This is a genomic window from Xanthomonas graminis pv. graminis (genome assembly GCF_030168915.1).
GTDB classification, from domain to species: Bacteria; Pseudomonadota; Gammaproteobacteria; order Xanthomonadales; family Xanthomonadaceae; genus Xanthomonas_A; species Xanthomonas_A translucens.
In genome coordinates this window covers 1945152-2175837 of the sequence record NZ_CP076255.1, presented here as the reverse complement: position 1 = coordinate 2175837, position 230686 = coordinate 1945152, and the positions used below count along the sequence as shown (strand labels likewise).

The window sequence follows — 230686 nt, the reverse complement described above, 5'->3', positions numbered from 1 at the left end:
CGGCGGGAATTGCGCGACAGCCAGGCGTAGCGATCCAGCAGACACACGGGGGTAGCCCAGCCCCCGCGGCGACCGTCAAGCAAGCAGATACCGAGAGCAAAGGCCAGGTGTAGCATCGCCCGGGTGGAAACGCACTCGCCCGCTGCGCCACGACCTCTCCGCGGGCGTTTCTTCCGAGAACCCTGCCATGAGCATGATCGACACGCTACCCCGTTCCCGCTTCTATTCCACCATCCGCGTCGATTCGGACCGCGCCAACGACAGCCATTGGCTGTACATGCATGCCGGCGCCGGCCACAGGCCATGCTTCCATCCCACGCTGATGCGCGAGATGCACAGCTACCTGTCCTCCATTTCGCACCCCGGCCAGCAACAGCAGGCACAGCTCAACAGCCTGGTACTGGCATCGGATGGCAACGCCTTCAATCTCGGCGGAGACCTGGACCTGTTCGGGCAGTACATCCGCCGTCGCGATCGCGACGGACTGCTCGCCTATGCGATGAGCTGCATCGAAGGCGTCTACCAATTCCACAAAGGTCTGGACGGCAGCTTCCGCACGATCGCGCTGCTGCAGGGCGATGCGCTCGGCGGCGGCCTGGAAATGGCGCTGTCCTGCCACCTGATCGTGGCCGAAGAGGACGTCGGCATGGGATTGCCGGAGATCCTGTTCGGGCTGTTTCCCGGGATGGGCGCGTACTCGTTTCTAAGCAGGCGCGTCGCCCCGAATCTTGCGGAAAAGATCATCATGGAAGGACGCATCTACAGCAGCCAGGAGATGCACCGGATGGGGATCGTCGACGTCCTGGTGCCCAAAGGCGATGGCGTGGCGGCAGTGCAGGAGCTGATCCGGCAACAGCGTCGTGCGCCGCTGGCGCAGCTTGCGATGAATGCCATACGCAACGTGGTGCAACCGGTCCGACACGAGGAATTGGTCGCAGTCACCGAGATCTGGGTGGACACGGCGCTGACGCTTGGCGAAAAATCGCTGCGCACGATGGATCGCCTGGTACGGGCGCAGACCCGACGGGCGCAAGCCGGCGTTGCCGCCTAGCCGGGCCTGGGTCAGGAGAACGGCCCGGCCTCGCGCCGGGCTTCCGCTAGCGCAATTCCTCGCCGTCTTGCACTGCGCTTTGCCTGGCGCGTAGCTCCAGCGCTTCGCGGCCCTCGGTCAGACTGGCATTGAGCGCCATCAACCGATGCCGCCACTCGCCGCGCATCTGCCATTCGGCCATCTGCATCAGTTCGCCGCCCAGGCTTGCCAACTTCACCAGCCCCAGGTTGCTCGCAACGCCCTTGATCGCATGCGCGTGCTCGCGCAGACGTTCCCAGTGCTCGTCATCCCCAGCCACCTGCATGCCGCCGAGGCAGCCCTCGGCATCGTTGAGACATTGCGAGATGAACTCTCGCTCGAAGCCGTCGCCCATGCCGAGCCCGGCCAGTTCATCGAGAACGGACGGATCCAGCACGCCTTCGATCGATGCGGCGAGCGGGCGCGCCGATGTCTCATTGGCACCGCTTAGCTTGCCGTCGGTGGCAATGTCGGTCAGCGTGTCCAATAGTCGGTTCGCCACCAGCGGCTTGGCCAGGAAGGTGTGCGCGCCGGCCTGCTCGCAGCGCTGGATCGATTCGGGGGTGACATCGGCACTGAGCACCACCACCGGCGTGTATGGCCCACCGGCCTGCATCACCCGCAGCTGCTTGAGCATGTCCAGCCCGCTCATGCCGGGCATATGCAGATCGACGATCACCGCGTCGAATTCGCTTTCGGCCAGCGCGTCGAGCACCGCCTCGGCGCCATCGACGCAGATCGCCCGATGGCCCGCCTTCTGCAACATGCGCTGCAGCACCATGCGGTTGGCAGCATGATCGTCGGCGACCAGAATGCGCATCCCGCGCACGCGCGCGCGATGGCGCAGGAACGGATCGAAAAAGGCAATGACGTTGCCGCTGGGATCGAACTGCTCGGCTGGCGCCGTTGTTGCGCCAGCTGTCGCTGCCGCTACCGTGGTCTGCGCAGCGCTGGCCACGAACGGCAGTTCGAACCAGAAATGGCTGCCGCGCGGCGGATGTTCCTGGTAGCCGATGCTGCCGTCCATGGCCTCGACCAAGCCCTTGGCAATCGTGGTGCCCAGGCCAGTACCTTCGTAGCGACGCGACAAACCGACATCCGCCTGTTCGAAGGCTTCGAACAGCCGCGCGCGCATCTCCAGCGGCACCCCGATGCCGGTATCGATAATGCCGAAACTCAACCGTTTCGGCTGGCCCTGCTCGCCGTTCTGTATCCGCACGCGGATGTCGACCCGGCCCATCTCGGTGAACTTGATCGCATTGCCCGCCAGATTGAGCAGGACCTGGCGCAAAAGGCCAGGATCGCCCGACAGACCGTCCGGTACGTCGGCGGCCACATCCACGTGGTAGATCAGGCGCTTGGCACGCGCCTGCGGCTGCAGGATCAGACTGATGCCTTCCAAGGTCTCGCGCAGCGAAAAATCTCGCTTTTCCAGGTGCAGCTTGCCGGCCTCGATCGCCGAGATGTCCAGCACTTCCTCGACCAGCGACAACAGGCTGCACGCCGAAGCCTGGATCGTGTTGACACATTCGCGCTGCTCCGCGTCCAGACGCGTGGTCGCCAGCACCTCGGTCATACCCGACAGGCCGTTCAATGGAGTCCGGAATTCGTGACTCATGTTGGCCAGGAAACGGCTCTTGGCCTCGCTGGCGCGACGCGCCTCGGCGGTGGTGGCGGTCAATTGCCGCAGCAGCCCTGACAGATACATCGGAATCGCCGCCAATCCAACCAGCAGGCCGATGCCCAGACCGCGATTGGCGATCCAGTAATCGCTGGTCAGCAAGGTCACGCTGAAACTGACCACCGCCATGGCTACTGCCAGATACAGGTAGCGGTTGCCATAGCGCAAACCGTTGCCGATCGCCACCCACATGACGATCACGTAGATGCACGCCATCGGTTCGCCGATCGCGCTCATCGCCATGCCCATCAGGCCGTAGTCGGCGATCATGCCGATCACCCGACGTACATCCGACCGCTGCGGCCGCAACAAGATCCAGGTCAGCACCACCAGCGCGACCGCCTGCGAGATCAACGTCAGGCCGATGACGTAGGCTTGCTGCCTGGTCGGGATGCCCCAGGTGCGAGCGAAGATCAGTTCGTACACCAGGATCAAGGCGACCATGGCGATACGCACCAGCGCCTGTCCATGCTCGCTGTCGGTGCGGTTGGCGAGCCGATGTCGTAACCAGGCGATCGCTGACGTCATCTCACACCCCCGGCCGAACCGAGGCTGTCGAGAACTTCTCGCAGATCATGTGCAACTGCTCGCGCCCGCGGAACAGCGCGTCCACGCAGCGCGGGTCGAACAGGCGGCCGCGTTGCGCGTAGAGATAGGCGAGGGTCGCATCCATGGTCCAGGCTTCCTTGTAGGGACGCGGCGAGATCAGCGCGTCGAAGACGTCGGCGACCGCCACGATCCGCGCTTCCAGCGGAATCGCGTCGCCGACCAGGCCGTCGGGGTATCCGCTGCCATCGTAGCGCTCATGGTGGCGCAGCGCGATCAGCGCGCCAACCTGGATGAAGCGGTTTTGGCTGCCGCTGAGCAGTTCGTAGCCGATGCGCGGGTGCATGCGCATCACCGCCATCTCCTCCTCGTTCAGCTTGCCGGGCTTGAGCAGCACCGCATCGGGAATGGCGATCTTGCCCATGTCGTGCAGGCTCGCGGCCATCTCGATGACCCGCACCTCGTCCTCGGACAGGCCCAGCTGCTCGGCGATCAGGCCGGCCACGTGCGCCATCCGCTCCAGGTAGGCGCTGGTCCCGGCGTCGCGGTACTCGATCGCCCGCGCCAGCCGCGACAGGGTCTCGCGCTCGCGTTCCTCGACCTCGCGCATGCTGGCCAGCAGGCGCTGCTCCAGCGACATCGCACGCTGCTTGATGTTTTCGCTCTGCAGCCGCAGCTGCAGCAGGTTGTGGCAGCGCGCGCGCAGTTCGCGCGGGCGGATCGGCTTGACCAGGAAGTCGATGATCCCGGCTTCCAGCGCGGCCTGGCGGATCGGCTCGTCGCCGACCACGGTGATCAGGATGATCGGAATGTCGCGGTGCTTGGGCAGCCGCCGCAGCCGCCGCGCGAACTCCAGCCCGTCCATGCCGGGCATGCGGTAGTCGAGCAGCAACAGGTCGACCTTGCCGGCCTCGCACCAGGCCAGTGCGGCCTGCGAGTCGCCGAAGTCGCGGACGGTGAGCTCCGGGGCGATGTCCTCGATCACGTGGCGCAGCATCGTGCGCGCGGACGTCTGATCGTCGACGATGACGATGTTCAAGCGATTGTCCGCCCCCTGCGCCCAGTCCGGGCGGTCGCTGCTGGAGGATACTCCTGACAGGCTCATGCTGGCATCTTGCATCTGCGATCCTCTCGCCCATGGGCATCGGGTTGCTGGGACAACAACGGGAAACGCTCCGGCGCCGGCCGCGCCGACCCAACCGCCTCACTTCCGCTTGCTTGCCAACCACTTGCTTGCCGACGCCCGATACGAGAACCCCACGCCAAGGCTACCGCCGCCTGCGGCTAGATTAAGCCTCCGGACGCATGTACGGGAACAGCAGCACGTCACGGATCGAACTGCTGCCGGTCAGCAACATGACCAGACGGTCGATGCCGATGCCCAGGCCGCCGGTGGGCGGCAGGCCGACCTCCAGCGCACGGATGTAGTCGGCGTCGAAGTGCATGGCCTCGTCGTCGCCGCCCTCCTTCGCCGCCACCTGGGCCTGGAAGCGCGCCGCCTGGTCTTCCGGATCGTTGAGCTCGGAGAAGCCGTTGGCGATCTCCTTGCCGTTGACGAACAGCTCGAAGCGGTCGGTATAGCCCGGCTCGGTGTCGCTGGAACGGGCCAGCGGCGATACCTCGACCGGGTGGTCGGTGATGAAGGTCGGCTGGATCAAGGTGTGTTCCACGGTCGCCTCGAAGATCTCCAGCAACAGCTTGCCCCAGCCGTAGGACGGCTTGGTGCGGATCTTCAGCCGCTCGCAGTGGCGCAGCAGCGCGTCGCGGTCGGTGCAGTCGGCGGCGCTGATCTCGGGATTGTGGTGGCGCACCGCCTCGTCCATGCGCCAGCGGCGGAACGCCGGGGCCAGGTCGATGTCGGCGCCGTCCCAGTGTACCTGGGTGGTGCCGAGCACCTCCTGGGCCACGTCGCGGATCACGCGCTCGGTCAGGTCCATCACCTCATGGTACGTGGCGTAGGCCTCGTACAGCTCCATCATGGTGAATTCGGGATTGTGCCGGGTGCTGACGCCTTCGTTGCGGAAATTGCGATTGATCTCGTAGACGCGTTCCAGGCCGCCGACCACCAGCCGCTTCAGGTACAGCTCCGGCGCCACGCGCAGGTACAGGTCCAGGTCCAGCGCGTTGTGGTGGGTGGTGAACGGCTTGGCGGTGGCGCCGCCGGGAATGTAATGCATCATCGGCGTCTCCACTTCCAGGAAGCGGCGCGCGTCCAGCCAGGCGCGCATCGCGCGGATGATCCTGGAGCGCTTGACGAACACCTCGCGCGCCTCCGGCGACACGATCAGGTCCACGTAGCGCTGGCGGTAGCGCTGCTCCACGTCGGACAGGCCGTGCCACTTGTCGGGCAACGGGCGCAGCGCCTTGGTCAGCAGCCGCAGCGCGCTGGCGCGCACCGACAGCTCGCCGGTCTTGGTGCGGGTCAGGCCGCCTTCCACACCGATGATGTCGCCGATGTCCCAGCCCTTGAACGCGTCGTAGGCCGGGCCCAGCGCGTTGGCCTGCAGGAACAGCTGGATGCGCCCGGATTCGTCCTGCAGCTGCACGAAACTGGCCTTGCCCATCACCCGCTTGGCCAGCAGGCGCCCGGCCAGGCGCAGGCTGCGGCCCTCGGCCTCCAGCGCCTCGGCGCTCCAGCGCTCGGCATCGGCGAATTCGGCCTGCAGGTCGCCGGCGAAATCGTGGCGGCGGAAATCGTTCGGATAGGCCACGCCCTGCGCACGCAGCGCTCCCAGCTTGGCGCGGCGTTCGGCGATGAGGCCGTTTTCGTCGACGGGAAGGGACGGCGCGGGGGTCTGCTCGGTCATGGCAATGGGTACGCGGAGAAGAAGGGAGAGGATGCAGCAGATGCGGGTGACGTGCCGCGGGGCCGGCTTGCGCCACGGTGGGCGCAGGCCGCCGGTTCAGGCGTCGCTGCGTTTGGCGCCGACTTCCAGACCGGACTTGAGGCTGGCCTCGACGAATTCGTCCAGGTCGCCGTCGAGCACTTTTTGCGTGTCGGTGCGTTCGATGCCGGTGCGCAGGTCCTTGATCCGGCTCTGGTCGAGCACGTAATTGCGGATCTGGCTTCCCCAGCCGATGTCCGACTTGGTCGCCTCGACCGCGTCGCGCTCGGCGTTGCGCTTCTGGATCTCCAGCTCGTACAGCTTGGCGGCGAGCATCTTCATCGCGTTGTCGCGGTTCTGGTGCTGGCTGCGCCCGGTCTGGCAGGCGACCACGATGTTGGTCGGGATATGCGTGATGCGCACCGCCGACTCGGTCTTGTTGACGTGCTGGCCGCCGGCGCCGGAGGAGCGGTAGACGTCGGTGCGCAGGTCGGCCGGATTGATCTCGATGTCGATGTTGTCGTCCACTTCCGGCGACACGAACACGGAGGTGAAGCTGGTGTGGCGGCGGTTGTCCGAGTCGAACGGCGACTTGCGCACCAGCCGGTGCACGCCGGTCTCGGTCTTCAGCCAGCCGTAGGCGAAATCGCCTTCCACGCGCAGCGTGGCCGACTTGATCCCGGCCACTTCGCCGCCGGAGACTTCCATCAGTTCGGTCTTCCAGCCGCGCGACTCGCACCAGCGCAGGTACATGCGCAGCAGGATCTCGGCCCAGTCCTGGGCCTCGGTACCGCCGGCGCCGGCCTGGATGTCGACGAAGGCGTTGCTGGCGTCCATCTGCCCGGAGAACATGCGCTGGAACTCCAGCTTCTCCACGTGCGCCTGGAAGCGCTCGACATCGGCGACCACCGCCAATGCGGTGTCCTCGTCGTCCTCGCTCTCGGCCAGCTCGAGGAACTCCAGCGCCTCGTTCAGCCCGTCGAGCACGCTGGCGATGCCGCCGACGGTCTTCTCCAGGTTGGCGCGTTCGCGGCCCAGGCCCTGGGCGCGTTCGGGGTCGTTCCAGACATCGGGGCTCTCAAGCTCCCGGGTGACTTCCTCTAGGCGCTCTTTCTTGACGTCGTAGTCAAAGAAACCCCCGAAGCGACAGCACCCGCTCGGACAGATCGGCGATGCGGTGGCGGATGGGATTGAGTTCGATCATGGCGGCATTCCGGCAAACGGCAAACAAGAGCGCGATTCTAGCAATTCCGGCCGCCGTGCCACAGCGCGCGCGGCGCCGCCCAGGCCGGGCAGCGCCGCGATCACGCGGCGACCGCCGCCTCGCCCTCCCCGGCCGCCGCGCGCAAGGCGGCGCGGTAGCGGCGGCTGCACGGCACATGGCTGCCGTCGCGCGCCTCGCCGGCCTCCAGCGGCTCGATCGAGACCACGCAGCCCAGGTTGACCATGTAACTGCGGTGGATGCGCACGAACACGGCCGGGTCGAGCATGGCCTCGATCGCGGCCATGGTGCTGCGCAGCGGGTAGTCGTGGCCGCGCACGCGCAGGTTGACGTAGTTGCCCGAGGCCTGCAGCCATTCGATATCGGCAGCGGCGACCAGGAAATCGCGGCCGAGCTTGCGCACCAAAAAACGCTCCGGGCGCTCCAGCGACTTCACCGGCGGGCCTTCGTCGGGCGCGCCGAGCAGGGCCGCCTCGCCCTGCCAGCGGCGCAGCAGGAGGCGGTACATCTCCACGCACAGCAGCATCGAGGCAAGGCTGCGCAGGTCCTCCAGGTATTCGTAGGCCAGCCCTTGCGGCCACGATCCGAAGTCGTAGTGCTGGCCCTGCAGGCGATACACCACGCTGCGGATCGCGACCATGCCCAGCACGTGCAGCACCGACAGCGCGACGCTGCCCAGCAGGTAGGCCGGCAACCGGCGCGGCCAGTTGTCCCAATGCAGCGGATAGCGCCGGGTCAGCGCCGCCAGCAGCGGCACGATCAGCAGCAACACCAGATTGCTGGACCATTCCCACAGCGCCGGTTCCCACGCGGCGAAGTGCAGCCCGGACCTGCGGATGTCCATCAGCACGGTGGTGCTGTTGGCGCTGCCGTTGACCAGGGTCAACGCGACCCAGAAGCCGATCTCGAAACTGCGGCGCCACGGCAGGAAGCGGGAGTAGACGCTGGTAACTGGCGATTCGGACATGGCGCATTTTAGCGCGCCGGCCATTCGACAATGGCCGGCACGCGGACCGCCTCAGCGCACCTCGAACTCGCCGACCAGGATCGTCTCCTTCCTGTCCTTCAGCCGCAGCGTCACCTGCTGGTCGCGCTGCGTGGCGCTGGCCCAGCCGGTGCTCAGCTGCAGGTACAAGGTGGTGGCGCCGGTGACCAGCGGCTGGCGGTCGCCGAAGAAGTTGGCCTCCACCTTGTACTTGCCCGGCTTGGCCCGGCGCAGCGAGAACTCTTCCGGCCCGTAGCCGCCGGTGAAGTCCTGCGACAGCTGCCCGCCCTGGTAGGTGGAGCGGTCCGCGTAATAGCAGCGCTCGCCGTTGGGGTCGGTCACCCACAGGTCCATGTCGCTGTTGTCGCTGTCCCAGTTCAGCACCACGCGCAGATCCAGCGGCAGATTGCGCTGCAGGCGCGGGTCGATGAAGCCGGTCTGCAATGGGCGTTGCGACCGCGCCACGATCGCGTTCAACTCGTTCAAGGCGATCAGCGCCACGCCGTCGAAGCGGCTGTCCCAGTCGCGCGCCACGACCTGGTACAGCTGTTCGATCGCGGCCTGCGCATCGCCGCGCGCGGCGTAGGCCAGACCCAGGTCGCGGAAGCTCTGCGGCTCTTCCTCGCCCAGCCGCAGCAACTGTTCGAACACCGGCACCGCCAGGTCCGCCCTGCCCGCCTGCAGCAACCGGTAGCCCAGCACGCGCAGCACATGGCGGTTCTCCAGCTGCAGTTCGGCCAGGTTCGACAGCACGCGCAGCGCCAGTTCGCGCTGGCCACGTTCGAACAGCACGTCGGCCACGTCCAGGTAGAACGCCACGCTGTCGGCGTGCGCGGCGCGCTCGCTCAGGTACAGCGGATACACCGCGTCCGGCGCGGCGGCGCGCAGGCGCCGGGCGTAGGGCGAATCCGGCTGCCACGGCTGCAATGCCAGGGAAATCGTGGTGGACGCACGCGCGCCGGCAGGCGCATCGGCGTTCGCCGCATAGCCCTCCGGTGCCGCATCCGCGGCGCTGACGGCCATCGCCTCCAGCTCAGCCGACTCGGCGGCCGGCATCGGCGCCGCGGGTGCCGGCGGCGGCGCCATGGCCATCACCGGTGCGGGCTGCGAAACGCCGTCAGCACGCTGCAGGCTGTAATCGTCCTGCCCGCGTTGCGGCTTGGGCGGCGGCGGCGCGTTCTTCGGGAACGTGCGCTGCCACCAGGCGACGCGCTGCGCGAAATCCTCGGCGACGCGATCGATGCGCCGCTTACGCTGCTCGCCCAGCTCCTGCTGGCGCTGCGCCTGCGCGCGGGCCACCGCCTCGCGAAGCGCCGCTGGCGGCGCGATGGCGTAGCGCACGTAGTCGTCCACGTTCTCCAGCACCAGCAGCGAGGTGTCGGCGCTGACCAGACCGAAGCGGCTGGCCAGTTGCTGGCGGCGCGCGGCGTCGCCGAGCGGATCGGCGGCCAGGCGGCGCAGCATGGCCCGCGCCCAGGCGCCGGGTACCAGATCGCCCGGCACCTCGCTGGCGCCGTGCAACGGGATGCTCAGGCGGCGCGTGCTGGCGGCGGTGGCGATCTCCAGTTGCAGCGTCGCATCGGCCGCGAGCAGGCGTCCGGCGATGCGCAGATAGCCGTCGTCGGCGTAGCGAGAATCGGCGACCAGATCGGCGACGCCTTCGCCCTGCAGCGCCACCAGTTCGCCGCCGCGCTGCAGCAGGCGTTCGCTGGCTTGCTGCACGCCCTGTACGCCATGCAGCTCGATCAAACGGCCGCCGCGCGCTTCCGCCGATGCCGCCAGGCGTGCGGCATCGGCATGGGCACCGGCCGAATCGACCGCGAACAATCGCTGGCCCGGCGCCAGCGCCGGCACGGTCTGCGCGCCGTAGTTGCCCAGGCCATCGCTGAACAACAGATACTCCTGCACGTCCGCCGCTGGCCGCCAGTCGCCCAGCGCGCTGGCGCCGTCCGGTTGCAGGCCCTGCAAGGCCGCTTTCAACGCGCTCCAGTCGCCGGCGCGGACCTGGAAACGGCGCGGCGCCTCGGCGCGGTCGCGCAGCACGATCAGATCGACCTGCGCGTTGCCGAGTGCGGCGAAATAGCGCTGCAGCAAGGCCAGTTCCGCAGGAATGTCGCGCTGCCGCGCCGAACCCGATGCATCCCACAGCAGGCCGATGCGTTGCGGCAGCGGACGTGTGCCGCGGAGATCGGCGATCGGCAGCAGCGCCTGGAAATAGCGCTGGCCGTCGTGGCTGCCAAGCGCGACGCGTGGATCGCGGGTTGCGCGCAACGACAGCGCCAGTTCCTTGGGCAATTGCGCTGGCGTGCCCGACCACGCCGCCGCATAACCGCCGGGTGCCGGTGACAAGCGCAGGCCCGCAGGCAACGCCGCCGCGTCCACCGGCGCCGCCTGCGTGCTCAACTCCAGGCGCAGCGCCTGGGCGCTGGCCGCATAACCCAGCGGCAGCCGCCACTGCCAACCGGCGACGGTGCGCGGCAGCGACTCGCGATAGACCAGGCGCACGCGGCGGCTGCCGTGTGCGGGAATCGGATAGAGCCGCAGTTGGAACTGGTTGCCGGCGGTCTGCTCGACCAGGCCCGGGTCCACGCCGCGCCGTTCGATCGCCTCGAACACCTGCCGCCCGCGCGCCTTCGGCACTGGTACCGCGTCGCGCATCTGCCCGTCGATGTCCAGTGCGAAGCCGCTGATCTGCTGGCCATCGCGCAGCGGGAACGCCAGTTGCCCTTCCAGCACCCGCGCATTGGGGTTGAAGAACAGCAGATCCACCGTGGTTTCGGCCAGACCGGCCGCGGCGTGCGCGCTCACCGTGGCCGAGCGCAGTTCGACCGGGCGCTCGCCCTGATCGGTCTTCAGCAGTGGGGCGAGGAGTTGCCGCTCCGGCGCGGTTTGCGCCCACGCGGATACGGCGACGGCCGAGGTTAACGACAGCAACAGCAGGCACAGGCCTTTGCGCGCGATGGACGGCATGGATCACTCCTTGATGGGACGGTACTGCTTGAACGTCCGGTGCGGCGCTGCGGGGTTGTTGTTCCTTCTCCCATCGGGACCATGACCGCCTTTTCGGGGGAAGGTGGCCCGCAGGGCCGGAGAGGGTGCGGGCGCAGCCTCGCGCAGCCAAACTCCGCGAGACGCTTCGCGCCGGACCCTCACCCCAACCCCTCTCCCGGCGGTAGAGGGACTAAACGCGATAGATCAGCCCGACAGTCTCTGACAGTACTCCACCACCAGTTGCACCGCCTCGCCGCCGCGATAGTCGTCGGCGACCAGGCGGTAGGCGATGTGCACGCGGCGGCCGGGTTCGTCGCCGCGCCAACCGTTGAAATGGATCGCGTTCAACGGCTCGCCGCGGCCGGCGCAGCGCAGGCTCAGCTTGAGGTGGCGCTCCTTCAGCAGGCGCCACTGCAGCACCTCGAACTCGCCGTCGAACAGCGGCTCGGGGAAGCCCTGCCCCCATGGCCCGGCCAGGCGCAGCGCCTCGGCATGGCGATGGTCCAGTTCGTGCGGATCCAGCGCGCCGTCGCTGAGCAGTTCGGCCTGCAGCAGCGCCGCGTCCAGGCTGGCCAGCGCATGCGCGCGGAACAGCTGTTCGAACTCGGCCAACGCGGCGTGCGGCAGGCTCAGGCCCGCGGCCATCGCATGGCCGCCGAACTTGTCCATCAATCCGGGCCGGCGCGCCTCCACCGCGGCCATCGCGTCGCGGATGTGGAAGCCGGGAATGGAGCGCGCCGAGCCACGCAACTGGTCGCTGCCCGGCTCGGCCGGGGCGAAGGCAATCACCGGGCGGTGCAGGCGGTCCTTCATCTTCGAGGCGACCAGGCCGATCACGCCCGGATGCCAGTCGGCATCGAACAGGCACACCGCCACCGGCGGCGCGTCCGGCGCGGCCAGCAGCGCCTGCGCCACCGTGGCCTCGGCCTCGTCGGTCATCTGCTGCTGCACCGCGCGGCGCTCGCCGTTGATCTGTTCCAGCGTGGCGGCGATCACGCGCGCCTGCTGCGGGTCTTCGCACAGCAGCAGCTCGATGCCCAGTGCCATGTCCTCGAGGCGGCCGGCGGCGTTGAGCCGCGGCGCCAGCGCGAAACCGATGTCGCTGGCGCTGAGCCGCGCCGGATCGCGGCCGCTGGCTTCGATCAAGGCGCGCAGGCCGACGCAGCCGTCGCCGCGCTGCAGGCGGCGCAGTCCGGCCGAGACCAGTGCGCGGTTGTTGGTGTCCAGCGGCACCAGGTCGGCGACGGTGCCGACCGCGACCAGATCCAGTAGCACGCTCAGATCCGGCGCCTGGGTGGCGAACGCACCGCGCTCGCGCAGGTGCCGGCGCAACGCCAGCAACACGTAGAAGATCACCCCGACGCCGGCCAGCATCTTGCTCGGGAACGCGTCGCCGGCCAGGTTCGGATCGACGATCGCGTCGGCCGACGGCAACACGCTGCCCGGCAGATGGTGATCGGTGACCAGCACCTGCCAACCCAGCGCCTTGGCCGCGGCGACGCCGGCATGGCAGGCGATGCCGTGGTCGACGGTGACCAGCAGGTCCGGCTGCAGCGGCGCCAGTTCGGCGACCAGCGCCGGCGACAGGCCGTAGCCGTGCACCATGCGGTTCGGCACCGCATGCAGCACCTGCGCCGCGCCGAGCAGGCGCAACCCACGCACCGCGACCGCGCAGGCGGTGGCGCCGTCGCAATCGAAATCGCCGACCACCAGGATGCGTTTGCCGGCGGCGATCGCCGAAGCCAACAAGGCGACCGCCGCGTCGATGCCGCTCAGCGCATCCGGCGGCAGCAGCTGCGCCAGCTTCGGCTGCGCCAGGCTGGCGTCGTGCGCGCCGCGGGCGGTGTAGATGCGGCGCAGCAGCGGCAGCACGCTGTCCGTCCACGGGCCGCCCTCGGCGGCCGGCCGCCGGGTGATGCGCCGCGGCGGGCTCATGCGTCCAGGCGCGCCAGCGGGCGCCGCCAGAAGCGCCACCGCTGCTCGCGCTCGATCCGGAAACGCGTGCCGTCCTCGAAATCCAGCAGCAGTTGCTGCAGTTCGCCCAGGCGCAGCGCTTCCAGCAGCGGCTGCATCACCTCGCCGACGAACTGCTCGGGCGCGCGCAGCTGGCGCAGATCGACCAGCGCATCGACGCGCGGCGTTTGCTCGGCGTCGATGCCGGCGGCCTGGCTCAGCGCGCGCAGCAGCGGCTCGCGGCTGCGCACCTGCGCATGCGCGGTGCTCACCGTGGCCGGCAACGCGCCGCCGCCCCAGAACCACAGCGAGTTGATCGCCGGCTGCCCGCGCGCGCTGCGTTCGCGGTTCCACGGATGCTGGTGCAGCAGCACCTGCGCTTCGGTCAGCAGCGCCCGCCAGCGCCGCCCGCCCTCGCCCTGCGGCAGATGGTCGAACAGATCGGCGCCGAGCACCTGCGCCGGTGCGGCGAACTCGGGCAGCACGCTGTCCGATGCCAGGCGCAGATACCAGCGGGTCGGCTGCGGCGCGTCGAGCAGCAGGCCGGACTCGGCGAACAGGTCCTGCAGCGACGGCAGCAGCGCGGCCAGGTCGATGGCGTCGATCGCAAGCATGTCGCCATGCGCCATCAGCCGCGCGCCCTGCATGTCCGGCACCACGTAGGCCGGATCGGCGCGCAGCCACACGCCGTCGCCGGCATCGCCGGCATCCAGCTGCCGGGTCAACGCCGCCACCGGCCATTGCCCGGGCGGCAGGGTGAAATGGCGGCGCAACTGCGCTTCGGAGCCGGGCTCCAGGCGCGCGCGCTCGGCGCGGCCGAACGCCCGCGCCACCTCGCCGGTCAGCACCGGACCGGCCAGGCGCGCGCGCTCCGGCAACAACAAGGTGGCGACCGCCACGGCGTCAGCCGACGTATTCGACGCTGACGATCTCATACTCGCGGCGCCCGGCCGGGGCGTCGATGCTGACGCTGTCGCCTTCCAGCTTGCCGATCAGCGCGCGCGCCAGTGGCGAGGAGATCGCGATCAGCCCCAGCTTGATGTCCGCTTCCAGATCGCCGACCAGCTGGTAGCGTTTCTCTTCGTCGTTTTCCACGTCGGCCAGGGTCACGGTCGCGCCGAACACCACCTTGCTGCCGACCGCCAGCTTGCTGACGTCGATGATCTCGGCGTGCGACAGCTCGCTCTCCAGCTGCTTGATGCGGCCTTCGATGAAGCTCTGCTGCTCGCGCGCGGCGTGGTACTCGGCGTTTTCCTTCAGGTCGCCGTGCGCGCGCGCCTCGGCGATCGCGGCGATGACCTGCGGCCGCTTGACCGACTTCAACTGGTCCAGTTCCTCGCGCAACCGCAGCGCGCCTTGCATGGTGATCGGGGCTCTCACGCTTCCAGCTCCTTGTGCAGTTCCTGCAGCGCCCAGACCGGACCGGTGCCGCGGAATTCCAGTGAATGCACCAGCGCGCGGGCGCCGGCAACGGTGGTCGAATAGGTCACCCGATGCTGCAGGGCTTCGCGCCGGATCGAAAACGAATCGGAGATCGCCGCACGGCCTTCGGTGGTGTTGACGATATACACGATTTCGCCGTTCTTGATCAGATCGACGATATGCGGGCGGCCCTCGGCCACCTTGTTGATCTGGTCGCACTGCAGGCCGTGCTGGCGCAGCCACGCGCAGGTGCCGCTGGTGGCCACCAGCGTGTAGCCGCGCCCGACCAGCGCCTGCGCCACCGGCAGCACGCGCTGCTTGTCCGGGTCGCGCACCGACAGGAACGCCTTGCCCAGCGGCGGCGCCTTGATCCCGCCGGCTTCCTGCGCGCGCGCGAACGCGGCGCCGAAGCTACGGCCCACGCCCATCACCTCGCCGGTGGAGCGCATCTCCGGGCCGAGGATCGGGTCCACGCCCTGGAACTTGGCGAACGGGAAGATCGCTTCCTTCACCGAGTAATAGTCGGGCACGATCTCCTTCAGCGCGCCCTGCTCGGCCAGGGTCTTGCCGGCCATGCAGCGCGCGGCGATCTTGGCCAGCGCCATGCCGGTGGCCTTGGACACGAACGGCACCGTGCGCGAGGCGCGCGGGTTCACTTCCAGCAGGAACACGATGTCGTCGCCGGCCTCGTCCACCTGTACCGCGAACTGGGTGTTCATCAGCCCGACCACGTTCAGGCCCTTGGCCAGCATCACCACCTGGCGGCGCAGTTCGGCCTGGGTCTTGGCCGACAGCGAATACGGCGGCAGCGAGCACGAGGAATCGCCCGAATGCACGCCGGCTTCCTCGATGTGCTCCATCACCCCGCCGATCAGCACCTGGCCGTCCTTGTCGGCGATGATGTCCACGTCCACTTCCACCGCGTTGTCGAGGAAGCGGTCGAGCAGCACCGGCGAGTCGTTGGAGACCTTGACCGCGTCGCGCACGTAGCGCGCCAGGTCCGATTCGCCATAGACGATCTCCATCGCGCGGCCGCCGAGCACATAGCTGGGGCGCACCACCAGCGGATAGCCGATCTCGCGCGCCAGCACCAGCGCTTCCTCGGCGTTGCGGGCGATGCGGTTCGGCGGCTGCTTCAGGCCCAGCGTGTCGACCAGCTGCTGGAAGCGCTCGCGGTCCTCGGCCAGGTCAATCGAGTCCGGGCTGGTGCCGATCACCGGCACGCCGTTGGCTTCCAGCGCGCGCGCCAGCTTCAGCGGGGTCTGCCCGCCGTACTGCACGATCACGCCCTTGGGCTGCTCCAGCTCGACGATCTCCAGCACGTCTTCCAGGGTCAGCGGCTCGAAGTACAGGCGGTCGGAGGTGTCGTAGTCGGTGGACACGGTCTCCGGGTTGCAGTTGACCATGATGGTTTCATAGCCATCCTCGCGCAGCGCCAGCGCCGCGTGCACGCAGCAGTAGTCGAACTCGATGCCCTGGCCGATGCGGTTGGGGCCGCCGCCGAGGATCATGATCTTGTCGCGATTGCTCGGCCTGGACTCGCACTCGTCCTCGTAGGTCGAATACAGGTAGGCGGTGTCGGTGGCGAATTCGGCCGCGCACGAGTCCACCCGCTTGTACACCGGGCGCACCTTGTGCGCGCGGCGCAGCGCGCGCACCGCCGCCTCGTTGGTGCCGCACAGCTCGGCCAGGCGCGCATCGGAGAACCCGGCGCGCTTGAGCGTGCGCAGGCGCGCGGCGTCCAGCGAACCCAGGCCGTCGGCGGCCAGTTGCTTCTCCTGCGCGATCAGGTCCTCGATCTGGTCCAGGAACCAGGGATCGATGAACGACAGCGCATGCACCTGCTCCACGCTCATGCCGGCGCGGAACGCGTCGGCGACGTAGAACAGCCGCTCCGGACCGGGCGCCTTCAGCTCGCGCTTGAGCGCGGCCATGTCGTCCTCGCTGCCCAGGTCCAGCCCGGTCGGGTCGAGCCCGATCTTGCCGGTTTCCAGGCCGCGCAGCGCCTTCTGCAGCGATTCGGAGAAGGTGCGGCCCATCGCCATCACCTCGCCCACCGACTTCATCTGCGTGGTCAGGCGCGCATCGGCCTGCGGGAACTTCTCGAACGCGAAGCGCGGGATCTTGGTGACCACGTAGTCGATCGACGGCTCGAACGAGGCCGGGGTCAGGCCGCCGGTGATTTCGTTCTTCAGTTCGTCCAGCGTGTAGCCGACCGCCAGCTTGGCCGCGACCTTGGCAATCGGGAAGCCGGTGGCCTTGGACGCCAGCGCCGAGGACCGCGACACGCGCGGGTTCATCTCGATGACGACGACGCGGCCGGTCTGCGCATTGATGCCGAACTGCACGTTGGAGCCGCCGGTGTCCACGCCGATCTTGCGCAGCACCGCGATCGAGGCGTCGCGCAGGCGCTGGTATTCCTTGTCAGTCAGGGTCTGCGCCGGGGCCACGGTGATCGAGTCGCCGGTGTGCACGCCCATCGGGTCCAGGTTCTCGATCGAGCACACGATGATGCAGTTGTCCGCGGTGTCGCGGACCACTTCCATCTCGAATTCCTTCCAGCCCAGCACCGACTCCTCGACCAGCACTTCGCTGGTCGGCGACAGCTCCAGGCCGCGGCCGACGATCTCGATCAACTCTTCGCGGTTATAGGCGATGCCGCCGCCGCTGCCGCCGAGGGTGAAGCTGGGGCGGATGATGGTCGGATAGCCGACCCGGGTCTGGATCTCCAGCGCTTCTTCGAGGCTGTGCGCCACCGCCGCCTTCGGGCATTCCAGGCCGATCTCGCCCATCGCCACGCGGAACAGCTCGCGGTCCTCGGCCATCATGATCGCTTCGCGCTTGGCGCCGATCAGTTCCACGCCGTACTTTTCCAGCACGCCGTGGTCGGCCAGGTCCAGCGCGCAGTTCAGCGCGGTCTGCCCGCCCATGGTCGGCAGCAGCGCATCGGGTTTTTCCTTGGCGATGATCTTCTCGACCGTCTGCCAGTTGATCGGCTCGATGTACACGGCATCGGCCATGTTCGGGTCGGTCATGATCGTGGCCGGGTTGCTGTTGACCAGCACCACCCGGTAGCCCTCGTCGCGCAGCGCCTTGCACGCCTGCGCGCCGGAATAGTCGAACTCGCAGGCCTGGCCGATGACGATCGGGCCGGCGCCGATGATGAGGATGGTTTTTAGGTCGGTGCGCTTGGGCATGTCAGCTCCGGGACTCGGGACTCGGGACTCGGGACTCGGATTCGAGCTTCTGCAGCAAGCTGCGATACAGCTTGTGCAGCATGCGGCCGACCCGGTCACACGTAGAAAGGGCTTCTTCGATTGCTGCTGCGTCGCCCAGGAAAAGCTCAAGCGCCAACAGCAATTGCGTTTGCAGTTCGGCGCAGGATCCCTGCGCCATGGATATGAATCTTGCGTAGTCACGCGCGCCGTAGCGTGCGTTGCCTTCGGCGATGTTCGAAGGAATGGAGACGGCGGAACGTTGCAGTTGCGACGTCAGGCCATAACGCTCTTCCTGCGGAAGCTCCGCGGTGATTTCGTAGACCTGCTTGGCCAACACCATCGCCAGCTGCCAGACATCGAGTTCTCGGAAATGCGAGGGACTCACTGCATCGAGCCCGAGTCCCGAGTCCCGAGTCCCGAGTCCCGCATCAGCGCCGTAAACCGATCAAACAACGGCGCCACATCGCGCGGACCCGGCGAGGCTTCCGGGTGGCCCTGGAAGCTGAAGGCCGGCGCGTCGGTCAGTTCGATGCCCTGGTTGGTGCCGTCGAACAGCGAGCGATGGGTCACCCGCACGTTGGCCGGCAGCGACGCTTCATCGACCGCGAAGCCGTGGTTCTGCGAGGTGATCATCACCCGGCCGCTGTCCAGGTCCTGCACCGGATGGTTGGCGCCATGGTGGCCGTGGCCCATCTTCAGGGTCTGCGCGCCGGCGGCCAGCGCCAGCAGCTGGTGGCCCAGGCAGATGCCGAAGGTCGGGATCTTGCTGGCCACGATTTGCTTGATCGCCGCGATCGCGTAGTCGCACGGCGCCGGATCGCCCGGGCCGTTGGACAGGAACACGCCGTCCGGCTGCATCGCCAGCACCTCGGCGGCGGGCGTCTGCGCCGGCACCACGGTGACCTCGCAGCCGCGCTCGGCGAGCATGCGCAGGATGTTGAGCTTCACGCCATAGTCGTAGGCGACGACCTTGTACGTCGGTGCGGCCTGGGCGAACGCGTTGCTGTCCAGGTCGAGCTGGCCGTCGCGCCACGGATAGGCCTTGCCGGTGGAGACCACCTTGGCCAGGTCCATGCCTTTCAGCCCCGGGAAGCTGCGCGCCGCTTCCAGCGCCGTCTCCACGTTCACTTCGCCGGCCATCACCGCGCCGTTCTGCGATCCCTTCTCACGCAGGATGCGGGTCAGCTTGCGGGTATCGATGCCGGCGATGGCGACCACGCCGCGCTGGATCAGCCAGTCCGGCAGCGACACCTGGCTGCGCCAGTTGCTGGGACGGCGCGGCACGCTGCGCACGATCAGACCGGCCGACCACACCTGGGCGGCTTCGTCGTCCTGGTCGGTGCAACCGGTGTTGCCGATATGCGGGTACGTCAGGGTGACCAGCTGACGGGCGTAGGAGGGATCGGTGAGGATCTCCTGGTAGCCGGTCATCGCGGTGTTGAACACCACTTCGCCGACGGACAGGCCGACGGCGCCTACGGATTCGCCCTCGAACACGGTGCCGTCTTCAAGGACAAGGATTGCGGGTTGAGTCACGGGGTTCGCCTTGGGGAGAGAGGAACCCTGCCCCACCAACTTGCGGCTGCAAGAAACCGCGAACTCGGCGCTTCTCCGGGTCCGTGGCGATGGGTAACAGGCGAGCGAGAATTGTACCGACGCGGACCTGTCCGCGCCAGACGTTTATGTGAAAGCGCCGTTCAGCCGAGCAGATCGCGCAGCCGGTAGGCGCCGGGCGCGCGGCCCGGCAGGCGCGCGGCGGCATGCAGCGCGCCGCGGGCGAAGATGTCGCGGTTGCTGGCGCGGTGCACCAGTTCCACCCGCTCGCCGAGCCCGGCGAACTGCACCAGGTGCTCGCCGACGATGTCGCCGGCGCGCAGGCTGGCATAGCGCGGCTGCGCGCCGCCGTGCGCGGCCGCCTCGCCCAGGGTCAGCGCGGTGCCCGACGGCGCGTCCTGCTTGTGCACGTGGTGCGATTCGACGATGTCGCAGTCCCAGCCTGGCAACGCCGCGGCGGCGCGTTCCACCAGGTCGTTGAGCACCGCCACGCCGAGGCTGAAGTTGGACGCCCAGATCAGCGGGATGCGCGCCGCCGCGTCGGCCAGCGCCTGCCGCTGCGCCTCGCCCAGGCCGGTGGTGCCGGACACCAGCGCCGCGCCCCGCGCCACGCACAGCGCCAGCACCGGGTCGAAGCCCTGCGGCAGGCTGAAATCGACCGCCACGTCGAACGCCGGCGCACCGTTGAGTTCGGCCGCGGCGAAGTACGGCACCCCATCGACGACCCGCTGCGCCGGCGCACGCCGGATCACCGCCGCCGCCACCTGCAGCGTCGGGTCCTGCGCGGACAGCCGCAACAGCGCCTGGCCCATGCGGCCGGACGCACCATGAATCAACACACGGACGGGGGAACTGGTCATCGCCACAAGGTAGCGGTTTGTCGCGGTGGGCGACAGGGGTATTGGGCCATGGCGCTGCTTGGCGATGGCGACCGGCTGAGCGCCGACAGCATGCGAAGCCGGAAAGTCCGGCACTGCGCTTGTCGCGGCTGTTGCTCCTACAACAGCCTGCGAATAGCCGGCTGGGTGCACTGTAGGAGCGGCTTCAGCCGCGACAACGTCCGAAGCCGGAAGGCCCGCCGCTGCGTTCGTCGCGACTGAAGTCGCTCCCACAAGGGCTCGCGGCCAACCCGCCGGGTGCACTGTGGGAGGGACTTCAGTCCCGACACCATCCGCAGCCGGAAATTCCATCGCTCCGCTCGTCGCGGCTGAAGCCGCTTGTGTCTGGAGATTGCTCTACAGTTTGAGTGGAGAGCGATGTGCGGCACGCCGACAGGCCGTAGTGTTCAAGCACGTGTAGGAGCCAGGGCGGCCGCACATCGACCTCGTTGCCTAGCCCGAACAGTTGAACGAGCGTTCGCTCGAACTTCACAAGCGTGGGCAGCGACGAGGTGGCTCTCTCCTGTCCCCCAGTCTACCTAACGCTTATGCCTCTTTGGATCGGTATCGATGTGGCCAAGGACACCTTGGCCGTCCACGTGCTTCCCCTGGACCAGTTGCTGTCCTTTCCCAATACCGCCCAGGGCCACCAGCGCCTGTGCGACCACCTTGCCGGGCACTGCGTCGGCAACGCGCTGCTGGAGGCCACCGGCGGCTACGAACGGGCGGTGATGACGGCACTGGCCACGGCAGGGATCCCGGTGACCCGGATCAATCCGCGCCGGGCACGCGCTTTCGCCACGGCCTTGGGCACAACCGCCAAGACCGATCCGCTGGATGCGGCCTTGCTGGCGCGCATGGCTCACCTGGTGCAAGCGCCCGCGCCGGCTCCCGATCCCTTGCGTGAGCAACTGCGCATGCTGGTCCAGCGCCGCGAGCAACTGGTCCAGCAACGTGACGACGAGCGCCGTCGCTTGCATCAGGCGACCCTGGCCATGGTGCGCGCGTGCCTGATCGAGCAGATCGGCGACGTGCGCCGCCGTATCCAGCGGATGAACCAGGCGATCAAGCAGGTGCGGTGCCAGCTCGACGATGCGCTGGCGCACGCCCTGGGCACGGTCCCGGGCATCGGCGAGGTCACCACCGCCAGCCTGATGGCCTATCTGCCCGAACTGGGGACGCTGGATCGTCGCCAGATCGCGGCCCTGGTCGGCCTGGCTCCCTACAACGTGGACAGCGGGCAGCACTGCGGCAAACGCCGCATCCGCGGCGGGCGTGCCACGATCCGACGAGTGCTGTACATGGCCTGTTGGAGCGTTGTGCGCACTCAAGCCTCCTTCAAGGAGCGTTATCAACAGTTACGGGCACGCGGCAAGCCCGCCAAGGTCGCCATCACCGCATGCATGCGCGTGCTGCTTATCCGACTCAACGCCATGGCACGAGATCGCACACCATGGCGTGAGGTTATCGGATGAGAAGACAGTTGCTCCTACAGGACTCGCGGCCAACCCGCCGGGTGCACTGTGGGAGGGACTTCAGTCCCGACAGCATCCGCAGCCGGACGCCTCATCGCACCATTCGTCGCGGCCGCACGTTGACAGCCTTACTCGGCCGCGGGTTGCCCCAGCAGGCGCTTGTCCCAGCATTCGACCTCGCGCTGGGCCAGGCGCCGCTCGAACAACACGCGCCAGTTCGGCACCAGCGGCAACGCCAGCACCTGCTCCAGCTGCGCCAGGTCCAGCTCGCGCCGATACAGCAGCTGGATCAGGCGGGCCAGCGACCAGCCCGGATACGGCCGTTCCAGCAACACCAGCCGGTCGCCGGCGGCGACCTCGCCCGGCTGCAGCACGCGGTAGTACCAGCCGGTGCGGCCGCTTTCCTGCACGCGCCGCGCCAGCGCGGCCACGCCGAAGCGGTCGGACAGCTTCCAGCACGGCTGCCGCGACTGCGACACCTCGACCAGCGCCGTGCCCAGCCGCAGCCGGTCGCCCAGGCACAGGTCGGCCTCGGTGGCGCCGTGCGTGCTGAGGTTCTCGCCGAATGCGCCGGATGCGTCCAGCAAGGCGTGCGCACCCAGTTCCTGGCGCCAGGCCGCGTAGTGGTCGCGCGGATAGTGGTGCAGCGCCTTGTCCGGGCCGCCGTGCACGCGGCGGTCGCCCTGCTCGTCCAGCTCCAGGCCTTCCATGCCGATCCGCAACCGCCCGGACAACGGCCGCTTGGCGATCGCACTGCGGCTGCCGGGCCGGGTGAAGTCCTGCACACGGCCGACCAGCACCGCGTCCACGCTCAGCTCCAAGGCCGCAGCCGGGTTCATGTGCAGGCGCACGGGCGCCGGATCAGGCCGCCGCGCCGCGATGCGCGGCGATTTCGGCCTGCAGCAGTTCGCCGAGGATGCGCACGCCGGTCTCGATGCGCGCTTCCGGCACGGTCGCGAACGACAGGCGCAAGGTGTTGCGCTGCGGCTCGACCGCGTAGAACGGTGCGCCCGGCACGAAGGCGACGTTGCGCTCGATCGCCTTGGCCAACAGCGCGCCGCCGTCCATGCCGGCCGGCAATTCGACCCAGATGAACATGCCGCCGGCAGGACGATTCCAGCGCACCTGCGAGGGAACGTATTTCTCCAGCGCCGCGAGCATCTGCTGGCAGCGGCTCGCGTACAGGGTGCGGATGGAGGGGATATGCGCATCCAGGAAGCCGTCCTGCACCGCCTCGTAGACGATGCGCTGGCTGAACGAAGGCGTGTGCAGGTCCGCCGCCTGCTTGGCCTGCACCAGCTTGGCGTGCACCGCTTCCGGCGCCACCACGAAGCCCAGGCGCAGGCCCGGCGCCAGCACCTTGGAGAACGAGCCCATGTAGATGGCGCCGTCCGGATGCATCGACAGCAGGCTCGGCAGCGTGTCGCCGCTGTAGCACAACTCGCCGTAGGGATCGTCCTCGACGATGGGCACGCCGGCGGCCGCCGCGCGCGCGACCAGCGCCTGGCGCCGGTGCAGCGGCAGGCGCCGCCCGGTCGGGTTCTGGAAATTCGGCAGGCAGTACATGAAGCGCGCGCCGGCCAGTTGCGCGTCGTCCAGCGCGTCCACCACCAGCCCGTCGTCGTCCGACTGCATCGCCGCGAACGCCGGCTGGAACAGCGAGAACGCCTGCAGCGCACCGAGATAGCTCGGCGTCTCCACCAGCACCTTGCTGCCTTCGTCGATGAACACCTTGCCGAGCAGGTCCAGGCCCTGCTGCGAGCCGGTGGTGATCAGCACCTGGCTGGGGCGGATCGTGGCGCCGTCGCGGCTCAGGCGCGCGGCCACCCATTCGCGCAGTGGCAGATAGCCTTCGGTCGGGCCGTATTGCAGCGCGGCCTGCGGCGCTTCGCGCAGCACCTTGTCGCAGGCGTACTGCATGCGCGCGACCGGGAACGTGTCCGGCGACGGCAGTCCGCCGGCGAAGGAGATCACCTCCGGACGCTCGGTGACCTTGAGGATTTCGCGGATCGCCGAACTGGTCAGCGCCTGCGCACGGCGGGAGAACTGGAAGGAGGTCGTCATCGGCATAGGATAATCCCGGCGGTGCCGGCGCGCAGCGCCATGCGCCCCGGCGCTTCTGGACCATGGCCGGGACCTCAGAACCCAGTGAAACCCATGCAAGAAGCCGATGCGCGCGCAGCGGACGCTGCGGCGATACCGCGACGCGAGCCAGTCCCGCGCCCGCGCTTACGCGAACAAGGGCAGGCGTTTGCAGGCGCCCTGTCGGCCCTGCCCGTTGCCGCCAGGCTCAGTGCCGCCGCGGCGGTGCCGGGCCGCAACTGTCGCAACCGCCGCACGCGCCTGGGCCGCCGCTGGCCGCAGGCGCGATCCTGCGGCCCAGCGCCTGCAACCAGGTCGCCCGGCCCGGCTTGAGCAGGCGCAGGGCGATCGCACTGCGCAGCGTGCGCGCAGTGCCGGGAAACTGCTTCTTCAGCACCACCCAGGCGCTGAGCAGCACCGCCAGCGCGATCACCAGGTACTGCAGCAGCAGCGACGTGCTCATCTCAGCCTGCTCCCAGCGCCGCCGCGACCTGGTAGGTGAGCAGCGAGGCCAGATACGCCAACGCGAACAGGTAGAACGCGGCGAAGCTCATCTGCTTCCACGAGTTGGTCTCGCGCTTGATCGTGGCCAGGGTGGAAATGCACATCGGCGCGTAGATGTACCAGACCAGCAGCGACAGCGCGGTGGCCAGCGACCAGCCATCGTGGATCAGCGGCGACAGCGCCTGCGCGGCGGCATCGTCGTCGGCCGCCGACAGCGCGTACACCGTCGCCAGCGACGCCACCGCCACCTCGCGCGCGGCCAGGCCGGGGATCAACGCGATGCAGATCTGCCAGTTGAAGCCCAGCGGCGCGAACACCGTGGTCATCGCGTGGCCGATGCGGCCGGCGAAGCTGTAGTCGATCGCCGGCAGCGTGGCGTTGGCCGGCGCGGCCGGGAACGACAGCAGGAACCACAGCAGGATGGTCAGCGCCAGGATGATGCCGCCGACGCGCTTGAGGAAGATCGCCGCGCGCTCCCACAGGCCCAGCGCCAGGTCGCGCAGGTGCGGCACCCGGTACGAGGGCAGCTCCAGCAACAACGGATGCTCGCCCTTGTCGCGGCGCCACTTCTTCATCGTCCACGACACCGCCAACGCGCTGGCGATCGCGGCAAAATACAAGCCGAACAGCACCAGGCCCTGCTGATTGAACACGCCCCAGACCTGTTTCTGCGGAATGAACGCGCCGATCAACAGCGTATACACCGGCAGCCGCGCCGAGCAGGTCATCAACGGCGCGACCAGAATCGTGGCCAGGCGGTCGCGCGGGTCCTGGATGCTGCGCGTGGACATGATCCCTGGCACCGCGCAGGCGAAACTGGACAACAGTGGGATGAACGAGCGCCCGGACAGCCCCGCCGCCGCCATCATCTTGTCGAGCAGAAACGCCGCGCGCGGCAGATAGCCGGATTCCTCCAGCGCCAGAATGAAGGCGAACAGGATCAGGATCTGCGGCAGGAAGATCACCACCCCGCCGAGGCCGGCGATGATGCCGTCGACCAGCAGGCTGTTGAGCGGCCCCGCCGGCAGGGCTGCGCCGACCCAGGCGCCGAGCCCCTTGCTGCCGGCATCGATCAGATCCATCACCGGCTTGGCCCAGGCAAACACCGCCTGGAAGATCAGGAACATCACCACCGCCAGGGTCAGCAGCCCGGCGACCGGGTGCAGCAGCCAGCGGTCCAGCGCGTCGTCGATGCGCGAAGTGCGGCTCGGCATCGATACCGCGGCGGCGAGGATGCGCCGCACCTGCTGGTGGTAGTCGCCCTGCCCTTCGGCCGGCGCCACCGCCGGCGCCACCGCCGGCGGCAGCGCCGGCGGCAGCGCCGGGGCCAGGGCGTCGAGCCGCTCGACCAGCGCCCTGGCGCCGTTGCGGCGCACCGCCACGGTCTCGATCACCGGCACGCCGAGCGCGTCTTCCAGCGCCTGGCGGTCGATCCGGATGCCGCGGCGCTGCGCGGCATCGACCATGTTCAGCGCCACCAGCATCGGCTTGCCCAGCTCGCGCAGCTCCAGCGCGAAACGCAGGTGCAGGCGCAGGTTGGTGGCATCGACCACGCACACCAGCACGTCCGGCGCCGGCTCGCCTGGATAGAAGCCGCGGCACAGGTCGCGGGTGATCGCCTCGTCCAGGCTGGCCGGCTGCAGGCTGTAGGCGCCCGGCAGGTCGAGCACGGCGAAGTCGCGCCCGGACGGCGCGCGGAAGCGGCCTTCCTTGCGCTCGACGGTCACGCCGGCGTAGTTGGCCACCTTCTGCTTGCTGCCGGTGAGCTGGTTGAACAGCGCGGTCTTGCCGCAGTTCGGGTTGCCGACCAGGGCCAGGCGCAGCGGACCGGCGTCCACGCTCATGACCGCGTCTCGGCGCTGACGCTGACCTGCACCCGCGCCGCTTCGCTACGGCGCAACGCGAAGCGCGTATAGCCGACCTGCACCAACAACGGCTCGCCGCCGACCGGCCCGCTCGCCAGCACCTGCACCTGCTCGCCGGCGACGAAACCCAGCTCGCGCAGGCGGCGCGCGATGGCGTCGTTGGGCTGGCGGTCGTGCACGGTCTCCACGGTGGCAGTGCTGCGCAACGGCATATCGGACAACGTCACGGAACGTTCCGTCGATAAGAATGGTTATCAATTGTAGCACCGCCGCAGCGCATGATGGCGCGGCCGGCACAGCCCGCTATCATCGGCCGTATGGCTGCCGTTATCCCTTCGCGAGAGAACCGCCGATGAGCGATGCACTGCTGCTGGAGCGCTCAGGCAAGGTCCTGACGCTGCGGTTGAACCGACCCGAGGTACGCAACGCGTTCGACGCCGCGCTGGTCGCGCAGCTGACCGAAACCCTGCACCAGATCGGCGCCGATCCGAAGGTCAAGGTCGTGGTGCTGGCCGGCGCCGGCGCCGCGTTCTCGGCCGGTGCCGACCTGCAATGGATGCGCTCGATGGCCAGCGCCAGCGAGGCGGAGAACCTGGCCGATGCGCTGGCGCTGGCGCAGCTGATGCGCACCCTGGACGAACTGCCCAAGCCGACCGTGGCGCGGGTGCATGGCGCGACCTTCGGCGGCGCGGTCGGGCTGGTCGCCTGCTGCGACATCGCCGTGGCCTCCACCGATGCCCGCTTCGGACTCAGCGAGAGCCGCCTGGGCCTGTTGCCGGCGGTGATCTCGCCGTATGTGATCGCCGCGATCGGCGCGCGCCAGGCGCGGCGCTGGTTCGCCAGCGCCGAAGCGTTCGATGCGGCGACCGCCACCCAGATCGGCCTGGTGCACCAAGCCGTGGCGCCGAACGCGCTGGACGCGGCGGTGCAGCGTCAGGTGGAACTGCTCGGCCAGGCCGGCCCGCTCGCCGCCGCCGGCGCCAAGGCGCTGGTGCGCCGGGTCGCCGCCGGCGGCGACAACGCCATCGTGGACCGCGACAACGCCGCGCTGATCGCGCGGCTGCGGGTCTCGGCCGAAGGCCAGGAAGGGCTGAGCGCGTTCCTGGACAAGCGCGACCCGAACTGGCTGGGATTCTGGTGAGCCCGCTCGATCACATCGGTCTGCGCTGCACCGACCTGGAGCGCAGCCTCGCCTTCTACCGCGCCGCGTTGGCCGCGCTCGGGCTGGACATCGTGATGGAGGTGAGCGCAGCGCAGAGCGGTGATCGCCGCCACATCGGTTTCGGACGCGACGGCAAGCCCAGCGTCTGGCTGACCGACGGCGCCACGGCTACCGGCGGCGGATTGCATCTGGCCGTCGTTGCCGCCGACCGCGCCCAGGTGGATGCCTTCCACCGCGCCGGCCTGGCCGCCGGCGGTCGCGACAATGGCGCGCCCGGCCTGCGACCGCATTACCACCCCAACTACTACGGCGCCTTCCTGCTGGATCCGGATGGACACAACATCGAAGCCGTCTGCCAGCGGCCGGCGAGCGCCTGAGCGGCGCCTTCCGGTAGCGGTCGTACTCGCGCAGGCTGCAGCTTGCGCCGCTCGGCGACGGCGCGCAGCCGTCCACTCCAAGGAATGCCTGTGACCGCCAATTCGCCGTTTCCCTCCTGCCCCACGCAGCCTCTGCCGATCGCGCCCGTTTGCGCGCCGCGCTGCAGGCGCCGCCGATGAGCGACTTCGTGCGCCTGGTGGAAGTGGGACCGCGCGACGGCCTGCAGAACGAGAAGGCCTGGGTCGCCACCGCCGACAAGATCGAGCTGATCGCGCAGCTGTCGCGCACCGGCCTGCGCAGCATCGAGGCGACCAGTTTCGTCAGCCCCAAATGGGTGCCGCAGCTGGCCGACGCGGCCGAGGTCTACGCCGGCATCGTGCCGGCGCCGGGCGTGGACTACCCGGTGCTGGTGCCGAACCTGCAGGGCTACGAGCGTGCGGCCGCGGTCGGCGTGCGCGAGGTCGCGGTGTTCACCGCCGCCTCGGAAACCTTCAACCGCACCAACACCAATGCCGGCATCGACGAATCGCTGGCGCGCTTCGCGCCGGTGCTGGCGCGCGCGGCCGCCGATGGAGTCAAGGTGCGCGGCTACGTCTCCACCGTGCTCGGCTGCCCCTACCAGGGCGAAGTGCCGCTGGCCGATGTGGTGCGGGTGGCGCGGCAGCTGCACGCGATGGGCTGCTACGAGATCTCGCTGGGCGACACCATCGGCGTCGGCACCCCGGGCAAGGCGCGGGCGATGCTGCGCGCGGTCGCCGCCGAGGTTCCGATGGCGGCGCTGGCGGTGCATTTCCACGACACCTACGGCCAGGCCCTGGCCAATATCGCCGCATGCCTGGAGCAAGGCGTGCGCGTGGTCGATGCGGCGGTGTCCGGCGCCGGCGGCTGTCCCTACGCCAAGGGCGCCAGCGGCAACGTCGCCAGCGAGGACGTGGTCTACCTGCTGCACGGCAACGGCGTGGCCACCGGCATCGACCTGCCGGCCCTGGCTGCGACCGGGCGCTGGCTGGCGCAGAAACTCGGCCGTCCCACCGGCAGCAAGGTCGGCCAGGCGCTGGCGGCGTCGTAACCGCAAGCGGCCGGCGCGCCGGCAGCGCTCGTCCTCGGCGCCCTGCTGCCCCACGCCACCCACCAAGCACGGCGGCGACGCATGCACGTCCCGACCGTAGCGACACAGAACGAAGCCTTCCCGAGAGACGTTCTTCGGGTCCCGAGTCCCCGGTCCCCGGTCCCGAGTCCCCACTCCCCAGTCCCGACCTCCAGCCAGCTAAAATGCCCGCTTCCCTGGAAAGGAGCACCTCATGCAGCTTGCCGATCTCCGCGCGGTCGTCACCGGCGGCGTTTCCGGCCTCGGCCTGGCGGTCGCGCAGCGCATCGTCGCCGAGGGCGGTAAGGTCGCGCTGTTCGATCTCAACGACGACAAGGGCGCGGCCGCGGTCGCCGCGCTCGGCGCCGCGCAGACGCGCTATTTCCGCACCGACGTCAGCGACGAGGCGCAGGTGGCAACGCAGCTAAGCGCGGCGCGCGACTTCCTCGGCGGGCTCAATGCCGCGATCAACTGCGCCGGCATCCTCGGCGCCGGCCGCGTGCTCGGCAAGGAAGCGCCGATGCCGCTGGCCACCTTCCAGGGCACGGTGATGGTCAATCTGGTCGGCAGCTTCAACGTCGCCAAGGCCGCCGCCGACCTGATGCAGCACAACGCGCCGGGCGAGGACGGCGAGCGCGGCGCGATCGTCAACACCGCCAGCGTCGCCGCCTACGAAGGCCAGATCGGCCAGGCCGCGTATGCCGCCTCCAAGGGCGGCGTGGTGGCGATGACCCTGCCGATGGCGCGCGAACTGGCGCGCTTCGGCATCCGCGTCAACACCATCGCCCCGGGCATCTTCTGGACCCCGATGGTGGACGGCATGCCCGAGGCGGTGCAGCAGTCGCTGGCCGCGTCGATCCCGTTCCCGCCGCGGCTCGGCCGCCCGGAGGAATTCGCCGACACGGTGCTGTTCCTGCTGCGCAACCGCTATCTCAACGGCGAGGTCATCCGCCTCGACGGCGCGGTACGCTTGGCGGCCAAGTAGCCGGGAATCGGGAATGGGGAATCGCAAAGCGCATCCCTGTCACTGATTCTCGCCCGCCTGCTTGACGCTTTTCCCATTCCCCAATCCCGATTCCCAGCCCCCCATGAAAGCCAACGAAATCAAGAAAGGCAACGTCGTCGAGTACAACAACGGCGTGTACCAGATCCGCGACATCGAACGCAGCTCGCCGCAGGGCCGTGGCGGCAACGTGCGCTTCCGCTTCGTGATGTACAGCGTGCCGGGCGGCAACAAGCTCGACGCCAGCTTCGACGGTGATGACGACCTGCGCGAAGTCGACCTGCTGCGCCGCCAGGCCACGTTCTCGTACAAGGACGGCGAGGCGTTCGTGTTTCTGGACGACGAGGACTACACCCCGTACACGCTCGATGCCGACGTGATCGGCGACGACGCCGGCTACATCACCGAAGGCCTGAGCGGCCTCTACGTGCAGGTCATCGACGACCAGCCGGTGGCGGTGCAGTTGCCGCAGAGCGTGACCCTGGAAGTGATCGAAACCCCGCCGGAGCTGAAGGGCGGCACCGCGACCAAACGGCCGAAGCCGGCCAGGCTCAGCACCGGGCTCGAGATCATGGTGCCGGAATACATCGGCAACGGCGAGCGCGTGCTGGTCAACACCACCACCGGCGAGTTCGCCGGCCGCGCGGACTGAGTCGGTGCGTGTACGGCGCGGTCTGGTGCTGGCTGTGCTGTTGATCCTGCCGGGCCTGGCGGCGGCCACGCCAAGGCCGGCTGCATGATCCCGGCGGAGGTGGATCCCGAGCACCACGCAGGCTTCTGCGCGCTGCCGCAGGAGATCCGCGCCTTCGTCGCGCGCAAGGACGTGTGCAGCCACTTCGCCGGCGAAGAAGCCGACGATGCCGCGCGCCGCCGCGAGTTGGAAAAGGCGATGGCGAAGTAGTGCGACGGCAACGAGGCGACCTGGGCCAGGCTGCGCGCGAAGTATCGGCAGGATCCTGCGCGCGATGCTTGGCTGAATCGCCATGGCGAAGACGTGGGTCGCGATTTGCCGTAATGGCGGCTGGTTGCGCGAGCTGCGCCAATGGTCCTGTCGCGGCTGAAGCCGCTCCTACAGGGAGCGGCAAGCTCTTGTAGGAGCGGCTTCAGCCGCGACAGACCGTGCCAGGAAATGCATTAGCGTCCGCTGGCGTCAAGACGCCTTGGGTCGCTCTGACATGCCATGTCGTGACCGGAATCGAATCATCACGCGGCGCGCGTCAGCCTCGAACGACCTTACCAGCGCCGCCATTACGATGCCGCGCGCCGTCGCGAGCTGGAAAAGGCGATGGCGAGGTAGTGCGACGGCAACGAGGCGACCTGGGCCAGGCTGCGCGCGAAGTATCGGCAGGATCCTGCGCGCGATGCTTGGCTGGATCGCCATGGCGAAGACGTGGGTCGCGATTTGCCGTAATGGCGGCTGGTTGCGCGAGTTGCGCCAATGGTCCTGTCGCGGCTGAAGCCGCTCCTACAGGGGGCAGCAAGCTCTTGTAGGAGCGGTTTCAGCCGCGACAGACCGTGCCAGGAAATGCATTAGCGTTCGCTGGCGTCAAGACGCCTAGGGTCGCTCTGACATGCCCTGTCGTGACCGGAATCGAATCATCACGCGGCTCGCGTCAGCCTCGAACGACCTTACCAGCGCCGTCATTTCGTGTCCGCAGGCTGCAGCAGCGACGGCGACAGCAACTGCAGCCCCCCGCCTTCGCGGTTGAGATCGCGCAGCCGCGCGCCCAGCGCCGCCAGGTTCGCGTCGATCTGCTGCAGTTCCGCGCGCAGCGGCGGCGGCAGCAAGGCGTGCAGACGCGCCTGCAGCACGGCGCCGTCGCTGCGCAGCGCGTCGATCCGCGCCTGCCCCTGATGCTGCAGCCAGGCGCGCTCCTGCGCCTGCGGCAGCCCATAGCCCGGCTGGCCCTGCAGCAGCATCGACGGTTGGCTCAACAGACCTTGCTGCGCCAGCACCGCGCGCACTGCGGCAGCCGCATCCTGGGTCTGGACACCCGTCGCGTCGGCGACCGAGGTGGCGTCACTGGCACCAGCAGCGACGCCGGAGCCGGCAGCGGCAGGCAGGTGCCCCCTGGCCAGATAGCGCCGTTTCAATGCATCGCGACCACGCTGCTCCTGGCGCCGGCGCGCGGCGTTCTCCAGCAACAACAGTGCGGCGCTGGCGCGCAGGTCGCCGCGCTGCAGCCAGGGCGCGCGCTGCGCCGCCGGCACGTCCAGCCAGGCTTGCGCAGTGCGCGCCGGCAGTACCAGCTGCGCGCGCGCGACCGCGAACATCGCCGCGTAGTGCGCGCTCGCCGGGGCGAAGTAATAGCCCTGGCGTGTGGCCGCATCCGCATCGTCCAGCACCGCGGTATCGGCGATGCCGGCGCGGGCCAGGCGCCGCAGCAGGCCGGTGGGGCTGATCCCGGACAACCGCGCGCCGGCCAGGCGCGGCACGCCGTCGTGCAGCAGCGTGTAGGTTTCCACCGCGCAGTTGTTGCTGAGGAAGTAATAGCGCCCGTCGTAGCTCCAGTGCAATTGCGCGGCGCGTTCCAGCAGTGCCGCAATCTCCTCAGGCGCCAGCCGCAGCGGAATCGACTGCAGGCCGCGCAGCTGCACCTGGGTATAGTCGTCCACCACCTGGCGCAGCGGCAGCACGAACAGCCGCGACGGATACGAACCGAGCAGACCGCGCAGGTTGGAGATCTGCACGTCGTCGACGAAGGCACGGAACGACAGCACCTTGTGATACGCCAGGTCCAGGCGGCAATCCGGACCCGACGCGCGCCCCGGCGCGCAGATCACCAGCCGCAACATGCTGTGGCCCCAATGGCTCATCGGCTGCGCGTTGCCCTCGGCCAGCAGGTAGTCCACCGCGTAGACCCGCGCAGGATCGACTTGCAGCAGCGCCGCCTCGTCGGCCAGCGGATCCTGCAGGTAGGCCAGGCCGGGCGCGCAAGCCGTCGCCGGCGGCGACCAGGCCAGGCGCTGCGCGAAATAGCGCGCCAGCGCCGGGCGCCGGCAGGCATAGTCCGGATCGAGCAAGAAGTGCTCCAGGTTGACCGCGACGAATTCCGCCGGCGACGCCAGTTCGTACCGGTCCGGGCTACGCTCACTGAAGGCGTTGCGGCCCCGGCGCAGGCCCAGCCGCATCGGGCTGACCTGCCAGCCGGCCAGATCCAGCAGGCGCGGATCCGACGACAGCCGGCCCGTCGCGGAACGGTCGTAGAAATGCGCCAGTTCGTGCAGCAGCGCGGCGACCGCCGGCCGCCGTGCCGGGTCTGCCGCGCCAGCGTCGGCGGCAGCAGTGGCAGGCTGCAGCACCATCCACGCGCGCAGCAAGGCCTTGTTCAATAGCAGCTGCCGCGCCTGCGCCCGTCCGTGCACCTGTTCGGGCAGATCGTCGCGCCATTGCACGGTCAGCGGTGCCGCGATCGCCGCGCTCCAGGCCGGGGGCAGCCTCGGCAGCGTCGCGTCAAGCAGCGCCTGGCTGGCCGCGCGTTCGGGCGCGCTCAATCCGCTCGCATCGACCTGCAACTGCAAGGCCTGCGCAGGCATTGCGCACGCCAGCCACAGCAGCGCCAGCCATGCCAGCCGGCGCCGCGGGCGCGGTGTCACAGCGCCAGGATGGCCTGCGCCAACTGCAGGTCGCTGGCCTGCTGCGCCTGCGGGTTGCGCTCGCGCAGCACGCGCAGCGCCGCCTCCAGCTGCGCGCCGCGGAGGCGGCCGGCGCTGGCGACGAAACCGGCCGCGTCGTCGCGCGCCTGCAGCACCAGCTTGTCGTTGCCGGAGCTGCTGTCCGAGGACGCCGAACTGCCGGCCGAACCGGCCGAGGCCGAGCCGGCGGAACTGCCGGCGACGCTGGATGCCTGCGCGAACGCCGGGACGGTCAGGATCAACAACAGCGCGCAGCGCGCGGTCACTCGGTTCATCGCATCGGTTCCAACGGGATCGGGAAGGAGAAGCGGCGGTGGCCGCCTCGGCATAGCCTAGCCGGCCGCCGCCGCGAGCGCGAGCATCGCCGCAGCGCCCGCGCCTGCACCGCCGGCGCGCGGCTCAGGGATCGAACAGCTTGCCCGGATTGAGCAGCCCGGCCGGATCGAACACACGCTTGACCGCGCGCATCAGCGCGATCTCCTCGGCGCTGCGGGTGCTTTGCAGATACGGCTTCTTGACCAGGCCGATGCCGTGTTCGGCGGAGATGCTGCCGCCATGCTCGGCCAGCACCTGCGCCAGCAGCTTGGTGACCTGCTCGCAGGCGGCGATGAAGTCGGCGTCGGCGGTGGCGTCGGGCTTGAGCACGTTGATGTGCAGGTTGCCGTCGCCGATATGGCCGAACCAGACCACGTCGAACTGCGGGTAGGCGTGGCCAAGCAGCGCCTGGGTCTGCGCCAGGAACGCCGGCATCGCCGAGATCCGCACCGACACGTCGTTCTTGTACGGCGTGTAGCGCGCCACTGCCTCGGTGATGCCTTCGCGCAGGCGCCACAGCTGCGCGGCCTGCGCATCGCTCTGGCTGATCACCCCGTCCAGCACCCAGCCTGGCTCCATGCAGGCCTCGAACGCGGCCAGCGCCGCGGCTTCCTGCGCCTCGTCGCCGCTGGCGTATTCGGTAACCACGTAGTACGGATAGACCGTGTCGAACGGCGCCTGCGCGCCGTGCGCCAGCACATGCTGCAGCGCGCGGTCGGTGAAGAATTCGAAGGCCTCCAGCTGCAGGCGGCTGCGGAACGCGGCGAACACCTGCATCAGCACTTCGAACGAAGGCAGCGCCAGCAGCATCACGTTGCTCGGCGGCGGCGGGTCGGTCAGCCGCAACGTGGCCTCCACGACGATGCCGAGGGTGCCTTCCGAGCCGATCAGCAACTGGCGAAAATCGTAGCCGCTGGAATTCTTGATCAGCCCGCGGTTGAGCTCGAGCAACTCGCCGCTGCCGGTCACCACCTTGAGCCCGGCGATCCATTCGCGGGTATTGCCGTAGCGGATCACGCGGATGCCGCCGGCATTGGTGGCGATATTGCCGCCGATCGAACACGAGCCGCGCGCGGCGAAATCCACCGGATACACCAGCCCGTGCTCGCGCGCGGCGTTGTGCACCGCTTCCAGCGGCATGCCGGCCTGCACGGTGAGGGTGCGATCGACCGCATCGAACGCCAGCGCCTTGTTCATCCGCTCCAGGCTCAGCACCAGTTCGCCGTGCGCGGCCACCGCGCCGCCGGACAGGCCGGTGCGGCCGCCGGAAGGCACCACCGCCACCGCGTGGTCGTTGGCCCAGCGCAGCACCGCCTGCACCTCCTGCACCGTGGCCGGCAGCGCGATCGCCAGCGGCGCCGGCGTCCAGCGCCGGGTCCAGTCGCGGCCGTAGTGCTCCAGGTCGGCGGGGTCGGTCTTCAGGCGCAGTCCGGGAACGGCGTGCGTAAGGGCATCCAGGCGCGGGTCGGTCATCGGCTCAGAGGTCGTGGCGAAGGCAAGCGTTCAAGCGTGCCAGCGTTGTGCGGTGGCGTCTAGTTGTGTGCGGGACTCGGGACCCGGGACTCGGAAAAGCGAAGGGCCACCGGCTCGAAGCAAGGACGACTGTCAGGCGCACGCTCGCTCCGAGTCCCGAGTCCCGAGTCCCGAACAAGATGCAACTGAAACCGTCGCCACCGTTGCATCCGCGCCCTCCCGGCGTCCTATTGCGTCGCACCAAAGCGCGGATCCATCTGGCATAGTGACTGCCCCTTTCGCCAGGCCTCGTCGCTGCAATGTCGCCCAAGAAAACCTCGTTTCCGAAGCAGGATATCCGCGTGCTGCTGCTCGAAGGCATCAGCCAGACCGCCATCGACGTGTTCCGCGCCGCCGGCTACTCGCAGATCGAACTGCACGCCAAGTCGCTGCCGGAAGACGAACTGAAGGCGCGCATCGCCGAGGCGCACATCGTCGGCATCCGCTCGCGCACCCAGCTCAGCGCCGAGGTGCTGGCGCAGGCCAAGCGCCTGATCGCGGTCGGCTGCTTCTGCATCGGCACCAACCAGGTGGACCTGGACGCGGCCGAGCTGGCCGGCATCCCGGTGTTCAACGCGCCCTATTCCAATACCCGCAGCGTCGCCGAGCTGGTCATCGCCGAGGCGATCCTGCTGTTGCGCGGGATTCCGCAGAAGAACGCCGAATGCCACCGCGGCGGCTGGTCGAAGTCGGCCGCCGGCAGCCACGAGACCCGCGGCAAGGTGCTGGGCATCGTTGGCTACGGGCATATCGGCACCCAGGTCGGCGTGCTGGCCGAGTCGCTGGGCATGCAGGTGATCTTCCACGACATCGAAGCCAAGCTATCGCTGGGCAACGCGCGCGCGGCGACCGACCTGGACGAGCTGCTGGCGCGTTCGGACGTGGTGACCCTGCACGTGCCGGAAACGCCTGCGACCAAGGACATGATCGGCGCGGCGCAGATCGCGCAGATGAAGCCGGGCGGGCACCTGATCAACGCCTCGCGCGGCACCGTGATCGACATCGCCGCGCTGGACGCGGCGCTGACCTGCGGCCACATCGGCGGCGCGGCGGTGGACGTGTTCCCGGTCGAGCCGAAGGGCAACGGCGACGCGTTCGAATCGCCGCTGGCCGCGCACGACAACGTGATCCTGACTCCGCACGTGGGCGGCAGCACGCTGGAAGCGCAGGACAACATCGGCGTGGAGGTGGCGGCCAAGCTGGTGCGCTACAGCGACAACGGCAGCACCGTGTCGGCGGTGAACTTCCCCGAGGTCAGCCTGCCCGAGCACGCCGAGAGCCTGCGCCTGCTGCACATCCACCGCAACGTGCCGGGCGTGCTGTCGCAGGTCAACGAACTGTTCTCGCGCCACAACGTCAACATCGACGGCCAGTTCCTGCGCACCGACCCCAAGGTCGGCTACGTGGTGATCGACGTCGCCGCCAGCGAGCAACTGGCGGCGGTGCTGAAGGACGAGCTGGGGCAGATCGCGGGGACGGTGCGGACGAGGGTTCTTTACTGAGTTCGGGACTCGGGACCCGGGACTCGGGACTCGGAACAGCGGCGACGCCGGCGAGTCCGCTCTCCGACTGCGACCAGGCCTGGATGGATGGCGGTGGCGCAAACGCACGAACGCTTGAGACGCAGAAAACAAGCGCGGAAAAGCAGATCACGCAACCCACGCTCTTCCGAGTCCCGAGTCCCGAGTCCCCAGTCCCGATCAGGGCTGCAATTCACCGCGCAACCCCTCGCTCAACAGATAATCGTCGGCCTTCAGGTACCACCGCTCCGGGCCGGTGGTGACGGCCTCCATGTATAGGCCGGCGCCGTCCTCGCGCGGCGGGCGCTGCAGGCTGACGATCGCCACGCCATGCGGCGGCCCGCTCAACGCCAGCAGCGCACGGTGCACGGTGCGCGCCAGTTCGGCCGACGCCATCCGTTCGTCGAGCGGGCGGAACGCCAGGCGGTAGGTGAAGGCAGCAGCGGTGCGGGACATGGGCATGCACGGGCAACGGGCGCCCAAGGGTACCCAATCCCGCGATGCACGCCCAGCCAGCGGCGGATGCTCAGCGCCCGCGCACGCCAGTCAGGCAACGCCCGTCACCTGCGCATCAGCGTCCGCGGTGCGCCAGCCACTTGCCGGCCATGCGCCGCAGCGACGGATCCAGGTCCGGCTCGGACAGCAGTTCGGCGATCGGGCGCCAGGCCAGGGCCAGCGACTCGGCGCTGACCGCGAACGCCTCGTCCGCGCCGGCGCGCACCACGTAGCGCGCGTCGAAGTGCCAGTGTCCGGGCACGTCGCTGCGCTCGGGGATCCAGTGCCGGTCCAGGTCGAACAGGGCGCCGTCCTCCAGCGCCAGCCCGGACAGCCCCGATTCCTCCGTGGCTTCCTTCAGCGCCACCAGCGCCAGGTCGCGCTCGCCGTCGGCATGCCCGCCCAGCTGCAGCCAGCGCTGCAGCTTGCGGTGGTGGGTCAGCAGGGTGCGGGTGCCGTCGGCGCTGACCAGCCAGGCCGAACCGGTGAAGTGGCCGTCCAGGCGTTCGCGCACGAACGGGTCCTGCGCATCGTCCAGCACTGCCAGGAATTGCGCGGCAACCTCGGCCTGCTGCGGCCAAAGGGTGGCATAGGCGTGCAACTGGCGGCGCAGGGAAAGGTCCGGCATGGGCGGTTCTCGCGATCGGGGCCGGCCATTATCGCCGCCGACGGCGCAGCGCTGCTTGTGGCGGCCGCCCGGCTTTGGCATGGTACGACGCTTGCGTGGCCTGCTTGGGCCTAGCGCACCATCGTTACCGGGGCGAGACCGCTCCGATCGCCACTGGGAAATGCACCGCATGCTGAAGTCTGTGTTGAGGGTCAAGCCGATCGAGCCTGCCGGCCACGTCGATGCCGGCGAACCGTTCGAAGGCAGCCTGGAAGGCGAAGCCACGCTGCAACGGACCCTCACTGCCAAGCATCTGATCATGCTCGGCATCGGCGCGGTGATCGGCGCGGGCATCTTCGTGCTGACCGGCCAGGCTGCGGCCAACCACGCCGGACCGGCGGTGATGCTGTCGTTCGTGTTCGCCGGCATCGCCTGCGCCTTCGCCGGCCTGTGCTATGCCGAATTCGCGGCGATGATGCCGGTGTCCGGCAGCGCCTACTCCTACTCCTACACCACCCTGGGCGAAGGCGTGGCCTGGTTCATCGGTTGGTGCCTGGTGCTGGAATACCTGTTCGCCGGCTCCAGCGTCGCGGTCGGCTGGTCGGCCTATCTGATCAGTTTCCTCAGCGGCACCCTGGGCCTGCCGTTCCCCGCCGAACTGGCCGGCGCGCCGCTGGTCTGGGACGGCGATGCCTTCGTCGCCTCCGGCAACATCGTCAATCTGCCGGCGGTGCTGATCGTGGTCGCGGTCAGCGCGCTGTGCTACGTCGGCGTCACCCAGTCCGCGTTCGTCAACGCCATCGTGGTGGCGATCAAGGTCGCGGTGATCTGCCTGTTCGTCGGCTTCGGCATTTCCCACATCGATCCGGCCAACTGGCATCCGTTCATCCCCGAGAACACCGGGCCGGGCCAGTTCGGCTGGAGCGGCATCTTCCGCGCCGCCTCCATCGTGTTCTTCTCCTATATCGGTTTCGACGCGGTCTCCACCTCGGCCGGCGAAACCAAGGACCCGCAGCGCAACATGCCGATCGGCATCCTGGTGTCGCTGGCGGTGTGCACGGTCATCTACATCATCGTCTGCGCGGTACTGACCGGCCTGCTGCCCTACACCCAGCTCGGCACCGCCAAGCCGGTCGCCACCGCGCTGGAGCACTACCCGAGCCTGGCCTGGCTGAAGACCGCGGTGGAGATCGGCGCGATCGCCGGCCTGTCCTCGGTGGTGCTGGTGATGCTGATGGCGCAGCCACGCATCTTCTACACCATGTCCCGCGACGGCCTGCTGCCCAAGCTGTTCGGCAAGGTCCATCGCAAGTTCCACACGCCCTACGTCGGCACCATCTTCGTCGGCGTGGTGGCCGCGCTGCTGGCCGGCCTGATCCCGCTGGACGTGCTCGGCGAACTGGTGTCGATGGGCACCCTGCTCGCCTTCGCCACGGTCTGCATCGGGGTGATGGTGCTGCGCTTCACCAAGCCCGACCTGGGGCGCCCGTTCCGGGTGCCGCTGGCGATGGTGATCTGCCCGCTCGGCGCGCTGGCCTGCCTGTTCCTGTTCCTGCAAGCGTTCCAGGAACACTGGAAGGTCTTCGTCGGCTGGACCGTGATCGGCCTGTTCATCTACTTCGGCTACGGCATCCGCCACAGCCGCCTGGCCACCAAGGCGTAATTGCGCGTCCCTCGCAAAAGCCCGCACGTCCGTGTGCGGGATTCAAATCTCGCGTCCCTCATGCAAGAGCCTGCACGTCCATGTGCAGGGATCAACAGGAACCGCTCCATGTTCAAACAACTCTGGGCCACCAAACACCCCCATGCCGCTCACGAGGACGCCGGCGGCCTGGGCCTGCAGCGCTCGCTCGGCCCGTGGGGCCTGACCGCCTTGGGGATCGGCGCGGTGATCGGCGGCGGCATCTTCGTCATCACCGGACAGGCCGCGGCCAACCATGCCGGCCCGGCGATCATGCTGTCGTTCGTGCTGGCCGCGCTGTGCTGCGCGTTCTGCGCGCTGGCCTATGCCGAATTCGCGGCGATGGTGCCGGTGTCCGGCAGCGCCTACACCTACACCTACGCCACCTTCGGCGAGCTGGCGGCCTGGTTCATCGGCTGGATGCTGGTGCTCGAATACAGCGTGTCGTCCTCGGCGGTGGCAGTGAGCTGGACCGGTTATTTCCTGAGCCTGCTCGATCATTTCGGCATGCACCTGCCCGCGGCCCTGGTCAACGCGCCGCTGGACGGCAAGCTGCAGCGCACCGGCGCGATCGCCAACCTGCCCGCCGCCGGCATCGTGCTGCTGCTGACCTGGCTGTGCTATGCCGGCATCCGCAAGTCCTCGGCGATGAACATGGCGATGGTGATCCTGAAGACCGGGCTGATCCTGCTGGTGATCGCGGTCGGCTGGAAGTACGTGGACACGGCCAACTGGCATCCGTTCATCCCGGCCAACGCCGGCCCCGGCAAGTACGGCATGGACGGGGTGCTGCGCGGCGCGGCGATGGTGTTCTTCGCCTACATCGGTTTCGAGGCCGTGTCGGTGGCGGCGCAGGAATCGCACCGGCCGCAGCGCGACCTGCCGATCGGCATGATCCTGTCGCTGGTGATCTGCACCGTGCTGTACATCACCATGGCGGCGGTGATGACCGGGCTGGTGCCCTACACCCAACTGGGCACCGACGAGCCGGTGGTGACCGCGGTGGCCGCGCACCCGCAGTTGGCCTGGCTGCGGGTGGTGGTCGAGGTCGGCGCGCTGATCGGCCTGTCCTCGGTGGTGCTGGTGATGATCATCGGCCAGCCGCGGATCTTCATGATCATCGCCCGCGACGGGCTGCTGCCGCCGGTGTTCACCAAGATCCATCCGAAGTACCGCACCCCGCACATCAACACGGTGATCACCGGCATCGGCATCGCGCTGCTGGCGGCGCTGTTCCCGCTGGACGTGCTCGGCGAACTGACCTCGATGGGCACGCTGATCGCCTTCGCCGCGGTCTGCGCCGGGGTGCTGGTGTTGCGCCGCACCCAGCCGGACCTGCCGCGTCCGTTCCGCATCCCGTTCGCCTGGCCGATCTGCATCGCCGGCATGCTCAGCTGCCTGGCGCTGCTGTCGGCGATGACCGCGCACAACTGGCTGCTGATGGGCGGCTGGACCGGGCTCGGCCTGCTGATCTATTTCGGCTACGGCTTCCGCCACAGCCGTCTGCGTGCCACACGGGCTGGCTAGAATAGGGGCATGAACGCACAGCCCTACGATACCGAACGCCTGCGCACGCTGGCCCAGCTGCTGATCGGCAACATCCGCGAACTGTCGGCGGCCGGCTGGACCCCGGCCACCAGCAGCAACTTCTCGCACCGGCTCGACGCCGCGCATGCCGCGATCACCGTGTCCGGCCGCGACAAGGGCCGGCTGGTCGAGGCCGACATCATGGTGGTGGACTTCGACGGCAAGGCCGTCGGCAGCGATCACCGGCCCTCGGCCGAGACCCTGCTGCACACCCAGCTGTACCGCCGTTTCCCGGAAGTCGGCTGCGTGCTGCACACGCATTCGCCAGTGCAGACCATCGCTTCGCGGCTGTACGCCGGCGCCGGCCACGTGCGCCTGGAAGGCTACGAATTGCTGAAGGCGCTGCACGGCAACCAGACCCACGAAACCGCGGTGGAGCTGCCGGTGTTCGCCAACACCCAGGACATGACCGTGCTGGCCGCGCAGGTGGACGCGCTGCTCGACCGCGCCCCGCTGTGGGGCTACCTGATCGACGGCCACGGCCTGTACGCCTGGGGCCGCGACATGGCCGAGGCGCGCCGCCACCTGGAAGCGATCGAGTTCCTGCTGCATTGCGAGCTGGAACTGCGCAAGCTGCGCGCAAGCGGCTGAGGCCCGGCGCGCCGCGCCGCGCGACAGCGTTCCAGCGCCGCAACGGCGGCTTACCCCCCAGCTGCTACCCTTTTCCTCCCCTCCACGACGCCCTCGCCCGCCGCCATGAGCCGACTCCGCATCTTCGCCGAAACCACTCCCGACGCGCCGCTGTTCGACAGCCGCGATGGCGACGCGATCGCCGCCGAACTGCGCAAGATCGGCGTCACCTTCGAGCGCTGGCAGGCCGACCAGCCGATCGAGGCCGGCGCCACGCCGGAAGCGGTGATGGCCGCCTACAAGACCGACATCGACCGGCTGGTCGCCACGCACGGTTTCAAGACCGTGGACGTGGTCAGCATCGCCCCGGACCATCCGCAGCGCGAGGAGATGCGCAGCAAGTTCCTCGACGAGCATTTCCACAAGGAAGACGAAGTTCGGTTCTTCGTCGCCGGCTCGGGCCTGTTCACCCTGCACGTGGACGGCAAGGTCTACGAGATCGAATGCGTGCAGAACGATCTGATCGCGGTGCCGGACGGCACCCACCACTGGTTCGACATGGGCCCGGAGCCGCGCTTCATCGCGATCCGCTTCTTCACCGAGCCGGACGGCTGGGTCGGTCATTTCACCGACACCGACATCGCCCAGCGCTTCCCGCGCTACGAAGCGGCGCTGCGCGGCGAGGCGAACTGAACGATGAGCGCCCCCCGCGTGATCCTGACCGACATCGAAGGCACCACCAGCAGCATCTCCTTCGTCAAGGACGTGCTGTTCCCCTACGCGCGCCGCGCCCTGCCCGACTTCGTGCGCGAGCACGGCCAGCAGCCGCAGGTGCGGCAGTGGCTGGACGCGGTGGCGACCGAATCTGGCGGCATCTGCACCGATGCGGTGATCGTGGAGACGCTGCAGGGCTGGATCGACCAGGACCGCAAGCACACAGCGCTGAAGGCGCTGCAGGGCATGATCTGGGAAGCCGGCTACCGCGACGCCGACTTCGCCGCGCACATCTACCCCGACGCGGCGCCGGCGCTGCGCCGCTGGCATGCCGACGGCCACCCGCTATACGTGTACTCGTCCGGCTCGGTGCCGGCGCAGAAACTGTTCTTCGGCCATAGCGACGCCGGCGACCTGACCGGGCTGTTCTCCGGCTGGTTCGACACCGAAGTCGGCGCCAAGCGCGAGGCGGCCAGTTACGCGCGCATCGCCGAGGCGACCGGCGTGCCGGCCGCGCAGATCGTGTTCCTGTCCGACGTGGTCGCCGAACTCGATGCCGCGCGCGAGGCCGGGCTGGACACGGTGCTGGTCGATCGCCGCGAGGACTATCCCGAACCGCGCCTCGGCGATGCCTGCAACGGCCACCGGCGCGTGGAGCGTTTCGCCGAGCTGGCGTTCTGAGTGCAGCGCGGCATCGCCACGCGCTGCCGCGTCCTTCTTCCGTCGCATCCGCCGCCGCCCATGCCTTGGTTCTTGCGCAGCAGCTTGCCGTACCGACGCCTGGCCCTGACCCTGCTGCTGGCGCTGCTGCTGCCGGCCTGCCATGCGGATGCCGGCGCGGCGCAGGCACAGGCGCAGGCCGATGCACCGGCGCCGGTCGATCCGATCGACCAGGCGCAGCTGCGCAAGGCTTTGGCCGCGCTGCAGCCGCAGCGGCCGGGCAGCACCGACCTGTACGTGGTCGGCTTCGCCGGCGACGCCAGCGAAGACGTGTTCCGCAACGAGACCCGGTACCTGCGCCAGCTGTTCGCGCAGCGCTTCGGCGCGGCGGGACGCATCGTCACCCTGATCAACCACGCCGACAATCTAGGCGCCCACGCCTACGCGCCGCAGGCCTCGTACGACAACCTGGCCGATACGCTGCAGCGGATCGGCAAGCTGATGGACCGGCGCGAGGACGCGCTGCTGCTGTTCCTGACCAGCCACGGCACCGAACAGCACGAGCTGTATGTGCAGTTCGGCCCCGGCGAGGACGCCGACTACGACACCATCACCCCCAAGGAACTGCGCGGGTTGCTCGACGCCGCCGGCATCCGCAACCGGGTGATCGTGCTGTCGGCCTGCTACTCGGGCGGCTTCGTGCCGGCGCTGAAGAGTCCGGACACGCTGATCATCACCGCCGCGCGCCGCGACCGGCCCTCGTTCGGCTGCGGCAACACCGCCAGCGCCACCTATTTCGGCCGCGCCTGGCTGATCGACGCGCTGGCGCGCACCACCGATTTCGTCGAGAGCTATCGCCTGGCCACGGCCGAGATCAGCGCGCGCGAACAGGCGCAAGGCGAAGCGCCGTCGTATCCGCAGCTGTACGTCGGCGCGCGCATCGCACCGCTGCTGCAGCGCTGGCGCGCACAGTTGCGGCCGGTCGCGGCGCCGGCGTATCCCTATCCGGAACCTGAGGCGCAGACGCAGACGACAGCAGCGCCGGACACCCCGGCCGACGGCAAGGCCGGGCAATAGCCAAGCCGGACGAGGCTTCGGCTCCGAATGCCGATGACGAGGCCGAGACGGCAGATTCGGTGCGCGCGCGGCAACCTTCGAAAGGATCGCGAAATGGCTTCGCCCCGACCCTTACCCCAACCCCTCTCTCCCACGGGGACTTCCTTCGGTCGCCGGAGGGAAAGGGGCTTCAGTGCGGCGAACGGGCACCGCCTTCCGCGGTCGTACCTACCATGTGCGTCGCGCGACGACAGCCGCTCAAGATGATCCAACAAAGTGCGTAGTGCGGCATCGAGGGCATGTCTTTTGTGCGCCGCCTTGCGAGAAGATGCGACTGAGTCGCGTTTGATCGCCAAATCTTGGCGCTCGCTAGACTTGGCCCCGTAGCAAGCCCGCCAGCCTCACGCCAGCCAGCTGCGCCCGATCCTTCCGCCCGCTCGCCTTCGCTCGCCAGCCAGGATCATTTGCTTTCGACAGCCTCCCGCGTGGAGGCGTTTTTGTTTTCGGGATTCGGAAATCCATCTGCTGCTCTTGTGTCTTGTGGCCAGCGGTGCCGACAGATCCGCGGGCTCTGAAGGGTTTGCTACTCGCGCTCGTCGCGACTGAAGTCGCTCCCACAAGAACTCGCGGCGAGCCCGCCGGGTGCACTGTAGGAGTGGCTTCAGCCACGACAGTTAGCGTGCACAGCCGACGCATTTGCCGACGCATTTGTCGCGGCTGAAGCCGCTCCTACAGGAACCTGCGGCCTGTTCGCCGGGTGCACTGGGGGAGGGACTTCAGTCCCGACGCTGCCCGGTCGCGGCACCTCCACCGCTGCGCTCGTCGCGACTGCTGGCACGACGCGGGAAGTCGAAACGCTAGCCGCTTGCCAGGCCAGGCACCCATCGCCTCAACGCGCCGATGCGCGACGCGCACTCAGGGCGTCGCGTCCTGCAGACGATAGCCGGTGCTGGCGCGTTGCTCGCCGCGCCAGCGGTCGAAGGCGCGGACTTCGATGCGGTGCGCGCCGGCACCCAGGTCGGTCGGCAAGGCGCCGCGCCACAGGTGCTGCGAGGGGATCGCTTCCGGCGAACGGTCGTAGCCGCGCAGTGCGTCGGCAGCATCGTCGCGCGCGTTTTCGGCGAGCAGATCCGGATCCGGCTGCTGCACGCGGGCCATCGGCTTCCACGCGCCGTCGTCGATGCGGTATTCCACGCGGCTGTCGTCCTCGCCCATGAACACGTTCGCATACACCGCCCAGGCCGGATACGCGCCGCGGCGCAATACCTTCGGCGCATGCAAACGCATCTGCGCATCGGCCGCGGCACGCGCGGCGTGGTACGCAAGCGCGTAGCGGCCATCGCGCTGCACGGTCAGCAGCGCATAGCCGTTCGGGGTGCCGTCGGCCATCGTCGCCGCGGGAATGCCGTCGGCGTCCTTGGCCCCGGACCAGAACGCGCCGCAGGCCGCGCCCACGTTGTATTCGTGCAGCGGCTGCGCGCCGTGCCAGCCATCGGCGGCGCCGTGATAGTAGTGGCGCTGGGTATGGCTGTGGCCGCTGAGCACCAGCACCTGCGCGAACGGTTGCAGCAGCGCGAACAGGCGCGCGCGGTCGGCATGGCGGAACGTCTCCTTGCCCGGCGCGGCGTCGAACAGCGGGATGTGCATGCCCAGCACCAGCAGCCGCTGCTTCGGCAGCGTGGCCAGGTAGGCCTGCAGGAACGCGAACTGGTCCTCGCGCAGGCCGCCGACATACTTGGGCTGCTGCTGCGGCTGGTAGACCACGTCGTCGAGGAACACGAAGCTGGCGCCGCCCTCCTCCACCGCATAGGTGTCCGGCCCGTAGACCGCGCGCCAGCTGGACAGCGAGTGGGCATCGTCGGCCGCATCGACATTGAGGTCGTGGTTGCCGGGCACGTGGAACCACGGCACGCCGAGCCTGGCGGTCTCGGCGTTCAATGCGGGATACAGCGACAGGTCGTCGCTGACCACGTCGCCCAGGGTGGTACCCAGGCGCGCGCGGGTCTTGCCGAGCAGCGGCGCAACGATGTCGCGCGCGTAGTAGCCGATGTCGGTCACCGAGGCGGTCTGGGTGTCGGCGAACACCAGCACTTCGGTGCTGGCCGCGGCCGGTTGCGCGCGCAGCGCGAAATCCCAGCCGTCGCTGGCGCCGCTGGTCGGCGCGATGCCCGGGTAGTTGAGCTTGGGCGATCCGGCCGGCGCGTAGTGCCGCCAGTACGCCGGCAAACCGTTGCCGGCACTGGCGAAGGCATAGCCGTCGGGCTTGATCACGAACACCGTGCGCCCCGGCACCACGTCGAGGCGGTAGCGGCCCTGCGCATCGGTGCGCACGATCTGCACGCCGTCGGAGACCTGCACGCCGGCGATGCCGCGCTCGCCACTGCCGCGGCCCGCATGGCCGTCGCGCTCCTGATAGACGCTGCCGCTGATCGTGGCGGTCTGCGCCGGCGCGGGCGCGGCGGCGGTCAACAGGCAGAGAAGCACTACGGCACGCAGCGACATGCGGGATATCCGGCAATCGAAACCAGCCGCGATTGTAGCCATCCGCCGCGGCACGGCGCCGACCGCCGTGGCGCGAACCTACTTGTGCCGCGCTTCCAGCACCGCAACCGCGTCGGCCAGCGCCAGGCCGCGCGCGCGCAGCAGCACGGTCAGGTGGTACAGCAGGTCGGCCGATTCGCCGAGCAGCGCTGCATCGTCCTGCGCCACGCCGGCCAATGCGGTTTCCACGCCTTCCTCGCCGACCTTCTGTGCGATGCGCCGCGTGCCCTTCTCGAACAGCTGCGTGGTGTAGCTGCCGGGCGGTCGCGTGCGTTCGCGCTGTGCGACCAGGCGGTCCAGCGCCCCCAGGAACTGGCCCGGCGCCTGCGGAAAGCAGCTGCTGCGGCCGAGGTGGCAGGTCGGCCCGTGCGGGTGCGCTGTGACCAGCAGCGTGTCGCGGTCGCAGTCGGTCTCGATCGCCACCAGCGCCAGGGTGTTGCCCGAGCTTTCGCCCTTGGTCCACAGCCGCTGCTTGCTGCGGCTGTAGAAGGTGACCTTGCCGCTGGCGCGGGTCGCGGCCAACGCGTCGGCATTCATGTAGCCGAGCATCAGCACGCGCAGCGTGGCCGCGTCCTGCACCACTACGGGCAGCAGGCCGTCGCCCTTGCTCCAATCCAGCGTGCTCCAATCCAAGGTGTCCCCAGCAAACGCCGCATCCGCGGGCGCGGCGGCGGCTTCGTGCTCATGCGCCATCGCGCACCTCGATCTGTCGTTGGCGCAGAAAGCGCTTGAGGTCGGGAATCGGAATCGCGCCGCTGTGGAACACGCTGGCGGCCAGCGCGCCGTCCACGTCGGCCTGTTCGAACACGTCGGCGAAGTGCTGCATCTGCCCGGCGCCACCGGAGGCGATCAGCGGCACCTTGCACAACGTGCGCACCTCGAACAGCTGGGCGATGTCGTAGCCGCGGCGCACGCCGTCGTTGTCCATGCAGTTGAGCACGATCTCGCCGGCGCCCAGCTGCTGCGCCTCCACCACCCAGTCCACGGTGCGCACGCTCAGCGCCTGGGTCTTGTCCGGGTCGCCGGTGAAGCGGCGCACGCGCCACTGGCCGTCGTCCTCGCGGATCGAATCGATGCCCACCACCACGCATTGCACGCCGAACGCTTCGGCCAGTTCGGCGATCAGCGCCGGCCGCTCCAGCGCCGGCGAGTTGATCGAGATCTTGTCGGCGCCGGCATGCAGCACCGCGCGCGCGGTGGCCACGTCGCGGATGCCGCCGGCCACGCAGAACGGGATGTCGATCAGCCGCGCCACGCGCTCGACCCAGGCGTAGTCCACCGAACGCCCTTCCGGGCTGGCGCCGATGTCGTAGAACACCAGTTCGTCGGCGCCCTGGTCGCGGTAGCGCAAAGCCAGCTCGACGATGTCGCCCATGTCGATATGGTCGCGGAACTTGACGCCCTTGACCACGCGGCCTTCGCGCACGTCCAGGCACGGGATGATGCGCCGGCTCAGCATGCCAGCGCCTCGTCCAGGCGCAATCGCCCTTCCAGCAGCGACTTGCCAAGCACTGCGCCGGCGCAGCCGACCTCGCGCGCGGCGCGCACGTCGGCGGCGTTGCGGATGCCGCCGGAGGCCTGTACGTCCACGCCCGGCGCGATCCGGCGCAGGTAGGCGTACAGCGCCAGGTTCGGTCCGGACAGCATGCCGTCGCGGGCGATGTCGGTGCACAGCAGGTGTTTCAGTCCGGCCGCGGCGTACTCGACCGCCAGCGCTTCCAGGGTCAGCGAGGAGGTCTCGGTCCAGCCCAGCACCGGCAGCCGCCACACGCCGTGCGCGTCCTGGCGCGTGTCCAGGGCCACGGTGATGCGTTCGGCGCCGAACTCGGCCAGCCATGCCAGCACCGATTCGCGGTCGCGCACCGCCAGCGAGCCGATCACCACGCGCGCGGCGCCGGCGTCGAGCATGCGCTGCACGTCGGCGCGCGAGCGCACGCCGCCGCCGGTCTGCACCTGCAGCCCGGTCTGCGCGCGGATCTGGCTCAGCAGCGGCGCCAGGGTATAGCCGCCGGCACGCGCCGCGTCCAGGTCGACCAGATGCATCCAGCCTGCGCCGGCATCGGCGAAGGCCTGCGCGCGCGGCAGCGGATCGTCGCCGTAATGGGTTTCGCGGGCGTAGTCGCCTTGCGCCAGCCGCACCACGCGGCCGTCGCGGATGTCCAATGCGGGATAGACGATGAAGCTCATCGGAAATCGGTCTCGAGGAAGTTGCGCAGGATGCGCGCGCCGGTGCTCGCCGAGCGCTCGGGATGGAATTGCGCGCCACAGCGGCGGCCATGCTGCACCACCGCGGTGAACAGGCCGCCATGATCGCAGGCGGCCACGGTGTCGGCGGTGACCGGTGCGGCGTAGCCGTGCACGAAATAGGCGCTGGCGTGCTCCGGCACGCCATCCAGCAGCGGCGAGGCACGCATCGGCAACAGCCGGTTCCAGCCCATGTGCGGGATGCGGACGCCCAGTGCCGGCGGCATGCGCCGGACCACGCCGGTCAGCAGACCTAGGCAATCGACGTCGCCTTCCTCGGAATGCTCGAACAGCAGCTGCATGCCCAGGCAGATGCCGATCAGCGGCACCTGCAGCGTGCGCAGCGGCTCGATCAGCCCTTGCTCGCGCAGCCGCGCCATCGCATGCGGCGCGGCGCCGACCCCGGGCAAAATCACCCGGTCCGCGCCCTGCAGCCCGGCGGCGTCGCGCACCAGCCTGGCTTCCACGCCCAGGCGCTCCAGCGCGTAGCGCACCGAGCCGAGATTGGCGCCGCCGGCATCGATCAGGGCGACATCGCTCATCGCAGCCTCCATGCGCGGGCGCCGCGCATCACAGCACGCCCTTGGTCGAAGGCAGCGCGGCGCCCTCGCGGCGCAGCGCCTGGCGCAAGGCGCGCGCCAATGCCTTGAAGCAGGCCTCGACCTTGTGGTGGTCGTTGTCGCCGTGCACGCGCAGATGCAGGTTCAGGCCCGAAGCGTCGCACAGCGAGCGGAAGAAATGCGGCACCAGTTCGGTCGGCAGGTCGCCGACGCGCTCGCGCTTGAACTCGCCTTCGAACACGAAATACGGGCGGCCGCTGAAATCCAGCGCGGCGCTGGCCAGGGTCTCGTCCATCGGCAGGGTGAAGCCGAGGCGCGCGTGGCCGCCGGCCGCCAGCCACGGGCTGTCCGGCGGATCGAAGCCGTAGCGGCCGATGCCGCGCTTGTCACCCAGCGCCTGGCGCAAGGCCTGGCCCAGTGCCAGGCCGGTGTCCTCGATGGTGTGGTGTTCGTCGATATGCAGGTCGCCCTCGGCGCGCACGTCCAGGGCGAAGCCGCCGTGCTTGCCGATCTGCTCGAGCATGTGGTCGAAGAACGGCAGCCCGGTGGCGCAATGCGGATCGCGCGCCAGGTCCAGGTCGATCTCGACCGCGATCCGGGTCTCCTTGGTGTCGCGCTGCACCCTGGCGCGGCGCGGCGCATCGGCCAGTTCGTGGGCGATGCCGGCCCAGTCCCAGTCGCCGCCGAACTGTTCGGTCTTCAGCTGGAAGCCGCGGATGCGCAGATTCTCGGCGAACTGGACGTCGGTGAGGCGGTCGCCGACCATCGCCGAGCGCGCCCAGTCGATGCTGCGGTCCTGCAGGTACGGCAGCATCAGGCCGATGCCGGGCTTGCGCGTGGGTGCGTTGTCGGCCGGCCAGCTGCAGTCGATCAGTACCTCGCGGAAGGCGATGCCCTGGCTGGCGAAGATCTGCAGCATCAGGTCGTTGGGGCCGTCGAACGCGGCCTGCGGAAAGGCTTCGCTGCCCAGCCCGTCCTGGTTGGTGACGATGACGAACTGGTAGCCGGCATCGCGCAATTTCAACATCGCCGGGATCACGCCCTGCACGAAACGCAGCTTCTCGTAGGCGTCGATCTGGAAATCGGCCGGCTCCTCGATCAGGGTGCCGTCGCGGTCGACGAACAGGATCGGGCTCATGCCGCCGCCCTCCCCGCCTGCAGCGCGCCGAGCACGCGCTGGTTCTGTTCCGGGGTGCCGAGGGTGATGCGCAGCGCATCGCCCAGGGTCGGCGCGGCGCGCTGGTCGCGCACCACCAAGCCGGCGGCCAGCAGCGCGCGGAATGCGCCTTCGGCATCGTCGAAGCGCAGCAGCAGGAAGTTGCCCTGCGAGGGATACACCCGGCGCACGCCAGGCAGCGCGGCCAGCGCGGCAGCCATGCGCTCGCGCTCGCCGCGGATCTCGGCCACGCGCAGCGCGGTCTGGCGCAACGGCGCGGGCTGCAGTGCGGCCAGCGCCAGCTGCGTGCACGGCGCCGGAATCGGGTATGGCGCCTGGCAGCGGCGCAGCACCGCGATCAGTGCCGGATCGGCGATCACGCAGCCGATCCGCGCCGCGGCCAGCGCATGCGCCTTGGACAGCGTGCGCAGCACCGCCAGGTTGGCGTGGCGCGCCAGCAGCGTGCTCGCCGAGGGCACGTCGGAGAATTCGCCATAGGCCTCGTCGACCACCAGCAAGGCGCGCCCATGCAGGCGCTCGGCGGCGCGTTCGATCTGCGCAAGCGGGAGTGCGGCGCCGCTGGGATTGCCGGGCGAGCACAGGAACACCAGCTTGGCCATCTGGCTCAGCGCCGCCTCCACCACTGCATCGATGTCGGTGACCAGGCCGGCCGCGTCTTCGCGCAACGGCACTTCGACGATGCGCGCGTTCTGCAGCCGCGCGCACACCGCATACATGCCGAACACCGGCGGGGTGATCACGATCGCGTCGCGGCCCGGCTCGCACAGCGCGCGCAGTAGCAGATCGATGGCCTCGTCGCTGCCGCGGCCGAGCAGCACCTGGTCCGGTGCGCAGGCGTACAGCGACGCCAGCGCCGCACGCAACGCCGGCGGCTGCGGATCCGGATAGCGGCGGTTGCCGGCGTCGCGGTCGGCGGGATTGGCCCAGGCCGATTCGTTGGCGTTGAGCCAGACATCGCCGTGCAGCACGCTGCTGCGCGCCGAAGAATAGCCGGCGAAGTCGCGCAGGTCGTGGCGCACCAGCGCCAGCATCGAACCCGGTATCGGCGTCGCGTCCGCCGCGCTCATGCCGCCTTCTCCATCCGCAGCGCCACCGCATTGGCATGCGCGTCCAGGCCCTCGGCGCGGGCCATGGTCACCGCGCAGGCGCCGATCGCGGCGATGCCGGCGCGGCTGGCGCTCTGCACGCTGACGAAGTTCTGGAAACTGGCGACGCTGACTCCGCTGTAGGCGCGCGCCGCGCCATTGGTCGGCAGCACGTGGTTGGTGCCGCTGCAATAGTCACCCAGCGCTTCCGGGGTGAAATCGCCGAGGAACACCGAACCCGCGGCCTCGACCCGCTCCAGCCAGGCGCGCGGCTCGCGCAGCGCCAGGATCAGGTGCTCGGGCGCGTAACGGTTGCTGATCGCGAACGCATCCTCGAGCGTGCCGACCTGGATCAGCCGCGACGCAGCCAGCGCCTGGCGCGCGATCGCCGCACGCGGCAGCGTCGCCAGCTGGCGCTCGATCTCGTCCTCGACCGCATCGATCAGCTCGGCGCTGTCGGACAGCAGCAACACCTGCGAATCCGGGCCATGCTCGGCCTGCGACAGCAGGTCGGCGGCGACGAAGGCGGCATCGGCGCCGACGTCGGCGATCACCAGCACCTCGGACGGCCCAGCCGGCATGTCGATCGCGGCCACGCCGGCCTGCGCCAGCTGCTGCTTGGCCTCGGTCACATAGCCATTGCCCGGCCCGAACAGCTTGTCGCAGGACGGCACCGAGGCGGTCCCGAAGCCCATCGCCGCGATCGCCTGCGCGCCGCCGAGCTTGAAGACGCGATCCACGCCGGTCAGCTTGGCGGCGACCAGCACCGCCGGATCGGCCGAGCCATCGGCGCGCGGCGGCGTGCACAGCACCACCTCGCGGCAGCCGGCCAGCGCCGCCGGCACGCACAGCATCAGCGCGGTGGACGGCAGCGGCGCGCTGCCGGCCGGCACGTACAGGCCGACCCGGCCGATCGGCCGCACCACCCGCTCGCAGACCACGCCCGGCGCGGTTTCCACCGCATACGGTCGCGCCATGCCGGCGCGGTGGAAGGTCTCGATCCGCGCCGCGGCCTGCGCCATCGCCTCGCGCAACACCGCCGGCACCGCCGCTTCTGCCGCGGCGAACTCGTCGGCGCCGACTTCGAAGCGCTGCAGCACCACGCCATCGAAACGCGCGGTGATCTCGCGCAGCGCGGCGTCGCCGCGGCTGCGCACCTCGTCCAACAACTGCGCCACCGCGGCGCGGGTCTGCGCGGCGACGGTCTGCGCCGGCCGGGTCAAGGCCTGCGTGCGCGCCGGCGCGTCGAGCGAATTCCAGTCCAGTCGGTTCATGCCAGCGAGCGCTCCACGGTCAACACCATCAGCCCCTGCGCGCCGGCGCGCTCCAGTTCCTCCATGCGCTGCCAGGTGATCGCGCCATGGCACATGGTCTGCAATTGCAGCGGGCCGTCGCCGTCGCCGGGCAGTTGCACCAGCGGGTCGGCATCGGGCAGCAACCGGGTCAGTTCGGCGACGTGGTCGCGCGCGGCGCGGAACATCAGCAACTTGCTGTCGCGCAGCTTGAGCACGCCGTCGAGCCGGCGCAGCAGCATCGCCGCCAGCCCGGCACGGGCGTCGCCCGGCTCGCGCACCGGCCCGGCCAGTACCGCCTCGCTTTCCAGCAATGTCTCCACCGGCTTGAGCTGGTTGGCGGCCAGGGTCGCGCCGCTGGACACCAGGTCGCAGATCAGGTCGGCGGTGCCCAGGCGCGGTGCGATCTCCACCGAGCCGGACAGCTCCACCACCTGCGCGTCGAGGCCGCGCGCTTGCAGCCAGTCGGCCAGCACCGCCGGGTAACTGGTGGCGATGCGCTTGCCCTGCAATTGTTCCGCGCCGGTCCATTCCCAGTTGTCGGGCACCGCCAGCATCAGCCGGCATTGGCCGAAGTTCAGCCCGCGCAGCGCGCGGTAGGCCTCGGGCAGGCCGTTGCGGCGGCGTTCGCCGGCCTGCTCTTCCAGCTCGTTGCGGCCGACGATGCCGAAGTCGCAGACGCCGTCGGCGATCAGCCCGGGGATGTCGTCGTCGCGCACCAGCAACAGATCCACCGGCAGCGATTCGCCGTAGCAGAACAATTTGTCGCGGCTTTCGCGCCAGCTCAGCCCGCAGGCGGCCAGCACCGCGCGCGCCGGCTCGGCCAGGCGGCCGCTCTTCTGGATCGCGATACGCAGCCGGTCACGCGCCGGCGCTGCCAGGGAAGCACTCATCAGGACATCTCAATGGGAATCGGAGGGGCGCGCCGCTTGCCGGCGCAGCGCCGTGGCATAGCCGCCGGCGCCGTATTCCAGGGTCCGCGCGACGCGGCCGATGGTGGTCACGCTGACCTGGGTCAGCTCGTGGATTTCGCGGTACGGCACGCCCTTGAGCAGCAGCGGCACCACCCGCCAGCGGTCGGACATCGCCTCCAGCTCGGCCGGCGTGCACAGGTCCCGCAGGAACGCGGCGACCTCCTGCGGCTTGCTCAGCTGGGCCAGGGCGCGCGACAGCGCCTTGAACGAGGGGTCGCTGTCGCGATCGGGTTGCGTGGAAGGTCGTTGTTTCATTGCGATAATGTAATAGCGTGTTAGTACATTAGCGCGATTGGACAGATCGGGTCAAGCCGCGGCGCACGCGAGCGTTATTAGGATATGTTCGATCGCCGATGGACACGAGGGCGCCATGCGATCTGTCGCGGCTGAAGCCGCTCCTACAGGGAGCGGGGTGCGCGTGCGCTTTCATGCGCTTCTGTAGGAGCGGCTTCAGCCGCGACAGGCACTCACACGATCGCGCAGGCCCAAGGGTGCAGGCACAGCTCCGGCCGCCCCTACGGGAACACCTGGTTGCAGGTGACGAACGCGCGTTGCGCTCACCCTTGCGTGAGCAGCTTCGGTGGCGACAGGCCCAGGGCCATCCGCGTCGCGACTGAAGTCGCTCCCACAAGGGACATGCGGCGCGCCCTCCAGGTTGCGCCACGCCAGGCCCGGCAAGCCAGCTCAGGGCATGACCTTGGACTGCTCCAGCTCGACCAGCAGGGCGCTGGCCAGCTCGTCGCGGGCGACCTCGAACTGCTGCTCGCGCACCAGGTCCTTGACCGCGACCACGCCGCGCGCCAGCTCGTCGTCGCCGGCCAGCACCACGAAGCGGATGCCGGCCCGCGCGGCGTACTGGAACTGCTTGCCGACCTTCTTCGGCTCCATCTGCACTTCGGTATTGATCCCGCCGACGCGCAGGCGCCGGGCGATGTCCAGCGCGTCGTCCAGCTTGGCCTCGTCCATCAGCGCGACCATCGCCTGCACGCTGCTGGAGGCGATGCCGTCGATCAGCCCGGCCTCGCGCAGCTGCCAGAACAAGCGGGTCAGGCCGATGGAAATGCCCACGCCCGGCAGCCTGGACTTGCTGTAGTGGCTGGCCAGGTCCTCGTAACGCCCGCCCGAGCAGATCGAGCCGATCTGCGGGTAGTCGGTCAGCAGGGTCTCGTAGACGGTGCCGGTGTAGTAGTCCAGGCCGCGGGCGATGGAGAAATTCAGGCAGTAAGCGGTTTCGGGCACGCCCAGCGCCTTGACCAGGGCCAGCACCTCGCGCAGCTCGGCCACGCCCTCGCCCAGCGTGGCGCTCGATGCGGCCGCCGCGGCCAGCGCATCCAGCCGCGCCAACGCGTCGTCGTGGCCGCTGGAGCGCACCGCGACAAAGGCCAGGATCCGCTCGACCTGCTCGGCCGGGATATCGAAACCCTCCCCGGCCAGCGTCTCGCGCACGTAGTCGGCACCGCGCTTGTCGAGCTTGTCGACCTCGCGCAGCACCGCCAGCTGGCGCTCGCCCTCGGCCACGCCCAGGCTCTCGAAGAAACCGCGCATCAGCTTACGGTTGTTCAACTGCACCGCGAACGCGCCGATGCCCAGTTCGGCGAACACCGCGTGGATCACCGCCAGCACTTCGGCGTCGTAGCGGATGCTCAGCGCGTCCTTGCCGATCACGTCGATGTCGCACTGGTAGAACTCGCGGAAACGGCCGCGCTGGGCGCGTTCGCCGCGGTACACGCGCTGCATCTGGTAGCGGCGGAACGGAAAGCTCAGCTCGTGCTCGTGTTCGGCCACGTAGCGCGCCAGCGGCACGGTCAGGTCGAAACGCAACGCAAGTTCCGGCAACCCGCCCTCGCCGCTGGCCTCGGCATTGGCCAGCGCGCCGGTGGACTGCACGAAATACACCTGGCGCTCGGTCTCCCCGCCGGACTTGGTCAGCAGCACGTCGGACAGTTCGAACACCGGCGTCTCCACCGGCAGGAACCCGAACCGCTCGTAATTGCGGCGGATGACGTCCAGCATGCGCTGGAACGCGATCTGCTCGCGCGGCAGCAATTCCATGATGCCGGGCGGCGTACGGGGCTTGATCACGTGCAAAACTCCTGCGTCTTGGGGGCAAACAGACGCCAATTCTAGCCGTACTGGGATGCCGGCGATCGTATCGGCGTATCATCCCGGGGTGCCAACTCCGCCCGTCAAGCGCATGCACCGGACCGTCCCAGGCTTCGCCATGCCCTATGTCGAAGCGGCCGTGGCCCGCGATCCGAACGCGCACGAGTGCCTGCATTGCGCCGTGCGCCACCTGGCGATCTGTTCGGCGCTGGCCTGCGACGAGGTGCAGGCGCTGGAACGGGTGACCACCTCGCTGGCCTACGCCGCCGGCGCCACCGTGGTCCGCAGCGGCGAGGCGCGGCAGTCGGTCTATACCGTCACCTCCGGCGCACTGCGCCTGGTCCGCAGCCTGGCCGACGGCCGCCGCCAGGTGGTCGGCTTCGTGCTGCCGGGCGACTACGTGGGCCTGAGCGAATCGGCGAAATACCGCAACGACCTCGAAGCGATCGCCGACAGCCGCGTGTGCCGGGTCTCGGTGGCGCAGATGCGGTTGCTGCGCACCCAATACCCGCAGCTGGAGCGCAAGCTGTTGCAGCGCGCCTGCCTGGAACTGGACGCGGCCCAGGATGCGGCGCTGGCGCTGGCGCGCCTGCAGCCGCTGGAAAAGCTTGCCGACTTCCTGCTCAAGCTGGCGGCGCGCACCGCCAGCCGAGGCGATCCCGGCAACACGGTGACCTTGATGATGGGCCGCGGCGACATCGCCGACCATCTCGGCCTGACCATGGAAACGGTCAGCCGCAGCTTCACCAAGCTGCGCCAGCAAGGCTTGATCGCGCTGCCGCAGCTGCACGTGGTCGAGATCCGCGACTTCGCCGCCTTGCACCGGCTGGCGTCCGTCGAAGAGTGAGCCGATGCACGCCGGCGATTTTTTCGCCAGCCCCTGGCTAGGCCTTGCACCACCGCGCCCGCAGCGACTTATCCACACGTTTCCACGGCAACGCTCCACATGCGCTGTGGACAACCGCGCTGCCGAGCCGGCGACGGGCCGACGCGCCGGCGACGCCCGCCGGCGTATTCAATGAATGCTTCAGGCCGCGGCCGCACCCTGCACCGCGTCCAGGCATAGACTTGCGACCGCAACACACCTGCGGCGTCGCCGCGGTGCCGGTGGGGGGAACCATACGGGAGGCAACCATGCTCGTCGCCATCGATATGCTGCATGACACGCGCGCCTGCGTGATGCTGGATCGCGAAAGGGAACTGGACTACTGGAAGGCGCATTTCACCCAGGCTCCGTTCCATCAGCCCGGCCATGCCTTCACCGACTACGAGCCGGCGCTGAAGCTCGCCTACGACGCCTACCTGAAGTACCACGGCCAGCGCTTCGAGGACGTGGTGCCGCTGCTGCGCGACGTGTTCCTGCGCGATCACCCGCGCTCGCGCCTGGACTGGCTGCAGGTGCGCAGCGTGGTGCAGGCCGCCTGGCAGCGGATGCAGCCGCAGGATCAGGACCGGGCGTGAGCCTGCGCGCCTGAGCTTGCGCGCCGCCATGCCTGGCCAGTGCAGGCGGCAACGCGGCACCCCGGGCAGCGGCAGCGCCGCTGCCCCGTCAATGGCGGCGGCCAGCCTCAGCCGGCCAACAGGCGCGCGCGCAGCGCCGCGTAGTCCGGCGCGATCGGCTCGGCGTGCGCCGGCCGCTGCAACAAGGCGGCCAACGCCGGCGGTACCGGCACCGGCTGCCCGATCAGCGGCTCCACCACCGCCTCGAACTTGGCCGGATGCGCGGTCGCCGCCACCGCCCAATCGCCGGCATCGGCCTCGGCGCCCTCGGCGCGGATCTGCTGCAGCACATGCAATGCGGTGGCGGTATGCGGGCAATGCACCTCGCCGTAGCGGCGGAAGCGCTCGCCGATCAGCTGGCGGATCTGCGCATCGTCCACCGAATAGGACTGGAACTGCGCGCGCAGCGCGGCATCGTCGCCGTGGTACAGCCAGCGCAGGCGCTCGAAATTGCTCGGCGCGCCGACGTCCATGGCATTGGCCACGGTGGCCACGCTGGGCTGCGGCGCGTAGTCGGCGCCGGCAAAATAGTCCGGCAGCACGTGGTTGGCATTGGTCGCCAGCACGATGCGGCCCAGCGGCACGCCCAGCCCGCGCGCCAGAATCGCCGCCAGCGCATTGCCGAGGTTTCCGGTCGGTACCACCAGGTTCAGCGCCTGCGCATGCGCGGCGTAATGCACCAGTGCGCTGTGCGCGTAATAGCTCATCTGCGGCAGCAGCCGGCCCAGGCTGATGCTGTTGGCCGAACTCAGCGGCGCCTGCGCCTGCAGTTCGACATCGCGCAAGGCCTGCTTGACCAGCGCCTGGCAGTCGTCGAACGAGCCGGCCACGCGCAGCGCCTGGATGTTGTCGCCGAAGCAGCCCAGCTGATGCGCCTGGCGCGGCGACACGCGCCCGTCCGGATACAGCACCACCACGCGCAGGCCGGGCTGGCGATGGAAGGCCGCCGCCACCGCCGCACCGGTATCGCCCGAGGTGGCGACCAGGATGGTCAGCGGCGTGGCGGCATCGCGGCGCAGCCGCGTCAGGCAGGCGGCGAGGAAGCGCGCGCCGAAATCCTTGAACGCGGCGGTCGGCCCATGGAACAGCTCCAGCGCGTGGTCGCCGGGCGTGGCCAGCGGTTGCAGCGGCGCGGCGAAGTCGAAGGCCTCGGCGCAGATCGCCGGCAACTCGGCGGCGAGCGCGTCGCCGTCGAAGAACGGCGCCAACAGGTCCGCTGCGGTTGCAGCCAGAGTGGCGCCGGCCCGCAGTGCGCGCGCTGGCGGCATGCGCTCGGGAACGTAAAGCCCGCCGTCGGGCGCCAGGCCGGCGGCGATGGCCTGGCTGAGCGTGGCGGCGGGGGCGGCATGACGGGTGGAAATGAAGTTCATCGTTGATCCATGACGGGAAGAATGCGCGCCACCGCCGCCGTTTCGCCCTCGCCTTGCGCGGAGTCGTGCCGGCAGCGCGAGCGGGACCCACGCGCCTTGGCGAGCGAAGCGCGGGTTTGCCCGGCGGCAGTGGGCCGGAGCCGGGGCCGCCACCACCGCCCGACCGAGGGAAGTGGCGCATGCGCATCGGCACCTGCCGGTGGCGAACGTTACCAGATGGCGCGCGGCGGCGTCCTTTCCCGGACCCGGCGCGGATAGCGCCCGCCGCGGCGACCGCGCGCGCTTGCGTGGCGACCGGCAACGCCAGCGGCGCCTGCCCTGCGTGCGGAGGATCGTGCAAAGCGAGGATGGTGCAAGACACGGCGGCGGCTGCACTGTCTCCGCCGCAACGCACCGACAGCTGACGCCTGTGCCACTGGCTGCTCGGCTGGATCGCAGACGCATTCACGGCAACGGCGACGGCACGACCGCCAGCTCAGACCATGGCAACGGAGCTGGTCAAGCGCGTCCACCGAAGCAGGCCGCAGCGCTGGCCGCGTGCCAGGCCGGTGCCCGCGGCGCGTCTGCGCCGCCTTCCGTGCGGCCAGGGCGGCGCCAGCCAGGCGGCGCCGCCTATCGCCTGTTGTGCCGGGCGAACGGCCGCAAGCCCACGCGTGCGAGCGCCCGGCTTATCGGCCTTGCGCCGCGCCTGGCAACGGCGCGCGCGCAGGCGCCGCACCGTCGAGATAGGCACCGCGCGGACTGTCCACACAGATGAAGTTCTGCGCATCGTCGGCGCTGCCCTGGCCGATCCATAGCGCCGATTGCGGATAGTGGCAGAGCGGCCGGGTGCGGGCCACGCCCTTGGCCGGGTCGTCATTGACGTATTTTGCCGCGACGATGCGCTCCGGCGCGATGCCTTGCTCGACCCACGCCACCATCGCCGACAACACGTCGTGCTGGCGATCGATGGCCAATGCGGGCGGCCCATACAGCGCGCCGAAGGCCGATGTGCCGGGTCCGCCGGTGAAGTGGCCCATGCCGGGCACCATGAACAGGCGGAAGAACTGCTGGGTCTGCGCAAGCGCATCCTCGGATCTGGTGATCTGCGGGTTGTCCAGCCATTGCCTGGCCACGACCGATTCGTAATAGCTGATCGCGCCTCGCGGCGGAACCACCGGATCTTCCCAGCCGATATACAGGATCATCTTGCCGCTGCGCGCGCGAAATCCGCTCAGATCCACCGAGATGGCGTCGATGACGCTGAACAGCGGCTCGCCCATGACCGGCTTGGCTTCGGCACGGACGACATCGGTATCGAAGTTGACCTGGGTATGGTCGAACCCGGCGCTGCCGGTATCGAACACCATGTTGGCGAAGAACTGGTTGGCGAACAGCGCATGGCCGCCACCGGGAACCGCGGCGTTGCCGGTGACCCACTGGTCCCATGTCCCCGGCGTGGCGACCGCGAACGGCTCGAAACCGTAGTAGATGCGTTCGCCGGTGCGCGGGTTGATCGGGCCGGTAAGGAGGGCGGCGAGCGTCTGCAGCTGCGTCGCAGTGAGACAAGCGTCGCTCTCGGCACCGCTGCACAACAGCACGCGAGGATCGAAGCGGCACCGGCGCGGGTCGTTGACCACGCCGTCGGCCGTGTGGTCCTTCGCATCGCATTGGGCGAGCGCGGCGGCCTGGATGGCCGGCAGCTTGGCCGCCGAGATGGTCGCCGCCGGACTGCCGAACTGGGCGTCCTCCGACCACAGCCAGGAAAACGCGTTATGGATCCAGGCGCTGGACGGCGCATCGGCGATGATGCCATCGAAGGCGCCCGGAAAGCGCTGCGCCGCCATCAGCGCATCGCGGCCACCATTGGAGGCGCCGAAAAAGTAGGAATAGCGCGGCGCGCGATGCGTATAGGCGGAGACCAGCGCCTTGCCATTGGAGATCGTCGTGCCCAGCGCCCGATAGCCCCAGTCGACGATCTTCTGCGGGTGGCCGAGCGCAAAGCTGGCATCGCCGATCGACGCCCGGTGGCCGCCGTCGGTGGTGGCGGTCGCATAGCCGCGGCGCAAGGCGAAACCCAGCGACCGGTATTGAATGTTGCCGGCGAAAACGACCGTACCGACCTGCAGGTAGTTCTGGTTCCAGCCCGCGGACGGAATCCACACCTCGAACCCGATTTCCGAATCGCTGGCCGGCCGCGACACGCCGACGACGCGACAGAACGCCGGCAGTCCGTCGAGCACGGTGCCGTCCGGCGCGGTGAAGCTACCGGCGGGCACGTCGGTAGCGCTGCTGATCGTGGTGGACGGCAGCGACAGCCCGAGCATGTCGGCGCAGGCGGCCGACGCCGATGCCGTTGTCAGCAAAGCGCCGGTTGCCGCCAGCGTCCGTAATAACACGCTTAACCCGTTCAATCGCAACATGAGCATTTCCTTTGGTTGAAGAGGCTGTCGCAGCGGGTACGCGTTCGACGCGAGCCCAATGCGAAGGGATGACTCGGTGCGCGCCGCCGCAGCGCATGAAGCGCTGCGCGGCCGTGCTTAGCGACGCAAGTGCTTAGCGACGCAAGCGTTCCAGCAGGCAGACGCTGGCGTAACCGTCCTGCGGCAGACCTTGGTCTTTCTGGTAGGCGCGGATGGCGGCGCGTGTCATCGGCCCAATCACGCCGTCGGCATTGCCTAGCGTATAACCCTTGGCGGTCAGCCGCTTCTGCAACTCAATGATCTCCGCCATGCTATCCAGGGGCGGATCGTCGGTCGGCCACGGGTGCGACACGCCGTTCCCGCCCGCATAACTGTCGGCCAACAGGCTGATCCCGAGCGCATAGGCGACGGCGTTGTTGTAGCGCAGGATGCTGCGGAAATTATCCAGGATCAGAAAGGCCGGCCCGCGATAACCGGCCGGCAACAGGATGGAGGCCTGCTCCTGTGCGAGCGCGTCCGGGATCGCGCGCGTGGCTCCCGCCACGCCGAGCTGTCGCCATTGGGCAACGGACTTCTTGATCGACAGGTCCGCCTGCGCGTAATCGAAACTCGCGGGTATCTGCACTTCCTGACCCCAGGGCGTGTGCGCATTCCAGCCGCTGCGCTGCAGGTAATTGGCCGTGGATGCCAGCGCATCGGCGCGGGAGGTCCACACGTCGCGCACATGGTCGTGATCGGCATCGACGGCATACTCCAGATAGTTGGTCGGAATGAGTTGGGTCTGCCCCATCGCGCCCGCCCACGAACCGACCAACTGCCCGCGCGCAACGTCGTTGTTCTGCAGGATGCGCAGTGCGGCCAGCAGCTGGGTGGTGCCGTAGCGCATGCGCCGCCCTTCGTAGGCGAGCGTGGCCAACGACCGGATCACATCGCGGCTGCCGATAAACTTCCCGTAGTCGCTTTCGGCACACCAGATGGCCGCCACGATCCTGGGATCGACCCCATAAACCCGCTTCACCTCGGGCAGTGCCGGTTCGCTGCGCAGCAGTTGCTGGCCTTGCTGGATGTTCTCCGCGCTCAGGCGCTTGGCCAGATACTCCCAGATGGGGGTGATGAATTCCGGTTGTTCCGAGTCCAACTTTTGCACGGAAGGATCGGGCGTGACGCCGCGGAAAGCGAGATCGAGCGTGCTTTGGTCGATGCCCTGGGCACTGGCATCGCGGCGGAACGTCGCCAGCCATTGCTGGAAATCCGCCTGGGACGCGGCATCGTCTGGCGCGCTGGAAGTCGCATCCGCGGCAAAACAAGCGGGAGCGGCCGCTGCAGATGCAAGCGCAACGACCATCAGCGATGTAACGAGAATCTTGGAACGCATAGGTGGCTTCTCCATGAAAATTGCGTTGTCAAACGCCGCGCGGTTGAGATCAATCGCGGCGCTTACTTCAGGAATGAAAATTTTCCCCCTGAGGCCGATCATCTGTCGCTACCACAGCCGGCGTCGAGCGCAAGAAGCGAACAACCCGCTGCGCAAGCGAAAAACGCCGTAGACAGCGCAGCGCTTGCCGCCCTGGCCGATTCGCCGTACCTATGGCCATGTGTGAGCACTGCCGACGCTGGGCGCTGGCAGCGCCACCCGATCGGGGAGGCATGGCAGGGCGTTGCCGCGGAACGCCCACGCAGCGGTACGGCGGAACGCCGGCGCGGGCCCGGTCTACAGCAGCCTGGCGCCCTGGCAGTTCAGCGAAGACACCCAGCGCTGGCTGGCGAAACCGGCCGCCGCGAACGCCACCTGCACTGCCGGCGCCGCCGCTTCTGCCGCCGCACGCGTCGGGAACCAGGCGAACAGGCTGGGACCGGCGCCGGAAATGCTCGCGCCCATCGCGCCCGCCGCCAGCGCGGCTTGCTTGGCCGCATCGAAGCCGACGATCAGCGGCGCACGCCGCGGCTCGATCAACACATCGCGCAAACCCGCGCGCACCAGTGCTTCGTCGCCGGCATGGCAGCCCGCCAGCACCAGCGCCAGATTGGAACTCTGCGCCACGAACTCGCCGAGCCGGTAGTCGCCAGCCAGCGCCTCGCGCGCGCGGCGCGTCTCCAGCACCGCGTCCGGATGCACCAGCAGGCTGTGCCAGGCCGCCGGCACCGGCACCGGCACCATCCGCTGCAGCGTGGACAGCACCAGCCCGCCCAGGAACATCGGACCCAGGTTGTCGCCGTGGCGGCTGCCGCTGGCCACCGCCTCGCCTTCCAGTGAATGCAGGTAGAGCTGCTCGCGCGACAACGGCGCGTCCAGCAGCGCATTGGCCGCCACCAACGCGGCCACGCACGAGGCCGCCGACCCGCCCATGCCCGAACTGAGCGGGATGCCCTTGTCGATCTCGATCTCGAAGCCGAACGGCAGCGCCAGCGCCTCGCGCAGGGCGATCAGCGCCGCCCCGGCGGTGTTGCGCGCCGCCTCCAGCGGCAGCGCCACGGTGGTGCCGCGGATCGCGGCGATGCGCACCTGCGGCGCGTCGATACGACGCACGGTCACAGTGTCGCCGACGCCTTCCACCGCATAGCCGAGCAAGTCGAAGCCCACCGCCACGTTGGCCACCGAGGCCGGCGCGAAGGCGCGTGCCTCGCGCGGCGCGGCGCGGGCAGCGGCGTGCGGCGCCAACGACGTGTGCGCCTGGCTCACAGCCGCGCACCCTCGCCCGCCGCCACCCGCAGCAGGTCGGCGAACACGCCGGCGGCAGTGACTTCCGGACCGGCGCCGGGGCCTTGCACCACCAGCGGATTGTCGCAATAGCGGCGGGTGGTGAACTGCACCACGTTGTCGGTCAGGCGCAGGTTGGCGAAGGCATGCTCGGCCGGCAATTCCACCAGGCCGACGCTGGGCGCGCGCTCCGGGGTCAGCTGCGCCACGTAGCGCAGCACGCAGCCGCGCGCCCTGGCCGCCTGCAGGCGCTGCGCGAACGCCGCGTCCACTTCGTGCAGGCCCGCCATGAAATCCTCCACGCTGGCCTGGCGCAGCGCTTCCGGCACCAGACTCTCCACCGTCACGTCCTCCAGGCTCAGCTCGCGCCCGGCCTCGCGCGCCAGGATCACCAGCTTGCGCGCCACGTCGGTGCCGGACAGGTCGTCGCGCGGATCCGGCTCGGTATAGCCCATGCCGCGCGCATCGGTGACCAGCTGCGAGAACGGCACGCTGCCGTCGTACTTGTTGAACAGCCAGGCCAGGGTGCCGGAGAAGATGCCCTCGATCGCGGTGACCACGTCGCCGGTATCGACCAGGTCGCGCAGCGTGGTGATCACCGGCAGGCCGGCGCCGACCGTGGCTTCGTAGCGGAAGCGCGCGCCGCTGCTCGCGGCGGCGGCGCGGATCGCGTGGAAACGCGCCAGCGGTCCGGCCCCGGCCTGCTTGTTCGGGGTGACAACGTGGATGCCGGCGGCGAGCCAGCCGGCGTAGCGGTCGGCAACGTCGGCGCTGCCGCTGCAATCGATGATGACCGCATGCGGCAGGTGCGCCGACAGCAGGTGCGCGGTGAACGCATCCAGGTCGGTGGGCTGCTGGCCGCTGGCGAAGGCCTGCCGCCAGTCGCCGGTGATCGCGCGGGTTTCCAGGCACATCGCGCTGCGCGAGGCGATCGCGCGCAGGCGCAGGTCGAGGTTGGCCTTGGCCAGCAGCTGCGGCTGGGCGGCGCGCAGTTGGTCGAGCAGCGTCTTGCCGACGTTGCCCGGGCCGATCACTCCGACCGAGAAGGTCTGCGGCGACAGCCAGAATCCGGCATGCGCCGCGCGCAGCGCCTTGGTCGCATGCGCGCTGTCGATCGCCACCGAAATATTGCGCTCCGAGGAACCCTGCGCGATCGCCAGGATGTTGACCTGGGCGCGGCCCAGCGATTCAAACAGGCGCGCGGCCACGCCCGGCTGCCCGGCCATGCCGTCGCCGACCGCGGCCAGCACGCTGATGCCCGTGGTCAGTTGCACGCGCTGCACCTGGCCGAGCACCAGTTCGTGCGCGAACGCCGACAGCAGCGCGTCGCGCGCGCGTTCGCATTGGTTCTGCCGCACCACGCAGCAGATCGAATGCTCCGAGGAGCCCTGCGAGATCATCACCACCGACACCCGCGCGTTGCGCAGCGCGGCGAACACGCGCTCGGCGGTGCCGGGCACGCCGATCAGGCCGGTGCCTTCCAGGTTCAGCACCGCCAGGTCCGGACTCAGGGTCAGGCCCTTGATCGGCCCACTGGTGGCGCTGCTGGCGGTGATGCGGGTGCCCGGGTGTTCGGGCTGGAAGGTGTTGCGGATGATGATCGGCAGGCCGCGCTCGATCGCCGGCGACATGGTCTGCGGATGCACCACCTTGGCGCCGAAATAGGCCAGTTCGCAGGCCTCGTCGTAGCTCAGCGTCTCCAGCTGCACCGCTTCGGGCACCACCCGCGGGTCGGCCGAGAGCACGCCGTCCACGTCGGTCCAGATATGCAGTTCGTCGGCATCGAACAGGGCGGCGAAGATCGCGCCGGAGTAGTCGCTGCCGTTGCGGCCGAGCGTAGTGATGCGCCCGGCGCGGTCGCGGGCGACGAAGCCGGTGACCACGATGCGCTGCTGCGGGTGCTGCGCGCGCCAGTCAGCCAGGCGCGCCGCACTGGCCTCCCAGTCCACGTCCACGCCCAGTTCGCCGCGGTCCACCACCAGCACCTCGCGCGCGTCCAGCACCGCGCACTCCTCGCCCAGCGCGCGCAGGTGCTCGCCGAGCAGTTGCGCCGAATACACCTCGCCCAGGCCCTGCACCCTGTCCAGCACCTCGCGCGGCAACTCGCCGATCACCGCCAGCGCGCCGAGGATCTCGGCCAGGTGCGCGAAGCGCGCATCCAGCCATTCCACCGTGGCGCCGGCATGCTCGCCGAGCAGCGATACCGCCGCGGCGCGGTGCCGGGCGCGGGTCTCGTGCCAGCGCTCGCGCCAGTCGCCGTTCTCGCTGGCGGCCAGTTCGGCCAGCCCGATCAGCGCATCGGTGACACCCTTCATCGCCGAGACCACGGTGATCTGCAGGGTTTCCGGGCGCGCCAGCAGCAGCTGCGCGACATGGCGATAACAGTCGGCGTCGGCCACCGACGTGCCGCCGAACTTGTGGACGACGGTGCGCGCGGCGAGCGCGAGATCTGCGGAGGGTACGGAAGCGACAGCGGGGGACGGCATGGGAGACCTCGGAGTAGAGGCCCCGCTCGCATCAGGCCGACGGGTTCCCCCGCATCCTGATCCGGGTGCGGGGCCGTGGGTTTCGAAAGTTACGCGAAAACGACGGGCCGCACCGGGCGAATGGTGTGGATGGTAATACCGATGTTAATGCCCGCGCAAAGCGCCGCCGTGCGCCGCAGCGCGGGCGAAACGACACAGCTGGCGAGGGCGAAGGCGTGGTGCATGGCGGCAAGGGGACATCATGCGCCGGGGTGCTGTCAAGCGCCGCACGCGACCTGGCCGCGAATGCACCGCGGCCGGGTCGATCGGTTGCAAAAGTTACTATCGGCGCGGCATCCGGGATCGCGCGCCATCGGGCGCTGCCGCCGGTGGCGCCGCGAGCGCATGGCCAGTGGCCTGGCGCATGCGCCGCGGACGCACGCAGATTCCGCTGCTGCGTGCGCGGCCTAGCGGTCAGTGCTGCGGTTTGTCGGTGGTCGGCTGCTGCTGCGGATCGGTGGTGGGTTGCTGCGGATCGGTGGCCGGCGGCGTGGCGGGCTGTGCGCCTTGGGTTGCGTCGCTGCCCATCGCCGCATCGCCGGTGGTGCCTGCTGCCGGGGGCGTGGCTGCGTCCTGACCGGCGGCCGGGGCCGTGCTGCCATCGGCGGCCGGTGGCGGCGCTGCGCTCTGCTCATGCGTGGGCTGGTCGCCATCGCGATGGCAGGCGACCAGGGCGGCCAGGACCGAACCGATCAACGCGACTTTCAACGTCTTGCTCATGTGCTTGCGCATGTGGGTGACTCCTGCTTTGGCATTCGTACGGTGCCGAGTGGGTGCGGCCGCGCTCGGGCGACCGGAGGAACGAGCCCGCATCTGCAATGCCGCCGCGCAGGTCGCGTACGCGATCCGGGCCGGCAGCGGCAAGCGCGGCAACGACGGCGTTGCTGCATTGGCGGACCGGCATAGGTTACGCAAGACGGCGCTCAGATCGCGTCGGCATAGGGTGTAGATCGCGTTATCCGCAGTCGCGGCATCTCACCTGCATCGACGGCGCTGCTGCCGATGGCGCGCGCAGCGAGCGTCGGCAGCGACCGCGCAGGCTGCGCGACTGCCACTGCGGTGGTGACCCCGGCGCGATTCGAACGCACGACCTGTCCCTTAGGAGGGGACCGCTCTATCCAGCTGAGCTACGGGGCCTTGGCCGGCGCATTGTCGCACGATCGCCGCGCTTGCCAAGCCCGGCGTAGCGCGCGGCGGCTGCGGCCGGACCCGCCCGGTCTGCTAAAGTCGGCGGCTAACCGCGCCCCGCGTCCCCCGCCTGCGGTCGCCTTCCCTGTCGCAACGATTTTCCAGGAGATTCCATGTCCGCTGACCTGCTCAAGGCGCTCGGCCTGACCGCGTCCAATTCCGGCACCTACCTCGGCAACGGCGAGTGGTCCACGGCCACCGGCGCCGGCGTGCTGCAGCCGCTGAACCCGTCCAGCAACGCGGTGATCGCCGAGGTGCAGGCGACCACCATGCAGGATTACGAAACCGTGGTGGCCCGCGCGCAGGCCGCGTTCAAGGTGTGGCGCAGCACGCCGGCGCCGCGCCGCGGCGAGGCGGTGCGGCTGTGCGGCGATGCGCTGCGCAAGCACAAGGACGCGCTGGGGTCGCTGGTCGCGCTGGAAATGGGCAAGAGCAAGCCCGAAGGCGACGGCGAAGTGCAGGAGATGATCGACATCGCCGATTTCGCGGTCGGCCAGAGCCGCATGCTGTACGGCTACACGCTGCACTCGGAGCGTCCCGGCCACCGCATGTACGAGCAGTACCAGCCGCTGGGCCTGGTCGGCATCATCAGCGCGTTCAACTTCCCGGTCGCGGTGTGGGCGTGGAATGCCTTCCTGGCCGCAATCTGCGGCGATATCTGCCTGTGGAAGCCGTCCAACAAGACCCCGCTGACCGCGATCGCGTCGATGAAGATCTGCAACGCCGCGCTGCGCGACGCCGGCTTCCCGGACATCTTCTTCCTGATCAACGACGCCGGCACCGAACTGGCCGAAACGCTGGTCGAGGACAAGCGCATCGCGCTGATCAGCTTCACCGGCTCGACCCAGGTCGGGCGCAACGTCGCCGAGAAGTGCGCGCGGCGTCTGGGCCGCTGCCTGCTGGAGCTGGGCGGCAACAACGCGATCATCCTCGACGAGAGCGCCGACCTGAAGCTGGCTATCCCCGGCATCGTGTTCGGCGCGGTCGGCACCGCCGGCCAGCGCTGCACCACCACGCGCCGGCTGATCGTGCACGCCTCCATCTACGACACCGTGCTGGCGACGCTGCTCAAGGCCTACAAGCAGGTCGAAGGCAAGATCGGCGATCCCACCGACCCGGCCAACCTGATGGGGCCGCTGAACAGCCGCGGCGCGGTCGAGCAGTTCCTGGCCTCGATCGCCAAGGCCAAGGCCGCCGGCGGTACCGTCGAGACCGGCGGCACCGCGCTGGACCGTCCCGGCAACTTCGTGCTGCCGGCGATCGTCACCGGCTTGCACAACGGCGACGAGGTGGTGCAGCACGAGACCTTCGCGCCGATCCTGTACGTGATGAAGTACGACACACTGGACGAGGCCATCGACATGCAGAACGGCGTGCCGCAGGGCCTGTCCTCGTCGATCTTCACCCAGAACCTGAAGGCCGCGGAAAAGTTCCTGTCGGCGGCCGGCAGCGACTGCGGCATCGCCAACGTCAACATCGGCACTTCGGGTGCGGAGATCGGCGGCGCGTTCGGCGGCGAGAAGGACACCGGCGGCGGCCGCGAATCCGGCTCGGACGCGTGGAAGGTGTACATGCGCCGGCAGACCAACACGATCAACTACTCCGACTCGCTGCCGCTGGCGCAGGGCATCAAGTTCGATCTTTGACACAATGCGAGCGGCGCCCTGCCGCACGATCCCCCCCCTTGCCTCCAGGAGTCCGGCCGATGAGCAACGTCCGCGAAACCAATTCCCTCGCCGTGGTCAGCCTGGTCGCCGGCATCCTCGGCTGGACCCTGATGCCGGTGCTGGGCAGCCTCGGTGCGATCATCACCGGACACCTGGCACGCGCCGAGATCCGCCGCCAGCCGCAGCGCTTCCAGGGCGACGGGCTGGCGGTCGGCGGGCTGATCCTGGGCTGGACCGCGGTGGTCGTCGCGATCCTGTCGGTGCTGGCGTTCGTGCTGTTCTTCGGCGGGCTGGCCTGGTTCGCCAGCACCCGGTCCTGAGCCGATGAGCGCCTCCGCCCCGCGCGAACGCTTCAGCGACCGCGTCGCCGACTACGTCCGCTACCGTCCCGACTATCCGCCGGCGCTGCTGGACTGGGTGCACGGCGAGCTGGGCGTGGCACGCGACGCGCAGGTCGCCGACATCGGCGCCGGCACCGGCATTTCCACCCGCATGTTCCTGCTGGCCGGGCATCCGGTGCTGGCGGTGGAGCCGAACGCGGCGATGCGCGCCGCCGCTGAGAGCTCGCTGCGCGACGTCCCCGGCTTCGCCGCGATCGACGGCAGCGCCGAGGCCACCACCCTGCCCGCCGCCAGCGTCGATCTGATCAGCGCCGCGCAGGCCTTCCACTGGTTCGATCTGGACGCGGTACGCCGCGAATGGGCGCGGGTGCTGCGTCCCGGCGCGCTGGCGCTGGTGTACTGGAACTCGCGCCTGCTCGACGGCACGCCGTTCCTGCAGGACTACGAGCAATTGCTGCGCGACTACGGCACCGACTACAGCGCGGTAGCCGAGCGCTACCACGACGATGCGACGATGCAGCGCTGGTTCGGCGCCGGGCTGCGCGGCACCGCGCAGTTCCCGAACGTGCAGCAGCTGGACTACGACGGCCTGCGCGGGCGCCTGCTGTCCTCCTCGTATGCGCCGCTGGCCGGGCATCCGCGCCATGAGGCGATGCTGGCCGCGCTGCGCGCGCTGTTCGATCGCCATCAGGTCGATGGCCTGGTCGATGTCCACTACCGTACCCGTGCCTTCGCCGGCACGTTGAACTGAGCTGTGCCCATGTATTCCCTCGCCCGCCCGTTCCTGTTCGCCTTCGACGCCGAGCGCGCCCACGCGCTGGGCCTGCGCGCGATCGAGATGGCCTACCGCACCGGCACCAACCCGCTGCTGGCCAGGGCGATCGCGCCGATGCCCACGCGCACGTTCGGCCTGGAGTTTCCCAACCCGGTCGGGCTGGCCGCAGGCCTGGACAAGAACGGCGAGCACATCGACGCGCTGCTGGCGCTGGGCTTCGGCTTCGTCGAGATCGGCACCATCACCCCGCGCCCGCAGACGGGCAATCCGAAGCCGCGCATGTTCCGGCTGCCGCGCGAGCAGGCGGTGATCAACCGCATGGGCTTCAACAACCTCGGCGTGGACGCGCTGGTGCGCAACGTCGAACGCGCGCGCCGCCGCCACGGCCTGCTCGGCATCAACATCGGCAAGAACAAGGACACCCCGAACGAGAACGCCGCATCGGACTATCTGCATTGCCTGGAAAAGGTCTACCCGCTGGCCGACTACGTGACCGTCAACATCTCCTCGCCGAACACCGCCGGCCTGCGCGAGCTGCAGGAGGAACAGGCGCTGCGGCAGCTGGTGTCGCAGCTGCGCGAGGCGCAGGAAGCGCTGGCCGCGCGCCATGGCAAGCGTGTACCGATGCTGGTCAAGGTCGCGCCGGACCTGAGCGACAGCGACATCGATGCGGCGGCGCGGGTGCTGTCGGACCTGCAGGTGGACGGCGTCATCGCCACCAACACCACCGTCGCCCGCCCCGGCCTGGAGCGCAGCGCGCCGGGCGCCGAGGCCGGCGGCCTGTCCGGCGCGCCGCTGCTGGAGCAGTCCACGCTGGTGCTGCGCCGGCTGCGCGCGCGCCTGCCCGAGGCGATCCCGTTGATCGGGGTCGGCGGCATCCTGTCCGGTGCCGATGCGGTGGCGAAGATGGCCGCCGGCGCGGCCTTGGTGCAGTGCTACAGCGGGCTGGTGTTCCGCGGCCCGGCGCTGATCGGCGAATGCGTCGAGGCGATGCGCCGGCGCCGCGAAGCGCCCAGCCGCGGCGCGGTCGCCGCGCTATGAGCAACGCCTGGTCGCTGACCGCCAATGCCCCGCTGCAGGCGCTGAACACCTTCCATGTCGCCGCGCAGGCGCCGTGGCTGCTGCAGATCTTCGCCCCCGAGGCGCTGCCCGAGGCGCTGCTGGCGCCGCAGCTGGCCGGCGCGGCGCTGCTGCCGCTGGGCAGCGGCAGCAACCTGCTGTTCGCCGGCGACGCGCCCGGCGTGGTGCTGGCCTTCGCCAACCGCAGCATCGACACCCTCGAACACCGCGCCGACTACGCCATCGTGCGCGCCGGCGCCGGGGTGGGCTGGCACGAACTGGTGATGTGGTCGCTGGCGCAGGGCCTGTCGGGCCTGGAGAACCTGGCGCTGATCCCGGGCACGGTCGGCGCCGCGCCGATCCAGAACATCGGTGCCTATGGCGCGCAGGTCGGCGAGTTCGTGCACGTGGTCGAGGCCTACGACCGCGCCGATGCGCGCTTCGTGCGGCTGGATGCGGCCGCCTGCGAATTCGGCTACCGCGACAGCCTGTTCAAGCGCCAGCCCGACCGCTATCTGATCGCCGCGGTGGAATTCAACCTGCCGCGGCTGCATGCGTTGCGCCTGGACTACGCCGGCATCGGCGAGGAACTGGAGGCGCTCGGCATCGCCATGCCCGGCGCGCCCGACGTGGCGCAGGCGGTGATCAACATCCGCCGCCGCAAGCTGCCCGACCCGGAGGTGCTCGGCAACGCCGGCAGTTTCTTCAAGAATCCGCTGCTGCCGGCCGAACAGGCGCAGGCGCTGCAGCACGCCTACCCGGCGCTGCCGGTGTTCCCCGGCGACGGCGAGGACCAGCGCAAGCTGTCGGCGGCATGGCTGATCGAGGCCTGCGGCTGGAAAGGCCACCGCGACGGCGACGCCGGCGTGTCCGCGGCGCACGCGCTGGTGCTGGTCAATCACGGCCAGGCCAGCGGCACCGAGCTGCTGGCGCTGGCGCGGCGCATCTCCGCCTCGGTGCTGGAGCGCTTCGGCGTACTCCTGGAGCCGGAACCGCGCATCGTCGGCGCGCACTGGTGAACCAAACCGTCTCGTTGCGCGCGGCCGCGCTGATGCTGGCCAGCACGCTGTCGTTCGGATTGATGGTGGTGGCGATCCGGCTGGCCTCCGCGCACCTGGCCACGGTGGAGATCGCCTTCTTCCGCAACCTGTTCGGCCTGCTGTTCCTGCTGCCGATGCTGCTGCGCCCGGGCCAGCCGTTGCCGCGCACCGCGCAGCTGCCGCGCTACCTGCTGCGCACCGCGATCGGCCTGGTGTCGATGCTGGCCGGGTTCTGGGCGATCGGCCACCTGCCGCTGTCGCAGGCGATCGCGCTGTCCTACTCCACGCCGTTGTTCGTGACCCTGGCCGCGGCATTGTGGTTGGGCGAGAACGTGCGGCTGCGGCGCTGGATGGCGGTGCTGTGCGGCTTCGTCGGCGTGCTCATCATCCTGCGCCCCGGCGCGGCCACGTTCAGCGCCGGCACCCTGGTCGCACTGCTGGCAGCGGTGATGGGCGCGCTGGTGGCGATCCAGATCAAGCAGCTGGCGCGGGTGGATGCGGCCAACACCGTGGTGTTCTACACCTATGCGTTCTGGGTACCGATGTCGCTGCTGCCCGCCCTGTTCGCCTGGACCTGGCCGCACGGGATCGACTGGCTGTGGCTGCTCGCCACCGGCCTGTTCGGCACCCTGGGACAACTGCTGTGGACGCGCGCACTGCGCATCGGCGAAGTCTCGGCGCTGACCCCGATCAGCTTCGTGCAACTGCCGTTCGTGGCGCTGCTGGGCTGGTGGCTGTTCGCCGAGACGATCGCCCCGCATACCCTGCTCGGCGCCAGCATCATCATCGCCGCCAACGTCTACATCGCCCATCGCGAATCGGTGCTGGCCAAGCGCGCCGCCACGCACGCGCCGCTGGAAGGCGCAAAACCAGGCGAATGAGGGTGCCGCCACGTCTGCGCAAACACCATCCATGGGCGCACGATCGATTCCATCAGCGCCGATACGGCGCCTGCGCTTGCCTGGCAGCGTTGCGCTCGCCTGTTGCTGCGGCCGGCACCGCCCGCCTGCGCCATCGAGGTTCCCGCGTCTACACCGCCCCGCATGCGCCAGCGCGTGGGCGTCGCGGCCGCGACCAGCCCGTGTCGCAACCTGGCCGCAGCCGCGACACTCGACATCCTCGTTCACCGCGACGCTCGAGCGGCTGTCCACAGTCGCCGCCCATCTTTTCGGTGTGTGCCGGATGCCAAGCGCGGTGGTGTCGCCGCTAGCGCGAGAAGCCTGCGTGCAGCCGGGCTGCGACCCGCAAGCGGCCACCCTTCAACCACCTGCAAGCGTCCAGCTGCATGCTCAGGACCTACCGTGTTGCCACTGCCGCAGCTGTTCCTTGTCACCATAGGCAGTTTTAACCGTCTGCAACTGTGCGATCAACTCAGCGGTCAACGCAGGGTCAAGCAGACGCCCACCGTCACTGGCCTCTTGCAACATGGCCAACCGATCAAGTGCATTTTCGACAGCCGCAAGCAAGACCGACGGCGTGCTTTTTTGGTCTTTTAGCTGCTGCAAATCGTCGCGTAATGGGCCAGCGCCAGGGCTGAGCGGCACCGGCACGCCAGCGCCTTCTTCCATCGAGCGCGCAACATCGGCCTCCACTGGCGGCGAAAGCAACGCGATAGTCGTGTCCAGAATCTTGGCGATATCCTGCGGCGTGCACGAAATCGTTCTGTCCTGCTCGGCTACCGCAATGGCACGCTCTTGGTCCAGTCGTGTGGCCTGGGTCGCGTTGGTACCGTTCTTGGCTTTGAACGCATTCCAGACCAGGTCGTTGAAGAACATCTGCGTTCCTTGCTGCAACATCCATGCTGGCGAATTGTCAGCCTCTCCCGGCAGGCTGCCACCGCCATACCCGCCGCGCAGGGTGGACGCGATCAATCTGGTGGCCCCGAGCGAGGCAATATTGGACAGCACGTTGCCGACCATATGACGTCCCAGCACGTCGCGTAGTGCCGTCGTTGCCGCATTGGCCGTGCTGAAGGCCTGACCGGCCAGCGCCATCGCTTCCTTACCGGTCTGCAGAACATAATCGGGGAAATGCACGGCGTCGGACCACGTGGCCGGAGGACGTGTCTTGTCCGGCAATGCCAGGGCGAACAGATTCAAGCGCTGATGCCCACCAAACAGATCGGGAACCGTCACCTGACCAGTGCGCCCCATGACCTTGGCGGCGTCCAGCAGCGCTTTGTGCAAAGCGCCTGCGCCGCCAATGGCGAGCGCGCTCAAACCGACCTCGGCAGCGGCCGTACGGGTTGCAGGATCGCCTGAGGTGCGCCTGGCGGCGTTAAGGACGCCGCTGATCGATGGCCTAAACAGCATCGTGTCCAGCGCCGTATCGTCAAGTGTGGATTGGCGCTGGGATATCGCCGCACGGAGGTCGTAAGCCTGTGCCGTGAGTTCAGCGCGCGTCGGCGTGCCGTTCTCACCGGGACGCATGAAGCGTTTGCTTTCGTCCGAAGCTATTTCCAACAGGACCGGAGGCGGGTCTGGCACCAGGATTTTAGGGTCGACCGCCTGGAAACGCGGCAGGTTGGCGACCCGGGCACGCCGGTCCATCGAGGGGAGCAACAGCGTATCGCAGGTATACGATCCCATCCCCGATATCACCCCGGCAAGCATCGCCGTACTCACCGGCTCGGATACGGGAGCGCGACTGCTCTGATAAGCGGCGGCCGCCGAAATTCCGAGTGGCGTGCGCAGTGCGCCAACGAGAAATGATCTGAGACATTCGTAGGCAATGGGCAGCGATGCTTTTTTGCCCAAGGCCTGCATATCCCCGGCAACTTCGTAGGCGGCGTCCGGTCCGAACGCATCGGCACGTTCCTGGAGACGGGCATCGGCCCATTGCAAGTAGCGCGCCTGCAATTCCTCCTGCTCGTTCGAAGGCTCGGCAAACGGGCGCTTCTTCAGATCGGCACGCAGCTGCGCCTTCAGTCGGTCGGTAGTAGCCGAACGACGCTCTGCCAAAGAACCCGACGTAGCCGATGCGGTGACCATCTGCTGGCTGCCTCGCGGCTGTCCAGCGCGATAGCTGCTGTCCGCGCGCTGAGATGAAGTGCGGGAAGACTCTCCGGCTTCTAGGTGCTGCTGTCTCGTCTCGGTGGAGGATGCTTCGCCCCCAGGCAGGTTGGCGTTCGTCTTTGCGCGCGCGACCGCGCGCTTGGTGAAGATAGGCCTTCGAGTGGCGCGGGGCGCGACGGCTGCGTTGCCGGCACAAAACCATCGCTGTCATGCGCTGCGTTGGCATGCCCGGATGACGCACTCGGGATAGACGCTGGAGCGCTGTTCTGGCGTGTGAGCTTCATACGGTCGCTTCCTTAGCGCTGCCGGCCTGTGTGACCAGCGCATCCAAGACGACACGCGCGATGAACTGTCCGCGCTCAAGGGTGGCTGCCACGTCTTCAGGCGTCTGCGCGAGCAACAACGGGCAGATACAGAGCAAGCCGAGATTGGACATCGTCAACCGCCAACCGTATTCGGTCAGCAGTTGCTCCTGTAGCGCCAGCAGTGTCACCACCTCGTCTCCACCCAATTCGCGTGCGGCCAACGGCAGGATCACTTCCGGAAAACCTGCCACAGCGTCGTCCTGCACCCGCGTATGCACGCGGCACAGCATGCCTGCAGGTCCGAGGACGGTCTCGCCTTCGCGCAGCCGCTGCACCAACGCATCGGTTAACCCGAGGCGTACGCCGAGGCTGGAAAAAAACGCCGTGCCCATGGAATCGTGATGAGTTTGATCAGACATCATTGAGATACTTCAAAGTGAGAATTTCGACATGTTTTATGTGTCAACTTGCCCCGTTGGGCAACATTTTGACAGCCATGGACGAACGATCGGGATGACAGCGCGAATCACCGGCGCAGCGCACGAAGCGCGCCGGCGTTACTTTCAAAAACGCATTCGACCAACGCACTCTGATTCGGGAAAAACGAAAAAAACTTCGCAGGAAGCGATCCCAGCTTGGAGCGGCCAAAAAAATCATCTTGCACTGCCGAACATAATGGCAAAATGCCGGCATTGCCCGTCGCGAAGATATTCCGATTGCGCCGTGGAAGCGCATTGAGCCGCTGATTCCGCACGTGAAGCCCTCGCGCCCAAGGGCGGTCGGCCGCGCATCAGCGATCAGCAACCCTCAACGCCATCCTCTACGTCACGCGCACCAGCATCGCCGGGGAAGATTTGCCGCCGGAGTTGGGCTATGGCAGTGGCATGACCTTCTGCCAGCGTCTGCGCGACTCGCACGCCGCCGGTGTGTGGCATCGATCGAGCGCAATGATCGGCTGAGGCGACATCGCTGGGTGGTAGCCTGAGCGACCACCTGTCTTCGTCGTCTTTTGGGGGTTTGTCAGCCGCTCCAAAAGTGAGCGCTTGCGCAGGCAATCAGCACTGACTGGACGTTTTTCATTTGTCTGCGAGGGAAAGGCCGCTCGATGCTTTAGATAGAAAGCATGGCGCTGTGACCGCGAGGACGCAGGCAGGCAGAGTCATCCAGGGCTCCGCGGACCGGTTGCCAACCACAGCATTGCCCAGATGTCGCGGATGGAAAAAGACCGGAAAGCTCACTCCGCACCGCAATCGGGCGGCGCGCGCCGAGACCGCCAGCGCGGCCGCAGTTCGCCGCGGAACAGCAGCAAATACAGCCCGAGCACCCACACCAGCGCCGCGCACCAGCCGCCGAGGATGTCGGAGGGGTAATGCACGCCCAGGTAGATCCGCGACACGCCGACCAGCAGCGCGAACGTGCCTGCCAACAGCAGCACCGGCCAGCGCCAGCGGGTGCGCCAGGCCAGCGCGATCAGCACCGCGGCCAGGGTCATCGAGCCCATCGCGTGGCCGCTGGGAAAACTGAAGGTGTGCTCCGGCGCGATCGACTCCCACAGGCTGGGCCGGTCACGCTGGAAGAACTGCTTGGCGCTCATGTTCAACAGCGCCGAACCGACGAACGAGAAGCCGGCGAACATCGCCTCGCGCCAGCGCCGCAGGCCCAGCAACAGCAGCACGATCAGCGTGTCCAGCGGGATCACCCCGTACTGGTAGCCGGCCTCGGTGACGACGGTGAAGAACCGGTCCCAACCCGGCGAGGCCAGGCCGCGCATGCTCCACAGCAGCGGCTCGTCGAAGTAAAGGCTCTCCAGTGCGTGGACCTCGTCGGCCAGCGCCACGAACACGCCCATCGGCAGCAGCACGCCAGCGAACAGCAGACCGATGCGCCAGGCGTTGCGGCGCACCCAGTGACGCAAGCCGGCGGCTTGCTCGGCCGGGGTTTCACCCGGCGCGGCGGACATACTTGGTTTCGACGTACCGGTCGATGAGCGCGACGAACTCGTGGGCGATGTTCTCGCCGCGCAGGGTGACGGTCTTTTCGCCATCGACGAACACCGGCGCCGACGGCGCCTCGCCGGTCCCCGGCAGCGAGATGCCGATGTTGGCGTGGCGCGACTCGCCCGGCCCATTGACCACGCAGCCCATCACCGCCAGGGTCATGTTCTCGGCGCCGGGATGGCTCACCTTCCACTCCGGCATCTTCGCGCGGACGTGGTTCTGCACCACCTTGGCCAGTTCCTGGAAGAACTCGGAGGTGGTGCGGCCGCAGCCCGGGCAGGCGGTGACCAGCGGGGTGAAGGCGCGCTGGCCGGTGGTCTGCAGCAGTTCCTGGGCGACGATCACCTCCTGCGTGCGCGACTGCCCCGGCTCGGGGGTCAGCGAAATGCGGATGGTGTCGCCGATGCCTTCCTGCATCAGCACCGCCAACGCCGCGCTGGAGGCGACGATGCCCTTGCTGCCGATGCCGGCCTCGGTCAGGCCCAGGTGCAGCGCGAAATCCGAGCGCTGCGCCAGGTCGCGGTACACCGCGATCAGTTCCTGCACCCCGCTGACCTTGCAGCTGAGCACGATGCGGTCGCGGCCCAGGCCCAGTTCCACCGCGCGTTCGGCCGAATCCAGCGCCGAGCGGATCAGCGCCTCGCGCAGCACCCGGCCGGCGTCCCACGGCGTGTCGCGGCGCGAATTCTCGTCCATCAGCTGCGCCGCCAGGGCCTGGTCCAACGAGCCCCAGTTGGCGCCGATGCGCACCGGCTTGTCGTACTTCAGCGCGAACTCGATCAGCTGCGCGAACTGGGTGTCCTTCTTCTTGCCGAAACCGACGTTGCCGGGGTTGATCCGGTACTTGGCCAGCATCTGCGCGCAGGCCGGTTCGGCGGCCAGCAGCTGGTGCCCGTTGTAGTGGAAATCGCCGATCAGCGGCACCTCGATGCCCATCATCCGCAGCTTGTCGACGATGCGCGGGATCGCCGCGGCCGATTCGGCGTTGTTGACGGTCAGCCGCACCAGTTCCGAGCCGGCGCGCCACAACTCGGCCACCTGCTTGACCGAGGAGGCCACGTCGGCGGTGTCGGTGTTGGTCATCGACTGCACCACGATCGGCTTGCCGCCGCCCACGACGACGCCTCCGACGCGGACCGGCTGGGTGGAACGGCGCGCCCAGGGCGCGGCGTCGCTGGGGGGGGTGGGTCGGCTGACGGCGTCGTACATGCGCGCATTTTAGCGTGTACGGGCGTCCGCGCCCCAGCCCATCGCGCTGCCGGGTTCAGCGGCGCGCCGGGCGCTGCGACGGTTTGTCGCAGACAGCCACGCGCGCCAGCGCATACGATGCGGGCCATGACTTCCACCGATGCCTCGTTCCTGCGCACCCTGTGCAGCCTGCGCTGGCTGGCCACCGCCGGGCAGGCGGCGACGATCCTGGTCGCGACCTGGGCGATGCGGCTGCCCTTGCCGCAGCTGCCGCTGTGGTCCGGCGTGGCCGCATTGGCCCTGTTCAACCTGTATGCGCAGCTGCGCCTGCGCCATGCCGACACCGCCGCGCCGGCCACCGCCTTCGGCCACATCCTGGTCGACGTGACCGTACTGACCTGGATGGTCGGCTGGAGCGGCGGCATCGGCAACGCCTTCGGCTCGCTGTTCCTGGTGCTGATCGCGCTGGCGGCGCTGGCCCTGCCGCTGCGCTGGGCGCTGGCGGTGGCGCTGGCCTGCGTGGCCGGCTACGCAGTCAGCGCGCTGTTCGGGCTGCCGCTGCCGCGCGGCCCGCAGCAGACCCTGGACCTGCAGCGCTGGGGCATGGCCGCCAACTTCCTGCTGTCCACCGTCGTGGTGCTGGTGTTCTCCACCCGCCTGGCGCTGTCGCTGCGCGAACGCGAACGCGAGCTGGCACTGCTGCGCGAGCGCTTCACCCGCAACGAGGGCATCGTCGCCCTGGCCACCCATGCCGCCTCGGTCGCGCACGAGCTGAACACGCCGCTGGCGACGATGACCCTGCTCACCGACGACATCGTCGAACAAAGCGCGCAGCCGGAACTGCGCGAGGACCTGGAAACCCTGCGCGAACTGCTGGTGCAGTGCCGCGAACGGGTGCTGGCGCTGGCCGCGCCGGCGCAGCGCCCCGGCGGCGGCACGGTGGCGCTGGCGCACGTGCTGCACCAGTGGCAACTGGTGCGCCCGACCGTGCAACTGCGCCGCAACGACGACGCGCCGCTGCAGCTGCGCATGGAGAGCGCGATCGGCCACCTGCTGCAGGTGCTGCTGAACAACGCCGCCGATGCCGGCGAACGCGCCGGCCATCCGCAGGTGGACCTGAGCGTGCGGGTCACCGGCAGCGAACTGGTCGGCGAGGTCCGCGACTACGGCGGCGGCTTCGACGCCAACCAGGTCGCGCTGCCGGCCACCCTGTTCCGCAGCGGCAAGCCCGACAGCATGGGCGTGGGCCTGGCGCTGTCGCACGCCACCATCGAACGCCTGGGCGGCGAACTGTGGACCCAGCCCGCGCCCGACCACGGCACGCGGGTCGGTTTCCGCCTGCCGCTGCTCGCCCTGGAGACGCCTGCATGAGCATCGACGCACCGCTTGGCCTGCTGGTCGACGACGACCCGCTGTACCTGCGCACCCTGCAACGCACCCTGGCCCGCCGCGGGCTGGAGACGCTGACCGCCGACAGCGGCACCACGGCGCTGGCGCTGGCTACAGCGACGCCGCCGGACTACGCGCTGATCGACCTCAAGCTCGGCGACGAGTCCGGCCTGGCGCTGATTCAGCCATTGCGCGCGATCCGTGCCGACATGCGCATCCTGCTGGTCACCGGCTACGCCAGCATCGCCACCGCGGTGGAGGCGATCAAGCTCGGCGCCGACGACTACCTGCCCAAGCCGGCCACGGTGCAGATGATCCTGCGCGCGCTGAGCCTGGAGGCGGAGCCTGCGGACGAGGACGATGGCATCGACCTGCCGGATGCGATGACCCCGCTGAGCCGCCTGCAGTGGGAACATATCCAGCAGGCCATGCACGAGACCGGCGGCAACGTCTCGGCCGCCGCGCGCCTGCTCGGCATGCACCGCCGCTCGCTGCAGCGCAAGCTGGCCAAGCGCCCCAGTCCGCAGCGCGAGCCGCCACGCTGAGCAGGCGCGAGCGGCATGTGCGGCAGCGTGATTGCCTCGGCGGCCTCCACATCGCCCTCACTTTCCCGACCGGAAGGTGTCGGCCAGGCGCGCATGTGGCCGCCAACGGTTCAAGTCGTGCGCCCGCGCGCCGCTAACCCGGCATGACTCCATCCTCTCCCCCACTGCCGCCCGACGAATCGAAGAGGCTGGCCAAGCTGCGCCAGCTGTGCCTGCTCGATACCCCGCCCGACCACGCCTTCGACCTGATCACCCAACTGGCCTCGCGCATCCTGCGCACCCCGATCGCGGTGGTCTCGCTGATCGACGAGCAGCGCCAGTGGTTCAAATCCAAGGTCGGCCTGGACGCGCCGCAGACGCCGCGCAGCCAGGCCTTCTGCGCGCATGCGATCCATAGCAACGAGCTGCTGGTCGTGGCCGACGCGCGGCAGGATCCGCGCTTTCGCGACAACCCGCTGGTCACCGGGCCGCCGTTCATCCGCTTCTACGCCGGCGCGCCGTTGCTGCTGGCCGACGGCACCGGCCTGGGCACGCTGTGCGTGATCGACACCGAGCCGCGCAACGAGTTCGATGCGCCATCGCGGCAGACCCTGCAGCAATTGCGCGATCTGCTGCTGTTGCGGATCGAGACCCTGAGCAAGACCGGCTACGTCGATGCCCTGACCGGCATGCCCAACCGCAGCCGCTTCAACGAAGACCTGACCATGTGGCTGTCGCTGCAGAGCACCGACCAGCACGACACCGCCGTGGCGATCGACGTCTGCGGCACCGAGTACTTCCGCAACATGGTCAAGGCATTGGGCTGGGAATACGCCGAGGGCTACCTGCTGGCCACCCGCGACCGCCTGCTGCACGCCCTGGAAGGGCTGCCGACCTACCGCATCGATACCACCAGTTTCGCCTTCGTCGTGCAGGGCGACGACCCCGCGCAGCTGGCACAGCGCTGCGAGCGCGTGTGCAGCGCCTTCGCCCAGGCGATCGAGCACCAGGGCATTCCGCACGCCGCAACCGCGTCGCTCGGCGCAGTGCGCCTGGACGGTGCGCTGAGCGCCAACCATACGCTGCGCTCGCTGACCACCGCGGTGGACATGGCGCGCCAGCGCGGCCTGCCGTGGAGCCTGTACGAGCGCAGCCACGACGCCAGCCAGCGCAACGCGTTCCGCATCCTGGCCGCGTTGCCGGAGGCGCTGGACGCACGCGAGCAGTTGAGCCTGCATTACCAGCCGCGGGTCAGCCTGCGCAGCGGCGAGTGCGTCGGCGTGGAGGCGCTGCTGCGCTGGCAGCATCCGCTGCTCGGCAATGTCGCGCCCAACGACTTCATCCCGCTTGCGGAAAAGACCGCGCTGATGAGCCGGGTCACCACCTGGGTGCTGCAGGCCGGCATCGCCCAGGCCGCGCTGTGGCAACGGCAAGGGCATCGCTTCAGCGTCTCGCTGAACGTGTCGGCGGTGGATCTGGAACGGGCCGATTTCATCGCCACGCTGCGCGAACTGCTGGCGCAACATGCGCTGGAACCGGGCCGCATCGAGATCGAGTTCACCGAAAGCGCGATGATCCGGCATCCGCAGCGCGTGGCCGAACAGCTGCAGGAGATCAGCGCGATGGGGGTGAAGATCGCCATCGACGATTTCGGCAGCGGCTACAGCAACCTCAGCTACCTCAAGCGCATCCCCGCCAACGCGCTGAAGATCGACCAGTCGTTCATCCGCTCGCTGCCGGACAGCCGCAAGGACTGCATGATCGTGCCGTCGATGATCCGGCTCGGCCACGACTTCGGCCAGCAGGTGGTGGCCGAAGGCATCGAGAGCGAGCAGATCTACGGCATGCTGCGCGAATGGGGCTGCGACGAGGGCCAGGGCTACTGGATCGCACGGCCGATGCCGGCGGCCGCGCTGGACGCCTGGCTGGCCACGCCCTGGCGCGCCCACGCCTGAGCGCGCGGGCGAACCCGCAGCGGCCGCGAACGCGCAGCCGCTGCGGCGACGCTCAGGTCGCGCTCACCAGAACACCGCGTACAGCGCGATCAGGATCGCGAGCACGCCCACCGCCCCGATCTTGAAGCCGAGCGTGGTGGCATAGCCGACGTCGTCGGTGCGGATCAGGTCGCGCGCCTGCGTGGCCGGGGTCAGCAGCGACACAACCACCGCCAGCACCAGCGCCGCCACGAACACCACGCCGATGCGGTCCATGAACGGCAGTTCCGGCCAGGCGAACTTGAGCGCGAACGACAGCGCCACCGAGCCGATCGCCGCGGTCAGCGCACCGGCCTCGTTGGCGCGCTTCCAGAACAGGCCGAGCATGAAGATCACCACCACGCCGGGGGTGAAGAAGCCAGTGAATTCCTGGATGAACTGGAAGCCCTGGTCGAAGTTGCCGAGCAGCGGCCGCGCAGTGAGGATGCCGACCAGCACCGACGTCACCGCGGCGATGCGGCCCACCCGCACCAGGTGCTTCTGTTCGGTCTGCGGGCGGAACTTGGCGTAGAAATCCAGGGTGAAGATCGTCGCCACCGAATTGATCTTCGACGCCAGCGAGGCCACGATCGCGGCCACCAGCGCGGCGAACACCAGGCCCAGGATGCCGCTGGGCAGCAGCTGCATCATGGTCGGGTAAGCCTGGTCGGGCTTGGCCAGGTCCGGCGCCAGCACCACCGCGGCGATGCCCGGCACCACGATCACCAACGGCATCAGCAGCTTCAGGAACGCGGCGAACACCATGCCCTTCTGCGCCTCGCCGAGGTTCTTGGCGGCCAGCGCACGCTGGATGATGTACTGGTTGAAACCCCAGTAGCTGATGTTCATCACCCACAGCCCGCCCAGCAGCACGCTCAGGCCCGGCAGATCCTTGTAGAACGGGTTGTCCTTGGACAGGATCATGTGGAAGTGCGCGGGGTGCGCGTTCCACAGTTGCTTGAACCCGGCCAGCACGCCGGCGCCGTCGCCGATGCGCGACAGGGTCAGCCCGGCCACCAGCAATCCGCCCAGCACCAGCAGGGTGACCTGCACGATGTCGGTCAGCGCCACCGCCTTGAGCCCGCCGTACAACTGGTAGACCAGCGCGAACACGCCGATCAGGGCGAGCGCCAGCGTCTGGTCCATGCCGGTGACCTGGCTCACCGCGATCGAACCCAGCCACAGGATCGAGGTCAGGTTGACGAACACGTACAGCAGCAGCCAGAACACGGCCATCAACGTGCGGATCCACTTGCCGTAGCGCTGCTCCAGGAACTGCGGCATGGTGTAAATGCCGTTGCGCAGGAAGATCGGCAGGAAGAACTTGCCGACGATCAGCAGGGTCAGCGCCGCCATCCATTCGTAGGACGCGATCGCCAGGCCGATCGCATAGCCGGAACCGGCCATGCCGATGATCTGCTCGGCGGAGATGTTGGCCGCGATCAGCGACGCGCCGATCGCCCACCACGGCAGGGTCTTGCCGGCCAGGAAGTAGTCCTCGGCGCTCTTGCTGTGCCCGGCCTTTTCCCGCGATACCCACTGCGCTAGCACGAAGATGCCCGTCAGGTAGACCACTACGATCACACTATCCAATGTCGCCAGACCCACTGCATTTCTCCCACGGGCCGAGGCCCTTTCGCCTGTTATCGATGCGCCCATCCGCACAGGACGGGCCTTGTCTTTGCATGGCCGAGCGCGACCGCGAGCGGTGTGCGCCGCGACTGGCGCTATCCGCCTTCGCCGCTGTCCCGGCATCCCGCCCTGCGCCGCTTGCGTCCGTCTTGGTCGCAGGCGACGCCATCCGGCGACGGCACCACTGCACTGTGCTCAGGCGCGCATCAGCGCACCGGGCAATCGACCACGCTCTGCGCGTCGTTGCTGGCGCCCAGCGCGATCCGCGACAGCGCCAGGTCCAGCGTGCCGTCGCTCTCGATCACCGGCAGCCGTTCCAGCCTGGACACGTCGGCGCCGGCGACGCTGAAACACTTCAACGGCACCCCCAGCGTGCGCCATTCGCCCTTGGGCAGCGCCGCCAAAGCCTTGCCCAGATCGACCTGCGCCGGCTTACAGCCATTACCGCAGGTCACGCCGATGCGGGTATCGCCGCTCGGCGCAGCGTCCACCTTCAGGGTCAGGATCAGCTGCACGTCGCCGTTGCTCTCGCGCGACACGTCCAGCGGCCTGGGCAGCACCAGCGCCATCCCCGCCTTGCCCTTGCCCGACCATTCCAGACGGCGCGCATCTTCCTGCGCCTTGTGATCGACCGAGGTCATCCTGAGCGACCCATCGGCCAGCGCCACCGGCGTCGTCACTGCCGGCAGATTGGCCTGGCTGGCGCCTTGCAGGATCATGGTGATGCCCGCCGCCGGCTTGCCGCGCTCGAAGTACACCCCGCCCACCGCCTGCGCACCTGACACGCCGGAGACTTCCGACAGCCGGATCAGATCGCCCTTGTCGGCAGAGCGCAGGCCATAGCCGAATGCGAACTGCGGGTTGTAGTTCTTCTGCCCGACGTTGTTGGCGTACTGGGTGGCGGTGCGCGGCCAGGAGAAGCTGAGCTTGCCGTGGAAATCGTACTGGATGCCGCCATCGGGCTTGCGCAGCAGCACGTCGGCGATGCCGCCGCCTTCCGACCCCGGCAGCCACGCGGCGACGAACGCATCGGCGGCATTGATCTCGCGGTTCACCCACAGCGGGCGCCCGCTCAGGAACACCGCCACCACCGGAATGCCCTCGGCCTTGAGCTTCTTGATCAGTTGCAGGTCGCTGTCGTCGCCGGGCTTGTACAGCAGCGTGGCGATATCGCCCTGGAATTCGGCGTACGGGTTCTCGCCGAACACCACCACCGCCACGTCCGGCTTGGTCTGGTACTTGCCGTCGATCGCCAGCTCGGCGCTGCCGCCGGCGGCCGTGACCTGCGCCTGCAGGCCTTCCCAGATCGTGTTGCCGTTCGGGTAATCGGCGCGCTTGGTGCCGGTACCCTGCCAGTTCAGCGTCCAGCCGCCGGACTGCTTGCCCATGTCGTTGGCGCCGTCGCCGGCGACCAGCACCTTGCTCTGCGGCTTCAGCGGCAACAGCTGCTTCTGGTTCTTCAGCAGCACCAGCGACTCGCGCACCGCCTGCCGCGCCACCGCGCGGTGCTCGGGCGCGCCAAGCAGTTCGAACTTGCCGCCGAGCGGGCGCTGCGACGGCTTGCCGGCCTCGAACAGGCCCAGCCGCAGCTTCACCCGCAGGATCCGCCGCACCGCATCATCCAGCCGCGTCATCGGGATCTCGCCCGACTTGACTGCCTTCAAGGCGCTCTCGTAATAGCCCTTCCAGCTGTCCGGCGCCATCAGCATGTCCACGCCGGCATTGAACGCGGCCGGGCAGTCGTCGTTGCGGCACCCCGGCACCTGGCCATGGCCGTTCCAGTCGCCGACCACGAAGCCGCCGAAATGCATCTGCCCCTTCAGCACCTCGGTCAGCATCGGCGTGTTGCCGTGCATCTTCACGCCGTTGAAGCTGTTGAACGAGGCCATCACCGTCTGCGCGCCGGCGGCGATCGCCGGCGGATAGCCGGCGCCGTGGATGTCGCGCAGCTGCTGCTCGCTGACCCGGGTATCGCCCTGGTCCTTGCCGTCGGTGGTGCCGCCGTCGCCGAGGAAATGCTTGACCGAGGCGATCACGTGCGAACCGTCGAGGAAGCCGGGCTGCCCGGGCACGCCCTGCAGGCCTTCGACCACCTTGCCGGCGAAACTGGCGACCACCTCGGGCGATTCGGAATAGCCCTCGTAGGTGCGGCCCCAGCGATCGTCCTGCGGCACCGCCACGGTCGGCGCGAAGGTCCACTCCATGCCGGTGGTGCGGGTCTCGGCGGCGGTGACCGCGCCGATCTTGCGCATCAGCTCCGGGTCGCGCGTGGCGCCCAGGCCGATGTTGTGCGGGAACAGCGTGGCGCCGACGATGTTGCTCTGCCCGTGCACCGCATCGATGCCGAAGATGATCGGGATCGCCAGGCCGCCGTTGCCCTTGTCCATCGACGCGGCGTAGTAGGCGTCGGCCAGCTTCAGCCATTCCCCCGGGCTGGCGTCGTACTTGCCGCCGGGATCGGAATTACCGCCGGCCAGCACCGAGCCGATGTGGTACTTGCGCACGTCGTCCGGGGTCATGCTGGCGATATCGCCCTGCACGATCTGCCCGACCTTCTGCTCCACCGTCATCTGCGCCATCAGCTTGGAAATGCGCGCCTCCAGCGCCGCATCGGCGGCCAGCGGCCAGACCGGCGACGGCCACAGCTGCGGATGGATCGCCGGCGGCGCGGCGGCGGCAGCGGCGGCGGTAGCCGGAGCCGATTGGCCGGGGCCGGCCGCGGCCAGCGCCAACAGGCCCAGCACGGCCGCGGTGGCCAGCGCATTGCGAATCGGCGCAGACACGCCAGCGGACTGTTTTTGCAAGGTCTTCCCTCCCAGGAACGGCAAACGCGCGACACACGGCGGCCGCGCTCCCCCCCGAGACGCGCGCTAGGCGCCTACGCTTCATTAATCGCCCCGATGCTGTCAACCATGCCGCGAGGTATGCCTGGCCCCGCTATGGATATCGGATTGCGCTATAGCGATGGAATACCGCGAACACCGATCCGATGCATGGCCGGGCGTTCGTCGTCCGCGTCCGCGGCAGAAGCGCCAGACCCACGTTGCTGCACCGCAACACCGGGCCGCTCGACGACTGCGCAAACTTCGCGGCGACGCCGCCGCGTCCCGACGCCGCTCCACAAGCATCGGCACGACCACATCCGGCGGCGGTCAGCGGCCGTTCTCGCTTCGGATGCGTGCAGCCGCGGGAACGGCGTAGGTTCGCCGCGGGCGCTTGGTCGGCGCAATGCCGCCGATCTCTCTGCGCGTTCTTGCATGGCAATGCAATCGCCCGCGAAGCAAAAAAGAACGGGGCCAGCAGGCCCCGTCGCATGGCAACCGCGTGCGCGCCTCAGCCGCGCAAGCGTGCCAGCACCGCGCGCGTCACCTGATCGGCGACTTCGGTGGTTTCGCCCTGCAGCGCCGGCAGCAGCTGGCTGGCCAGTTGCTTGCCCAGCTCCACGCCGAACTGGTCGAAGGCGTTGATGCCCCAGATCACCGACTGCACGTAGACGCTGTGCTCGTACATCGCGATCAGCGCGCCCAGCGCCTGCGGGGTCAGCGCGTCGAGCAGGATCAGCGTGCTCGGGCGGCCGCCGGGGTAGTCGCGGTGCGGGTCGTCGCTGCCCTGCCCGTTGGCCAGCGCCTCGGTCTGCGCCAGCAGATTGGCCAGCAGCGCCTGGTGGTTGACCGTGTACGGATCGTCGTTGTGGATGCAGCCGATGAAATCGGCCGGCACGATGCTGGTGCCCTGGTGCAGCGCCTGGAAGAAGCTGTGCTGCACGTCGGTGCCGGCACCGCCCCACCACACCGGCACGGTATCGGCCTGTACCGGGCTGCCGTCCAGGCGCACGCGCTTGCCCAGGCTCTCCATCACCAGCTGCTGCAGGTAGGCCGGCAGCAGCGCCAGGCGCTGGTCGTAGGTCATCACCGCCTGCGTGGCGTAGCCGAGCGCGTTGCGGTTCCACAGCGTGGTCAGCGCATGCAGCACCGCCACGTTGCGCGGCAGCGGCGCGCTCAGCGCGTGTGCGTCGAATTGCGCGGCGCCGGCCAGCAGTTGCTCGAAGCCGTCGGCGCCGATCGCCAGCGCGATCGGGAAGCCCACCGCCGACCACAGCGAGTAGCGCCCGCCGACCCAGTCCCACATCGGCAGCACGCGGCTGGCGGCAATGTCGAAGGCCTTGGCGGCGCGTTCGGGATTGGCGCTGACCGCATACAGGCGCGCGCTGCCGCCGAGCCAGTCGCGCAGGATCTGGCCGTTGAGCAGGGTTTCCTGGGTGCCGAAGGTCTTGGAGATCAGCACGCCGGCGGTGCGCGCCGGATCCAGCGTAGCCAGCGTGCGCTGCATCGCCGCGCCATCGACGTTGGAGACGAAATGCACGCGGAAACGCGCGCCGTCAACCGGACGCAGCGCGTCGGCGACCAGCCGCGGGCCCAGGTCGGAACCGCCGATGCCGACGCTGACGATGTCCGTGACCTCGGTCTGCGCCAGTGCGTCGATCAGCGCGCGCATGCGCTGCTGCACGTCGCGCGCGCTGGCGTTGGCGTCGGCCGCGACCGGCGCGCCGCTGAGCTCGCCGCGCAGCGCGGTATGCAGCGCGGCGCGGCCTTCGGTGACATTGACCGTCTCGCCGCGGAACAGGCGCTGGAACGCGCCGGCCACGTCGTGCGCGGCGGCCAGCGCCAGCAGCGCGTCGAGCGCGGCACGGTCGTATGTCTGCCGCGCGAAGTTGAAGTACAACGGCCCGACCTGCAGCGCCAGGTCGTCGACCCGGCCCGGCTCGGCGGCCAGCAGTTCGGGAAGGCGCGCCCCGCGCAAGCGCTGGGCGTGGGCGTGCAGTGCGTCGAAACCGTTGGACTGTGTCATGCGGCCTGCTTCGGGATGCTGTGGTTGGTATGGGTGATCTTGTTGGCGCCGTCCACGTAGACCAGGGTCGGCTGGAAGCGCGCGGCTTCCTCTTCGCTCATGCCGGCGAAGGCGGCGATGATGATCAGGTCGCCGACCTGCACGTGGCGCGCGGCGCCGCCGTTGAGCGAGACGATGCCGCTGCCTTCGTCGGCGCGGATCGCATAGGTGCTGAAGCGTGCGCCGTTGGTGACGTCCCAGATGTGCACCTGCTCGAACTCGCGGATGCCGGTGGCGTCCAGCAGCAATCCGTCGATGGCGATCGACCCTTCGTAATTGAGCTCCGAATGGGTGACGGTGGCGCGGTGGATCTTGGTCTTCAACAGGCTCAGCTGCATGCTTGCGGTACTGCGGTGAGGAAAGAAGCGCAGTTTAGCAGCCGAGGGGTTAAGCGGCAGTGGCAGCAAGGGTGGGCGGTACGTCTGCGGCGTTGTCCGGCGTGCGTCTTGGCATGCCCGCCACAGGACATGGCTTGACCGCTTGATGCGGCACTGTGCGATGCGAGCTCTGCCAACCATGGCCGGCAGAGCGGCGCATCCCGCGGTTGCCGATGGCATCGCGAAGCGGCGGTTCTGACGGCTTCGGACAGCCTCGGGGCTGAAGCCCCTCCTACAGTGCACCCAGCCGGCTCGCCGCAAGCCCCTGTAGGAGCGGCTTCAGCCGCGACGAACGAAGCGGCAGGTTCGACGGCTTCGGACACAGTCGGGGCTGAAGCCCCTCCTACAGTGCACCCAGCCGGCTCGCCGCAAGTCCTGTAGGAGCGGCTTCAGCCGCGACGAACGAAGCGGCAGGTTCGACGGCTTCGGACACAGTCGGGGCTGAAGCCCCTCCCACAGTGCACCAGCCGGCTCGCCGCAAATCCCTGTAGGAGCGGCTTCAGCCGCGACGAACGAAGCGGCAGGCTCGACGGCTTCGGACACAGTCGGGGCTGAAGCCCCTCCTACAGTGCACCCAGCCGGCTCGCCGCAAGTCCTGTAGGAGCGGCTTCAGCCGCGACGAACGAAGCGGTGAGCTCGACAGCACCCCTGTGGGAGCGACTTCAGTAGCGACGCGCGAAGCCAACCGGCGACCCAGCACCCTCGAGCGCATTCGGCACATTGCCGGCGCCGGCGCCGCGACAGCCGCAATCCGCTGCCGCGCTCAGAACTCCAGATTGTCGATCAACCGGGTGCGCCCCAGCCGCGCGGCGATCAAGGCCACGCGCGGGCCTTCCTGGTCCTGCGGCTCGCTCAGGTCGGGCAGGCGCAGCACGGTGTAATCGACCTCGAAGCCGGCGGCCTGCAGCTGCGCGCTGGCGGCCGCCTCGATCTCGGCGCGCGGACGCCCGGCGCCATGGCCGTCGCGCATCGCCAGCAGGGTCTGGCGGATCTGCGCCGCGCGCGGCCGCTCCTCGGCCGACAGGTACTGGTTGCGCGAGCTCATCGCCAGGCCGTCGGCCTCGCGCACGATGCCCCCGCCCAGGATCTCGATCGGGAACGCCAGGTCGGCGACCATCTGCCGGATCACCGCCAGTTGCTGGTAGTCCTTCTTGCCGAACGCAGCCAGGTCCGGCTGCACCTGGTTGAACAGGCGCGCGACCACGGTGCACACGCCGTCGAAATGCCCCGGACGGCAGGCCCCTTCCAGCACTTCGCTGACCCCGGGCGTGTGCATGCGCAGCGCCAGCTCCACGCCCAGCGGGTACATGCTCTCCACCGTCGGCAGCCACAGCACGTCGCAGCCGGCGCCTTCCAGGCCGCTGGTGTCGGCTTCGGGCGTGCGCGGGTAGCGGGTGAAGTCCTCGTTCGGGCCGAACTGGGTAGGGTTGACGAACACGCTGGACACCACCCGGTCGGCGTACTGCCGGGCCAGCATCACCAGCGAGAAATGCCCGGCATGCAGGTTGCCCATGGTCGGCACGAAGGCCACCCGCAGGCCCTGCCGCTTCCAGCCGGAAACGGTGGCACGCAGCCGCGCCAGGTCGGTGAGGGTGTCGATCATTTGGCGTAGGCGTGTTCGGCGTCGGGGAAGGTGCCGGCGCGCACCGCGTCGGCGTAGGCGCGCACCGCGCCGGCGATGGAACCGCCTTCGGCCAGGAAATCCTTGACGAAGCGCGGCCGCCGGTGGCCGCTGTCCAGGCCCAGGAAGTCGTGCAGCACCAGCACCTGGCCATCGCAGTCGGGACCGGCGCCGATGCCGATGGTGGGGATCTCCACTTCGGCGGTGATCCGCGCCGCCAGCGGCGACGGCACGCATTCGAGCACCAGCAGCGCGGCGCCGGCCGCGGCCGCCGCCTTGGCGTCGGCGAGCAGTTTGGCCGCGGCGGCTTGCTCGCGGCCCTGGATCTTGTAGCCGCCGAAGGTCAGTACCGACTGCGGGGTCAGGCCCAGGTGCGAACACACCGGGATGTCGCGCTCGCTGAGGAAGCGGATCACCTCCAGCTTGTGCCCGGCGCCCTCCAGCTTGACCATCTCCGCGCCGGCCTGCAGCAGCCGGGTCGCCGCGTCCAGCGCGCGCTCGGGGGTGGCGTCGGACTGGAACGGCAGGTCGGCCACCAGCAGCGCGCGCTGCAGCACCCGCGCCACCGCAGCGGTGTGGTAGACGATGTCGTCCACGGTCACCGGCAGGGTCGAATCGTGGCCCTGCACCACCATGCCCAGCGAATCGCCGATCAGGATCAGGTCCACGCCGTTGGCCTCGAACACGCGTGCGAAGCCGGCGTCGTAGGCGGTCAGCATCACCAGTTTCTGCTGGCGGCGCTTGGCCTCGGCCAGGGCGGGAACGGTCCAGGGCTTGCTATCGGCGTGGCTGCTCATAAGCTCATGCGGTGCGGTGATAAGCCGGGCATTATCTACCGATTGCCACGATCCCGTCGGTTTCGCTGCGGTCGCTGACGTCACGCACCGTTCCATGGCCCAGGATGGTCGCCTCGGCGGCGATCTCGGCCAGCGGCAGCAAGGCGAAGCCGCGCTGGTGCAGGTGCGGGTGCGGCACCTGCAACCCGGGCAGGTCGATCACCGCCTCGGCGTACAGCAGCAGGTCCAGGTCCAGGGTGCGCGGCCCCCAGCGCTCGCCGGGGATGCGCTGGCGGCCGTGGCGGGCTTCCAGCGCCAGCAGCGCCTGCAGCAGGTCCGGCGCCGGCAGCGCGGTGCTGAGCACCGCCGCGGCATTGATGAAATCCGGCTGCGCCTGGTTGCCCCAGGCCGGGCTGCGGTACAGCTGCGAGGCGCGCAGCAGGCGCGTGTGCGGCAGCGTGTCCAGCGCGGCGATGGCCGCGCGCAGGGTCGCGACCGCATCGCCTAGGTTGCCGCCCAGGCCGATGCAGGCCTGCACCGGCGCGGGACCGAGCGCGGCGCTCACTCGGCCGGTGCGGCGGCATCCGGACGCCGGCGCCGGCGCCGGCGGCGCTTGGGGGTTTCCTCGCTGTCGGCCGGGGCCATCGCCACCTCGTCGCCGACGTAGTCGATCTCCGGGTCGAAGCCGCGCGGCGGCGGCGCATAGCCGGGCTGCTGCTGCAATTCGCGCCAATAGGCGATGTCGGCCTCGTGCTCGGCCGAGGCCGACTGGCGCAGGATCAGGAAATCGAACGCGGCGCGGAAGCGCGGATGCGACAGCGTGCGCACCACCCGCTTCTTCTGCCGCGAGGTGAAGCGCGACTGCAGCAGCCAGATCTCCTGCATCGGCAGCGAAAAGCGCCGCGGCAGCGCGACCGTGCTCAGCTGGTGCAGGGTCACCCGGTCGGCGGCGCGACGCTGCGCTTCTTCCAGCTGCATGCCCTGCTTCTGCAGCGCCATCAGCGCGCGGCAGTAGGCCGGCCACAGCAGCAACGCGAACAGGAACGCCGGCGACACCGGCTCGTCGTTGGCCACCCGCGCATCGGTGTTGCGCAGGCCTTCGATCAACATCCGCCGCAGCGCGCCGCTGCGGTTGGAATGCAGCGCCGCGGCGCTTTCCGGGAACAGCGCGGCGAGCAGGCCGTAACGCTCCAGGCCTTCGAAGCTGGCCACGCCGTCGCCGGACAGGAACAGCTTGAGCACTTCCTCGAACAGCCGTGCCGGCGCCGCTTCGGCCAGCAGCCCGGCCAGGCGCGGGATCGGCTCGGCGGTGCTCGGCTCGATCTCGAAGTCCAGCTTGGCGGCCAGGCGCACCGCACGCAGCATGCGCACCGGGTCTTCGCGATAGCGCTGCTCGGGATCGCCGATCATGCGCATCAGCCGCGCCTGCACGTCGGCGAAGCCGCCGGTGTAGTCGCGTACCGAGAAATCCTCGATCGCGTAGTACAGCGCGTTGCAGGTGAAGTCGCGGCGTACCGCGTCGTCCTCGATGCTGCCGTAGACGTTGTCGCGGACCAGGCGCCCGTTGTCGAGCTCGCGGTCGCCGCTGCCGTCGTCGACGTTGGCGCGGAACGTGGCGACTTCGATGATCTCGCGGCCGTACACCACGTGCGCCAGGCGGAAGCGGCGGCCGATCAGGCGGCAGTTGCGGAACAGCTGCTTGACCTGCTCGGGGGTGGCGTCGGTGGCGACGTCGAAGTCCTTGGGCTGCAGCTCGACCAGCAGGTCGCGGACCGCGCCGCCGACCAGGTACGCGCCGAAGCCGGCTTCGCGCAGCCGGTACAGCACGCGCAACGCATTGGGACTGATGTCCTTGCGCGAGACGTTGTGCTGATCGCGCGGGATCAGTTGCAGGGTGAACGGCACAGGAACTGGCGGATTGATGATGGCGCTTCCGTATCGAGTTGCGGGATTGCCGCCGGGCGGCTAGCCCCATATACTAGCGCCCTGCAATCGATGCGACCAACCTGCTCCCTTCGTCTAATGGTTAGGACGTGGCCCTCTCAAGGCTAAAACAGGGGTTCGAGCCCCCTAGGGAGCACCATCGCCGCCTCGCCTGCAGCGAAAACCACAAAAGCCCCGCCCTGGCGGGGCTTTTGCGTTGTGGGGCCGGCCCCGGACCGGGTGCGCTCACCACTGGTTGCGCAGGCGCCGGTAGCCCTCGACCAGGCGGATGTTGGTCGCGGCCACCTCCTCAGAGAATTCGCTGGCCGCGACGCTGACCCGCGCGATCTTCGACAGGTCGGTGCGCGGCCCGATGCGCTCGGTCGAGGGCACATAGAACCCCGGCGGCAGATCGCAGCCGTCGACCACGGCGTTGTGCCGGACCACGCAGCCGTCGCCGACCTCGCAGTTGAACAGCACGCTGTTGAAGCCGATGAACACGCGCTCGCCGACCGTGCACGGCCCGTGCACGATGGCGCGGTGCGCGATCGAGGTGCGCGCGCCGATCAGCACCGCCGCGCCGGCCTTGGAATGGATCACCACCCCGTCCTGGATATTGGCGTAGGCACCGATGTGGATCGGCTCGATGTCGCCGTCGGCGGTGGTCTCGTCGGCGCGGATCACCGCATACGGGCCGATGAACACGTGCGCGGCGACGATCACCCGCCCGCACAGGATGGCGGTGGGATCGACGAACGCGCTCTCGTCGACCACCGGCAGGTCGCCGCGCGGATTGCACCGGATCATCGGGCGCCCTCGCCCGCCGCGAACGGGTCCGGATCGCCGGATCCGCGCTCGGGAGCCACGGCCTCGGCCACCGCGTCGTGCGGGTGCAGACTCTCCAGGTGCCGCACCTGCACACGCACGCCCTGGTAGCGCGCGCCCAGCGCCTGCTGCAGGCGCCGCGCCGCATCTTCCACGTACATCAGGTTGGCGCCATTGAGGCGGGCGAAGGCCTGTTCGTCGGCGCGCCGCACCGCGGCCTGCACCGGCGTGGCCAGGGCCTGTTCCGCCAGTTCGATCAGCGCGTCAAGGTCGAAGCGCACTGCGCGCGGCGACACCGCCACCCGCAGCGTGGCGATGCTGCGCTGGCTGTGCGGGGTGGCATGGCTGCCGTGCTGCAGCAGCCAGTCCGCCACGGCCTCGCGCTGCAGCGACGGCTGCGCGGCATGCTGCTGCAGGAACGCCGCGCTGAGCAGTTGCCGCGCCAGCGCCGCCGAGCACGGACAGGTCGAGGAATAGAGCACGTCCACGGCGACCTGCACGCGCACGCTGGCGCCGCGCAGCACCGCGTCGATCCGCAGCGGATACGCCTTCCAGCCCGCCAGTCCTTCGCTGCGCAACGCCGGGCTGCGCCGCAGCAGCGACAGGCGCAGCGATACCCGCGCCGCGCTGGAGGCGCAATCGGCATGGCTGTGCACCATCGCGCGCAGCAGCTGCGCCAGCAACGACGGCGACAGTGGCTGCTGCGCGTAGTCGTCCAGCAGCCGGTACAGCCGCGACATGTGGATGCCCTTGACCTGCACCGCCGGCAGATCGACGTGCAGCGCCGCCTGCGCCGGCAGAGCGTCGCTGGCGACCGCATCGCACAGGCGGATCGGCAGGGCGATGCCGTCCATGCCGACCCATTGCAGCGGCGCGGCGATCGTGGAGGGTTCGCTGCTCGCGATGTCGGGCAACGGCGATTGCCTGGGCAGGTTCATTGGAGGGGCAAGGGCCAGTGGAGGGGAACGCAGCGGCTCAGGCATGCACCGGGAACGCCTGGAAGTAATCGTCGATGCCCAGTTGCAGCGACTGCGCCAGTTCTTCCTGGTGGCGGTCGCTGACCAGCCGGCGGCAATCGTCGGCGTTGCTCATGAAGCCGGTCTCGACCAGCAACGACGGGATGTCCGGCGATTTGAGCACCGCGAAGCCGGCCTGGCCGACCTCGCCCTGGTGCAACCGGGTGACCTGCTGCAGGCGCCCGAGCATGCGCTTGCCGAACTGCAGGCTGGTGGCGATGGTGCCGCTCATCGACAGGTCCACCAGCACCTTCGACAGCACCGGGTCCTTTTGCCGCAAGTAGCGCTCGGCGACGTTGCCGTACTGGTCGGCGCTGTTTTCGCTGTCGGCGATCCAGCGCGCCAGCGCCGAGCTGGCGCCGTTCTCCGACAGCGCGTACACCGAGGCACCCTGCGCGCTGCGGTTCGGCGCGGCGTCGGCATGGATCGACACGAACAGGTCGGCCTTGCGCTGATGCGCGATCACCACCCGCTCGTGCAGCGGCACGAAGCGGTCGTCGCTGCGGATCAACGTCGGCCGATAGCGCGGGTCGGCCTGCAGCACCTGGTGCAGGCGCCCGGCCACGCCCATCGCCACGTGCTTCTCGTAGCGGGCGTCGGCGCTGACCGCGCCTGGGTCCTTGCCGCCATGGCCGGCGTCGATGGCGACCACGCGCGGCCGCGACGACAGCGCGATCGACGTGCGCGGCGGCACCACCAGCGTGGCCGCAGCCGCAGCCGGATCGACCGGGCCGAGGTCGAGCAGCAACTGCGGCGGCATCGCCGCCTCGCCGGTGTCCCAGCGCGCGCTGGCCGCCACCGGCCGGCGTAGCTCCAGCACGATGCGCACACCATCGTCGCGCGCGCCGCTGCGGATCGCGCTGACCACCGTGCCGGGTTGCGGCGTCGGCAGCGGCGGCAGCGGCGCCGCGGCCACGGGCAGATCGATCACCAAGCGCTCCGGATCGGACAGCGCGAACAGCCGATAAGCCACCGTCGCCTGCAGTTGCAGGCGCAGGCGCAGGCGGCCCGCCTCGGTTTCCAGGGCGCAGGCGCTCAGCTGGATCGGTGTGCCGGCGCTGGCGAACGCCGGCGCCAGCAGCAGGGTCGAGCCGGCCAGGCGTAGCCACTGGCGCCGGTTCATGCGCCGCTGCCGACCGCGGCAAGGCGCGGCCTGGACGTAGCGCCGGGAGCATTAGCAAAACAAAGGTGACCGCACACGGCACTGCTCCACGGTATTGATTATGTTATAAAGTAACATAACTTGCCGCGTCGCACCATCGACACCGGCCTGCAAGCAGGCGCGCGTAGACAACTTCCAGGATCGCCGAGCCACGCTCCCGACGGCGTGGTCCACTCGGCGCCCTCCCCCAGCACTGGAAGAACCACGTCATGCCCGCTCCACGTCGCACTCCCCTGACAATCGGCGCGCTCTGCGCCATGGCCGCCGTCACCGCCGCGGCACCCGCCGCCGCCTCGCACGCGCGCGGATGGTCCGACACCGGCACCCGCAGCCAGATCGAGAACGGACAGCCGCGGGCGCGGCCGGAGCGCGCGGTGGCGCTGCAGCCGGCGCCGCCGCAGATGCCGCTGCACATCGGCATCGTGCTCAGGCCGGCCGACAGCGCCGCCCTGCAGCAGGCCAGCGCCGCGCTGCTGGCGCGCGGCGCGGCCGATCCCACACTGCAGGCGCACCTCAAGGCGCGCGCGGCGCCGAGCGCGGCGCACCTGCGGCAGGTGCAGGACTATCTGCTGGGCAAGGGCATCACCGACATGCGGATCGCCGGCAACGGCAGCCTGATCCTGGCCACGGCCAGCGTCGCGGCGGTCCAGGCCGCATTCGCTGTCTCGATCCGCACCTATCAGGCCGACGGCAGCACGTTTTACCTCAACGACGGCGCGGCCAGGGTTCCGGCCGCGCTGGCCGGCGTGGTCGGCGGCGTGCTCGGCCTGGACAACGTGCGCGGCGCCGCAGTGCCGCAGGCCGCGCCGCACGTCCAGGAGCGAAGTGCGGCCGCCGACAGCCAGCGCAGCGACGCGCAGTCCACGCGCGGGCCGATGGCGGTGCACCATGCAGTGGAGGATTTGCCAGCGCTGTACAACGCCTCTGCGCTGCCGATCGCCTCCGGCACCACCGCCGCGATCGTGGCGGTGGGCAACCTGGACAGCACCCTCGCCCACCTGCGCAGTTTCCAGCGCAAGCACAACCTGCAGACCAGGGTCACGGTGATCAAGACCGCCGACCCGACAGCGGCCGGCTACGCCGACAGCAGCGACGAGATCGAATGGGAGATGGACACGCAACTGCTGCTGGGCAGCGCCGGCGGCCTGGACAACCTGGTCATCTACGACCTCCCCGACTTCCTGTGGACCAGCCTGATCGAGGGCCTTCAACGCGCCGCCGACGACAATGCGGCCAGCCTGGTCAGCATGTCCATCTACGCCCGCGAGGATTCCGCGTCCGACGATATCGAGCAGGCATTGAACGCCGCGCTCAACCAGGCGGTCGGCAACGGCCAGAATTTCCTGGTCTGCAGCGGCGACGACGGCATCTACACGCCGTTCAGCGCGGCCAGCAGCCCGCCCTACTATCCCAGCCTGCAAGGCAGGCCGCAGCAGCGCGCAGTGGCGCTGCCGGCGAGCCACCCGTATGCGATCGCGGTGGGCGCCACCGAGCTGCGCAGCGCGGCCAATTCCAGCAGCACCTATGTGGACGAGAGCGTCTGGAATGCCCGGCGCGGCAAGCAGATCAGCCAGGGCGGCCTGAGCAAGCGCTATGCCGCCCCCAGCTGGCAGCAGCGCACGATTCCCGACATCGTCGGCAACGGCTACCGCGCCGTGCCGGACGTCAGCTTCAACGGCTCTGCCAACAGCAGCGCGATGATCCTGAGCAGCGACGCCAACGGCCAAGAGACCGAAGAATACGTCTACGGCAGCAGCGCCGCGACGCCGACCTTCGCCGGCCTGCTGGCCAGGCTCGAGCAGGCCAACGGCCACAGGCTCGGCTTCATCGCCCCTGCGCTGTATGCCTATGCCAAGGGCGCCGTCGGCAACCGCCACGACGTGCTGCAAGGCGACAACGGTCTGTATGCGGACGGCTACAGCGCCGCAAGCGGCTTCGACCCTGGCGTCGGGCTGGGGCAGCATCGACATGCTGGCATTCGGCCGCTACCTGCAGTCGCACTGAACCCGACGCGGCAGCCGGCGCGCATCGCGGCGCGCCGGCGGCGCGCGGCTCAGCCCTGCATCTGCTCCAGCTCGCGGCCCTTGGTCTCGTACACGTACTTGAGCACGAAGAACACCGAGACGAACGCGGCCACGGTGTAGATGCCGTAGGCGCCTGCCAGGCCGATGCTGCCGAGCAGGATCGGGAACGACACGGTGATGGCGAAGTTCGAGGTCCACTGCGCCGCGCCCGCCACCGCCAGGCCGGAGCCGCGGATCTGGTTCGGGAACATCTCGCCCAGCATCACCCACATCACCGGGCCCCAGGACATGTTGAAGAAGATCACGTAGACGTTGGCCGCGACCAGCGCCAGCCGGCCCATGCCCGGCGACATCGCCAGCTTGCCCGCCGCGTCCAGCGAAGCGCTGGCGAAGGCCAGGGTGACCAGCGCCAGCGACACCGCCATGCCGGCCGAACCGATCCACAGCAGCGGTTTGCGCCCGATCCTGTCGATCAGCAGCACCGTGATCAGGCAGGCGCCGATGCTCAGCGCGCCGGACAGCACGTTGATCAGCAGCGAATCGCTTTCGGAGAAGCCCACCGCCTGCCACAGCACCGCGCCGTAATAGAACACCACGTTGATGCCGACCAGCTGCTGGAACGTGGCCAGGCCGATACCGATCCATACGATCGGACGCACCTTGCCGGTGACCTTGCTGACCAGGTCCGACAGCTTCGGCTTGTGCTGGTCGGCGGCCAGCGAGGCGGAGATCTCGGTCAGCTTGGCGTTCGCCTCGCGCAGGCCGTAGAGCCGGGTCAGCACCGCCAGCGCATCCTCGCGGCGGCCCTTGACCACCAGGTAGCGCGGGCTCTCCGGGATCGCCAGCAACAGCAGCAGGAACAGCAACGACGGGAACGCCTGCATCCAGAACATCCAGCGCCACGCGGCCTGGCCCAGCCACAACGGCTCGGTCGAGGCGCTGGCCAGCTTGACCAGCACGTAGTTGCTCAGGAACGCGGTGAACAGGCCGCTGATGATCGCGATCTGCTGCACCGTGGCCAGGCGCCCGCGGTAGCGCGCCGGCGCGACCTCGGCGATGTAGGCCGGCGACATCACGCTGGCCGCGCCGACCGCGAAGCCGCCCATGACCCGGGCGAAAACGAAGAACATCGAACTGTGCGAGGCGCCGGCGCCGAGCGCCGACAGCAGGAACAGCACCGCGGAGATGATCAGCACCGCACGGCGACCGAGGCGGTCGGCCAGCCAGCCAGCGAAGAACGCGCCGAACGCGCAGCCCAGCAGCATCGAGGCGACCTCGAAGCCGGTACCGGCGGCGCTGGAATGGAAGGTCTGCTTGAGGCCGTCGACGGTGCCGTTGATCACGCCGCTGTCGAAGCCGAACAGGAAGCCGCCGATGGTGGCGACGCAACTGATGAGGATGATGAGACGCGTGTTTTCGCCTGCGCCCGGGGCGCGGTCTAGGGATACGCTGGACATTGAGTCACCTGGTGTCGTGCAGAAAGGAAGGCAGCCATCGGGGGATGGACAGCACGGCCGGCGGCAAGGGTGGCGCCGGCCGTCGCCCGCATCAGCGGATCAGATACTGGTTGATCAGGTTCTCGTAGGCTTCCTGGCGGCCGCTGACCTGCTTCGGCGCGCCGGCCTTGGCCGCGTGCGCCGCCAGCTCCGCCAGCGTGCTGTTGCCGGCCGCGAACGCCGCGCCAGCGCCGCTGTCGAAGCTGCTGTAGCGCTCGGCGCGCCATTGCTCCAGCGGCGAGGCGGTCAGCAGCGCATGGGCCACTTCCAGCCCGCGCGCGAACGCGTCCATGCCGCCGATGTGGGCCAGGAACAGGTCCTGCGGATCGGACGACTCGCGCCGCACCTTGGCGTCGAAGTTCAGCCCGCCCGGCGCCAGCCCGCCCTGCCGCAGCACCACCAGCATCGCCCCGACCGTGTCGTACAGGTCGGTCGGGAACTGGTCGGTGTCCCAGCCGTTCTGCGGGTTGCCGCGGTTGGCGTCGATGCTGCCGAGCAGGCCCGCATCGGAGGCGACCTGCAGGTCGTGCTCGAAGCTGTGGCCCGACAGCGTGGCGTGGTTGGCCTCGATGTTGAGCTTGAAGTCGTTGTCCAGCCCATGCTGGCGCAGGAAGCCGATCACCGTGGCGCTGTCGAAGTCGTACTGGTGCTTCATCGGCTCCATCGGCTTGGGCTCGATCAGGAAATTACCGGTGAAGCCGATGCTGCGGCCGTAGTCGCGGGCGATGGTCAGGAACCGCGCCATGTTGTCCTGCTCGCGCTTCATCTGCGTGTTGTGCAGGCTGGCATAGCCTTCGCGGCCGCCCCAGAACACGTAGTTCTCGCCGCCCAGCTCGACGGTGGCATCCAGCGCGGCCTTGACCTGCACCGCCGCGCGCGCGACCACGTTGAAGTCCGGGTTGGTCGCCGCACCGTTCATGTAGCGCGGGTGCGAGAACAGGTTGGCGGTGCCCCACAGCAGCTTGATGCCGGTGTCGGCCTGGCGCTGCTTGGCGATGCCGACCATGTGCTTGAGGTTCTTCTCGTACTGGCCGACATCGTCCGCGTCCGGCGCCAGATCGATATCGTGGAAGCAGTAGTACGGCACGCCGAGCTTGGTGAAGAACTCGAACGCCGCATCGGCCTTGGCCTCGGCACGGCCCAGCGCATCGCTGCCGGCGTCCCACGGATAGGCGCGCGTGCCCGGCCCGAACGGATCGGCGCCATTGCCGCAGAAGCTGTGCCAGTAGGCGACGGCGAAGCGCAGGTGCTCGGCCATGGTCTTGTCGCCGATGCGCTTGTGCGCGTCGTAGACCTTGAACGCCAGCGGGTTGTCCGAGGCCTTGCCTTCGAACGCGATGCGGCCGATGCCGGGGAAGTATTCCTTGGCGCCGATGTAGGGGGAGTGGCTCATGACGACATCCTGGTGTGCGTTTGCGGGGGAAAAAGTGGATCAGCCAGCGTAGAGCGGGCCAATGGCGTGCAAGTGCTGCAAGAAGGTCTGGTAGTGCGCCTGGTAGTGCGCGCCGCGGTGCGGATCGGGCTGCGCGGACAGCGCGGTATCGTCCTGCTGGTGCTGCAGCACCACCTCGGCCAGGCTTGCGCGGTCGCCCTGCGCGTGGCCGTCGGCCCACAGCGCCTGCAGCGCGGCGCCGAACGCGGCGCCCTCGGCCTGCGCCGGCACGTGCACCGGCAAACCGAACAGGTCGGCGATCAGCTGGCGCCAGCCGGCACTCTTGCTGCCGCCGCCGGTGACGTAGATCGAATCGAACGCCAGACCGGCATCGACGAAGGCATCGAAGCCGTTGCGCAGGCTGTAGCTGGCGCCTTCCATCGCCGCGCGGTAGAAATGCGCCGGGGTGGTGTTGTGCAGGTCCATGCCAGTCATGCAGCCGCGCGCGGCCGGCAGGTTCGGAGTGCGCTCGCCGTTGAAGAACGGCAGCAGCACCAGGCCGCCGGCGCCGGGCGCGGTCGCGTCGAGCAAGGCCTCGCCCTGCCCGGTCTTGATCCCGAACAGGCGCGAGATGGTCTCGGTGGCCACAGTGCAGTTCATCGTGCAGATCAGCGGTAGCCAGCCGCCGCTGGACGAGCAGAACGCGGCCCAGCGCGCGGCAGCATCCACCACCGGCCGATCGGCGTACGCGAACAGCGTGCCGGATGTGCCCAGGCTCATCGTCAGCCGCCCCGGCACCACGTTGCCGGTGCCGATCGCGGCCATCATGTTGTCGCCGCCGCCGGTGGCCACGCGCACGTCGCGCGGCAGCCCCAGCGTCTGCGCCGCCGCGGCGGACAGGGCGAAGGTGGTCTCGGTCGGTACCAGCGGCGGCAGCGCCGCGGCCAGGTCGCGCTGCGAATCGATCGCCTGCAGCAGCGGCGCCGACCACTGCCGTGTGCGCACGTCCAGCCAGCCGCTGCCGGAGGCGTCGCCGAACTCGGTGTAGCGCTCGCCGGTGAGCCAGAAATTGACGTAGTCGTGCGGCAGCAGCACCGAGGTCATCGCCGCATAGGCGTTGCTGCGGTGCTTGCGCGTCCACGGCAGCTTGGAGGCGGTGTAGCCGGCCAGGATCGGGTTGCCGGCCAGTTCCACGCAGCGCTGTTCGCCGCCGGCGGCCTGCATGATCTCCTCGCACTCCAGTTGGGTGCTGGTGTCGCACCACAGCTTGACCGGTGCGGTGACCTGCCCTTGCGCATCCACCGGCACGAAGCCGTGCTGCTGCCCGGAAACCGAAATCGCCCGCACCTGCGCGCGCTGCTCGGCGCTCAGCGCGGCGAAGCAGGCGACGATGCCGTCGATCCACCACTGCGCCTGCTGCTCGCGGGTGCCGTCGTCGCGGCTGATCAGTTCCAGCGCATGGCCGTGCGTGGCGACCACGCGCCGGCTATCCGCGTCGTAGGCCAGCAGCTTGACGCTCTGCGTGCCCACGTCCAGGCCGATGTAAAGACTCACTGCCACACCAGCCGATCGTCGTGCAAACCCAGTTCCATCGTCGCTCCAGGAGAAAGGTCAGCGGTCAGGGTCTGCCCGCCATAAGCCAAAGTGTAGTGCCCGCCGCGCTCGCTGCTAAGTCGCGCGTACTGCAGGCGGCCGTCGCGCCAGGCCAGATCGACGCCGGCCGCGCCGCGCACGCGCAGACCGCGCACCTGCCCCTGCGGCCAGGCCTGCGGCAGGGCAGGCAACAGCCAGATGCTGTCGCCCCAACTCTGCAGCAGCATCTCGGTGATGCCCGCAGTGCCGCCGAAGTTGCCGTCGATCTGGAACGGCGGATGCGCGTCGAACAGATTCGGGTAGGTGCGCTCCGGCGACAGCAGCAGCGCCAGGATACGGTGCGCGTGCTCGCCGTCGTGCAACCGCGCCCACAGATTCAGGCGCCAGCCGAGACCCCAACCGGTAGCGCTATCACCGCGGAGCTGCAGCGAGCGCCGCGCCGCGGCGGCCAACGCCGGGGTATCGCGCAGGTTGATCTGGCTGGATGGATGCAGCGCATACAGATGCGAGACGTGGCGATGGTGGAGTTCCGGGGCCTGCATGTCCCAATCCTGCTGCCACTCCTGCAACTGCCCGGCGCGGCCGATGCGGTCCGGCGGCAGCTGCGTGCGCAGCGTCGCCAGGCGCTCGCCGAAGGCCGCGTCCACGCCCAGCAACGCGCCCATTTTGATGCACTGCGCAAAAAGATCGCGCAACAATTGCGCGTCCATCGCCGGGCCGGCGCACAGTGCGGCGCCGAACGGATGCCGGTTCTCCGGCGACAGCGACGGATTGGTCACCATCGCCCCGCTCTGCGGATCGCGCACCAGGGTGGCGACGAAGAACTCGGCTGCGCCCTTGAACAGCGGATAGATGCGCCGCAGGTAGGCGCGATCGCGGCCATAGTCCCAGCGGTCCCACAGCTGTTGCAGCAGCCACACGCCGCCCATCGGCCACAGGCTCCACTTCACGCCGTCGACCGGCCCGGCCTGGCGCCACAGGTCGGTGTTGTTGTGCACCACCCAGCCCGGCGCGGCATACATCGCCTGTGCGGTATGCGCGCCGGTCTCTGCGAGATCGAACAGCATCGCCTCCAGCGGTTCCACGCATTCGTGCAAGGCGTTGGCCTCGCTGGGCCAGTAGTTCATTTCGGTATTGATGTTGACCGTGTACTTGCTCTGCCACGGCGGCTGCATCAGCTCGTTCCAGACGCCCTGCAGATTGGCCGGCTGGCTGCCCGGGCGCGAGCTGCTGATCAACAGGTAGCGGCCGTACTGGTGGTAGAGCGCGGCCAGCGCCGGATCGTTGCCGTCGGCGAAACGGCGCACGCGTTCGTCGGTGGGCAGCTGCGCGGCGGCGCTGCTGCCCAGGTCGATCGCGACCCGGCGGAACAGGCGCCGGTGTTCGGCCAGATGGCGCTGCAGCAACTGCGCATAGGACAGCGCCGCCGCAGTGCGCAGCTGCGCGGCGCTTAACGCCAGCGGATCGCCGCCGACGTCGTCGTAGCGCTGGTAGCTGGTGGCCGCGGTCAGCAGCAGCACGACCTCGTCGGCGCCGTCGATGCGGATGCGTCCGCGCTCGATGCGGGTGCTCCCGCCGCTGGCGCGCGGCAGCACGCGCAAGGCGAAGCGCAGCCCGCCCTCGATGCCGGCGAAACCGGCATTGCGTCCGGCGAATAGCAGCGCGCCCTGCTCGTGCGTGACCTCCCCCGCCTGCGGACTGTCGATGCCGATGCGCAGCGCGATGCGTCCGGGGTGATCGCAGGACAGGCGCACCACGATGCACTGCTCGGTCGCCGAGACGAACACCTCGCGCAGATGGGTGGCGCCGTCGGAGACGAAACGGGTGCTGGCCAGCGCCGTGTCCAGATCCAGTTCGCGCCGATAGCCGTCGATGCCGTCGGCGCGGTCGTAGTCGAGCAGCAGGTCGGCCAACGGCTGGTACGGCATCTGCTTGCGCGGGCGCGACAGCAGCTTCGCGTCGGCCAATGCTTCGGCCTCGACGTAGCGGCCGGCGAAGATCAGCGCGCGCACCTGCGGCAGCGCGGCCAATGCCTCCGGCGAGGTCGCATCGTAGGGCTGGCCCGCGTACAGCGTGTCTTCGTTCAACTGCAGGCGTTCGTGGGCGATGCCGCCCCACACCATCGCGCCGAGCCGGCCATTGCCGAGCGGCAGCGCCTCCACCCACTGCGTGGCAGGGCGCGGGTACCACAGGGTCAGCGCGGCCGGATCGGCAGCCGGATCCGATGCCGCTGCCGACCGGGTGCGCTCGGCGGCAGCGGCAGCGGCTGCATCCGCTGCGCTTGCCGCTGCGCGTGGCGCCCTTCGCCGCCGTGCGCGCCACGCGCAGCGGCTTGCCGCTGTACTGCACGCGGGCGTCGGCCTTGGGCTCCAGCGCGCCGGTCTCCTCGCGCACGCCGTCGACGAAGCGCACGTTGATGGTGCGTTTGGCCAGCATGCCCGGCCAGCGGCCCTCGCGCGCGCCGATGCTCAGCACGCCCCTGGCCTGATCCCAGCGCAGCGGAATGCGGCTGAATTCGCCCTTCTCGTAGCCATAGCCCTTGCCGTCGTCCTCGTACAGCGAGAACTGGCCGTCGGCGCCGGTGTAGACGACCACGGTCAGCGGCGCGTTCGGCACCTCGTCCACGTATTGCTGCACGGTGGTGGTGGGCACGATGGCACCGGCGCGCACGAACAGCGGCATGCGCTGCAGCGGCGCGGCGGCGTCGATGCGCTGGCCGCCGTCATAGCGCTTGCCGCTGTTGAAGTCGATCCACGAGGTCCCGGCCGGCAGGTAGACCTGGCGCGAGGCGGCGCCGAAGGTGGTGACCGGGGCGACCAGGAACGCCGGTCCGAACAGGTACTCGTCGTTGATGGCGGCGACCTTGGGATCGTGCGGGAAGTCCATCGGCAGGCCGCGCATCATGCTGCCGTCGCGATGGTAGGTGTCGCCGGCGAGGGTGTAGATGTACGGCAGCAACGCATACCGCAGGCGGCTGTAGTAGGCCATGCTCGCATAATACGGCGAGCCTTCCGGGGCGATGTTCCAGATCTCGCGGAACGGGAACTGGCCGTGCGAGCGGAACAGCGGCACGAACGCACCGAACTGGAACCAGCGCGTGTTGAGTTCGCGCCATTCGCTCTGGTGCGCCGGATCCTGGTCTTCGTAGCGCTTCTCCACCGCGAAGCCGCCGATGTCGAAAGTCCAGTTCGGCAGGCCGGACATGGAGACGTTGACGCCGGCGGAAATCTGATCGCGCATGTCGTCCCAACGCGAGACGATGTCGCCGCTCCACACCGCCACCGCATTGCGCTGAGTGCCGGCATAGCCCTTGCGCGAGAGGATAAACACGCGCTTGCCGTCGGCGGCGCGATCGCCTTCGTAGACGCCATGGGTGTGCGGCAGCGGATAGGCATTGAAGAACTCGGTGGACGGACCCAGCGCGGTCGGCGTGGTCCGCGCCTTGCGCTCGCCGATGTCCAGGTTGGAGTGCACGTCCGGCTCGTCGGCATCCATCCACCACGCATCGAAGCCCTTGCTGTTGAGCTTGTCGTTGATCTGGCGCCAGTAGATCGCCTGCGCGTCGGCCGAGTACGGGTCGTAGAAAGAATTCCTGTAGCCCTTGCCGATCCAGTCCAGCTCGCCGACTTCAACGTTGCGCTTGTACATGTGCCCGGCGGCGTCGAGTTCCTTGTAGTTGGCGGTGGTCGGATAGAACTTGGGCCAGATCGAGATCATGATCTGCGCGTGCATGGCGTGCACCGACGCGACCATGCCGTCCGGATCGGGGAAATGCGCCTTGTCGAAGTCGTGCGAACCCCATGCGTCCTGCGGCCAGTACGACCAGTCGAGCACGATGTTGTCGATCGGCAGCTTGCGCTTGCGGTACTCGGCCAGCGCGGCGACCAGTTCGTCCTGGCTCTTGTAGCGTTCGCGGCTCTGCCAGAAACCATAAGCCCACTTCGGCAGCAGCACCGCCTTGCCGGTCAGTTCGCGGTAGCCGGCGATGACCTGGTCGGCATCGGCGCCGGCGACGACGTAATAGTCGATCATCTGCCCGGCCTCGGACCACAACGACAGGTCCTTGGCCTCGGCCGCCGGCAGCGGGTCGCGGTGCAGCAGCGCGATGTAGCTCGGATCGATCAGATCCCACTCGACCTTGAGCTTGTGCCGCTGGCCCGGCTGCAGCGCCAGGGTGAACTCGTTGTGCCACGGATTCCAGTTCTGGCGCCAGCGGTCGACCACCAGTTTGCCGTCGACCCACAGCTTGGCGTACTCGCTGGAGTACAGCGAGAAGCTGTGCTCGCCGTCGCTGCTGGCCTCGATCTCGCCTTCCCAGCTGACCTGCATGCGGCGCTTGTCGCTGGGCCTGGCCTTGGCCGGGAACTTGGCCAGGTCCTTGAGGTACTGGTAATTGATTTCCTGCTCGCGGCGCTCCAGTACCTGCTTGCCGTTGACCGAGTAACGCGCGGTCAGCGCGCCCGCCTTGCCCTTGGCGTCGTACAGCTTCAGCGAGGCGGGCAACGGCTGCAGGCCGCGCGGATCGCCCATGCGGGTGATCGAATTGTTGTCCCACAGGATGCCGTAGTTGCGGCTGGATACCAGGTACGGCACCGCCATGTCGATATTGCTCTGCAGCAGCTCGACGTTATGGCCCTTCTGGTTCATCCGGCCCTGCTGGTGCTGGCCGAAACCGTAGAAGGCCTCGTCGTCGGGCGAGGCGAAGCGCTGGCGCATGCTCAGGTAGGAGTTGCCCTCCACCTTCAGCGGCGCGAAGCTACGCCCGCCGGCCACTTCCGCCAGCAGCGGCTTGCCGGCGGCATCGGCAAAACTGACATGGCCATCGAGCGTGGACACCTGCGCGGTGAGCTTGGCGGTCATGATCCGCACTGTGTCGCCCTGCTCGTCGAACTGGTACGCGCTGTCGCCCTGCACCGGCACCCGCATCAGGCTCGGGCTGCGCTTGAAATCGCCGTGCGGATCGGCGCTGACGCGGATGATGCCGCTGTCCACCACCTGCAGCCGCACCGGTGCCGCGCCCTTGGCGCTGGGATGCACGGTGACACCATCGGCGTCCTGCTTCACTTCCTGCGCGTGGGCGCCGGCGGCGAGCAGCGCCAGCGACAAGGCCAGCAGGCGCGGCAGCGGCTGCAGCGCCAGGCGGACGGGACGGTTCGCGTTGTGCATGTTCACTCTCTCTGTCGCGGGTGACGGCGCCGCCCGCTGGCGGCGCCGAGGTGTCAGTAGGTGGCCAGCTTGATCTTCAGCACTTGCGGCAGATCGGAAAAATTGACGCCGTAGTCGGTCTGATCGCCGTTCCAGTTGCGCTCGAACTGCCGCTGGCCGCCATAGTAGAAGTGAACCGCATCCCGGCGCCAAGAGCCAACGACATCATTGCACGCGCACCGCAGCCTCTGCGCCGAAGGGAGCGACAGCTCGCTGACCAGGCCGCCACCGATGGCGACGCGGCACCACTGGCAGGTCAGTCGCTCGCCCGCCCCGCTCGGCACCACGCACAGCAAGACCGGCAGCAAGCAGACAAATACGGACGGCGCGCAGCGTGCGGCGTAAGCGGCGATGCGCCTGGGATGGCGCGCGCGCATTGAGCGCGCAGTCGACGCTGACGGAAACGCGTCCATGCAATCGCCGCATGCGGGCCGGTAACGAGCGCTGCGGATCGTTATCAATTGGCGCGCAACACCAGGGAGTAGCGGCGGTCGTTGACGAACCAACTGCGGGTGTACAGGTGGCGGTCGACCTCGCCATCGCTATAGGAGGTCGGCCCCATCAATACCTTAGTCATCGAGTTGGTGATGTTGTTGGCCTGCAGGCCCAGTTGTACGTGCGGCGTGAAACGGTAGAAAAACGATCCGTCCAATTGCCCGAAATCGTCCGCCCAAGCGGGCAGGTTGGTGATCACGTCGCTGGCGGTCAACAGGTAGCGCGATCGCCAGTTGTAGGCCAGGCGAACCGATAGCGGCCCCTTCTCGTAGATCCCGGCCAGGTTGTAGCTACGCCGTGACAACCCATCCAAGGGCAGACGCACGCCGCCGACGGTGGTGCGGGCGTTGGGATCCGTCGCGCGATGGATCCCGCCACTGCTGTCGACGAAGGTGAAGTTGGCGTTGACACCTAAGCCGCTCAACCAGCCAGGCAGCGAATCGAAGAACTGGGTGTAGCCGTACTCGAAGCCGCGGATGCGCCCCTTGTCCATGTTATACGGGCGGGTCACCAGCCACGGCCGCCCGTCGTAGACCTAGCTGACGGTCTGGTTGGAGAAGTAATCCTTCACGTCTTTATAGAACACGGTCGCATACATCATGTCGCTATTGTCGAAGTACCATTCCAGCGCGGTGTCGTACTGGTTGGCCTGCATAGGCTTCAAGTTCGGATTGCCCGCGGTGCCGGTCCATCGCGTCACCATGCCGTCCTGGACCGTCGCAGCGAGCAGCAGATACGCCTGCAGTTGGTCGTAGCCCGGTCGCGCCATCGCCTTGGAGGCAGCGATACGCCACTGCAGCGCATCGGAGAACTTGAAGCGCATATTGAAACTCGGGAGCACGTTGGTGTAGCTGCCTTGCGCGCTGTTGGCGAAGTACTGGCCGGTGTACTGCTTCCGCAGCGCTTCCGATCCCGCGCTCCCAGAGAGATCGGGAAACTGGCCGTAACCATTGGCGTCGGTCTTGGTCTGCACCACGCGCACGCCGATGTTGCCGTCCACGGGCAGCCCCAGCTGATCCTCGTTGCCGAAGTACAGCGCCGCATACGCAGCCTGAGTGCGCTCGAGCTGGTGGTTGACATCCTTCAAGCGGTAGTTAACCGGCGACCAGCCGGTGCCACGCAGTGCGACGATCTGCTCGATCAGCTTCGTGGTACCGGCATAATCCTTCACCGCAGCGTCGCTGGGGAAATACAACTGTCCGGGTACATTCGCCTTGCCCCGGAACAGGTTCGACAAGGTGTACCACGATGAGGACTCGGTCATGTAATCGGCCAGATCGGCCAGCCCGTTGACGGCACCGGGGACGGGAGCCGACCTGTCGGAAATCACGCCCCAGTTGTAGCGTGTGTTCTTGTTGGTCTGGGTGTGATCGGTGGCGCGAATGCCGGCGCGGAAACTGCGCAACCAATTGTCGTCGTATGTGTATTCAAGATCGAAGCGCGTGGCAAGTTCACGACCCTGGTTTTGCTCAAGATGATCCATCGCCGCTCTCCAGAAATAGTTTGACGGGTCAGCGATGTAGCTGGTATCGGCGATCGTGGCCGCCGGGTACCTGCCGCTCAGATCGACCGCCAGGCCCGGCAGGTAGATCGTGTTGAACAGGGAAAAATCCAACGTGTCGTTGTGCGACTGCACCAACTGCATATCGCCGCGCATACTCAACCTGTCGGTCAGGCGATGGGTGAAGCCACCGGCCAGATCAGCGGTCGTGGTGGTTTTTTGGGAGTAGCGACTCTGGGTATTGAAGCGCACCCTGTCATTGTCGGCACTCTGCCCGCGCCACAAGCTCGACCCGGGCTGCCCCCTCAAAAAGCGGCCTTCATCATTGTAGGAAAACACGGTTCCAGGCACGGGGCTGATCGCATTGCTCTGATCGTTGAAGACTGCAGCGTGATCCCCCCAGTTCATGTCATAGGCAAACCGAATGTACTGCAGGTAGAGTTCCGTGTCTTCGCTGGGCCGCCACTGGAACGCTCCCGCCAGGCCCTTGCGCTTGCGCTCAGACAGCATTTGCCGCCAATCGAGCCCGCCCGGCACATACACTTCGGAAAACTGCGTCCCTGCCAGCAACGCCGGATCGGTACGACGCACGAACGGCTCCACCTGGACGCCATCGCTGCGCGTGACCATCGACGAGCACGACGCATCCAGCATCAGGCCCATTTCGCCGAGGCCGGTAGCCCAGCGATCACTGAACAGGAACGAACCGGACGGTCTGGGGGTCTTGCCGAGATCGCCCTCATTGGCGTCTGCGTTGAACGCGATGGTGCGGGCTGGCTGATCGAACGGCATGCGCGTACGCAGGTTGACCGTGCCGCCGAGGCCGCCCTCGATGATCTCGGCCGAAGGGTTCTTGTACACGTCCACGCCGGCCATCAGTTCGGCCGGCACGTCCTCGAAGCTGAGCCCGCGGCCGCTGGCGGCGCTGAAGCTATCGCGGCCGTTGAGCTCGCCGCGCACCTGGGTCATGCCGCGGATCATCACGCCGCTGCCTTCGGCAGAGAAATGGTCGGGGTCGTTGCGATCCATGAAATGGTCGATGGTCACGCCGCTGACCCGCTGCAGGGTCTCGGTGACGCTGCGGTCGGGCAGCGCGCCGATGTCCTCGGCGCTGACCGAATCGACCACTTGCTCGGCATCGTGCTTGATCGACTGCGACTTGATCAGGCTGGCACGCACGCCGCGCACCTCCACCATGTCCAGATCCACCGGAATGCTGGCATTGCTCGAGGGCGCTGTCTGCGACGATGGCGCCTGCTGTGCATGTACCGGCGCAGCGAGCAACAGACCGATGCTCACAGTCATGACAGAACCACGTAACGGAGCAAGGCCACAGGGGCACAGACGGCTTTCTGCCAGTGTTGCTTTTGAAAATGGATGCATCTTGATGAATACCGGAAAGCAAAACGAGTGAAAATGGCTGCCGCGCACAAGAGGCGCGTGGCCAGGCGAAAGATCGGCGATGACGCCTGCCGCTCCCGATCTGGCATACGCTTCAGTGCACTTAAATGACATGTACCCACGAGAACGCGCCTAATCGCTGAACCATTAGACGACATTGCTCAGCGCGGCATGCGCCATCGAACGTTTCGATCATTATCCGAATAACGTATCCCACCCACTGGATCGGGATATCGTCTTTGCTCAAGGGTACGCAGCAGCGGCGAGCGATGCTCACCGCCGGCGAAAGGGTGTCATTGCTTACGAATGCATCCAGCGCCACCCCGCCCCACGTGATAGGCGGCACAGTTGGCAGCGTAACCGAATCGGCGCTCCCGCTCCCACCGGCAAACCGATGGATCGGTGCCCGCCACGTGGCGGTGTCGACGCGACAAACAGGATGAGGTCTCGACAGCATGCGTGGGGACTGCGCATCTGTTTCAGGAAATCGCGAGTCAGGCAGTGCATGCACCACGCTGTTGGCGCTCCAGGGATGAGACCAGCACGATCACTCACTGTCGATGCGGCTACAGAGGCCCGCACAGCGGACGGCCACACCTCACCGATGCCATCGTGATCAAGACGAGCGGCGCGAATGCCCGCCCGTCGTTACCAGTGCCGCATCCGCTCCCTGCATGCGCCGTTGCTGTGGAGGAGGCACGATCATCCCGATACGCACAGGGGACGACCGTGACATCGCACGAGGAGCCATGCCTGCAAAGCGGCTGTTGCACCAGCCAGCAAGCGCCACGATGCGGTCAGGTCCGGCATTCCGGACAGACCTGCCGCGTCTGCGCGCAAACGCGAGCCGGCACGCAGCGAGCGCATGATCGCACGCACTTACCAATTCATACGCAGCACCAGCGAGTAGCGGCGGTCGTTGACGAACCAGCTGCGCGTATACAGGTGGTTATCGACCTCGCCGCCGGTATACGAGGTCGGCCCCATCAACACCTTGGTCACGGTATTGGTCAGGTTGTTGGCCTGGACCCCGAGCTGCAGGTGCGGGGTGAAGCGATAGAACGCCGAGGCGTCGAGCTGGCCGTAGTCGTCCGACCAGGTCGGCAGCTTGGTCGACACGTCGCTGGCGGTCAGCAGGTAGCGCGAACGCCAGTTGTAGGCCAGGCGTACCGACAACGGCCCCTTTTCGTAGATGCCGGCGAGGTTGTAGCTGCGCCGCGACAGGCCTTCCAGCGGCAGGCTCACCCCGGTGACGGTGGTCTGGGTAAACGGATCGGTCGCCGAATTCACGCCGCCGCTGCTGTCCACGAAGGTGAAGTTGGCATTGACGCCGAAGCCGCTCAGCCAGCCCGGCCACGAGTCGAAGAACTGCGTGTAGCCGTATTCGAAACCGCGGATGCGGCCCTTGGCCATGTTATAGGGGCGGGTCACCAGCCACGGCCGCCCGTCGTAGACCTCGGTGAGGGTCTGGTTGGAGAAGTAATCCTTCACGTCTTTGTAGAACAGGGTCAGATACATCATGTCGCTGGTGTCGAAATACCATTCCAGCGCGGTGTCGTACTGGTTGGCCTTCATCGGCTTGAGGTTCGGATTGCCCGCGGTGCCGGTCCACTTGGACACGCTGCCGTCGTCCTCGGTGGTCGCCTCCAGCAACAGATAGGGCTGCAACTGGATATAGTCCGGACGCGCCATCGCCTTGGACGCGGCGATGCGCCACTGCAGCGCATCGGAGAACTTGAAGCGCATGTTGAAGCTCGGCAACACATTGGTGTAGCTGCCCTGCGCGTTGTTGGGGAAGAACTGGCCGGTGTACTGCTCCCTGAGCGCCGCGGATCCCGCACTCCCCGACAGATCGGGGAACTGGCCGTAGCCGGCGGCTTCAGTCTTGGTCTGCACGATGCGCACGCCGACGTTGCCGTCCACCGGCACGCCCAGCGCATCGTCGTTGCCGAAGTACAGCACCGCGTAGGCGGCCTGGGTGCGCTCGAACTGGCGGTTGGTGTCCTGCAACTGGTACTGGTCCGGCGCCCAGCCCGAGCCACGCAGCGCCACGATCTGCTCGATCATCTTCGAGGTGCCGGCATAATCCTTGACTGCGGCATTGCTCGGGAAGTACAGGCTATTGGGCACGCTGATCTTGCCGCGGAACAGGTTGGAAAACGAGGACAGCTGCGAGGATGCGGTCATGTAGCTGGCCAGGTCGGCCAGGCCGGTCCCGTTCGCGGTACCGGGAAGCATCGCCCAGTTGTCGCTGATCACGCCCCAGTTATAGCCGGAGTTCTTGTTGGTCTGGGTGCGGTCGGTGGCGCGGATGCCGGCGCGGAAGGTGCGCAGCCACGCAGTGTCGTCGTAGGTGTATTCCAGGTCGAAGCGTGTGGCCAGTTCGCGGCCGCGGTTCTTCGCCAGGTGGTCCATCGCCGCGCTCCAGAAATAATTGGAGGGGTTGGACGTGTAGCTGCTGTCGGCGATCGACACCGACGGGTACTTGCCGCTCAGGTCGAAGGTCAGGCCCGGCAGGTAGATCGAACTGAACAGGGTGAAGTCCAGCGCGTCGCTTTCCGAGCGCACCAGTTGCATGTCGCCGCGCACGGTCAGGTTGCTGGTGAGCTTGTGGCTGAAGCCGCCGGACAGGTCGGAAGTGGTGGTGCTCTGCTGCGCGTAACGGTTGTCGGTGTAGAAGCGCACGCCATCGTTGCCGGTGATGTTGCCGCGCGGGGAACTGGACACCGGCGAACCGCTGACGAAACGGCCGTCGGCGTCGTAGGTGAAGCTGGTGCCGGGGGCGGGACCGACCAAGTTGGTTTCGTCGTTGAAGAACGCCGCGCGCTCCTGCCAGTTCATGTCGTAGGTGGAACGCATGTACTGCACGTAGATGTCGGTGTCGTCGCTGGGCCGCCACTGGAACGCCCCGGCCACGCCCTTGCGCTTGCGTTCGAAGTCCAGCTGCCGCCAGTTGACGCCGCCGGGCACGTAGACCTTGTCGAAAGCGGTGCCGGCCAGCAGCGCCGGATCGGTACGGCGCACGAACGGCTCCACCTGGATGCCGTCGCTGCGGGTGGCCAGCGCCGAATAGGCCACGTCCAGCATCAGCCCCATCTCGCCGACGCCGGTGTTCCAGCGATCGCTGAACAGGAACGAGCCGGACGGCTTGTAGGTCTTGCTGAAGTCGCCGTAGTTCTCGTCGGCGGTGAAGCCCATCACCCGGCCCGGCTGGTCGAACGGCATGCGCGTGCGCAGGTTGACCGTGCCGCCGAGGCCGCCTTCGATGATCTCGGCCGAGGGGTTCTTGTAGACGTCCACGCCGGCCATCAGTTCGGCCGGCACGTCCTCGAAGCTGAGTCCGCGGCCGCTGGCGGCGCTGAAGCTGTCGCGGCCGTTGAGCTCGCCGCGCACCTGGGTCATGCCGCGGATCATCACCCCGCTGCCTTCGGCAGAGAAATGGTCGGGATCGTTGCGTGCCATGAAATGGTCGATGGTCACGCCGCTGACCCGCTGCAGGGTCTCGGTGACGCTGCGGTCGGGCAGCGCGCCGATGTCCTCGGCGCTGACCGAATCGACGATCTGCTCGGCATCGTGCTTGATCGCCTGCGACTTGATCAGGCTGGCGCGCACGCCCTTGACCTCGATCGCGTCGAGTTGGGTCACCGGATCGGCGCTCTTGTTGCTGGCGCTGTGGTCGGCGTCCTGCGCCATCGCCTGGGCGCTCAGCAACAGGCCGATGCTCAGCGCCATGGCCGAGCGAGGTAAACTACAGGTGCTGCGAAGCGTTGCGGTCGGCGAGGCCGGACCACAGTAGTGACGCGATGACATGATGCTTCCCTCCCAGGACACATGCACACACGGGTGACGGTCGCGCGTACGCGCCGCCTTGCTGGTTGTGACGGCGACAAGCCATGGCCCGCTGCCGTATCGCTGGCGTGGCGGAACGTCGCAACGACGCGCCGCGACAATCGGTCACGATCAGCGGAGCCTAGAAGTGAATTTCACGTTAAGCAAATAAAGAAATCACGCCGAGCTATATTTTTTCCGACTATCTTGACGGCGAACAGGAATGCCCCAGGCAACGGACCTCGGGTCGCACGCAACCAACAACGCTGGGCGCTGCATGCCCACAGCTGCCGACGCACGGCACGCCGTGCGCCCGATAGCCCCTGGCGTGCAGCAGGGACACGCGGCCGTCCCCGCGCTATCCCGCTCAACCCGGCGCGCGCTCCGGATACAGACGCTTGGCCGCGTTGCGCAGCGCCAGCAGGATGCGTTCGGCACCTGGCGGCAGCATGTAGTCGCGGCGGCGGATGATGCCGAACGACTCCATCCGCACCCCCAGCGCGATCGGCAGCACCGCCAACAGCTTGGCCTGCACGTACGGCGCCACCGCGTCGGCCGGCAGCGCCGCAAGCAGGTCGCTGCCGCGCAGCAGGCTGGTCATCACCGGCAGCGACGCGGTCTCGATGACGTTCTGCGGGGGCGGCACGCCGTGCTCCAGGAACATCGCATCCAGCCGCGCGCGCAGCACGCTGTCGGTCGGCGGCAGCACCCAGCCGTAGCGCACCAGGTCGCCGTGGCGCAGGTCGGCGCGCGCCGACAGCGGATGCCCGGCACGCGCCACCGCCGAATGCGGCTCGTCGGCCAGCGGCTCGAACTCCAACTCATCGCCGCCATGCGGGCCGAGGATGCGCCCGATCACAATGTCGAGCTGGCCGTCCAGCAGCTTGGCCACCAGCGGCCGGCTGTAGTCCATCTCTACCCGCACCAGGATCCCGGGGAACTCGCGCTTGACCTCGGCGATCGCCTGCGGCACCAGGTTGGTGCCGGGATTGACCACGGTGCCGATCGAGACCTGGCCCATGCGCCCCTCGCGCAGCGCCGCGATCTCCTCCTGCGCACGGCCGATCTCCGACATCGCCGCGCGCGCGCGGCGGATCAGCACCTGCCCGTACCAGGTCGGCTCCACCCCGCGCGCATGCCGCTCGAACAGCTTGACCCCGAGCAGATCCTCCATTTCCGCCAGCAGCTTGGAGGCGGCCGGCTGGGTCATGCTCGCCGCCTCGGCCGCGCGCAGCACCGAACGGTGCTCGTGCAGCTGCAGCAGCAGCAGCAGATGGCGGGTCTTCAGGCGTGCGGCGTTGAACCAGGGATTGGCGGGAGCGGTCATCAGCGGAAGGTGTCCAGGAAATGAAGATGCATATTCACAACCGGAATAGCATATGTCTAAAATTTCATTTGCCGAGCATATCTTCGCGCGCGCAGGCTATTGTCCAGTCGCGACTCCGGCCGCGACGCCATCCCACCGTCACATCCGCCTCGTGAAGGCGCCGGCGCGGCGCGCCAGCGTAGATCAGCAGGACGCTCCGCCAGCGCACCGGTCGATGGCGCCCGCCCGCTCGTCGCCAACGGGACGGCCGCGCAGCGACGTGCCATTGCGGCCGCACGCTGGCGACGTCGCGGTGGACGCCTTTCGCTCCATGCCCGTTGCCAGGTAAGCCGATGTCCGCCGTCTCCCCGTTCCAGTTTCCCCTGATCGCGATCCTGCGCGGCCTCACCCCCGCCGACGCGCTGGATCATGTCGGCGCGCTGGCAGAGGCCGGCTACGACGCGATCGAGATCCCGCTCAACTCGCCGCGCTGGGCCGACAGCATCGGCGCGGCCGCGCAGGCGTTCGGCCAGCGCTGCTGGATCGGCGGCGGCACGGTGCTGAAGATCGCCGACGTCGACACCCTCGCCGACCTCGGCGCGCGCTTCATCGTCACCCCGAACACGCGCCCGCCGGTGATCCGCCACGCGGTCGCGCGCGGCCTGCAGGTGGTGGCCGGCTTCGCCACCGCCACCGAGGCCTTCGACGCGCTCGACGCCGGCGCGCAGATGCTCAAGCTGTTCCCCGCCGCCACCTACGGCCCCGGCCACCTGCGCGCCCTGCGCGCGGTGCTGCCGCCGACGGTGCCGCTGTTCGTGGTCGGCGGGGTCAGCACCGACACCCTGCACGACTACCTGGCCGCCGGCGCGATCGGCGCCGGCATCGGCGGCGAACTGTACCGGCCCGGGCAGGCGCTGGCGCAAACCCGGGCGCAGGCCGCCGCCTTCCGCCAAGCCTATTTGGACCACGCATGAAGATCGTTCGCCTTACCACCTACCACGCCGCGCCGCGCTGGCTGTTCCTGAAGATCGAAACCGACGAGGGCATCACCGGCTGGGGCGAACCGGTCATCGAAGGCCGCGCGCGCAGCGTCGACGCCGCGGTGCACGAGCTGAGCGGCTACCTGATCGGCAAGGATCCGGCGCGGATCAACGACCTCTGGCAGCTGCTGTACCGCAGCGGCTTCTACCGCGGCGGGCCGATCCTGATGAGCGCCATCGCCGGCATCGACCAGGCGCTGTGGGACATCAAGGGCAAGGCGCTGGGCGTGCCGGTGTACGAACTGCTCGGCGGGCTGGTGCGCGAGCGCATGAAGACCTACCGCTGGGTCGGCGGCGACCGCCCCTCGGCCACCATCGCGCAGATCCAGAGCTACCGCGAGCTGGGCTTCGACACCTTCAAGTTCAACGGCACCGAGGAAATGAAGCTGATCGACGGGCCGCGCGCGGTGGATGCGGCGGTGGCCAAGGTCGCGCAGATCCGCGAGGCGTTCGGCACCAGCATCGACTTCGGCATCGATTTCCACGGCCGCGTCGCCGCGCCGATGGCGCGCGTGCTGCTGCGCGAACTGGAGCCGTTCAAGCCGCTGTTCGTCGAGGAACCGGTGCTGCCGGAACTGGCCGAATACTATCCGCGCCTGGCCGCCTCCACGCCGATCCCGCTGGCGGCCGGCGAGCGCATGTACTCGCGCTTCGACTTCAAGCCGGTGCTGCAGGCCGGCGGCCTGTCGCTGCTGCAGCCGGACCTGTCGCATGCCGGCGGCATCACCGAATGCCTGAAGATCGCCAGCATGGCCGACGCCTACGATGTCGGCCTGGCCCCGCACTGCCCGCTCGGCCCGGTCGCGCTGGCCGCCTGCCTGCAGGTCGATTTCGTCTCGCACAACGCGGTGCTGCAGGAACAGAGCATCGGCATCCACTACAACGAAGGCGCCGACCTGCTCCACTACGTGATCAACAAGGAAGACTTCGCCTGCGACGACAGCGGCAGCATCGCCGCCCTGCCCAAGCCCGGCCTGGGCGTGGAAATCGACGAGGAGCGCCTGCGCCATGCCAACCAAAACCCGCCCGACTGGCACAACCCGGTCTGGCGCCACGCCGACGGCAGCATCGCCGAATGGTGAGTGAGCCCATGAGCGCCGCCCCCGCCCCCGCGCACACCGCCACGCTGGCCGTGGACAGCCGCTGCACCCACGGCGAAGGCGTGGTCTGGTGCGAACGCCGGCAAGTGCTGTTCTGGGTCGACATCGATGGACGCCAGCTGTGGCGCCACGACCCGGCCAGCGGCGCCAGCCGCCACTGGACCCTGCCCGACCGCCCCGGCTGCCTGGGCTTGTTCGACGACGGCCGCCTGCTGCTGGCCTTGGCCAAGGGCGTGTATGCGGCCGATCCGGACGCCAGCGCCGCCAACGCCACCGACCTGCCGCTGCACAAGCTGGCCGACCTGGAGCCGGAGCGCGACGACACCCGCGCCAACGACGGCCGCGCCGACCGCCACGGCAACTTCGTGTTCGGCACCATGAGCGAACGCGCCGACCAGGCCCCGGTCGGCAGCTTCTACCAATGGTCCGCACGCCAAGGCCTGCGCCGCCTGCCGCTGCCCGGCGTGGCGATCCCCAACGCGATCTGCTTCAGCGCCGACGGCCGCACCCTGTACTACTGCGATTCGGTACGCCCGCAGATCCTGTGCTGCGACTACGACGCCGCCAACGCGCAGACCGGCAACAGCCGCGTGTTCGCGGACGTGGACCACCCCGGCGCCGAACCCGACGGCGCCATCATCGACGCCGAAGGCCACCTGTGGAACGCGCAATGGCGCGCCTGGCGCGTGGTCCGCTACCGGCCCGACGGCAGCGTCGAGCGCAGCGTCGCGCTGCCGGTCAAGCACCCTACCTGCCCGGCCCTGGGCGGCACCGACGGCCGCACCCTGTACCTGAGCACCTCGCGCATGGACCATGCCGACGCCGAACTGGCGCGCACCCCGCAGGCCGGCGGCCTGTTCGCCGCCGCGGTCGGCATCGCCGGCCTGCCCGAAGGACGCATCGCCAGCGCATGATCGCCATCGATTGGGGCACCAGCAGCCTGCGCGGCTACCGGCTCGCAGCCGACGGCCGCGTCCTCGAGCAGCGCCGCAGCGACCAGGGCATCGGCGCCTGCCAGGGCCGCTTCGCCGCGACCCTGGCCGCGCTGATCGACGGCTGGCCCGGCGACGTGGTGCTGTGCGGCATGATCGGCAGCCGCAACGGCTGGATCGAACTGCCTTACGCGCCCTGCCCGGCCGACGCCGACGCGCTGGCCGCGGCGATGCAGCCGCTGCAGGACCCGGCGCTGCCCGGACGCATGCTGTGGTTCGTACCCGGCGTGGCCAGCGCCGCCGAGGCGGTGCCGGACGTGATGCGCGGCGAGGAAACCCAGTTGATCGGGCTGCTCGAGATCCTGGCGCAGGAGCCGCAGGGCGCCGGCCGCCACAGCGTGTGCCTGCCCGGCACCCACAGCAAATGGGTCGATCTGGAACACGGCCGCATCGCCGCCCTGGCGACGATGATGACCGGCGAGCTGTACGCGCTGCTGCGCCGGCACAGCCTGCTGGCACGGCTGATGGACGCCGACGACGCGCACTTCGACGGCGCCGGCTTCGACGCCGGCCTGCAGCGCAGCGGCGCGCCCGGCGGCCTGCTGCACCACCTGTTCGGGGTGCGCAGCCTGGGCCTGTTCGAGCGGCTGAGCGCGGCCGCCGCGCCGTCCTACCTGTCCGGCCTGCTGATCGGCCACGAACTGCGCGCACGCCTGCCGCTGGCGCCGAGCGTGCACCTGATCGGCGGCAGCGGCCTGCTCGACCGCTACGCGCATGCGCTGCGCGCCTTGGGCAGCCAGGTCCGCAGCCATCCCGAAGACCTCGCCGCGCATGGCCTGTACCGCCTGGCGCAACGCCGCGGCGGCATCGGCCACTGATCCGGCGCGGCCGGCCGCGCGCATTCCCCACGCGGCGGCGCCGACTGCTTTAGAATTGCGCGCTTAACCGCCGGATCGAACCATGCCTTTTGTCGTCACCGAAAACTGCATCAAGTGCAAATACACCGACTGCGTGGAAGTGTGTCCCGTGGATTGTTTCCACGTGGGTCCCAATTTCATGGTGATCGATCCGGACGAGTGCATCGACTGCACCCTGTGCGAGCCGGAGTGCCCGGCCAACGCGATCTACCCCGAGGACGACGTGCCCGCCGGCCAGGAAGGCTTCGTCGCGCTCAATGCCGAGCTGGCCAAGGCCTGGCCGGTGCTGACCACGCGCCAGGAACCGCTGCCCGACGCCGCCGAGTGGGACGGCAAGCCGAACAAGCTGCCGCTGCTGCTGAAGTAAGCGGCGCGCAGCGCCGTCGAGGCAGAGCGGTTGTTGTAGGAGCGGCTTCAGCCGCGACAGGCACGATCGGTAACGCCTGTCGCGGCTGAAGCCGCTCCTACAAGGGATTTCTGGAACCGCAGCATCCGGCGCCAGCACCTTCCCCAAAACGACACGGGCGCCCTGCGGCGCCCGTGTCTGTTTGTCGCAACGGCCGGCGCGAACGCAGGCAGGCACCACCGGCTCAATGGCCGAGCTTGGCCTTCAGCGCCGCGATCAGCTTGACCGGGGCATCGCCGCTGGCCGGCATGCCGCGCGGATCGACCGCCGACACGTACACCCCGGCCTCCACCGCGACCACGCGCACCAGGAAGTTGCTGCCTTCGTAAGCCACGTCGTAGGAACCCAACACCTGCGCGCGGCTGGCGATGGTGACGCCGGCGATGCCGCCCAGCGCGTCGCCGACCTGGCCGAACACCTGATCGCGCGCGCCCGGCACCACGAAGCCGCTGTTCGACGCCGCCGGGGCCTGGCCCGGCGCGCTGCTGGCGCCGGGGCGCTGCGTGGCCGAGGCCAGTGCCGGCACCTTCATCGCCGCCGAGGTGTCCGGGGCGGTCAGGTCCGGCGGCACTTCCAGCGGACGCATTTCGGGGGCCAGCGCATAGTCGCCGCGCGGCTTGCCCTTGTGGAACCAGCTGCACCCGCTGGTGGCCGCGACCAGGGTGGTCGCCAGCACGGCGGCCGACAGCACGCGGACGTAGGGAACGGAAGCACGCATCGATAAATCTCCTGAGGTCAGGCCGCGAGCGTTTCGCGGCTGGATAGTTCTTCCAACGCGGCTGCGTCGGTGGCGAGACGGTCGGCCGTGGCGTGGTGCGCCGCGGACAGCGGCAGCAGCGGCAGCCGCAGGCCCTGGCCGATGCCGGCGCGCTGCAGCAGCGCCTTGACCGGGATCGGGTTGGATTCGATGCCGCAGAAGGCGTGGAACGGCTGCAGCCGCGCATCCCAGGCCTGCGCCGGCTCGGCCTGGCGCGCACGCGCCAGGTCGCACAGGCGCCGGTAGGAGGCCGGCAAGGCGTTGGAGGCCACCGAGATCAGCCCGTCGTAGCCGCCGAGCATGGCCTGCAATGCGCTGCCGTCGTCGCCGCTGAGCACGGCGAAGCCGTCGCTGCGCAAGGCCAGCAACGCGGCGATGCGCTGCGGATCGCTGCTGGCGTCCTTGATGCCGACGATGTTCGGATGCTGCGCCAGGTGCGCCACCGTGTCCGGCAGCAGGTCGCAGCCGGTGCGCCCGGGCACGTTGTACAGCACCACCGGCAGGCCGCCGTGCTCGGCCACCTGCAGGTAGTGCGCGAGCAGGCCGGCCTGGGTCGGGCGCACGTATGGCGGCGTCACCACCAGCGCGTACTGCGCGCCGTTGGCGGCGGCACGGCGGGTCAGCGCGACCGTCCTGGCGGTGCCGGACAGGCCGGTGCCGGCCAGCAGCGGCACGCGTGCGCCGATGAGCTGCGCCGCTTCGCGCAGGATCAGGTCGTACTCCTCGTCCAGCAGCGTGGCCGCCTCGCCGGTCGATCCCGCCACCACCACGCCCTGCACGCCGGCGTCCAGCTGGCGTTCGAGCAGCCGCTGCCAGGCGTCGAGGTCGAGGTCGCCATTGCCCTGGAAGGGCGTGGCCAGGGCGGTGATGATGCCGGAGAGGGACAAGATGCCTGATGCTCGCTGGATGAGAGGGCCGCGTGCGGCCTGCACGGACGGGATTCGTCCCGCATGTTACTTGCGGCCCGAAAGCACGGGCAAGTATGCTGCATAATGCGCCGAGCGACCGCCCGGACGCCGTTCAGCCTTACGCAATCCTACGCAATGCCGGAAGCCCCTTTGACAGACACCACACCCCGGCCCGCGCCGACCGAAAACCACCTCCTGATCAACGCCTATACGACGCATCCGGAGTCGCCGCTGTTGCCGGTGACGCGCCGCATCGCCGACAGCGGCTGCAATCTCGTCGATGCGCGCCTGGCCACGGTCGGTCGCGACGTGTCGGTGACCGCACTGGCGACCGGCTCGTGGGACGCGGTGGCCAAGCTCGAGGCCATGCTGACCCGGCTCGACCGCGAGGAAGGCATGAAGCTGGTGTGGTACCGCACCGGCGCCAAGCAGGCGCAATCCAACCTGCTGCCCTACATCGTCGAGGTCATCGCCGCCGACAAGCCGGGCATCCTGTTCCAGCTGGCGGATTTCTTCGACCGCCAGGGCATCACCATCGAGAACCTGCAGAGCACCCGCTACCGCGCGATGCAGACCGGCGCGGAGATGTTCTCGGCGCAGGTGACCATCGGGGTGCCGGCGAACATGCACATCGCCGCGCTGCGCGACGATTTCCTCGAGTTCTGCGACCACCTGAACCTGGACGCGATCATGGACCCGATGAAGTTCTGATCCGCGCTGGACATCGACGCAGTCGAACGCAGATGATGGCGATGCACGCGGAGGACACCCCATGAAAGACGGCGACACCCTGGATCGCACCACGCTGGCATTGCCGCTGGCCTTGTCCGGCGGCGCCAGCGCCACGCTCGGCGATTACGCCGGCCGCTGGCTGGTGCTGTATTTCTATCCGAAGGACAGCACCCCCGGCTGCACCACCGAGGGCATCGACTTCAATGCGCTGCTACCGCAGTTCGAGCAGGCCAATGCCGCCGTGCTCGGCGTCTCGCGCGATTCGCTGAAATCGCACGACAATTTCTGCGCCAAGCAGGGTTTCCGCTTCCCGCTGGTCAGCGACGCCGACGAGGCCCTGTGCCGCGCGTTCGACGTGATCAAGGAAAAGAACATGTACGGCCGCCAGGTGCTCGGCATCGAGCGCAGCACCTTCCTGATCTCGCCTTCGGGCCTGCTGCTGCGCAGCTGGCGCAAGGTCAAGGTTCCCGGCCACGCCCAGGCCGTGTACGACGCGCTGCAGGCCGCCGCCCAGCAGTGATCATTCGCGCTTCCCGCACGTCGCATCACCCTGCCCTGCGCAGGCGGTGATGGTCTTTCCCTGTCCCACTCCCAGGAATCCACGATGACCCGAGGCAAGCGCATCTACGTGCTGGATACCAACGTGCTGATGCACGACCCGACCGCGCTGTTCAAGTTCGAGGAACACGACGTGTTCCTGCCGATGCAGGTGATCGAGGAGCTGGACAACGCCAAGAAGGGCATGTCCGAAGTCAGCCGCAACGCGCGCCAGGTCAGCCGTTTCCTCAACGAGCTGATCGAGGGCGCCGGCGCCGAACAGATCGAGTCGGGCATCCCGCTCAGCCATCCGCAGGGCATCCAGCTCAAGAGCAGCGGCAGCATCGGCCGGCTGTACTTCCAGATCCGCCCGGTCGAGCCTGGGCGCAGCTTCGGCACCGTGGCGCCGGACAACAAGATCCTGGCCGCGGTGCTGGCACTGCGCGAGGAAGGCCCGGAAACGCCGGTGATCCTGGTGTCCAAGGACATCAACCTGCGGATCAAGGCGGCGATCAGCGGCCTGATCGCCGAGGATTACGAGAACGACCGCGCGCTCGACGATTTCAGCCTGCTGTACACCGGCGCGATCGAGCTGCCGGAGGATTTCTGGCAGAAGCACAACCAGGACCTGCGCAGCTGGAGCGACAAGGGCCGCACCTGCTACGAGATCGCGCTGGCCAACGACGAGGACTGGTATCCGAACCAGTACTTGTACCTGCCCGGCGACGACGAAGTGGAACTGCGCGTGGTCAAGGTCAGCGGCGAGCGCAAGGCGACGCTGGCCCTGGTCGACGATTTCCGCAGCGGTCAGCACGCGGTGTGGGGCATCGCCGCACGCAACCGCGAGCAGAACTTCGCGCTCAACGCGCTGATGGACCCGGAGATCGACTTCGTCACCCTGCTCGGCACCGCCGGCACCGGCAAGACCCTGCTGGCGCTGGCGGCGGGACTGGCGCAGACCATGGACCAGCAGCGCTACCGCGAGATCATCATGACCCGCGCCACGGTCAGCGTCGGCGAGGACATCGGTTTCCTGCCCGGCACCGAGGAAGAGAAGATGACGCCGTGGATGGGCGCGCTGACCGACAACCTGGAAGTGCTGACCCACAACCAGGAAGGCGGCGCCTGGGGCCGTGCGGCGACCAACGACCTGCTCGCCAGCCGGATCAAGATCCGCTCAATGAACTTCATGCGCGGGCGCACCTTCCTGTCGCGCTACCTGATCCTGGACGAAGCACAGAACCTGACCCCCAAACAGATGAAGACGCTGATCACCCGCGCCGGCCCCGGCACCAAGATCGTGTGCTTGGGCAACGTCGAGCAGATCGACACGCCGTACCTGACCGAGACCACCTCGGGCCTGACCTATGCGGTGGACCGGTTCAAGGCCTGGCCGCACAGCGCGCACGTCACCCTGCGCCGCGGCGAACGCTCGCGCCTGGCCGACTACGCTTCGGAGGTGCTATGAACGCCGCCAACGCACGCCGCCTTGGCGGCGCAGCCCTGGTCCTGGCCCTGCTCGGCGCATGCAGCACCGCGCGCGGGCCGGCCAGGGTGCCGACCGCGATCAAGGTCGGGCAATCGTGGATCGTCACCCGCAACAGCGCCGCCGCCGAGGTGCTCGACCCCTGCTCGCGCGACAGCCCGGCACGCCAGGGCGGCGTGCTGAGCGGCTACTGGGTTCCGACGATCGAGCAGATCGCACAGCTGGAAGCACGCCTGCCGCAACTGCAGCCGACCATTGCCGCTCCGGCCAGTGCCGACCGCCAGTACGTCGGCATCCTCTACCGCGGCAAACACGCGATCTACGTCAACGCGTTCAAGCCGCATGACGACAGGGACGTGGATCCCAGCGTCGATGCTGTGCGCGTGTGCGGTGGCGGCAGCGGCTTCTGGGGCGCGGTGTTCGATCCTGACAGCGGCACCTTCTCCGAGATCGCCGTCAACGGCGCGAAGTAGGCCGCACCCCATGCGCCGGCCGGCCTCGCCCAGCCCGTCGCGCGCCGCGCGGCGGCGGCGGCGGCGGCGGCGGCGGCGCGGCGCATGAACGTCGAACTGCCGCGCTGGGCCTGGGTGTTCGCCGGCGCGCTGGCCTGCGTCGCCGGCATGGTCAACGTGGTCGGCTACCTGGGCTTCGAGCACCAGGCGGTGACCCACCTGACCGGCACCACCACTCTGCTCGGCGCGGCGCTGGCCGACGGCGACCTGCGCGTGATCGGCCAGTTGCTCGGCGTGGTCCTGGCCTTCCTCGGCGGCGCCGTGCTCAGCGGCATCGTGGTGCAGGACAGCCGCCTGCGCCTGGGCCGCCGCTACGGCGTGGCGCTTGCCTTGGAAGCATTGCTCCTGCTGGCGGCGATGCAGGCGTTCAAGCAGCAACAACTGCTCGGCGCGCTGTTCGCGGCGAGCGCCTGCGGGCTGCAGAACGCGATGACCACCACCTACAGCGGCGCAGTGGTGCGCACCACCCACCTGACCGGCATGTTCACCGACCTGGGCATCGGCCTGGGCCAGGCGCTGCGCGGCCTGCCGTTGCCGCGGCGGCGCATCCGCCTCAGCCTGCTGATCATCGGCGGCTTCCTGCTCGGCGGCGTGCTCGGCGCCTGGGCCTACCGCCAGGTCGGCTTCGATGCGCGGCTGGCGCCGGCGCTGCTGACCGGCCTGGTCGGAACCGGCTATGCGCTGCAGGCCCACTACCGGCGCCACGCGCGTTGAACGCGCAGTCGCCAAGCCACGGCCGGCGCTGCACAATCGGCGCATGAGCGAACCCACCGTCGTCTCCGCACTGAGCATCGCCGGCACCGACTCGGGCGGCGGCGCCGGCATCCAGGCCGACCTGAAGACCTTCGCCGCGCACCGCGTGCACGGCCTGTCGGCGGTGGCCGCACTGACCGCGCAGCACACCCGCGGGGTCAGCGCGGTGCACGTGCCGCCGCTGCCGTTCCTGCGCGCACAGATCGACGCCTGCTTCGCCGATTTCGACATCGGCGCGGTCAAGCTCGGCATGCTCGCCAATGCCGCGGTGATCCACCTGGTGGCCGATGCGCTGGAGCAATACCGTCCGCCGTTCGTAGTGCTGGATCCGGTGATGGTCGCCACCAGCGGCGCCAAGCTGCTCGAGGACGACGCGCTGGATGCGCTGCGCCATCGCCTGTTGCCGCTGGCGACGCTGGTCACCCCGAACGCCCCGGAAGCGCAGCTGCTGCTGGGCCGCACGATCGAGCACGGCGACGACGCCGAGCACGCCACCGCCGCGCTGCTCGCAGCCGGCGCGCAGGCGGTGCTGCTCAAGGGCGGCCACCTGGACGAAGGCCCGCGGGTGATCGACCGCTACGACGACGGCGTCAGCCGCAGCGACTTCAGCCATGTGCGGCTGGCACTGCAGGCGCACGGCACCGGCTGCACCCTCGCCGCCGCGATCGCCGCGCAACTGTGCCAGGGCCTGGCGCTGCCGGTGGCCTGCGAGGCGGCGATCGACTACGTCGCGCGTGCGCTGCAGGGCGGCTACCGCCCCGGCCGCAGCGAGGCGGTGGTGCTGGACCACTTCGGCGCCGCGCGCCACGCGTGAGCATGCACGCGCTGGCGAGCGCGGCGCTGCCGGCCCGCGTCGGCGATGGCCAGCGCGGGTCGCTGCTCGCACGCATTCCCGCGACGCGGCGCCAGGCGCTGCTGAGGCTGCCGGCGCTCGGCGTAGCCGCGCGCCATTTGGATGGCGCCGGAGACCCCGCTGCTCGCCCTGCTGCGCAAAATGATGCGGCGCAGGCTCGATCTGCACTCACGGATGCGGCCCAGCTGGGCGCCCCCCCTTTCGCCGGGATGCAACGGCCGGCGGCCGTGGCGCAGGCCCTGCCCGGCAGCGCAGGCTGATTTTTTTCGCGAAGGGCATTGACGGGTCCAGGCGACTCGGTAATAATTCCGCTCCTGACGACGCGCCCGTAGCTCAGTTGGATAGAGTACCTGGCTACGAACCAGGCGGTCGGGAGTTCGAATCTCTCCGGGCGCACCAGTCAGATGAAAAACGACAGACTCGGTTTGTCGTTTTTTTTTTGCGTGTTCGCCGGCCATTTGCAGGCGTGCGCGCGCAACGTGGCGCGCAGCCCGACGGCGCATCGGCGCATGCCGCTGTAGACGAATCGGCAGAACTCGGGAATAATCCCGCGCCTGACGACGCGCCCGTAGCTCAGTTGGATAGAGTACCTGGCTACGAACCAGGCGGTCGGGAGTTCGAATCTCTCCGGGCGCACCAGTCAGATGAAAAACGACAAGCCTGCGCTTGTCGTTTTTTTTGCCTTGCGTTTGCCTCTGCCCGCGGCTTGAGCGCGCGCGCCTTTACGCAGCGACCTTGCCGCCGACATCGGGCGCCTGCGCTACCGCGCTGCCGTCCAGCCCGATCACCGCATAGCCCGCCGCACGCCACGCGTGCAGCCCGCCGCGCAGCGGCAGCACATCCTCGTAGTGACGCTGGCGCAGGCGCGTGGCCAGCACCGCCGCCGACACCTCGTTCGGGCAGGCGCAATAGATGACGATCTTGCGATCGCGCGGCAACGCCGCGACGATGGCGTCGATGCGGCGATCGTCCACCTCCAGCGCACCGGGAATCGCGAACGGCTCGATCGCCCGATAGCCCGGCGCGCGGATGTCCAGCAGCACCGGCACCGCCTCGCCCTGCATCAACGCGTACAGTTCGTCGACGTCGATGCGCAACGTCTCCATCGACTTCAGCAACGCATGCCGGCGCCACGCGCGATAGCCGATATAGAGCACGAGCAGGCCCGCCAGCAGCAGCACCGCGCGCGTGCCGAGCAGGCTCAGCCAGTCCAGCACGTCCTGCACCTGGTCGGCGAAGGCCAGGCCCAGAAGCAGCCCGCAACCGGCCCACAGCGCCGCGCCCAGCGCGTCGTAGCGCAGGAACTGACCAGGCCGCACCCGCATCGCCCCGGCCATCGGCACCGACACCATCGACAGGCCGGGCACGAACTTGGCCACCGCCAGCACGCGCACGCCCCAGCGGGTGTAGAAGCGCTCGGTCTGCTTCATGCAGGTATCGCGCGACAGCGACAGCCGGCACAGCGACTGCAGCGTGCGGTTGCCGTAGCGGCGGCCGGCGCCGAACCAGACCAGGTCGCCGATCAGGCTGGCCACGATCGAGACCGACAACGCGGCCAGCAACCCGCTCCACACCGCGCTGCCGTGGAGCAGCGCATAGGTCGCACCGACCAGGATCAGCGTCGGCAATGCCGGCACCGGCAGGCCCAGCGACAAGGCCAGCACATTGACGAAGACCAGGCCCAGGCCGTAACGCGCGATCAGTTCTTGCATGGCCGTGCCTGCGCCTGGGAGAAGAAAGGATGCGGCATTATCCTCCCGGCAGCGACGCCCGGCGCGCGCAACGCCACAGCACCGGCGGAACAGACCCGCCCACCCTCAGTCCAATCGCGCCTGCAACTGCGCCAGCCACGCCTCGAACACGCCGGGCTGGCGCATGCGCGTGCGCCACCAGGCCAGCGCCGCGCCTTCCTCGCCGCTGCGCCACGCCAGCTGGAACACCTCGTCCGGCTTCGGCTCCTCGACCTGCTTGCGCAGCAGCGCGCCGCACGCCAGCGCCGCCCGCGCGTAGGGTTCGGGCAGGAAACCGAAACCCAGGCCGGCCAAGTGCAGCAGGTACTTGCTGCGCATGTCCGGCACGGTCAGCGCGTCCTGGCCGAACAGCAGCCCGACCGTGCGCGGCAGCAGCCGCCGCGCCGAATCGGCAACCGCGATCGCACGATGCTCGGCCAGCTGGCTGCGGCCGAGCGGCTCGGCCGCCTGCGCCAGCGGATGGGTGGGCGCGACCACGAATACGAACGCCAGCGTGCCGAAGGGTTCGGCCACATAGCCACCGCCGCTGGGGCCCTCCCCGGCCGCGCCGAGCAGCAAGTCCACGCGCCGGTCCAGCAGCGCCTCCCAGGTGCCGGACAGCGATTCCTGCACGATCCGCAGCCGGGTCCGGTCGGCGACCGCATAGAACGCGGCGATGTCCTCGGCCAGGCAGTCCGGCGCGAACAGCGAATCCAGACCCAGCGCGAACTCGGTCTCCCAGCCGGAGGCGACGCGGCGCACGCGCAGTTCCAGATCGGCGGCCGCGCGCAGCAGGTGCCGGCCCTCGCGCAGCAACTCGGCCCCGGCCGCGGTGAGCACCACCTTCGGCCCCAGGCGCTCGAACAACTGCACGCCCAGGTCCTGCTCCAGCTTGGCCACCGTGTAGGAAATCGTGGACGGCACCTTGTACAGCGCCTTGCCGGCCGCCGAGAACGAGCCGCGGCGGTCGATGGCGTCGATGATCTGCAGCGCGTCGAGGCTGATCATGAGCATTCGAATTTTTCGATGATAGGTACCGAATCTATCCGTTTTTCAAACCCGGTGATAGTGCGGATACTCGTCATCAGCGCTAGACAGCCACGACATCAAGCGGATATCGCGAGCGTCCTGCCTATCGATCCACTTGCACATACCGCCACTACCGGGAGCTTCCCATGTTGCAGATCCGCACCAGCGATAGCCGCGGCCGCGCCGAGCACGGCTGGCTGTCCTCGCGCCACACCTTCTCCTTCGGCCACTACCACGACCCGCGCCACATGGGCGTCGGGCCGCTGCGGGTGATCAACGAGGACCGGGTGCAGCCGGGCCAGGGCTTCGGCACCCATGCGCATCGCGACATGGAAATCCTCTCCTACGTGCTCGACGGCGCGCTGGAGCACAGGGACAGCATGGGCAACGGCTCGGTGCTGCGCTACGGCGACGTGCAGCGCATGAGCGCCGGCTCCGGCGTGACCCACAGCGAGTTCAACCACTCCGCCAGTGAGCCGCTGCACTTCCTGCAGATCTGGCTGCTGCCGGAACGTGCCGGGATCGCCCCCGGCTACGAGGGAAAGCACTTCACCGCGCAGACCAAGCGCGGCCAGCTGCGCCTGATCGCCGCGCCGCAGGGCGAGGACGGCGCGGTGCGGATCCACCAGGATGCGCGGATCTATGCGGCGATCCTGGACGGCGCCGAGCGCATCGCCTACCCGCTGGCCAGCGGACGCGGCGCCTACGTGCAGGTCCTCCGCGGTGCGCTGACGGTCAATGGCCAGGCACTGCAAGCAGGCGACGCAGCGCAGATCGTCGACGAGACCGAACTGGACTTCGCTGACGCGCAGGACGCGGAATTCCTGCTGTTCGACCTGCCGCGCTGAACCGCTGCGCCAGCCCGAGTGCTGCCGCAGCACAGGCCGCACACGAAGCATCTGCCCGATGGCGGATGCTTCGCATTGGCGCAGCGGATTCGGCGCCGTACCGCGCGCTCCCCACGCCTCCCTCGGAAGGCCATGACGCGTCCTGCACGGCACCCGCGTCAATGCTTGTGCTCTTTTCCCCATGCCGGCATGCCGGCCGAGAGCCCTCCCCCGATGCGCCCCCCCCCCGCCAGCGCCGTCTACGCCACTCCCTCGCGCATCCGCCAAGGACGCCCCTTTCCCCGCGGCGCCGTGTTCGACGGCCAGGGCACCAACTTCGCCCTGTTCTCCGCGCACGCCACGCGCGTAGAGCTGTGCCTGTTCGACGACGCCGGCGCGGAAACGCGGCTGGACCTGCCCGAGTACAGCAATGAGATCTGGCACGGCTACCTGCCCGACGTGCAACCCGGCCAGCGCTATGGCTATCGCGTGCACGGCCCGTATGCGCCCGGCGAGGGTCACCGCTTCAATCACAACAAGCTGCTGCTCGACCCCTACGCCCGCGAAATCGAGGGCGACCTGATCTGGGCCAACGAACTCTACGGCTACACCGTCGGCCACCCGGATGGCGACCTCAGCTTCGACGAACGCGACAGCGCGCCGTTCATGCCCAAGTGCGTGGTGGTCGAGGACACCTACGACTGGGGCGACGACGCGCGCCTGCAGACCCCGTGGAGCGACACCCTGGTGTACGAGATGCACGTGCGCGGCTACACCATGCGCCACCCGCAGGTGCCGCAGGAACTGCGCGGCACCTGCGCCGGACTGGCCCAGGAACCGGTGCTGCGCTACATCAAGGCGCTGGGCGTCAGCGCGGTGGAACTGCTGCCGGTGCACGCCTATCTCGACGACCAGCACCTGCTCGACAAGGGCCTGCGCAACTACTGGGGCTACAACACCCTGGGCTTCTTCGCGATCAAATCGCGCTACCTGGCCAGCGGCCACCGCGACGAGTTCCGCGACATGGTCAAGGCCATGCACCGCCAGGGCCTGGAGGTCATCCTCGACGTGGTCTACAACCACACCGCCGAAGGCAGCGAACTCGGCCCGACCCTGTCGTTCCGCGGCATCGACAACGCCAGCTATTACCGCCTGGCCGAGGACAAGCGCTACTACATCAACGACACCGGCACCGGCAACACCTTGAACCTGAGCAACTCGCGGGTGATCCAGCTCGTCAACGACTCGCTGCGCTACTGGGCCGGCGAGATGCACGTGGACGGCTTCCGCTTCGACCTGGCCACCATCCTCGGCCGCGAACCCACCGGCTTCGACCAGCGCGGCGGCTTCCTGGACGCCTGCAACCAGGATCCGCTGCTGTCGGAAGTGAAGCTGATCGCCGAGCCCTGGGACTGCGGCCCGGGCGGCTACCAGGTCGGCCACTTCCCGCCGGGCTGGTCGGAGTGGAACGACAAGTTCCGCGACAACGCCCGCGCCTTCTGGAAGGGCAACGACGGCATGCTGGCCGAGTTCGCGACCCGCTTCACCGGCTCAGCCGACCTGTTCGATCGCCGCGGCCGCCGCCCGTGGGCCTCGCTCAACTTCATCACCGCGCACGACGGCTTCACCCTGCGCGACCTGGTCAGCTACAACGACAAGCACAACGACGCCAACGGCGAGGACAACCGCGACGGCTCCAACAACGACGGCTCCTGCAACTACGGCGCGGAAGGCGCCAGCGACGACGCCGACATCCTGCAACTGCGCGAACGGCAGAGCAAGAACCTGCTGGCCACGCTGCTGCTGGCGCAAGGCACGCCGATGCTGCTGGCCGGCGACGAGCGCGCCCAGACCCAGGGCGGCAACAACAACACCTATTGCCAGGACAACGAGATCACCTGGCTCGACTGGGACAACGACCCCACTGAGGGCCGACTGACCGACTTCGTCAAGGCGCTGAGCGCCTTGCGCAAGCGCTACCCGATCCTGACCCGCGGGCGCTTCCTCAACGGCCAGTACAACGAAGAAGCCGGCGTGCGCGACCTGACCTGGCTCAATCCCGGCGGCACGGAGATGGAAGAGGCGCACTGGACCGAGGCCGGCGCGCGTGCGATCGGACTGGTGCTGGAAGGCAAGGCGCAGACCTCCGGAGTCAAGGAGCTGGCCAACGACGACACGCTGCTCATCGTCATCAATGCCTACCACGAAGGCGTGAACTTCGTGCTGCCGTCGGCCGAGCAGGAACTGCACTGGAAGCTGGTGCTGTCCACCGACGAGACATTGCAGGCTGACACGATGCCGGCAGGCGCCAGCGACTTCATGGCGCCGCCGCGCAGCGTCAGCGTGTTCGAGTACCAGGCGCCGCAGCCCGGTTGACGATCCGCAAGCCGCGAGTCGGTCGTCGCGAAGCGACTTGGGCAAGTGCGGCGCAGGAAGTAGCCGCCGGGAGAGACAAACGCCTCGGCGCCCGTTTGCAATCACCCGCCTCGCATGGCGCGCGCAAGGCGGAGCGCGGGCCATGCTGAGAAAAGCGACAACGCCGCCAACAGGCGATTGCCGGCCTTTCCCAAGGCTGGCCGGATGGCGAAAGCACCGATCAGCGTGATTGGCGCCTGGCGACGCAACCGCGCTGGATTGGAACATCGCCCCGACACTCAAACTTTCCAGCGCCTAAACGTCGCTCTCGAATGCGCTCGATCTTCACCGAAGGCACACCGCACTGCGCGCAGCGTGGCGATGCCCGCTCAAGGGCATTCACTTACTCGCGGAGTTAACGATGGACAAGAATCGCACTGAAGGCGCCAAGAACCAGATCAAGGGCACCGTTAAAGAAGTTGTCGGCAAGGTCACCGGCAACAAGCTGAAGGAAGTCGAAGGCAAACTTCAGAACGGCGCCGGCAAGATCCAGAGCGAAGTCGGCAAGGCGCGCGACAACGCCCGCAACTGAGCAACGACGCATGCCTCGGGGCCTTGCAGCACAAAGCTGCCCAAGCATTGATCCAGCCCGGATCCATCTGAGGGCCGATGCTGCGAAGCCTCGAGCATGCATGGCGCTGCTGCAACAGCAAGCGCACAGTGGATCGCAGCACGGCCGAACACCTGGCCGGTGCTGCGCTTGACGACTTTGCGACCGAAGCGCGCCTGCAGGATCCGCAGGAATGCGCAAACGAACGTAGAGGCGGCCGGTCTCGCCGCGCGTGATGTCTTGCGGCCGACTGCCTTCTCACGCCCGCCCCTACCTGGCCAAGGGCTCTCAGGCGCAAAAAGCAAAGGCCTCGCATGCGAGGCCTCTAGTCGTTGGCGCTTGGGTGGAGGTTCTGGCCCCCGTCCCCAACCATGGTGGGTGAAGTGGCCTGACGACGGAGACAGATTGCCATGAAGAGCGCAGATATGCGATCAGTTGAAGGCTGACCGCAGCATCAAAAAGCTCCTACGCGGACCTGAGATCTCGCCTTGCATAGCCTTCACTTCTTGCAAGTCGAATAGGCTTTTTTCTCAAAATCTCCATCCAAGCGCACGCTCTCCTTAAGTTTATCAATCGCGCGGCAAGCAGGGGTCAATCCATTGACTGGGAACGAGTAAATTTCTTTTTCTTTACTGGCGGCTTCAACTCCGATTCGCAACACCAACGGTTGTGAAGTGGCCCGGCGACCTGACTTGAGCGACTTCACCGCCAAGTGGAGTTGCCCATGTCATCCAGCCGCCTGGACCAGGCCGAACGATACCGTTTGCATGCGTTATATGAAACCGGGATGTCGATGCGGGCCATCGCCGATGCGTTGGAGCGCGCGCCCAGCACGATCAGCCGCGAACTGCGCCGCAATCAGCACGCTCGGCACTATCTGCCAGATCACGCACAGCGCATCAGCGAGCATCGGCGCACGCAGGCCAGCCGGCGTCCACGCATCGACGCTGAGCGCATCGCACAGATCGAGGTCCTGCTGAGCGAGGACTTCAGCCCGGAACAGATTGCCGGTCGCACCGGCCTGGCCAGTCACGAATGGATCTATCGGCACATCTACGCTGACCACAAGCGCGGTGGCCAGTTGTTCACGCATCTACGCAAGCGCCGCCGCAAGCGCCGTCGGCGGGGCGTGCGCGATGGCCGCGGACAGCTGACACATCGGCGCAGCTGGACACAGCGCCCCAGCGTGGTGGAGCAGCGAAGCCGCATCGGCGACTGGGAGCTGGATACCCTCCGGGCCTCACACGGAAAGGCCGTGGTGGTCAGCATGACCGAACGCCGCAGTCGCCTGCATCTGCTGGCTTACTCGCCTGACGGCACCGCCGAGAACGTGCGCAACGCCATCGTCCAGCGCCTGGGCGGCCTAGGCCACACGGTGCACACCCTCACCGCCGACAACGGCAAGGAATTCGCCGATCATCGGCTCATTGCCGCCTGCTTGCAGAGCGACTTCTATTTTGCAGATCCGTACTGCGCATGGCAGCGAGGCAGCAACGAAAATGCCAACGGATTGACGCGCCAGTACTTGCCACGACACATCGATTTCAGCACCATCACCGATGCGCACCTGCGATGGATCGAACAGCGACTCTACAATCGTCCGCGCAAGATACTCGGATTCAAAACGCCCCTCGAAGTCTTCTCCGAGGAGGTCCTCAACAGCGTTGCGAATCGGAGTTGAATCCGCCACTCAATTTGTTCAATGCCCACCAAACACGCTCCCCCCCCACTCGGAAACGCACAGCACTTTGACCCTCAATCTTCGCGACAAGCAGATCACTTTTGTTTTCCGTATATTGGAGGTCAAGCGCCTGCAAGTTTCCATATACAGTCTTTTCGCCAACCGAGCAGCCAACTCCGTTCATCAATATGGCAAAAACAAAGACCGACAATGAAATTATTTTCACCTTCATTCTCCATTCTTATATTAATGACTCGGATTGTAACTTGAGAGACCAGCAGGAACCCTGCCACCCTTGGGCATAAGGTAATAGCCACTCTTGGCATCGCTGCCCAATAAATTCATGAATGTGCTGCTTGGAAGTATAGAGTCACCAGCATCGATTCCAATACTGCTCAACCCGGCTTCAACTGTCGTTGCGCAATTACTAGAGAAAACATGATACGGGTTTTTTGCATCGGCGGCTTCAACTCCGATTCGCAACACCAACGGTTGTGAAGTGGCCCGGCGACCTGACTTGAGCGACTTCACCGCCAAGTGGAGTTGCCCATGTCATCCAGCCGCCTGGACCAGGCCGAACGATACCGTTTGCATGCGTTATATGAAACCGGGATGTCGATGCGGGCCATCGCCGATGCGTTGGAGCGCGCGCCCAGCACGATCAGCCGCGAACTGCGCCGCAATCAGCACGCTCGGCACTATCTGCCAGATCACGCACAGCGCATCAGCGAGCATCGGCGCACGCAGGCCAGCCGGCGTCCACGCATCGACGCTGAGCGCATCGCACAGATCGAGGTCCTGCTGAGCGAGGACTTCAGCCCGGAACAGATTGCCGGTCGCACCGGCCTGGCCAGTCACGAATGGATCTATCGGCACATCTACGCTGACCACAAGCGCGGTGGCCAGTTGTTCACGCATCTACGCAAGCGCCGCCGCAAGCGCCGTCGGCGGGGCGTGCGCGATGGCCGCGGACAGCTGACACATCGGCGCAGCTGGACACAGCGCCCCAGCGTGGTGGAGCAGCGAAGCCGCATCGGCGACTGGGAGCTGGATACCCTCCGGGCCTCACACGGAAAGGCCGTGGTGGTCAGCATGACCGAACGCCGCAGTCGCCTGCATCTGCTGGCTTACTCGCCTGACGGCACCGCCGAGAACGTGCGCAACGCCATCGTCCAGCGCCTGGGCGGCCTAGGCCACACGGTGCACACCCTCACCGCCGACAACGGCAAGGAATTCGCCGATCATCGGCTCATTGCCGCCTGCTTGCAGAGCGACTTCTATTTTGCAGATCCGTACTGCGCATGGCAGCGAGGCAGCAACGAAAATGCCAACGGATTGACGCGCCAGTACTTGCCACGACACATCGATTTCAGCACCATCACCGATGCGCACCTGCGATGGATCGAACAGCGACTCTACAATCGTCCGCGCAAGATACTCGGATTCAAAACGCCCCTCGAAGTCTTCTCCGAGGAGGTCCTCAACAGCGTTGCGAATCGGAGTTGAATCCGCCATCGCTTTTGATTTTTTCAACCAACTCTGCCTCTTGTTTCTGAGTAGTTTTAAGAGTGACTACCTCCACAAATCTATCGCCAAGCTGGTCTGACATGTATTTATCAAAGCTTGACCCCCAGTCATGGCTAGTTCCTCGGCTGTAGATGCCACGGCCAGTCACCGCGACAGCTATATGCCCAAAAGGGTTTCCTGGCGCAAACCCCGACAATATTACCGCCGTCTCTAGACCATAATAATCTACCGAGCCCATAGGGCCACTCAGCACGTATGCATAAGTGCTGCTACATCCACTCAGCCCGATTAGATCGCTTTGCGAATACCGCCCAGTGACAGCATCATAGTCTCGGAAATAGTTCTGGTTAAGCCCCGTCGCACCGTCATAGCGCTGCCCCGGAAAGCGCATGCCGAACACGAACGCCGTGCCATCGCGATCCGCGTCCTGGTCCGGCGGCGTGTTGCCGAACGCTTCGCCCTTGATGTCCCACTTCCAGATCGCCACGTCGCGCACCGGTCGATGACCGTCCGCGGCGTGCCGAGGTGGTCCGGCTGCACGTAGTTCAAGGCAGTGCCGGCCAGCACACCCACCGGCAGGTCGTCGAGCCAGATGGCTTGCTGGAGCGCCTTGCCGTTGCTGTCGTAGTCGCCCAGCCAGTGCCCGGCTTCGTCGTAGAGCGTGTAGGTGTTGGTCGTGCCGAGGAAGCGACGCACCTGCTCGCCGCGGTCGTTGTAGCGATACTCCATCGCCAGCGTGCCGCCGCGCTTGGCCTGGCTCATGCGCCCGGTCGCATCGTAGGCGAACTCGCGTGCCTTGCCGTCGATGGCCGTGGTGTTGCCCGCCGCATCGTAGCTGCGCGCGGCGCCGGCCTCGCTCGCCAGGCGGTGGCTGTCGGTCGGGTAGCTGTAGGCCTGGGTGCTGCCGTTGACCTGCGCGCTGAGGCGGTTGCCGGTGGCGTCGTAGCTGTAGCCGTCGATCACCGTGCCGGTCGGGCCGTCCTTGAAGGCGGTCAGGCGGCTGAGCGTGTCGTAGCCCAGACTGACCACGGGAGCCGTATTGCCCGGCGCGGTCAGCGCGGTGAGGTTGCCGACCGGGTCGAAGGCGAAGCCGATGTTGAGGCCGTCGCTGCGGCTGCCCTGGATCGCCTGCGGGCGGTAGTCCTGGTCCAGCACGCGCTGCAGCGGCCGGCCGTTGCCGTAGGACCAGCCGGCGATGGGGCCGAATGGGTAATAGTTGGCGCCGCCGAGTAGCTTCTGCCGGGTGCCGCCGGCTGCGGTGACGCCCACTTCCGTCGCCTGGCCCAGCGCATTGCGCACGTAGTCCACCACCGCGCCGTCCGGGTAGGTCACCCGGCTCAGACGGCCGCCCTTGGTGTAGGCATAGCGCACCGTCAGCGCCTTGCCGTTGGTGGTCTGCACCTTGCGCACCAAGCGCCCGAAGCGGTCGTAGCAATACTGGGTCAGGCCGCTGCCGTCCTGCAGCTTGCTGAGGCGACCCAGGGCGAAGGTTTCACCGGTGGCGCAGATGGTCTGGCGGGCGTCGTAGGTATAGCTCGCGATCAGCGCCTTGTCCGCGTAGGTTGCCTTGGCCAGGCGGCCGAGCACGTCGTAGATGTAGCTGGTCTTGGTGGCGCGCGCGTCAGTCTGGGTGAGCAGGTTGCCGGCGCTGTTGTAGGTGTAGCTGGTCACGCCGGTGTCGGGGCTGGTCAGCTTCAGCAGATCGCCGAGGCCGTTGTATTGGTAACTCGTCGCCAGCCCCTTGGGGTCGGTGACCTTGGTGGTGCGGTCCAGCGCGTCATACTCGAACTGGGTCTTCGCGGCGATGCCGCCGACGTCCTGCAGGGCCTGCTTGACCCGGTTCAGCGGGTCGTAGTCGGTCTGCGTCTTGCGCTTGAGGGCATCGGTGACCAGCTGGACGTTGCCGTTGCTGTCGTAGCTGAAGTCGGTGGGATCGGCCTCGGCGGTGGCCTGCGTCGCCAACTGGCCGAGCTTGTTGTAGATCCGCGACAGCGTGTGCTTGAGCGCGCCGGACGCGTCCTTGGTGTCTTCCTTGGCCCGGTTGCCGGAGGCGTCCAGCGTGTAGTGGATGCTGTTGCCGGCACCATCGGTCACGTCGGTCAGGCGATGCGCAGCGTCGTAGCCGTAGGTGACGAACGTTCCGTCGGGATCGGTGACCTTGCTGACGCTGCCCACGGCATCGTAGGCCATGAGCGTGGTCTGATCCTGGTCCGAAGGCGTGCCGTCGGCATTCGCGCGCAGCGTGCTCGATGCCGCCCAGCCGCGCGGGGTGTAGGTGAGGTCGCGGATCAAGCCATTGGCGTCCTGAGTGCGCGTCGGGCGGCCGTTGCGGTCGTAGGCCACATAGGTGGTGGCCCGGCCCAGCGCATCGATCACCTGATACAAGTCCCCTGCCCGATGGCAGGCGCCGCCAGTGCTGACGCAACCGGATTCGTCGGCGGTCAGGTAATAGCGGTAGGTGATGGTGTCGGCCACATCGGTGCGCGGGCCGTCCTGGCTCAGCACCAGGCCGATCTGCGGGCACTGCGTGCCATCGACGGTATCGCAGTAGCTGGTAATCCACTGACGCACGCCGGCAGGTGCCTTGGCCGCGCTGCCGCAGCTGTAGCTCATGGCCTCGGACACCGACGGATCGGCCAAGCAGCGCGCGGTTTGCTGACCGCGTGTGTTGTAAGCCCATGCCGTCTTGGCCACGGTCTTGCCGGCGGCATCGAGCACCACGCGGGTCAACGGCACGCGCAGGCTGGCGTTCCAGGTGGTGTTGGTGGTACGCTGCTGGGCGGTGCCCGAGGCATCGATCTGCTGGGTCAGCAAGCCCCCCGCCGCGTAAGTTGTCTTGGTGACGTTGTCCTTGAAGTCCGTCACCGACGCCGGATACCCGTTGTCGTCGTAGGTCAGCGACTTCCACGGCTGGTTGCATTGTTCGCCGCATGCCACATCGGCCCCCGTCGGCTTCAACGCGCCGTAGCCGCTGTCGGTGTAGGTCAGGTAGACCTGCGTGCCGAGTGGCGAGGTGACCGTGGCCGGGGTGGCCCAGTTCGAGGTGGAGGCCGAATACTCGACCGTGATGGCATCGACGTTGCCGGCGAAACTTGAGGCAATCGCATTGCCACTACTGGCGTAGCGCGTGGTTTCGAAGCGCACGCCCTTCTCGTCGATGACGCCGGTCAGCGCCGTCGGCTGACTTTTGTTGGAGGTGAGCGACGCCTCGTTGTAGACGTATTGACGCGTCTTGCCGTCCGGATACTGCACGGAGGTCAGATTGCCGGTGCTGTCGTAGCCATAGGTCAGCGTGCCGCCGTCGGGCAACGTGACGGTGCGCAGGCGGTTGTTGCTGTCGTAGGCGAAGCTCAGCGAGCGGCCGCCGGCATCGGTGACCCGCTGCAGCAGGTTCGGTGGCGGTTTGGTGCCGGCCACAGGCGGCAGGTCGCTGTAATCCAGGGTCAGCACGGTCTGGCCCATGCGATCGAAGACCGAGCGCAGCAGGCCAGCGGTATCGTAGATCTCGGTCTGCTGGGTCGCCGCCACGGCCAGGGAGTAGCCCAGCAACACGCCGGCGCTGTCGCGGCGCTCGGTCAAGCTATCGGCGATGTCCGGATCCGGCGTCCATGCTCCATTGTTAGGACGAAACCGTTCCACCCCACCGTCGGGACGTTGGACATCGATCCGGCTGCCGCCATTGGCGGTCCCCGAAAGCATCAGATCCAGCTTGCGCTCGAAGGAATGACGCCACTGCTTGCCCAGCGCAACAGAAGTCACGAAGGTCTTGCTGTTGTAGAAGCGGCGCAGGGTCAGCCAGGTCGGCGAGTCGTAGTCGGTGTCCTGGCGGAAAAAATTGCCGGTGGCCGTGTTGATCGGATCGCCTTAGAAGGCGGTGCCCCGGTGCACCCCATCCTGCTTCAGCGCCGCGTTGCCGCTGCTGCCATGCGGGCCGGTGTTGTCGCCGGCCTGGCCCAGCCCGCCGGTGCACATGGTGTTGCAACTGCCCGTGTTCTTGACCGGCTGACCTTCGCCCGAAATCTTGTCGTTGGCGTAGACATCGCCCCACCAATGCCCGTTGGAATACACGCTCGCGGCCGCGAAGCCGTCGCTGTAGGAAACGGTAAAGACGGGCGGTTTTTCGCAGCCATTGGATTGGCACAGACGCATGGCGCCATCGATGATGAACTGCACCGCCTCGTTCACGGTTGGAAACGATTGCGAACCGCTCGTGGAATCGCCCGTATAAGGCGGTCCGTATTGCGTCCGCGGCGTAGCCGCAAAACTGGAGGGAACACTCAGCACGCCGGTAAGCAGCAACAGGCAGGCCATGCCGATACAGCGAGAGAGGCGAACGGGAGAGTTCGACATTGCGTCATCCTTGAGCTTGGATAGAGTTGTAGGCGGGGCAACCGCGTTGCGCGGGCATTGCCCGGCACCAGCAAATCTTAGCGATCTTTGTTGCAAATTTTGAGACAGCCAGAAATTTTTTCCGGCCGACCGGCCGACCGGCCGGCCCAGCCCAGCTAGCAACCGGGCAACCCCGTGAGGCCCCACCTCAACCGCGACGCCCACCGCTCTGCCAAGCTCAAGGGTGACCCGTGAGCCTACGCTCTACCGAGAGCTGACTTCCTGCGAGGAACCAGCGCTTAGACCGGATACTTCGGGAACTTCTCGTCCGGGTGACTGACCTTCCACTGCTTGTAGGCAGCGGTGCCCTCCCACGCCTTGAACGCCCTAGGAGGACGGCCCAGTCCGCTCCAGGTCTCATGGGTATGGGGCAACCAATACTTGGGGGTGACTTCCTTCTTGGCCTGGGTCGGAGCAGCCTTGCGGCCACGGCCCGGGCTGCTGGCGCCAATGGCAACCGCCAGCTCGGCCTTGCGCTGGCTGGCGACGAAGACCTCCAGGTCCTTTAGGGCCCGGGTCTTCTGAACGATGGTCTTGGCGGTGTTCTTGCCCTGGATGCTGACCAGATAGTTGTCGCGCGCATCTGCGAGGGTCAGGCCGACAGTGCGAGCCTCACCGATGGGCTTGACGACCCTGCGCGGCGGGAACGGCGCCAGCGCGGGCACCGAGTGCTCCGCCGCCAACTTCTGGAACAACGACAAATCGTTCTGGTCGTTGATCTCCACCTGCCCGAACGAGGCCCCGCCCGGCAGCTTCACGTCCTTGAGGATGAGCTCGAGCGACGACGTGCCCTCCAGGCTCCTCAAGAGCTCATCCAGCTCCGATCCCATGCTGCCGTTCCTGATGGCTGCGAAGGCTCGAGCATACCGCTGCTGCATCAGCAACGCGTAGCCAAGCGCGGCGCGATCGCACGTCGTGCCAGTGCTGCGCTTGACGACTTTGCGACCGAAGCGCGCCTGCAGATCCGCAGGAATGCGCAAACGAACGTAGTAGCGGCCGGTCTCGCCGCGGGTGAGGTAGTGCGCTACTCGCATGGAAGTGTCCAAGCAAGTGTCCAAGGCGCGGAAAAAGAAAAACGCCCACAAATCGTTGATTTGCGGGCGGTTTCTTGACAATGGCGGAGTGAGAGGGATTCGAACCCTCGATAGAGCTTTTGACCCTATACTCCCTTAGCAGGGGAGCCCCTTCAGCCGCTCGGGCATCACTCCGGATTTATGCGTTGCGGATATTCCGCGACCGGGCGCGAAGGATAACGGTTTGTAGGGCCTCAGGTAAACCCTTTCGACGCATCAATCGGAAGATTGATCGTCATGGCCGCCGCCATGCGACGTCGGCTCGTCGCCACGCTGGATGCGCTGATAGATTTCTTCGCGATGCACCGGGACGTCCTTCGGTGCGGTGATGCCAATACGCACTTGATTGCCCTTGACCCCGAGCACTGTCACGGTGACCAAATCGCCGATCATCAAGGTTTCGCCTACCCGGCGAGTCAGGATCAACATTTTTAAAATTCTCCAGGGAACCGGTGATTCCCACTGGTACGGCGTCCCGACATGGGCCGCCCCATCACGAAAGGGAACAAAGAAGATCGATGTTAAGGGAAGCCGCGCCCTGCCAGCAAGGCGGCGCGAGTTCGTGTTCAGGGGAGATGTTGCTTGACCCAGGCAGGCACGCCCTCGAGCGCAAGCGCAAGGGCGGGCCCGTCCTCGCCACCACCCTGGGCGAGGTCCGGGCGGCCGCCGCCCTTGCCCGAGATTTGACTGGCGATATGGCCCAGCAGTTCCCCGGCCTTGACCGGGCCCATTGGGCTGCCATTCACCCCGGCGACCAGGGCTGCCTTGCCCTCGCTGGCGCCGGCCAGCACGATCACGCTGTCGCCCAGCTGCTGCTTGAGGCGGTCCATCGCCTCGCGCAAGGCTTTGGCGTCGAAGCCTTCCAGGCGCACCGCGAGCACCTTCACCCCGGCCACCTCGACCGCGGCGGCGGCCAGGTCGGCGGTGGCGCCGGACGCCAGCTTGGCCTTCACCGCCTCCAGCTCGCGCTCCAGACGCTTGTGCCTGTCGCCCAGCTGGCGAATCTTCTCGACCACATCGCTGGCGCTGCCGCCGACCAGCTCGGCCGCCTCCTGCAGCTTGGCCTCTTCGGCCGCCACATGGTCCAGGGCGCCCTGCCCGGTCACCGCCTCGATGCGGCGCACGCCGGCGGAGACGCCGCCCTCGCTGGTGATTTTGAACAGGCCGATGTCGCCGGTGCGCGCCACGTGCGTGCCGCCGCACAGTTCGGTGGAGTAGTCGCCCATCTTCAGCACGCGCACGCGTTCGCCGTATTTCTCGCCGAACAGCGCCATCGCGCCGAAATCCAGCGCTTCCTGCATGCCCATGTGGTGCACTTCGACCGCATGGTTGGCGCGTACCTGCGCGTTGACCTTGCGCTCGACCACCGCCAGTTCGGCGGCGCTCATCGGCTGGAAGTGCGAGAAGTCGAAGCGCAGCCGGTCCGGCGCGACCAGCGAGCCCTTCTGCTGCACGTGGGTGCCCAGCACCTCGCGCAGCGCGGCATGCAGCAGGTGCGTGGCGGAATGGTTGAGGATGGTGGCGCCGCGGCGGTCGCTGTCGACCTGCGCCGACAGCGTGGCGCCGACCTGCAGGCGGCCGCTGCGCAGCTGGCCGACATGGCCATGGAACTGGCCGGCGAACTTCTGCGTCTCCTCGACCTGGAACAGCACGCCGTCCGCGCTCAACTGGCCCAGGTCGCCGACCTGGCCGCCGGATTCGGCATAGAACGGGGTGCGATCGAGCAGCACGATCGCCGCCTCGCCGGCCTCGACCGACTCGACCGGGCGCCCGTCCTTCAACAACGCGACCACCTTCAGCGCATCGGCCTGCAGCGCGTCGTAGCCGAGGAACCTGGTGGGCAGCAGCTGCGCCACCAGGTCGGCCGGCAAGGTGGTGCCGCCGCCGAACTTGCCGGCCGCGCGCGCGGTTTCGCGCTGGCGCTCCATCGCGCTTTCGAAGCCGGCCATGTCCACGTCCATGCCGCGCTCGCGGGCGATGTCCGCGGTGAGATCGACCGGGAAGCCATAGGTGTCGTACAGGCGGAACGCATCCGCGCCGGGGATGCTGCCGCTGGCGCGGGCGGCGATCTCGTCGAAGATCTTCATGCCCGAATCCAGGGTCTCGGCAAAGCGCTCCTCTTCGGCCTGCAGCGCACGTTGCACGGTGGACAGCGCCGCCGGCAGTTCCGGATAGGCTTCGCCCATCAGCTCGGACAGGGTGGCGGCCATCTTGTGGAAGAAAGGCTGGCGCACGCCGAGCATCCAGCCGTGGCGCAGGGCACGGCGGATGATCCGGCGCAGCACGTAGCCGCGGCCTTCGTTGGACGGCAGTACGCCATCGACGATCAGGAACGCGCAGGCGCGGATGTGGTCGGCGATCACGCGCAGCGACTTGTTCTCCAGGTCGGCCATGCCGGTCAACTCGGAGGCGTGGCGGATCAGCGTCTGGAACAGGTCGATCTCATAGTTGCTGTGCACGTGCTGCAGGATCGCGGCCAGGCGCTCCAGGCCCATGCCGGTATCCACGCACGGCGCCGGCAGCGGCACCAGGGTGCCGTCGGGCTGGCGGTCGAACTGCATGAACACCAGATTCCAGATCTCGATGAAGCGGTCGCCGTCCTCGTCCGGGGAACCCGGGGGGCCGCCGGCGATGTGCGCGCCGTGGTCGTAAAAGATCTCGGTACACGGGCCGCACGGGCCGGTGTCGGCCATCTGCCAGAAGTTGTCCGAGGCATACGGCGCGCCCTTGTTGTCGCCGATGCGCACGATCCGCTCCGGCGGCACCCCGATCATGTCGCGCCACAGCTCGTAGGCCTGCTCGTCGGTGTGGTAGACGGTGACCAGCAGGCGCTCCGCAGGCAGCTTCCAGACCTGGGTCAGCAGTTCCCAGGCCCAGGCGATCGCCTCTTTCTTGAAGTAGTCGCCGAACGACCAGTTACCCAGCATTTCGAAGAAGGTGTGATGGCGCGCGGTATAGCCGACCGCATCCAGGTCGTTGTGCTTGCCGCCGGCGCGCAGACAGCGCTGCACGTCGGCCGCGCGCACGTAGCTGCGCTTCTCGGCGCCGAGGAACACGTCCTTGAACTGCACCATGCCGGAATTGGTGAACAACAGCGTCGGGTCGTTGCCCGGCACCAGCGGCGCGGACGGCACGATGGTATGGCCCTTCCCATTGAAGAATTCGAGGAAGTCGCTGCGGATCTGGGAGGTGGAGAATTTGGCGGGTGCGTTCATGGGCTGGCTATAGACGAGCGGATGGATGTCCGGGCGTATTCCCTCAAGATCAGGGCGTGCCGAAACCGGACAAGACAATCCGCCAAGGTTAGCAGGCCCGGCCCGCTCAGTCCTCCGGCTCGTAGCGCGTGGCTGCGCGGATGCTGTCGCCGTCGAAACCGCGCCGCGCCAGCAGATCGGCGGCCTTGCGCCGTTGCGGCAGGTCCACCGGTCCGGCCGCGCCGAAGCGGCGCTGCACCAGATCGCGGGCGTTTTCGCTCCAGTCGCCGTCGAATGCCGCCATCGCGGTGGCGATGGCCTCGCTGTCCAGGCCATGGGTGCCCAGTTCGGCGCGGATGTGCAACGGGCCGTAGCCGGTATTGGCACGGCTGCGCACCAGCAGTTCGGCGAAGCGGCCATCGTCCTGCCAGCCCTCGCCCGCCAGGCGCTCCACAGCGGCTGCGGCGACGTCCGGCTCCACGCCGCGTGCCCGCAATTTGCGGGTCAGTTCCTTGCGCGAATGTTCGCGACGCACCAGCAGGCCCAAGGCCCGCTGCAACGGCGTCTGTTCCGGCTGCCGGCGGCGCCGGCGCGGTTCCTGTACGTGTTGTTCGTCGTCACCCATGCAGGCTCACCCCGCCACGATCGTCAATGTGCCGTCCCTGGCACCTGCCCTCCTGGCTTGCTCAAGACTGCCGAGGGAGACGAGTGGCACTGACTCCACCGCTCCCCCGGCAGAAGACCATTACGCCTCGGCGTCGGCGTCGGCATCCTCGGCTTCAGCCGCGCTCGGCGCGACTTCCGTCGGCTGGAACTTCTCGCGCAGCTCGCTTTCCAGCTTCGCCGCCACCTGCGGGTTGTCGCGCAGATACTGGCGCGAATTGTCCTTGCCCTGGCCGATGCGCTCGCTGCCGTAGCTGTACCAGGCACCGGCCTTCTCGACCAGCTTGGCTTCCACGCCCATGTCGATCAGCTCGCCTTCGCGGCTGATGCCCTCGCCGTACAGGATCTCGGTGATGACCTGCTTGAACGGCGGCGCCAGCTTGTTCTTGACCACCTTGATCTTGGTCTGGTTGCCGATGATCTCGTCGCCCTTCTTGATCGCGCCGATGCGGCGGATGTCCAGGCGCACCGAGGCATAGAACTTCAGCGCATTGCCGCCGGTGGTCACTTCAGGACTCTGGCCGGGCATCATCACGCCGATCTTCATGCGCAGCTGGTTGATGAACACCACCAGCGTGTTGGAGCGCTTGATGTTGCCTGTCAGCTTGCGCAGCGCCTGGCTCATCAGGCGGGCCTGCAGGCCCGGCAGCTGGTCGCCCATCTCGCCTTCGATTTCGGCCTTCGGGGTCAGCGCCGCGACCGAGTCGACCACGACGATGTCGACCGAGCCCGAACGCACCAGCATGTCGGCGATTTCCAGCGCCTGCTCGCCGGTATCGGGCTGCGAAAGCAGCAGTTCGTCGACGTTGACGCCGAGCTTGCCGGCATAGATCGGGTCCAGCGCATGCTCGGCATCGATGAAGGCCGCGGTGCCGCCCTTCTTCTGGCACTCGGCGATGGCCTGCAGGGTCAGGGTGGTCTTGCCCGAGGATTCCGGACCGTAGATCTCGACGACGCGGCCCTTCGGCAAGCCGCCGATGCCCAGCGCGATATCCAGCATCAGCGAACCGGTCGGAATCACCTCGACGGCCTCGATGATGCGATCGCCCATCCGCATCACCGAACCCTTGCCGAACTGCTTCTCGATCTGGCTCAGGGCGGCAGCGAGCGCGCGCTTCTTGTTCTCGTCCATTTTGGTGTCCTTCGGAGGTGAGGGTGATTTGCGGGGTAGGTTCAATTTAGCGGCCAGGTATCGCACGGGCTGAGACAGTGCGGGGCAAAGAAAAAATAATTCGTCCGGGCAGGTCTACAGCAGCGGCGAACAGCGATGTCGCGGGTCGGGAAAATCCGGCCTGCGGGGTAGTGCAATATCCAAAATCAACGGTTGGGGCGCAGCAGGCCGCAATACAGGCCTTCGATGGCGAAATCCTGGTCCGGCAGCACTTCGATCGGCGCGTAGTCCGGGTTGCGCGGCAGCAGGCGGATGCGGTCTTTGCCGATCTTCAGCAGCTTGACCGTGATCTCCTCGTCGATCCGCGCCACCACGATCTGCCCGGAGCGGGCGTCGCGGGTGCGGTGCACGCCGATCAAGTCGCCGTCGAAGATGCCTTCGTCGCGCATCGAGTCGCCCTGCACCTTCAGCAGGTAGTCCGGTGCCGGCGAGAAGAACACCCGGTCCAGCACCACGAAATCGTCCGAACCGATGTCCGCGCCGATCGGCAGGCCTGCAGCGACCCGCCCCAGCACCGGCAGGCGCAGGATGTCGGCGCTGTCCACCTGCGGTGCCGGTGCCGGCGCGGCCGCGCCGGCCACCAGGCGGATGCCGCGGGCCTGGCCCGGCACGCGACGGATCGCGCCGGCCTGCTCCAGGGCTTCAAGGTGATATTGCGCAGCGCGCACGCCCTTGAAGCCGAAGGCGCGGGCGATCTCGGTCTGCGACGGCGGTGCGCCGTCGTGCTCGATACGCTCGGCGATCAGGTCGAGGATCGCTTGCTGGGTTTCGGTCAGTTCCATGGTTAGTAGTAATACTACTAAAAACGGAAATGGGCAACAGCTGTGTGGATCGGATCTAGGATGGCCGCCACCACGGTTGCCGCGCGCCCTGCTGGATCGGTTGCCGCGCGCCGCATTGGGCTGCGGCCGCCGCAGCAACCGCTCCGCTCAGCGGCCGCTGCGCCAGATCGAGATCAGGATCCACACGCCCGACAGCGCCGCGCCAATGAAGCCGCCCACCCCGATCGCCAGCAGCCAACGGCTGGAGACGCCGCCGACGCTGTTCATCACGATCGAGGAACCGATGATGAGCGCGGCGGTGACGATGCCCATGGTCAGCCGATTCGCGGCGCGGTTGACCTGGTCGCCGAAGCCCTTCAGCGACGTGGTCTCGACGTTGAGCTGCAGCCGTCCGCGCCGTGCCGCCTGCAGCAGCCGGCGGGTGTCGCGCGGCAGGTCGCCGAGCAGTTCCAGCGCGCCGAGCATGGTGCGCCGGCCGCGCTTGGCCATCGCCCGCGGGGCGAAGCGCTGCAGCATCACCCGCTCCAGGTACGGCGCTGCGGCACCGGCCATGTCGAAATCCGGATCGAGTTGGCGCCCTACCCCTTCCACGGTCAGGAAGGTATTGATCATCAGCGCCAGGTCGGCCGGCAGCGCCAGTGCGTGCTGGCGCAGGATCGCGGTGACGTCGCCGAGCATCGCCCCGACCCGCAACTCCTTCAACGGCACGCCGCGGTACTGGTCGACGAAGCCGGCGATCTCCAGTTGCAGCCGCGCCTCGTCGATCTCGGCATCGCCGTCGGTCCATTCCAGCAGCACGTCGGTGACCGCTTCGGCTTCCTGGGTGACAAGGCCGTGCAGCAGCTGCACGACCTGGTAACGGCGCTGCTCGGAGATGCGCCCGACCATGCCGAAATCGATCACCGCGATGCGCTCGCCCGGCAGGTAGAAGATGTTGCCCGGGTGCGGATCGGCGTGGAAGCAGCCGTCCTCGAGCACCATCTTCAACACGATGTCGGCGCCGACGCGGGCCAGTTGGCGACGGTCCAGGCCGGCGGCATCCACACCCGCCAGGTCGCGCCCGCCGATGCCGGCGACGAAGTCCTGCACGTTGAGCGTCTCGCAAGTCCACTGCCAGTGCACGCGCGGGATCAGGATCTCGTCGTGGCCCTGGAAATTGGCGGCGATGCGCTCGGCGTTGCGGCATTCGCCGGCGAAATCCAGCTCGCGCCGCAGCGACACGGTGAACTGGTGCACCACCTCCGCAGGGTGGTAGCGCTTGAGGTCGGCCGCGCGCGCCTCGACGATCTCGGCGAGCCGCGCCAGCAGCCGCAGATCGGCCTCGATCACATCGCGGATGCCGGGGCGGCGCACCTTCATCACCACCGCGGTGCCGTCGTGCAGCCAGGCGCGATGGGTCTGCGCCAGCGACGCGGCGGCCAGCGGAATCTCCTCGACCTGGGCAAAAAGCGCCGACGGCGCCTCGCCCAACGCCTCCAGAAGTTGCGGCAGGATCTGTGCGTAGGGCAGCGCCGGCGCCGCGTTCTGCAGTTCGCCGAGTTCGTCGATCCACTCCGGCGGCAGCAGGTCCACGCGCGTGGCCAGCACCTGGCCGAGCTTGACGAAGGTCGGGCCAAGATCCTGCAGCGCGCGCCGCACCCGCTGCGGCGCCGACATGCGCAGCATTTCTTCGGCGTTATGCCAGTGCAGCAGGCGCCCGGCGCGTTCCAGCACGTCGGCCATGCCGATGCGGCGGACCACGTCGCCGAAGCCGTAGCGGATCAGCACCGAGGCGATTTCCTGCAAGCGCCCCAGGTCGCGGACCGTGCTCAGCGCCTCCCACATCGCGGTCGCCATCTACAGTCCGCCAGGGCTCACAACAGCGCGCCAAGCCCGCGCAACGCGGCAGCCACGGTCTGCCGGCGCACCGCGTCGCGGTCGCCGTCGAAGTTGAACAACTGCGCGCTGGCGTAGCCGCCGCGCCGCTTCCAGCCCACCCACACGGTGCCGACCGGCTTGTCGCCGGAGCCGCCGCCGGGGCCGGCGATGCCGGTCACCGCCACCGCGATGCTGGCGCCGGAATTGACCAGCGCGCCGGACACCATCTCGATCACCGTCTCGCGGCTGACCGCGCCGTGCTGCTCCAGGGTCTGCGGACGCACCCCGAGCAACGCCTGCTTGGCTTCGTAGCTATAGGCGACCATGCCGCAGTCGAACCAGTCCGAAGAGCCGGCGATGTCGGTCATCGCCTTGGCGATCCAGCCGCCGCTGCAGCTCTCGGCGGTGACCAGGCGCTCGCGCGTGGTGCGCAACTGGTCGCTGAGCGCAGTGGCGAGTTGCAGGAGTTGCGGATCGGTGAGGACAGTCATGGCACTGCTCGGGAAACCAATGCGCTTTGTAGCCCAATTCGCAACGGCTGTCGCGCTTGCGCGACGTAGGGCGAGGCGTGGCTTCAGCGATGGCGGTGCAGCCGGCGTGGCTGTGCTGGTGCGTCAGATATAGCTTCGCTGGCATGGCTGCACCAGTATTGCCTTCGCGCCGCAACGAAGCAGAACAGCGACTTGCTGATTGAGATGACGCTATCTGTAGGAGCGGCTTCAGCCGCGACAACGTCCGAAGCCGGAAGGCCCGCCGCTGCGTTCGTCGCGACTGAAGTCGCTCCCACAGGGGCGCCACTGGCGCCGCGGAGCGGCGAGGCCTGTTGTGGGAGGGACTTCAGTCCCGACTGCATGCCAGTTCGGAACATTCACCGCTTCGCTCGTCACGGCTGAAGACAGTTGCTCCTGCAGAATTTGCGCAGGCTGTAAACGCCTGAGCGAAGATGCACCCAGGCAACGGTGGCGACCGCGTCATCGCACGCGGCAGCTAACGCCGTTGCCACTCCTCTTCCTCGCGCGGCGGCAGCAGCGCGCGGATCGGCGCGCCGTCGGCGCTGGCGGCCAGGCGTTCGGCCTCGGTGATCGGGATGTCCACCTGCAGCAGCCAGCCGTCTTCGTCGGCCTGCTCGCTGCGGATCACCTGCAGTTGGTGCAGCTGCGAGCGCAGGCGCCCGGCGCTGGGCGGCAGGCGCAGGCTGCCCTGCACGTGCTGCAACCCCAGGCGCTGGCCGAGCACGCCCTGCAGCAGGTCGAGGCCGCGTTCGTCGCGCGCCGAGATCCACACCCGCTCGCGGCGCGCCTCATCCGGCACGCCGTCCTGCGCATCGTGGCGCACGTCGGCGCCTTCGATGCGGTCGATCTTGTTGAACACCAGCAACTGCGGCAGATCGCCGGCGCCGACCGCGTGCAACACTTCGTCGACCTGGGCGATGCGCTCTTCGCGCAGCGGATCGGCGGCATCGACCACGTGCAGCAGGAAGTCGGCCTCGCGCGCCTCGGACAGGGTCGAGCGGAACGCGGCGACCAGCTCGTGCGGCAGGTTGCGCACGAAGCCGACGGTGTCGGCCAGCATCGCATTGCCGCCGGGCAGCGCGATGCGGCGCACGGTCGGGTCCAGCGTCGCGAACAGCTTGTCCGCGGCGTAGGCCTCGGCGCCGGTCAAGGCATTGAACAGGGTCGATTTGCCGGCGTTGGTGTAGCCGACCACCGCGATCCGCGGCAGTTCGCTGCGCACCCGCGCACGGCGCATCTGGGTGTGTTGCACCTCGACCTTTTCCAGCCGCTTCTGCAACTGCTCGACCCGCTTCTGCAACAGCCGGCGGTCGGTTTCCAGCTGGGTTTCGCCGGGGCCGCGCAAACCGATCGAACCGCCGCGCTGGCGCTCCAGATGGGTCCAGCCGCGTATCAGCCGCGTGGCCATGTGCCGCAGCTGCGCCAGTTCGACCTGCAGCTTGCCTTCGTGGCTGCGTGCGCGCTGCGCGAAGATGTCCAGGATCAACCCGGTGCGGTCGATCACGCGCCGCTCCAGGTATTTCTCCAGGTTGCGCTCCTGGCCCGGACTCAAGGCATGGTTGACCAGGATCAGGTCGGCGCCGCTGGCCTCGGCCGCGGCCTTGACCTCCTCCAGCTTGCCGCTGCCGATCAGCGTCGACGGACTCGGCTTGTCGATGCGCGCGGTCAGCGTGGCGGCGATGCTAGCGCCGGCGGAGCGCGCCAAGTCGGCGAACTCCTCCAGCACGTCGTCCTCCAACGGTCCACCGGCATAGGGCTGGATCAGCAGTGCGTGTTCGCCGCGGCGGGAACGATCAAACACCCGCGGCTCCGGTCTTCAACAGCGTCCTACTCGGCTTCGTCATCGTCCGCACTGCCACCCTCGTTCTGCTGCACATAGCCACCGCCCGGTCCGACGCGCACGTTGCGCACCGGCACCACGGTGGAAATGGCGTGTTTGTAGACCATCTGGCTCACGGTGTTGCGCAACAGCACCACGAATTGGTCGAAGGACTCGATGGTACCCTGCAGCTTGATGCCGTTGACCAGGTACACCGAGACCGGCACCCGTTCGCGACGCAGCGCGTTCAGGAAAGGATCCTGTAAGGATTGCCCCTTGGACATGCTTCACTCCCGTTTATTGTTTTTATGTGCCCGGGTCGGCACTGCAGCTCCCCTGCCGTGGCCCGGACCGTCGATGTTACACAACCGCGGGCTTCAGCACAGCGCGGCGTGTAGCCAAATCAGCGAAGAAAGTCCGCCACTGCGCCATCCAGGCGCGCGCCGTCGGATTCGGGGTCGAACCAACGCGCGTCCAGTTCCCCGCGCAGCCAGGTCAGTTGGCGCTTGGCCAGCTGGCGGGTGGCGAAGATCGCACGCTCGCGAAACGTCGCCGCATCGCTGGCCCCGTCCAGGTGTTCCCAGGCCTGGCGGTAGCCGACGGCGCGTACCGCCGGCAGTTCCAGTGGCTGCGCTACCTGGCGCAGCGCCGGCAAGGCGCGCAGCGCGCGCACCTCGTCGAGGAAGCCCTGTGCCAGCATCGCGTCGAAGCGCAGTTCGATGCGCTGGTGCAGCAGCGCGCGCTCGGCCGGCGCCAGCACCAGTTTCAGCACCCGCAACGGCAGCCGCGGCGGCCCCGGCTGCGCCTGCCACTCGCTGATCGGGCGGCCGCTGAGCTGGAACACTTCCAGCGCACGCTGGATGCGCTGCGCATCGCCAGGCCGGATCCGCCGCGCGGCCAGCGGATCGACCTGCTGCAGCTGCGCATGCAACGCCGCCCAGCCTTCGGCCTGCCCGCGTGCGCCCAGCGCCGCGCGCAGTTGCGGATCGGCCGGCGGCATCGGCGCCAGGCCTTCCAGCAATGCCTGGAAATACAGGCCGGTGCCGCCGGTCAGGATCGGCAGGCGGCCGCGGGCGACGATCGCATCCAGCGCTGCACGCGCGTCCACCGCGAATTCGGCGGCCGAATAGGGCTGCCACGGATCGCGCAGGTCCAGCAGATGGTGCGGCACGCGCGCCAGCTGCTGCGCGTCGGGCTTGGCCGCGCCGATGTTCAGGCCGCGGTACACCAGCGCCGAATCGACGCTGACGATCTCGCCGCCGTAGCGCTCGGCCAGGGCGATCGCCGCGGCGGTCTTGCCCGACGCGGTCGGCCCCATCAGCGCGATCGCGCGCGGGCGCCGGTCGGCCGGCATCAGTCCTCGTCCGGCCAGCGGATCGCGGCGGGCGCGGTACCGCTGCGCGGCAACGGCACCGCCGCCAGCGCCTGCCAGACCTTCAACGCGTCCACCGTGGCGGCGACGTCGTGCACGCGCAGCAGCAGCGCGCCGCGCTGCGCCGCCAGCAGGTGCGCCGCTACCGAGCCGGCCACGCGCTGCTCCGGCGCGGTGCGCCCGGTCAGTTCGCCGATGCTGCGCTTGCGCGACAGCCCGGCCAGCACCGGCACGCCGAGTTCGACCAGGCGCGACAGCTGCGCCAGCAATTGCAGGTTGTCGGCGGTGCCCTTGCCGAACCCGAAGCCGGGATCGACCAGCAGGCGGCGCTTGTCGATGCCGGCCATTTCCGCGGCGAAGATGCGCTCGGCCAGGAACCGGTGCACCTCGCCGACCACGTCGTCGTAGTGCGGCGCGCTGCCGGCGGCATAGGCGTCGTCGGGCATGTGCATCAGCACCACCGGCACCCGCAGTTCCGCCGCCGCGTCCAGTGCGCCGGGCCGGCGCAAGGCCTGGATGTCGTTGATCATGCCGGCGCCGGCGGCGACCGCCGCGCGCATCACCTCCGGCTTGAACGTGTCCACGCTCAGCGGCACTGCGGTCTGCGCCGCCAGCCGCTCGATCACCGGGATGACCCGGCGCAATTCTTCTTCCACCGGGACCGGGATGGCGCCGGGGCGGGTCGATTCGCCGCCGATGTCGAGCAGGTCGGCACCCTCCTCCACCAGCCGCAGGCCGTGCGCGACCGCCGCTTCCAGCGTCGCATGCGCGCCGCCATCGGAAAACGAGTCGGGGGTGACGTTGACGATGCCCATCACCCGCGGACGATCCAGCAGCAGGCGGCGGCCGCCGCAATCCAGGCTCGGCGAGGTCTCGAACATCAGCGGCGCTCCTGGGCGTTGCCACGCTGCATGGGAATGCTGCGCGTGTCTTTGGTTGCGACCGGGGCTGCAGCGCGGAGCGTCGTGGCGACGGCGGCGTTGGCAAGCGGCGGCAGCGATGGACGAGCGAGCGATGGCATGGGCGGCGGGCAGTGATGACGGAACGCCATTGTCGCCCAGTCGTAGCGCCTATGACGCGGCGGCGGCGGGGATGTACCCCAAAAGATCGGCCGGAGCGATGCAAGCCTCACTCCGGCGGCCTGCCCTGCTCTGCCGGATATACAAAAGCAAAGCAACAAAAAAGCCAGGGATCGCTCCCTGGCTTTCTGCTGGACCCGAGCGGGCGCTTACAGCTGCTCGGCCGGCCCGGTGATCGGCGGCAGCGGCCGCGAACTGCCCTTGTCGTTGCCGCCGTCCTTGCCATCCTTGCCGGACTTGTTCCAGCCCATCGGCGGCGGCGGATCGCGGCCTTCCATGATCGCGTCGATCTGCGGCACGTCGATGGTTTCGTACTCCAGCAGCAACTTGGCCATCACGTGCAGCTTGTCCAGGTTCTCGGTCAGGATATGCGTGGTCTTGGCATAGGCCTTGTCGAGGATCGAACGCACCACTTCGTCGATGCGGCGCGCGGTATCGTCGGACACGCTCTTGTGCTGGGTCACCGAACGGCCCAGGAACACCTCATCGTCTTCCTCGCCGTAGGCGATCGGCCCCAGTTCGTCGGACAGGCCCCACTTGGTGACCATGTTGCGCGCCATCTTGGTCGCGCGCTCGATGTCGTTGGAGGCGCCGGTGGTGACCTTGTCGGTGCCGAAGATCAGCTCTTCGGCGACGCGGCCGCCGTACAGCGAGCACAGCTGCGACTGGATCGCGACCCGGTTGATCGAGTATTTGTCGCCTTCCGGCAGGTACATGGTCACGCCCAGCGCCCGCCCGCGCGGGATGATGGTGACCTTGTAGACCGGATCGTGCTCCGGCACCAGGCGGCCGACGATGGCATGGCCGGCCTCGTGGTAGGCGGTGAGCGTCTTCTCTTCCTCGCTCATCGCCATCGAACGGCGCTCGGACCCCATCAGGATCTTGTCGCGGGCACGGTCGAAGTGGTCCATGCGGACCTCCTTGACCGTTTCGCGCGCGGCGAACAGCGCCGCCTCGTTGCACAGGTTGGCCAGGTCGGCGCCGGAGAAGCCCGGGGTGCCGCGCGCGATCACCATCGGCTCGACGTCGTCGGCCAGCGGCAGCTTGCGCATGTGCACCTTCAGGATCTGCTCGCGGCCGCGCACGTCCGGCAGGCCGACCACCACCTGGCGATCGAAACGGCCCGGACGCAGCAGCGCCGGATCGAGCACGTCGGGGCGGTTGGTGGCGGCGATCACGATCACGCCTTCGCCGCCCTCGAACCCGTCCATTTCCACCAGCAACTGGTTCAGGGTCTGCTCGCGCTCGTCATGACCGCCGCCCAGGCCGGCCCCGCGATGACGGCCGACCGCATCGATTTCGTCGATGAAGATGATGCACGGCGCGTGCTTCTTGGCCTGCTCGAACATGTCGCGCACGCGGCTGGCGCCGACGCCGACGAACATCTCGACGAAATCGGAGCCGGAAATGCTGAAGAACGGCACCTTGGCCTCGCCGGCGATGGCCTTGGCCAGCAGCGTCTTGCCGGTGCCGGGCGGGCCGACCATCAGCACGCCGCGCGGAATCTTGCCGCCGAGCTTGGTGAACTTGGTCGGATCGCGCAGGAAGTCGACCAGCTCGCTGACTTCTTCCTTGGCCTCGTCGCAGCCGGCGACGTCGGCGAAGGTGATCTTGATCTGATCCTCGCCCTGCAGCTTGGCGCGCGATTTGCCGAACGACATCGCGCCCTTGGCGCCGCCGCCACCGCCCTGCATCTGGCGCATGATGAACAGCCAGAAGCCGATGATCAGGATGACCGGCAGGAAGTTCAGCACCAGCGACCAGAAGCTCGGGCCATTGGCCGGCTTCTGCCGGGTCATCTCCACGTTCTTGCTGTACAGCACGTCCACCAGCTTGTCGTCGCGCGGCCCGTAGACCATGCTTTCGCTGCCGTCGTTGCGCCTGAAGCGGATCGCGGTCACCGACAGCCCGGTGTCGTCGGTGAAATCGACCGTCTTCACCCGTCCGCCATCCACTTCCTTCAGGAACTGGGTATAGGTCACGGTGTCGTTGCCGGGACCGCCGGCCAGCCGTGGCGAGAAGCTCTGGAACACCACCATCAGCACGACGGCGACGACTACCCACAGCAACAGATTCTTGGTCAAGTCGTTCATCCTCATTGGCTCCGGTGTCCCTTCAACTCTTTCTCGATGCGTGATGCGACGGTTTCAGCTTACTTGATCTGGGCACGCTTGCCCTGTCCGAGGACATAGACCTCCGGCGAGCGCTTGCGCGACGCCGCCGGTTTGCGGATGGACACCTTTTCGTAACGGCGGCGCATCTGGCGGATGTAATCGTCGGACCCGACGCCCTGGAACAGCTTGATCAGGAACGCCCCGCCCGGTTTGAGGTGGGTATCGGCGAACGCCATCGCCAATTCGGCCAAGTGCATCATCCGCGGCTGGTCCACCGCATCCATGCCGCTTTTATTGGGGGCCATATCCGACAGCACAAGGTCTACCCGGTTGTCGCCGAGCATCGCCTCGAACTGCGATAGCACCTCCTGCTCCCTGAAGTCGCCGTGAAGGAACTCCACGCCGGCCAGCGGCGGCATCTCCAGGATGTCCAGCGCCAGCACCCGGCCACGCTCGCCCAGCGACTTGCGCACCTGCTGCGACCAGCCGCCCGGCGCGGCGCCGAGATCGACCACCAGCATGTCCGGCTTGAGCAACTTGTCGCGCTGCAGCAGCTCTTCCAGCTTGTAGGCGGCGCGCGACCGCATGCCTTCGGCCTGGGCCTTCTTCACGAAGGGGTCGGCGAAATGTTCGCGGAGCCAGCGTTGGCTGCTTTTGCTGCGGGTTGCCATGGGTGCGCGGTCGTGGTGGGCGGCCATGATACCCTGATCGCCCTTGGCAACCCCGTTCCCGCCTGCATGTCGATCAGCCTGACCCCGTCCCAGAACCGCTTCCTGCGCGGCCTGGCGCACGACCTCAAACCCCTGTTGCAGATTGGCGGCAAGGGCGTCACGCCGGCCTTCCTGGCCGAACTGGACGAGGTGCTGGAGCGCCACGAGCTGGTCAAGGTGAAGGTCGGCGGCGACGACCGCGAGGCCCGCGACGCGAGCATCGCCAGCCTGGTGGAGCAATCGCACAGCGTGCTGGTGCAGCGCATCGGCCACACCGCGATCCTGTATCGCCCGGCCAAGGAAGACCGCCAGATCGTGCTGCCGCGCGGCTGATCCGCTTGCCGGTGCCATCATGCAGCTGACCCACGACCTGCCCGACTACGCCTACACCCTGCGCATGGCCGACGGCCGCCAGGCCAAGGTGAACGACCGCCTGCTCACCCGCAGTTTCATTCTTGCCCCGGACACCCTGGTCGAGCACTGGGACGCCCCGGCCGCGGCCGAGCTGCAACCGCAGCAGCTGCAGCCCTTGCTGGAACTGAATCCGGCGCTGGTGATCCTGGGCACCGGCGAGCGCCAGGTGTTCCCGCCGGCCGCCGCGCTGGCGCTGTTCCTGACCCGCGGTATCGGCATCGAAGTGATGAACAACGCCGCGGCGGCGCGCACCTACAACGTGCTGGCCGCCGAAGGCAGGCGCGTGGCGGTCGGGTTCCTGCTCGAGGGCTGAGCTTGACACCGCGCCGAGCGGTGTGTGATCTACGGGTTACAGCCGCCACGCGTTGTAGGAGCGGCTTCAGCCGCGACCAACCACCACAGGTAATGCCCTGTCGCGGCTGAAGCCGCTCCTACAAAAAGCAGCAACAGCTGCGCGCTGCGCCGGCCGGAGATCTGCCCGAACGACGACCCGCCGGTTACTTGCTGGGCAGATACAACAGCGGATCGACCGGCTTGCCGTTGTAGCGAATCTCGAAGTGCAGCATGTCGCGCGCCGCGCCGCTGCGGCCCATCTCGGCGATCTGCTCGCCGGCCTTCACGTTTTGGCCTTCGTTGACCAGGCGCTTGCGGTTGTGGCCATAGGCCGACAGCCATTGCTCGTTGTGCTTGATGATGATCAGTTCGCCGTAGCCGACCAGGCCGGCGCCCGAATACACCACCACGCCATCGGCGGCGGCACGCACCGCCTGGCCGCTGCTGCCGGCGATGTCCACGCCCTGCCTGGTGGTCTCGCCGACCACGAAACGGCTGACCACCGCGCCGTCGGCCGGCCAGCGCCAGCTGAAGCCGCTGCTCACCGGCGTCGGCGCCGCCGCGGCGGGCGGGCGCGTTGCGGTGGCTGGCGGACCCGGCGGCAGCACCACGGCGCTGCCAGGCCGGGCTGCGACGGTGCCGCCGCCCGGCGGATACAGCTTCAACGATTGCCCGGGGTAGATCGTGTACGGCGGCGGCAGCCGGTTCCAGGCGGCCAGGTCCTGCGGCGCGATGCTGTTGGCGCGGGCGATCGCGTACAGCGTGTCGCCGCGGCGCACGGTCGCGCTGACCCCAGGCTTGGGCACCGACGGCCGCGGCGCCGCAGCGCCGGGCTTGCTGCCGGGCGCCCCGGAGGTGCGCACCACGGTGGCGCTGCTGCAGGCGCCAAGCCCGATCGCCACCAGCAAGCACAGGCTGCCACGCAGGCCGTTACGCACCACCCGATCGACGCTCATCCGTACTTCGCTCTCCATATGACCCACACCACCAGCAGCGCCAGGATCGCCATCGCGACCCAACCGAGCGGTTCGATCCAGCGGCGCAACGCGGCTTCCGCACGCGGCCCGCCCAGGCGGATCGCGCCGGCCACCAGATAGACGCGCTTGCCGCGGCCGACCAACATGCTCGCCAGGAACGGTAGCAGCGGGATTCCAACGATGCCTGAGGCCCAGGTAAATATCTTCAGCGGGATCGGGGTGAAACCGGCCAGCACCAGCAGCCAGAACGCACGCCACGGCGACTCGGCGACCACCTCGCGCAGATGGCTGACCTGTGCATCAATCTTCTGCGTCCAGCCCAGCCATTCGATCAGCGGCTGCACCGCGGCGAAAGCGAAGTGGCCGAGCATGTAGCCGACCAGCGCGCCGGCCACCGAGCCCATCAGGCTCAGCGTGGCGAACCACAGCGCGCGCCGCGGCTGCGCCAGCGACATCGGCGCCAGCATCACCTCCGGCGGCACCGGGAACACGATCGCCTCGGCAAAGCTGAGCGCGGTCAGGAACGTCGGTGCGCGGCGGTGGCGCGACCAGGCGATGGCGCGTTCGTACAACGGCCCGAATATCTTCATGCAACGCAACTCCGGTGATTCGATCCAGGGTGATTCAATGCAGCCTGATTCAATGCGGCGTGATTCAATCCAGCATGCCCGACAGCAGCGGGACGAAGCTCACCGGCGCCAGAATGTCCTGTTCGATACGGCCTTCGGCATCGCGGCGCAGGCGCACCAGCGATTGCGACGAAGGACCGCCGACCGGCGCCACCAGGCAGCCGCCCGGTGCGAGTTGCTCGACCAGCGCATCGACCAGCGCCGGCGCCGCGGCGGTGACCACGATCGCATCATAGGGGCCGTGCTCGGCCCAGCCGATGCGGCCGTCGTCGTGCTTGCTGCGCACGTTCATGCCGAGCTGGCGCAAGCGCTTGCGCGCCTGCCGCAGCAGGTCGCCGATGCGCTCCACGGTATAGACCTCCAACCCCAGCGCGGCCAGGATCGCGGCCTGGTAGCCGGAGCCGGTGCCCACTTCCAGCACCTTCTTCGGCGCCGCCGCGAGCACGGTTTCGGTCATCCGCGCCACCACCCACGGCTGCGAGATGGTCTGGCCGTGGCCGATCGGCAACGCGGTGTCCTCGTAGGCGCGCGAAGCCAGCGCCTCGTCGATGAACAGGTGCCGCGGCACCGTGCGCACCGCGTTGAGCACGGCTTCGTCGCGGATCCCTGACTCGCGCAGGCGCTCGACCAGGCGGTCGCGCACGCGCTGCGAGGTCATGCCGATGCCGATCGCTTCCGGTTGCAGGCGCAGCCGCGGGGTCATGCCGGGTCGCTCAGCGCGGCGCTGAGGCCGCCGACCCAGCTGGCGACGGTCTCCAGCGCCTGATAGCGGGTCAGATCGACCTGGATCGGGGTGATCGAGATGAAGCCGGTGCGTACCGCATGGAAATCGGTGCCGGGGCCGGCGTCCTGCTCGCGGCCGGCCGGGCCGATCCAGTACACGGTGGCGCCGCGCGGGTCGGACTGCGGCAGGCACGGTTCGGAGCGGTGGCGATTGCCGAGCCGGGTGACCTCGAAGCCCTTGATCTCGCCCCAGGGCAGGTCCGGCACGTTGACGTTGAGGATGGTGTCCGCCGGCAGCGGATCGGCCTTCAGCCGCGCCACGATTTCGACCGCGGCGCGCGCAGCGGTCTGGAAGTACTTGGGTTCGTGGTTGTGGGTGACCAGCGACATCGCCAGCGCGGGCAGGCCCAGAAAGCGCCCCTCCATCGCCGCCGAGACGGTGCCCGAATAGATCACGTCGTCGCCCAGGTTGGCCGAGTTGTTGATCCCGGAGACCACCATGTCCGGTTCGTCGTCGAGCATGCCGGTGAGCGCGAGATGCACGCAATCGGTGGGCGTACCGGCGACGCTGCAGGTGTGCGGGTCGATGCGCTTGATCCGGATCGGCAGATCCAGCGTCAGCGAGTTGCTGGCGCCGGAGCGATCGCGATCGGGTGCGACCACGGTCACTTCATGCCCCGCGCTGCGCAGTTGCTCGGCCAGCATCTTGATGCCGGGGGCGTCGACGCCGTCGTCGTTGCTCACTAGTACGCGCATGGGACTCCTCGGATAACCCGAGCATGATACCGGATGCGTCCCTCGCCTTCCGCCATTGTGCACGGCTTGCGCCGCGCGACCGGCGGGTTACGCTGTGCGCCATGTCGCATCCCGAAGACGAAGATCCCGCCGCGCTGTTCCGCGCGGCGATCGGCGCGGTCACGCCGATCAACGCGACGCCGCCGGCCAACGCCAAGCCGCGGCCGAAGCCGCGCGCGCGCATGGCCGAGCGCGACGATGCCGAGGCGCATAGCGAGTTCCAGCGCCTGTTGCGCGACAGCGCGCCGCTGGAGGCCGGCGACGTGGCCAGCTACCGCCGCGAGAACGTGCCGGCGCGGGTGTTCCAGCGCCTGCGCCGCGGCCAGTTCTCCGCGCAGGACGAACTCGACCTGCATGGCGCCAACGCCGTGCAGGCCGAGGCGCTGCTGCGCCAGTTCATCGCCGAGGCGCATGCGCACGAGTTCGGCTGCGTGCGCATCGTGCACGGCAAGGGCCTGCAGTCCGGCGGCATCCCGCTGTTGAAGAACCTGGTCGATCGCCTGCTGCGGCAGCGCAACGACGTGCTGGCGTTCCATTCGGCGCCGCCCACGCAAGGCGGCACCGGGGCGATGCTGGTGTTGCTGGCGCGGCGCTGAGGCGGCGCCGCGCGACCTATTCCTGCGCCGCTGGCTCGGCCTGCGCGCCCTGCCCGGCATCGACCACCTCGCCCAGCTCGTACAGCAGCGCGGTGGCATAGCTGCCCGGCGGCAGCGCGAAACGCAGTTCCAGCGCGTCGTCTTGCGTGTCCAGCCAGCGCCACTGCAGCTCGGCCGCACGCAAGCGGGTGGCGCGTCGCTCCTGCTTCAGGCCTTCGCGCTCCAGGCCTTCACGCAAGCGCAGCGACGTCGCATCCTCGAGCGCGGCCAGTTCCAGCGCGCGCGCCGCGTCGGCGCTGCGCAGTTCGCCCGCGCCCCACAATGGCGCCGAAGGATGGATGTCGAAACGCTGCAGGCGCTCGGCCAATACCTCGGACCAGGGCTCCGGGCCGAACACGCTGCGGCTGCCGTCGAGCAGCCACACCTCGCCGTCCAGCGCGGCGTCCCAGTTGCCCGCCGCCACGCGCGCGGCCAGGACTCGGTTGAACAGTTCCGAGCGCGCCGCCGACAGCAGCAGGGAGCGCTGCTCGCGCCGCACCCGACGCCCGCCGAACATCGCCAGTGCATTGCCGACGTTGCTGCCGTCGCGGCCGAAGCGCTGTTCGCCGAACCAGTTGGGGATGCCGCGCGCGGCGATCTGCGCCAGCCGCGCCTCGATCGCGGCGCGCTCGCCGCGCACCTGCCGCAACACCAGCACGAAGCCGTTGCCGGCTAGCGCGCCGCGCGGCAGCTTGCGGTTGTGCCACTGCGACTGCAGCACCTGCATGTCCTCGCTGTGCAGCGCGTCCAGCGCCGGCGCCACGCGCTTGGGCAGGTGCACCGAGAACCGCTGGGTGGTGACCGCGTGGCGGTCTTTCATGCCCGCGTAGCCGATCGCCATCTCCGCCACGCCGGCCCACTGCGCCAGGCGGCGCGCGGCGAAGGCGGTGTTCATGCCGCGCTTGCGCACGGTCAGCAGCAGATGTTCGCCCTCGCCGCTGGGCTCGAACGCGGGCATTTCGTCGACCTGGAAATCCTCGGCCACGCTGCGCATGCGCGCCTGCAGCGGCGCGGCGCCGAACGCACGCGGCAACTCGCTCACAGCGCCACCAGCAACACCGCCGCCTGCGCCGCGATGCCTTCGCCGCGGCCGGTGAAGCCGAGTTGCTCGCTGGTGGTGGCCTTGACGCTGACGCGGTCGATGCCGACCTGCAACAGCGCGGCCAGGCGTTCGCGCATCGCCGGCGCATGCGGGCCGACCTTGGGTCGCTCGCAGATCACGGTGACGTCGGCGTTGCCGAGCTGCCAGCCGCGCTCGCGCAACAGATGTTCGCAATGGCGCAGGAACTGCGCGCTGTCGGCGCCTTTCCAGCGCGCATCCGAGGGCGGGAAATGCTGGCCGATGTCGCCCAGCGCCAGCGCGCCCAGCAGCGCATCGCATAGCGCGTGGATCACCACGTCGCCGTCGCTGTGCGCGAGCACGCCGCACGTGTGCGCCACGCGCACGCCGCCGAGCATCACGTGGTCGCCATCGCCGAAGGCGTGCACGTCGTAGCCCTGGCCGATACGGAAGGGAGGAAAGTCAGGCATGGGCATCGCAGCATCGCAAAAGGAAAAAGGAAAGGCATCGGCGGCGCGACGCCGCAGCGCGGCGCGGCCGCGTCACGGCTGCCGCGCGCGCAGGAACAGTTCGAACTCGAAGCGCACCAGGTCGGCCGGGGTGGTGACCTTGAAGTTGTCCTCGGCGCCCTCGACCAGCAGCGGCCGCAGGCCCAGCAACTCCATGGCCATCGCATCGTCGGTGACCTCGACGCCGGCGGCCGCGGCCTGTTCCAGCGCCCGGCTCAGTTGCAGGCGCCGGAACAACTGCGGGGTCAGCGCGCGCCACAGGCGCTCGCGCGGCTCGGTGGCGTCGATGCCGCCGTCGTCGCCGGCGCGCTTGAGGGTGTCGCGCACCGGCGCGGCCAGGATCGCGCCGACCGGATCGCCGCGCCCGGTTTCCAGCAGCCGGTCCAGGTCGGCCAGGGCCAGGTTCGGGCGCGCCGCATCGTGCACCAGCACGAAATCGTCCGCCTTGACCGAGTCCGGCAAGGCCTGCAACGCGGCCAGCACCGAGCCGGCCCGGCTGGCGCCGCCGACGCAGGTCAGCACCGGCTTGCCGTCCAGTTCGGTCCAGCCCGGCCAATCGGCATCGTCTTCACCGAGGGCGACCATCGCCCCGGCCACCGCCGGGTGCGCCAGCAAGGCCTGCAGCGCATGCGCGATCAATGGCTGCCCGCCCGCCTGTAGGTATTGCTTGGGCAGGGGACTGCCGAAACGGGTGCCGCGGCCGGCGGCCGGCACCACCGCCCAGACCGTGGCCATCAGGGTTGCTCGCTCGGCGGCGCCGGCGCCTGCGTGCCGTCGGCGGCCGGCGCAACGGGCACCGGCGCGTCCTCGACGACGCGGTAGAACTTCTCGCCCGGCTTGATCATGCCCAGCTCGCTGCGCGCACGTTCCTCGATCGCCGCCTCGCCGTCCTTGAGGTCCTTGACCTCGGCGGCGAGCGCGGCATTGCGTTGCTGCAGGCCTTCGTTATCGCGCCGCTGGTGCTCGACCTGGCTTTCGAGCACCAGCACCTCGCCGGAATTGCCCGGACCGAGCCAGAAACGGTACTGCAGCCACGCCAGCAGTCCCGCCAGCACCAGCAGCAGCCAGCGCCAGTTGCGCACGGCTTACCGCTTGAGCGAGACGAATGCGTCGCGCCCTGCGTAGCGCGCGCCGCTGCCCAGCGCTTCCTCGATCCGCAGCAGCTGGTTGTACTTGGCCACGCGGTCGCTGCGGCACAGCGAGCCGGTCTTGATCTGGGTGGCGGTGGTGGCCACGGCGATGTCGGCGATGGTGGTGTCCTCGGTCTCGCCGGAACGGTGCGAGACGATCGCCGCGTAACCGGCGGCGTCGGCCATGGCGATCGCTTCCAGGGTCTCGGTCAGGGTGCCGATCTGGTTGACCTTGATCAGGATCGCGTTGGCGGTGCCGGACTCGATGCCCTGCTTGAAGATCTTCGGGTTGGTGACGAACAGGTCGTCGCCGACCAGCTGCACCTTGCTGCCGAGGCGCTCGGTCAGCAGCTTCCAGCCGGCCCAGTCGTCCTCGGCCAGGCCGTCTTCGATGCTGACGATCGGGTACTGCGCGGCCCAGTCGGCGAGGAAGTCGACGAACTGCTCGCTGGTCAGGCGCTTGCCCTCGCCCACCAGGTGGTACTTGCCGTTGTCGTAGAACTCGCTGGAGGCCACGTCCAGGCCCAGCAGCACGTCTTCGCCGGCGGTGTAGCCGGCCTTGCCGATCGCCTCAAGGATGGTGTCCAGCGCTTCCACGTTGCTGCGGAAGTCCGGGGCGAAGCCGCCCTCGTCGCCGACCGCGGTGGACAGGCCATGGCCCTTCAGCACCGCCTTGAGCGCGTGGAAGATCTCGGTGCCGGCGCGCAGCGCCTCGGAGAACGACGCGGCGCCGACCGGCAGCACCATGAATTCCTGGAAATCGACGTTGTTGTCGGCATGCGCGCCGCCGTTGATGATGTTCATCATCGGCACCGGCAGCGCCACGTTGGCGGTGTTGGCGCCGGCCAGATACTGCCACAGCGCCTGCTTGCGCGAGGCGGCGACCGCATGCGCGTTGGCCAGCGACACCCCGAGCAGCGCGTTGGCGCCGAGGCGGCCCTTGTTCTCGGTGCCGTCCAGGTCGATCAGGCGCCGGTCCAGACCCTGCTGGTCGGCACCGTCGAAACCCTGCAACGCGCTGGCGATGGTGGTGTTGACGTTCTCCACCGCCTTGCGCACGCCCTTGCCCAGGTAGCGGGTCTTGTCGCCATCGCGCAGCTCGACCGCTTCCTTGGTGCCGGTGGAAGCGCCCGACGGCACCGCGGCGCGGCCCAGCGAGCCGTCGGCCAGCGTGACTTCCGCTTCGAGCGTGGGATTGCCGCGGGAATCGAGAATCTCGCGGGCGTGGATCTTGGCGATAGTGGTCATAAGTCCAGTCGGTTACCAGGAAAGAAGGGGGACACCGGAAACCGTCGGATTATGGCCGCAGCGCCGCTGCTTGCCAAATGCACCGCGCGCCGCGCCGGCGCCGTGCACGGGTCCGAACAGGGCGAGCGCTGCGCAGGATGCGGGTGCGTGCGCAGAGCCGACGCACCCGCACGCGCGCCGCATCAGCCCAGCCCGTGCTCCAGGAAGCCGCTGCGCTTGGTGATCGCGTCCAGCGCCATCAGCGTCTCCAGCAGCGCTTCCATCTTGTCCAGCGGCCAGGCATTGGGGCCATCGGACAGCGCCTTGGACGGATCCGGATGGGTTTCGGCGAACACGCCGGACACGCCCACCGCCACCGCCGCGCGCGCCAGCACCGGCACGAACTCGCGCTGGCCGCCGGAGGTGCTGCCCTGCCCGCCCGGCAACTGCACCGAATGGGTGGCGTCGAACACCACCGGGCAGCCGGTCTCGCGCATCACGCTCAGCGAGCGCATGTCGCTGACCAGGTTGTTGTAGCCGAAGCTGGCGCCGCGCTCGCAGACCATGATCTGCTCGTTGCCGGTGGACCTGGCCTTGTCCACCACCGGCTTCATGTCCCAGGGCGACAGGAACTGGCCCTTCTTGATGTTGACCGGCTTGCCGGCGGCGCAGACGTTCTTGATGAAGTCGGTCTGCCGCACCAGGAACGCCGGGGTCTGCAGCACGTCGACCACCGCCGCCACTTCGTGCATCGGCGTGTATTCGTGCACGTCGGTCAGCACCGGCACGCCGATCTGCTTCTTCACCGCCTCGAGCACCTTCAGCCCTTCTTCCAGGCCAGGGCCGCGGAAGCTGGTGCCGGAGGTGCGGTTGGCCTTGTCGAAGCTCGACTTGAAGATGAAGTTGATCCCCAGCCTGCCGGTGATCTCCTTGAGCTTGCCGGCCACGTCCAGCTGCAGCTGCATCGACTCGATCACGCACGGGCCGGCGATCAGGAACAGCGGCTGGTCCAGGCCGACTTCGAAGCCACACAGTTTCATTGGATCACCTATTGGGTTGAGCCCCTCTCCCATTGGGAGGGGGTGGTGTAAGGCACGGGCGAAGCTTAAGCCCCTCTCCCACCGGCGACCGAAGGAAGTCCCGCGGGAGCAAGGGGTTGGGACGAGGGTGCGGGCGCAGCTTCATGGAAATCGTCTGCGCGAGGCTGCGCCCGTACCCTCCTCCGGCGCTTCGCGCCACCTTCCCCCGAAAAGGGGGCCATGGTCCCGGAGGGAGAAGGAATCAATCAGGCGCGCGCTTCCTTCAACAGGTTGCCGCCGGCCTTCTTCTCGCGCGCGGCGCGCACGAAGCCGATGAACAGCGGATGGCCGTCGCGGGGCGTGGACAGGAACTCCGGGTGCGCCTGGCAGGCCAGGAACCACGGGTGCACCTCGCGCGGCAACTCGATCATCTCCACCAGGGTGTCGTCCATCGACTTGGCGGAAATCACCAGGCCCGCATCCTCCAGCTGGGTGCGGTAGCGGTTGTTGAACTCGTAGCGATGGCGGTGGCGCTCGGACACCACGTCCTTGCCGTACATCTCGCGCGACAGCGTGCCGGGCTTGAGCCGCTGCTCCTGCAGGCCCAGGCGCATGGTGCCGCCCAGATCCGACTTCTCGTCGCGCTTCTCCACGTCGCCGCTGGCGGTACGCCACTCGGTGATCAGGCCGATCACCGGATACGGCGACTGGCGGTCGTTCTCGGTGCTGTTGGCGCCGTCCAGACCGGCCACATGGCGCGCGTAATCGACCACCGCCGCCTGCATGCCGTAGCAGATGCCGAAGTACGGCACGCGGTGTTCGCGCGCATAGCGCGAGGTCAGCACCTTGCCTTCGAAGCCGCGGTCGCCGAAGCCGCCGGGGACCAGGATGCCGTCCACGTCGGCCAGCGCCGACAGGTCGCTGCCTTCCAGTTCCTGCGCCTCCAGCCACTTCAGGGTGACCTTGGTGCGCTGGCGCAGGCCGCCGTGCTTGAGCGCCTCGCCGACCGACTTGTACGCGTCCTGGTGGTCCACATACTTGCCGACCACGGCGATGGTGACCTCGTCGAGCGGATGCTTGGTGGCGTCCACCACCGCTTCCCATTCGGACAGATCGGCCGGGCCGACCTTGTCGCGCAGCTTGAACTGGTCGATGACGATCTCGTCCAGGCCCTGCCGGTGCAGTTCCAGCGGCATGCCGTAGAGCACGTCGATGTCGGCGGCGCTGATCACCGCGCGCTCGGAGACGTTGGTGAACAGCGCGATCTTGCGCCGCTCCGAATCCGGAATCGCCTGCTCGGAGCGGCACAGCAGCACGTCCGGCTGGATGCCGATCGAGCGCAGTTCCTTGACCGAGTGCTGGGTCGGCTTGGTCTTCAACTCGCCGGCGGCGGCGATGTACGGCACCAGGGTGAGATGCATGAACAGCGCGCGCTCGGCACCGCGCTCGGTGCGCACCTGGCGGATCGCCTCCAGGAACGGCAGCGACTCGATATCGCCAACGGTGCCGCCGATTTCCACCAGCGCCACGTCGAACCCGGCGGTGGCCTCGTCAACGCAACGGCGGATCTCGTCGGTGATGTGCGGGATCACCTGCACGGTGGCGCCCAGATAATCGCCGCGGCGCTCCTTGCGGATCACGTTCTCGTAGATGCGGCCGGTGGTGACCGAATTCTTGCGCGACAGGCGGGTGCGCACGAAACGCTCGTAGTGGCCCAGGTCCAGGTCGGTCTCGGCGCCGTCGTCGGTGACGTACACCTCGCCATGCTGGAACGGGCTCATCGTGCCCGGGTCGACGTTGATGTAGGGGTCCAGCTTCATCATCGTGACCGACAGGCCACGTGCTTCGAGAATGGACGCAAGCGAAGCGGCCGCGATGCCCTTGCCAAGCGAGGACACTACGCCGCCAGTAACGAAGATCAGGGGGGTCATGGCTCGAAGGCCTCCCGGAAAGCCATAGTTTAACGGGTGAAGCCGATTTGCCCAAGCGCTTTCGGACCGATCGACCCCACAAAACAAAACGCCCCGGCAGCAGCCGGGGCGTCGCAGGTCGCAACAGGGCGCGCGCTCAGGGCTTGCGCGCTTCCTCTTCTTCCTCTTTCTTCGGCGCAGCCGCGTCCTTGCCGGCCTTGTGCTCGGCCGCCGCCGCGGCGCGGCGCTTGGCCTTGGCATCGGCCTCGGCCTTCTCCTTCGCGACCTGCGCCTCGTAGGCGGCGGCGCCGGAGGCGGCCGGATCGGCGCTCTGCGCCTGGGCCATCGCCACCGGGATGGCCACCGCGGCGGCGACCAGCGCAGCCAGGGTCATCAGCTTGCGAACGTTCATGGCGTACTCCTCTGTAAGGCTGCAACGACAATGGGGATGCCGTCGCGGATTTTCCAGTGCAAGGCTAACGCGCCGCCACGGCACTGGCCCTGAACACCGGCGACGTGCAAAAAGCCGCCGCACACCGCACACTTCCGGATCTGCTTCGCGCCACCTGTTGAGACGCATGAATACCCGCTACAACGCCGCCGACATCGAAGTTCTCTCTGGCCTGGACCCGGTCAAGCGCAGGCCGGGCATGTACACCGACACCGCACGCCCCAACCACCTGGCGCAGGAAGTCATCGACAACGCCGTGGACGAGGCGCTGGCCGGCCACGCCCGGCACATCGAGGTGACCCTGTTCAAGGACGGCAGCTGCGAGGTCTCCGACGACGGCCGCGGCATGCCGGTGGACATCCATCCGGAAGAGAAGATTTCCGGCGTCGAACTGATCCTGACCCGGCTGCACGCCGGCGGCAAGTTCAACGACCGCAACTACACCTTCAGCGGCGGCCTGCACGGCGTCGGCGTCAGCGTGGTCAATGCGCTGTCGAAGAAGGTGGAGCTGTTCATCAAGCGCGACGGCAACGAATACCGGATGGAATTCGGCGACGGCTTCCCCGCCTCGAAACTGGAGATCGTCGGCAGCGTCGGCAAGAAGAACACCGGCACCCGGCTGCGGTTCTGGGCCGACCCCAAGTATTTCGACACGCCCAAGTTCGCGGTGCGCGCGCTGCGCCACCTGCTGCGCGCCAAGGCGGTGCTGTGCCCCGGCCTGACCGTGAAGCTGCACGACGAGGCAACCGGCGAGCAGGACACCTGGTATTTCGAGGACGGCCTGCGCGACTACCTCAAGGGCGAGCTGGCCGAGCGCGAGCCGCTGCCGGCCGACCTGTTCGTCGGCAACCTGAAGAAGGACCGCGAGATCGTGGACTGGGCGGTGGCCTGGGTCGCCGACGGCGAACTGGTGCAGGAAAGCTACGTCAACCTGATCCCGACCGCTCAGCACGGCACCCACGTCAACGGCCTGCGCAGCGGCTTCACCGACGCGCTGCGCGAATTCTGCGACTTCCGCAACCTGTTGCCGCGCGGGGTCAAGCTGGCGCCGGAAGACGTGTGGGACCGGGTCACCTTCGTGCTGTCGCTGAAGATGACCGACCCGCAGTTCAGCGGCCAGACCAAGGAACGCCTGTCCTCGCGCCAGGCCGCCGGCTTCATCGAAGGCGCCGCGCACGACGCCTTCAGCCTGTGGCTGAACCAGAACGTGGACACCGGCACGCGCATCGCGCAGATCGCGATCGACCGCGCCAGCGCGCGGCTGAAGACCGAAAAGCAGATCACCCGCAAGAAGGTCACTTCCGGCCCGGCCCTGCCCGGCAAACTGGCCGACTGCATCAGCCAGGACCTGTCGCGCACCGAGCTGTTCCTGGTGGAGGGCGACTCGGCCGGCGGCAGCGCCAAGCAGGCACGCGACAAGGACTTCCAGGCGATCCTGCCGCTGCGCGGCAAGATCCTCAACACCTGGGAAGTGGCCTCCGGCAGCGTGCTGGCCTCCGAGGAAGTGCACAACCTGGCGATCGCGATCGGCTGCGATCCGGGCAAGGACGACATCAGCGGGCTGCGCTACGGCAAGGTGGTGATCCTGGCCGACGCCGACTCCGACGGCCTGCACATCGCCACCCTGCTCACCGCGCTGTTCCTGCGCCACTTCCCGACGCTGGTGAAGGCTGGCCACGTGTTCGTGGCGATGCCGCCGCTGTTCCGCGTCGATGTGGGCAAGCAGGTGTTCTACGCACTGGACGAGGAAGAGAAGCGCTCGCTGCTGGAAAAGATCGCGCGCGAGAAGCTCAAGGGCCAGCTCAGCGTGACCCGCTTCAAGGGCCTGGGCGAAATGAACCCGCAGCAGTTGCGCGAATCCACCATCCACCCGGACACGCGGCGGCTGGTGCAGCTGACCGTCGCCGACGGCGACGAGACCGGTTCGCTGATGGACATGCTGCTGGCCAAGAAGCGCGCCGGCGATCGCAAGCAGTGGCTGGAGACCAAGGGCGACCTGGCGTCGCTGGAGGTCTGAGGGGCTGGGTTTGAGGAGTCGGGATGGGTCTGGCGGCGACTCGACCATCCTGCGCAAGCGGTCGAGCCGAAGCATCCTGTAGGAACAACGGTCTTCAGCCGCGACGAGCGCAGTGGTGAATGTTCCGAACGGGCATGCCGTCGGGACTGAAGTCCCTCCTACAAGAGGCCGCGCAGCTCGGCGGCGCCGATGCAGCGCTTGTAGGAGCGACTTCAGTCGCGACGAACGCAGCGGCGGGCCTTCCGGCTTCGGACGTTGTCGCGGCTGAAGTTGCTCCTACAGTGCACCCGGCAGGCGATCCGCGGGCCGTGTAGGAGCAACTGTCTTCTCATCCGATAACCTCACGCCATGGTGTGCGATCTCGTGCCATGGCGTTGAGTCGGATAAGCAGCACGCGCATGCATGCGGTGATGGCGACCTTGGCGGGCTTGCCGCGTGCCCGTAACTGTTGATAACGCTCCTTGAAGGAGGCTTGAGTGCGCACAACGCTCCAACAGGCCATGTACAGCACTCGTCGGATCGTGGCACGCCCGCCGCGGATGCGGCGTTTGCCGCAGTGCTGCCCGCTGTCCACGTTGTAGGGAGCCAGGCCGACCAGGGCCGCGATCTGGCGACGATCCAGCGTCCCCAGTTCGGGCAGATAGGCCATCAGGCTGGCGGTGGTGACCTCGCCGATGCCCGGGACCGTGCCCAGGGCGTGCGCCAGCGCATCGTCGAGCTGGCACCGCACCTGCTTGATCGCCTGGTTCATCCGCTGGATACGGCGGCGCACGTCGCCGATCTGCTCGATCAGGCACGCGCGCACCATGGCCAGGGTCGCCTGATGCAAGCGACGGCGCTCGTCGTCACGTTGCTGGACCAGTTGCTCGCGGCGCTGGACCAGCATGCGCAGTTGCTCACGCAAGGGATCGGGAGCCGGCGCGGGCGCTTGCACCAGGTGAGCCATGCGCGCCAGCAAGGCCGCATCCAGCGGATCGGTCTTGGCGGTTGTGCCCAAGGCCGTGGCGAAAGCGCGTGCCCGGCGCGGATTGATCCGGGTCACCGGGATCCCTGCCGTGGCCAGTGCCGTCATCACCGCCCGTTCGTAGCCGCCGGTGGCCTCCAGCAGCGCGTTGCCGACGCAGTGCCCGGCAAGGTGGTCGCACAGGCGCTGGTGGCCCTGGGCGGTATTGGGAAAGGACAGCAACTGGTCCAGGGGAAGCACGTGGACGGCCAAGGTGTCCTTGGCCACATCGATACCGATCCAAAGAGGCATAAGCGTTAGGTAGACTGGGGGACAGGAGAGAGCCACCTCGTCGCTGCCCACGCTTGTGAAGTTCGAGCGAACGCTCGTTCAACTGTTCGGGCTAGGCAACGAGGTCGATGTGCGGCCGCCCTGGCTCCTACACGTGCTTGAACACTACGGCCTGTCGGCGTGCCGCACATCGCTCTCCACTCAAACTGTAGAGCAATCTCCAGACACAAGCGGCTTCAGACGCGACGAACGCAGCAGGCCACCTCCGACCGCCGCGGCCGCGGCAGCGGGCGAAGCGTTTGGCGATCGCCCCGAGTGCCGGCTGTTCAAGCGTCTGCAGCGCCGTGACGATCCAGGGCAGCGCCCAGGGCCATCCGCCACCGCGATCATTGGCGCGCCGACCATGCCTTTGTGCACATCCGCGCGCGCCGCGCCGCGGCCTAGCATGCCGGCTCCCCTTGTGCAGAGCGCCCTCCCCGTGCCGAACCTGTTCAAACCGCTGCTGGCGGCGTTGTTGCTGGCCGTGCTGCCGATCTCCGCCGCCTTGGCCGACGCTGCCGACACGCCAGACAAAACCGATAAAGCCGACAGCGCCGAGCCGGCCAGGCCGGCCGCGCTGCCGGCCGACGCGAAAGTGCGCCAGGTCACCCACGTGGACGGCAAGTCGCTCAGCTACACCGCCACTGTCGGCACGCTGCCGGTGAAGGACGCACAGGGCAAGACCGTGGCCGACGTGGTGTTCACCGCCTACACCGTGGACGGCAAGGACCGCCCGGTGACCTTCGCCCTGAACGGCGGTCCCGGCGCGGCCTCGGTCTACCTCAACCTGGGCGCGATCGGGCCGAAGGTGGTCAGCTTCGGCAGCGAGGGCGACAGCGCCTCGGCGCCGGCGACGCTGCACGACAATCCCGGCACCTGGCTGGACTTCACCGACCTGGTGTTCATCGACCCGGTCGGCACCGGCTTCAGCCGTGCGCGGGTCGCCGACGAGCAGGCCAAGAAGCTGTTCTACAACCCGCAGGCCGACATCGAATACCTGTCGCGCACGATCTACGACTGGTTGCTGAAGAACCAGCGCCTGCAGTCGCGCAAGTACCTGGTCGGCGAGAGCTACGGCGGCTTCCGCGGCCCGCGCATCACCCATTACCTGCAGACCCAGCTGGGCGTGGCGATGAACGGCGTGGTGCTGGTCTCGCCGTACCTCAACCCGAGCCTGGACGACAACGGCGACGTATCGCCGCTGGCGTGGATGCTGACCCTGCCCTCGATCGCCGCCGCGCATTTGGAGCGCGAGCAGCGGCTGACCCCGGAGGCGATGCGCCAGGTGATCGACTACACCCGCGGCGACTACGTCACCGCGCTGCTGCGCGGGCGCTCGGATGCGGCCGGCAGCGAACGCATGATCCAGCAGGTGGCGGCGATGACCGGGCTGGACCCGATCTACGTGCGCCGCGCCGGCGGCCGCCTGGAGACCCAGGCCTACCTGCGCGAAGTGTTCCGCGACAAGGGCCAGCTCGGCAGCCGCTACGACTCCAACGTCACCGCATTCGACCCGTTCCCGAACGCGCCCGAGCAGCGCGCCAACGACCCGTTGCTGGACAGCATCATCGCCCCGACCACCACCGCGATGGTGAACTTCGTAACCCGCGTGGTCGGCTGGAAGGTGGACGCGCGCTACCAGGCGCTGAACTACGACGTGAACAAGCTGTGGGACTGGAACGACGAACTGCGCAAGGGCTCGGTGACCGACCTGCGCCAGGCGGTGGCGATCGACCCCCGACTGCGGGTGCTGATCGTGCACGGCTGGAACGACCTGTCATGCCCGTTCATGGGTTCGGTGCTGACCGTGGACCAGATGCCGGTGATGGGCAACGACCCGACCCGGGTGCAGGTCAGGAACTATCCGGGCGGGCACATGTTCTACAACCGTCCTGATAGCCAGCGGGCGCTGCGTGGGGATGTTATGGCGATGTATCGGGCTAACTGATCGGGACCCGGGACCCGGGACTCGGAAGAGCGCCGCGCCGCGAACTGAAGCTTTACCGACTTCCGTTCTTCGAGTCCCGAGTCCCGGGTCCCGAGTCCCGCCTCACCCCACCCAGCCGAACAACGCGAACATCCGGAAGATCAAATACGCCACCCCGGCCGCCGCCGGGATGGTCAGGATCCAGGCCCAGACGATGCGCTCGATCACCCCGAAGCGCAGCGAGCGCGGGTTTTTGGCGAAGCCCACGCCCATGATCGCGGTGGAGATGCTGTGGGTGGTGGACACCGGCATGCCGAAGTGGGCGGCCAGGGTCAGGATCGTCGCCGAGCTGGTTTCCGCGGCGAAGCCGTGGATCGGGTGCAGCTTGACCATCTTGTGGCCCAGCGTCTTGATGATCTTCCAGCCGCCCGACGCGGTGCCGGCGGCCATCACCACCGCGCAGGTCAGCACGATCCAGGTGGCGATGCCCTGCCCCGCGCTGGCCGCCGGATGCAGGAATGCCAGCCAGGACGGTAGTTCGTCCAGCGCGCCGGTGCTCTGCGCGCCGACCAGGGTCATGGCGATGATCCAGCGCGGCCGCGCCAGCCGCCCGATGCGGCCGCCGAGCGCGGCCATGCCGGCGATGATCGCCCACAGCAGCAGCATCACCGCGATGCCGAGCAGGAAGCCGGCGATCGGCGAGGTGATCATCGGCACGAACACCTTCCACAGCAGGCCCTTGTTCCTGGCCCAGTCGCCGACGTTCTGCGACCAGATCAGCGCGCCCCAGTTGTTGTGCGCCGCGGCCAGGCCGGCGCCGCACAGGCCGCCGATCAGGGCGTGCGAGGACGAGGACGGCAGGCCTTTCCACCAGGTGATCAGGTTCCAGACGATGCCGCCGAGCAGCGCGCACAGGATTACCTGCGGGGTGACCGTGACCACGTCGGTGTTGAGCAGGCCCGAGGCGATGGTCATCGCCACCGCGGTGCCGGTCAGCGCGCCGAGCAGGTTCATGCCGGCGGCCAGGATCACCGCCCAGCCGGGGCTGAGCACCTTGGTCGCGACCACGGTGGCGATGGAGTTGGCGGTGTCGTGGAAGCCGTTGATGAACTCGAACACCAGCGCGGCCAGGATCACGATCAGGACCAGCGTCAGCATCGTGCGCTCCTCGCGCCGGAGGCCGATGTCGCGGCGGCGGGCATGGCGGCGCGGCCATGCATGCCGCGGATGCGTCCGGTGTCCATTACGAATTCTTCAGCACGATCTGGTAGACCACCACGCCGGCCTCGCGGCAGCGGTCGATGGCCTTCTCCAGGATCTCGAAGAACTCCTTGAGCAGGAACATCTGCAGGTTGTCCAGGCGCCCGGAGTAGATGTCGCGGTATAGCTCGAGCATCAGCCGGTCGGCCTCGTTCTCCAGCGAGCGCAGCCGGTCGTTGAGCGCGCTCATCCGGTCCAGGTGCATGTTGCGCAGGTCGTGGACCATCTCCACCACCACCGCCGCAGCCTGTTCCAGCATCGCCGCGCGCGGCGCGAAATCGATGTGCTCCAGGTGCTGCACCGCCAGCGAATAGCGGTCGGCGAACTTCTCCACCTGCTTGGGGATCTTGTACAGCGCCGAGCCCAGCGCCTCGATGTCCTCGCGCTCGATCGGGGTCATGAAGCTGTCGACCAGGGCCTGGCCGATCTTGTCGGCCGCGGCGCGTTCGCGCAGCCGCGCCAGCTTGAAGGCGTCCAGCGCCGGCTGCCGGTCCGACTCGCGCATCATCGAATGCAGGGCCTTGGTGCTGTCGTAGGCGGCCTGCGCCGCCTCGTCGAGCAGGGTGTAGAACTGCTTGCCGGAACCGAAGATGGTCTGCAACGAGAACATGAAACGCGCTTCCCGCCGTCGCGGGAGGGACGGCACCGGGGCGGAATTATGACCGTTTGCTGACAACACGGGGGAATCCGGCGACCGGCGGCAGCGCGTCGGCGGCGCGTGGACGCCGCCACCGTCCGGGTTTGCTACCATGCAGCTGCGCCGTTGTCTGGCGCACCCTATGGACGACCACCCCAGCCCCCCTCCCCCGCGCCGCCTCGGCGCTCATGTCCCCGTCTCCCTCGCCGCCAGGGAGCGCGCGCATGCTTGAATTATTGGTCGTGGCAGCCCTGGTGCTGCTGAACGGCTTCTTCGCGATGTCCGAGATGTCGCTGATGACCTCGCGCAAGAGCCGCCTGAAGCAGATGGCGCAATCCAGCACGCGCGCGGCCAAGGCGCTGGCGCTGGCCGAGAACCCGGAAAACTTCCTGTCCACGGTGCAGATCGGCATCACCGCGATCGGCATCCTGACCGGCGTGTTCGGCGGCGACGCCATCGGCGAGGCGATCGCGACCAAGCTGCAGTCGCTGTTTCCGACGCTGTCGGCCACCTTCAGCCTGATCGGGCAGCCGCAGCCCTGGTCGGCGGTGATCGGCAAGACCCTGGCGATCGTGCTGATCACCTTCCTGACGCTGATCTTCGGCGAACTGGTGCCCAAGCGCCTGGCGCTGACCCGCTCGGAAGTCATCGCCGGCGTCGTCGCGGTGCCGATGGGCTGGCTGGCCCTGATCGCCGCGCCGGCGGTGTGGGTGCTGTCGCGCTCGACCCGGCTGGTGCTGCGCGTGCTCGGCCTGGGCAACGAACAGTCGGCGTCGGTGACCGAAGAGGAGATCCGCATGCTGGTGGCCGAGAGCCACGAGGCCGGGGTGATCGACAGCCACGAGCGCGACATGATGAACCGGGTCATGCGCCTGGGCGACCGCACCGCCGACAGCCTGATGACGCCGCGCAACCGCATCGCCTGGCTCGACGCCAATGCCGAGCCGGAGCGCAACTTCCAGGCGATGCGCGAGCACGAGTTCTCGCGCTATCCGGTGTACCGCGGCAGCGACCAGGACATCGCCGGCGTGCTGGAAGTGAAATCGCTGGTCACGCGCATGGACGGCGACGCCACCCAGCTGTTCCAGAGCCTGCGCGAGACCCTGTTCGTCTCCGAGTCCACCCATGCGATGAAGCTGCTGGAGATCTTCCGCGAGGAACAGCAGTCGATGGCGCTGGTGGTGGACGAGTACGGCGAGATCCAGGGCCTGGTCACGATCAGCGACCTGATGGGCGCGGTGGTCGGGCGCCTGCAGTCGGTGGACAACGCCGACGAGGACGCGCTGGTGGTGACCCGCGCCGACGGCTCGCTGCTGATCGACGGCTCGCTGGCGATCGAGGACCTGCGCGAGCTGCTCGGCGGCGCCGAGCTGCCCAAGGCCGAGGAAGGCGACTACAACACCCTGGCCGGGCTGTGCATCTACTACTTCGGCCGCATCCCGCACGCCGGCGAGTTCTTCGACTGGGCCGGCTGGCGCATCGAGATCGTGGACCTGGACGGCGCGCGCGTGGACAAGCTGCTGCTGAGCAAGCTGCAGGACGAGAACAGCGATGACATCACCGGGTGAGACACCCGGCACGGACGAGGCTCACGGCTACCGCGCCGAAGGCATCCGCACCCTGCTCGACAGCTTCCTGCTCGGCGATCCGGACGAACAACTGCGGCTGCGCACGATCCTGGCCGACCTGCAGCACAGCGCGTTCGGCGTGTTCCTGTTCGTGGCGATCCTGCCCGCATTTCTGCCGGTGCCGGGCCTGGCCGGCGGCCTCAGCGGACCGCTGGTGACGCTGATCGGCGCGCAGATGCTGATCGGCCTGCGCAAGCCCTGGCTGCCGCGCTTCATCGGCGAACGCGGCCCGCGCCGGCGCACCATGCAGCGCTTCGTCGGGCGCATCGCGCCGTGGCTGCGGCGGCTGGACAAGCTGCTCAAACCGCGCCTGCCGGCGCTGGTCGAGACGCTGCCGGCACGCGCCTTCAGCGGCCTGCTGCTGGTGGTGCTGGGGATCTTGCTGTCGCTGCCGATCCCGTTCACCAACTACGCCTTCGGCGCGATGCTGCTGCTGTTCTCGCTGGCCCTGCTGGAGCGCGACGGCGGCCTGATGCTGGTGTCGTGGCTGGGCGGCATCGCGGTGGCGCTCGGCCTGGGCCTGGCCTCGGACCAGGTGGTGGAGCTGAGCCGCGCGTGGCTGCACAAGCTGTAGTCCGCGCTTGGCGGGGAAGATGGTCGCGCCGCAGCCGTGCCACGCACGCCGCGGACACGACGGGTCCGGCAACGCGGCGCTAATCCGAACCCGGCACCTCGGGGAACACTTGCCTGCGCAGCGGCTGCGCCGCCTGGGCCTCGTACGCCGTGCGCTGCAGACGTTGCAGCTGCAGCGCGAGCTGATGCAAGACGGCCTCCAGGCCGCAGCCGCGCGCGGCCGGCGGCAGGTATTCGGATTCCATGTGACGCCCCCTGTTTCGATCCGTGGATGCGTGGCGCCGAGCGGCGCGATGCCGTGTCCTGCCACGTGCGCACCAGCCCTTGGCGCGCCATCCGAATCTGAGCCACAGCATAGGCAACGCGGAGTGAAAACCGCCGCTGTCGCCGCGACTTGTCTACTTTGCGCACCAAACCAGCCCAGGCCGCTGGCCTGCGCACGCGGCCGTGCGCTGCGGCCGCGCCTGCCGACGCCTACGCAGCCAGCGCCTGAGTCCAGGCCTGCGCAGCGATCGCGAACGAGCGCAGCCGCGCCGCGTGGTCGTGGATGTTGGCGGTCAGCAGCAGTTCGTCGGGACGGTGGCGGGCAACGAACTCTGCCATGCCGCGCGCGACCTCGGCCGCATCGCCGAGTACGGTGCAGGCCAGCGCGCGCTCCACACCGGCTTTTTCGTGCGGTTGCCAGAACGCTTCGATGTCGTCGATCGGCGGCGGGATCAGGCCCGGGCGGCCGCGGCGCAGATTGACGAAGCTCTGCTGCTGGGTGGTGAACAGGCGCCGCGCCGCGTCCATGGACGCGGCGCCGACGACGTTCAATGCCAGCACCGCGTACGGATCGCGCAATCGCGCCGAGGGGCGGAACTCGCGCCGGTACACCGCCAACGCCTCGTCCATCGCGTCCGGGGCGAAGTGCGAGGCGAACGCGAACGGCAACCCCAGCGTGGCTGCCAGGCGCGCGCTGAACAGGCTGGAGCCGAGCAGCCACACCGGCACCTCGATGCCGGCGCCGGGCACCGCGCGCACCAGCTGGCCGAGCTCGGCCGGTTCGAAATAGCGCAGCAGCTCGGCGACGTCGTGCGGAAACTGGTCGGCGCTGTCGAAATAGCGGCGCAAGGCACGCGCCGTGGCCTGGTCGGTGCCAGGCGCGCGGCCCAGGCCCAGGTCGATGCGCCCCGGGTACAGCGAGGCCAGGGTGCCGAACTGCTCGGCCACCTGCAGCGGCGCGTGATTGGGCAGCATGATACCGCCGGCGCCGACCCGGATACGGCTAGTGCCGCCGGCCACATGCCCGATCAGCACCGCGGTGGCGGCGCTGGCGATGCCGGGCATGTTGTGGTGCTCGGCCAGCCAGTAGCGGTGATAGCCCCAGCGCTCGGCGTGCTGCGCCAGGTCCAGCATGTTGGCGAAGGCCTGGGTGGTGTCGCTGCCTTCGCAGACCGGGGCGAGATCGAGGATGGAGATCGGCATCATGGAGATGGGTTTCCTGCAAAGCGATGCATTGGAATTGGGGGCGCGAGGCACCGATTGCAGCGGCCGGTGCCGGAACGCTGCTTTGCGGTGGCGGTGTGCCTGGGCGAGGGTTCGCGTGCGGGCGTACCCTCACCCCAACCCCTCTCCCGGGGGCAGCGGAGCTCACGCTTTCCTTCTCCCTCCGGGACCATGGCCCCCTTCTCGGCCTGATTAGCGCTGTGTCTCAGCTGGTGATGCTGCCTTGGTTTAGAAATGCAGGTTCTTCAGTGAGATACGGCGATGATGCTCAATCGGATCCAGTTCCAAAAGGGGCTTTCGATTCCGGCTTTTCTGAGCCGCTACGGCTCCGAGGCGCAATGTGTCGAGGCCTTGGTTCAGGCCAGGTGGCCCAATGGCTTCGTGTGTCCGCAGTGCGGACACACGCATGCCAGTGGCTTTGAGCGGGGACGCCAGCACCTGTGGCAGTGCGCGCGCTGCCGGGTACAGACCAGCTTGACCGCCGGCACGCCCATGGCAGACACCAAGCTTCCCTTGCGGGTGTGGTGGCTGGCCATCTATCTGGTGAGCCAAGCCAAGAACGGAATTGCTGCGCTGGAACTGGCTCGGCAACTGGGCGTGTGCTATCGCACTGCATGGCGGATCAAGCACAAAGTGATGTCGGCGATGGCCGATCGTGAGCAGTCACGCCGGCTCGACGGAGAGGTCCAGATCGATGATGCCTATCTGGGCGGCGAACGCGCCGGTGGTCCAGGCCAACCGCAGTGGCGCAATAAAGTGCCGTTTATTGCAGCGGTTTCCCTGCATCAAGGGCGCCCGCGCTATCTCCGCCTGGATGTGGTCTCCAGCTTCCGAAGAAGCGTCGTGCACACGTGGGCTCAGCAGGCACTGGCACCGGGCACCCATGTCGTCAGTGATGGGCTGACAGCGTTCACCGGTGTGGGCTGGGCAGGCCTGACCCACGATGCCATCGTGACCGGAAGCGGCCGCAAAGGCGTCCAGCAGCCTCGTCTGCGTTGGGTCAATACGATCCTGGGCAATCTCAAAACGGCGCTTAGCGGCACCCACCATGCGGTGGACTTCCCCAAATACGGCGCGCGCTACCTGCATGCGCATGCCTACCGCTTCAATCGCCGCTTCAACCTGGCCGCCATGGTGCCGCGCCTGGCCAGTGCCCTGGCCGGCGCGGGAAGGCTCACAGAGCAGCAACTGCGTACGACAGCTGAGACACAGCGCTAATCAGGCCTTCTCGGGGGAAGGTGCACCGAAGGGGCGGATGAGGGTACGGGCACCAACACCTCGCGCGCCCGACACGCGCGACGCAAGGCAGCCACGCCGGCTGCACGACGGCCCAATTACGCTGCACACTCCGTCACGCGAGCTTGCGCCATGCCCCTGATCCCGCCAGTCTCCACCATTCCCGCCCTGCCCCTGCACGATCGCGTAATCCTGGTCACCGGCGGCGCGCAAGGCATCGGCCGCGGCGTGGTGCAGGCGGTGCTGGGCGCCGGCGGCCGGGTCGCGTTCGGCGATCTGGACGCCGAGGCCGGGCGCGCCTGCGTGGCCGAACTCGATGCCGGCGAGCGCGTGCTGTTCCGGCGCCTGGATGTGGCCGCCGAGCCCAGCGTGCGTCGCTTCGTCGACGCCGCACTGGCGCAGTTCGGCCGCATCGACGGCCTGGTCAACAATGCCGGCATCGCCGATCCGCACAGCGGCCCGCTGGAGCGCCTGGCGCTGCGCGAATGGAACCGGCGCCTGGGCGCCAGCCTGGGCGGCGCCTTCCTGTGCAGCAAGCATGCGCTGCCGGCATTGCGCGACAGCGCCGGCGGTGGCGCGATCGTCAATATCGCCTCGACCCGCGCCCACCAATCCGAGCAGGACAGCGAAGCCTACGCGGCGGCGAAAGGCGGCCTGCTGGCCTTCACCCACGCACTGGCGATCAGCGCCGGGCCGGCGCTGCGGGTCAACTGCATCAGTCCCGGCTGGATCGCCACCGACGCCTGGCGCAAGCCCGGCGCGCGGCGCAAACCGGCGCTGTCGCGGCAGGATCATGCGCAGCACCCGGCCGGGCGGGTCGGTACGCCGCAGGATATCGGCGCGCTGGCGGTGTATCTGCTGTCGAACGATGCCGGGTTCGTGACCGGCCAGGACTTCGTGGTCGATGGCGGGATGAGCCGCAAGATGCAGTACGCGTAGTCGCCGCGCTGCCGCCAATCCGATCCTGTTTTTTGCAGGAGCGGCTTCAGCCGCAACCGCACGACGCGTGCAAAGCGGTCGCGGCTGAAGCCGCTCCTACACGGCGTCCACCAGCGGCTGCAGCTGCGGGTCCAGCGCCACGCGTTCGTCGAAGACGAAGCAGCGGCCGTCGTAGCCTTCGCCGCCTACTTGCTCGAAATAGCCAAGGATGCCGCCATCCAGTTGCAGCACGTTGTCCATGCCGTCGGCACGCATCCACAGCGCCGCCTTCTCGCAGCGGATGCCGCCGGTGCAAAAGCTGACCACGGTGGCGTCGGCCAGGTCGGCGCGATGCGGCGCCAGCGCCTCGGGCAGCTCGGTGAACTTGACGATCGGCAGGGTCAGCGCGCCGGCGAAGGTGCCGTAATCCACTTCCTGCGCATTGCGCGTATCCAGCAGCACCACGCGGCGGCCGGCGTCGTCGTGGCCCTGCCGCAGCCAGCGCTGCAGCGTCGCCGGCGCCACCGCCGGCGCGCGTTCGGCGCAAAGCGGCGAGGCCGTATCGCGGCGGAAACTGATGACCTCCGGCTTGACCTTGGTCTTCAGCCGCGCGAACGGCTGCTGCGCGCTGCTGCTGGTCTTGACCCGCAGGTCGGCGAAGCGCGGGTCGGCGCGCAGTTGCGCGTAGAAGGCGTCGATCGCCTCCGGCGCACCGGCCAGGAACAGGTTGATGCCCTCGCCCGCAACCAGGATGGTGCCGCGCAAGGCGCCGGCTTGCGCCCGGTCCTGCAACTGCGCGGCGAGCGCGTCGGGATCGGCGATGGCGACGAAATGGTAGGCGGCGGTGTTGGCGATCATCCGCGCATTTTAGCGTGCGCCGCGCCGCTCAGCCGCGCAGCAGGAAGAACGGCAGCAGCACCAGCGAGGCGATCAGCAGCATGCCCAGCAGCGTCGCCAGCACGAACAGCGGGCGCCGCCGCAGCAGCGTGGCGAAGGTCTCGGCGCTGCCGTCGCGCAGCGCCGCGGCGCGTTCGGCACGCGCGCGTTCGCCGCGCTGTGCCTGGTAGTCGGCCAGCAACGCCTTGGCCCGCGCCTGCTCGGCATCCTCGCGCAGCCACACGCCGCCGGCGGAAATGCCGAAGGTGCCGGGGCGGGTTTCGTAGTAGTCGATGCGCGCGGCATCGAGCAGTGCACGCACCTCGGCGAGTTCGTCGTCGGGCACGTGGCGCAGGTTGAGCAGCAGTGTGGCCATGCGCCGATGATAGCCGCTGCGGCGATGCGCTACCCTTGCACGCCCTGTTCGCCATGGATGTCCGCATGCGCCGTGTCCTGCTGCTGTTGAGCCTGTCGTTGCCGGTCTGGCTGTTGAGCGGCTGCACGCCGCCGGGTCCGCCGCCGGGCGGCAGCATCGCCGCATTTCAGATGATCGACGAGCAGGTCGGCAGCGGCGCCGAGGCGCGACCCGGCAACCAGGTCACCGTGCACTACACAGGCTGGCTGTACGACGAGAACGCCAAGGACCAGCGCGGCGAGAAGTTCGATGCCTCCGCCGACCACGGCCAGCCCTTCAGCTTCACCCTCGGCGGCGGCCAGGTGATCCGCGGCTGGGACGAAGGCGTGGCCGGCATGCGCGTGGGCGGCAAGCGCAAGCTGATGATCCCGGCCGAATACGGCTACGGCGCCAGCGGCGCCGGCGGGGTGATCCCGCCCGGCGCCTCGCTGGTGTTCGAGGTCGAACTGCTCGACGTCAAGCCGCGTTGAGCCGCAGCCGCCGATGCCCGCCAACAAGCTCGCCGCCGCCGTGCGCGGCCGCATCGCCATCGTCGGCGGTGGCCCGGCCGGACTGATCGCCGCCGAGACCGCGCGCGCGGCCGGCGCCGAGGTCGATGTGTACGAGGGCAAGGGTTCGGTGGGGCGCAAGTTCCTGATCGCCGGCAAGGGCGGCCTCAACCTGACCCACTCCGATCCGTTCGCGCTGTTCGTGTCGCGCTACCGCGAACGCGCCGCGCAGGTCGGCGCATGGCTGGCCGACTTCGACGCCGACGCGCTGCGCGCCTGGGCGCAGGCGCAGGGCGTGGCGACCTACGTCGGCAGTTCCGGCCGCGTGTTCCCGCTGGACCGCAAGGCCGCGCCGCTGCTGCGCGGCTGGGTGCGGCGACTGAAGGACGCCGGGGTGCGCTTCCACGTGCAGCATCGCTGGCAGGGTTGGAACAGCGAGGGCGCACTGCGCTTCGCCAGCGCCGACGGCGAACGCCTGGTGCCAGCCGATGCCTGCGTGCTGGCGCTGGGCGGCGGCAGCTGGCCGCAGTTGGGTTCCGATGGCGCCTGGCAGGACACGCTGCGCGCGCGCGGCGTCGAGCTCGCGCCGCTGCAGCCGGCCAACTGCGGCTTCGACATCGACTGGAGCGCGCATTTCCGTGAACGCCATGCCGGCGCGCCGCTGAAACCGGTGATCGCGCACTGGCACGACGCGCAGGGCCGCGAACACGCGCTGCAGGGCGAATGCGTGGTCGGCGAACACGGCCTCGAGGGCAGCCTGGTCTATGCGCTGTCGGCGGATCTGCGCGAGGCCATCGCCGCGCACGGGCCGACCGCGCTGTGGCTGGACCTGGCGCCGGGCCGCGACCTGGCGCGGCTGCAGGCCGAGCTGGGCAAGCCGCGCGGCGGGCGCAGCTTCGGCGAGCACCTGCGGCGCCAGGCCGGCATCGACGGGGTCAAGGCGGCGCTGCTGTTCGAGGTGCTGGGCAAGCAAGCCGGCGACGATCCGGCGCGTGCGGCGGCCACGCTGAAGCGGCTGCCGCTGATCCTGCTGCGCCCGCGTCCGCTGGCCGAGGCGATCAGCAGCGCCGGCGGCGTGCGCCTGGAGGCGCTGGACTCGGCGCTGATGCTGCACGCCCTGCCCGGCACCTTCTGCGCCGGCGAGATGCTCGACTGGGAAGCGCCGACCGGCGGCTACCTGCTCAGCGCCTGTTTCGCCAGCGGCCTGCGCGCCGGGCGCGGTGCGGTGGCGTGGCTGCACCAACACGGGCGCGACTGAGCCGCGCCGGCATCGCCGGGGCAGCTCAGAGGTCGGCGATTCGAACGCGTCGCAGGGGATCGCGCTTGGCGCTGTACATGGCCTCGTCGGCGCGCTGGATCAGCAAGGCCGGATCGAATTCCGGGCCGGTCTGCAGTGCGATGCCGATGCTGGGCTGCAACGGCAGGCGCTGTCCGTCGACCATGCAACCGTCGTGCGCGGCAGCCAATACCCGCGCCGCTGCCGCCTGCGCTTCGCCGCGGGCGTCGGCCAACTGGTCCAGCAGCACCACGAACTCGTCGCCGCCCAGGCGCGCGATGAAGTCCTGCTCGCGCAGGCAGGCCCTGAGCAAGCGCGCGAAATGCACCAGCACCGCGTCGCCGGCGTGATGGCCGAAACGGTCGTTGACCGTCTTGAAATCGTTGAGGTCCAGGAACATCACCGCCACCTGGTCGGCGCCGCGGCGACCGGGCTGGGCCAGCATCCGGCGCAGGGTCTCGTTCCACGCCATCCGGTTCGGCAGCCCGGTCAGTTCGTCGCGCAGCGCGCGCGCTTCCATCAGCCGCGCCAGCCGGGTCTGCCCGGTGATGTCGCTGATCATGATGTGGAAGCCGGGGCGCGCCGGCGCCATGGAATCGTCGGGCAGGTAGTTGGAGTGCATCACCCGCAGTTCGCCGGCCGCGTCGCGCAATTCCGTATCGAAGTGCTGCGCCTCGCCGTCCAGCACCCGCTGCAGATAGGGCCGGATCCTGTCCAGGTGCTGCGCATCCAGCAGGTCCGGCAGGCGCCGGCCGATGATCGCCGCCGGCGCCAGCGCGAACCAGTCCGCATAGGGCTTGTTGACGAACTGATAGCGCAATTGGCTGTCGACGTAGGCGATCAGGGTCGGCGCGTTGTCGGCGATCGTGCGCAGCTGCGATTCGCTCTGGCGCAGGCGCACCTCGGCCAGATGCTGCTCGGTGACGTCCTGGATCTGCGCCACCAGGTGCAACGGCCGCTGGTGTTCGTCGCGCACCAGCGACACCGCCTGGCGGGTCCACAGCGTGGCGCCGTCGCGGCGCAGGTAGCGCTTTTCGAGGTGGTAGCCGCTGCGTTGCCCGGCCACCAGTTCGGCCGTCAGCGCCAGGTCCGGGGCGACATCCTGCGGATGGCTGAGCTGGGGGAAATCCAGCGCCAGCAGCGCGTCGCGATCGTAGCCCAGCATCACGCACAAGGCGTCGTTGACCTCGAGCCAGGCGCCTTGCAGCGAGACCAGCGCCATCCCGTGCGCCGCCGCCGAGAACGCGCCGGAGAACCGCTGCCCGGCCAGCAGCGCGGCGCGCAGCGCCTGGCGTTCGACGGTGACGTCGCGCATCACGCAGACCGCGCCCAGCGCGCGCCCGTCGGCGTCGTGCAGCCGTTCGGCGCTGCACAGCACGCTGCGCGGCGGCTGTCCGGCGGCGGCGACGACGATCTCCGCATCGCGCACCGATTCGCCGCGCCAGGCGCGGAACAGCGGGACCTGCTCGCTGTCGAGCAGGCGCCGGCCATCGGCGTCGAACAGGTCGAAATACCGCGCCCATTGCGCCGGCGGCAATGCGCGCGGATCGGTGCCGTGCCAGGCGCGCGCGACCCGGTTGAACTGGGCCAGCGTGCCGTCCGCCGCACACGACACGACCCCGTCGGGCACCGTCTCCAGCAACAGGTTCAGCAGCTGCGCCTGGGTCCGCGCCGCGCGTGCGTCGCGCCGCGCCTCCAGTTGCATCGTCACCTGCGCGGCCAGGCGCCGCAGTCCTTCGCGGTGCGCGGTGCCCAGCTGCCGCGGCATGGTGTCGATCACGCCCAGGCTGCCGTAGAGATAGCCGCCGCTGCCGCGCAAGGGCATGCCGGCATAGAAGCGGATATGCGGCGGCCCCTGCACCAGCGGATTGCCAGCGAAGCGCGGGTCCTGCAAGGCATCCGGCACTTCCAGCAATTCCGGCGACAGCAGCGCATGCGCGCAGAACGCCAGCTCGCGCGGCGTCTGCGCCACGTTCAGACCGCGGCTGGCCTTGAACCACTGGCGGTGTTCGTCGATCAGCGTGATCAGTGCGATCGGCACGTCGCACAGCTGGCTGGCCAGCCAGATCAGGTCGTCGAAGACCGGCTCCGGCGGCGTGTCCAGCATGCCCAGTTCGGCCACCGCACGCAGCCGCTCCAGTTCGTCGGCAGGCAATGGCGCGGGGATGAAGCCGGGGGGCGGTCGCTGGGACATGCGCGGCAAGTGGAATGGGACCCGATCACGATAACTGGCCGCGGGCGGGGATGGCAGTCGCACAAGCGCGGTTGGCGACATGCACCACATTAGGCGCATCGCCAGTGGCCCGGCAGGCCGCCTGCTGCGGCGCAAGCTGCGCCTGCGCAGCGCAGCAGCGTGCGGGCGTGGCGCGATGCAGCGTAGCCCCAGGCAGCCGCCGGCAAAGCCGCTAGACGGCGGCCACCGGTGCGCCGGCGTGCGCCTGCCCAGGGTATTTTCCATGTGGGTGCGGGCCAGCGCGATGCCGCTGGGATGCGCATAGCGGCCCTGCCGCAGCACCGCGTAACCCTGCGCCAGATAGAAAGCGACCGCGTTGAGCGCGGCGGCCAGACGGATGCGCGCGCCAGGCACCAGCTTGGCTTACAGCGCCTGCAGCAGGTGTCGCCCCAGTCCACTGCCGCGCAAGTCGGGATCGACGAACAGCCCATCGATCGCGCTGCCGGCCAGATCGGCCACGCCGCAGCCGCGCAGGCGCCCGCCGACGCCCTCGGCGAGCACCGCGCCGCCGCTGGCGATCAGCTGCGGGTACGGCGCCGGCGATGCGGCCTAGATCACCTCGGGCGGACAGTGCGTACTGCAGACCTGGCGCACGCAACGGGTGCGCAGCGCCCACATCGCGTCGATATCGGCGTGCCGCGCCGCGCCCAAGGCGACGGCCCCTGGCGGCGGCGCGGCGGCGCTCATCGCGACTTGCTGTCGCGCAGACTGCGGATCCGCACCGGCGGCTGGAACGAATCGCTGCGCGCATCGGCCCAGTACTCCTGGAACACCGCGTGGTCGGGCACGCCGTCGCGCAGCAGTTCGCCCGGCTCCAGATAGCGGTACAGCGAGGCCAGCGAACGGATCTCGACCTGCGAGATGCGCCGCAGGATGTGTTCCGGCCCCAGTTGCGACGGATCCGCCAGGCCGGCGGCGCTGAGCAGTTCGCGCAGCGCATGCAGGGTGTTGGCGTGGTAGTGCTGCACCCGCACCGCCTTGTCGGTGGGATCCAGGTGCTTCCAGCGGCGCTGGTCCTGGGTGGCGATGCCGGTCGGGCAGCGGTCGCTGTGGCAGCTCAGCGACTGGATGCAGCCCAGCGCGAACATGAAGCCGCGCCCGGCGTTGCACCAGTCCGCGCCCAGCGCCAGGGTGCGCGCGATGTCGAAGGCGCTGGTGATCTTGCCGGCCGCGCCGAGCTTGATCCGCTCGCGCAGATCCAGCCCGACCAGGGTGTTGTGCACCAGCAGCAGCGCCTCGTGCATCGGCACGCCGACATGGTCGATGAACTCGGCCGGCGCCGCGCCGGTGCCGCCTTCGGCGCCGTCGATGACGATGAAATCCGGGTACAGCCCGCTTTCCTGCATCGGCGATCGCGAACCACTCCCACGGATGCCCGATCGCCAGCTTGAAGCCGCTCGGCTTGCCGCCGGACAACGCACGCAGCCGGGCAACGAACTGCAGCAGTTGCAGCGGCGTGGAGAACGCCGAATGGCGTGACGGCGACACGCAATCCTGGCCCATCGCCACGCCGCGGGTGGCAGCGATCTCGGCGCTGACCTTGGCCGCCGGCAACACCCCGCCGTGGCCGGGCTTGGCGCCCTGCGACAGCTTGACCTCGATCATCTTCACCTGCGCCAGGGTGGCGTTGGCGACGAAGCGCTCCTCGCTGAAGCGCCCGTCCGCATCGCGGCAACCGAAATAGCCCGAGCCGATCTCCCACACCAGGTCGCCGCCGCATTCGCGGTGATACGGCGAGATCGAGCCTTCGCCGGTGTCGTGGTAGAAGCCGCCGCGGCGCGCGCCTTCGTTGAGCGCGCGGATGGCGTTGGCCGACAGCGCGCCGAAGCTCATCGCCGAGATGTTGAACACGCTGGCCGAGTACGGCTGCGCGCAGTCGGCGCCGATGGTCACGCGGAAATCGTGGTGGGCGATCTCGCTGGTCGCCAGCGAGTGGTTGATCCACTCGTAGTCGGTGGCGTAGGCGCTGCGCAGGGTGCCGAACGGCACCACGTCCATGACGTTCTTGGCGCGCTGGTAGACCAGAGCGCGCTGCTGGCGCGAGAACGGCGCCTCCTCGATATCGCTCTGCAGGAAATACTGGCGCATCTCCGGGCCGACCGATTCCAGCCCGTAACGGAAATGCGCCAGGATCGGATAGTTGCGGCGCAGCGTACTGCGCGTCTGCAGCAGATCCCAGGTGCCGAGCACGGCCAGGATCGCGAAGGCGGCCACGCCCCAGCCCCACAACGGCCAGATCGCGCACAGGGCGATGGACAGCGCCAGCGACACGCAGCTGGCGACATAGGCTAGGTAGCGGTGCATCGCGTTCCTCGCGAGTTTCGGAAGCCCGCGAGTGTAGGCGCTGCAGGCCGGCAATGGCGCTGGCGGCACCGACCGCCCGCTTGGGCGGCGTACAGCTTGGCGGTACCCGGCGTGCGGCGTTTTCCGCTACAGCCGATCGTCCACCGCCTCGCGCGGCCACACCGACTTGACGTCGTAGACCACCAGGTTCGGCGTGCCCAGCGCGCGGATCTGCGCGGCATCGAAACCGCGGTATTCGTCGTGCGCCACTGCCAGCACCACCGCGTCGTAGCGGCCGGCGACCGGCGCCGGCAGCAGTTCCACCCCGCCATGTTCGCGCGCCAGCTGCGGCGCGGCCCACGGATCGCAGGCATCGACCCGCGCGCCGCTGGCGGCCAGCGCCTGCACCAGCTCCAGCGCGCGGCTGTTGCGCAGGTCCGGGCAGTTCTCCTTGAAGGTGACGCCGAGCACCAGGATCGTGGCCGCGGCCATGTCAACGCCCTTGTCCGCCAGCAGCGCCTGCACCCGCGCCGCGACATGCGCGCCGACCCGGTTGTTGACCTGCCGCGCGGTGTGGATCAGGTCCGGGTGGTAGCCCATGCTCTCGGACTTGTGCAGCAGGTAGTACGGATCCACGCCGATGCAGTGGCCGCCGACCAGGCCGGGGCGGAACGGCAGGAAATTCCATTTGGTGCCGGCCGCCTCCAGCACGTCCTGGGTATCGATGCCGAGGCGGTCGAAGATCAGCGCCAGTTCGTTGACCAGGGCGATGTTGACGTCGCGCTGGATGTTCTCCACCACCTTCGCCGCCTCGGCCACACGGATCGACGGCGCGCGCCAGGTGCCGGCGCCGATGATGCTTGCGTACAGCGCATCGACCGCATCGGCGGCCGCGGCGCTGGAGCCGGAGGTGATCTTGCGGATGTCGGCCAGGCGCCGCTGGCGATCGCCTGGGTTGACCCGCTCCGGGCTGTAGCCGCAATGGAAATCCTCGTTGAAACGCAGGCCCGAGCCTTGTTCCAGCAGCGGCACGCACACCTCTTCGGTGGTGCCCGGATACACCGTGGATTCGTAGATCACCAGGTCACCGCGCTTGAGCACGCCGGCGAGCAGCGCGCTGGCCTGGCGCAGCGGCTGCAGGTCGGGCTGTTCGTAGGCGTCGATCGGGGTCGGCACGGTGACGATGTAGACGTTGCGGTCGCGCAACGCGGCGGCATCGTCGCTGTAGCGCAGGTGCACGCCGGCGCGCAGTTCGTCCGGTTCCATTTCCAGGGTCTGGTCGTGACCATCGCGCAACTGCGCCACGCGCTGCGCGTCGATGTCGTAGCCGAGGGTGTCGTAGCGCGCGCCGAAGGCCACCGCCAACGGCAAGCCGACATAGCCCAGGCCGATGACGGCGATGCGCAGTTGCGCGGGATCGAACACGAGAGCGACGGGCATGCCGTTCCTTTCAGGGCGCCGCGACGGCGCTGTGAGCCGGCGGCGCGGGTGGTCGCGGAAGTGCGGATGTCCGCGGCGCGGACCCACGGCCATGGTAAGCGCCGCGGCGGCGCGCTCCAAGCGGGCCTGCAAGGCGCGTTCCCGCGGCGCGCGCGGCATTGCGCAATGGCTGCGCATGCAACGGTTCTTGCCACCGCCGCGACGCGGATGTGACCTGGCCTTTACGCCACACGCCTTATGGTGGACGAACGCCTCTGCGCAATTCCGCAACAACCCCCCAACTACAGGAGATCTCGCCGTGAGCCACGCTCCGAGCCTGCTCGTGGATGTCGAAGCCGAACTGGCGCATTGGAAGATGCTGCACGGGGAAGGCAAGCTGGGCCCGCAGTCCTTCAGCGAGCATGCGCGCCTGATCAAGATGGCCTGCGACGTGTTCCTGCAACTGCCGCGCGAGCCCAACGCGGTGCGCATGCAGCGCCTGCGCCAACGCTACGACGCCGAGCATCCGTGGCCGCGCATCGCCTGGAGCGACGCCGAGGCGCTGGTGCTGGGCTGCTGGGCCAGGCTGGACGGTTCGGAACGGCGCGATACCCATCCCGATCCGGCCCCTGTCCCGGCCTGACCCTGCAGACACCCATGGCCAGCACCTGCAATGGCGAGAACGCGCACAGCTCCCAGCAGCGCAGCCACACGCCCGACAAACTGCACAACGACAATGCGCAGTGGAAGGATCGCGACCAGCCCGACAGCGATCCCGAGCGCAATCACGCCGATCCGGAACGCGACTATCCGCGGCCAGACGGTGGCGAATGACCAGGACACCGGTCGCGCAGCCCTAAGCGCCACCACCCGCTCAGCGCAGGCTCGACCCGCGCACGATGCAGCGACCGCTCAGCACCACCTTGCGCATCGGCAGGGTCGGCGCATTCAGCCGCTCCAGCAGCAATGACATCGCGGTGCGGCCCATGTCTTCCACCGGCTGTTCGATCACGGTGATGCCCGGCTCGACCAGATCGGTCCAGCTCTCGTTGTCGAACCCGGCCAGCGCCAGCTCCTGCGGAATGCGCAGGCCGGCGCCGCGCGCGGCCTTCAGCGCGCCCATCAGCAGCAGGCTGTTGCTGGCCACCAGCGCCTCGGGGCGCTCGGGTTGCGCCAGCCATGCCTGTACCTCGGCCGTCGCCGCCTCCGCGCTCGGCGCCACCTCGCGGTAGTCCGGCGCCAGGCCGTGCGCCTGCATCGCCGCCAGATAGCCGTCGCGGCGCTCGGCGGCGGTGCTGCTGGTCTTGCCGAACAGCCCGCCGATGCGACGCAAGCCGCGCCCGGCCAGGTGCTCGATCAAGCTCGCCATCGCCGCGGCGTTGTCCAGCACCACGCTGTCGTGCACCCCGGCCTTGCCGGCACGGTCGAGCAGCACCACCGGATAGTCGAAGTTCAACGTCGGCAACTGGCTCTGGGTGGTGCGGGTCGGCGCGAAGATCAGACCGCTGACCCGTTCCTCCTGCATCAGTTGCAGGTACAGCGCCTCGCGCTGCGGATCCTCGTCGGTGTTGCACAGGATCACGCGCATGCCGGCGCGATAGGCCACCTCCTCGACCGCGCCGATCGCCGCGGTGAAGAACGGGTTGCGGATGTCGGCCACGATCAGCCCGACGATCCCCGAATGCTGCGAGCGCAAGCGCCGCGCCATCAGGTTGGGCCGGTAGCCGGTCTCGCGCACCGCCGCCTCGACCCGCGCCCGCACCTCCTCGCTGACCGGGCCCTGGCCCAGCGCCCGCGACACGGTCGAGGTCGAGACCCCGGCCACCCGCGCCACGTCGTGGATACTGACTGTCACTGGCAACGTTCCCGCAAAATTCCCACTGCAACCCCCTTCCAAGTGGCCGGATTCGATAGTAGCACCGGTATTTCACCAGCAAATTGTGCAGTGCACATTGACGCGACAGTGGGAACGTTCCCACACTGCGCCCACTCGCCGCCCCAGATCTTCGAAGGATGCCCCCCGCGTGACCCAGACGAATCTCCCCGTATTGGTCGCCAGCGAACTGGTCCGCATCAACGTCCAGGTCCGCGACAAGGCCGACGCCATCGCCCAGGCCGCGCAACTGCTGGTCGCTGCCGGCTGCGTGCCGCCGGCCTACGCGGCCAGCATGCTGCGCCGCGAGGCGCTGGCCAACACCTTCCTCGGCCACGGCGTAGCGATCCCGCACTGCACCGGCGACGATCGTCATCTGGTCCAGCGCGACGGCATCGCGGTGCTGCAGATCCGCGACGGCGTGGAGTGGAATCCCGGCCAGACCACCCACCTGGTGGTCGCCATCGCCGCGCAGTCCGATACCCACATCACCCTGCTGCGGCGCTTGACCCGGCTGATCCAGGACCAGCCGCGGCTGGACGCGCTGTTCGCCAGCGACGATCCGCAGGCGATCGTCGACGCGCTGAGCCAGGATGCGGTCGCTGCGGCGAGCGGGAAGCCGGTCGCCGACTTCGGCGAGCGCTTCGAGTGGACCGTCGCCTACCCCACCGGCCTGCATGCGCGCCCAGCCACGCGCTGGGTGGAAACCGCGCGCGGCTTCGCCTCCCGGATCCAGGTACGCGCCGGCGAGCAGACCGGCGACGCCAAGAACCTGGTGTCGCTGCTGCAGCTGGGCCTGCATGCCGGCGACACGGTGACCATCTCGGCCGAAGGCCAGGACGCCGCCGCCGCGCTGGCGCGGCTGCGCAGCGTCATCGACGGCCTCACCGCCCAGGAGAAAGCCGACGCACAGGCCGCGGCGCAGCGCCGCGCCGCGCCGGTCACCGGCTGGACCCCGCCGCAGGCGCAGCCGGCCATCGTCGGCATCGGCGCCAGCCCGGGCCTGGCGATCGGCGTGGTGCACAAGCTGGCCGGCAACGACGGCCCGGTACCGGACGCGCCGGTGCCGCTCAGCGACGGCGGCGCGCTGCTGCACGACGCGCTGCTGCGCACCCGCCAGCAACTGCAGGCGATCGAGGACGACACCCGGCGCCGGCTCGGCGCCGGCGACGCGGCGATCTTCCGCGCCCAGGCCGAACTGCTCAACGACACCGACCTGATCACCCTGGCCTGCCAGCTGATGGTCGAAGGCCACGGCGTGGCCTGGTCCTGGCAGCAGTCGGTCGAGCGCATGGCCAACAAGCTGTCGGCGCTGGGCAACGCAGTGCTGGCCGGACGCGCCAGCGACCTGCGCGACGTCGGCCGCCGGGTGCTGACCCAGATCGATCCGAGCCTGGCCAGCGGCAGCCTGGAGCACCTGCCCGATCGCCCCTGCATCCTGCTCGCCAGCGACCTGTCGCCGTCGGACACCGCGCACCTGGACACCAGCCGCGTGCTCGGCCTGGCCACCGCGCTGGGCGGGCCGACCTCGCATACCGCGATCCTGTCGCGCACCCTGGGCCTGCCGGCGCTGGTCGCCGGCGGCGCCGACCTGCTCGACCTGGACGACGGCGCCACCGTCATCGTCGACGGCAACAGCGGCCGCCTGTACCTGGCGCCGTCGGAGGCCGACCTGGCCTCGGCCCGCGCCTATATCGAAGAACAGCGCCAGCTGCGCGAACGCGAGGCCGAGCAGCGCAACCAGCCGGCGCAGACCCAGGACGGCCACCGCGTCGAGATCGGCGCCAACGTCAACCTGCCCGAGCAGGTGCCGATGGCGCTGGCGCAGGGCGCCGAGAGCGTGGGCCTGATGCGCACCGAATTCCTGTTCCTGGAGCGCGGCAGCACCCCCAGCGAGGACGAGCAGTACGCCACTTACATGGCGATGGCCAAGGCGCTGGACGGCCGTTCGCTGATCGTGCGCGCGCTGGACATCGGCGGCGACAAGCAGGTCGCGCACCTGAACCTGCCGCGCGAGGACAACCCGTTCCTCGGCGTGCGCGGCGCGCGCCTGCTGCTGCGCCGCGCCGACCTGCTGCAACCGCAGCTGCGCGCGCTGTACCGCGCGGCCAAGGACGGCGCCAAGCTGGCGATCATGTTCCCGATGATCACCTCGGCGGCGGAAATCGTCGCGCTGCGCGCCGCGTGCGAGCGCCTGCGCGCGGAGCTGGACGCGCCGGAGGTGCCGCTGGGCATCATGATCGAGGTGCCGGCGGCGGCGATCCAGGCCGACGCGCTGGCGCGGCATGCCGACTTCTTCTCGATCGGCACCAACGACCTGACCCAGTACACGCTGGCGATCGACCGGCAGAACCCGGACCTGGCCGCCGAGGCCGACAGCCTGCATCCGGCGGTGCTGCGCCTGATCCGCACCACGGTCGAGGGCGCCGCGCGCCACGGGCGCTGGGTCGGCGTGTGCGGCGGGCTGGCCGGCGATGCGTTCGGCGCGGCGCTGCTGACCGGACTGGGCGTGCACGAGCTGTCGATGACCCCCAACGACGTGCCGGCGGTGAAGGCGCGCCTGCGCGGCAGCCGCCTGGACGCACTGCAGGCCTTGGCGCTGCAGGCGCTGGACTGCGAGAGCGCGGCCGAGGTGCGCGCGCTGGACGGAACCGGCGCATGAGCGTGCAGGCCGTCAGCGTCAGCCTGAACCCGGCGATCGACCTGACCGTGGCGATCGACCGGCTGCAGCCCGGCCAGGTACATCGCGCCAGCAGCGCGCACGCCATCGCCGGCGGCAAGGGCATCAACGTCGCCGCCTGCCTGGCCGATGCCGGCATCGCCACGTCCGCGCTGGGCGTGCTCGGCGCCGGCAACGCGCACCTGTTCGACACCCTGTTCGCCGCACGCGGCATCGACGACCGCTGCCTGCGCGTGCCCGGCGACACCCGCACCAACCTCAAGCTGGTCGCCGCCGACAGCGGCGCCACCACCGACATCAACCTGCCCGGCCTGCCGCTGGGCGCGGCCGAGCTGCAGGCGGTCGGCGCGCGCCTGGCCGAGTTGCTGCGCCCGGGCATGCCGGTGGTACTGACCGGCAGCCTGCCGGCCGGCCTGGCCGCCGACAGCTGGCGCACGCTGCAGGCGCAGGCCGCCGCCGCCGGCGCGCGGGTGCTGCTGGACACCAGCGGCGCGCCGCTGCGCGAAGCGCTGGCCGCGCCGCGCGCGCAGCTGCCGTTCGCGATCAAGCCCAATCGCCACGAACTGGAAGACTGGGCAGGCGCGCCGCTGCACGGCAGCGCCGACGTGCTGGCGGGTGCGCGCGCGCTGCTGGCCAGCGGCATCGCACTGGTGGTGGTGTCGCTGGGCACCGACGGCGCGCTGTTCGTGCGCGGCGAGCAGGCGCTGCTGGCGCACCCGCCGCAGCTGGCCGGCGGCAGCAGCGTCGGCGCCGGCGATGCGATGGTCGCCGGCCTGGTCGCCGCGCTGCTCGCCGAGGCCGACCTGGCGACCTGCGCGCGCCAGGCCACCGCCTTCGCCGTGGCCACGCTCGGCAGCGGCGCCGCACGCCGGCTGCCGCGCGAGCGGGTCGCCGGCATCGCCGCCGCGGTACGCATCGAGGCGCTGCAATGAACGCCTCGTCGCCCCCCATGCCTTCGAAGCGAATGTCCTCGAACTCCACGCCGCCGCCATCGCGCGCGGCGTCCCCCTGCGTCCATCGGGAGCAAGCATGAATCCTATCTTCGTGGTGATCGTCGCCGGCGAGCGCAGCACCGAAGCCGTCCTCGCCGCCGAAGCCTTGCGCCATGCGGCCAGCGCGCACGGCGCGGTACTGCACGCCGAGGTGCGCACACCGCAGGGCGTGATCGCGCCGCTGGACCTGGCCGCGGCCGGCAGCGCCTATCCGCTGCTGCTGGTCGGCGACGGCGATGCCGACGCGGCGCGCTTCGCCGGCGCCGCGCCGCTGCGCGCCAGCCTGGATGCGGTGCTCGACGACGCCGCCGGCGCGCTCGCGCCGCTGCTGGCCGCGGCCGATGCCACGCCGGCCACCACCGCCAGCGCTGCCACGCAGACGGATGCTCCCAAGCGCATCGTCGCCGTGACCTCCTGCCCCACCGGCATCGCCCACACCTTCATGGCCGCCGAAGGCCTGCAGCAGGCGGCCAAGACCCTGGGCTACCAGATCCGGGTCGAAACCCAAGGCTCGGTCGGCGCGCAGGACACGCTCAGCGCTGCCGAAATCGCCGACGCCGACCTGGTGCTGATCGCCGCCGACCGCGAAGTGGACCTGTCGCGCTTCGGCGGCAAGCGCCTGTTCAAGAGCGGCACCAAACCGGCGATCAACGACGGCCCGGCGCTGATCCGCAAGGCGCTGGCCGAAGCCGGGGTGCACGCGGCCAGCGGCAACGGCGCCACGCCGGCGAGCAGCGAACGCGGCAAGTCGGCCGGCCCGTACAGGCACCTGATGACCGGCGTGTCGTTCATGCTGCCGTTCGTCACCGCCGGCGGCCTGCTGATCGCGCTGGCGTTCGCGCTGGGCGGCATCTACGCCTTCGACGACGCGCACAAGGGCACCCTGGCCTGGTCGCTGTTCCAGATCGGCGCCAAGGCCGGCTTCACCCTGATGGTGCCGGCCCTGGCCGGCTACATCGCCTACTCCATCGCCGACCGCCCCGGCATCGCCCCCGGCATGATCGGCGGCATGGTCGCGGCCAACCTCGGCGCCGGCTTCATCGGCGGCATCTTCGCCGGCTTCATCGCCGGCTACGGCGTGGCCGCGCTGAACCGCGCGATCAAGCTGCCGCGCACCCTGGAAGGGCTCAAGCCGGTGTTGATCCTGCCGGTGCTGGGCACCTTGCTGGTCGGCCTGACCATGCTGTACGTGGTCGGCCAGCCGGTCGCCGAAGCGCTGGCCTGGCTCACCGACTGGCTGCGCGGCATGCAGGGCAGCAGCGCAGTGCTGCTGGGCCTGCTGCTGGGCGCGATGATGGCCTTCGACATGGGCGGGCCGGTCAACAAGGCCGCCTATGCGTTCTCCACCGGCCTGATCGCCAGCCAGGTATACACGCCGATGGCCGCGGCGATGGTCGCCGGCATGACCCCGCCGCTGGGCATCGCACTGGCCACCTGGGTGTTCCGCAACCGCTTCACCCGCGAGGAGCGCGGCACCAGCGCCGCCACCGGCGTGCTCGGCCTGGCCTTCGTCACCGAAGGCGCGATCCCGTATGCGGCGCGCGACCCGTTGCGCACCATCCCGGCGCTGATGCTGGGGTCGGCGCTGGCCGGCGCGATCTCGATGGCCGCCGGCGCCGAGCTGAAGGTGCCGCATGGCGGCGTGTTCGTGTTGCCGATCCCCAACGCGGTGACCCATCTGGGCATGTACCTGATTGCCCTGCTCGCCGGCACCGTGCTGACCGCGGTGGCGCTGCGCGTGTTGAAGAAGCCGGTCGCCGAATAAGTCCTGCGCCGGCGCGCCGCCGGGGGCGATGCCCCTCTCCCGTCGCCCACGGCGGCGCGCCGGCCTCCATCCCACCCCAGGAGTCTCTGCCATGCCCCTCCCCCTGCCCCTCACCCGGCGCCTGTCGCTCACCGCCCTGGCCCTCGCCCTCGCCCCGCTGGCCCATGCCCAGGACGCCAGCGACGCGTTCAAGCTCAAGCTCGCCTACACCGGCGAAGCCGCGGTCTCGCTGGACGGCGGCAAGGAACAGGGCAGCGCCTACGCCGGCCAGCTGATGCTCGGCACCGACGTCGACCTGCAGCGGCTGATGGGCTGGAACGGCGCCACGCTGAAGGTCTACGCGATCAATCGCCACGGCACCAACCTGGCCAACAGCGACATCGGCAACAGCACCTCGGTGCAGGAAATCTATGGCGGCCAGGGCACGCGCCTGACCACCTTCACCCTGCAGCAGAAGCTGTTCGACGACCGCCTGGAACTGGAGGCCGGACGCAGCGAGGCCAACGTCGATTTCCTCGGTTCGGCCCTGTGCGGCTACTTCCAGGGCAACTCGTCCTGCGGCAACCCGACCTTCGTGTTCCGCACCAGCAACTTCACCTACTGGCCGGTGTCCAGCTGGGCCGCGCACGCCAAGGCCTGGCTGACCCCGACCGTGTACGTGCACGTCGGCGCCTACGAGGTCAACCCGACCCAGGCCGAAGACGGCCAGCACGGCCTGAACTGGAGCACCCGCGACAGCACCGGGGTGATCGTGCCGTACGCGGTCGGCTACAAGACCGACGCGGCCAGCGTGCGCTTCCCGGCCATGTACGAACTGGGCGGCTGGCAGGACAACTCCGACTACAAGGACCCGCTGACCGACCGCAACGGCACCCCGGCGCGACTCAGCGGCCTGGACTACGCCCCGCGCAACGGCCGCTCCGGCGCGTTCATCCGCTTCGAGCAGCAGGTCACCCGCCCCAACGCCGACAGCGCGCGCGGGCTGGTGCTGTTCGGCTCGGTGCTCAAGGGCACCTCCGGGCAGCTGATCGAGGACCATTTCCTGGAGCTGGGCCTGGTCCAGCGTGGCACCTTCGCCAGCCGCGAGCAGGACAACATCGCCTTCGTCGTCACCCAGCAGCGCTACAGCGACAAGGCGCTGGAAGACCTGCGCCTGGCGCGCGCCGCGGCCGGCGGCAGCGGCACCCCGCGCAGTTCGCAATACATGATGGAACTGAGCTACGGCATCCAGGTCACACCGCAGCTGCGCATCGCGCCGAACCTGCACTACATCGTGCACCCGGACCAGTTCAACGAGCCCTCGCGGACCCGCGATCTGCCGAATGCGTTGGTCGCCGGCGTGCGCGTGGATTGGGCGTTGTAGGGCCGGGATTGGGGATTGGCCGGACCCGGCTGACGCCGACGCCAGCCTGCGCAGACCCGTGTTCTGCGCAGGCGCGGCAAAACAACCTGTACCCGAACGCACGACGCCCCGGCATGCCGGGGCGTCGTGCGTTCGGTCCGTGTCACTCCGTTCGCATGCAACTGCGCCAGTCCATCGGCGCATGCGGGAACGAAACAGGTGGCCGGCGAATCGAGATCCGTTCGATTCCGTGCAAGCGCGCATCCCTGGTGCGGGAGCGATGACGTTGCCGACGGGGAGATGATGCGCGCCGACGCGGGCGCTGGCGATCGGCCGACCCCGCGCCCGGCTGTAGGACTTTTCCGACACGGCTCGCGGCGGCCCGGCGTGCCCCCCCTCCCCTCTCCGGCGCGTCCGCGGCACGCTTGCCGCGCAACGGTCACCGCCGCTACATAAACGGATCCCATCGTAGCGGCCTCGCCACCGCCGATTACGACGGTTTTCCAACATCCACGTTGCAAGCATCTCGCGCCATGCGCATCCTGGTTGCCGAAGACGATACGTCCATTGCCGTTGCGTTGCGCGACTCGCTGGCCGAGTGCGGGCACGTGGTGGACCACGTCAACGACGGCGCCGCCGCCGAGCGCGCGCTCAGCACCGAGTCCTACCACCTGCTGGTGCTGGACCTGGGCCTGCCGCGGCGCGACGGCTTGCAGGTGCTGCAGCGCGTGCGCGAACGCCGCGACGAGGTCGCGGTGCTGGTGGTGACCGCGCGCGACGGCGTGGAAGACCGCATCCGCGCCCTCGACCAGGGCGCCGACGACTACCTGATCAAGCCGTTCGAACTGTCCGAGTTCCTGGCCCGCACCCGCGCCCTGCTGCGCCGGCGCAGCAGCGGCGGCATTCCCGAACTGGCCCTGGGCCAGTTGCGGATCAACCTGGCCGGGCGCCGGGTGTGGCTGCAGGACGAACCGCTGGAACTGACCGCGCGCGAGTTCGCGCTGCTGGAAACGCTGCTGATGCGCAGCGGGCGCGTGGTCAGCCGCGGCCAGCTCACCGACGCGCTGTGCGACTGGCAGCACGAGATCACCGACAACGGCCTGGACATCTCCATGCACCGCCTGCGCCGCAAGCTGCACGGCTCCGGGGTCGGCATCCGCACCATCCGCGGCCTGGGCTACCTGCTGGAAGAATCCCGCAGCGCGGACGCCGACGCCGCCCACGACCCGCAGGCGTCGTGAGCGCGGCCATGGCAGCCGAGGCGGCGGGCGCAGCCCCCGCCCATCCCAGCCTGCGCCGGCGCCTGCTGGCCTTCCTGCTGATCCCGACCCTGCTGCTGATGCTGGTGGTCTCGGCGCTGTTCTACCTGCTGATGCTCAAGTACTCCAACCATGTCCACGACATGGACCTGAAGGAGGACACGCTGGGCCTGGCCAAGGCGGTCAACGACGCCGGCGCCAGCCTGCCGCTGCCGCTGCAGGCACGGCGCCTGCTCGAATACAGCAGCGACGGCCGGGTGTTCTTCGAGGTGCGCAGCCGCGACCACGGCGTGATCAGCAACAGCGCGCAGCCGATCCCGGCGCACGACGCGCCCGCCGCACTCGGCCGGGTGGCGCTGCGCGACGAACGCATGGCCGACGGCACCCCGGTGCGCGTGGCCAGCCTGATCGTGCCCTCGGCGTGGGAGGCCAACGACCGCCTGACGATCTCGGTGGCCGAGACCCTGAACGATCGCCACCGGCGGGCGCGCGAGATCCTGATGCTGATGTTGCCGACCGAACTGCTGCTGACCTGCTCACTGCTGGCGCTGGTCTGGCATGGCGTGCGCGTGGGCCTGCGCCTGCTGCAACCGGCGGTGCGCCGGCTCGACGACAGCCAGCGCGACCTCAGCCCGGTGTCCGGCCCCGACATCCCGATCGAAGTGCTGCCGCTGACCCAGGCCATCGACGGCCTGCTCGGCCGCCTCAAGCAGCTGATGGCGCTGCAGGAGCGCTTCGTCGCCGACGCCGCGCACCAGCTGCGCACGCCGCTGGCCGGGCTGAGCATGCACGTGCAGCGCGCCCAGGCCAGCACCCGCCCGCAGGACACCGCGCAGGCGCTGCAGCACATCCGCCAGCTGACCGACCGCGCGATCCGCAGCTCCACCCAATTGCTGGCGCTGACCCGCGCGCAGGCGCCGCGCGAGAACATCCGCCCGCTGCTGCCGCTGGACCTGGCCGTGTGGCTGCCGCAGGCACTGGCCGAGCGCATTCCCGACGCGCTGCAGGCCGGGGTCGATCTGGGCTACGACGACGACAGCGCCGACGGCGGGCCGGCCTGGGTCGCCGCCGACGCCTGGTCGCTGCGCGAGCTGCTCGACAACCTGCTCGACAACGCCTTCAAGCACGCCGCCGGCAGCATGGTCACGGTCAGCCTGCGGCGGCAGCCGCAGCACCTGCAACTGGCGCTCGACGATGCCGGCGCGGGCGTGGACGAGGCCTTGTTGCCACGCCTGGGCGAACGCTTCTTCCGCGCCCCGGATGCGCCCGAAGGCGGCACCGGCCTGGGCCTGGCCATCGTCGCCAGCATCGCCGCGCGCCACCACGCGCCGCTGCGCTATCGGCGCTCGGCGCTGGGCGGCCTGCGCGTGGAGCTGGAGCTGCCGGCCAGCGCGGCACCGCCCGCATGAGCCGGCGCCGCGCATCCCGGCTGGCCGGCCTTGCCGTGCTGAGCGCCGCGGCGCTGGCCGGCTGCGTCAGCACCCCGCTACCCGACCTGACGCAACCGCTGCCACCGCAATGGACCGCGCTGCCAGCCGCGGCCGCCCCGCGGCCGGCCGGCAGCGCCTGGTGGCAGGACCTCCATGATCCGCAACTCGACGCCCTGGTCGCGCAGGCACTGCGCGACGACCTCGACGTGGCCCAGGCGCTGGCCAGGCTGCGCGCCGCGCGGCGCATGGACCGCGTCGCCACCGCCAAGCTGAAGCCGCAGCTGCATGCGCGCACCGAAGAACCGATCGATCCCGACGCCAGCGCCTCGTTCCTGGTCGCCGGCTTCGACGCGGAATGGGAACTGCCGCTGTTCGGGCGCGGCGAAGCTGCGCGCCGCCTGGGCCGCGGCGACCTGCAGGCCGCGCAGGCCAGCCTGGAGCAGGTCCGCACCGCCACCGTTGCCGACGTGGCGCGCAACTGGATCGAACTGCGCCATGCGCAACAGGCCGAACAGCTGCTGCAACGCATCGCCGACGCGCGCCAACGGCAGGCGACGTTGAGCGCGGCGCTGGTCGCTCTGCGCCTGGCGCCGCCGGCCGCCGCCGCCCAGGCGCAGGCCGCGCAATTGCAGGCGCAAGCCGCGCTGGGCGAACCGCGCGCCGCCAGCGCCGCCGCCGCGCAACGGCTGGCGGTGCTGCTGGCGCGCAGCGCGCCGGACCCGGCGTGGAGCGCCACCGTTGCAGCCGCCGCTGCTCCGGACGCGGCGCCACCGGGCCTGCAGATCGGCGCACTCGACGCGGTACCCGCCGACCTGCTGCGGCGCCGCCCGGACATCGCCGCGCGCGAGGCCGAGGTGCTGCGCGCAGCCGGCGAACTGGGCATCGCCCGCGCCGACCGCTACCCCAGCATCGGCCTGGGCGGCGCCATCCACTGGTCCACCAACCTGCTCTCGCATCGCCGCACCGCCACCCCGCACGAAATCGCCTCGCTGGGGCCGCTGATCGATATCCCGCTGTTCGACTGGGGCCTGCGCCAGGCCCAGGCGCAGGCGCGCGGCGACCTGCTGCAGGCGGCGGCGCTGGCCTACCGCCAATGCGTGCTGGAGGCGGTGGCCGAAGTGCAGAACGCGCTGACCGCGCTGGAACAGCAACGCCAACGCGCACTGGCGCAGCAGCAGGCACTGCAGGCACTACAGCAGGCCGCCGACGCGGCGCAGGCGCGACGCAAGCTGGGCCTGGGCAGCGACCTGGACGTCGCCACGCAACAGGCCGCACGCGACCAGGCCGCGCTGGAACTGCTGGAGACGCAGCGCCAGCGCGACCTCGACTACATCGCGCTGCAGACCGCGCTGGGCAGCGCGGACACGCAGACCGCCGGCACCGGGACCGGCGCGGCAGGCGCGGCGCCCTGATGGTCGCGCTGGCCCGCCAGACCCTGCGCCACGAATGGCGCCGCTTCCTGCCGGTGGTGGTCTCGGTCGGCTTCGCCAGCCTGTTGCTGCTGCTGCAGACCGCGCTGGTGCTGGGCATCTTCGGCAGCGCCAGCGTCTACGTGTCCGGCTCCACCGCCGACCTGTGGCTGGGCTATCCGGGGACGCAAAGCGTGGACCAGGGGCGCCCGATCGATCCGGATGCCGCCACCGCGCTGTACCTGGATCCGCGGGTGCTGCAGGTCGAACCGTTCCTGTGGTTCGACGGCGACTGGCGCGGCCCCGACGACACCGGCGCGGTGTCGATCTACATTTCAGGCATCGACACCCGCAGCGACGGGCTGATGTTCGCGCGGCTGCTGAGCCCCGCCCTGCGCGCGGCGCTGCGCGAACCGGACACGGTGGTGGTGGACCGTGCCGAACTGGACAAGCTCGGCGTCGGCATCGGCCGCAGCGCGCGCATCAACGGCCACCGGGTGCGGGTGATCGGGGTCGGCCGCGGCCTGCGCGCGCTGGGCGGGGTCAACGTGCTGGCCTCGCTGGAAACCGCGCGCGCCTTGAACACCGATGCCGTGCATCCGGACTGGCCGACCTACATGGTCGCGCGGCTGCGGCCCGGCAGCGACGCCGCGGCGGTGGCGCACGGCCTCGCCGGCAGCGCCGCGCCGGCGCGCATCGAGGCCTGGAGCGCGCAGGAGTTCGCCCGCCGCAGCATCCTGTTCTGGATGTTCGACACCGGCGCCGGCTCCGGCGTGCTGTTCCTCGGCGGCATCGTGCTGCTGGTCGGCGTGGCGATCACCAGCCAGACCCTGCTGGCCACGGTGCTCGGCGCCGCACGCGAGTACGCCACGCTCAACGCCCTGGGCGTGAGCATGCGCGCGCTGCGCTGGGTGGTGCTGGAACAGGCGGCCTGGGTCGGCGCGCTCGGCCTGCTCGGTGCCAGCGCGCTCGGCGCCGCGCTGGTGGCGCTGGCGCGCGCGCACGACGTGCCGGTGGCCTTCGACGGCAACGGCTGGGCCGCATGCGTGGTCGCGGTGATGCTGCTGACCCTGCTGTCGGCGCTGGCCGCGCTGCGTGGCTTGCGCCGCGCCGATCCGGCGTTGCTGCTGCGATGAACCGGGCCGCCGTCCCCGCCGCGCTGTCGCCCGACGCCGCCACCGTGCATGGCAGCGGCCTGTGCAAGAGCTTCGTCTCCGGCAAGCTGCGCACCGACGTACTGCGCGAGGTGACGCTGCAGGTGTGGCCCGGCGAACTGACCCTGATCTCCGGACCCTCGGGCTGCGGCAAGAGCACCCTGCTGTCGATCCTCAGCGGCCTGCAGCGCGCCGACCGCGGCCGCGTACAGGCCTTGGGCCAAGACCTGGGCGCGCTCGACGCGAGCGCGCTGGAGCGCTTCCGCCTGCGCCACACCGGCTTCATCTTCCAGGGCTTCAACCTGTTCCCGGCGCTGAGCGCGCTGGACCAGGTGCGGCTACCGCTGCAGTACATGGGCATGGCCGCGGCCGAGGTGCGCGCCCGCGCCGAGGCGGCGCTGGCCGAGGTCGGCATCGCCCACCGCCAGCAACTGCGCCCGGCCGAGCTGTCCGGCGGCGAGAAACAGCGCGTGGCGATCGCGCGCGCGCTGGCCAAGCACCCGGCGCTGCTGTTCGCCGACGAACCGACCAGCGCGCTGGATGCCGGCAACGGCCAGACCGTGATCGACCTGCTGCACCGCATCGCCCGCAGCCACAACACCATGGTGCTGTGCGTCAGCCACGATCCGCGGCTGATCCGCCATGCCGACCGCGTGCTGTCGATGGAGGACGGCCGCATCCTCGACGACCGCCGCCTGGCGCCGCCGCCCTCGCCCCCCTCTTCGCCCCGGATGTCCGCACCATGAAAGCGTTCCTCGCCGCTCCTCTGCTGGGCCTGCTGCTGGCCGCCTGCGCGCGGCCGCCGCAGGCTGCGCCCGCGACCAGCGCGGCGCCGGCCTACCTGGCGGTGGCGCGCGGCCGCATCGATGTGGAAGGCGGCCTGCTGCGGCTGAGCCTGCCGGTGGCCGCGACGCTGCAGCGGGTGGCGGTGCACGAAGGCGACGCGGTGCGCCGCGGCGCGCTGCTGATCGCCGCCGACGACCGCGCCGCGGCGCTGGACCTGGACATCGCACAGACCCGTGCACAGGCCGCAAACGCGCACGTGCAGCAGCTGCAGCAGCGTCTGGCGCATGCGCAGCAGCGCCAACGGCGGCTGGCCGAAGCGGCGCGGATCGGCGCCGGCGACGGCCAGAGCGCCGACGACGCCGGCGACGCCAGCCAGACCCTGGCCGACGCGCTGCAGGCCGCGCGCAGCGACGCCGCGCTGGCCACCGAGCAGGTGCACCAGGCGCAACTGCAGCGCGACCAGTACCGCCTGTATGCGCCGACCGACGGCCGTGTACTGCAACTGGCCGCCGCGGTCGGCGCGCGCAGCGACGGCGGCGCCACGCCGCTGCTGACCCTGCTGCCGGACGCGCCGCGCCTGGTCCGCGCCGAATTGAACGAAAGTTACGCCGCCGCGGTGCGCCCGGGCATGCAGGCCGAGGTGATCAGCGACGACGGCCGCCAGACCGCGTTGGGCGCCGCCGTGGTGCGCTGGCTGGCGCCGGCGTTCGGCCCGGCGCAGCTGCACGACGACGCCGATGGCGCCAGCGCCGGCAACGACCGCAGCGTGGCCTGCGTGCTGGCGTTCCGGCAACCGTCGGCGCTGCGCCTGGGCCAGCGCGTCCTGGTGCGCTTCCGCAACCCCACCGCGACGCAACACTGACGAAAGGCTGCTGAAACGCCTGTCCGCCACGCTGCGCGCGTTCCTTCGCCGCCAACCCCGTGCCGCCATGATCCAATCCGCCGAATTCCACTTCCAGGGCGGCCGCCACGGCGTGCTGCTGATCCACGGCCTGACCGGCACCCCCAGCGAGATGCGCCTGCTCGGCAAGAGCCTGCATCGCCAGGGTTTCAGCGTGCACGGCGTGCAGCTGGCCGGGCATTGCGGCAACGAGGACGACCTGCTCGCCACCGGCTGGCGCGACTGGAGCGCCAGCGTCGAACAGGCCGCGGCGCAGATGCGCCCGCAGGTGGACAAACTGTTCGTGGCCGGGCTGTCGATGGGCGCGCTGCTGGCGCTGCAATTGGCCCAGGAGCGGCCGGAGTGGGTCGATGGCGTCGGCGTGCTCGGCGCCACCTTCCGCTACGACGGCTGGAACATCCCGCGCCGCGCGCGGCTGGCGTTCCTGCTGCCGTGGTTCAAGCGCCTGGGCATCGGCCGCCGCCGCATGTTCCTGGAAGAACCGCCGTACGGCCTGCGCGACGAGCGCATCCGCGCGCAGGTCAGCGGCGCGATGCTCGGCGGCGACAGCAGCGCCGCCGGCCTGCCCGGCAATCCCTGGCACGCGCTGGCCGAGATGCACCTGCTGTCGCGGCGGGTGCGCCGCAACCTGGCCAAGGTGACCGCGCCGTGCCTGGTCGCGCATGCGGCCGAGGACGACATCGCGCACCTGCGCAACGCGCAGCTGGTGGTGGCCGGCGTGTCCGGGCCGGTGGAACTGCTGCTGCTGCACGACAGCTACCACATGATCACCCTGGACCGCGAACGCCGCGTGCTCGGCGCGCGCCTGGCGCAGTTCTTCGCCGCGCAGGCTGCGCCGCGCCAGGCCGCCTGATGGCGCTGCAGGCACCCGTGGTGGGCGTGTGGCTGGCGACTGTGGCGCTGGACACGGTCGGCCAGCTGGCCTTCAAGCACGTGGCCAGCGACCCGCTGGCGAGCGGCGCGGCGCGTTGGCGGCGCATGGCGCGGCAACCGTGGCTGTGGCTGGGCATGGCCTGCTACGCGTTCGAATTCCTGGCCTGGACCGCGTTCCTGTCGCTGGTGCCACTGGGCCGCGGCGTGCTGCTCGGCTCGATCAACATCGTGGCGATCATGCTCGCCGGGCGCTGGCTGTTCGGCGAGCGGCTGGGACGCATGCAGGTGGCCGGAATCTGCCTGGTCAGCGCCGGCGTGGCCGTGGTCGGGCTCGGCACATGACCCGCCCATCGCTGCAACGCTACGCGGTCGGCTTCGCCCTGCTGCTGGGCTTCGACACCCTGGCCCAGTTCGGCTTCAAGCTCGGCGGCGCGCACGCCTTCCCGCCGCAGGCCGACTGGGCCTGGGTGCTGCGCCTGCTCGCCAGCCCCTGGCTGTACGCCGCGCTGCTGGGCTATGTCGGCGCCTTCTTCACCTGGATGAAACTGCTCGAACACGCGCCGATCGGGCCGGCCTTCGCCGCCTCGCATCTGGAGATCGTCAGCGTACTGCTGCTGTCGGCGTGGTGGTTCGGCGAACCGATCGGCGTGCTGCAGGCGATCGGCGCGGCACTGATCGTGGCCGGCATCGTCTGCCTCGCGCTCGGCGAGCGCGCCGCGCCGGCCGATGCGCACTGAGGTTCCGCCCACCGCCGGCCTGCCGCTGCACTGGCGCGATCTGTGGCCGGCGCGCACGCCGCAGCGGCTGGCCGCGCAGCTCGGCTTGCCCGACGCGCTGCTGACCTGCTCCGGCACCGCTGCCCTGGTCATCGCGCTGCGCACCCTGGCCGCCGGCAGCCGCCGCCGGCAGGTGCTGGTGGCCGCCTACACCTGCCCGCTGGTGGCGCTGGCGGTGGCCCATTGCGACCTGCAACTGGTGCTATGCGATCTGCTGCCGGATGCGATCGAACCCGACCCCGCGCAGCTGGTACAGCGTTGCGGCAACGACACCCTGGCGATCGTCGCCACCCATCTGGGCGGACGCCTGACCGACCTGGCCCCGTTGCGCCATGCCGCCGCGGCCTGCGGCGCGGTGCTGATCGAAGACGCCGCGCAGGCGCTGGGCGGCGTGCACGCCGACGGCCGCCCGGCCGGCCTGGGCGGCGACATCGGCGTCTGCAGCCTGGCGGTGGGCAAAGGCCCGACCCTGTACGAAGGCGGCCTGCTGATGTCGCCGCACGCACCGTTGCAACGCAGCCTGGCCGCGATGGCCGCGCGCCTGGCCCAGCCCGACTGGCGCCGGGAACTGCAGCGCAGCCTGCAGTTGCTCGGCTACGCCGCGCTGTACCGGCCGCACCTCTTGCGCTGGGCCTACGGCGCGCCGCTGCGCCGCGCCTTGCGCCGCGGCGACCGCGTCGCCGCGGCCGGCGACCATTTCGATGCCGCGATCCCGCAACACGCGGTCGGCGCCTGGCGCGAAGCCGTCGGCGTGCGCGCCAGCGCACGCTGGCCGACATTCCTGGCGCAGGCGCGCGAACAGGGCCGGCGCCGCAGCGCACGCCTGGCCGCGGTCGCCGGACTGAAGGTCATCGCCGACAGCGCCGGCGCGCAAGGCAGCTGGCCGGCACTACTGGTGCTGCTGCCGGACGCGGCCGCGCGCGAACGCGCCCTGGCGCAGCTATGGCCGCGCGGCCTCGGCGTCGGCCTGCTGTTCGTGCACGCCCTGCCCGACTACGCCTACTTGCACGGCATCGTCGATGCCACCTCGATGCCCCACGCACGCGACTTCGCTGCGCGCTGTCTAAGCATCAGCAACAGCCCATGGTTGGATGAGGACGGGTTCGACGCGATCGTCGCGGTATTGGGGAAGGTGTGTGCCGAGCGGATGGGCTGATCCAGCAACTGCCGTACACACATTCAATGTCGCACCCCACACAATCCTGTAGGAGCAACTGTCTTCTCATCCGATAACCTCACGCCATGGTGTGCGATCTCGTGCCATGGCGTTGAGTCGGATAAGCAGCACGCGCATGCATGCGGTGATGGCGACCTTGGCGGGCTTGCCGCGTGCCCGTAACTGTTGATAACGCTCCTTGAAGGAGGCTTGAGTGCGCACAACGCTCCAACAGGCCATGTACAGCACTCGTCGGATCGTGGCACGCCCGCCGCGGATGCGGCGTTTGCCGCAGTGCTGCCCGCTGTCCACGTTGTAGGGAGCCAGGCCGACCAGGGCCGCGATCTGGCGACGATCCAGCGTCCCCAGTTCGGGCAGATAGGCCATCAGGCTGGCGGTGGTGACCTCGCCGATGCCCGGGACCGTGCCCAGGGCGTGCGCCAGCGCATCGTCGAGCTGGCACCGCACCTGCTTGATCGCCTGGTTCATCCGCTGGATACGGCGGCGCACGTCGCCGATCTGCTCGATCAGGCACGCGCGCACCATGGCCAGGGTCGCCTGATGCAAGCGACGGCGCTCGTCGTCACGTTGCTGGACCAGTTGCTCGCGGCGCTGGACCAGCATGCGCAGTTGCTCACGCAAGGGATCGGGAGCCGGCGCGGGCGCTTGCACCAGGTGAGCCATGCGCGCCAGCAAGGCCGCATCCAGCGGATCGGTCTTGGCGGTTGTGCCCAAGGCCGTGGCGAAAGCGCGTGCCCGGCGCGGATTGATCCGGGTCACCGGGATCCCTGCCGTGGCCAGTGCCGTCATCACCGCCCGTTCGTAGCCGCCGGTGGCCTCCAGCAGCGCGTTGCCGACGCAGTGCCCGGCAAGGTGGTCGCACAGGCGCTGGTGGCCCTGGGCGGTATTGGGAAAGGACAGCAACTGGTCCAGGGGAAGCACGTGGACGGCCAAGGTGTCCTTGGCCACATCGATACCGATCCAAAGAGGCATAAGCGTTAGGTAGACTGGGGGACAGGAGAGAGCCACCTCGTCGCTGCCCACGCTTGTGAAGTTCGAGCGAACGCTCGTTCAACTGTTCGGGCTAGGCAACGAGGTCGATGTGCGGCCGCCCTGGCTCCTACACGTGCTTGAACACTACGGCCTGTCGGCGTGCCGCACATCGCTCTCCACTCAAACTGTAGAGCAATCTCCAGACACAAGCGGCTTCAGCCGCGACAAGATCTATCGGTAACGCGGGTCGCGGCTGAAGCCGCTCCTACACGGGCATGCGCTACCGCCGCAGCCCAGCCTCGGCCAGCGCTTCCAGCAGCCGCAAGTTCAAATCGTGCTGCTGCGCCTGCCATGCGGCCAGCGAGTGCGGCGACGGCGGCGGCTGCGCATCCAGCGCCGCCAGGCGCCGCTTCCACCATTGCGGATACCGCGCTTGCGACACCTCGCCGGTGATGTCGCTGCCGAGCAGTTGCCCGTGCAGGTAGGCGATGGCGGTGAGCAAGTGCGGCACCCGCAGTTCACCCTGATCCCAATTGGTACGCACGTCCTGCGGATCCAGCACGTCCTTGTCCAGCGACAGGTAGGTCGGCATCGGCGTGCTGCGCAGATACTGCAGGAAGGCGTCGATCATCTCCATGCTCGAGCCGAAGCCGCGTACCGCGCGGCCCAGGCCCAGGCGTCGCGCCCAGCCCACGTCCACGCCGCTGCACCAGTAGCGCAGCTTGCCGCGGTACAGCGGCCGCAGATGGTTTTCCCAGGCATGCGCCACGCCGACATCGCCCGAGGTGATGCCGACCACCTCCACCCGCGCCACCTGCGGCAACGCCGCCACCCGCCATACCCACGAACCGCAATGCACGGCGAACGGAAAACGCATGTTGTCCGGGTGGTTGTCGAACACCACTACCCGCAGCGGCGCCTGCGCGCGCTGCGCCTGCCGCACGATCAGCGGCAGGCTCAGGTGATGGAAATCGCCGCTGCCCAGCAGCACGGTGCCGTGCCGGGCCGGCAGCACGCCGTCGAGGGCAGTGCCGAAACGCCGTAGCCGGCGCAGCGAACAGGCGAAGCGCAGCCCGTCGCACCATTCCTGCAGCGGCAGGCGCAACGCGCCCGGCACTGCGCCGAGCGAGTCATCCAGGTCCAGCAGTACCGGTGCGCTCATCTCATAGCGCCAGCTCGGCATCGGTGTCGGCCAGGCCGACGTCGTCGGCCTCGAACAGCGGCCGCAGCCGCCGCAGCGCGATGCGCAGCAGCGGGTTGCGCAGGTACACCGCATGCCAGGTGTAGGTGAAGCTGGCGCCGAGTTGCGCCTTCACTTCCGGATCGGTCCAGCCGGCGACGTAGGCGCGCAGGCCATGGCGGCAGGCGTAGTCCAGGTTGTGCATCCAGCTCAGCGCGTACAGGTTGTGCTCGCGCGCCTCCGGGTAGTGCAGGCCGATGTACTTGTCCAGCAGCCGCCCGTCGTGCACGTAGCACAGGTTCCAGCCGATCAGCCGGCCCTGGTGGCGATAGGTGAACACCAGCCCCCCGGCGTCCGCATCGGTCAGCAGCGCGTCGAAGAACGCTGCGGTCAGCAGATCGAAATGCACCTCGCTCTGCGCGTAGACCTGCAGGTACAGCGCATAGCAGTGCGCGCGCAGCGCCGGGTCGGCGAAGGCGGCGCCGGTCGGCAGCGCCTCGATCTGCAGATCGGCGCGCGAGCGCAGCTTGCGGCGGATGTTGCGGCGGCGGCCACGCGACAGGCGCGCCAGGTAGTCGTCGGTGGAGGCGAAATCGATCGGCACCCAGGCCAGCGCCTGCCCGCGCAGCAGCACGTAGCCGCTGCGCTCGCACGCTTCCAGGAACACGTGCGCCCAGGCGTTGTCGGTGGCATCGAGCAGCGGCGAATGCTGCGGGATGTCCTTGACGATCAGCAGCGGGCGCTTGCGCCCCAGCTGCGCCCGCCACTGGCCGGGCAGCTGCGCCGGGTCGGCCGCGCGCGGCAGCCAGGCGTATTCGCTGACGGTGCTGCCGACGAAGCTGGTGCGCGGCCGCAGCCAGCGCCGCCACAGCCGCTGCAGCGGCCAGCCGGCCACGCGCGCGCGCAGTGCCGGGTCGGCGGTGGTGAGCAGGTCGAACACGGCGTCGAACGCAGGCACGCCATGCTCCAGGGTCCGCGCCTGGAAATCCTGCGGGGGATGCGCGAGGAACTGTTGCTGCAGCGCCCGCGGTTCGAGTTGGCTTACGAAAGGCATCTGCAAGATTGACCGGCTAGCGTGGAGGATGGACGCCGCAGCCGTGGGCCGCGGCCTGCCTTCCACCGGCGGCACGCGCCGCGCGGTGGCCTTTCATTTCGCGGAGGACTGCCATGACCCCGTCTATCGAGACACAGATCCACAGCATCGTCGCCAAGCATGGCGAGATCGACCCCGCCGGCCTGAGCGCGGACACCAAACTGCAGGACCTGGGCGTGGATTCGCTCGAGGCGATCGAAATCCTGTTCGACATCGAGGAGCACTTCGACATCACCTTCCCGCAGCGCGATCCGAACCTGGACGACGGTTCGCTGGGCAAGCTGGCCGAGGCGGTGCAGCAAGCGCTGGACGCCAAGGCCGCCGCCGCCGCGCCGGCACCGGCGCACTGAGCCGGCATGGACCGCTCGGCGCAGGGACACCGCGTCGTCGTCACCGGGATGGGCGCGGTCAGCGCGCTCGGCCTGGGTGCCGATGCCCTGTGGCGCGGCATGTGCGAGGGCCGTAGCGGCATCGCCGCGCTGGCCACGCCCGATCCGCAGGCCACGCTGAAGATGCGTCTGGCCGCCAGCGTGCGCGATTTCGCGCCGCAGGCGGCGCAGTTGCGCGGCATCGCGCCGGGCCAGCTGGATCGCATGACGCAGATGGCGCTGGTCGCGGCCTGCGAGGCCGTGGCCCAGTCCGGGCTGGCGCTCGATGGCGCAGCCGCCGCACGCGCGGCGGTGGTGATCGGTACCGGCGTCGGCGCCGAACTCAGCCGCGACGAACAATCGCGGCGGCTGTACCGCGAGCAGGCCGAGCGCCTGCATCCGCTGACCATCGTGCGCAGCATGAACAACGCCCCGGTCAGCCAGATCAGCATCGCCTTCGGCCTGCGCGGCCCGGCCTTCGCCGTGTCCAGCGCCTGCGCCTCGGCCAACCACGCGCTGGCACAGGCGGCGTTGCTGATCCGCCACGGCCTGGCCGACGTGGCCATCGCCGGCGGCAGCGAAGCCTGCCTGAGCCTGCCGCTGATCCGCGCCTGGGAAGCGATGCGGGTGGTCAGCAACGACACCTGCCGGCCGTTCTGCGCGCAACGCAGCGGCCTGGTGCTGGGCGAAGGCGCCGGCATCTTCGTACTGGAAAGCGCCGCGCACGCCACCGCGCGCGGCGCAGTGCCGCTGGCGGAACTGGCAGGCTTCGGCCTGGGCGCCGATGCGCACGACATCGTCGCGCCCAGCGCCGACGGCGCCGCCGCGGCGATGCGCCTGGCCCTGCAGGACGCCGGCCTGGAGCCGCAGCAGATCGACTACATCAACGCCCACGGCACCGGCACCCTGGCCAACGACCGCGGCGAGACGCAGGCGATCCGCCAGGTGTTCGGCCCCCACGCCGATGCGCTGGCGGTGAGTTCGACCAAGGCGGTGCATGGACATGCGCTGGGCGCCGCCGGTGCACTGGAGCTGGTCGCGGCGATCGGCGCGCTGCGCGAGCAGCGGGTGCCGCCGACCGCCAACTTCCTCGATCCGGATCCGGACTGCGACCTGGACTACGTGCCCAATCAGGCCCGCGCGCAACCGGTGCGCGCGGTGCTCAGCAATTCCTTCGCCTTCGGCGGCCTCAACGCGGTACTCGCCTTGCGCGAGGCGCGCTGAGGCGCAAGCCGCGGCGGCGGACGGGAGGCAACGCGGCGCCAACGCGCTGTCTCCCGCCATTTCACGCCACCCGCTTGGCGCGGGTCAGCAACTGGTCCAGCAGCGACAAGCCCAGATCGATCTCGTCGTGGCTGATGTGCAGCGACGGCGCCAGGGTGATCACGTTCTTGTAGTAGCCGCCCACGTCCAGCACCAGGCCGATGCGCTTGCCGTTGTGGCGCAGCTCGCCTTCCAGGCCCATGTCCACCATCGTGTCGAGCAGCTTGCGGTTCGGGGTGAAGCCGTCCGCCTGGCAGATCTCCGCGCGCAGCGCCAGGCCCAGGCCATCGACGTCGCCGATTTCCGGATGGCGCTTCTGCAGGTCGCGCAGGCCGTCGAGGAAGTGCGCACCCTTTTCCATCACCATCGTCTCGTAGTCGGTCTCGGCCAGCATGCGCATGGTCTCCAGGCCCACCGCGGTGCCGAGCGGATTGGAGGCGAAGGTGGAATGGGTCGAACCCGGCGGGAACACGGTCGGGTTGATCAATTCCTCGCGCGCCCAGACGCCGGCCAGCGGGTTGAGGCCGTTGGTCAGCGCCTTGCCGAACACCAGCACGTCCGGGGTCACCCCGAAATGCTCGATCGCCCACAGCTTGCCGGTACGGAAGAAGCCCATCTGGATCTCGTCCACCACCAGCAGGATGCCGTACTTGTCCAGCACCCGCTTCAGGCCGGTGAAGAAGTTCGGCGGCGGGATCACGTAGCCGCCGGTGCCCTGGATCGGCTCGACGTAGAACGCGGCGTACTCGCACTGCCCGGCCTTGGGATCCCACACGCCGTTGTACTCGGTCTCGAACAGGCGCTCGAACTTGGCCACGCACTGCTCGCCGTACTCTTCCTTGGAAATGCCCTTGGGGCCGCGGAAGTGGTACGGGAATTCGATGAACTGGGCGCGGTCGAAATGGCCGAAGCGGCGCCGGTAGCGGTACGAGGAAGTGATCGCCGAGGCGCCCAGGGTACGGCCGTGGTAGCCGCCCTCGAAGGCGAACATCAGGCTCTTGCCGCCCGTGGCGTTGCGCACCAGCTTCAGCGAATCCTCCACCGACTGCGCGCCGCCGACGTTGAAGTGCACGCGGCCCTTGCGGCCCCACTTGCGTTCGGCGTCCTGGGCGATGGTCTTGGCCAGTTCGATCTTGGTCGGGTGCAGGTACTGGCTGGCGACCTGCGGCAGGCTGTCGATCTGCCGCTTCAGCGCGCCGTTCAGGCGCGGATTGGCGTAGCCGAAGTTGACCGCCGAATACCACATCTGCAGGTCCAGATACGGCACGTCCTCGGTGTCGTACAGATAGCTGCCGTCGCAGTGCGCGAAGATCCGCAGCGGTTCGCTGTAGTGCACGGTGTCGCCGAACGAGCAGTATTCGGCCTCGTCGGCCAGCATCTGCGCATCGCCGAGCGCGGCGTGGTAGGCGGAGCCGGTGCGCAGCAGCGCGTCCGGATCGGGCGCGGCGTCGAGCGTGTCGAGATCGCCGTGGAGCGACGCAAGCGCGGTGGGGAGCGGAACATTCCGATTCATGGGGATCAGGCTCGTTGGGGAACGGGGAGTGGGAGGCGCGCGCTGGCGGTGACCGGCGCGGCGAGTTCGTGCAGCAGCGCGATGGCGTCGTCGAACCCGCCGATCGCGCGGTGGTTGATGCCGATCGCGCGGCAATGGCGCAAAAGCCCGTCCTTGGCGAAGACCAGATCGGCCTTGCCGGCCACGCAGAAATCGGAACGGCCGTCGCCGATCAGCAGGGTCGAGCGCGCCGGCTCCTGCTGCGCCATGACCGCGCACTTGCAGGTGCCGCTGGCGCAGTCCGGCTGTGCGTGCGGCGAGGCCATGCGCCATTGACCGGCGTCGGTGCGCAACAGGCGGTTGGCGATGATCGGCAGCTGATGCAGGCCGTGCTGCGCCAGGATCCGTGCGATCGGGTAGTCCAGACCGTCGCTAACGATGCTCAGCGGCATGCCCAGGTCGCGCGCCAGATCGACGAAGCGGACGAACGCCGGGTCGATACGGACTTCGTCGAGCACCCGGTGCAGCGCGTCCACGTCGCCGTCGAGCAGCGCCACCTGGCCGCTCATGCACTCGCGCGCACCGATGCGCCCGGCCACCCAATCCTCTTCCAGCGCGCGCCAGCCCGGCTGGCCGAGGCGCTCAAGCAAGGTATCGGTCACGTCCTGCAGCGACACGGTACCGTCGAAATCGCAAAGAATTTTCCACTGGACGCGCAAGGCGGCTCTCCGGCTAATTCGGGCAGAGCCTAGGCCGGCTGTCTTTCGTGCTCCTTTCGGGCAGATCTCAAGCAGGTGCCGCGCCGGCGGCACGCGCGGTTCCCAATTCGGACACAATCAGGCACGCTAGCGGCACCAGGCCCGGATGGCGAAACTGGTAGACGCATCGGACTTAAAATCCGCCGGGGGCGACCCCATGCCGGTTCGATTCCGGCTCCGGGCACCATCGCGTTTCGGCGTGTGCAACCGCAGATGCAGGCCTGCGCAACGCGCACGCTGCAGCAGTCGACGGCCATGCAGGCCGTCGCGGTGCCACAGGCTCAAGACAAAGGCCCCGGTACCGCCGCCATGACGGGACCGGGGATGCCATCGGCAAACGGTGCAGCTATCCGCGGGCGGCGCTCAGATCGCCCGCGAATAGCGCGCAGGCTGCGCCGGCTGGCGCAGGTAGCGGTCGAAGCACATTGCGATCAGACGCAGCAGCGGGCGCCCGCGCGCGGTGGCCTGGATAGCGCCATCGCGGTAGTCGGCCAGGCCGTCGGCGCACAGCGGCGCCAGCGCCTGCAACTCCTCGTGGAAATAGCGGGCGAAGTCGATGCCGTGGCGTTGCGCCAGGGCCGCCACGTCGGCGCGGCCCTGGCACATCAGCTGCTGGATCAGCTCCGCGCGCAGCGCGTCGTCGGCGCTGAGCTGCAGGCCGCGCAGCACCGGGCTGTCGCCGGCGTCCACCGCCGCCTCCCAGGCCGGCAACTCGCGCTGGTTCTGGCTGTAGCTGTCGCCGATGCGGCTGATCGCGCTGACGCCCAGGCCGAGCAGGTCGGTGTCGGCGTGGGTGGTGTAACCCATGAAATTGCGCTGCAGCCCGCCCTGGCGCTGCGCGCGCGCCAGGTCTTCGTGCGGCAGCGCGAAATGGTCCATGCCGATGTACTGATAGCCGGCCGCCGACAGCTTGCGCACCGCCAATCCGAGCAGCGCGAGCTTGTGCTCGGCATCGGGCAGCTGCGCCTCGGCGATGCGCCGCTGCGCCTTGAACAGCTGCGGCATATGCGCATAGCCGTAGACCGCCAGGCGGTCCGGGCGCGCCGCGATCACCGTCTCCAGGGTGTGCGCGAAGCCGGCCAGGGTCTGCTGCGGCAGGCCGTAGATCAGGTCCACGTTGACCGAGCGCATGCCGTGCACGCGGCAGGCGCGCAGGATGTCCAGCGTCTCGGCCACGCCCTGGCGGCGATTGATCGCCTGCTGCACCAGCGGGTCGAAATCCTGGATGCCCAGACTGGCGCGGTTGAAGCCCAGCGCGGCCAGCGCGGCGATGTCCTGCGCGGTCACCGTGCGCGGGTCCAGTTCGATGGAAATATCGCGATCCGGCGCCTCGCTGAAGCGGAACAGCCCGCGCAGGCCCTGCAGCAGTTCGCCGAGCAATTCCGGCGCCAGGAAATTCGGCGTGCCGCCGCCCAGGTGCAACTGCACCACCTCGCGCTCGGTCTCCAGGCAGGCGGCCATCATCGCCGCCTCGCGCAGCACGCGCTGCACGTAGCCGCGGCCCTTGCCGACATCGCGGGTGATTACCCGGTTGCAGCCGCAGTAGAAACACGGGCTGCGGCAGAACGGCACGTGCACATACAGCGACAGCGGCCGTGCCGGATCGCTGGCCTGCACCGCCGCGAACAGCTGCGCCGGGCCGAAACCGGACTGGAAATGCGGCGCGGTCGGATACGAGGTGTAGCGCGGGCCGGGGCGATCGTGGCGGCGCAGCAGCTCGGCGTCGAAGTCCCAGGCGGCGGCGGGATCGGGAGTGGTGAGGATGTCCATGGACGCCAGTATCCGCAGCCGCTGCCGACCGGCCTTGATCAGGATCAATGTCGCCACGCGTCGTGCTGCCTAGTCTGCGTTGGCGGCATGCGCCGGCGCCGACGGGGGATCGGCGGCGCGGCCGCATGCAGGTACCGCCAGCACCACCCGGCGCATGCCGCACCTCCCCTTCCACGATGGAGTCCGCCCGTCATGCCCCCCAGCGACGATGCCCTGCTCGACCCGCTCGATCCCGCTGCGCCGCGCCCGCTGGTGCAGCGGCTGGGGGTGATCCTGTGGCCCAGCTTCCTGGTCGCCGGCGCGATGAGCGCACTGTTCTTCACCCTGGTCGATCCGTTGGCGCTGCGCGACATCGCCTTCCCCGGCCGCGCGCTGAGCCGCGAACTCGGTTACACGCTAGGCTTCTTCATGTTCTGGTCGGCCACGCTGAGCTCGAGCCTGCTGACCGAATTCCTGCTGCGGCCGGCGCCGCATGCCGCCGCAGACGACGACGCGCCGTCGTCGTGAGCGGAACGCCGATGTCCCGCAACATTCCATTGCGCACGCTCCGCGCCGATGCCGCAAACACCGCCATCGATGACCCGGCAACGCCGCGCAGCCGCTACACGCGCCTGCGCCGCTGCAGCCTGTGGCTGCTGTTCGCCGCGTTCTACCTGCTGCCGTGGCTGCGCTGGAATGGCCGCCAGGCGCTGCGCGTCGATCTTCCCGCGCGGCGCCTGGATCTGTTCGGCTGGACCCTGTGGCCGCACGACCTCGGCTGGCTGCTGCTGACGCTGTTCGCCGCCACTGTCGCATTGGCGCTGGCGACCACGCTGGGCGGACGCGTGTGGTGCGGCTTCGCTTGCCCGCAGTCGGTGTGGAGCCATGCCTTCGCCTGGCTGGAACGCCGCTGCGCGGCCTGGCCGGCGGCCGCGCGGCATGCGGTCTGGGCGGCGCTGGCGCTGTGGACCGGGATCGGTTTCGTGGGCTACTTCGCGCCGATCGCCGATCTGGTCGCGCGCCTGCACCCGTTCGCCTGGAGCGGCGGGGAAACCTTGTGGGTGCTGTTTTACGCGTTGGCCATCTGGGGCAATGCCGGCTTCCTGCGCAGCCAGGTGTGCCGCTACCTGTGCCCCTACGCCCGGCTGCAGCCGCTGCTGTGCGATCGCGACACGCCCTTGATCGGCTACGACGCGATGCGCGGCGAACCGCGCGGCGCGCGTGCCTGCGGCCAGGGCAGCGTGGCCCAGCGCGGACGCCGCCTGCTCGACGCCGGCACCGCCCGCGACTATGCGCTGCGCGCCAGCATCGCCCGGCGCGCCGGCCAGGACGGCGACCGCCGCGAGGCACTGGCCGCCTACGCCGGCACCCTGCCCACGTTCACCGACACGCAACTCGGCGACTGCGTGGACTGCGGCGCCTGCGTGGACGCCTGCCCTGCGCACATCGACCTGCGCGACGGCCCGCACTACGCATGTAACGCCTGCGGCGCCTGCGTGGACGCCTGCGACCGCAGCATGGACCGCCACGGCTTCGCCCACGGCCTGTTGCGTTGGGCCGGCGCCACCGCGATCGCGCGCCAGCCGCGACGCCGGCAGCGGCCGCGGCCGCTGGCCGCTGCCGCACTGCTGCTGGCGGCGTTGCTGGCGGCGTCGCTCGCGACTGGTTGACTGGCACGCGCTCGGCAGCGAGGAAGAACAGGCATCGTGAGCAAGCATCCGGTGCGAACGGCCGGTCGCACCGTGCTCCCGGCCGCGCGAATGCCGCCGTCGGATTTTTTTGCCCGAAGGCTGGCGCAATGCCCAGCAGGGCTGTAGAATGGCTGGCTCACAAGCGGGAATAGCTCAGTTGGTAGAGCGCAACCTTGCCAAGGTTGAGGTCGCGAGTTCGAGTCTCGTTTCCCGCTCCAGATTCAGACAGAGCCCCGTCAGCGGGGCTTTGTTTTGTCGGACACCGCTATTGGCGGTTTCGGCTAGAATTCAGTCCACCGGCCTGGTGGCAGAGTGGTTATGCAGCGGACTGCAAATCCGCGTACGCCGGTTCAATTCCGACCCAGGCCTCCATCTGCAAATTCGACGCCCGCTAGATCCACGATCTACCGGGCGTTTGCGTTTGTGGCTGCCCGACGATCTGGCTGGCGCTCGCCACGGTGGAGCGCCGCCGCGCATGCCGGGTCTTTTGCTGCGCGACACGCGGCTGTGCCTGGCCGGGCGAAGACCGCTGCCGCATCGCCAGCGCCGCCGGCGCGAGCGCGGACTGGAATCTCCACCACAGCGCCTCGCCCGTCGAGGTAGACAAGTGCCAGGACGTGCAGGCGTCACCGCACACACCTGCGCCGTCCCTGCCCCTAGCATCGCAGCCGCACCCATCCCGAAGGATCGCCATGAACCAATCGACAGGCTACAGCGGCGCGTTGGTGTGCCTGGCCGCGGCCAGCGCCGCGCAGGCGCAATCCGGCCGGCTGCAGACGCACACCCTGCCCTTGCCGCTTGTCTCCCAGCACATGCCGGAACACGCCTACCAGGTGCGGGTGCAGGTCGGCACGTCGGCGAATTCGGCCGCCGCCAGCCAGGTCCTGGAAGTGGACACCGGCTCCACCGGCGTGGTCGTGCGGCTCAGCCCGGCGATCCAGCAAGCCTGGGACGCCTCGACCAAACTCGGCTACATCTTCTATTCCAGCAACAGCCAGTACCACCCCGGCAAGTACGTGCAGGTGCCGATGCGACTGGGCGTGTCGGCCGACGGCAAGAGCGCTGTGGCAAGCATCGACTCGATCGAAGTCCTGGCCGCGCAATGCAGCTGCGGCGTCGCCGCGATTCCGAAGGGAACGCTGCCGGGTTCGGTGCAGACGCTGAGCCAGGCGCCGGACAACTGCACCGCCTACAACAACACTCTGGCACTGAGCAGCCGCGGCAAGCAGATGCTGAAGAAGTGCACAACGATCCCTTCCACCTTCGGCACGATGGGCGTGGGCTACGACCGTGGCGTCGATGCGGCGCGCAATCCATTCCTCAACCTCGTACAGATGCAGGCCGGCAGCATCAGTCCGGGCTACATCGTCAGCGCATCCGGCATCACGCTGGGCGTCAGCGATCAGGCGCTGCAAGGCTTCTCGCTGATCCCGCTGCAACGCACCGCGGCAAGTGCAGCCAGCGGCGCCGACTGGCAGGCGCCGAACGCGTGCGCCCGTTTTCCGGCCAGCAGCAGCGACTACCAGGTCTGCGGCAAGCTGCTGCCGGATACCGGCATCACCTACATGATGCTGACCCCGACCAAACAACCGCCGGCGCCAGCGAAATTGCAGCAGACGCTCACCACGCCGGCAAAGCCTGCAAGCGCAGCGTCCGGGCAGACCTGCGACACCAGCGCGACCACCTCGCTGGTGGTGCCGGATGGGACGCCGATGACGCTCGCCATCGGCCCAACCGGGCATCCGGTATTCAGCTACGGCTTCAAGGTCGGCGGCGCCACGCCGGCGACACCGGACGGCGTGCAATGGCGGGCAGCGCTCGACGTGCCACCCGCGTATATCAACAGCGGGCGCCATGTACTCGCCGCGACGGACTATGCCTACGACGCCGCCTGCGGCCATGCGGGCTTCCGCCCGGCGGCGGCCACGCCTTGATGCATCGGCCTGCCAACGCCACCGCGTTGGCGGCGCAGGGGTCGCCTGCGTCGCAGTCGTTGACGCAGGTACCACGGAGCGCTTGAGCGGCATGCCTCAGCGCGCGGCGCCAGCGGTATTGCCGAGCGATCACGCCGTCTTCGCGGCACGGCGCAGTCCGCTTCAAGCCCACTCGGATGCGCACGGCGCAACGTGCGGCGGCAGCGGGCCGACTGCTTATTCGCTCACGGCGCCTGCCCTGGCAGTTCGCGATAGATCCGCTCCAGCGCTTTCGGTTCGCCTGCGTCGTCGAAGCCCGCATCCTCACGTCCCTTCATCAGTTCCAGCCCTTCGAAGGCGAGTCCTTGCAGTCCGCTGCGGTTCCATGCGGCCTGCAGCACGCGGTCTGCATGCTTGCCCATGCCCAGTTCGAAGCGAGCGCGATTAAGTGCCGCGTGCACGTTGCGGCTCGCGCCGAGCAGCGAGTGACCGCTCGCGCGCATCGCGCTCACCAGCACATTGCTCCATCCGAGCAGCACCACGCTCCAGGCGACGCTGCGCACGATGGCGATCGCCTGCTCCAGCACGGGCCCGGGTTGCAGGAAGACGCGCACCGCGAACGGTGCGAGCAGGTGCGCAGCGACCACGAACAGCACCGTGACCAGCGCGTTCAAGCGCAGCCCCGTCCTAACGATCGCCGCGGTCGCGGGCCTGACGCGTCTGATCGCGGTCGCCGCCATGCCGCCGCGCTTAGTGCACGCGCTTGCGCAAGGCCACTGCAGCGTCGTCTGGTTGCGCGGCGAGCCAATCCCGGTGCTCAGCAGCAGTGTCACTTCCCGCGCGACCGCGCCAAGCTTGGGGCGTCCGCGGCCACTGATCGCCTGAGTCGGCACAGCCTCCGTATAGCGGGCTGCGACGGCGTCCTCGCCACCGTGCAAGGTTCAGGCCCACAGACTGTCCGCTGGCCTTGTTGAAGACGAGCGGTTGCCACTTCGGTTGCGCCCGCTGCGCATGCAGCACGGCCACGACGCCTCGCACAAGGCGCCGGTGGTCATGCAGCGCACCGCGCCGCGGCGCCGCACACGGCACCCGAACGTCGGCCATGGCCGGGCTACTAGGCGTTTTGGGCCAACGCCCATCACTGTTTGCGGCAAAGCGCCATGGCCGGCTGCGCAGCGCGCGTCCACACTGACTGACGCCCAGGCACCGGGTGACCCGCGCATCGTCGCGCTTCGGCGTCGCTCCGACCGGCCAAGGACGACAGCGCGGACATCTTGTTCACTTCCGATCCGCAAATGCTCGCCAGCGAATGGCGCGCAGCGGAGAGCCATGCATGCAAGCGCGGCGACCCGGCGCGCCAAAACCGAAAACGACACCACGATCTTGCCGCACCGCTCCGGGCAAGACCGCACTCACCCAACATCCACTCTCGGGAGACTCTCCATGAACGCCACACACACCGATCCACTGCCCGCCGTCGGTCACACCTACCGTGTCGACTTCGGTGGCGGCAACGCCTTCGAAATCAGCTTCGGTGAGGACGCAAAGATGACCTTCACCAAGCTGCAGGAACCCAACAAGGGCACGGTGGAAACCATCCGTTACACGCACAGGAAACTGCGCGACGGCCTGTACCTGGTGTACTGGCAGGAACAGGACGGCACCAACGTGATCCATGTCGAGGATTTCGTGCTAGGCCGCGTGCACACCAACATCAGCTTCGCGGACCGCACGTCCTACCACGGTGTTTCCGCCCTCGAACGGATCCGCTAATGCGGACGACACGCAGATCCGCGCCACTGGCCGTGGCCTGCGCCCTGGCGCCACCCGTCCTGCTGGGGGCGGATGCCGGACACCCACTTCGCTACAGCTCCCCCCCACCCCCGGAAACGACCATGAACAAGCACGTCCCCCAACCGCAGACCGCACCGCTGACCGTCCAGGTCTTCAATCCCGGGGAGGACGCCGTCTTTGACTTCGCCGTCAGTTCGGTGCTGGTGGAGGGCAAGCGAGAGGCGCTGTTGATCGACGCGCAGTTCCTGACCGCGCGGGCAGGCAAGCTCGTCGAGCAGATCCGCGCCTCGGGCAAGCACCTGACCACCATCTACATCAGCCACGGCGATCCGGATTTCTACTTCGGCCTGGACACGCTGCACAGCGCCTTCCCCGACGCCAAGATCGTCGCCACGCCGCAGGTCGTCGCCCACATCGAAGCGACCAGCCAGGAAAAGCTGCAGATATGGGGACCGCGCCTGGGCGAGAACGCACCCAAGCGCATCGTCGTGCCGCAACCGCTCGCGGGCGATACGCTGACCCTGGAAGGCATGGCGCTGAAGGTGATCGGCCTCGATGGCCCGACCCCGGACCGCAGCTTCGTCTGGATTCCCTCGATCAAGACCGTGGCCGGCGGCATCCCGGTGGTGGCCGGCGAGCACGTGTGGATGGCCGACACCCAGACCCCGCAATCGCATGCGCAGTGGCAGGCCACGCTCGAGCGGATCAAGGGCCTGGCGCCGACCAGGGTGATCCCCGGGCATTTCGCCGGCGCGCTGCCGCCGGGCCTGGAGGCCGTGGACTTCACCGCCGGCTACATCCGCGCCTTCGATGAAGAGACCGCCAAGGCCGCCCATGCCGCCGAACTGGTCGCCGCGCTGCAACGGCGCTATCCCGGACTCGGCGGCGCGAGCGCACTGGAACTAAGCGCCAAGGTCGCCAAGGGTGAAATGGCATGGAAGTGAGGCCACTGCCGCGGAGGCGGTCGCCGCGCGATTGATCCTCGCCCACATCGCCAAGCGCGCGCCGTCGGGAAAATTCTCGACGGCGCGCTTGTCGTGGGCGCACCACTGTGCGGATCAACCGGTGGCGTGGCGATTTCGATGATTTCGCCGCGACGGCGGCGCGCGGCTCGATGCAGATATCCGCAAACCGCCGAGCTGCAGGCGAGAAATTCGGGCACGAAAAAAGGGCTTTCGCCCTCTCTTGTTTTTCGAAGATCGCCAGCCTCGACAACGCTGGGAATCGTGATTTGGAGCGGGAAACGAGACTCGAACTCGCGACCTCAACCTTGGCAAGGTTGCGCTCTACCAACTGAGCTATTCCCGCTTGAGGCCGCGAATTTTACCGGGAACCGGCAGGCTGTCAACCATTGCCTTCGATTTTCTTCGCATTCTTGTCCGCGACCGCGGCGCGCTCGTCGGCACGCAGGCTCGGCCAGGCCGCATGCAGGTACTGGATGCCGGACAGCAGGGTCAGGATCGAGGCGATCGCCAGCGTCCAGTCGCCGATGTGGAAGATGAACAGGCCCATCCACACGCTCTCCGGCGGCGAGCCGTCGGGCATCACCGAATACAGCAGGCACAGCAGCGCCACCATCTGCGCGGTGGTCTTGACCTTGCCGATCATCGCCACCCGCACCTTGGCGCGCTGGCCGATCTCGGCCATCCACTCGCGCAGCGCCGACACCGCGATCTCGCGGCCGACGATCACCGCCGCCCAGAACGCCATCCACGGCGTCGGGTGGCCCTGCACGATCAGGAACAGCGCCACCGCGACCATCAGCTTGTCGGCCACCGGGTCCAGAAACGCGCCGAACGCCGAATACTGGTGGTAGCGCCGCGCCACCCAGCCGTCCAGCCAGTCGGTGAACGCGGCCAGGCCGAAGATCGCCGCCGAGGCGAAGTTCGTCCACGTGTAGGGAAGGTAGAACACCAGCACCAGCACCGGAATCATCACGATGCGCAGCAGCGTCAGCCAGGTGGGGATGGTCAACTTCATCGCGCTGCTCTACTCGCCTGCCGGATCGGGCACCGGCAGCCCGTGCAGGTTAGCGTAGATTCGTGCGGCGAGCGCGTCGTTGATGCCTTCCACGCGCGCGATCTCGGCTTCGCCGGCGGCCTTGAGTCCGGCCAGTCCGCCGAAATGCTTCAACAGGCTGGCGCGGCGGCGCGGACCGATGCCGGGGATGTCCTCCAGCTTGCTGGTCATGCGCGCTTTCTGGCGCCGCCCCCGGTGGCCGGTGATCGCGAAACGGTGCGCCTCGTCACGCACCTGCTGAATGAACTGCAATGCCGGCGACGCCGCACCAGGGCGCAATTCGCGTCCGTCCGGCATCACCAGCGTTTCGTGGCCGGCGCGGCGCTCGGCGCCCTTGGCCACGCCGATCACCAGGATGCCGTCCACGCCCAGGTCGGCGAGCGCGGCGTTGGCCTGCGCCAGCTGGCCGGCGCCGCCGTCGATCAGCAATACGTCGGGCAGCACCGCATCGCCTTTGCCCTCGCCTTCCGCGGCGCGGCGGAAACGGCGCTCGATCGCCTGGCGCATCGCCGCGTAGTCGTCGCCCGGCTCGATGCCGCTGATGTTGTAGCGCCGGTACTGGCTGCGCACCGGGCCGCTGGCGTCGAACACCACGCACGAGGCCACGGTGGCCTCGCCCATGGTGTGGCTGATGTCGAAACATTCCGCGCGCCGGACCGGTTCGGCCAGCCCCAGCAGCTCGCGCAAGGCCTCGCTGCGCGCGTGCTGCGCGTTGCGGCTGGTCAGTTCGGTGGCCAGCGTGGCCTGCGCGTTGCGGCTGGCCAGGTCCAGGTAGCCGGCGCGCTCGCCGCGCACGTTCCAGCGCAGTTGCACCTTGCGCTCGGCGGCCGAACCCAGCGCCGCTTCGATCAGTTCGGCATCGGCAATTTCGCGATCCAGCAAGATCTCGCGCGGCGGCGCGTGCTCGGCGTAGTACTGCGACACGAACGCGCCGAGCACCTCGGCCGCGCTGTCCTCGCCGTTGGTCTTGGGGAAGAACGCGCGGGTACCGAGATTGCGCCCGTCGCGGAACGCCAGCAGCAGCACGCAGGCGTTGGCGCCCTGGGTGGCGCAGGCGAGCACGTCCAGGTCGGCGGCACGGCCGTCCACGTACTGGCGGCTCTGCATGCTGCGCAGCGAGCCGAGCAGGTCGCGCAGGCGCGCGGCGCGTTCGAATTCCAGCTGTTCGCTGGCGGCCTGCATCGCCTGCACCAGTTCCTCGCCGAGCTGGTCGCTGCGCCCGTCCAGGAACATCGTCGCGCGGCGCACCGATTCGGCGTAGTCGTCGGCCGCCACCAACGCCACGCACGGCGCACTGCAGCGGCCGATCTGGTATTGCAGGCACGGCCGCGAGCGGTTGCGGAACACGCTGTCCTCGCAGCTGCGCAGCTTGAACAGCTTGTGCATCAGGTTCAGCGTCTCGCGCACCGCGGTGACGCCGGGATACGGGCCGAAGTAGCGGCCGGGCACCGCGCGCGGGCCGCGGTGCAGCGCGATCCGCGGCCACTCCTCGCGGGTCAGCAGCACGTAGGGATAGCTCTTGTCGTCGCGCAGCGACACGTTGTAGCGCGGCGCCAGCGACTTGATCAGCTGGTTTTCCAGCAGCAGCGCCTCGCCTTCGCTGCGGGTCACGGTCACGTCCATGCGCGCGACCTGGGCCAGCATCGCCATGGTCCGCGCGTTCTTCGGCGAGGCGCTGAAATAGCTGGCCACGCGCTTGCGCAGCGCGCCGGCCTTGCCGACGTAGAGCAAGGTGTCGTCGGCCGCGTACATGCGGTACACGCCGGGCGCGGTGCTGAGGTTGGCGGCGAAGGCCTTGCCGTCGAACGCAGGCTGCAAGGACGCGGTCATTCGCTGATCGGCACGTCGCTCAGTTCGCCGCTGGCGATGTCGTAGCGCAACACCGCGTGGGCATCGGTCTCGGCGATCCACACCGTGCCGGCGCTCACCGCCAGCCCGGCCGGCCCGTGCAGGCGCCGCGGCAAGGGCGTGGTCGACAGTTCGCCGCCGCCCAGGCGCAGGCTGCGCAGGCTGCCGTTGCCGCTGTCGGCGATCCACAGCAGCGGCGCGTCCGGACTCAGCGCGATCGCCTGCGGGAACTGCAGCCGCGCGCGGCTGCGCGGGCCGTCCTCGTTGCCGAAATCCCACGGCCCCTGCCCGCCCAGCAGGGTCTGCACCAGGTCGCCGCGCAATTGCAGCGAGCGCACCGCCGAACCCAGCGCGTCGCACACGTACAGCGCCTGCTGCACCGCGGCCAGACTGCACGGCTGCGCGAACGCCGCCAGGTGGCCGCTGCCGTCGCGCAGTTCCAGCGCGCCGGCGCCGGCACGCCAGCGCAGGCTGCGGTTGCCGAGTTCGTAGCTCCAGATGCGGTTGTCGCCGGCCATCGCGAGATGCACCTGGTTGTCGGCCACCACCACGTCCTGCGGGTGGTTCAGCGGCGCCTGCTGCGGGTGCTGCACCGGGCCTTCGACCGGCTCGCCGGCACGGCCGTTGCCGCACAGCGTATCGACGTGGCCGCTGAGCAGGTTGATCCGGCGCAGCGCGTGGTTGCCGGTATCGGCGACGTACAGCACGCCGCGCTCCAGCGCCAGTCCGCGCGGCCGGTGGAACGTCGCCTCGCCGATGCCGCCGTCGATGAAATCGGCGGTGCCCAGCCCGAACTGGCGCAGCATGCGGCCGCCGCTGGTGCATTCGACAATGCGGTGGTGGCCGCTGTCGGCGATGTACAGGCGATCGTCGGCGAGCGCCAGACCGACCGGGAAGCGCAGGCTCAGGCGCGGCTCGGGCTGGATCTCGCGCGCATCGCGAAGTTCCTCGTCCAGCGGCAGCGATTGCCCGGCGCACAGCGCGTTGAGCGCCTTTTCCAGATCCGCGCCGCCGATCCCGACCAGGCGCTCGCGTTCGTAGCCGCCGGCGTCGAGCAGCACCAGGGTCGGCCACGCCTGCACGGCGAACCGCTGCCAGGCGGCCCAGTCGGCGTCGAGCAGGATCGGCGCCGACACGCCCTGGCTGCGCAGCAGCTTCAGCGCGCGCTGCGGTTCGCGCTCGCTGTCGAAGCGCGGCACCTGCACCACGATCAGCTGCAAACGCCCCGGATTGCGCGCCTGCCACTGCGCCAGTTCGCCCAGGCGCTGCGCGCACCACACCGAGGCGGCGTTGACGAAGGCCAGCACCAGCGCGCGACC

The 230686-nt window shown here is 68.9% G+C and carries 195 protein-coding genes, 9 tRNA genes and 9 pseudogenes (2 of these 213 only partly in view); 86 read left to right on the top strand and 127 right to left on the bottom strand.

Annotated features, from left to right (window positions below; all coding sequences use genetic code 11):
* Both KHF85_RS09530 and KHF85_RS09525 read left to right on the top strand, forming a co-directional pair.
* Window positions 1–30, top strand: the 3' portion of a protein-coding gene (locus tag KHF85_RS09530; RefSeq protein WP_284569379.1) for a long-chain fatty acid--CoA ligase. The gene continues 1650 nt to the left of window position 1, outside the view; the window shows 30 of its 1680 coding nt (coding positions 1651–1680); its start codon lies beyond the left edge, outside the window; the stop codon is at window positions 28–30.
* Between the two features lie 157 nt (window positions 31–187).
* Window positions 188–1051: a crotonase/enoyl-CoA hydratase family protein gene (locus tag KHF85_RS09525; protein ID WP_284569378.1), complete on the top strand. Its 864-nt coding sequence runs from the start codon at window positions 188–190 to the stop codon at window positions 1049–1051.
* Between the two features lie 46 nt (window positions 1052–1097).
* Here KHF85_RS09525 and KHF85_RS09520 read toward each other — a convergent pair whose 3' ends face one another.
* The 13 genes from KHF85_RS09520 to dapB all read right to left on the bottom strand — a co-directional run bounded on the left by KHF85_RS09520 (window position 1098) and on the right by dapB (window position 20326).
* Window positions 1098–3278 carry an ATP-binding protein gene (locus tag KHF85_RS09520; RefSeq protein WP_284569377.1) on the bottom strand — a complete coding sequence of 727 codons (2181 nt, stop codon included), beginning with the start codon at window positions 3276–3278 and terminating at the stop codon, window positions 1098–1100.
* Window position 3279: 1 nt separating this feature from the next.
* The gene (locus KHF85_RS09515; protein WP_003465518.1) at window positions 3280–4416 is read right to left on the bottom strand and encodes a response regulator; all 1137 of its coding nucleotides are present in this window, start codon (window positions 4414–4416) and stop codon (window positions 3280–3282) included.
* A gap of 169 nt (window positions 4417–4585) precedes the next feature.
* Complete coding sequence (gene lysS / locus KHF85_RS09510; protein WP_284569376.1) at window positions 4586–6103, bottom strand: lysine--tRNA ligase; 1518 nt, start codon at window positions 6101–6103, stop codon at window positions 4586–4588.
* Window positions 6104–6199: 96 nt separating this feature from the next.
* Window positions 6200–7325 (bottom strand): peptide chain release factor 2 gene (prfB, locus tag KHF85_RS09505; RefSeq protein WP_100225494.1). Its coding sequence is split into 2 segments (ribosomal slippage): window positions 6200–7249 and window positions 7251–7325, totalling 1125 coding nucleotides; the frame shifts between segments, so codons are not numbered across the junction.
* 100 nt (window positions 7326–7425) lie between these two features.
* Window positions 7426–8310: a LytR/AlgR family response regulator transcription factor gene (locus KHF85_RS09500; RefSeq protein ID WP_284569375.1), complete on the bottom strand. Its 885-nt coding sequence runs from the start codon at window positions 8308–8310 to the stop codon at window positions 7426–7428.
* Between the two features lie 51 nt (window positions 8311–8361).
* Entirely contained in the window at window positions 8362–11298 is a 2937-nt protein-coding gene (locus KHF85_RS09495; RefSeq protein WP_284569374.1) for a VIT domain-containing protein, read from the bottom strand.
* A gap of 225 nt (window positions 11299–11523) precedes the next feature.
* Entirely contained in the window at window positions 11524–13254 is a 1731-nt protein-coding gene (recJ, locus tag KHF85_RS09490) for a single-stranded-DNA-specific exonuclease RecJ (protein ID WP_284569373.1), read from the bottom strand.
* Complete coding sequence (locus tag KHF85_RS09485; RefSeq protein WP_284569372.1) at window positions 13251–14171, bottom strand: phosphoglycerate mutase; 921 nt, start codon at window positions 14169–14171, stop codon at window positions 13251–13253. The genes recJ and KHF85_RS09485 overlap by 4 nt, the downstream gene beginning before the upstream one ends.
* 4 nt (window positions 14172–14175) lie before the next feature.
* Entirely contained in the window at window positions 14176–14640 is a 465-nt protein-coding gene (gene greA, locus KHF85_RS09480; protein WP_170867603.1) for a transcription elongation factor GreA, read from the bottom strand.
* Window positions 14641–14648: 8 nt separating this feature from the next.
* Window positions 14649–17891 carry a carbamoyl-phosphate synthase large subunit gene (gene carB / locus KHF85_RS09475; protein WP_284569371.1) on the bottom strand — a complete coding sequence of 1081 codons (3243 nt, stop codon included), beginning with the start codon at window positions 17889–17891 and terminating at the stop codon, window positions 14649–14651.
* A gap of 1 nt (window position 17892) precedes the next feature.
* Complete coding sequence (locus KHF85_RS09470; RefSeq protein WP_284569370.1) at window positions 17893–18252, bottom strand: four helix bundle protein; 360 nt, start codon at window positions 18250–18252, stop codon at window positions 17893–17895.
* 41 nt (window positions 18253–18293) lie between these two features.
* Window positions 18294–19448, bottom strand: coding sequence for a glutamine-hydrolyzing carbamoyl-phosphate synthase small subunit (gene carA / locus KHF85_RS09465; RefSeq protein ID WP_284569369.1), 1155 nt, complete (start codon window positions 19446–19448; stop codon window positions 18294–18296).
* A gap of 161 nt (window positions 19449–19609) precedes the next feature.
* Window positions 19610–20326, bottom strand: coding sequence for a 4-hydroxy-tetrahydrodipicolinate reductase (gene dapB / locus KHF85_RS09460; RefSeq protein WP_284569368.1), 717 nt, complete (start codon window positions 20324–20326; stop codon window positions 19610–19612).
* Window positions 20327–20892: 566 nt separating this feature from the next.
* Here dapB and KHF85_RS09455 point away from each other — a divergent pair.
* Window positions 20893–21819, top strand: a complete 927-nt coding sequence (locus KHF85_RS09455) for an IS110 family RNA-guided transposase (protein ID WP_284566813.1) — start codon at window positions 20893–20895, stop codon at window positions 21817–21819.
* A 128-nt stretch (window positions 21820–21947) separates the two neighbouring features.
* Here KHF85_RS09455 and KHF85_RS09450 read toward each other — a convergent pair whose 3' ends face one another.
* The 5 genes from KHF85_RS09450 to KHF85_RS09430 form a co-directional block, all read right to left on the bottom strand.
* Window positions 21948–22658 carry an MOSC domain-containing protein gene (locus KHF85_RS09450; protein WP_284569367.1) on the bottom strand — a complete coding sequence of 237 codons (711 nt, stop codon included), beginning with the start codon at window positions 22656–22658 and terminating at the stop codon, window positions 21948–21950.
* Between the two features lie 22 nt (window positions 22659–22680).
* The gene (locus tag KHF85_RS09445) at window positions 22681–23889 is read right to left on the bottom strand and encodes an aminotransferase-like domain-containing protein (protein ID WP_284569366.1); all 1209 of its coding nucleotides are present in this window, start codon (window positions 23887–23889) and stop codon (window positions 22681–22683) included.
* Window positions 23890–24109: 220 nt separating this feature from the next.
* Window positions 24110–24364 carry a DUF6587 family protein gene (locus KHF85_RS09440; protein ID WP_284569365.1) on the bottom strand — a complete coding sequence of 85 codons (255 nt, stop codon included), beginning with the start codon at window positions 24362–24364 and terminating at the stop codon, window positions 24110–24112.
* A 1-nt stretch (window position 24365) separates the two neighbouring features.
* Window positions 24366–26249 (bottom strand): ferrous iron transporter B, encoded by a 1884-nt coding sequence (feoB, locus tag KHF85_RS09435; protein WP_284569364.1) that lies wholly within the window; start codon window positions 26247–26249, stop codon window positions 24366–24368.
* Window positions 26246–26497: a FeoA family protein gene (locus KHF85_RS09430; protein ID WP_139119781.1), complete on the bottom strand. Its 252-nt coding sequence runs from the start codon at window positions 26495–26497 to the stop codon at window positions 26246–26248. Before KHF85_RS09430 ends, feoB begins: the two co-directional genes overlap by 4 nt.
* A 125-nt stretch (window positions 26498–26622) precedes the next feature.
* Between KHF85_RS09430 and KHF85_RS09425 the strand changes: the two genes are divergently transcribed.
* The 6 genes from KHF85_RS09425 (at window position 26623) to KHF85_RS09400 (ending at window position 30801) form a co-directional block, all read left to right on the top strand.
* The gene (locus KHF85_RS09425) at window positions 26623–27411 is read left to right on the top strand and encodes an enoyl-CoA hydratase-related protein (RefSeq protein WP_284569363.1); all 789 of its coding nucleotides are present in this window, start codon (window positions 26623–26625) and stop codon (window positions 27409–27411) included.
* Complete coding sequence (locus KHF85_RS09420; protein WP_284569362.1) at window positions 27408–27809, top strand: VOC family protein; 402 nt, start codon at window positions 27408–27410, stop codon at window positions 27807–27809. The genes KHF85_RS09425 and KHF85_RS09420 overlap by 4 nt, the downstream gene beginning before the upstream one ends.
* 176 nt (window positions 27810–27985) lie before the next feature.
* Window positions 27986–28879 carry a hydroxymethylglutaryl-CoA lyase gene (locus KHF85_RS09415; protein ID WP_284569361.1) on the top strand — a complete coding sequence of 298 codons (894 nt, stop codon included), beginning with the start codon at window positions 27986–27988 and terminating at the stop codon, window positions 28877–28879.
* Between the two features lie 232 nt (window positions 28880–29111).
* The gene (locus KHF85_RS09410) at window positions 29112–29882 is read left to right on the top strand and encodes an SDR family oxidoreductase (protein ID WP_284569360.1); all 771 of its coding nucleotides are present in this window, start codon (window positions 29112–29114) and stop codon (window positions 29880–29882) included.
* 103 nt (window positions 29883–29985) lie between these two features.
* Complete coding sequence (yeiP, locus tag KHF85_RS09405) at window positions 29986–30552, top strand: elongation factor P-like protein YeiP (protein WP_284569359.1); 567 nt, start codon at window positions 29986–29988, stop codon at window positions 30550–30552.
* Window positions 30553–30636: 84 nt separating this feature from the next.
* A complete protein-coding gene (locus tag KHF85_RS09400) occupies window positions 30637–30801 on the top strand; it encodes a hypothetical protein (protein ID WP_284569358.1) in 165 nt (54 codons plus the stop codon).
* A 740-nt stretch (window positions 30802–31541) separates the two neighbouring features.
* Here the strand turns inward: KHF85_RS09400 and KHF85_RS09395 are convergent.
* The 3 genes from KHF85_RS09395 to KHF85_RS09385 form a co-directional block, all read right to left on the bottom strand.
* Window positions 31542–33437 carry an Lnb N-terminal periplasmic domain-containing protein gene (locus tag KHF85_RS09395; RefSeq protein ID WP_284569516.1) on the bottom strand — a complete coding sequence of 632 codons (1896 nt, stop codon included), beginning with the start codon at window positions 33435–33437 and terminating at the stop codon, window positions 31542–31544.
* Between the two features lie 56 nt (window positions 33438–33493).
* Window positions 33494–33811: a DUF2388 domain-containing protein gene (locus tag KHF85_RS09390; RefSeq protein WP_284569357.1), complete on the bottom strand. Its 318-nt coding sequence runs from the start codon at window positions 33809–33811 to the stop codon at window positions 33494–33496.
* A 124-nt stretch (window positions 33812–33935) separates the two neighbouring features.
* The gene (locus KHF85_RS09385; RefSeq protein WP_284569356.1) at window positions 33936–35324 is read right to left on the bottom strand and encodes an FAD-binding oxidoreductase; all 1389 of its coding nucleotides are present in this window, start codon (window positions 35322–35324) and stop codon (window positions 33936–33938) included.
* 299 nt (window positions 35325–35623) lie between these two features.
* Here KHF85_RS09385 and serA point away from each other — a divergent pair, with 299 nt between their 5' ends.
* On the top strand, window positions 35624–36865 hold the full coding sequence (gene serA / locus KHF85_RS09380; protein ID WP_284569355.1) for a phosphoglycerate dehydrogenase: 1242 nt from the start codon (window positions 35624–35626) through the stop codon (window positions 36863–36865).
* A 198-nt stretch (window positions 36866–37063) separates the two neighbouring features.
* Here the strand turns inward: serA and KHF85_RS09375 are convergent, their stop codons facing one another.
* On the bottom strand, window positions 37064–37345 hold the full coding sequence (locus KHF85_RS09375; RefSeq protein WP_345782177.1) for a hypothetical protein: 282 nt from the start codon (window positions 37343–37345) through the stop codon (window positions 37064–37066).
* Between the two features lie 109 nt (window positions 37346–37454).
* Window positions 37455–38006: an NUDIX hydrolase gene (locus KHF85_RS09370; protein ID WP_284569354.1), complete on the bottom strand. Its 552-nt coding sequence runs from the start codon at window positions 38004–38006 to the stop codon at window positions 37455–37457.
* A 169-nt stretch (window positions 38007–38175) separates the two neighbouring features.
* Between KHF85_RS09370 and KHF85_RS09365 the strand changes: the two genes are divergently transcribed.
* The 6 genes from KHF85_RS09365 (at window position 38176) to KHF85_RS09340 (ending at window position 44274) form a co-directional block, all read left to right on the top strand.
* A complete protein-coding gene (locus KHF85_RS09365; RefSeq protein WP_284569353.1) occupies window positions 38176–39648 on the top strand; it encodes an amino acid permease in 1473 nt (490 codons plus the stop codon).
* Window positions 39649–39756: 108 nt separating this feature from the next.
* Window positions 39757–41193, top strand: a complete 1437-nt coding sequence (locus KHF85_RS09360; RefSeq protein WP_284569352.1) for an amino acid permease — start codon at window positions 39757–39759, stop codon at window positions 41191–41193.
* Window positions 41194–41202: 9 nt separating this feature from the next.
* On the top strand, window positions 41203–41844 hold the full coding sequence (locus tag KHF85_RS09355) for a methylthioribulose 1-phosphate dehydratase (protein WP_284569351.1): 642 nt from the start codon (window positions 41203–41205) through the stop codon (window positions 41842–41844).
* Window positions 41845–41949: 105 nt separating this feature from the next.
* The gene (locus KHF85_RS09350) at window positions 41950–42516 is read left to right on the top strand and encodes a 1,2-dihydroxy-3-keto-5-methylthiopentene dioxygenase (RefSeq protein WP_284569350.1); all 567 of its coding nucleotides are present in this window, start codon (window positions 41950–41952) and stop codon (window positions 42514–42516) included.
* 3 nt (window positions 42517–42519) lie between these two features.
* Entirely contained in the window at window positions 42520–43218 is a 699-nt protein-coding gene (gene mtnC, locus KHF85_RS09345; protein ID WP_284569349.1) for an acireductone synthase, read from the top strand.
* A 60-nt stretch (window positions 43219–43278) separates the two neighbouring features.
* Entirely contained in the window at window positions 43279–44274 is a 996-nt protein-coding gene (locus tag KHF85_RS09340; RefSeq protein WP_064541995.1) for a C13 family peptidase, read from the top strand.
* Window positions 44275–45168: 894 nt separating this feature from the next.
* Here KHF85_RS09340 and KHF85_RS09335 read toward each other — a convergent pair.
* The 11 genes from KHF85_RS09335 to hisS form a co-directional block, all read right to left on the bottom strand.
* Entirely contained in the window at window positions 45169–46755 is a 1587-nt protein-coding gene (locus KHF85_RS09335; RefSeq protein WP_284569348.1) for a calcineurin-like phosphoesterase family protein, read from the bottom strand.
* A gap of 78 nt (window positions 46756–46833) precedes the next feature.
* Window positions 46834–47487, bottom strand: coding sequence for a bifunctional phosphoribosyl-AMP cyclohydrolase/phosphoribosyl-ATP diphosphatase HisIE (hisIE, locus tag KHF85_RS09330; protein ID WP_284569347.1), 654 nt, complete (start codon window positions 47485–47487; stop codon window positions 46834–46836).
* A complete protein-coding gene (gene hisF, locus KHF85_RS09325) occupies window positions 47477–48253 on the bottom strand; it encodes an imidazole glycerol phosphate synthase subunit HisF (RefSeq protein WP_284569346.1) in 777 nt (258 codons plus the stop codon). The genes hisIE and hisF overlap by 11 nt, the downstream gene beginning before the upstream one ends.
* Window positions 48247–48981 carry a 1-(5-phosphoribosyl)-5-[(5-phosphoribosylamino)methylideneamino]imidazole-4-carboxamide isomerase gene (gene hisA, locus KHF85_RS09320; protein ID WP_284569345.1) on the bottom strand — a complete coding sequence of 245 codons (735 nt, stop codon included), beginning with the start codon at window positions 48979–48981 and terminating at the stop codon, window positions 48247–48249. The genes hisF and hisA overlap by 7 nt, the downstream gene beginning before the upstream one ends.
* Window positions 48978–49580, bottom strand: a complete 603-nt coding sequence (gene hisH, locus KHF85_RS09315) for an imidazole glycerol phosphate synthase subunit HisH (protein WP_284569344.1) — start codon at window positions 49578–49580, stop codon at window positions 48978–48980. Before hisH ends, hisA begins: the two co-directional genes overlap by 4 nt.
* A 28-nt stretch (window positions 49581–49608) precedes the next feature.
* Window positions 49609–50736 (bottom strand): bifunctional histidinol-phosphatase/imidazoleglycerol-phosphate dehydratase HisB, encoded by a 1128-nt coding sequence (gene hisB, locus KHF85_RS09310; RefSeq protein ID WP_284569343.1) that lies wholly within the window; start codon window positions 50734–50736, stop codon window positions 49609–49611.
* Complete coding sequence (hisC, locus tag KHF85_RS09305; RefSeq protein ID WP_284569342.1) at window positions 50733–51842, bottom strand: histidinol-phosphate transaminase; 1110 nt, start codon at window positions 51840–51842, stop codon at window positions 50733–50735. The genes hisB and hisC overlap by 4 nt, the downstream gene beginning before the upstream one ends.
* Window positions 51839–53134: a histidinol dehydrogenase gene (hisD, locus tag KHF85_RS09300; RefSeq protein WP_284569341.1), complete on the bottom strand. Its 1296-nt coding sequence runs from the start codon at window positions 53132–53134 to the stop codon at window positions 51839–51841. Before hisD ends, hisC begins: the two co-directional genes overlap by 4 nt.
* Complete coding sequence (gene hisG / locus KHF85_RS09295) at window positions 53131–54045, bottom strand: ATP phosphoribosyltransferase (protein WP_284569340.1); 915 nt, start codon at window positions 54043–54045, stop codon at window positions 53131–53133. The genes hisD and hisG overlap by 4 nt, the downstream gene beginning before the upstream one ends.
* A 9-nt stretch (window positions 54046–54054) precedes the next feature.
* Complete coding sequence (locus tag KHF85_RS09290) at window positions 54055–54381, bottom strand: YerC/YecD family TrpR-related protein (protein ID WP_284569339.1); 327 nt, start codon at window positions 54379–54381, stop codon at window positions 54055–54057.
* 429 nt (window positions 54382–54810) lie between these two features.
* Window positions 54811–56208 (bottom strand): histidine--tRNA ligase, encoded by a 1398-nt coding sequence (hisS, locus tag KHF85_RS09285; RefSeq protein WP_284569338.1) that lies wholly within the window; start codon window positions 56206–56208, stop codon window positions 54811–54813.
* Window positions 56209–56320: 112 nt separating this feature from the next.
* Between hisS and KHF85_RS09280 the strand changes: the two genes are divergently transcribed.
* Together KHF85_RS09280 and KHF85_RS09275 are read left to right on the top strand one after the other, a co-directional pair.
* Complete coding sequence (locus tag KHF85_RS09280) at window positions 56321–57076, top strand: Crp/Fnr family transcriptional regulator (protein ID WP_409976682.1); 756 nt, start codon at window positions 56321–56323, stop codon at window positions 57074–57076.
* A 287-nt stretch (window positions 57077–57363) separates the two neighbouring features.
* Window positions 57364–57690, top strand: coding sequence for a hypothetical protein (locus tag KHF85_RS09275; protein ID WP_284569336.1), 327 nt, complete (start codon window positions 57364–57366; stop codon window positions 57688–57690).
* Between the two features lie 107 nt (window positions 57691–57797).
* Here the strand turns inward: KHF85_RS09275 and thrC are convergent, their stop codons facing one another.
* The 8 genes from thrC to KHF85_RS09235 all read right to left on the bottom strand — a co-directional run bounded on the left by thrC (window position 57798) and on the right by KHF85_RS09235 (window position 67861).
* Window positions 57798–59099 (bottom strand): threonine synthase, encoded by a 1302-nt coding sequence (gene thrC, locus KHF85_RS09270; protein WP_284569335.1) that lies wholly within the window; start codon window positions 59097–59099, stop codon window positions 57798–57800.
* A gap of 668 nt (window positions 59100–59767) precedes the next feature.
* Entirely contained in the window at window positions 59768–61405 is a 1638-nt protein-coding gene (locus KHF85_RS09265; RefSeq protein WP_284569515.1) for a tannase/feruloyl esterase family alpha/beta hydrolase, read from the bottom strand.
* A gap of 229 nt (window positions 61406–61634) precedes the next feature.
* On the bottom strand, window positions 61635–62876 hold the full coding sequence (locus KHF85_RS09260; RefSeq protein ID WP_284569514.1) for a lytic murein transglycosylase: 1242 nt from the start codon (window positions 62874–62876) through the stop codon (window positions 61635–61637).
* Window positions 62877–63212: 336 nt separating this feature from the next.
* Window positions 63213–64181 (bottom strand): homoserine kinase, encoded by a 969-nt coding sequence (locus KHF85_RS09255; protein WP_284569334.1) that lies wholly within the window; start codon window positions 64179–64181, stop codon window positions 63213–63215.
* A complete protein-coding gene (thrA, locus tag KHF85_RS09250) occupies window positions 64178–66685 on the bottom strand; it encodes a bifunctional aspartate kinase/homoserine dehydrogenase I (protein ID WP_284569333.1) in 2508 nt (835 codons plus the stop codon). The genes KHF85_RS09255 and thrA overlap by 4 nt, the downstream gene beginning before the upstream one ends.
* 89 nt (window positions 66686–66774) lie before the next feature.
* A complete protein-coding gene (locus KHF85_RS09245) occupies window positions 66775–66909 on the bottom strand; it encodes a hypothetical protein (RefSeq protein ID WP_284569332.1) in 135 nt (44 codons plus the stop codon).
* 229 nt (window positions 66910–67138) lie between these two features.
* On the bottom strand, window positions 67139–67456 hold the full coding sequence (locus KHF85_RS09240) for a hypothetical protein (protein ID WP_284569331.1): 318 nt from the start codon (window positions 67454–67456) through the stop codon (window positions 67139–67141).
* 328 nt (window positions 67457–67784) lie between these two features.
* Window positions 67785–67861 (bottom strand) — tRNA-Arg (locus KHF85_RS09235).
* 164 nt (window positions 67862–68025) lie between these two features.
* Here KHF85_RS09235 and amaB point away from each other — a divergent pair.
* The 6 genes from amaB to KHF85_RS09205 are packed head-to-tail and all read left to right on the top strand — an operon-like array spanning window position 68026 to window position 73675.
* Complete coding sequence (gene amaB, locus KHF85_RS09230) at window positions 68026–69558, top strand: L-piperidine-6-carboxylate dehydrogenase (RefSeq protein ID WP_284569330.1); 1533 nt, start codon at window positions 68026–68028, stop codon at window positions 69556–69558.
* A 59-nt stretch (window positions 69559–69617) separates the two neighbouring features.
* Entirely contained in the window at window positions 69618–69899 is a 282-nt protein-coding gene (locus KHF85_RS09225) for a DUF4190 domain-containing protein (RefSeq protein WP_064542040.1), read from the top strand.
* A 4-nt stretch (window positions 69900–69903) separates the two neighbouring features.
* A complete protein-coding gene (locus KHF85_RS09220) occupies window positions 69904–70671 on the top strand; it encodes a class I SAM-dependent methyltransferase (protein ID WP_284569329.1) in 768 nt (255 codons plus the stop codon).
* Between the two features lie 9 nt (window positions 70672–70680).
* Window positions 70681–71736: a quinone-dependent dihydroorotate dehydrogenase gene (locus KHF85_RS09215; protein ID WP_284569328.1), complete on the top strand. Its 1056-nt coding sequence runs from the start codon at window positions 70681–70683 to the stop codon at window positions 71734–71736.
* A complete protein-coding gene (murB, locus tag KHF85_RS09210) occupies window positions 71733–72773 on the top strand; it encodes a UDP-N-acetylmuramate dehydrogenase (protein WP_284569327.1) in 1041 nt (346 codons plus the stop codon). Before KHF85_RS09215 ends, murB begins: the two co-directional genes overlap by 4 nt.
* A 32-nt stretch (window positions 72774–72805) precedes the next feature.
* Window positions 72806–73675, top strand: a complete 870-nt coding sequence (locus tag KHF85_RS09205; RefSeq protein ID WP_284569513.1) for a DMT family transporter — start codon at window positions 72806–72808, stop codon at window positions 73673–73675.
* Window positions 73676–74083: 408 nt separating this feature from the next.
* Here the strand turns inward: KHF85_RS09205 and xopF1 are convergent, their stop codons facing one another.
* Window positions 74084–75913: a type III secretion system effector XopF1 gene (gene xopF1 / locus KHF85_RS09200; RefSeq protein WP_284569512.1), complete on the bottom strand. Its 1830-nt coding sequence runs from the start codon at window positions 75911–75913 to the stop codon at window positions 74084–74086.
* Window positions 75914–76088: 175 nt separating this feature from the next.
* Complete coding sequence (gene hap3 / locus KHF85_RS09195; RefSeq protein WP_284569326.1) at window positions 76089–76535, bottom strand: Hpa3 family type III secretion system protein; 447 nt, start codon at window positions 76533–76535, stop codon at window positions 76089–76091.
* Window positions 76536–76804: 269 nt separating this feature from the next.
* Between hap3 and KHF85_RS09190 the strand changes: the two are divergent.
* A pseudogene (locus KHF85_RS09190) lies at window positions 76805–77051 on the top strand (transposase); the annotation flags it as partial.
* Window positions 77052–77347: 296 nt separating this feature from the next.
* On the opposite strand, the gene KHF85_RS09185 reads toward KHF85_RS09190, so the two are convergent.
* Window positions 77348–78073 carry a phosphatase PAP2 family protein gene (locus tag KHF85_RS09185; RefSeq protein ID WP_284569325.1) on the bottom strand — a complete coding sequence of 242 codons (726 nt, stop codon included), beginning with the start codon at window positions 78071–78073 and terminating at the stop codon, window positions 77348–77350.
* Window positions 78054–79319 (bottom strand): flavodoxin-dependent (E)-4-hydroxy-3-methylbut-2-enyl-diphosphate synthase, encoded by a 1266-nt coding sequence (gene ispG, locus KHF85_RS09180; protein WP_284569324.1) that lies wholly within the window; start codon window positions 79317–79319, stop codon window positions 78054–78056. The genes KHF85_RS09185 and ispG overlap by 20 nt, the downstream gene beginning before the upstream one ends.
* Window positions 79320–79445: 126 nt before the next feature.
* Here ispG and KHF85_RS09175 point away from each other — a divergent pair, with 126 nt between their 5' ends.
* The 3 genes from KHF85_RS09175 (at window position 79446) to KHF85_RS09165 (ending at window position 83166) form a co-directional block, all read left to right on the top strand.
* Window positions 79446–80669 (top strand): ATP-binding protein, encoded by a 1224-nt coding sequence (locus tag KHF85_RS09175; protein ID WP_284569323.1) that lies wholly within the window; start codon window positions 79446–79448, stop codon window positions 80667–80669.
* Window positions 80666–81232, top strand: a complete 567-nt coding sequence (locus KHF85_RS09170; RefSeq protein ID WP_284569322.1) for a response regulator transcription factor — start codon at window positions 80666–80668, stop codon at window positions 81230–81232. Before KHF85_RS09175 ends, KHF85_RS09170 begins: the two co-directional genes overlap by 4 nt.
* A gap of 143 nt (window positions 81233–81375) precedes the next feature.
* Window positions 81376–83166: a sensor domain-containing phosphodiesterase gene (locus tag KHF85_RS09165; protein WP_284569321.1), complete on the top strand. Its 1791-nt coding sequence runs from the start codon at window positions 81376–81378 to the stop codon at window positions 83164–83166.
* A 63-nt stretch (window positions 83167–83229) separates the two neighbouring features.
* Here the strand turns inward: KHF85_RS09165 and KHF85_RS09160 are convergent, their stop codons facing one another.
* From KHF85_RS09160 to pcnB, 8 genes are all read right to left on the bottom strand, one after another.
* The gene (locus KHF85_RS09160) at window positions 83230–84792 is read right to left on the bottom strand and encodes a sodium/sugar symporter (RefSeq protein WP_284569320.1); all 1563 of its coding nucleotides are present in this window, start codon (window positions 84790–84792) and stop codon (window positions 83230–83232) included.
* A gap of 230 nt (window positions 84793–85022) precedes the next feature.
* A complete protein-coding gene (locus tag KHF85_RS09155) occupies window positions 85023–87620 on the bottom strand; it encodes a glycoside hydrolase family 3 protein (protein ID WP_284569319.1) in 2598 nt (865 codons plus the stop codon).
* Between the two features lie 529 nt (window positions 87621–88149).
* Window positions 88150–89664, bottom strand: a complete 1515-nt coding sequence (gene pgi / locus KHF85_RS09150) for a glucose-6-phosphate isomerase (protein WP_284569318.1) — start codon at window positions 89662–89664, stop codon at window positions 88150–88152.
* Entirely contained in the window at window positions 89661–90041 is a 381-nt protein-coding gene (panD, locus tag KHF85_RS09145; RefSeq protein ID WP_003470181.1) for an aspartate 1-decarboxylase, read from the bottom strand. The genes pgi and panD overlap by 4 nt, the downstream gene beginning before the upstream one ends.
* Window positions 90042–90843: 802 nt before the next feature.
* On the bottom strand, window positions 90844–91683 hold the full coding sequence (panC, locus tag KHF85_RS09140; protein WP_009604067.1) for a pantoate--beta-alanine ligase: 840 nt from the start codon (window positions 91681–91683) through the stop codon (window positions 90844–90846).
* Complete coding sequence (gene panB / locus KHF85_RS09135; protein WP_284569317.1) at window positions 91680–92498, bottom strand: 3-methyl-2-oxobutanoate hydroxymethyltransferase; 819 nt, start codon at window positions 92496–92498, stop codon at window positions 91680–91682. The genes panC and panB overlap by 4 nt, the downstream gene beginning before the upstream one ends.
* 31 nt (window positions 92499–92529) lie before the next feature.
* On the bottom strand, window positions 92530–93042 hold the full coding sequence (gene folK, locus KHF85_RS09130; protein WP_284569316.1) for a 2-amino-4-hydroxy-6-hydroxymethyldihydropteridine diphosphokinase: 513 nt from the start codon (window positions 93040–93042) through the stop codon (window positions 92530–92532).
* On the bottom strand, window positions 93039–94382 hold the full coding sequence (pcnB, locus tag KHF85_RS09125; RefSeq protein WP_237651029.1) for a polynucleotide adenylyltransferase PcnB: 1344 nt from the start codon (window positions 94380–94382) through the stop codon (window positions 93039–93041). Before pcnB ends, folK begins: the two co-directional genes overlap by 4 nt.
* A gap of 103 nt (window positions 94383–94485) precedes the next feature.
* Between pcnB and KHF85_RS09120 the strand changes: the two genes are divergently transcribed.
* Window positions 94486–94560: transfer RNA gene (locus KHF85_RS09120), tRNA-Glu, on the top strand.
* An 86-nt stretch (window positions 94561–94646) separates the two neighbouring features.
* On the opposite strand, the gene KHF85_RS09115 is transcribed toward KHF85_RS09120, so the two are convergent.
* The 3 genes from KHF85_RS09115 to KHF85_RS09105 are packed head-to-tail and all read right to left on the bottom strand — an operon-like array spanning window position 94647 to window position 97364.
* Window positions 94647–95207 carry a gamma carbonic anhydrase family protein gene (locus KHF85_RS09115; RefSeq protein WP_284569315.1) on the bottom strand — a complete coding sequence of 187 codons (561 nt, stop codon included), beginning with the start codon at window positions 95205–95207 and terminating at the stop codon, window positions 94647–94649.
* Window positions 95204–96163, bottom strand: coding sequence for a GTP cyclohydrolase FolE2 (folE2, locus tag KHF85_RS09110; protein ID WP_284569314.1), 960 nt, complete (start codon window positions 96161–96163; stop codon window positions 95204–95206). Before folE2 ends, KHF85_RS09115 begins: the two co-directional genes overlap by 4 nt.
* 37 nt (window positions 96164–96200) lie before the next feature.
* Window positions 96201–97364, bottom strand: a complete 1164-nt coding sequence (locus tag KHF85_RS09105; RefSeq protein ID WP_284569313.1) for an N-acetylmuramoyl-L-alanine amidase — start codon at window positions 97362–97364, stop codon at window positions 96201–96203.
* A gap of 296 nt (window positions 97365–97660) precedes the next feature.
* On the opposite strand from KHF85_RS09105, the gene KHF85_RS09100 reads away from it, so the two are divergent.
* Entirely contained in the window at window positions 97661–99547 is a 1887-nt protein-coding gene (locus KHF85_RS09100; protein WP_284569312.1) for a S53 family peptidase, read from the top strand.
* Here the strand turns inward: KHF85_RS09100 and KHF85_RS09095 are convergent.
* The 9 genes and pseudogenes from KHF85_RS09095 to KHF85_RS09055 all read right to left on the bottom strand — a co-directional run bounded on the left by KHF85_RS09095 (window position 99457) and on the right by KHF85_RS09055 (window position 117645).
* Window positions 99457–100884, bottom strand: a complete 1428-nt coding sequence (locus tag KHF85_RS09095; protein WP_284569311.1) for a sugar porter family MFS transporter — start codon at window positions 100882–100884, stop codon at window positions 99457–99459. The genes KHF85_RS09100 and KHF85_RS09095 overlap by 91 nt on opposite strands.
* Before the next feature lie 91 nt (window positions 100885–100975).
* A complete protein-coding gene (gene xylA, locus KHF85_RS09090) occupies window positions 100976–102316 on the bottom strand; it encodes a xylose isomerase (protein ID WP_284568004.1) in 1341 nt (446 codons plus the stop codon).
* Window positions 102317–102355: 39 nt separating this feature from the next.
* A complete protein-coding gene (gene xylB, locus KHF85_RS09085) occupies window positions 102356–103849 on the bottom strand; it encodes a xylulokinase (RefSeq protein ID WP_284569310.1) in 1494 nt (497 codons plus the stop codon).
* Window positions 103846–106101 (bottom strand): annotated as a pseudogene (locus KHF85_RS09080) (glycoside hydrolase family 95 protein); the annotation flags it as partial. The pseudogene KHF85_RS09080 and the gene xylB, both read right to left, overlap by 4 nt.
* Window positions 106102–106207: 106 nt before the next feature.
* Window positions 106208–109054: pseudogene (locus tag KHF85_RS09075) on the bottom strand (TIM-barrel domain-containing protein); the annotation flags it as partial.
* A 53-nt stretch (window positions 109055–109107) separates the two neighbouring features.
* Window positions 109108–109506 (bottom strand): hypothetical protein, encoded by a 399-nt coding sequence (locus KHF85_RS09070; protein ID WP_284569618.1) that lies wholly within the window; start codon window positions 109504–109506, stop codon window positions 109108–109110.
* Window positions 109507–109550: 44 nt separating this feature from the next.
* Window positions 109551–112472, bottom strand: a pseudogene (locus KHF85_RS09065) (TonB-dependent receptor).
* Window positions 112473–113369: 897 nt separating this feature from the next.
* Window positions 113370–116222 carry a TonB-dependent receptor gene (locus tag KHF85_RS09060; protein ID WP_284569309.1) on the bottom strand — a complete coding sequence of 951 codons (2853 nt, stop codon included), beginning with the start codon at window positions 116220–116222 and terminating at the stop codon, window positions 113370–113372.
* 463 nt (window positions 116223–116685) lie between these two features.
* The gene (locus tag KHF85_RS09055; RefSeq protein WP_284569308.1) at window positions 116686–117645 is read right to left on the bottom strand and encodes a LysR substrate-binding domain-containing protein; all 960 of its coding nucleotides are present in this window, start codon (window positions 117643–117645) and stop codon (window positions 116686–116688) included.
* A gap of 332 nt (window positions 117646–117977) precedes the next feature.
* On the opposite strand from KHF85_RS09055, the gene KHF85_RS09050 reads away from it, so the two are divergent.
* The 5 genes from KHF85_RS09050 (at window position 117978) to fdxA (ending at window position 121980) form a co-directional block, all read left to right on the top strand.
* Window positions 117978–118598, top strand: a complete 621-nt coding sequence (locus KHF85_RS09050) for a 2-dehydro-3-deoxy-6-phosphogalactonate aldolase (protein ID WP_064539269.1) — start codon at window positions 117978–117980, stop codon at window positions 118596–118598.
* Window positions 118595–119746 (top strand): galactonate dehydratase, encoded by a 1152-nt coding sequence (dgoD, locus tag KHF85_RS09045; RefSeq protein ID WP_284569307.1) that lies wholly within the window; start codon window positions 118595–118597, stop codon window positions 119744–119746. Before KHF85_RS09050 ends, dgoD begins: the two co-directional genes overlap by 4 nt.
* Before the next feature lie 8 nt (window positions 119747–119754).
* Window positions 119755–120678, top strand: a complete 924-nt coding sequence (locus KHF85_RS09040; protein WP_284569306.1) for an SMP-30/gluconolactonase/LRE family protein — start codon at window positions 119755–119757, stop codon at window positions 120676–120678.
* Complete coding sequence (locus KHF85_RS09035; protein WP_284569305.1) at window positions 120675–121574, top strand: 2-dehydro-3-deoxygalactonokinase; 900 nt, start codon at window positions 120675–120677, stop codon at window positions 121572–121574. The genes KHF85_RS09040 and KHF85_RS09035 overlap by 4 nt, the downstream gene beginning before the upstream one ends.
* Before the next feature lie 82 nt (window positions 121575–121656).
* Window positions 121657–121980: a ferredoxin FdxA gene (gene fdxA / locus KHF85_RS09030; protein ID WP_003475089.1), complete on the top strand. Its 324-nt coding sequence runs from the start codon at window positions 121657–121659 to the stop codon at window positions 121978–121980.
* 223 nt (window positions 121981–122203) lie between these two features.
* Here the strand turns inward: fdxA and KHF85_RS09025 are convergent, their stop codons facing one another.
* Complete coding sequence (locus KHF85_RS09025) at window positions 122204–122737, bottom strand: hypothetical protein (RefSeq protein ID WP_284569304.1); 534 nt, start codon at window positions 122735–122737, stop codon at window positions 122204–122206.
* A 17-nt stretch (window positions 122738–122754) separates the two neighbouring features.
* Entirely contained in the window at window positions 122755–123663 is a 909-nt protein-coding gene (dapA, locus tag KHF85_RS09020; protein WP_284569303.1) for a 4-hydroxy-tetrahydrodipicolinate synthase, read from the bottom strand.
* Between the two features lie 156 nt (window positions 123664–123819).
* On the opposite strand from dapA, the gene KHF85_RS09015 reads away from it, so the two are divergent.
* The 9 genes from KHF85_RS09015 (at window position 123820) to KHF85_RS08975 (ending at window position 129196) form a co-directional block, all read left to right on the top strand.
* Window positions 123820–124395, top strand: coding sequence for a glycine cleavage system transcriptional repressor (locus KHF85_RS09015; protein WP_003475101.1), 576 nt, complete (start codon window positions 123820–123822; stop codon window positions 124393–124395).
* A gap of 61 nt (window positions 124396–124456) precedes the next feature.
* Complete coding sequence (locus KHF85_RS09010; RefSeq protein ID WP_284569302.1) at window positions 124457–124936, top strand: peroxiredoxin; 480 nt, start codon at window positions 124457–124459, stop codon at window positions 124934–124936.
* Window positions 124937–125020: 84 nt separating this feature from the next.
* Window positions 125021–126421: a PhoH family protein gene (locus KHF85_RS09005; protein WP_064542220.1), complete on the top strand. Its 1401-nt coding sequence runs from the start codon at window positions 125021–125023 to the stop codon at window positions 126419–126421.
* Window positions 126418–126912, top strand: coding sequence for a hypothetical protein (locus KHF85_RS09000; RefSeq protein ID WP_284569301.1), 495 nt, complete (start codon window positions 126418–126420; stop codon window positions 126910–126912). Before KHF85_RS09005 ends, KHF85_RS09000 begins: the two co-directional genes overlap by 4 nt.
* 84 nt (window positions 126913–126996) lie before the next feature.
* The gene (locus KHF85_RS08995) at window positions 126997–127665 is read left to right on the top strand and encodes a YoaK family protein (protein WP_284569300.1); all 669 of its coding nucleotides are present in this window, start codon (window positions 126997–126999) and stop codon (window positions 127663–127665) included.
* A 43-nt stretch (window positions 127666–127708) separates the two neighbouring features.
* On the top strand, window positions 127709–128518 hold the full coding sequence (thiD, locus tag KHF85_RS08990; RefSeq protein WP_284569299.1) for a bifunctional hydroxymethylpyrimidine kinase/phosphomethylpyrimidine kinase: 810 nt from the start codon (window positions 127709–127711) through the stop codon (window positions 128516–128518).
* Between the two features lie 2 nt (window positions 128519–128520).
* Entirely contained in the window at window positions 128521–128817 is a 297-nt protein-coding gene (locus KHF85_RS08985) for a hypothetical protein (protein ID WP_284569298.1), read from the top strand.
* A gap of 62 nt (window positions 128818–128879) precedes the next feature.
* Window positions 128880–128956 (top strand) — tRNA-Arg (locus tag KHF85_RS08980).
* A 163-nt stretch (window positions 128957–129119) separates the two neighbouring features.
* Window positions 129120–129196 (top strand) — tRNA-Arg (locus KHF85_RS08975).
* 83 nt (window positions 129197–129279) lie between these two features.
* Here the strand turns inward: KHF85_RS08975 and KHF85_RS08970 are convergent.
* Together KHF85_RS08970 and KHF85_RS08965 are read right to left on the bottom strand one after the other, a co-directional pair.
* Window positions 129280–130269: a DedA family protein/thiosulfate sulfurtransferase GlpE gene (locus KHF85_RS08970; RefSeq protein ID WP_284569297.1), complete on the bottom strand. Its 990-nt coding sequence runs from the start codon at window positions 130267–130269 to the stop codon at window positions 129280–129282.
* A 105-nt stretch (window positions 130270–130374) separates the two neighbouring features.
* Window positions 130375–131301 carry a LysR substrate-binding domain-containing protein gene (locus KHF85_RS08965; protein ID WP_284569296.1) on the bottom strand — a complete coding sequence of 309 codons (927 nt, stop codon included), beginning with the start codon at window positions 131299–131301 and terminating at the stop codon, window positions 130375–130377.
* A 161-nt stretch (window positions 131302–131462) separates the two neighbouring features.
* Here KHF85_RS08965 and KHF85_RS08960 point away from each other — a divergent pair, with 161 nt between their 5' ends.
* The 3 genes from KHF85_RS08960 to KHF85_RS08950 all read left to right on the top strand — a co-directional run bounded on the left by KHF85_RS08960 (window position 131463) and on the right by KHF85_RS08950 (window position 135090).
* On the top strand, window positions 131463–132164 hold the full coding sequence (locus tag KHF85_RS08960) for a pirin family protein (RefSeq protein WP_284569295.1): 702 nt from the start codon (window positions 131463–131465) through the stop codon (window positions 132162–132164).
* A 213-nt stretch (window positions 132165–132377) separates the two neighbouring features.
* Window positions 132378–134519 (top strand): glycogen debranching protein GlgX, encoded by a 2142-nt coding sequence (glgX, locus tag KHF85_RS08955; protein WP_284569294.1) that lies wholly within the window; start codon window positions 132378–132380, stop codon window positions 134517–134519.
* Window positions 134520–134919: 400 nt separating this feature from the next.
* Window positions 134920–135090, top strand: coding sequence for a CsbD family protein (locus tag KHF85_RS08950; RefSeq protein WP_009604403.1), 171 nt, complete (start codon window positions 134920–134922; stop codon window positions 135088–135090).
* A 517-nt stretch (window positions 135091–135607) separates the two neighbouring features.
* Here KHF85_RS08950 and KHF85_RS08945 read toward each other — a convergent pair.
* Window positions 135608–135820, bottom strand: coding sequence for a hypothetical protein (locus KHF85_RS08945; protein ID WP_284569293.1), 213 nt, complete (start codon window positions 135818–135820; stop codon window positions 135608–135610).
* A gap of 12 nt (window positions 135821–135832) precedes the next feature.
* Here KHF85_RS08945 and KHF85_RS08940 point away from each other — a divergent pair, with 12 nt between their 5' ends.
* Window positions 135833–136789 (top strand): IS30 family transposase, encoded by a 957-nt coding sequence (locus KHF85_RS08940; protein ID WP_009597007.1) that lies wholly within the window; start codon window positions 135833–135835, stop codon window positions 136787–136789.
* On the opposite strand, the gene KHF85_RS08935 is transcribed toward KHF85_RS08940, so the two are convergent.
* Complete coding sequence (locus KHF85_RS08935; RefSeq protein ID WP_284569292.1) at window positions 136764–137021, bottom strand: hypothetical protein; 258 nt, start codon at window positions 137019–137021, stop codon at window positions 136764–136766. The genes KHF85_RS08940 and KHF85_RS08935 overlap by 26 nt on opposite strands.
* A 317-nt stretch (window positions 137022–137338) precedes the next feature.
* On the opposite strand from KHF85_RS08935, the gene KHF85_RS08930 reads away from it, so the two are divergent.
* Window positions 137339–138295, top strand: a complete 957-nt coding sequence (locus KHF85_RS08930; RefSeq protein ID WP_009597007.1) for an IS30 family transposase — start codon at window positions 137339–137341, stop codon at window positions 138293–138295.
* On the opposite strand, the pseudogene KHF85_RS20625 reads toward KHF85_RS08930, so the two are convergent.
* From KHF85_RS20625 to rlmE, 19 genes and pseudogenes are all read right to left on the bottom strand, one after another.
* Window positions 138270–140824 (bottom strand): annotated as a pseudogene (locus tag KHF85_RS20625) (RHS repeat-associated core domain-containing protein). The gene KHF85_RS08930 and the pseudogene KHF85_RS20625 overlap by 26 nt on opposite strands.
* A gap of 1179 nt (window positions 140825–142003) precedes the next feature.
* Window positions 142004–142171 (bottom strand): annotated as a pseudogene (locus tag KHF85_RS20620) (DUF6531 domain-containing protein); the annotation flags it as partial.
* A gap of 9 nt (window positions 142172–142180) precedes the next feature.
* Entirely contained in the window at window positions 142181–142666 is a 486-nt protein-coding gene (locus tag KHF85_RS08915) for a hypothetical protein (protein ID WP_284569291.1), read from the bottom strand.
* Between the two features lie 278 nt (window positions 142667–142944).
* Window positions 142945–143187 (bottom strand): annotated as a pseudogene (locus tag KHF85_RS08910) (H-NS family nucleoid-associated regulatory protein); the annotation flags it as partial.
* Window positions 143188–143601: 414 nt separating this feature from the next.
* A pseudogene (locus tag KHF85_RS20485) lies at window positions 143602–143739 on the bottom strand (DUF6538 domain-containing protein); the annotation flags it as partial.
* Window positions 143740–143820: 81 nt separating this feature from the next.
* A tRNA-Ser gene (locus KHF85_RS08905) sits at window positions 143821–143913 on the bottom strand.
* An 81-nt stretch (window positions 143914–143994) separates the two neighbouring features.
* Entirely contained in the window at window positions 143995–144207 is a 213-nt protein-coding gene (csrA, locus tag KHF85_RS08900) for a carbon storage regulator CsrA (RefSeq protein WP_003474074.1), read from the bottom strand.
* Between the two features lie 137 nt (window positions 144208–144344).
* A complete protein-coding gene (gene alaS / locus KHF85_RS08895) occupies window positions 144345–146993 on the bottom strand; it encodes an alanine--tRNA ligase (RefSeq protein ID WP_284569290.1) in 2649 nt (882 codons plus the stop codon).
* Window positions 146994–147099: 106 nt separating this feature from the next.
* Window positions 147100–147597, bottom strand: a complete 498-nt coding sequence (gene recX, locus KHF85_RS08890) for a recombination regulator RecX (RefSeq protein WP_284569289.1) — start codon at window positions 147595–147597, stop codon at window positions 147100–147102.
* A 120-nt stretch (window positions 147598–147717) separates the two neighbouring features.
* The gene (gene recA / locus KHF85_RS08885) at window positions 147718–148767 is read right to left on the bottom strand and encodes a recombinase RecA (RefSeq protein WP_003471577.1); all 1050 of its coding nucleotides are present in this window, start codon (window positions 148765–148767) and stop codon (window positions 147718–147720) included.
* A 185-nt stretch (window positions 148768–148952) separates the two neighbouring features.
* Complete coding sequence (gene lexA / locus KHF85_RS08880; protein WP_053113659.1) at window positions 148953–149588, bottom strand: transcriptional repressor LexA; 636 nt, start codon at window positions 149586–149588, stop codon at window positions 148953–148955.
* Window positions 149589–149735: 147 nt separating this feature from the next.
* Window positions 149736–151412 (bottom strand): ABC1 kinase family protein, encoded by a 1677-nt coding sequence (locus tag KHF85_RS08875; protein ID WP_284569510.1) that lies wholly within the window; start codon window positions 151410–151412, stop codon window positions 149736–149738.
* Between the two features lie 29 nt (window positions 151413–151441).
* Window positions 151442–151936, bottom strand: coding sequence for a CinA family protein (locus tag KHF85_RS08870; RefSeq protein WP_284569288.1), 495 nt, complete (start codon window positions 151934–151936; stop codon window positions 151442–151444).
* Window positions 151937–152432: 496 nt separating this feature from the next.
* A complete protein-coding gene (hflX, locus tag KHF85_RS08865; RefSeq protein ID WP_053836139.1) occupies window positions 152433–153758 on the bottom strand; it encodes a ribosome rescue GTPase HflX in 1326 nt (441 codons plus the stop codon).
* Window positions 153759–153784: 26 nt separating this feature from the next.
* Complete coding sequence (gene hfq, locus KHF85_RS08860; RefSeq protein ID WP_284569287.1) at window positions 153785–154060, bottom strand: RNA chaperone Hfq; 276 nt, start codon at window positions 154058–154060, stop codon at window positions 153785–153787.
* A 119-nt stretch (window positions 154061–154179) separates the two neighbouring features.
* Window positions 154180–155130 (bottom strand): tRNA (adenosine(37)-N6)-dimethylallyltransferase MiaA, encoded by a 951-nt coding sequence (gene miaA / locus KHF85_RS08855; protein ID WP_284569286.1) that lies wholly within the window; start codon window positions 155128–155130, stop codon window positions 154180–154182.
* The gene (gene folP, locus KHF85_RS08850; protein WP_284569285.1) at window positions 155130–156029 is read right to left on the bottom strand and encodes a dihydropteroate synthase; all 900 of its coding nucleotides are present in this window, start codon (window positions 156027–156029) and stop codon (window positions 155130–155132) included. The genes miaA and folP overlap by 1 nt, the downstream gene beginning before the upstream one ends.
* Window positions 156030–156376: 347 nt before the next feature.
* Window positions 156377–158320 (bottom strand): ATP-dependent zinc metalloprotease FtsH, encoded by a 1944-nt coding sequence (gene ftsH, locus KHF85_RS08845; protein WP_053836137.1) that lies wholly within the window; start codon window positions 158318–158320, stop codon window positions 156377–156379.
* Window positions 158321–158379: 59 nt separating this feature from the next.
* Complete coding sequence (gene rlmE, locus KHF85_RS08840) at window positions 158380–159012, bottom strand: 23S rRNA (uridine(2552)-2'-O)-methyltransferase RlmE (RefSeq protein WP_284569509.1); 633 nt, start codon at window positions 159010–159012, stop codon at window positions 158380–158382.
* A gap of 66 nt (window positions 159013–159078) precedes the next feature.
* On the opposite strand from rlmE, the gene yhbY reads away from it, so the two are divergent.
* Complete coding sequence (yhbY, locus tag KHF85_RS08835; RefSeq protein WP_003471333.1) at window positions 159079–159384, top strand: ribosome assembly RNA-binding protein YhbY; 306 nt, start codon at window positions 159079–159081, stop codon at window positions 159382–159384.
* A gap of 19 nt (window positions 159385–159403) precedes the next feature.
* Window positions 159404–159778 carry an Mth938-like domain-containing protein gene (locus tag KHF85_RS08830; RefSeq protein WP_284569284.1) on the top strand — a complete coding sequence of 125 codons (375 nt, stop codon included), beginning with the start codon at window positions 159404–159406 and terminating at the stop codon, window positions 159776–159778.
* Between the two features lie 184 nt (window positions 159779–159962).
* Here KHF85_RS08830 and KHF85_RS08825 read toward each other — a convergent pair whose 3' ends face one another.
* The 4 genes from KHF85_RS08825 to surE form a co-directional block, all read right to left on the bottom strand.
* A complete protein-coding gene (locus tag KHF85_RS08825; protein ID WP_409976681.1) occupies window positions 159963–160772 on the bottom strand; it encodes a peptidoglycan DD-metalloendopeptidase family protein in 810 nt (269 codons plus the stop codon).
* Entirely contained in the window at window positions 160751–161365 is a 615-nt protein-coding gene (locus KHF85_RS08820) for a YqaA family protein (RefSeq protein ID WP_284569282.1), read from the bottom strand. The genes KHF85_RS08825 and KHF85_RS08820 overlap by 22 nt, the downstream gene beginning before the upstream one ends.
* A 64-nt stretch (window positions 161366–161429) precedes the next feature.
* Entirely contained in the window at window positions 161430–162107 is a 678-nt protein-coding gene (locus KHF85_RS08815; RefSeq protein ID WP_003474035.1) for a protein-L-isoaspartate(D-aspartate) O-methyltransferase, read from the bottom strand.
* Window positions 162104–162883, bottom strand: a complete 780-nt coding sequence (surE, locus tag KHF85_RS08810; protein ID WP_284569281.1) for a 5'/3'-nucleotidase SurE — start codon at window positions 162881–162883, stop codon at window positions 162104–162106. Before surE ends, KHF85_RS08815 begins: the two co-directional genes overlap by 4 nt.
* 101 nt (window positions 162884–162984) lie before the next feature.
* Here surE and KHF85_RS08805 point away from each other — a divergent pair, with 101 nt between their 5' ends.
* Window positions 162985–163518, top strand: coding sequence for a Smr/MutS family protein (locus KHF85_RS08805; protein ID WP_009604544.1), 534 nt, complete (start codon window positions 162985–162987; stop codon window positions 163516–163518).
* 16 nt (window positions 163519–163534) lie between these two features.
* Here KHF85_RS08805 and truD read toward each other — a convergent pair whose 3' ends face one another.
* The 8 genes from truD to KHF85_RS08765 form a co-directional block, all read right to left on the bottom strand.
* The gene (gene truD, locus KHF85_RS08800; RefSeq protein ID WP_409976699.1) at window positions 163535–164551 is read right to left on the bottom strand and encodes a tRNA pseudouridine(13) synthase TruD; all 1017 of its coding nucleotides are present in this window, start codon (window positions 164549–164551) and stop codon (window positions 163535–163537) included.
* 44 nt (window positions 164552–164595) lie between these two features.
* Window positions 164596–165093 (bottom strand): 2-C-methyl-D-erythritol 2,4-cyclodiphosphate synthase, encoded by a 498-nt coding sequence (ispF, locus tag KHF85_RS08795; protein ID WP_409976680.1) that lies wholly within the window; start codon window positions 165091–165093, stop codon window positions 164596–164598.
* 66 nt (window positions 165094–165159) lie between these two features.
* A complete protein-coding gene (ispD, locus tag KHF85_RS08790) occupies window positions 165160–165861 on the bottom strand; it encodes a 2-C-methyl-D-erythritol 4-phosphate cytidylyltransferase (protein ID WP_409976679.1) in 702 nt (233 codons plus the stop codon).
* Complete coding sequence (ftsB, locus tag KHF85_RS08785; protein ID WP_284569278.1) at window positions 165861–166208, bottom strand: cell division protein FtsB; 348 nt, start codon at window positions 166206–166208, stop codon at window positions 165861–165863. The genes ispD and ftsB overlap by 1 nt, the downstream gene beginning before the upstream one ends.
* A 3-nt stretch (window positions 166209–166211) precedes the next feature.
* Window positions 166212–167504 carry a phosphopyruvate hydratase gene (gene eno / locus KHF85_RS08780; protein ID WP_284569277.1) on the bottom strand — a complete coding sequence of 431 codons (1293 nt, stop codon included), beginning with the start codon at window positions 167502–167504 and terminating at the stop codon, window positions 166212–166214.
* Window positions 167505–167686: 182 nt separating this feature from the next.
* Entirely contained in the window at window positions 167687–168523 is an 837-nt protein-coding gene (gene kdsA, locus KHF85_RS08775; protein ID WP_284569276.1) for a 3-deoxy-8-phosphooctulonate synthase, read from the bottom strand.
* A 245-nt stretch (window positions 168524–168768) separates the two neighbouring features.
* Entirely contained in the window at window positions 168769–170433 is a 1665-nt protein-coding gene (locus KHF85_RS08770; protein WP_284569275.1) for a CTP synthase, read from the bottom strand.
* A 136-nt stretch (window positions 170434–170569) separates the two neighbouring features.
* Window positions 170570–170824 (bottom strand): hypothetical protein, encoded by a 255-nt coding sequence (locus tag KHF85_RS08765; RefSeq protein ID WP_284569274.1) that lies wholly within the window; start codon window positions 170822–170824, stop codon window positions 170570–170572.
* Window positions 170825–170990: 166 nt separating this feature from the next.
* Between KHF85_RS08765 and parE the strand changes: the two genes are divergently transcribed.
* Window positions 170991–172880 carry a DNA topoisomerase IV subunit B gene (parE, locus tag KHF85_RS08760; RefSeq protein ID WP_284569273.1) on the top strand — a complete coding sequence of 630 codons (1890 nt, stop codon included), beginning with the start codon at window positions 170991–170993 and terminating at the stop codon, window positions 172878–172880.
* 328 nt (window positions 172881–173208) lie between these two features.
* Here the strand turns inward: parE and KHF85_RS08755 are convergent, their stop codons facing one another.
* Window positions 173209–174135: an IS110 family RNA-guided transposase gene (locus tag KHF85_RS08755; protein ID WP_284566813.1), complete on the bottom strand. Its 927-nt coding sequence runs from the start codon at window positions 174133–174135 to the stop codon at window positions 173209–173211.
* A 424-nt stretch (window positions 174136–174559) separates the two neighbouring features.
* On the opposite strand from KHF85_RS08755, the gene KHF85_RS08750 reads away from it, so the two are divergent.
* A complete protein-coding gene (locus KHF85_RS08750) occupies window positions 174560–176101 on the top strand; it encodes a S10 family peptidase (protein ID WP_284569272.1) in 1542 nt (513 codons plus the stop codon).
* Window positions 176102–176203: 102 nt separating this feature from the next.
* Here the strand turns inward: KHF85_RS08750 and KHF85_RS08745 are convergent, their stop codons facing one another.
* Complete coding sequence (locus KHF85_RS08745) at window positions 176204–177238, bottom strand: inorganic phosphate transporter (protein ID WP_284569271.1); 1035 nt, start codon at window positions 177236–177238, stop codon at window positions 176204–176206.
* Between the two features lie 85 nt (window positions 177239–177323).
* Window positions 177324–177950 (bottom strand): DUF47 domain-containing protein, encoded by a 627-nt coding sequence (locus tag KHF85_RS08740; RefSeq protein ID WP_284569270.1) that lies wholly within the window; start codon window positions 177948–177950, stop codon window positions 177324–177326.
* Between the two features lie 251 nt (window positions 177951–178201).
* Here KHF85_RS08740 and KHF85_RS08735 point away from each other — a divergent pair, with 251 nt between their 5' ends.
* The gene (locus tag KHF85_RS08735; RefSeq protein ID WP_284569269.1) at window positions 178202–179545 is read left to right on the top strand and encodes a hemolysin family protein; all 1344 of its coding nucleotides are present in this window, start codon (window positions 178202–178204) and stop codon (window positions 179543–179545) included.
* Window positions 179529–180179 (top strand): exopolysaccharide biosynthesis protein, encoded by a 651-nt coding sequence (locus KHF85_RS08730; RefSeq protein WP_284569268.1) that lies wholly within the window; start codon window positions 179529–179531, stop codon window positions 180177–180179. The genes KHF85_RS08735 and KHF85_RS08730 overlap by 17 nt, the downstream gene beginning before the upstream one ends.
* Window positions 180180–180258: 79 nt before the next feature.
* Here the strand turns inward: KHF85_RS08730 and KHF85_RS08725 are convergent, their stop codons facing one another.
* Entirely contained in the window at window positions 180259–180423 is a 165-nt protein-coding gene (locus tag KHF85_RS08725) for a hypothetical protein (RefSeq protein WP_175402470.1), read from the bottom strand.
* A 229-nt stretch (window positions 180424–180652) separates the two neighbouring features.
* Window positions 180653–181648, bottom strand: a complete 996-nt coding sequence (locus KHF85_RS08720; protein WP_284569267.1) for an LLM class flavin-dependent oxidoreductase — start codon at window positions 181646–181648, stop codon at window positions 180653–180655.
* Between the two features lie 279 nt (window positions 181649–181927).
* Here KHF85_RS08720 and KHF85_RS08715 point away from each other — a divergent pair, with 279 nt between their 5' ends.
* A complete protein-coding gene (locus tag KHF85_RS08715) occupies window positions 181928–182884 on the top strand; it encodes an IS1595 family transposase (RefSeq protein WP_284568082.1) in 957 nt (318 codons plus the stop codon).
* Window positions 182885–183034: 150 nt separating this feature from the next.
* The gene (locus KHF85_RS08710; protein WP_284569266.1) at window positions 183035–183841 is read left to right on the top strand and encodes an SDR family oxidoreductase; all 807 of its coding nucleotides are present in this window, start codon (window positions 183035–183037) and stop codon (window positions 183839–183841) included.
* Between the two features lie 96 nt (window positions 183842–183937).
* On the opposite strand, the gene KHF85_RS08705 is transcribed toward KHF85_RS08710, so the two are convergent.
* A complete protein-coding gene (locus KHF85_RS08705; RefSeq protein ID WP_284569265.1) occupies window positions 183938–184678 on the bottom strand; it encodes a sulfurtransferase in 741 nt (246 codons plus the stop codon).
* Window positions 184679–184706: 28 nt separating this feature from the next.
* Window positions 184707–185072: a DUF6164 family protein gene (locus tag KHF85_RS08700; protein WP_284569264.1), complete on the bottom strand. Its 366-nt coding sequence runs from the start codon at window positions 185070–185072 to the stop codon at window positions 184707–184709.
* Between the two features lie 65 nt (window positions 185073–185137).
* On the opposite strand from KHF85_RS08700, the gene KHF85_RS08695 reads away from it, so the two are divergent.
* Both KHF85_RS08695 and KHF85_RS08690 read left to right on the top strand, forming a co-directional pair.
* On the top strand, window positions 185138–185581 hold the full coding sequence (locus KHF85_RS08695) for an FKBP-type peptidyl-prolyl cis-trans isomerase (RefSeq protein WP_064540584.1): 444 nt from the start codon (window positions 185138–185140) through the stop codon (window positions 185579–185581).
* A 13-nt stretch (window positions 185582–185594) separates the two neighbouring features.
* Window positions 185595–186857, top strand: coding sequence for a TIGR03862 family flavoprotein (locus tag KHF85_RS08690; RefSeq protein ID WP_284569263.1), 1263 nt, complete (start codon window positions 185595–185597; stop codon window positions 186855–186857).
* 25 nt (window positions 186858–186882) lie between these two features.
* On the opposite strand, the gene KHF85_RS08685 is transcribed toward KHF85_RS08690, so the two are convergent.
* The 5 genes and pseudogenes from KHF85_RS08685 to KHF85_RS08665 all read right to left on the bottom strand — a co-directional run bounded on the left by KHF85_RS08685 (window position 186883) and on the right by KHF85_RS08665 (window position 192831).
* Window positions 186883–189069, bottom strand: coding sequence for a sensor domain-containing diguanylate cyclase (locus KHF85_RS08685; protein WP_284569262.1), 2187 nt, complete (start codon window positions 189067–189069; stop codon window positions 186883–186885).
* Window positions 189070–189471: 402 nt separating this feature from the next.
* The gene (locus KHF85_RS08680) at window positions 189472–189609 is read right to left on the bottom strand and encodes a GNAT family N-acetyltransferase (protein ID WP_284569261.1); all 138 of its coding nucleotides are present in this window, start codon (window positions 189607–189609) and stop codon (window positions 189472–189474) included.
* Window positions 189610–189657: 48 nt separating this feature from the next.
* Window positions 189658–189795 (bottom strand): hypothetical protein, encoded by a 138-nt coding sequence (locus KHF85_RS08675; protein WP_284569260.1) that lies wholly within the window; start codon window positions 189793–189795, stop codon window positions 189658–189660.
* Window positions 189792–191412: pseudogene (locus KHF85_RS08670) on the bottom strand (FMN-binding glutamate synthase family protein). Before KHF85_RS08670 ends, KHF85_RS08675 begins: the two are co-directional and overlap by 4 nt.
* A gap of 126 nt (window positions 191413–191538) precedes the next feature.
* Window positions 191539–192831, bottom strand: coding sequence for a nucleotide sugar dehydrogenase (locus KHF85_RS08665; RefSeq protein WP_284569259.1), 1293 nt, complete (start codon window positions 192829–192831; stop codon window positions 191539–191541).
* Between the two features lie 298 nt (window positions 192832–193129).
* Between KHF85_RS08665 and KHF85_RS08660 the strand changes: the two genes are divergently transcribed.
* Both KHF85_RS08660 and KHF85_RS08655 read left to right on the top strand, forming a co-directional pair.
* Window positions 193130–193453 (top strand): hypothetical protein, encoded by a 324-nt coding sequence (locus KHF85_RS08660; protein WP_053836115.1) that lies wholly within the window; start codon window positions 193130–193132, stop codon window positions 193451–193453.
* Window positions 193454–193467: 14 nt separating this feature from the next.
* The gene (locus tag KHF85_RS08655; RefSeq protein WP_284569258.1) at window positions 193468–193644 is read left to right on the top strand and encodes a hypothetical protein; all 177 of its coding nucleotides are present in this window, start codon (window positions 193468–193470) and stop codon (window positions 193642–193644) included.
* Window positions 193645–193684: 40 nt separating this feature from the next.
* Here the strand turns inward: KHF85_RS08655 and KHF85_RS08650 are convergent, their stop codons facing one another.
* Window positions 193685–194665 (bottom strand): LacI family DNA-binding transcriptional regulator, encoded by a 981-nt coding sequence (locus KHF85_RS08650; RefSeq protein WP_284569257.1) that lies wholly within the window; start codon window positions 194663–194665, stop codon window positions 193685–193687.
* Window positions 194666–194834: 169 nt separating this feature from the next.
* Between KHF85_RS08650 and ptsP the strand changes: the two genes are divergently transcribed.
* The 14 genes from ptsP to KHF85_RS08580 all read left to right on the top strand — a co-directional run bounded on the left by ptsP (window position 194835) and on the right by KHF85_RS08580 (window position 211206).
* Window positions 194835–197345 carry a phosphoenolpyruvate--protein phosphotransferase gene (ptsP, locus tag KHF85_RS08645; protein WP_284569256.1) on the top strand — a complete coding sequence of 837 codons (2511 nt, stop codon included), beginning with the start codon at window positions 194835–194837 and terminating at the stop codon, window positions 197343–197345.
* Entirely contained in the window at window positions 197342–198295 is a 954-nt protein-coding gene (locus KHF85_RS08640; RefSeq protein WP_284569255.1) for a 1-phosphofructokinase family hexose kinase, read from the top strand. Before ptsP ends, KHF85_RS08640 begins: the two co-directional genes overlap by 4 nt.
* Before the next feature lie 97 nt (window positions 198296–198392).
* On the top strand, window positions 198393–200120 hold the full coding sequence (locus KHF85_RS08635; protein WP_284569254.1) for a PTS fructose transporter subunit IIC: 1728 nt from the start codon (window positions 198393–198395) through the stop codon (window positions 200118–200120).
* A 91-nt stretch (window positions 200121–200211) separates the two neighbouring features.
* Window positions 200212–201483, top strand: a complete 1272-nt coding sequence (locus KHF85_RS08630) for a carbohydrate porin (RefSeq protein WP_284569253.1) — start codon at window positions 200212–200214, stop codon at window positions 201481–201483.
* 512 nt (window positions 201484–201995) lie between these two features.
* Window positions 201996–202703 carry a response regulator gene (locus KHF85_RS08625; protein WP_284569252.1) on the top strand — a complete coding sequence of 236 codons (708 nt, stop codon included), beginning with the start codon at window positions 201996–201998 and terminating at the stop codon, window positions 202701–202703.
* Complete coding sequence (locus KHF85_RS08620) at window positions 202700–204130, top strand: sensor histidine kinase (RefSeq protein ID WP_284569251.1); 1431 nt, start codon at window positions 202700–202702, stop codon at window positions 204128–204130. Before KHF85_RS08625 ends, KHF85_RS08620 begins: the two co-directional genes overlap by 4 nt.
* Window positions 204127–205563 (top strand): TolC family protein, encoded by a 1437-nt coding sequence (locus KHF85_RS08615; protein WP_284569250.1) that lies wholly within the window; start codon window positions 204127–204129, stop codon window positions 205561–205563. The genes KHF85_RS08620 and KHF85_RS08615 overlap by 4 nt, the downstream gene beginning before the upstream one ends.
* Entirely contained in the window at window positions 205563–206696 is a 1134-nt protein-coding gene (locus KHF85_RS08610; RefSeq protein ID WP_284569249.1) for an ABC transporter permease, read from the top strand. Before KHF85_RS08615 ends, KHF85_RS08610 begins: the two co-directional genes overlap by 1 nt.
* Window positions 206693–207460, top strand: a complete 768-nt coding sequence (locus KHF85_RS08605; protein ID WP_284569248.1) for an ABC transporter ATP-binding protein — start codon at window positions 206693–206695, stop codon at window positions 207458–207460. Before KHF85_RS08610 ends, KHF85_RS08605 begins: the two co-directional genes overlap by 4 nt.
* Window positions 207457–208362 carry an HlyD family efflux transporter periplasmic adaptor subunit gene (locus KHF85_RS08600; RefSeq protein ID WP_284569247.1) on the top strand — a complete coding sequence of 302 codons (906 nt, stop codon included), beginning with the start codon at window positions 207457–207459 and terminating at the stop codon, window positions 208360–208362. The genes KHF85_RS08605 and KHF85_RS08600 overlap by 4 nt, the downstream gene beginning before the upstream one ends.
* A 67-nt stretch (window positions 208363–208429) precedes the next feature.
* Window positions 208430–209254 carry an alpha/beta hydrolase gene (locus KHF85_RS08595; protein WP_284569246.1) on the top strand — a complete coding sequence of 275 codons (825 nt, stop codon included), beginning with the start codon at window positions 208430–208432 and terminating at the stop codon, window positions 209252–209254.
* Window positions 209254–209616, top strand: a complete 363-nt coding sequence (locus KHF85_RS08590) for an EamA family transporter (RefSeq protein WP_009593961.1) — start codon at window positions 209254–209256, stop codon at window positions 209614–209616. The genes KHF85_RS08595 and KHF85_RS08590 overlap by 1 nt, the downstream gene beginning before the upstream one ends.
* Complete coding sequence (locus tag KHF85_RS08585) at window positions 209613–210011, top strand: DMT family transporter (RefSeq protein ID WP_284569245.1); 399 nt, start codon at window positions 209613–209615, stop codon at window positions 210009–210011. Before KHF85_RS08590 ends, KHF85_RS08585 begins: the two co-directional genes overlap by 4 nt.
* The gene (locus KHF85_RS08580) at window positions 210001–211206 is read left to right on the top strand and encodes a DegT/DnrJ/EryC1/StrS family aminotransferase (protein ID WP_284569244.1); all 1206 of its coding nucleotides are present in this window, start codon (window positions 210001–210003) and stop codon (window positions 211204–211206) included. Before KHF85_RS08585 ends, KHF85_RS08580 begins: the two co-directional genes overlap by 11 nt.
* A 66-nt stretch (window positions 211207–211272) precedes the next feature.
* Here KHF85_RS08580 and KHF85_RS08575 read toward each other — a convergent pair whose 3' ends face one another.
* The 3 genes from KHF85_RS08575 to KHF85_RS08565 all read right to left on the bottom strand — a co-directional run bounded on the left by KHF85_RS08575 (window position 211273) and on the right by KHF85_RS08565 (window position 214433).
* Window positions 211273–212199, bottom strand: a complete 927-nt coding sequence (locus KHF85_RS08575) for an IS110 family RNA-guided transposase (protein ID WP_284566813.1) — start codon at window positions 212197–212199, stop codon at window positions 211273–211275.
* Window positions 212200–212479: 280 nt separating this feature from the next.
* Entirely contained in the window at window positions 212480–213361 is an 882-nt protein-coding gene (locus tag KHF85_RS08570; RefSeq protein WP_284569243.1) for an arginase family protein, read from the bottom strand.
* A gap of 1 nt (window position 213362) precedes the next feature.
* Window positions 213363–214433 (bottom strand): GNAT family N-acetyltransferase, encoded by a 1071-nt coding sequence (locus KHF85_RS08565; RefSeq protein ID WP_284569242.1) that lies wholly within the window; start codon window positions 214431–214433, stop codon window positions 213363–213365.
* A 113-nt stretch (window positions 214434–214546) separates the two neighbouring features.
* On the opposite strand from KHF85_RS08565, the gene KHF85_RS08560 reads away from it, so the two are divergent.
* The gene (locus KHF85_RS08560) at window positions 214547–214822 is read left to right on the top strand and encodes an acyl carrier protein (RefSeq protein ID WP_284569241.1); all 276 of its coding nucleotides are present in this window, start codon (window positions 214547–214549) and stop codon (window positions 214820–214822) included.
* Between the two features lie 6 nt (window positions 214823–214828).
* Entirely contained in the window at window positions 214829–216064 is a 1236-nt protein-coding gene (locus KHF85_RS08555; protein WP_284569240.1) for a beta-ketoacyl-[acyl-carrier-protein] synthase family protein, read from the top strand.
* A gap of 61 nt (window positions 216065–216125) precedes the next feature.
* On the opposite strand, the gene KHF85_RS08550 is transcribed toward KHF85_RS08555, so the two are convergent.
* Both KHF85_RS08550 and KHF85_RS08545 read right to left on the bottom strand, forming a co-directional pair.
* Window positions 216126–217481 carry an aspartate aminotransferase family protein gene (locus tag KHF85_RS08550; RefSeq protein WP_284569507.1) on the bottom strand — a complete coding sequence of 452 codons (1356 nt, stop codon included), beginning with the start codon at window positions 217479–217481 and terminating at the stop codon, window positions 216126–216128.
* A gap of 140 nt (window positions 217482–217621) precedes the next feature.
* Entirely contained in the window at window positions 217622–218314 is a 693-nt protein-coding gene (locus KHF85_RS08545) for an MtnX-like HAD-IB family phosphatase (RefSeq protein WP_284569239.1), read from the bottom strand.
* Window positions 218315–218453: 139 nt separating this feature from the next.
* Between KHF85_RS08545 and KHF85_RS08540 the strand changes: the two genes are divergently transcribed.
* Window positions 218454–218540, top strand: a tRNA-Leu gene (locus KHF85_RS08540).
* A gap of 176 nt (window positions 218541–218716) precedes the next feature.
* Here the strand turns inward: KHF85_RS08540 and hemN are convergent.
* Entirely contained in the window at window positions 218717–220123 is a 1407-nt protein-coding gene (gene hemN / locus KHF85_RS08535; protein ID WP_284569506.1) for an oxygen-independent coproporphyrinogen III oxidase, read from the bottom strand.
* Window positions 220124–220315: 192 nt separating this feature from the next.
* Between hemN and KHF85_RS08530 the strand changes: the two genes are divergently transcribed.
* From KHF85_RS08530 to KHF85_RS08510, 5 genes are all read left to right on the top strand, one after another.
* Window positions 220316–220630 carry a hypothetical protein gene (locus KHF85_RS08530; RefSeq protein WP_284569238.1) on the top strand — a complete coding sequence of 105 codons (315 nt, stop codon included), beginning with the start codon at window positions 220316–220318 and terminating at the stop codon, window positions 220628–220630.
* 11 nt (window positions 220631–220641) lie between these two features.
* A complete protein-coding gene (locus KHF85_RS08525; protein ID WP_284569237.1) occupies window positions 220642–221772 on the top strand; it encodes a 4Fe-4S dicluster domain-containing protein in 1131 nt (376 codons plus the stop codon).
* 163 nt (window positions 221773–221935) lie between these two features.
* Window positions 221936–222011: transfer RNA gene (locus KHF85_RS08520), tRNA-Gly, on the top strand.
* 80 nt (window positions 222012–222091) lie between these two features.
* A tRNA-Cys gene (locus KHF85_RS08515) sits at window positions 222092–222165 on the top strand.
* Between the two features lie 320 nt (window positions 222166–222485).
* Window positions 222486–223727: a hypothetical protein gene (locus KHF85_RS08510; protein WP_284569236.1), complete on the top strand. Its 1242-nt coding sequence runs from the start codon at window positions 222486–222488 to the stop codon at window positions 223725–223727.
* Between the two features lie 224 nt (window positions 223728–223951).
* Here KHF85_RS08510 and KHF85_RS08505 read toward each other — a convergent pair whose 3' ends face one another.
* A complete protein-coding gene (locus KHF85_RS08505; protein WP_284569235.1) occupies window positions 223952–224380 on the bottom strand; it encodes a GIY-YIG nuclease family protein in 429 nt (142 codons plus the stop codon).
* A 769-nt stretch (window positions 224381–225149) separates the two neighbouring features.
* On the opposite strand from KHF85_RS08505, the gene KHF85_RS08500 reads away from it, so the two are divergent.
* Together KHF85_RS08500 and KHF85_RS08495 are read left to right on the top strand one after the other, a co-directional pair.
* Complete coding sequence (locus tag KHF85_RS08500) at window positions 225150–225479, top strand: MoaF-related domain-containing protein (protein WP_284569234.1); 330 nt, start codon at window positions 225150–225152, stop codon at window positions 225477–225479.
* A complete protein-coding gene (locus KHF85_RS08495) occupies window positions 225479–226444 on the top strand; it encodes an MBL fold metallo-hydrolase (RefSeq protein WP_284569233.1) in 966 nt (321 codons plus the stop codon). Before KHF85_RS08500 ends, KHF85_RS08495 begins: the two co-directional genes overlap by 1 nt.
* 288 nt (window positions 226445–226732) lie before the next feature.
* Here the strand turns inward: KHF85_RS08495 and KHF85_RS08490 are convergent.
* From KHF85_RS08490 to KHF85_RS08475, 4 genes are all read right to left on the bottom strand, one after another.
* Window positions 226733–226808, bottom strand: a tRNA-Gly gene (locus KHF85_RS08490).
* Window positions 226809–226844: 36 nt separating this feature from the next.
* On the bottom strand, window positions 226845–227480 hold the full coding sequence (pgsA, locus tag KHF85_RS08485; protein WP_003472804.1) for a CDP-diacylglycerol--glycerol-3-phosphate 3-phosphatidyltransferase: 636 nt from the start codon (window positions 227478–227480) through the stop codon (window positions 226845–226847).
* A gap of 9 nt (window positions 227481–227489) precedes the next feature.
* Window positions 227490–229349 (bottom strand): excinuclease ABC subunit UvrC, encoded by a 1860-nt coding sequence (uvrC, locus tag KHF85_RS08480; RefSeq protein WP_284569232.1) that lies wholly within the window; start codon window positions 229347–229349, stop codon window positions 227490–227492.
* Window positions 229346–230686 carry the 3' portion of a hypothetical protein gene (locus tag KHF85_RS08475; protein WP_284569231.1) on the bottom strand. It continues 81 nt past the right edge of the window, so only the last 1341 of its 1422 coding nucleotides appear in the window; its start codon lies off the right edge, out of view; its stop codon occupies window positions 229346–229348. Before KHF85_RS08475 ends, uvrC begins: the two co-directional genes overlap by 4 nt.

Coding starts and splice junctions, on each gene's coding strand:
- KHF85_RS09525 (WP_284569378.1), top strand. CDS start 188: ATGAGCATGATCGACACGCTACCCCGTTCCCGCTTCTATTCCACCATC.
- KHF85_RS09520 (WP_284569377.1), bottom strand. CDS start 3,278: ATGACGTCAGCGATCGCCTGGTTACGACATCGGCTCGCCAACCGCACC.
- KHF85_RS09515 (WP_003465518.1), bottom strand. CDS start 4,416: ATGCAAGATGCCAGCATGAGCCTGTCAGGAGTATCCTCCAGCAGCGAC.
- lysS (WP_284569376.1), bottom strand. CDS start 6,103: ATGACCGAGCAGACCCCCGCGCCGTCCCTTCCCGTCGACGAAAACGGC.
- KHF85_RS09500 (WP_284569375.1), bottom strand. CDS start 8,310: ATGTCCGAATCGCCAGTTACCAGCGTCTACTCCCGCTTCCTGCCGTGG.
- KHF85_RS09495 (WP_284569374.1), bottom strand. CDS start 11,298: ATGCCGTCCATCGCGCGCAAAGGCCTGTGCCTGCTGTTGCTGTCGTTA.
- recJ (WP_284569373.1), bottom strand. CDS start 13,254: ATGAGCCCGCCGCGGCGCATCACCCGGCGGCCGGCCGCCGAGGGCGGC.
- carB (WP_284569371.1), bottom strand. CDS start 17,891: ATGCCCAAGCGCACCGACCTAAAAACCATCCTCATCATCGGCGCCGGC.
- KHF85_RS09470 (WP_284569370.1), bottom strand. CDS start 18,252: ATGGTGTTGGCCAAGCAGGTCTACGAAATCACCGCGGAGCTTCCGCAG.
- dapB (WP_284569368.1), bottom strand. CDS start 20,326: ATGACCAGTTCCCCCGTCCGTGTGTTGATTCATGGTGCGTCCGGCCGC.
- KHF85_RS09455 (WP_284566813.1), top strand. CDS start 20,893: ATGCCTCTTTGGATCGGTATCGATGTGGCCAAGGACACCTTGGCCGTC.
- KHF85_RS09450 (WP_284569367.1), bottom strand. CDS start 22,658: ATGAACCCGGCTGCGGCCTTGGAGCTGAGCGTGGACGCGGTGCTGGTC.
- KHF85_RS09445 (WP_284569366.1), bottom strand. CDS start 23,889: ATGCCGATGACGACCTCCTTCCAGTTCTCCCGCCGTGCGCAGGCGCTG.
- KHF85_RS09440 (WP_284569365.1), bottom strand. CDS start 24,364: ATGAGCACGTCGCTGCTGCTGCAGTACCTGGTGATCGCGCTGGCGGTG.
- feoB (WP_284569364.1), bottom strand. CDS start 26,249: ATGAGCGTGGACGCCGGTCCGCTGCGCCTGGCCCTGGTCGGCAACCCG.
- KHF85_RS09425 (WP_284569363.1), top strand. CDS start 26,623: ATGAGCGATGCACTGCTGCTGGAGCGCTCAGGCAAGGTCCTGACGCTG.
- KHF85_RS09415 (WP_284569361.1), top strand. CDS start 27,986: ATGAGCGACTTCGTGCGCCTGGTGGAAGTGGGACCGCGCGACGGCCTG.
- KHF85_RS09410 (WP_284569360.1), top strand. CDS start 29,112: ATGCAGCTTGCCGATCTCCGCGCGGTCGTCACCGGCGGCGTTTCCGGC.
- yeiP (WP_284569359.1), top strand. CDS start 29,986: ATGAAAGCCAACGAAATCAAGAAAGGCAACGTCGTCGAGTACAACAAC.
- KHF85_RS09400 (WP_284569358.1), top strand. CDS start 30,637: ATGATCCCGGCGGAGGTGGATCCCGAGCACCACGCAGGCTTCTGCGCG.
- KHF85_RS09395 (WP_284569516.1), bottom strand. CDS start 33,437: ATGCCTGCGCAGGCCTTGCAGTTGCAGGTCGATGCGAGCGGATTGAGC.
- KHF85_RS09390 (WP_284569357.1), bottom strand. CDS start 33,811: ATGAACCGAGTGACCGCGCGCTGCGCGCTGTTGTTGATCCTGACCGTC.
- KHF85_RS09385 (WP_284569356.1), bottom strand. CDS start 35,324: ATGACCGACCCGCGCCTGGATGCCCTTACGCACGCCGTTCCCGGACTG.
- serA (WP_284569355.1), top strand. CDS start 35,624: ATGTCGCCCAAGAAAACCTCGTTTCCGAAGCAGGATATCCGCGTGCTG.
- KHF85_RS09375 (WP_345782177.1), bottom strand. CDS start 37,345: ATGCCCATGTCCCGCACCGCTGCTGCCTTCACCTACCGCCTGGCGTTC.
- KHF85_RS09370 (WP_284569354.1), bottom strand. CDS start 38,006: ATGCCGGACCTTTCCCTGCGCCGCCAGTTGCACGCCTATGCCACCCTT.
- KHF85_RS09365 (WP_284569353.1), top strand. CDS start 38,176: ATGCTGAAGTCTGTGTTGAGGGTCAAGCCGATCGAGCCTGCCGGCCAC.
- KHF85_RS09360 (WP_284569352.1), top strand. CDS start 39,757: ATGTTCAAACAACTCTGGGCCACCAAACACCCCCATGCCGCTCACGAG.
- KHF85_RS09355 (WP_284569351.1), top strand. CDS start 41,203: ATGAACGCACAGCCCTACGATACCGAACGCCTGCGCACGCTGGCCCAG.
- KHF85_RS09350 (WP_284569350.1), top strand. CDS start 41,950: ATGAGCCGACTCCGCATCTTCGCCGAAACCACTCCCGACGCGCCGCTG.
- mtnC (WP_284569349.1), top strand. CDS start 42,520: ATGAGCGCCCCCCGCGTGATCCTGACCGACATCGAAGGCACCACCAGC.
- KHF85_RS09340 (WP_064541995.1), top strand. CDS start 43,279: ATGCCTTGGTTCTTGCGCAGCAGCTTGCCGTACCGACGCCTGGCCCTG.
- KHF85_RS09335 (WP_284569348.1), bottom strand. CDS start 46,755: ATGTCGCTGCGTGCCGTAGTGCTTCTCTGCCTGTTGACCGCCGCCGCG.
- hisIE (WP_284569347.1), bottom strand. CDS start 47,487: ATGGCGCATGAGCACGAAGCCGCCGCCGCGCCCGCGGATGCGGCGTTT.
- hisF (WP_284569346.1), bottom strand. CDS start 48,253: ATGCTGAGCCGGCGCATCATCCCGTGCCTGGACGTGCGCGAAGGCCGC.
- hisA (WP_284569345.1), bottom strand. CDS start 48,981: ATGAGCTTCATCGTCTATCCCGCATTGGACATCCGCGACGGCCGCGTG.
- hisH (WP_284569344.1), bottom strand. CDS start 49,580: ATGAGCGATGTCGCCCTGATCGATGCCGGCGGCGCCAATCTCGGCTCG.
- hisB (WP_284569343.1), bottom strand. CDS start 50,736: ATGAGCCCGATCCTGTTCGTCGACCGCGACGGCACCCTGATCGAGGAG.
- hisC (WP_284569342.1), bottom strand. CDS start 51,842: ATGAGCGCGGCGGACGCGACGCCGATACCGGGTTCGATGCTGGCGCTG.
- hisD (WP_284569341.1), bottom strand. CDS start 53,134: ATGAACCGACTGGACTGGAATTCGCTCGACGCGCCGGCGCGCACGCAG.
- hisG (WP_284569340.1), bottom strand. CDS start 54,045: ATGAGTGCTTCCCTGGCAGCGCCGGCGCGTGACCGGCTGCGTATCGCG.
- KHF85_RS09290 (WP_284569339.1), bottom strand. CDS start 54,381: ATGAAACAACGACCTTCCACGCAACCCGATCGCGACAGCGACCCCTCG.
- KHF85_RS09280 (WP_409976682.1), top strand. CDS start 56,321: ATGCACCGGACCGTCCCAGGCTTCGCCATGCCCTATGTCGAAGCGGCC.
- KHF85_RS09275 (WP_284569336.1), top strand. CDS start 57,364: ATGCTCGTCGCCATCGATATGCTGCATGACACGCGCGCCTGCGTGATG.
- thrC (WP_284569335.1), bottom strand. CDS start 59,099: ATGAACTTCATTTCCACCCGTCATGCCGCCCCCGCCGCCACGCTCAGC.
- KHF85_RS09265 (WP_284569515.1), bottom strand. CDS start 61,405: ATGCTCGGGCTGTCGCTGCCGTCCACCACGATCAGCAGCGCTACCGAC.
- KHF85_RS09260 (WP_284569514.1), bottom strand. CDS start 62,876: ATGCGTTCCAAGATTCTCGTTACATCGCTGATGGTCGTTGCGCTTGCA.
- thrA (WP_284569333.1), bottom strand. CDS start 66,685: ATGCCGTCCCCCGCTGTCGCTTCCGTACCCTCCGCAGATCTCGCGCTC.
- KHF85_RS09245 (WP_284569332.1), bottom strand. CDS start 66,909: ATGCACCACGCCTTCGCCCTCGCCAGCTGTGTCGTTTCGCCCGCGCTG.
- KHF85_RS09240 (WP_284569331.1), bottom strand. CDS start 67,456: ATGCGCAAGCACATGAGCAAGACGTTGAAAGTCGCGTTGATCGGTTCG.
- amaB (WP_284569330.1), top strand. CDS start 68,026: ATGTCCGCTGACCTGCTCAAGGCGCTCGGCCTGACCGCGTCCAATTCC.
- KHF85_RS09225 (WP_064542040.1), top strand. CDS start 69,618: ATGAGCAACGTCCGCGAAACCAATTCCCTCGCCGTGGTCAGCCTGGTC.
- KHF85_RS09220 (WP_284569329.1), top strand. CDS start 69,904: ATGAGCGCCTCCGCCCCGCGCGAACGCTTCAGCGACCGCGTCGCCGAC.
- KHF85_RS09215 (WP_284569328.1), top strand. CDS start 70,681: ATGTATTCCCTCGCCCGCCCGTTCCTGTTCGCCTTCGACGCCGAGCGC.
- murB (WP_284569327.1), top strand. CDS start 71,733: ATGAGCAACGCCTGGTCGCTGACCGCCAATGCCCCGCTGCAGGCGCTG.
- KHF85_RS09205 (WP_284569513.1), top strand. CDS start 72,806: ATGCTGGCCAGCACGCTGTCGTTCGGATTGATGGTGGTGGCGATCCGG.
- hap3 (WP_284569326.1), bottom strand. CDS start 76,535: ATGATGTCTGATCAAACTCATCACGATTCCATGGGCACGGCGTTTTTT.
- KHF85_RS09185 (WP_284569325.1), bottom strand. CDS start 78,073: ATGTCCGCCGCGCCGGGTGAAACCCCGGCCGAGCAAGCCGCCGGCTTG.
- ispG (WP_284569324.1), bottom strand. CDS start 79,319: ATGTACGACGCCGTCAGCCGACCCACCCCCCCCAGCGACGCCGCGCCC.
- KHF85_RS09175 (WP_284569323.1), top strand. CDS start 79,446: ATGACTTCCACCGATGCCTCGTTCCTGCGCACCCTGTGCAGCCTGCGC.
- KHF85_RS09170 (WP_284569322.1), top strand. CDS start 80,666: ATGAGCATCGACGCACCGCTTGGCCTGCTGGTCGACGACGACCCGCTG.
- KHF85_RS09165 (WP_284569321.1), top strand. CDS start 81,376: ATGACTCCATCCTCTCCCCCACTGCCGCCCGACGAATCGAAGAGGCTG.
- pgi (WP_284569318.1), bottom strand. CDS start 89,664: ATGACACAGTCCAACGGTTTCGACGCACTGCACGCCCACGCCCAGCGC.
- panD (WP_003470181.1), bottom strand. CDS start 90,041: ATGCAGCTGAGCCTGTTGAAGACCAAGATCCACCGCGCCACCGTCACC.
- panC (WP_009604067.1), bottom strand. CDS start 91,683: ATGATCGACACCCTCACCGACCTGGCGCGGCTGCGTGCCACCGTTTCC.
- panB (WP_284569317.1), bottom strand. CDS start 92,498: ATGAGCAGCCACGCCGATAGCAAGCCCTGGACCGTTCCCGCCCTGGCC.
- KHF85_RS09115 (WP_284569315.1), bottom strand. CDS start 95,207: ATGATCCGGTGCAATCCGCGCGGCGACCTGCCGGTGGTCGACGAGAGC.
- folE2 (WP_284569314.1), bottom strand. CDS start 96,163: ATGAACCTGCCCAGGCAATCGCCGTTGCCCGACATCGCGAGCAGCGAA.
- KHF85_RS09105 (WP_284569313.1), bottom strand. CDS start 97,364: ATGAACCGGCGCCAGTGGCTACGCCTGGCCGGCTCGACCCTGCTGCTG.
- KHF85_RS09100 (WP_284569312.1), top strand. CDS start 97,661: ATGGCCGCCGTCACCGCCGCGGCACCCGCCGCCGCCTCGCACGCGCGC.
- KHF85_RS09095 (WP_284569311.1), bottom strand. CDS start 100,884: ATGTCCAGCGTATCCCTAGACCGCGCCCCGGGCGCAGGCGAAAACACG.
- xylA (WP_284568004.1), bottom strand. CDS start 102,316: ATGAGCCACTCCCCCTACATCGGCGCCAAGGAATACTTCCCCGGCATC.
- KHF85_RS09070 (WP_284569618.1), bottom strand. CDS start 109,506: ATGGACGCGTTTCCGTCAGCGTCGACTGCGCGCTCAATGCGCGCGCGC.
- KHF85_RS09060 (WP_284569309.1), bottom strand. CDS start 116,222: ATGGCGCTGAGCATCGGCCTGTTGCTGAGCGCCCAGGCGATGGCGCAG.
- KHF85_RS09055 (WP_284569308.1), bottom strand. CDS start 117,645: ATGACCGCTCCCGCCAATCCCTGGTTCAACGCCGCACGCCTGAAGACC.
- KHF85_RS09050 (WP_064539269.1), top strand. CDS start 117,978: ATGTCCGCCGTCTCCCCGTTCCAGTTTCCCCTGATCGCGATCCTGCGC.
- dgoD (WP_284569307.1), top strand. CDS start 118,595: ATGAAGATCGTTCGCCTTACCACCTACCACGCCGCGCCGCGCTGGCTG.
- KHF85_RS09040 (WP_284569306.1), top strand. CDS start 119,755: ATGAGCGCCGCCCCCGCCCCCGCGCACACCGCCACGCTGGCCGTGGAC.
- KHF85_RS09035 (WP_284569305.1), top strand. CDS start 120,675: ATGATCGCCATCGATTGGGGCACCAGCAGCCTGCGCGGCTACCGGCTC.
- fdxA (WP_003475089.1), top strand. CDS start 121,657: ATGCCTTTTGTCGTCACCGAAAACTGCATCAAGTGCAAATACACCGAC.
- KHF85_RS09025 (WP_284569304.1), bottom strand. CDS start 122,737: ATGCGTGCTTCCGTTCCCTACGTCCGCGTGCTGTCGGCCGCCGTGCTG.
- KHF85_RS09015 (WP_003475101.1), top strand. CDS start 123,820: ATGCCGGAAGCCCCTTTGACAGACACCACACCCCGGCCCGCGCCGACC.
- KHF85_RS09010 (WP_284569302.1), top strand. CDS start 124,457: ATGAAAGACGGCGACACCCTGGATCGCACCACGCTGGCATTGCCGCTG.
- KHF85_RS09005 (WP_064542220.1), top strand. CDS start 125,021: ATGACCCGAGGCAAGCGCATCTACGTGCTGGATACCAACGTGCTGATG.
- KHF85_RS09000 (WP_284569301.1), top strand. CDS start 126,418: ATGAACGCCGCCAACGCACGCCGCCTTGGCGGCGCAGCCCTGGTCCTG.
- KHF85_RS08995 (WP_284569300.1), top strand. CDS start 126,997: ATGAACGTCGAACTGCCGCGCTGGGCCTGGGTGTTCGCCGGCGCGCTG.
- thiD (WP_284569299.1), top strand. CDS start 127,709: ATGAGCGAACCCACCGTCGTCTCCGCACTGAGCATCGCCGGCACCGAC.
- KHF85_RS08985 (WP_284569298.1), top strand. CDS start 128,521: ATGCACGCGCTGGCGAGCGCGGCGCTGCCGGCCCGCGTCGGCGATGGC.
- KHF85_RS08970 (WP_284569297.1), bottom strand. CDS start 130,269: ATGCAAGAACTGATCGCGCGTTACGGCCTGGGCCTGGTCTTCGTCAAT.
- KHF85_RS08965 (WP_284569296.1), bottom strand. CDS start 131,301: ATGCTCATGATCAGCCTCGACGCGCTGCAGATCATCGACGCCATCGAC.
- KHF85_RS08960 (WP_284569295.1), top strand. CDS start 131,463: ATGTTGCAGATCCGCACCAGCGATAGCCGCGGCCGCGCCGAGCACGGC.
- glgX (WP_284569294.1), top strand. CDS start 132,378: ATGCGCCCCCCCCCCGCCAGCGCCGTCTACGCCACTCCCTCGCGCATC.
- KHF85_RS08950 (WP_009604403.1), top strand. CDS start 134,920: ATGGACAAGAATCGCACTGAAGGCGCCAAGAACCAGATCAAGGGCACC.
- KHF85_RS08940 (WP_009597007.1), top strand. CDS start 135,833: ATGTCATCCAGCCGCCTGGACCAGGCCGAACGATACCGTTTGCATGCG.
- KHF85_RS08935 (WP_284569292.1), bottom strand. CDS start 137,021: ATGAAGGTGAAAATAATTTCATTGTCGGTCTTTGTTTTTGCCATATTG.
- KHF85_RS08930 (WP_009597007.1), top strand. CDS start 137,339: ATGTCATCCAGCCGCCTGGACCAGGCCGAACGATACCGTTTGCATGCG.
- KHF85_RS08915 (WP_284569291.1), bottom strand. CDS start 142,666: ATGTCGAACTCTCCCGTTCGCCTCTCTCGCTGTATCGGCATGGCCTGC.
- csrA (WP_003474074.1), bottom strand. CDS start 144,207: ATGTTGATCCTGACTCGCCGGGTAGGCGAAACCTTGATGATCGGCGAT.
- alaS (WP_284569290.1), bottom strand. CDS start 146,993: ATGAACGCACCCGCCAAATTCTCCACCTCCCAGATCCGCAGCGACTTC.
- recX (WP_284569289.1), bottom strand. CDS start 147,597: ATGGGTGACGACGAACAACACGTACAGGAACCGCGCCGGCGCCGCCGG.
- recA (WP_003471577.1), bottom strand. CDS start 148,767: ATGGACGAGAACAAGAAGCGCGCGCTCGCTGCCGCCCTGAGCCAGATC.
- lexA (WP_053113659.1), bottom strand. CDS start 149,588: ATGGAACTGACCGAAACCCAGCAAGCGATCCTCGACCTGATCGCCGAG.
- KHF85_RS08875 (WP_284569510.1), bottom strand. CDS start 151,412: ATGTGGGAGGCGCTGAGCACGGTCCGCGACCTGGGGCGCTTGCAGGAA.
- KHF85_RS08870 (WP_284569288.1), bottom strand. CDS start 151,936: ATGACTGTCCTCACCGATCCGCAACTCCTGCAACTCGCCACTGCGCTC.
- hfq (WP_284569287.1), bottom strand. CDS start 154,060: ATGTCCAAGGGGCAATCCTTACAGGATCCTTTCCTGAACGCGCTGCGT.
- miaA (WP_284569286.1), bottom strand. CDS start 155,130: ATGCCGGCCGACCGGCGCCCGCGCGCGATCGCGCTGATGGGGCCGACC.
- folP (WP_284569285.1), bottom strand. CDS start 156,029: ATGTTCGAGACCTCGCCGAGCCTGGATTGCGGCGGCCGCCGCCTGCTG.
- ftsH (WP_053836137.1), bottom strand. CDS start 158,320: ATGAACGACTTGACCAAGAATCTGTTGCTGTGGGTAGTCGTCGCCGTC.
- rlmE (WP_284569509.1), bottom strand. CDS start 159,012: ATGGCAACCCGCAGCAAAAGCAGCCAACGCTGGCTCCGCGAACATTTC.
- yhbY (WP_003471333.1), top strand. CDS start 159,079: ATGTCGATCAGCCTGACCCCGTCCCAGAACCGCTTCCTGCGCGGCCTG.
- KHF85_RS08830 (WP_284569284.1), top strand. CDS start 159,404: ATGCAGCTGACCCACGACCTGCCCGACTACGCCTACACCCTGCGCATG.
- KHF85_RS08825 (WP_409976681.1), bottom strand. CDS start 160,772: ATGGAGAGCGAAGTACGGATGAGCGTCGATCGGGTGGTGCGTAACGGC.
- KHF85_RS08820 (WP_284569282.1), bottom strand. CDS start 161,365: ATGAAGATATTCGGGCCGTTGTACGAACGCGCCATCGCCTGGTCGCGC.
- KHF85_RS08815 (WP_003474035.1), bottom strand. CDS start 162,107: ATGACCCCGCGGCTGCGCCTGCAACCGGAAGCGATCGGCATCGGCATG.
- surE (WP_284569281.1), bottom strand. CDS start 162,883: ATGCGCGTACTAGTGAGCAACGACGACGGCGTCGACGCCCCCGGCATC.
- KHF85_RS08805 (WP_009604544.1), top strand. CDS start 162,985: ATGTCGCATCCCGAAGACGAAGATCCCGCCGCGCTGTTCCGCGCGGCG.
- truD (WP_409976699.1), bottom strand. CDS start 164,551: ATGCGCAGCGTGGCCGAGGATTTCCAGGTCGACGAAATGCCCGCGTTC.
- ispF (WP_409976680.1), bottom strand. CDS start 165,093: ATGCCCATGCCTGACTTTCCTCCCTTCCGTATCGGCCAGGGCTACGAC.
- ispD (WP_409976679.1), bottom strand. CDS start 165,861: ATGGCCACGGTCTGGGCGGTGGTGCCGGCCGCCGGCCGCGGCACCCGT.
- eno (WP_284569277.1), bottom strand. CDS start 167,504: ATGACCACTATCGCCAAGATCCACGCCCGCGAGATTCTCGATTCCCGC.
- kdsA (WP_284569276.1), bottom strand. CDS start 168,523: ATGAAACTGTGTGGCTTCGAAGTCGGCCTGGACCAGCCGCTGTTCCTG.
- KHF85_RS08770 (WP_284569275.1), bottom strand. CDS start 170,433: ATGACCCCCCTGATCTTCGTTACTGGCGGCGTAGTGTCCTCGCTTGGC.
- KHF85_RS08765 (WP_284569274.1), bottom strand. CDS start 170,824: ATGAACGTTCGCAAGCTGATGACCCTGGCTGCGCTGGTCGCCGCCGCG.
- parE (WP_284569273.1), top strand. CDS start 170,991: ATGAATACCCGCTACAACGCCGCCGACATCGAAGTTCTCTCTGGCCTG.
- KHF85_RS08755 (WP_284566813.1), bottom strand. CDS start 174,135: ATGCCTCTTTGGATCGGTATCGATGTGGCCAAGGACACCTTGGCCGTC.
- KHF85_RS08750 (WP_284569272.1), top strand. CDS start 174,560: ATGCCGGCTCCCCTTGTGCAGAGCGCCCTCCCCGTGCCGAACCTGTTC.
- KHF85_RS08745 (WP_284569271.1), bottom strand. CDS start 177,238: ATGCTGACGCTGGTCCTGATCGTGATCCTGGCCGCGCTGGTGTTCGAG.
- KHF85_RS08740 (WP_284569270.1), bottom strand. CDS start 177,950: ATGTTCTCGTTGCAGACCATCTTCGGTTCCGGCAAGCAGTTCTACACC.
- KHF85_RS08735 (WP_284569269.1), top strand. CDS start 178,202: ATGCTTGAATTATTGGTCGTGGCAGCCCTGGTGCTGCTGAACGGCTTC.
- KHF85_RS08730 (WP_284569268.1), top strand. CDS start 179,529: ATGACATCACCGGGTGAGACACCCGGCACGGACGAGGCTCACGGCTAC.
- KHF85_RS08725 (WP_175402470.1), bottom strand. CDS start 180,423: ATGGAATCCGAATACCTGCCGCCGGCCGCGCGCGGCTGCGGCCTGGAG.
- KHF85_RS08720 (WP_284569267.1), bottom strand. CDS start 181,648: ATGATGCCGATCTCCATCCTCGATCTCGCCCCGGTCTGCGAAGGCAGC.
- KHF85_RS08715 (WP_284568082.1), top strand. CDS start 181,928: ATGATGCTCAATCGGATCCAGTTCCAAAAGGGGCTTTCGATTCCGGCT.
- KHF85_RS08710 (WP_284569266.1), top strand. CDS start 183,035: ATGCCCCTGATCCCGCCAGTCTCCACCATTCCCGCCCTGCCCCTGCAC.
- KHF85_RS08705 (WP_284569265.1), bottom strand. CDS start 184,678: ATGATCGCCAACACCGCCGCCTACCATTTCGTCGCCATCGCCGATCCC.
- KHF85_RS08700 (WP_284569264.1), bottom strand. CDS start 185,072: ATGGCCACACTGCTGCTCAACCTGCGCCACGTGCCCGACGACGAACTC.
- KHF85_RS08695 (WP_064540584.1), top strand. CDS start 185,138: ATGCGCCGTGTCCTGCTGCTGTTGAGCCTGTCGTTGCCGGTCTGGCTG.
- KHF85_RS08690 (WP_284569263.1), top strand. CDS start 185,595: ATGCCCGCCAACAAGCTCGCCGCCGCCGTGCGCGGCCGCATCGCCATC.
- KHF85_RS08685 (WP_284569262.1), bottom strand. CDS start 189,069: ATGTCCCAGCGACCGCCCCCCGGCTTCATCCCCGCGCCATTGCCTGCC.
- KHF85_RS08675 (WP_284569260.1), bottom strand. CDS start 189,795: ATGAGCGCCGCCGCGCCGCCGCCAGGGGCCGTCGCCTTGGGCGCGGCG.
- KHF85_RS08665 (WP_284569259.1), bottom strand. CDS start 192,831: ATGCCCGTCGCTCTCGTGTTCGATCCCGCGCAACTGCGCATCGCCGTC.
- KHF85_RS08655 (WP_284569258.1), top strand. CDS start 193,468: ATGGCCAGCACCTGCAATGGCGAGAACGCGCACAGCTCCCAGCAGCGC.
- KHF85_RS08640 (WP_284569255.1), top strand. CDS start 197,342: ATGAGCGTGCAGGCCGTCAGCGTCAGCCTGAACCCGGCGATCGACCTG.
- KHF85_RS08635 (WP_284569254.1), top strand. CDS start 198,393: ATGAATCCTATCTTCGTGGTGATCGTCGCCGGCGAGCGCAGCACCGAA.
- KHF85_RS08630 (WP_284569253.1), top strand. CDS start 200,212: ATGCCCCTCCCCCTGCCCCTCACCCGGCGCCTGTCGCTCACCGCCCTG.
- KHF85_RS08625 (WP_284569252.1), top strand. CDS start 201,996: ATGCGCATCCTGGTTGCCGAAGACGATACGTCCATTGCCGTTGCGTTG.
- KHF85_RS08615 (WP_284569250.1), top strand. CDS start 204,127: ATGAGCCGGCGCCGCGCATCCCGGCTGGCCGGCCTTGCCGTGCTGAGC.
- KHF85_RS08610 (WP_284569249.1), top strand. CDS start 205,563: ATGGTCGCGCTGGCCCGCCAGACCCTGCGCCACGAATGGCGCCGCTTC.
- KHF85_RS08605 (WP_284569248.1), top strand. CDS start 206,693: ATGAACCGGGCCGCCGTCCCCGCCGCGCTGTCGCCCGACGCCGCCACC.
- KHF85_RS08600 (WP_284569247.1), top strand. CDS start 207,457: ATGAAAGCGTTCCTCGCCGCTCCTCTGCTGGGCCTGCTGCTGGCCGCC.
- KHF85_RS08595 (WP_284569246.1), top strand. CDS start 208,430: ATGATCCAATCCGCCGAATTCCACTTCCAGGGCGGCCGCCACGGCGTG.
- KHF85_RS08590 (WP_009593961.1), top strand. CDS start 209,254: ATGGCGCTGCAGGCACCCGTGGTGGGCGTGTGGCTGGCGACTGTGGCG.
- KHF85_RS08585 (WP_284569245.1), top strand. CDS start 209,613: ATGACCCGCCCATCGCTGCAACGCTACGCGGTCGGCTTCGCCCTGCTG.
- KHF85_RS08580 (WP_284569244.1), top strand. CDS start 210,001: ATGCGCACTGAGGTTCCGCCCACCGCCGGCCTGCCGCTGCACTGGCGC.
- KHF85_RS08575 (WP_284566813.1), bottom strand. CDS start 212,199: ATGCCTCTTTGGATCGGTATCGATGTGGCCAAGGACACCTTGGCCGTC.
- KHF85_RS08570 (WP_284569243.1), bottom strand. CDS start 213,361: ATGAGCGCACCGGTACTGCTGGACCTGGATGACTCGCTCGGCGCAGTG.
- KHF85_RS08565 (WP_284569242.1), bottom strand. CDS start 214,433: ATGCCTTTCGTAAGCCAACTCGAACCGCGGGCGCTGCAGCAACAGTTC.
- KHF85_RS08560 (WP_284569241.1), top strand. CDS start 214,547: ATGACCCCGTCTATCGAGACACAGATCCACAGCATCGTCGCCAAGCAT.
- KHF85_RS08555 (WP_284569240.1), top strand. CDS start 214,829: ATGGACCGCTCGGCGCAGGGACACCGCGTCGTCGTCACCGGGATGGGC.
- KHF85_RS08550 (WP_284569507.1), bottom strand. CDS start 217,481: ATGCTGGCCGACGAGGCCGAATACTGCTCGTTCGGCGACACCGTGCAC.
- hemN (WP_284569506.1), bottom strand. CDS start 220,123: ATGGACATCCTCACCACTCCCGATCCCGCCGCCGCCTGGGACTTCGAC.
- KHF85_RS08530 (WP_284569238.1), top strand. CDS start 220,316: ATGCCCCCCAGCGACGATGCCCTGCTCGACCCGCTCGATCCCGCTGCG.
- KHF85_RS08525 (WP_284569237.1), top strand. CDS start 220,642: ATGTCCCGCAACATTCCATTGCGCACGCTCCGCGCCGATGCCGCAAAC.
- KHF85_RS08510 (WP_284569236.1), top strand. CDS start 222,486: ATGAACCAATCGACAGGCTACAGCGGCGCGTTGGTGTGCCTGGCCGCG.
- KHF85_RS08500 (WP_284569234.1), top strand. CDS start 225,150: ATGAACGCCACACACACCGATCCACTGCCCGCCGTCGGTCACACCTAC.
- KHF85_RS08495 (WP_284569233.1), top strand. CDS start 225,479: ATGCGGACGACACGCAGATCCGCGCCACTGGCCGTGGCCTGCGCCCTG.
- pgsA (WP_003472804.1), bottom strand. CDS start 227,480: ATGAAGTTGACCATCCCCACCTGGCTGACGCTGCTGCGCATCGTGATG.
- uvrC (WP_284569232.1), bottom strand. CDS start 229,349: ATGACCGCGTCCTTGCAGCCTGCGTTCGACGGCAAGGCCTTCGCCGCC.